This window comes from Bifidobacterium sp. ESL0764, from assembly GCF_029395515.1.
GTDB lineage: Bacteria > Actinomycetota > Actinomycetes > Actinomycetales > Bifidobacteriaceae > Bifidobacterium.
In genome coordinates this window covers 1,153,429-1,384,114 of sequence record NZ_CP113919.1, presented here as the reverse complement: position 1 = coordinate 1,384,114, position 230,686 = coordinate 1,153,429, and the positions used below count along the sequence as shown (strand labels likewise).

187 protein-coding genes, 8 tRNA genes and 5 pseudogenes (2 of these 200 running past the window's edge) are annotated in these 230,686 nt (G+C 57.5%); 135 read left to right on the top strand and 65 right to left on the bottom strand.

The genetic code is table 11. From position 1 onward, the window contains the following. The 3 genes from polA to OZX71_RS05220 form a co-directional block, all read left to right on the top strand. A protein-coding gene (polA, locus tag OZX71_RS05230) for a DNA polymerase I (protein WP_277159592.1) crosses the window boundary here: on the top strand, nt 1-2,973 show its 3' portion. The gene continues 222 nt to the left of window position 1, outside the view; only the last 2,973 of its 3,195 coding nucleotides appear in the window; its start codon lies beyond the left edge, outside the window; the stop codon is at nt 2,971-2,973. A gap of 251 nt (nt 2,974-3,224) precedes the next feature. After that, on the top strand, nt 3,225-4,133 hold the full coding sequence (locus OZX71_RS05225; RefSeq protein ID WP_277159591.1) for a Nif3-like dinuclear metal center hexameric protein: 909 nt from the start codon (nt 3,225-3,227) through the stop codon (nt 4,131-4,133). Continuing rightward, nucleotides 4,130-4,789: an NUDIX hydrolase gene (locus OZX71_RS05220; RefSeq protein WP_277159590.1), complete on the top strand. Its 660-nt coding sequence runs from the start codon at nt 4,130-4,132 to the stop codon at nt 4,787-4,789. The genes OZX71_RS05225 and OZX71_RS05220 overlap by 4 nt, the downstream gene beginning before the upstream one ends. 150 nt (nt 4,790-4,939) lie before the next feature. Here OZX71_RS05220 and OZX71_RS05215 read toward each other — a convergent pair whose 3' ends face one another. Then, nucleotides 4,940-6,145, bottom strand: coding sequence for an ABC transporter permease (locus OZX71_RS05215; RefSeq protein WP_277159589.1), 1,206 nt, complete (start codon nt 6,143-6,145; stop codon nt 4,940-4,942). 285 nt (nt 6,146-6,430) lie between these two features. On the opposite strand from OZX71_RS05215, the gene OZX71_RS05210 reads away from it, so the two are divergent. The 3 genes from OZX71_RS05210 to OZX71_RS05200 all read left to right on the top strand — a co-directional run bounded on the left by OZX71_RS05210 (nt 6,431) and on the right by OZX71_RS05200 (nt 7,860). Beyond that, nucleotides 6,431-6,504, top strand: a tRNA-Pro gene (locus tag OZX71_RS05210). Nucleotides 6,505-6,795: 291 nt separating this feature from the next. After that, nucleotides 6,796-7,281, top strand: coding sequence for a hypothetical protein (locus OZX71_RS05205; protein ID WP_277159588.1), 486 nt, complete (start codon nt 6,796-6,798; stop codon nt 7,279-7,281). Nucleotides 7,282-7,374: 93 nt separating this feature from the next. Beyond that, complete coding sequence (locus OZX71_RS05200) at nt 7,375-7,860, top strand: YbhB/YbcL family Raf kinase inhibitor-like protein (RefSeq protein ID WP_277159587.1); 486 nt, start codon at nt 7,375-7,377, stop codon at nt 7,858-7,860. 40 nt (nt 7,861-7,900) lie between these two features. On the opposite strand, the gene OZX71_RS05195 is transcribed toward OZX71_RS05200, so the two are convergent. Beyond that, complete coding sequence (locus OZX71_RS05195) at nt 7,901-8,341, bottom strand: GNAT family N-acetyltransferase (protein WP_277159586.1); 441 nt, start codon at nt 8,339-8,341, stop codon at nt 7,901-7,903. Nucleotides 8,342-8,646: 305 nt separating this feature from the next. Here OZX71_RS05195 and OZX71_RS05190 point away from each other — a divergent pair, with 305 nt between their 5' ends. From OZX71_RS05190 to OZX71_RS05180, 3 genes are all read left to right on the top strand, one after another. Next, on the top strand, nt 8,647-9,510 hold the full coding sequence (locus tag OZX71_RS05190) for an aldo/keto reductase (RefSeq protein WP_277159585.1): 864 nt from the start codon (nt 8,647-8,649) through the stop codon (nt 9,508-9,510). A 124-nt stretch (nt 9,511-9,634) separates the two neighbouring features. Continuing rightward, the gene (locus OZX71_RS05185) at nt 9,635-10,045 is read left to right on the top strand and encodes a cupin domain-containing protein (protein ID WP_277159584.1); all 411 of its coding nucleotides are present in this window, start codon (nt 9,635-9,637) and stop codon (nt 10,043-10,045) included. A gap of 121 nt (nt 10,046-10,166) precedes the next feature. Next, nucleotides 10,167-11,210, top strand: coding sequence for a zinc-dependent alcohol dehydrogenase family protein (locus OZX71_RS05180; RefSeq protein ID WP_277160662.1), 1,044 nt, complete (start codon nt 10,167-10,169; stop codon nt 11,208-11,210). Between the two features lie 52 nt (nt 11,211-11,262). Here the strand turns inward: OZX71_RS05180 and OZX71_RS05175 are convergent, their stop codons facing one another. Further along, on the bottom strand, nt 11,263-12,249 hold the full coding sequence (locus OZX71_RS05175; protein ID WP_277159583.1) for a methyltransferase domain-containing protein: 987 nt from the start codon (nt 12,247-12,249) through the stop codon (nt 11,263-11,265). A gap of 331 nt (nt 12,250-12,580) precedes the next feature. On the opposite strand from OZX71_RS05175, the gene OZX71_RS05170 reads away from it, so the two are divergent. Next, nucleotides 12,581-13,597, top strand: coding sequence for an MsnO8 family LLM class oxidoreductase (locus OZX71_RS05170; protein ID WP_277159582.1), 1,017 nt, complete (start codon nt 12,581-12,583; stop codon nt 13,595-13,597). Between the two features lie 147 nt (nt 13,598-13,744). On the opposite strand, the gene OZX71_RS05165 is transcribed toward OZX71_RS05170, so the two are convergent. Continuing rightward, nucleotides 13,745-15,202 carry a catalase gene (locus tag OZX71_RS05165; protein ID WP_277159581.1) on the bottom strand — a complete coding sequence of 486 codons (1,458 nt, stop codon included), beginning with the start codon at nt 15,200-15,202 and terminating at the stop codon, nt 13,745-13,747. A gap of 368 nt (nt 15,203-15,570) precedes the next feature. On the opposite strand from OZX71_RS05165, the gene yaaA reads away from it, so the two are divergent. After that, on the top strand, nt 15,571-16,377 hold the full coding sequence (gene yaaA / locus OZX71_RS05160) for a peroxide stress protein YaaA (protein WP_277159580.1): 807 nt from the start codon (nt 15,571-15,573) through the stop codon (nt 16,375-16,377). A gap of 59 nt (nt 16,378-16,436) precedes the next feature. On the opposite strand, the gene OZX71_RS05155 is transcribed toward yaaA, so the two are convergent. Then, a complete protein-coding gene (locus OZX71_RS05155) occupies nt 16,437-17,189 on the bottom strand; it encodes a MerR family transcriptional regulator (RefSeq protein ID WP_277159579.1) in 753 nt (250 codons plus the stop codon). Nucleotides 17,190-17,758: 569 nt separating this feature from the next. Here OZX71_RS05155 and OZX71_RS05150 point away from each other — a divergent pair. Continuing rightward, nucleotides 17,759-19,354, top strand: coding sequence for a hypothetical protein (locus tag OZX71_RS05150; RefSeq protein WP_277159578.1), 1,596 nt, complete (start codon nt 17,759-17,761; stop codon nt 19,352-19,354). A 149-nt stretch (nt 19,355-19,503) separates the two neighbouring features. Beyond that, the gene (locus tag OZX71_RS05145) at nt 19,504-21,087 is read left to right on the top strand and encodes a 3-phosphoshikimate 1-carboxyvinyltransferase (RefSeq protein ID WP_277159577.1); all 1,584 of its coding nucleotides are present in this window, start codon (nt 19,504-19,506) and stop codon (nt 21,085-21,087) included. A gap of 123 nt (nt 21,088-21,210) precedes the next feature. On the opposite strand, the gene OZX71_RS05140 is transcribed toward OZX71_RS05145, so the two are convergent. After that, nucleotides 21,211-22,440, bottom strand: coding sequence for an acetate kinase (locus OZX71_RS05140; protein ID WP_277159576.1), 1,230 nt, complete (start codon nt 22,438-22,440; stop codon nt 21,211-21,213). A 409-nt stretch (nt 22,441-22,849) separates the two neighbouring features. On the opposite strand from OZX71_RS05140, the gene OZX71_RS05135 reads away from it, so the two are divergent. The 5 genes from OZX71_RS05135 (at nt 22,850) to deoC (ending at nt 28,817) form a co-directional block, all read left to right on the top strand. Beyond that, a complete protein-coding gene (locus OZX71_RS05135) occupies nt 22,850-23,845 on the top strand; it encodes a carbohydrate kinase (RefSeq protein ID WP_277159575.1) in 996 nt (331 codons plus the stop codon). Between the two features lies 1 nt (nt 23,846). Continuing rightward, nucleotides 23,847-24,590 carry a hypothetical protein gene (locus OZX71_RS05130; RefSeq protein WP_277159574.1) on the top strand — a complete coding sequence of 248 codons (744 nt, stop codon included), beginning with the start codon at nt 23,847-23,849 and terminating at the stop codon, nt 24,588-24,590. Nucleotides 24,591-24,678: 88 nt separating this feature from the next. Then, nucleotides 24,679-27,093, top strand: a complete 2,415-nt coding sequence (locus tag OZX71_RS05125) for a pyruvate formate lyase family protein (RefSeq protein WP_277159573.1) — start codon at nt 24,679-24,681, stop codon at nt 27,091-27,093. Nucleotides 27,094-27,126: 33 nt separating this feature from the next. Then, nucleotides 27,127-28,089 (top strand): glycyl-radical enzyme activating protein, encoded by a 963-nt coding sequence (locus OZX71_RS05120; RefSeq protein WP_277159572.1) that lies wholly within the window; start codon nt 27,127-27,129, stop codon nt 28,087-28,089. A gap of 2 nt (nt 28,090-28,091) precedes the next feature. Beyond that, complete coding sequence (gene deoC, locus OZX71_RS05115) at nt 28,092-28,817, top strand: deoxyribose-phosphate aldolase (protein WP_277159571.1); 726 nt, start codon at nt 28,092-28,094, stop codon at nt 28,815-28,817. Nucleotides 28,818-29,109: 292 nt separating this feature from the next. On the opposite strand, the gene OZX71_RS05110 is transcribed toward deoC, so the two are convergent. The 3 genes from OZX71_RS05110 to OZX71_RS05100 form a co-directional block, all read right to left on the bottom strand. Continuing rightward, nucleotides 29,110-29,931, bottom strand: a complete 822-nt coding sequence (locus OZX71_RS05110) for a DeoR/GlpR family DNA-binding transcription regulator (RefSeq protein ID WP_277159570.1) — start codon at nt 29,929-29,931, stop codon at nt 29,110-29,112. Nucleotides 29,932-30,140: 209 nt separating this feature from the next. Then, the gene (pta, locus tag OZX71_RS05105) at nt 30,141-31,823 is read right to left on the bottom strand and encodes a phosphate acetyltransferase (RefSeq protein ID WP_277159569.1); all 1,683 of its coding nucleotides are present in this window, start codon (nt 31,821-31,823) and stop codon (nt 30,141-30,143) included. A gap of 202 nt (nt 31,824-32,025) precedes the next feature. Then, on the bottom strand, nt 32,026-34,506 hold the full coding sequence (locus tag OZX71_RS05100) for a phosphoketolase (RefSeq protein ID WP_277159568.1): 2,481 nt from the start codon (nt 34,504-34,506) through the stop codon (nt 32,026-32,028). Nucleotides 34,507-34,947: 441 nt separating this feature from the next. On the opposite strand from OZX71_RS05100, the gene guaA reads away from it, so the two are divergent. From guaA to OZX71_RS05080, 4 genes are all read left to right on the top strand, one after another. Beyond that, entirely contained in the window at nt 34,948-36,510 is a 1,563-nt protein-coding gene (gene guaA / locus OZX71_RS05095) for a glutamine-hydrolyzing GMP synthase (RefSeq protein ID WP_277146612.1), read from the top strand. Between the two features lie 560 nt (nt 36,511-37,070). Next, nucleotides 37,071-37,550: a GNAT family N-acetyltransferase gene (locus OZX71_RS05090; protein WP_277146613.1), complete on the top strand. Its 480-nt coding sequence runs from the start codon at nt 37,071-37,073 to the stop codon at nt 37,548-37,550. Nucleotides 37,551-37,771: 221 nt separating this feature from the next. Beyond that, nucleotides 37,772-38,986, top strand: coding sequence for an MFS transporter (locus tag OZX71_RS05085; RefSeq protein WP_277159567.1), 1,215 nt, complete (start codon nt 37,772-37,774; stop codon nt 38,984-38,986). Between the two features lie 38 nt (nt 38,987-39,024). Continuing rightward, entirely contained in the window at nt 39,025-39,873 is an 849-nt protein-coding gene (locus OZX71_RS05080) for an aldo/keto reductase (protein ID WP_277159566.1), read from the top strand. Between the two features lie 115 nt (nt 39,874-39,988). On the opposite strand, the gene OZX71_RS05075 is transcribed toward OZX71_RS05080, so the two are convergent. After that, entirely contained in the window at nt 39,989-40,333 is a 345-nt protein-coding gene (locus OZX71_RS05075; protein WP_277146616.1) for a hypothetical protein, read from the bottom strand. 256 nt (nt 40,334-40,589) lie between these two features. Here OZX71_RS05075 and OZX71_RS05070 point away from each other — a divergent pair, with 256 nt between their 5' ends. Continuing rightward, entirely contained in the window at nt 40,590-41,762 is a 1,173-nt protein-coding gene (locus OZX71_RS05070; RefSeq protein ID WP_277159565.1) for an ArgE/DapE family deacylase, read from the top strand. 162 nt (nt 41,763-41,924) lie between these two features. On the opposite strand, the gene OZX71_RS05065 is transcribed toward OZX71_RS05070, so the two are convergent. Together OZX71_RS05065 and OZX71_RS05060 are read right to left on the bottom strand one after the other, a co-directional pair. Next, the gene (locus OZX71_RS05065; protein ID WP_277160661.1) at nt 41,925-43,262 is read right to left on the bottom strand and encodes a nucleobase:cation symporter-2 family protein; all 1,338 of its coding nucleotides are present in this window, start codon (nt 43,260-43,262) and stop codon (nt 41,925-41,927) included. A gap of 551 nt (nt 43,263-43,813) precedes the next feature. Continuing rightward, on the bottom strand, nt 43,814-44,392 hold the full coding sequence (locus OZX71_RS05060) for a xanthine phosphoribosyltransferase (RefSeq protein WP_277146618.1): 579 nt from the start codon (nt 44,390-44,392) through the stop codon (nt 43,814-43,816). A 272-nt stretch (nt 44,393-44,664) separates the two neighbouring features. Between OZX71_RS05060 and OZX71_RS05055 the strand changes: the two genes are divergently transcribed. From OZX71_RS05055 to rpsD, 3 genes are all read left to right on the top strand, one after another. Next, nucleotides 44,665-47,415 (top strand): UvrD-helicase domain-containing protein, encoded by a 2,751-nt coding sequence (locus tag OZX71_RS05055; protein ID WP_277159564.1) that lies wholly within the window; start codon nt 44,665-44,667, stop codon nt 47,413-47,415. A 73-nt stretch (nt 47,416-47,488) separates the two neighbouring features. Continuing rightward, a complete protein-coding gene (locus tag OZX71_RS05050) occupies nt 47,489-48,379 on the top strand; it encodes a hypothetical protein (protein ID WP_277159563.1) in 891 nt (296 codons plus the stop codon). Between the two features lie 309 nt (nt 48,380-48,688). Continuing rightward, complete coding sequence (gene rpsD, locus OZX71_RS05045) at nt 48,689-49,315, top strand: 30S ribosomal protein S4 (protein ID WP_277146621.1); 627 nt, start codon at nt 48,689-48,691, stop codon at nt 49,313-49,315. A 110-nt stretch (nt 49,316-49,425) separates the two neighbouring features. Here the strand turns inward: rpsD and OZX71_RS05040 are convergent, their stop codons facing one another. Genes OZX71_RS05040 through trpX form a run of 3 tightly spaced genes read right to left on the bottom strand, consistent with a single transcriptional unit; the run spans nt 49,426 to nt 52,294 of the window. Next, the gene (locus OZX71_RS05040; RefSeq protein ID WP_277159562.1) at nt 49,426-50,280 is read right to left on the bottom strand and encodes an ATP-binding cassette domain-containing protein; all 855 of its coding nucleotides are present in this window, start codon (nt 50,278-50,280) and stop codon (nt 49,426-49,428) included. Then, entirely contained in the window at nt 50,277-51,206 is a 930-nt protein-coding gene (locus OZX71_RS05035; RefSeq protein WP_277159561.1) for an ABC transporter permease, read from the bottom strand. The genes OZX71_RS05040 and OZX71_RS05035 overlap by 4 nt, the downstream gene beginning before the upstream one ends. Further along, the gene (trpX, locus tag OZX71_RS05030) at nt 51,203-52,294 is read right to left on the bottom strand and encodes a tryptophan ABC transporter substrate-binding protein (protein ID WP_277159560.1); all 1,092 of its coding nucleotides are present in this window, start codon (nt 52,292-52,294) and stop codon (nt 51,203-51,205) included. The genes OZX71_RS05035 and trpX overlap by 4 nt, the downstream gene beginning before the upstream one ends. A 384-nt stretch (nt 52,295-52,678) precedes the next feature. On the opposite strand from trpX, the gene OZX71_RS05025 reads away from it, so the two are divergent. The 6 genes from OZX71_RS05025 to mltG all read left to right on the top strand — a co-directional run bounded on the left by OZX71_RS05025 (nt 52,679) and on the right by mltG (nt 58,681). Further along, nucleotides 52,679-53,353: a histidine phosphatase family protein gene (locus OZX71_RS05025; protein ID WP_277159559.1), complete on the top strand. Its 675-nt coding sequence runs from the start codon at nt 52,679-52,681 to the stop codon at nt 53,351-53,353. Nucleotides 53,354-53,443: 90 nt separating this feature from the next. After that, a complete protein-coding gene (locus tag OZX71_RS05020; RefSeq protein ID WP_277159558.1) occupies nt 53,444-53,872 on the top strand; it encodes a DUF948 domain-containing protein in 429 nt (142 codons plus the stop codon). Between the two features lie 2 nt (nt 53,873-53,874). Then, nucleotides 53,875-54,111 (top strand): hypothetical protein, encoded by a 237-nt coding sequence (locus tag OZX71_RS05015; RefSeq protein ID WP_277146627.1) that lies wholly within the window; start codon nt 53,875-53,877, stop codon nt 54,109-54,111. 220 nt (nt 54,112-54,331) lie between these two features. Beyond that, complete coding sequence (gene alaS / locus OZX71_RS05010; RefSeq protein ID WP_277159557.1) at nt 54,332-57,013, top strand: alanine--tRNA ligase; 2,682 nt, start codon at nt 54,332-54,334, stop codon at nt 57,011-57,013. Between the two features lie 5 nt (nt 57,014-57,018). Then, nucleotides 57,019-57,474 carry a Holliday junction resolvase RuvX gene (gene ruvX / locus OZX71_RS05005; protein ID WP_277146629.1) on the top strand — a complete coding sequence of 152 codons (456 nt, stop codon included), beginning with the start codon at nt 57,019-57,021 and terminating at the stop codon, nt 57,472-57,474. A gap of 25 nt (nt 57,475-57,499) precedes the next feature. Then, entirely contained in the window at nt 57,500-58,681 is a 1,182-nt protein-coding gene (gene mltG / locus OZX71_RS05000) for an endolytic transglycosylase MltG (protein WP_277159556.1), read from the top strand. A gap of 416 nt (nt 58,682-59,097) precedes the next feature. Here mltG and OZX71_RS04995 read toward each other — a convergent pair whose 3' ends face one another. Beyond that, nucleotides 59,098-59,583 carry a peptidase A24 gene (locus OZX71_RS04995; RefSeq protein WP_277159555.1) on the bottom strand — a complete coding sequence of 162 codons (486 nt, stop codon included), beginning with the start codon at nt 59,581-59,583 and terminating at the stop codon, nt 59,098-59,100. A 93-nt stretch (nt 59,584-59,676) separates the two neighbouring features. Here OZX71_RS04995 and aroC point away from each other — a divergent pair, with 93 nt between their 5' ends. The 10 genes from aroC to OZX71_RS04945 all read left to right on the top strand — a co-directional run bounded on the left by aroC (nt 59,677) and on the right by OZX71_RS04945 (nt 71,803). Next, on the top strand, nt 59,677-60,864 hold the full coding sequence (aroC, locus tag OZX71_RS04990) for a chorismate synthase (RefSeq protein WP_277146632.1): 1,188 nt from the start codon (nt 59,677-59,679) through the stop codon (nt 60,862-60,864). A 152-nt stretch (nt 60,865-61,016) separates the two neighbouring features. Then, entirely contained in the window at nt 61,017-62,642 is a 1,626-nt protein-coding gene (locus tag OZX71_RS04985) for a bifunctional shikimate kinase/3-dehydroquinate synthase (RefSeq protein WP_277159554.1), read from the top strand. Nucleotides 62,643-62,754: 112 nt separating this feature from the next. After that, nucleotides 62,755-63,210, top strand: coding sequence for a type II 3-dehydroquinate dehydratase (locus OZX71_RS04980; RefSeq protein ID WP_277159553.1), 456 nt, complete (start codon nt 62,755-62,757; stop codon nt 63,208-63,210). A 146-nt stretch (nt 63,211-63,356) separates the two neighbouring features. Beyond that, nucleotides 63,357-65,039, top strand: coding sequence for a CTP synthase (locus tag OZX71_RS04975; RefSeq protein ID WP_277146635.1), 1,683 nt, complete (start codon nt 63,357-63,359; stop codon nt 65,037-65,039). Nucleotides 65,040-65,307: 268 nt separating this feature from the next. Further along, a complete protein-coding gene (sufB, locus tag OZX71_RS04970) occupies nt 65,308-66,762 on the top strand; it encodes a Fe-S cluster assembly protein SufB (RefSeq protein WP_277147350.1) in 1,455 nt (484 codons plus the stop codon). A 3-nt stretch (nt 66,763-66,765) separates the two neighbouring features. Next, nucleotides 66,766-67,989, top strand: a complete 1,224-nt coding sequence (gene sufD, locus OZX71_RS04965; protein ID WP_277159552.1) for a Fe-S cluster assembly protein SufD — start codon at nt 66,766-66,768, stop codon at nt 67,987-67,989. Further along, nucleotides 67,990-68,766: a Fe-S cluster assembly ATPase SufC gene (gene sufC, locus OZX71_RS04960; protein ID WP_277159551.1), complete on the top strand. Its 777-nt coding sequence runs from the start codon at nt 67,990-67,992 to the stop codon at nt 68,764-68,766. Nucleotides 68,767-69,229: 463 nt separating this feature from the next. Further along, a complete protein-coding gene (locus OZX71_RS04955; protein ID WP_277159550.1) occupies nt 69,230-70,501 on the top strand; it encodes a SufS family cysteine desulfurase in 1,272 nt (423 codons plus the stop codon). 3 nt (nt 70,502-70,504) lie between these two features. After that, nucleotides 70,505-71,062, top strand: coding sequence for a Fe-S cluster assembly sulfur transfer protein SufU (sufU, locus tag OZX71_RS04950; RefSeq protein ID WP_277146639.1), 558 nt, complete (start codon nt 70,505-70,507; stop codon nt 71,060-71,062). Between the two features lie 165 nt (nt 71,063-71,227). After that, nucleotides 71,228-71,803 (top strand): metal-sulfur cluster assembly factor, encoded by a 576-nt coding sequence (locus tag OZX71_RS04945; protein WP_277146640.1) that lies wholly within the window; start codon nt 71,228-71,230, stop codon nt 71,801-71,803. A gap of 83 nt (nt 71,804-71,886) precedes the next feature. On the opposite strand, the gene glgC is transcribed toward OZX71_RS04945, so the two are convergent. From glgC to OZX71_RS04930, 4 genes and pseudogenes are all read right to left on the bottom strand, one after another. Continuing rightward, the gene (gene glgC / locus OZX71_RS04940; RefSeq protein WP_277146641.1) at nt 71,887-73,128 is read right to left on the bottom strand and encodes a glucose-1-phosphate adenylyltransferase; all 1,242 of its coding nucleotides are present in this window, start codon (nt 73,126-73,128) and stop codon (nt 71,887-71,889) included. A gap of 183 nt (nt 73,129-73,311) precedes the next feature. Continuing rightward, nucleotides 73,312-73,617, bottom strand: a pseudogene (locus OZX71_RS08705) (TrmH family RNA methyltransferase); the annotation flags it as partial. 174 nt (nt 73,618-73,791) lie between these two features. After that, nucleotides 73,792-74,340: pseudogene (locus tag OZX71_RS08700) on the bottom strand (TrmH family RNA methyltransferase); the annotation flags it as partial. Nucleotides 74,341-74,493: 153 nt separating this feature from the next. Next, nucleotides 74,494-74,582 (bottom strand) — tRNA-Leu (locus OZX71_RS04930). A 237-nt stretch (nt 74,583-74,819) separates the two neighbouring features. Between OZX71_RS04930 and OZX71_RS04925 the strand changes: the two genes are divergently transcribed. The 6 genes from OZX71_RS04925 to OZX71_RS04900 all read left to right on the top strand — a co-directional run bounded on the left by OZX71_RS04925 (nt 74,820) and on the right by OZX71_RS04900 (nt 80,620). Continuing rightward, the gene (locus OZX71_RS04925) at nt 74,820-75,617 is read left to right on the top strand and encodes a 16S rRNA (uracil(1498)-N(3))-methyltransferase (RefSeq protein ID WP_277159548.1); all 798 of its coding nucleotides are present in this window, start codon (nt 74,820-74,822) and stop codon (nt 75,615-75,617) included. A gap of 94 nt (nt 75,618-75,711) precedes the next feature. Further along, the gene (locus OZX71_RS04920) at nt 75,712-76,044 is read left to right on the top strand and encodes a histidine triad nucleotide-binding protein (RefSeq protein WP_277146644.1); all 333 of its coding nucleotides are present in this window, start codon (nt 75,712-75,714) and stop codon (nt 76,042-76,044) included. Between the two features lie 6 nt (nt 76,045-76,050). Further along, nucleotides 76,051-77,196 carry a PhoH family protein gene (locus OZX71_RS04915; protein ID WP_277159546.1) on the top strand — a complete coding sequence of 382 codons (1,146 nt, stop codon included), beginning with the start codon at nt 76,051-76,053 and terminating at the stop codon, nt 77,194-77,196. Further along, nucleotides 77,193-77,738 carry an rRNA maturation RNase YbeY gene (gene ybeY, locus OZX71_RS04910; protein WP_277146646.1) on the top strand — a complete coding sequence of 182 codons (546 nt, stop codon included), beginning with the start codon at nt 77,193-77,195 and terminating at the stop codon, nt 77,736-77,738. The genes OZX71_RS04915 and ybeY overlap by 4 nt, the downstream gene beginning before the upstream one ends. Before the next feature lie 209 nt (nt 77,739-77,947). Beyond that, complete coding sequence (locus tag OZX71_RS04905) at nt 77,948-79,357, top strand: hemolysin family protein (protein ID WP_277159545.1); 1,410 nt, start codon at nt 77,948-77,950, stop codon at nt 79,355-79,357. A gap of 108 nt (nt 79,358-79,465) precedes the next feature. Further along, nucleotides 79,466-80,620: a GTPase Era gene (locus OZX71_RS04900; protein WP_277159544.1), complete on the top strand. Its 1,155-nt coding sequence runs from the start codon at nt 79,466-79,468 to the stop codon at nt 80,618-80,620. A gap of 240 nt (nt 80,621-80,860) precedes the next feature. On the opposite strand, the gene OZX71_RS04895 is transcribed toward OZX71_RS04900, so the two are convergent. From OZX71_RS04895 to OZX71_RS04860, 8 genes are all read right to left on the bottom strand, one after another. Beyond that, the gene (locus OZX71_RS04895) at nt 80,861-81,766 is read right to left on the bottom strand and encodes a cysteine ABC transporter substrate-binding protein (protein ID WP_277159543.1); all 906 of its coding nucleotides are present in this window, start codon (nt 81,764-81,766) and stop codon (nt 80,861-80,863) included. 332 nt (nt 81,767-82,098) lie between these two features. Next, on the bottom strand, nt 82,099-82,965 hold the full coding sequence (locus tag OZX71_RS04890) for an amino acid ABC transporter ATP-binding protein (protein WP_277159542.1): 867 nt from the start codon (nt 82,963-82,965) through the stop codon (nt 82,099-82,101). Next, nucleotides 82,958-83,632 carry an amino acid ABC transporter permease gene (locus OZX71_RS04885; protein WP_277159541.1) on the bottom strand — a complete coding sequence of 225 codons (675 nt, stop codon included), beginning with the start codon at nt 83,630-83,632 and terminating at the stop codon, nt 82,958-82,960. Before OZX71_RS04885 ends, OZX71_RS04890 begins: the two co-directional genes overlap by 8 nt. Beyond that, on the bottom strand, nt 83,619-84,272 hold the full coding sequence (locus tag OZX71_RS04880) for an amino acid ABC transporter permease (protein WP_277146652.1): 654 nt from the start codon (nt 84,270-84,272) through the stop codon (nt 83,619-83,621). The genes OZX71_RS04885 and OZX71_RS04880 overlap by 14 nt, the downstream gene beginning before the upstream one ends. Before the next feature lie 531 nt (nt 84,273-84,803). Next, entirely contained in the window at nt 84,804-86,846 is a 2,043-nt protein-coding gene (locus OZX71_RS04875; protein WP_277159540.1) for an AMP-dependent synthetase/ligase, read from the bottom strand. Between the two features lie 239 nt (nt 86,847-87,085). Beyond that, nucleotides 87,086-88,123 carry an alpha/beta hydrolase gene (locus tag OZX71_RS04870; RefSeq protein WP_277159539.1) on the bottom strand — a complete coding sequence of 346 codons (1,038 nt, stop codon included), beginning with the start codon at nt 88,121-88,123 and terminating at the stop codon, nt 87,086-87,088. A 90-nt stretch (nt 88,124-88,213) separates the two neighbouring features. Further along, the gene (locus OZX71_RS04865; protein ID WP_277159538.1) at nt 88,214-89,146 is read right to left on the bottom strand and encodes a LysR family transcriptional regulator; all 933 of its coding nucleotides are present in this window, start codon (nt 89,144-89,146) and stop codon (nt 88,214-88,216) included. Between the two features lie 205 nt (nt 89,147-89,351). Beyond that, nucleotides 89,352-90,986, bottom strand: a complete 1,635-nt coding sequence (locus OZX71_RS04860; protein ID WP_277159537.1) for an NAD-dependent malic enzyme — start codon at nt 90,984-90,986, stop codon at nt 89,352-89,354. A 264-nt stretch (nt 90,987-91,250) separates the two neighbouring features. On the opposite strand from OZX71_RS04860, the gene OZX71_RS04855 reads away from it, so the two are divergent. From OZX71_RS04855 to OZX71_RS04835, 5 genes are all read left to right on the top strand, one after another. Then, nucleotides 91,251-92,705 carry a DASS family sodium-coupled anion symporter gene (locus OZX71_RS04855; protein ID WP_277159536.1) on the top strand — a complete coding sequence of 485 codons (1,455 nt, stop codon included), beginning with the start codon at nt 91,251-91,253 and terminating at the stop codon, nt 92,703-92,705. A gap of 315 nt (nt 92,706-93,020) precedes the next feature. Beyond that, complete coding sequence (locus OZX71_RS04850) at nt 93,021-93,689, top strand: 50S ribosomal protein L25/general stress protein Ctc (RefSeq protein WP_277146658.1); 669 nt, start codon at nt 93,021-93,023, stop codon at nt 93,687-93,689. 288 nt (nt 93,690-93,977) lie between these two features. Continuing rightward, nucleotides 93,978-95,105: a branched-chain amino acid aminotransferase gene (locus OZX71_RS04845; RefSeq protein ID WP_277159535.1), complete on the top strand. Its 1,128-nt coding sequence runs from the start codon at nt 93,978-93,980 to the stop codon at nt 95,103-95,105. A gap of 247 nt (nt 95,106-95,352) precedes the next feature. Beyond that, on the top strand, nt 95,353-96,066 hold the full coding sequence (locus tag OZX71_RS04840) for a TRIC cation channel family protein (protein WP_277146660.1): 714 nt from the start codon (nt 95,353-95,355) through the stop codon (nt 96,064-96,066). 310 nt (nt 96,067-96,376) lie between these two features. Further along, complete coding sequence (locus OZX71_RS04835; RefSeq protein WP_277146661.1) at nt 96,377-98,116, top strand: ABC transporter ATP-binding protein; 1,740 nt, start codon at nt 96,377-96,379, stop codon at nt 98,114-98,116. A gap of 277 nt (nt 98,117-98,393) precedes the next feature. On the opposite strand, the gene OZX71_RS04830 is transcribed toward OZX71_RS04835, so the two are convergent. Both OZX71_RS04830 and OZX71_RS04825 read right to left on the bottom strand, forming a co-directional pair. Beyond that, nucleotides 98,394-98,582, bottom strand: coding sequence for a helix-turn-helix transcriptional regulator (locus tag OZX71_RS04830; protein ID WP_277147353.1), 189 nt, complete (start codon nt 98,580-98,582; stop codon nt 98,394-98,396). A 290-nt stretch (nt 98,583-98,872) separates the two neighbouring features. Then, nucleotides 98,873-99,472 (bottom strand): hypothetical protein, encoded by a 600-nt coding sequence (locus OZX71_RS04825; protein WP_277159534.1) that lies wholly within the window; start codon nt 99,470-99,472, stop codon nt 98,873-98,875. A 153-nt stretch (nt 99,473-99,625) separates the two neighbouring features. On the opposite strand from OZX71_RS04825, the gene OZX71_RS04820 reads away from it, so the two are divergent. Beyond that, nucleotides 99,626-100,936 carry a type II CAAX endopeptidase family protein gene (locus tag OZX71_RS04820; RefSeq protein ID WP_277159533.1) on the top strand — a complete coding sequence of 437 codons (1,311 nt, stop codon included), beginning with the start codon at nt 99,626-99,628 and terminating at the stop codon, nt 100,934-100,936. Between the two features lie 129 nt (nt 100,937-101,065). On the opposite strand, the gene rpsT is transcribed toward OZX71_RS04820, so the two are convergent. Next, on the bottom strand, nt 101,066-101,326 hold the full coding sequence (rpsT, locus tag OZX71_RS04815; protein ID WP_277159532.1) for a 30S ribosomal protein S20: 261 nt from the start codon (nt 101,324-101,326) through the stop codon (nt 101,066-101,068). Nucleotides 101,327-101,588: 262 nt separating this feature from the next. Between rpsT and lepA the strand changes: the two genes are divergently transcribed. After that, nucleotides 101,589-103,481, top strand: a complete 1,893-nt coding sequence (gene lepA / locus OZX71_RS04810) for a translation elongation factor 4 (RefSeq protein ID WP_277159531.1) — start codon at nt 101,589-101,591, stop codon at nt 103,479-103,481. A 5-nt stretch (nt 103,482-103,486) separates the two neighbouring features. Then, a complete protein-coding gene (locus tag OZX71_RS04805; protein ID WP_277146665.1) occupies nt 103,487-104,170 on the top strand; it encodes a nitroreductase family protein in 684 nt (227 codons plus the stop codon). Between the two features lie 305 nt (nt 104,171-104,475). Here OZX71_RS04805 and OZX71_RS04800 read toward each other — a convergent pair whose 3' ends face one another. Beyond that, a complete protein-coding gene (locus OZX71_RS04800; protein WP_277159530.1) occupies nt 104,476-104,709 on the bottom strand; it encodes a hypothetical protein in 234 nt (77 codons plus the stop codon). Nucleotides 104,710-104,965: 256 nt separating this feature from the next. Between OZX71_RS04800 and OZX71_RS04795 the strand changes: the two genes are divergently transcribed. The 12 genes from OZX71_RS04795 (at nt 104,966) to metF (ending at nt 121,455) form a co-directional block, all read left to right on the top strand. Then, nucleotides 104,966-105,247, top strand: coding sequence for a type II toxin-antitoxin system RelB/DinJ family antitoxin (locus OZX71_RS04795; protein ID WP_277159529.1), 282 nt, complete (start codon nt 104,966-104,968; stop codon nt 105,245-105,247). After that, nucleotides 105,228-105,518: a type II toxin-antitoxin system YafQ family toxin gene (locus OZX71_RS04790; RefSeq protein ID WP_277159528.1), complete on the top strand. Its 291-nt coding sequence runs from the start codon at nt 105,228-105,230 to the stop codon at nt 105,516-105,518. Before OZX71_RS04795 ends, OZX71_RS04790 begins: the two co-directional genes overlap by 20 nt. 70 nt (nt 105,519-105,588) lie before the next feature. Further along, entirely contained in the window at nt 105,589-106,959 is a 1,371-nt protein-coding gene (hemW, locus tag OZX71_RS04785; protein WP_277159527.1) for a radical SAM family heme chaperone HemW, read from the top strand. Between the two features lie 371 nt (nt 106,960-107,330). Further along, nucleotides 107,331-111,959, top strand: coding sequence for a glutamate synthase large subunit (gltB, locus tag OZX71_RS04780; protein WP_277159526.1), 4,629 nt, complete (start codon nt 107,331-107,333; stop codon nt 111,957-111,959). Beyond that, complete coding sequence (locus OZX71_RS04775; protein ID WP_277159525.1) at nt 111,959-113,491, top strand: glutamate synthase subunit beta; 1,533 nt, start codon at nt 111,959-111,961, stop codon at nt 113,489-113,491. Before gltB ends, OZX71_RS04775 begins: the two co-directional genes overlap by 1 nt. Before the next feature lie 106 nt (nt 113,492-113,597). Then, nucleotides 113,598-114,050 (top strand): tripartite tricarboxylate transporter TctB family protein, encoded by a 453-nt coding sequence (locus OZX71_RS04770; protein WP_277159524.1) that lies wholly within the window; start codon nt 113,598-113,600, stop codon nt 114,048-114,050. A 65-nt stretch (nt 114,051-114,115) separates the two neighbouring features. Beyond that, entirely contained in the window at nt 114,116-115,339 is a 1,224-nt protein-coding gene (glgA, locus tag OZX71_RS04765) for a glycogen synthase (protein ID WP_277159523.1), read from the top strand. A gap of 116 nt (nt 115,340-115,455) precedes the next feature. Continuing rightward, complete coding sequence (locus OZX71_RS04760) at nt 115,456-115,629, top strand: hypothetical protein (RefSeq protein ID WP_277159522.1); 174 nt, start codon at nt 115,456-115,458, stop codon at nt 115,627-115,629. Nucleotides 115,630-115,778: 149 nt separating this feature from the next. Next, nucleotides 115,779-116,636, top strand: coding sequence for an ATP-binding cassette domain-containing protein (locus OZX71_RS04755; RefSeq protein WP_277159521.1), 858 nt, complete (start codon nt 115,779-115,781; stop codon nt 116,634-116,636). Between the two features lie 333 nt (nt 116,637-116,969). Then, nucleotides 116,970-118,046, top strand: coding sequence for a tRNA (adenine-N1)-methyltransferase (locus tag OZX71_RS04750; protein ID WP_277159520.1), 1,077 nt, complete (start codon nt 116,970-116,972; stop codon nt 118,044-118,046). A gap of 130 nt (nt 118,047-118,176) precedes the next feature. Beyond that, nucleotides 118,177-120,516 (top strand): 5-methyltetrahydropteroyltriglutamate--homocysteine S-methyltransferase, encoded by a 2,340-nt coding sequence (metE, locus tag OZX71_RS04745; protein WP_277159519.1) that lies wholly within the window; start codon nt 118,177-118,179, stop codon nt 120,514-120,516. An 87-nt stretch (nt 120,517-120,603) separates the two neighbouring features. Then, nucleotides 120,604-121,455 carry a methylenetetrahydrofolate reductase [NAD(P)H] gene (gene metF / locus OZX71_RS04740; protein WP_277159518.1) on the top strand — a complete coding sequence of 284 codons (852 nt, stop codon included), beginning with the start codon at nt 120,604-120,606 and terminating at the stop codon, nt 121,453-121,455. Nucleotides 121,456-121,517: 62 nt separating this feature from the next. On the opposite strand, the gene OZX71_RS04735 is transcribed toward metF, so the two are convergent. The 3 genes from OZX71_RS04735 to OZX71_RS04725 all read right to left on the bottom strand — a co-directional run bounded on the left by OZX71_RS04735 (nt 121,518) and on the right by OZX71_RS04725 (nt 124,129). Continuing rightward, the gene (locus OZX71_RS04735; RefSeq protein WP_277159517.1) at nt 121,518-121,904 is read right to left on the bottom strand and encodes a hypothetical protein; all 387 of its coding nucleotides are present in this window, start codon (nt 121,902-121,904) and stop codon (nt 121,518-121,520) included. A 132-nt stretch (nt 121,905-122,036) separates the two neighbouring features. After that, nucleotides 122,037-122,933: an ATP-binding cassette domain-containing protein gene (locus OZX71_RS04730; protein WP_277159516.1), complete on the bottom strand. Its 897-nt coding sequence runs from the start codon at nt 122,931-122,933 to the stop codon at nt 122,037-122,039. Between the two features lie 38 nt (nt 122,934-122,971). After that, nucleotides 122,972-124,129 carry an ROK family transcriptional regulator gene (locus OZX71_RS04725; protein WP_277146681.1) on the bottom strand — a complete coding sequence of 386 codons (1,158 nt, stop codon included), beginning with the start codon at nt 124,127-124,129 and terminating at the stop codon, nt 122,972-122,974. A gap of 205 nt (nt 124,130-124,334) precedes the next feature. Between OZX71_RS04725 and OZX71_RS04720 the strand changes: the two genes are divergently transcribed. The 13 genes from OZX71_RS04720 (at nt 124,335) to OZX71_RS04660 (ending at nt 141,080) form a co-directional block, all read left to right on the top strand. Then, complete coding sequence (locus OZX71_RS04720; RefSeq protein ID WP_277146682.1) at nt 124,335-125,504, top strand: sugar-binding protein; 1,170 nt, start codon at nt 124,335-124,337, stop codon at nt 125,502-125,504. Between the two features lie 85 nt (nt 125,505-125,589). Continuing rightward, nucleotides 125,590-127,146: a sugar ABC transporter ATP-binding protein gene (locus OZX71_RS04715; protein WP_277146683.1), complete on the top strand. Its 1,557-nt coding sequence runs from the start codon at nt 125,590-125,592 to the stop codon at nt 127,144-127,146. Further along, nucleotides 127,143-128,369 carry a multiple monosaccharide ABC transporter permease gene (gene mmsB, locus OZX71_RS04710; protein WP_277159515.1) on the top strand — a complete coding sequence of 409 codons (1,227 nt, stop codon included), beginning with the start codon at nt 127,143-127,145 and terminating at the stop codon, nt 128,367-128,369. Before OZX71_RS04715 ends, mmsB begins: the two co-directional genes overlap by 4 nt. 143 nt (nt 128,370-128,512) lie before the next feature. Continuing rightward, nucleotides 128,513-128,767, top strand: a complete 255-nt coding sequence (locus OZX71_RS04705; RefSeq protein WP_277159514.1) for a carbon starvation protein — start codon at nt 128,513-128,515, stop codon at nt 128,765-128,767. A gap of 52 nt (nt 128,768-128,819) precedes the next feature. Further along, the gene (locus OZX71_RS04700) at nt 128,820-132,068 is read left to right on the top strand and encodes a bifunctional [glutamine synthetase] adenylyltransferase/[glutamine synthetase]-adenylyl-L-tyrosine phosphorylase (RefSeq protein ID WP_277159512.1); all 3,249 of its coding nucleotides are present in this window, start codon (nt 128,820-128,822) and stop codon (nt 132,066-132,068) included. A 309-nt stretch (nt 132,069-132,377) separates the two neighbouring features. Beyond that, a complete protein-coding gene (gene pyrB / locus OZX71_RS04695) occupies nt 132,378-133,334 on the top strand; it encodes an aspartate carbamoyltransferase (RefSeq protein WP_277160660.1) in 957 nt (318 codons plus the stop codon). Continuing rightward, nucleotides 133,334-133,753 carry an aspartate carbamoyltransferase regulatory subunit gene (locus tag OZX71_RS04690; RefSeq protein ID WP_277159511.1) on the top strand — a complete coding sequence of 140 codons (420 nt, stop codon included), beginning with the start codon at nt 133,334-133,336 and terminating at the stop codon, nt 133,751-133,753. The genes pyrB and OZX71_RS04690 overlap by 1 nt, the downstream gene beginning before the upstream one ends. A 141-nt stretch (nt 133,754-133,894) precedes the next feature. Further along, nucleotides 133,895-135,370, top strand: a complete 1,476-nt coding sequence (locus tag OZX71_RS04685; protein ID WP_277159510.1) for a dihydroorotase — start codon at nt 133,895-133,897, stop codon at nt 135,368-135,370. 127 nt (nt 135,371-135,497) lie between these two features. Next, nucleotides 135,498-136,493: an orotidine-5'-phosphate decarboxylase gene (pyrF, locus tag OZX71_RS04680; RefSeq protein WP_277159509.1), complete on the top strand. Its 996-nt coding sequence runs from the start codon at nt 135,498-135,500 to the stop codon at nt 136,491-136,493. 59 nt (nt 136,494-136,552) lie between these two features. After that, nucleotides 136,553-137,371 carry a dihydroorotate dehydrogenase electron transfer subunit gene (locus OZX71_RS04675; protein WP_277160659.1) on the top strand — a complete coding sequence of 273 codons (819 nt, stop codon included), beginning with the start codon at nt 136,553-136,555 and terminating at the stop codon, nt 137,369-137,371. A gap of 38 nt (nt 137,372-137,409) precedes the next feature. After that, entirely contained in the window at nt 137,410-138,366 is a 957-nt protein-coding gene (locus OZX71_RS04670; protein WP_277159508.1) for a dihydroorotate dehydrogenase, read from the top strand. A gap of 107 nt (nt 138,367-138,473) precedes the next feature. Continuing rightward, nucleotides 138,474-139,166, top strand: coding sequence for an orotate phosphoribosyltransferase (gene pyrE, locus OZX71_RS04665; RefSeq protein WP_277160658.1), 693 nt, complete (start codon nt 138,474-138,476; stop codon nt 139,164-139,166). Nucleotides 139,167-139,265: 99 nt separating this feature from the next. After that, nucleotides 139,266-141,080 (top strand): AMP-dependent synthetase/ligase, encoded by a 1,815-nt coding sequence (locus OZX71_RS04660; RefSeq protein ID WP_277159507.1) that lies wholly within the window; start codon nt 139,266-139,268, stop codon nt 141,078-141,080. Nucleotides 141,081-141,191: 111 nt separating this feature from the next. Here OZX71_RS04660 and OZX71_RS04655 read toward each other — a convergent pair whose 3' ends face one another. Beyond that, on the bottom strand, nt 141,192-141,392 hold the full coding sequence (locus tag OZX71_RS04655) for a helix-turn-helix transcriptional regulator (protein WP_277159506.1): 201 nt from the start codon (nt 141,390-141,392) through the stop codon (nt 141,192-141,194). Next, entirely contained in the window at nt 141,389-141,952 is a 564-nt protein-coding gene (locus OZX71_RS04650) for a hypothetical protein (protein WP_277159505.1), read from the bottom strand. Before OZX71_RS04650 ends, OZX71_RS04655 begins: the two co-directional genes overlap by 4 nt. Before the next feature lie 262 nt (nt 141,953-142,214). On the opposite strand from OZX71_RS04650, the gene OZX71_RS04645 reads away from it, so the two are divergent. Both OZX71_RS04645 and OZX71_RS04640 read left to right on the top strand, forming a co-directional pair. Continuing rightward, complete coding sequence (locus OZX71_RS04645; RefSeq protein WP_277159504.1) at nt 142,215-142,601, top strand: metalloregulator ArsR/SmtB family transcription factor; 387 nt, start codon at nt 142,215-142,217, stop codon at nt 142,599-142,601. Continuing rightward, entirely contained in the window at nt 142,598-143,446 is an 849-nt protein-coding gene (locus tag OZX71_RS04640; protein ID WP_277159503.1) for an SdpI family protein, read from the top strand. Before OZX71_RS04645 ends, OZX71_RS04640 begins: the two co-directional genes overlap by 4 nt. Before the next feature lie 92 nt (nt 143,447-143,538). Here the strand turns inward: OZX71_RS04640 and OZX71_RS04635 are convergent, their stop codons facing one another. The 4 genes from OZX71_RS04635 to OZX71_RS04620 all read right to left on the bottom strand — a co-directional run bounded on the left by OZX71_RS04635 (nt 143,539) and on the right by OZX71_RS04620 (nt 149,084). Continuing rightward, the gene (locus OZX71_RS04635; protein WP_277146699.1) at nt 143,539-144,462 is read right to left on the bottom strand and encodes a LysR family transcriptional regulator; all 924 of its coding nucleotides are present in this window, start codon (nt 144,460-144,462) and stop codon (nt 143,539-143,541) included. A gap of 232 nt (nt 144,463-144,694) precedes the next feature. Next, a complete protein-coding gene (locus tag OZX71_RS04630; RefSeq protein WP_277159502.1) occupies nt 144,695-145,357 on the bottom strand; it encodes an HAD family phosphatase in 663 nt (220 codons plus the stop codon). Between the two features lie 79 nt (nt 145,358-145,436). Beyond that, on the bottom strand, nt 145,437-147,422 hold the full coding sequence (locus tag OZX71_RS04625) for a bifunctional ADP-dependent NAD(P)H-hydrate dehydratase/NAD(P)H-hydrate epimerase (RefSeq protein ID WP_277159501.1): 1,986 nt from the start codon (nt 147,420-147,422) through the stop codon (nt 145,437-145,439). A gap of 60 nt (nt 147,423-147,482) precedes the next feature. After that, nucleotides 147,483-149,084: an ABC-F family ATP-binding cassette domain-containing protein gene (locus OZX71_RS04620; protein ID WP_277146702.1), complete on the bottom strand. Its 1,602-nt coding sequence runs from the start codon at nt 149,082-149,084 to the stop codon at nt 147,483-147,485. A gap of 371 nt (nt 149,085-149,455) precedes the next feature. On the opposite strand from OZX71_RS04620, the gene uvrA reads away from it, so the two are divergent. The 10 genes from uvrA to OZX71_RS04570 all read left to right on the top strand — a co-directional run bounded on the left by uvrA (nt 149,456) and on the right by OZX71_RS04570 (nt 162,894). Beyond that, nucleotides 149,456-152,395: an excinuclease ABC subunit UvrA gene (gene uvrA / locus OZX71_RS04615; RefSeq protein WP_277160657.1), complete on the top strand. Its 2,940-nt coding sequence runs from the start codon at nt 149,456-149,458 to the stop codon at nt 152,393-152,395. Between the two features lie 61 nt (nt 152,396-152,456). Beyond that, a complete protein-coding gene (uvrC, locus tag OZX71_RS04610; RefSeq protein WP_277159500.1) occupies nt 152,457-154,922 on the top strand; it encodes an excinuclease ABC subunit UvrC in 2,466 nt (821 codons plus the stop codon). A gap of 87 nt (nt 154,923-155,009) precedes the next feature. After that, on the top strand, nt 155,010-156,035 hold the full coding sequence (locus tag OZX71_RS04605; protein WP_277159499.1) for a shikimate dehydrogenase: 1,026 nt from the start codon (nt 155,010-155,012) through the stop codon (nt 156,033-156,035). Between the two features lie 65 nt (nt 156,036-156,100). Then, nucleotides 156,101-157,039, top strand: coding sequence for an RNase adapter RapZ (gene rapZ, locus OZX71_RS04600; RefSeq protein WP_348519536.1), 939 nt, complete (start codon nt 156,101-156,103; stop codon nt 157,037-157,039). Nucleotides 157,040-157,242: 203 nt separating this feature from the next. Further along, entirely contained in the window at nt 157,243-158,196 is a 954-nt protein-coding gene (gene whiA, locus OZX71_RS04595; protein WP_277159498.1) for a DNA-binding protein WhiA, read from the top strand. A gap of 270 nt (nt 158,197-158,466) precedes the next feature. Beyond that, complete coding sequence (locus OZX71_RS04590; RefSeq protein ID WP_277159497.1) at nt 158,467-159,672, top strand: phosphoglycerate kinase; 1,206 nt, start codon at nt 158,467-158,469, stop codon at nt 159,670-159,672. Nucleotides 159,673-159,873: 201 nt separating this feature from the next. Then, a complete protein-coding gene (gene tpiA, locus OZX71_RS04585) occupies nt 159,874-160,677 on the top strand; it encodes a triose-phosphate isomerase (protein ID WP_277146708.1) in 804 nt (267 codons plus the stop codon). 98 nt (nt 160,678-160,775) lie between these two features. Further along, nucleotides 160,776-161,027, top strand: coding sequence for a preprotein translocase subunit SecG (gene secG / locus OZX71_RS04580; RefSeq protein WP_277146709.1), 252 nt, complete (start codon nt 160,776-160,778; stop codon nt 161,025-161,027). A gap of 115 nt (nt 161,028-161,142) precedes the next feature. After that, the gene (locus tag OZX71_RS04575; protein WP_277159496.1) at nt 161,143-161,979 is read left to right on the top strand and encodes an HAD hydrolase family protein; all 837 of its coding nucleotides are present in this window, start codon (nt 161,143-161,145) and stop codon (nt 161,977-161,979) included. Between the two features lie 117 nt (nt 161,980-162,096). Continuing rightward, nucleotides 162,097-162,894 carry an alpha/beta hydrolase gene (locus tag OZX71_RS04570; protein ID WP_277159495.1) on the top strand — a complete coding sequence of 266 codons (798 nt, stop codon included), beginning with the start codon at nt 162,097-162,099 and terminating at the stop codon, nt 162,892-162,894. A 160-nt stretch (nt 162,895-163,054) separates the two neighbouring features. On the opposite strand, the gene tal is transcribed toward OZX71_RS04570, so the two are convergent. Both tal and tkt read right to left on the bottom strand, forming a co-directional pair. Continuing rightward, nucleotides 163,055-164,158, bottom strand: a complete 1,104-nt coding sequence (tal, locus tag OZX71_RS04565) for a transaldolase (protein WP_277146712.1) — start codon at nt 164,156-164,158, stop codon at nt 163,055-163,057. A 127-nt stretch (nt 164,159-164,285) separates the two neighbouring features. Further along, a complete protein-coding gene (gene tkt, locus OZX71_RS04560; RefSeq protein ID WP_277159494.1) occupies nt 164,286-166,385 on the bottom strand; it encodes a transketolase in 2,100 nt (699 codons plus the stop codon). Between the two features lie 298 nt (nt 166,386-166,683). Here tkt and hrcA point away from each other — a divergent pair, with 298 nt between their 5' ends. After that, complete coding sequence (gene hrcA / locus OZX71_RS04555; protein ID WP_277159493.1) at nt 166,684-167,772, top strand: heat-inducible transcriptional repressor HrcA; 1,089 nt, start codon at nt 166,684-166,686, stop codon at nt 167,770-167,772. A gap of 82 nt (nt 167,773-167,854) precedes the next feature. Continuing rightward, the gene (gene dnaJ, locus OZX71_RS04550; protein WP_277159492.1) at nt 167,855-169,000 is read left to right on the top strand and encodes a molecular chaperone DnaJ; all 1,146 of its coding nucleotides are present in this window, start codon (nt 167,855-167,857) and stop codon (nt 168,998-169,000) included. 115 nt (nt 169,001-169,115) lie between these two features. Here dnaJ and OZX71_RS04545 read toward each other — a convergent pair whose 3' ends face one another. After that, a complete protein-coding gene (locus OZX71_RS04545; RefSeq protein WP_277159491.1) occupies nt 169,116-169,907 on the bottom strand; it encodes a fructosamine kinase family protein in 792 nt (263 codons plus the stop codon). 276 nt (nt 169,908-170,183) lie between these two features. Between OZX71_RS04545 and uppP the strand changes: the two genes are divergently transcribed. Further along, nucleotides 170,184-171,098, top strand: coding sequence for an undecaprenyl-diphosphatase UppP (gene uppP, locus OZX71_RS04540; protein ID WP_277159490.1), 915 nt, complete (start codon nt 170,184-170,186; stop codon nt 171,096-171,098). Between the two features lie 142 nt (nt 171,099-171,240). On the opposite strand, the gene OZX71_RS04535 is transcribed toward uppP, so the two are convergent. After that, entirely contained in the window at nt 171,241-172,119 is an 879-nt protein-coding gene (locus OZX71_RS04535; RefSeq protein ID WP_277146718.1) for a PAC2 family protein, read from the bottom strand. Nucleotides 172,120-172,347: 228 nt separating this feature from the next. Here OZX71_RS04535 and OZX71_RS04530 point away from each other — a divergent pair. The 20 genes and pseudogenes from OZX71_RS04530 (at nt 172,348) to OZX71_RS04435 (ending at nt 188,477) form a co-directional block, all read left to right on the top strand. After that, nucleotides 172,348-172,420, top strand: a tRNA-Gly gene (locus tag OZX71_RS04530). 29 nt (nt 172,421-172,449) lie between these two features. Beyond that, nucleotides 172,450-172,520 (top strand) — tRNA-Cys (locus tag OZX71_RS04525). Between the two features lie 41 nt (nt 172,521-172,561). Then, nucleotides 172,562-172,634 (top strand) — tRNA-Val (locus OZX71_RS04520). 48 nt (nt 172,635-172,682) lie between these two features. Further along, a tRNA-Val gene (locus tag OZX71_RS04515) sits at nt 172,683-172,755 on the top strand. A 21-nt stretch (nt 172,756-172,776) separates the two neighbouring features. Then, nucleotides 172,777-172,849: transfer RNA gene (locus OZX71_RS04510), tRNA-Gly, on the top strand. A gap of 303 nt (nt 172,850-173,152) precedes the next feature. Further along, nucleotides 173,153-175,186 carry a threonine--tRNA ligase gene (gene thrS / locus OZX71_RS04505; RefSeq protein WP_277146719.1) on the top strand — a complete coding sequence of 678 codons (2,034 nt, stop codon included), beginning with the start codon at nt 173,153-173,155 and terminating at the stop codon, nt 175,184-175,186. 28 nt (nt 175,187-175,214) lie between these two features. Continuing rightward, a complete protein-coding gene (locus OZX71_RS04500) occupies nt 175,215-175,871 on the top strand; it encodes a CDP-alcohol phosphatidyltransferase family protein (protein WP_277159489.1) in 657 nt (218 codons plus the stop codon). A gap of 174 nt (nt 175,872-176,045) precedes the next feature. Continuing rightward, entirely contained in the window at nt 176,046-177,065 is a 1,020-nt protein-coding gene (locus OZX71_RS04495; protein ID WP_277159488.1) for a phosphatidylinositol mannoside acyltransferase, read from the top strand. A 70-nt stretch (nt 177,066-177,135) separates the two neighbouring features. Beyond that, nucleotides 177,136-178,326: a glycosyltransferase family 4 protein gene (locus OZX71_RS04490; protein WP_277159487.1), complete on the top strand. Its 1,191-nt coding sequence runs from the start codon at nt 177,136-177,138 to the stop codon at nt 178,324-178,326. Between the two features lie 53 nt (nt 178,327-178,379). Further along, nucleotides 178,380-179,138, top strand: coding sequence for a YebC/PmpR family DNA-binding transcriptional regulator (locus OZX71_RS04485; protein ID WP_277159486.1), 759 nt, complete (start codon nt 178,380-178,382; stop codon nt 179,136-179,138). A gap of 6 nt (nt 179,139-179,144) precedes the next feature. Beyond that, a complete protein-coding gene (gene ruvC, locus OZX71_RS04480) occupies nt 179,145-179,726 on the top strand; it encodes a crossover junction endodeoxyribonuclease RuvC (RefSeq protein ID WP_277146724.1) in 582 nt (193 codons plus the stop codon). A gap of 140 nt (nt 179,727-179,866) precedes the next feature. Continuing rightward, nucleotides 179,867-180,484 (top strand): Holliday junction branch migration protein RuvA, encoded by a 618-nt coding sequence (gene ruvA / locus OZX71_RS04475; RefSeq protein WP_277146725.1) that lies wholly within the window; start codon nt 179,867-179,869, stop codon nt 180,482-180,484. A 6-nt stretch (nt 180,485-180,490) separates the two neighbouring features. Further along, nucleotides 180,491-181,552, top strand: coding sequence for a Holliday junction branch migration DNA helicase RuvB (gene ruvB, locus OZX71_RS04470; RefSeq protein WP_277146726.1), 1,062 nt, complete (start codon nt 180,491-180,493; stop codon nt 181,550-181,552). Nucleotides 181,553-181,639: 87 nt separating this feature from the next. Next, nucleotides 181,640-181,954, top strand: a pseudogene (gene yajC / locus OZX71_RS04465) (preprotein translocase subunit YajC); the annotation flags it as partial. A 292-nt stretch (nt 181,955-182,246) separates the two neighbouring features. Continuing rightward, nucleotides 182,247-182,828 (top strand): adenine phosphoribosyltransferase, encoded by a 582-nt coding sequence (locus OZX71_RS04460; RefSeq protein ID WP_277159485.1) that lies wholly within the window; start codon nt 182,247-182,249, stop codon nt 182,826-182,828. A 59-nt stretch (nt 182,829-182,887) separates the two neighbouring features. Continuing rightward, nucleotides 182,888-184,087, top strand: a complete 1,200-nt coding sequence (gene sucC / locus OZX71_RS04455) for an ADP-forming succinate--CoA ligase subunit beta (RefSeq protein WP_277146728.1) — start codon at nt 182,888-182,890, stop codon at nt 184,085-184,087. Continuing rightward, a complete protein-coding gene (gene sucD / locus OZX71_RS04450; protein ID WP_277146729.1) occupies nt 184,084-185,019 on the top strand; it encodes a succinate--CoA ligase subunit alpha in 936 nt (311 codons plus the stop codon). The genes sucC and sucD overlap by 4 nt, the downstream gene beginning before the upstream one ends. Further along, nucleotides 185,016-186,389 carry a DUF6350 family protein gene (locus OZX71_RS04445; RefSeq protein ID WP_277159484.1) on the top strand — a complete coding sequence of 458 codons (1,374 nt, stop codon included), beginning with the start codon at nt 185,016-185,018 and terminating at the stop codon, nt 186,387-186,389. Before sucD ends, OZX71_RS04445 begins: the two co-directional genes overlap by 4 nt. A gap of 26 nt (nt 186,390-186,415) precedes the next feature. Continuing rightward, complete coding sequence (gene purH / locus OZX71_RS04440; RefSeq protein ID WP_277159483.1) at nt 186,416-188,083, top strand: bifunctional phosphoribosylaminoimidazolecarboxamide formyltransferase/IMP cyclohydrolase; 1,668 nt, start codon at nt 186,416-186,418, stop codon at nt 188,081-188,083. 106 nt (nt 188,084-188,189) lie between these two features. Further along, a complete protein-coding gene (locus OZX71_RS04435; protein WP_277159482.1) occupies nt 188,190-188,477 on the top strand; it encodes a DUF3017 domain-containing protein in 288 nt (95 codons plus the stop codon). 10 nt (nt 188,478-188,487) lie between these two features. Here the strand turns inward: OZX71_RS04435 and OZX71_RS04430 are convergent, their stop codons facing one another. Beyond that, complete coding sequence (locus OZX71_RS04430; RefSeq protein WP_277159481.1) at nt 188,488-189,522, bottom strand: aquaporin; 1,035 nt, start codon at nt 189,520-189,522, stop codon at nt 188,488-188,490. 188 nt (nt 189,523-189,710) lie between these two features. Between OZX71_RS04430 and OZX71_RS04425 the strand changes: the two genes are divergently transcribed. From OZX71_RS04425 to OZX71_RS04415, 3 genes are all read left to right on the top strand, one after another. Further along, the gene (locus OZX71_RS04425) at nt 189,711-190,487 is read left to right on the top strand and encodes a pseudouridine synthase (protein ID WP_277146734.1); all 777 of its coding nucleotides are present in this window, start codon (nt 189,711-189,713) and stop codon (nt 190,485-190,487) included. Next, complete coding sequence (gene der / locus OZX71_RS04420) at nt 190,484-192,625, top strand: bifunctional cytidylate kinase/GTPase Der (protein ID WP_277159480.1); 2,142 nt, start codon at nt 190,484-190,486, stop codon at nt 192,623-192,625. Before OZX71_RS04425 ends, der begins: the two co-directional genes overlap by 4 nt. Before the next feature lie 313 nt (nt 192,626-192,938). After that, nucleotides 192,939-193,012 (top strand) — tRNA-Pro (locus OZX71_RS04415). Between the two features lie 546 nt (nt 193,013-193,558). On the opposite strand, the gene OZX71_RS04410 is transcribed toward OZX71_RS04415, so the two are convergent. Further along, nucleotides 193,559-194,005, bottom strand: coding sequence for a MerR family transcriptional regulator (locus OZX71_RS04410; RefSeq protein ID WP_277159479.1), 447 nt, complete (start codon nt 194,003-194,005; stop codon nt 193,559-193,561). A gap of 169 nt (nt 194,006-194,174) precedes the next feature. Here OZX71_RS04410 and OZX71_RS04405 point away from each other — a divergent pair. Beyond that, nucleotides 194,175-195,049 (top strand): annotated as a pseudogene (locus OZX71_RS04405) (aldo/keto reductase). A gap of 168 nt (nt 195,050-195,217) precedes the next feature. On the opposite strand, the gene OZX71_RS04400 reads toward OZX71_RS04405, so the two are convergent. Beyond that, the gene (locus tag OZX71_RS04400; protein WP_277159478.1) at nt 195,218-196,453 is read right to left on the bottom strand and encodes a Na+/H+ antiporter NhaA; all 1,236 of its coding nucleotides are present in this window, start codon (nt 196,451-196,453) and stop codon (nt 195,218-195,220) included. A 797-nt stretch (nt 196,454-197,250) separates the two neighbouring features. On the opposite strand from OZX71_RS04400, the pseudogene OZX71_RS04395 reads away from it, so the two are divergent. After that, nucleotides 197,251-197,926: pseudogene (locus tag OZX71_RS04395) on the top strand (DUF3800 domain-containing protein). 154 nt (nt 197,927-198,080) lie between these two features. Here the strand turns inward: OZX71_RS04395 and OZX71_RS04390 are convergent. From OZX71_RS04390 to OZX71_RS04355, 8 genes are all read right to left on the bottom strand, one after another. Next, nucleotides 198,081-198,761, bottom strand: coding sequence for a response regulator transcription factor (locus tag OZX71_RS04390; protein ID WP_277159476.1), 681 nt, complete (start codon nt 198,759-198,761; stop codon nt 198,081-198,083). Further along, nucleotides 198,758-199,621, bottom strand: a complete 864-nt coding sequence (locus OZX71_RS04385; RefSeq protein ID WP_277160655.1) for a histidine kinase — start codon at nt 199,619-199,621, stop codon at nt 198,758-198,760. Before OZX71_RS04385 ends, OZX71_RS04390 begins: the two co-directional genes overlap by 4 nt. A gap of 94 nt (nt 199,622-199,715) precedes the next feature. Further along, nucleotides 199,716-200,252, bottom strand: coding sequence for a hypothetical protein (locus tag OZX71_RS04380; RefSeq protein ID WP_277159475.1), 537 nt, complete (start codon nt 200,250-200,252; stop codon nt 199,716-199,718). Between the two features lie 67 nt (nt 200,253-200,319). Continuing rightward, nucleotides 200,320-201,249, bottom strand: a complete 930-nt coding sequence (locus OZX71_RS04375; protein ID WP_277159474.1) for an ABC transporter permease — start codon at nt 201,247-201,249, stop codon at nt 200,320-200,322. Then, complete coding sequence (locus OZX71_RS04370) at nt 201,246-201,764, bottom strand: hypothetical protein (protein WP_277159473.1); 519 nt, start codon at nt 201,762-201,764, stop codon at nt 201,246-201,248. Before OZX71_RS04370 ends, OZX71_RS04375 begins: the two co-directional genes overlap by 4 nt. Continuing rightward, on the bottom strand, nt 201,765-202,034 hold the full coding sequence (locus tag OZX71_RS04365) for a hypothetical protein (protein ID WP_277159472.1): 270 nt from the start codon (nt 202,032-202,034) through the stop codon (nt 201,765-201,767). A 92-nt stretch (nt 202,035-202,126) separates the two neighbouring features. Next, nucleotides 202,127-203,131, bottom strand: coding sequence for an ABC transporter ATP-binding protein (locus tag OZX71_RS04360; RefSeq protein ID WP_277159471.1), 1,005 nt, complete (start codon nt 203,129-203,131; stop codon nt 202,127-202,129). A 485-nt stretch (nt 203,132-203,616) separates the two neighbouring features. Next, nucleotides 203,617-204,231 carry a TetR/AcrR family transcriptional regulator gene (locus OZX71_RS04355; RefSeq protein ID WP_277159470.1) on the bottom strand — a complete coding sequence of 205 codons (615 nt, stop codon included), beginning with the start codon at nt 204,229-204,231 and terminating at the stop codon, nt 203,617-203,619. A 210-nt stretch (nt 204,232-204,441) separates the two neighbouring features. Here OZX71_RS04355 and OZX71_RS04350 point away from each other — a divergent pair, with 210 nt between their 5' ends. Next, nucleotides 204,442-205,872 (top strand): MFS transporter, encoded by a 1,431-nt coding sequence (locus tag OZX71_RS04350; RefSeq protein WP_277159469.1) that lies wholly within the window; start codon nt 204,442-204,444, stop codon nt 205,870-205,872. Nucleotides 205,873-205,963: 91 nt separating this feature from the next. Here the strand turns inward: OZX71_RS04350 and OZX71_RS04345 are convergent, their stop codons facing one another. Next, on the bottom strand, nt 205,964-206,479 hold the full coding sequence (locus OZX71_RS04345; RefSeq protein ID WP_277159468.1) for an HXXEE domain-containing protein: 516 nt from the start codon (nt 206,477-206,479) through the stop codon (nt 205,964-205,966). Nucleotides 206,480-206,644: 165 nt separating this feature from the next. On the opposite strand from OZX71_RS04345, the gene OZX71_RS04340 reads away from it, so the two are divergent. Next, nucleotides 206,645-207,190 carry a TetR/AcrR family transcriptional regulator gene (locus tag OZX71_RS04340; protein ID WP_277159467.1) on the top strand — a complete coding sequence of 182 codons (546 nt, stop codon included), beginning with the start codon at nt 206,645-206,647 and terminating at the stop codon, nt 207,188-207,190. 153 nt (nt 207,191-207,343) lie between these two features. Here OZX71_RS04340 and OZX71_RS04335 read toward each other — a convergent pair whose 3' ends face one another. After that, nucleotides 207,344-207,868: a TetR-like C-terminal domain-containing protein gene (locus OZX71_RS04335; protein WP_277159466.1), complete on the bottom strand. Its 525-nt coding sequence runs from the start codon at nt 207,866-207,868 to the stop codon at nt 207,344-207,346. 129 nt (nt 207,869-207,997) lie between these two features. Here OZX71_RS04335 and OZX71_RS04330 point away from each other — a divergent pair, with 129 nt between their 5' ends. Then, complete coding sequence (locus OZX71_RS04330; protein WP_277159465.1) at nt 207,998-208,261, top strand: hypothetical protein; 264 nt, start codon at nt 207,998-208,000, stop codon at nt 208,259-208,261. A 123-nt stretch (nt 208,262-208,384) separates the two neighbouring features. Here OZX71_RS04330 and OZX71_RS04325 read toward each other — a convergent pair whose 3' ends face one another. Next, nucleotides 208,385-209,404 (bottom strand): aldo/keto reductase, encoded by a 1,020-nt coding sequence (locus tag OZX71_RS04325; RefSeq protein WP_277159464.1) that lies wholly within the window; start codon nt 209,402-209,404, stop codon nt 208,385-208,387. Between the two features lie 64 nt (nt 209,405-209,468). Then, entirely contained in the window at nt 209,469-209,921 is a 453-nt protein-coding gene (locus OZX71_RS04320) for a MerR family transcriptional regulator (protein ID WP_277159463.1), read from the bottom strand. Nucleotides 209,922-210,014: 93 nt separating this feature from the next. Between OZX71_RS04320 and OZX71_RS04315 the strand changes: the two genes are divergently transcribed. Further along, nucleotides 210,015-210,338 (top strand): carboxymuconolactone decarboxylase family protein, encoded by a 324-nt coding sequence (locus OZX71_RS04315; RefSeq protein WP_277159462.1) that lies wholly within the window; start codon nt 210,015-210,017, stop codon nt 210,336-210,338. Nucleotides 210,339-210,542: 204 nt separating this feature from the next. Here OZX71_RS04315 and OZX71_RS04310 read toward each other — a convergent pair whose 3' ends face one another. Continuing rightward, a complete protein-coding gene (locus tag OZX71_RS04310) occupies nt 210,543-211,781 on the bottom strand; it encodes a macrolide family glycosyltransferase (RefSeq protein ID WP_277159461.1) in 1,239 nt (412 codons plus the stop codon). A gap of 481 nt (nt 211,782-212,262) precedes the next feature. On the opposite strand from OZX71_RS04310, the gene OZX71_RS04305 reads away from it, so the two are divergent. From OZX71_RS04305 to OZX71_RS04260, 10 genes are all read left to right on the top strand, one after another. Further along, on the top strand, nt 212,263-213,297 hold the full coding sequence (locus tag OZX71_RS04305; RefSeq protein WP_277159460.1) for a LacI family DNA-binding transcriptional regulator: 1,035 nt from the start codon (nt 212,263-212,265) through the stop codon (nt 213,295-213,297). A gap of 320 nt (nt 213,298-213,617) precedes the next feature. After that, nucleotides 213,618-214,484 (top strand): sugar ABC transporter permease, encoded by an 867-nt coding sequence (locus tag OZX71_RS04300; protein WP_277159459.1) that lies wholly within the window; start codon nt 213,618-213,620, stop codon nt 214,482-214,484. A gap of 17 nt (nt 214,485-214,501) precedes the next feature. Then, a complete protein-coding gene (locus OZX71_RS04295; protein ID WP_277159458.1) occupies nt 214,502-215,302 on the top strand; it encodes a carbohydrate ABC transporter permease in 801 nt (266 codons plus the stop codon). A gap of 14 nt (nt 215,303-215,316) precedes the next feature. Continuing rightward, a complete protein-coding gene (locus tag OZX71_RS04290; protein ID WP_277159457.1) occupies nt 215,317-217,425 on the top strand; it encodes a glycoside hydrolase family 43 protein in 2,109 nt (702 codons plus the stop codon). Nucleotides 217,426-217,506: 81 nt separating this feature from the next. Beyond that, nucleotides 217,507-218,844 (top strand): extracellular solute-binding protein, encoded by a 1,338-nt coding sequence (locus OZX71_RS04285; RefSeq protein WP_277159456.1) that lies wholly within the window; start codon nt 217,507-217,509, stop codon nt 218,842-218,844. A gap of 216 nt (nt 218,845-219,060) precedes the next feature. Further along, nucleotides 219,061-220,458: a UTP--glucose-1-phosphate uridylyltransferase gene (locus OZX71_RS04280; protein ID WP_277159455.1), complete on the top strand. Its 1,398-nt coding sequence runs from the start codon at nt 219,061-219,063 to the stop codon at nt 220,456-220,458. 279 nt (nt 220,459-220,737) lie between these two features. Continuing rightward, on the top strand, nt 220,738-222,663 hold the full coding sequence (locus tag OZX71_RS04275) for a WYL domain-containing protein (RefSeq protein WP_277146757.1): 1,926 nt from the start codon (nt 220,738-220,740) through the stop codon (nt 222,661-222,663). An 80-nt stretch (nt 222,664-222,743) separates the two neighbouring features. Next, nucleotides 222,744-223,208 carry a hypothetical protein gene (locus OZX71_RS04270; protein ID WP_277159454.1) on the top strand — a complete coding sequence of 155 codons (465 nt, stop codon included), beginning with the start codon at nt 222,744-222,746 and terminating at the stop codon, nt 223,206-223,208. Nucleotides 223,209-223,390: 182 nt separating this feature from the next. Further along, entirely contained in the window at nt 223,391-226,060 is a 2,670-nt protein-coding gene (locus OZX71_RS04265) for a DEAD/DEAH box helicase (protein ID WP_277160654.1), read from the top strand. Between the two features lie 85 nt (nt 226,061-226,145). Next, nucleotides 226,146-226,493 (top strand): RNA polymerase-binding protein RbpA, encoded by a 348-nt coding sequence (locus OZX71_RS04260; RefSeq protein ID WP_277146759.1) that lies wholly within the window; start codon nt 226,146-226,148, stop codon nt 226,491-226,493. Between the two features lie 691 nt (nt 226,494-227,184). Here OZX71_RS04260 and OZX71_RS04255 read toward each other — a convergent pair. The 4 genes from OZX71_RS04255 to OZX71_RS04240 form a co-directional block, all read right to left on the bottom strand. Beyond that, nucleotides 227,185-228,072: a dihydrodipicolinate synthase family protein gene (locus tag OZX71_RS04255; protein ID WP_277159453.1), complete on the bottom strand. Its 888-nt coding sequence runs from the start codon at nt 228,070-228,072 to the stop codon at nt 227,185-227,187. Nucleotides 228,073-228,232: 160 nt separating this feature from the next. Beyond that, on the bottom strand, nt 228,233-229,009 hold the full coding sequence (locus OZX71_RS04250) for an amidohydrolase family protein (RefSeq protein WP_277159452.1): 777 nt from the start codon (nt 229,007-229,009) through the stop codon (nt 228,233-228,235). A gap of 1 nt (nt 229,010) precedes the next feature. Continuing rightward, the gene (locus tag OZX71_RS04245; RefSeq protein ID WP_277146762.1) at nt 229,011-230,288 is read right to left on the bottom strand and encodes an MFS transporter; all 1,278 of its coding nucleotides are present in this window, start codon (nt 230,286-230,288) and stop codon (nt 229,011-229,013) included. Nucleotides 230,289-230,299: 11 nt separating this feature from the next. Then, nucleotides 230,300-230,686, bottom strand: the 3' portion of a protein-coding gene (locus OZX71_RS04240) for an SDR family oxidoreductase (protein ID WP_277146763.1). The gene runs 405 nt beyond the window's last position; 387 of the gene's 792 nt are visible here — the last part of the coding sequence; its start codon lies beyond the right edge, outside the window; it ends in the stop codon at nt 230,300-230,302.

Below are 230,686 nucleotides of genomic sequence, written 5' to 3'. Positions count from 1 at the left end.
GAAAGCTTCACCACTTCCACCGGCCAGCCGACCAACGCCGTCTGGGGCTTCTCGACCATGCTCGCGCAGGTGCTCGATAACGAGAAACCCGATCATCTCGCCGTCGCTTTCGATATGGCCGGCGGCACGTTCCGCAATAAGATGTTGCCGCAATACAAAGGCACGAGAGACGCCGCACCGGAGGAGTTGTTGAGCCAGCTGCCGATCATTCAAGACCTCCTGAAGGCGTTGGGCGTGCGTTATGTGGAAAAGAAGGGCTACGAAGGCGACGACATCATCGGCACTATGGCCTCGATGGGCGAGGACGCCGGATACAAGACCTTGGTGCTCTCCGGCGACCGGGACGCATTCCAGTTGATCGATGACGATATCACCGTGCTTTACCCAGGCCACCATTTCAAAGATCTGAAGCACATGACCCCGCAGGCCATCGTCGACAAGTACAAGGTCACCCCGCAGCAATACCCGGACCTGGCGGCCATGCGCGGCGAGACCGCCGACAACATCCCCGGAGTTCCGGGCGTCGGCGACGGCTACGCGGCCAAATGGATCAACCAGTACGGCGGGCTCGAGGGGATCATCGAGCACGCTGACGAACTGCCAGGCAAGAAAGGGCAGGCGCTGCGCGACAATATCGAACAGGTCAAACTCAACCGTCGTGTCAATGCCGTGCTGCGCGACATGGACCTCGGCGCGTCCATCGACGATTTCACTCTGGGTGGCATGGACATGGACAAGGTCAACGCCATCTTCGCCAAGCTCCAGTTCAGCAACCGTTCCAAGAACCGGCTGGTCAAATCCTTCAACGGCGGTGTCATGCCTGATGTCGCTAACACGACCCAGGATTCGGCGCCGGCTGAGGATGACGAGGTGAACGTCAAGGAGCCGAACATCACCGAGATCGCCGATGCCGGCGAATTGGGCGACTGGATCAACAAGAACATGGGTCCGGAGTTCGTCGCGGATATATCTGGTATTTCGGATCATGTATTGGAAGTTTTCGGAGCAGAGGGCGATGCGGCAACGGCGAAAGCCGGTAAAGCAGCTGGTGCCGATAAGGCTGATAACGCTGGCAATACGGGTAAATCAAGCGAGGCCGATGGTCCGGCAGAAGCCGGCTCTTCCAAGTCTGACAGCGACGAGCGGTCGGATGAACAGGCCATCATCGAAGGTGCCAAAGGGCCTGAGCTGGTCGATCACGACATGAAATGCTCCGAGCAGGTGGGCCATTCGTGGGTGCTCTATGCCGCAGGCCGTTCGAAACCGGGGAATGCCAGGCTTGAAACCGTTGTCATGCTCGTCGGCGATGAGGCGGCTGTGATTGCGGCGTCGGCGATCGATGATGTCATGCGCGACGAGCTGCAGACACTGCTGGGCGCCTATCACCGCTCCATGGTGGTGCATGGCTACAAGGAGCACCTGCATCTGCTGGCGTCCGTCGGTATTGCGCTTGCCCGTCCGCTGTTCGACACCAAACTGGCCGGATATCTGGTCCATCCCGATTTCCACGCCGACACCCTTGCAAAGGCGGCGGAACATTTCCTCAAGCTGGAAATCCCGGAGAGCAAGCCGAAGAAGGCGCAGGGAGAGCTTGATTTCGGTGAGGACGACGACGCTGCTTCGAATGCTGAGGAATCAAAGGAAGCCCAGCAGGAAGCCGTCAAGGACGCCGCCATCGTGCGGGCGCTCGCCGATTTCCTGAAGACCCCGATCGACCAGCGCAAGCAGTTCGGTCTGCTGCGTTCCATCGAATTGCCGGTCTCACAGGTGCTTTACGACATCGAGGACGCCGGCGCGAAGGTGGATCTGGGACGTTTACACGAGCTGCTCGACGGCTTCACGGCCGATGCCGACCAGGCCCAGCAGATCGCCTTTGAGGCCGCCGGCCACGAGCTCAACCTGCAAAGTCCGAAGCAGCTGCAGACGGTGCTGTTCGACGAAATGGGACTCAAGCCTTCAAGAAAAACCAAATCCGGCTCGTACACCACCAACGCAGCCACCTTGCAGAACCTGTATGTCAAATACGCCGAGGACGAGAAGGCCAGCAACTTCCTCGGAGCCCTGCTTCGTCATCGCGAGACCAATAAGTTGAAGCAGATTGCGCAGACGTTGTTGGAAGCCGTCAACGCGCGAGACGGACGTATCCACACGACTTTCGAGCAGACCGTCGCGGCCACCGGGCGCCTGAGCTCGGTCGATCCGAACCTGCAGAACATCCCCAACCGCAACGCCACAGGCCGTGAGATTCGCTCCGCGTTCGTGCCGGGCGAGGGCTTCGAGTCGTTGCTGAGTTGCGATTACTCGCAGGTAGAGCTGCGCATCATGGCCGACCTTTCCGGCGACGAATCGCTGATCGAGGCGTTCAAGTCGGGTGCGGATTTCCACCGGTATGTGGCCAGTCTAGTGTATGACATTCCGATGGATGAAATCAGCTCCGACCAGCGCAGCCACGTCAAGGCGATGAGCTACGGGTTGGCTTATGGGCTCAGCACCTATGGGCTTTCGCAGCAGTTGAAGATCAGCCCCGCCGAAGCCGACGTGCTGAAAAACAAGTATTTTGCCACTTTCGGCAAAGTCCACGACTATCTCGAGTCGCTGGTCGCCACCGCGCGTCAGAAGGGTTACACCGAGACGATGTTCGGGCGCCGCCGTTACTTCCCGGGGCTCAAGTCCTCGCGCAGGCAGGTGCGTGACGCCGCCGAACGTGGTGCGCTCAACGCGCCGATTCAAGGTTCGGCGGCCGACATCATGAAGATTGCGATGATTCGGGCCGACCACGCGTTGCGAGAATCAGGTGTCAAGAGCCGTGTCATCCTGCAGATCCACGACGAACTCGTACTTGAGGTCGCGCCGGGGGAGAGCGAGCAGGTCAGTGAGTTGGTGCGCGACGCCATGGAACACGCCGTCGATCTGGCCGTGCCGCTGGACGTGTCGATCGGCATCGGCTCCGACTGGCAGGCCGCTGCGCACTGATGGCCAGTGGAAATCGCTGATGCTGCTTGTCTCTGTTAGGTGGGCGTACGGATTGGCCGTAATCGGGATTTTCTCCGGGCTGCCTGCCAACTGGGAAGTGTTCGACGATGGCTCTATTGTGGTAAGCAATGGAGCCATCTTTCGTTTATCGGCCGGAAACGCGATAAAGCGCTGCGTAATGATGTCGGTTTCGGTGGTGTTGTCAAGCACCGATATCCATTGGAATGGATGGCGAATAGTTCGGAGGAAATATGTCAGATCAGGAAAAGCCAAGACTTGCCGAAGTCGTCAAGGTATTGGAGACTCTGTATCCGCTCAAGTACGCCGAGGATTGGGACCATCCAGGGCTGATCGTCGGCGATCTGAACGATACCGTCGGCACGATCGTCTTCGCCGCTGACCCGACCATGGCCGTGGTCGACAAGGCGCTCGCGATGGGCGCTGACCTGCTTATCTGCCATCATCCGCTCTTCTTCCGTGCGGTGCACGAGGTCTCCGGGCTTGGCGTCCATGGAGCCATCGCCGGCAAGCTCTACCGGGCGCACTGCGGGTTGTGGGTCGGACACACCAACGCCGACGTCGCCTATCGTGGGGTCGCGCAGGCCGCCGCGGATGCATTCGGTTTGCAAGACCAGGTGCCGCTGGTGCCGGCAGGTGAGGAACACGGCCATGCCGTAGGGCTGGGACGTGTCGGAACGCTTGCGCAACCGATGACGCTGCGGACATTTGCCCAGCGTGTGGCCGATGAGGTGCCGAAGACGAATTACGGCATTCAGGTCGCCGGCGATCTCGATGCCGAAGTCCGAAAAATCGCCGTGCTGCCCGGGTCCGGGGATTCCGATTTCGACGAGGTCCGGGCCAGCGGTGCCGATGTCTACGTGACCAGCGACCTGCGCCACCACCCGGCCACTGACGCGTTGCAGCAGGCGTGGTACGAGGCGAGTCTGCGGCGGCAGGACGGCGAGACGGGTGCGCGCGCAACCATGCGGCCGGCGCTGATCAACACCCCGCATTCGGCCATCGAGTCGATGTGGTTCAGGTATGCGCTTGACGATATCGCCGACGGGGTGGAGCGGGCCACCGGTTTCCGTCCCGAAGCGCAGCGCGTCGGCATCGTCACCGACCCGTGGCAGCTGGTGCTCGGACGGGATGGTGAATGATGGAATCAACGCAGACGGAACGTATCCAGGCAGAGGTCAACAAACGTTTGCAGGCCTCGAGTGACGGTGTCGATATGGAAGCGCCGGTGCGAATGCTTTCAAGCACAACCGTCTATCGCGGGGCTATTTTCCATATTGACGACCGTAAGCTGGCGCTCGCCGGTACCGATGGTGGTCAAGTGCCGGTGCGTCGTCAGATTCTGGTTCATCCGCAGGCTGTGGTGATGCTGGTCCACGACGAGTTGACGGACCGGTATCTGTTGGAACGTGAGTATCGTGTCGGTCCGAACAAGTTCGCTTACGGTTTCCCGGCAGGGCTGATGGAGGAGGGTGAAGAGCCTGAAACCTCGGCCTTACGCGAACTGCAGGAGGAAACCGGGGTCACGCCGAAAGACAGGCAATCGGTGCGTATCGAACACGTCGGCATTTTTTATTCTTCCGGCGGTATGACCAATGAACTCGCGCATATTTTCGTGCTTCATCTCTCGGCGTGGAAGCAGAAGCCGCGTCATTTCGACAAGGACGAGCACGTGCAGTCCGCTTGGGTGACGTGGGAGGAGCTGACCGGGATCGGCATTCAGGCCGCGGATTCCACCATCGCCATCCAGCATGAGGAGATTCGCCGGTTGCGCGAGCAATTGGCGGAGAAAAGGTGACACAATCTTTACGTAACCGTCGGTTTTGTCCCTTATTATTGTGGCTTTGATTCAAGGCAATGGTTGCATTGCGGGAATCGTTTATTGAAGTCAAATGCGTTGAATTAGATGTTGGATAATCGCAAATCCGATATTGATAAGGTTGTATTTTTACTGCGTCGCCGCGATGCGCGAATGCATGCGGTGGTTCTTGTCGACTGAGGATGGGATGGTGGCGGCGATGTTGGCCGCGGCCGTGGCTGTGGTCGAGTCCGCAGCAGCCTCTTCCTGATCGATACGCAGCACTTGTTCGGCGATACGATCGGCTTCGATGGCGGCGATCTGACGTGAGAACATAATGAACCAGCCGAGGAAGACGAGACCGGCCAACGCTTCGACGTTGGTCATCGTGTTGGCGCCGTTCAGCCATTGCACGAGCACGACGCCGCAGACGGCAATGGCGAGGTAGCCGGCCGCGTAGATGGCCACGGAAAGCTGTGGGGCGAGCCAGGGGAGCGCGAGCAGCAGCAGGCCCATCACGCAGACAATGCCGCGGGCGAAGACGTTGTGCAGAATGGGATGCGGCGTATAGCGGAACGTGCCGATGCCGATGAAAGCGAGGCCGGAGAAGGCGAGCATTGCCGAAAGGCAGATCAGACGCGCTTTGTAGTGCTTGATGCGGCTGGAACGCAACGGTCCTTGCTCCTGATGCCATTCGCGGCGCTGGCGGTAGGAGGTCACGAGCTCGGAGATGGCGAAGTAGCTGACGATGATGATGCAGATGCCGGCGAGGATCAGCGTCGAGTTGAACATGCGGGCGGCGAAGGTGGTGCGGTCGCCGAGCTGGGAGAAGTTGTTGGTGTACCAGTTCGGGTCGTCGGTCGTGAGCCCTGCGACGCTGACGCCGGCCACGACGAACAGCGGCAGCAGACCGGCCAGCGTTTTGGCGTCCATCAGTTCGGCCTGCACGAAGGTGACGTAGCCGGCGACGCCCGAAAAACCGGCGCAGATCGCGACGATGTATTCGAGGAACATCGTGCCCATCAGGGTGCCGGCCATGCTTAAGAGGGCGAACGAGGCGAGGAACAGCGTGGAGGCGTAGACCGTCGCCAGTGCCAGGATCTCGACCAGGCGGCGCAGGATTTCTATCAGGCGGTTGTGGGTGTTGAGCGAGCTGGAACGCCGGGCATAGCCGAAGATGAAGGAGATCGTGCCGCACGCGGCGATGATGATGGAGGCGATGACGAACTGACGGCGGCTGATCATCCATGCAGCCGGTAGCAGCGAGACGCACAGTTGCATAAAGCCCGCTCCCGCGATGGCGCAGATGATGAAGGAGACGAGCCCCGAGGTCTCCGTTCGCTGATGCAGTCCCATTGTTGCTTATTGCCCTTCGTGTTTTCCGTCTGACGTTTTTATGCCGTCTCGTTCACATTTTCGCAGTTTGTTCGCTGGCGTTTACGTGTTGCGATTCATTCGCAGACGTTCTTGTTTGAGTTTTGTGTTCGCTTGCCTTTACTTGTAGTTGCACTCGCGAATGGTTGTGTTTTACAGTTCCCATTCGCTTGCTTTCGTGCCTTCTTATGTACCGTTGACTATCTTAGCGAGTCGCATGGCCGGGGTTGCGCTATACTTATTTGTTGTGCTTGTAGTTGTGCACATCGGGCTGTAGCGCAGTTTGGTAGCGCGCCTGCTTTGGGAGCAGGATGTCGCAGGTTCAAATCCTGTCAGCCCGACTGAAATCGTTGAAATTTCAACGTTTCTAAGTATTGTGATTTCAGCTGTTTTTGCTTCCAGACACGATTCAGATACGATGGCTTTCATTTCCATTATTCTGTTACTTATAGAATCGTGAATATTCCTATACGCTTTTCGTGTTAACACACACTTTGTCATGGCCAGTGGGATGATGGCTGCAGGCTCAAGATGTTTATGTAACGGTCTGGACGGAACCGCGTAATCCGTCTGCGGCTGGTTCAGAAACATGGCTCGTACGTACCAACGACGTATCGAAAGGAGATATCCACATGCCCGATATTCTTAGAAAACCAACCCCGATCGCGAAAATATACGAGGCTTTGAGCGCGGTGGCAGATGGTCGTGTGAAATTGTGCCGCCCGGAATCGAAGGCCATCGTGACTTCATCGGCCCGCACGAAACGTTATACGGTGATGATTTCCGATGGGCTGTATAGCTCGAATGACAATGCGACGTACTGGCAGCATTACGCCGGATATCCCATTATCGCGGTGCTTATCGAGCAAGGAAGAATAAGCCTTCCACCGGATTCCCGACCGCTGTTGGAGCATTTCAAAAACATCAATTGGAAGCAACTGAATACCGACAACAAGAACCACTACGATCAAGCCGTTTCCCAGTTTCTATCCACGACCGGCCATGCGGAAGAAATCGAAAAGCTCGTCCAAAATATCTACGAGCAGGCCAACAATCTCCTGTTCGCGGTCAAAGGCAACCGCAAACCAATCATCAAGGTGTCGCAAGAGCAGGAATGAGTCAGGACGTGCAGGTGGAAACCGGGGGCACTGGCAATCGGCCAAACACACATTCTGGCCGGTATAATCTAATGCTTATAAAAGGATGAGGGCTTGGTAGCAAAGGAAGAAGACGCGATGGAGCGGATTGAAGTTGCTTGCGGCGGGATTGATGAGGACGGCCGGTTTAAGACGGAATTTACTGGAAGAGGACGCGACGTTTCGCCTGAATATACGTTTTCGGGCCTTCCTGATGAAGCCAAGTCACTGGCCATTGTGCTTCGCGACATAAGTCATCCTTTATTCGGCGAAATGACACATTGGATTATTTGGGATTTGCCGGTTATGGAGACTTTGTCTGCAGGTATCGCCAGGGGAGCACAGCCCGGAATCAGCGATGCGGTTCAGGGAATGGCGTACGGCTGGCATCGCTACCGCGGGCCGAAGCCGCCGAAAGGAACCAGCCACCGCTACGAGTTCACCGTCTATGCGCTTGATCGCCAACTTGGGCTTGGGCCCATGACCTCTTACCGTAAACTCAAAGCCGAGTTGGATGGCAAAGTGGTCGGTATGGGTAAGGTTGAAGGAACGTTCGAATAACTTTATTGAGTGCCGCCTTCTTTAATCGATGCGCTGCGCACTACCGCAATCGCTTGCCGAATCGCGCCTGCATCTTATCCAGCGTGTAGCCGACGGCCTGATAAAACTTGTGAGCGTCTTTGCGTGCCTCGGCGGAATTGAGCCGCACTTCCTTGGCGTTGATGCTTTGTGCCCAAGTCTCGACGGCTTCCATCAGCTTGCGTCCTGCGCCTTTGCCGCGAGCGGCTTCCGAAACTGCAAGCCCCATGACGTTTACCGCCGGGTCGCCATAGGTCGCCTTGTAGATGTTGGCCTGAACGTAGCCAACGACGTTTCCGTCTTGAACGGCCACGAAAATGCGGCAACCCGGATTAGCCAGCAGTTCCGTGAGCCGCTCGCGCGTGCGATTGAGGGGATAGTCGTATCCTAGGCAAACGTTGTTGAGTTCCTGCAGCGCTGAGGCATCGTTCCTGGCGGCTTGTCGTATGATGATTTCGCTCATATCGGTAATCTTAATATTTTCATGTTGAAACTGCGGAGGCTTGCGGTTTTGGGTGACGTTTCTTCAAATTCGGCATAGCCGATTTGTTCGATGAAACTAATAGGAAAAAGCCTGCGAATATATTCGTGTGAAGGTATCGAAATAAACGATGAGTGTTTTCTTGTCCATATTATTCTTCCAAGGCTGTTTGGTCACGTCCGATCGCGACACCGTACGGGATGCTGTATTGACCTCAAGCACTTGAAGTTTTTATAGTGGCGATAGATACCTCTATAAGACGATAAAACGGTTCGAAAGGAACAACGATGACAATACTTGAAGAAAACTACACTCTGAACAATGGGGTGAAGATTCCCAAGCTGGGATTTGGCACGTGGCTGATTGATGACTACAAAGTCGGATCGGCGGTGCAGATGGCGCTCGCGTGCGGGTATCGCTACGTCGATACGGCTCAGGCTTACGAGAATGAGCGTGGTGTGGGCGAAGGCGTGCGCGCTTCGGGCCTGAAACGCGAGGATGTGTTTGTCAGCACGAAAGTGAGGGCCGAACACAAGGATTACCAGTCCGCCAAGGATTCCATCGAAGCCTCGCTTAAGGCCCTCGATGTCGACTACATCGATCTGCTGCTCATCCACGCGCCCGAACCTTGGGCACATTTCCATCAGGGCGACCATTGCTTCGAAGGCAACCTCGAGGCGTGGCGGGCCATGGAGGAGGCCGTGAAGGCTGGCAACGTGCGTGCCATTGGCGTTTCGAATTTCGAGGATGTTGACCTCGATAACATCCTGCAACACTGCGAAATCAAGCCGGCGGTCAACCAGCTGCTCACGCATGTGGGCAACACGCGTTTCGACTTGCTCGACACCGCCACGAAGAACAATATTCTGGTAGAGGCCTATTCGCCGATCGCCCACGGCGAGATGGTGGGCAACCCGACGTTCGCCAAGATGGCGGAACGTTACGGCGTCTCCGTGCCGCAGTTGATGATTCGTTACTGTCTGGAACTCGGCACGCTGCCGTTGCCAAAGGCTTCTTCCGAGGTGCATATCAAGGCTAACGCCGAGGTCGATTTCAGCATCAGCGCCGAAGATATGCAGACGCTCCGCGATATGCCAAAGGTCACCGATTACGGCGAGGCAAGCGGTTTCCCTGTGTTCAGCGGACGATAATCTCCCCATCGGTTTTATGAATAACCACCGATACATCAATTGATATGCGGCCTGGTTTGTCGGAAACGAATAAGCAGGAAACGTATCGTATTTAATTAATTCCAGCAGAAAAGAGATACAGAAAATGGCAACAACATTCACGAACCCAAGCCCGTTCCCAATGGGCCGTCCCAACGATGCCTACGCCCAGTATTTTGATGGTCAGAGCTACAATGCTCCGCTAGGCGGCACGGACCAGGCCAGGGTCGCCAACGTGACCTTCGAGGCCGGTTGCAGGAATCATTGGCATATCCATCACAAGGCGACGCAGATTCTCATCGCCGTGGGCGGCCGCGGTTACTGCCAGTTCGAAGGCGAGCCAGTGCGCGAGTTGCGCCCTGGCGACGTGGTGGTCGTGCCGCCGGAAACCAAGCACTGGCACGGCGCCAGCCCGAACGAGCCGTTCTCGCACGTAGCCGTGATGGCGTCTGAAGAGGGCGCTTCGAACGAGTGGTTGGAGCCGGTCGACCCGGAAGAATACGCCAAACTAAATTGATCGGTATTGCTGAGAGGTGCTCTGAGTTATCCGAAGTATCCGGATCTGATAAATGATGTAGTTATAGTTCAAAGCCTGACTCACATACGATTAGGGTTTGCCGAACGAAAGGAATGTAATGATGAAAGCTGGAATGTTTGTGGAACCGGGCAAGGTGACCGTCACCGATGCACCTATGCCGGTTATCAAAAAGCCGACCGACGCGGTTATTCGTATTCTGCGGGCGTGCGTCTGCGGGTCGGATCTGTGGTGGTTTCGCGGCATCTCGAAACGCGAGAAGGGTTCGCTGACCGGTCATGAGGCCATCGGTATCGTCGAAGAAGTTGGCAGCGAGGTCACGCATGTGCGCCCTGGCGATTTCGTTATCGTCCCGTTCACGCATGGCTGCGGGAAATGCGCCGCCTGCCGTGCCGGTTTTGACGGGAACTGCATGAATCAGGAGTCGGGTGGCAATGCCGGCTACCAAGGTGAATACCTGCGGTTCACCAATGCCGACTGGGCTTTGATCAAAATCCCTGGCAAGCCCAGTGACTATTGCAACGAGACGCTCAATTCGCTGCTCGCCCTTTCCGACGTTATGGCCACGGGTTACCACGCCGCCGCCAGTGCCGAGGTGAAAGAAGGCGACACCACGGTGGTCATGGGCGACGGGGCGGTAGGGCTTTGCGGAGTGATCTCGGCCAAGTTGCGCGGTGCCGAACGAATAATCGCAATGAGCCGACATGGCGACAGGCAACGTCTCGCGCGTCAGTTTGGTGCGACCGATATCGTGCCCGAGCGTGGTGAGGATGCTGTCAAGCGCGTCATGGATATGACTGACGGTGACGGGGCGGATTCCGTGCTCGAATGTGTGGGCACGCAGGAATCCACCGCGACGGCGCTTCAAATTGTGCGTCCAGGAGCTGTAGTGGGTCGCGTCGGCGTTCCGCATGGCAAAGAGATCGACACTACGAAACTTTTCTGGAACAACATCGGGCTTCGTGGTGGTGCCGCATCCGTAACTACATATGACAAGGATATCCTGCTCAAGGCCGTTCTTGATGGTCGTATCGAGCCCTGTCGCGTGTTCACTCAACGCTTCGACCTCGACCATATCCAGCAGGCCTATGAGGCCATGGATCAGCGCGAAGCCATCAAGTCCCTTATCATCGTGAGCGAAGTGTGAAATTCTCATAGCTTGGTGACGATGCTCGAATTCGCCTCAAAGCAGCCGAAACTCATGCCTTTCGCGCCACAATCGAGAAGGTCAGTGGGATGCGCGGATAGCCTTGCGGCATACGCCACGATTCGTCCTGCTTGTCGTATTCGAGCATCGGCAACGATTGCCAGTCGGAGACGTCGTATTCGCCGATGCGCTCGATGCGCAAGCCTGCGTCGATGAGCACACGCGTCATCTCGTCGAAGTCGTGGGCCCAGTTGTGGTTGTGGATATGGGTGATTTTCGGCTTTTTTGAAGTATCTCTTTCGTCGCCGACACAATTTTCCGAATCTGTGCGATTTGAACTTTCGTTGTCAGGTGTGCCCGAATCCGTGTCATCGGAATTCTCCGTTTGCGGAGCCATCGTATAAGTGCTCTCGGTATCATAGGAATCTTCGGTTCCGGGAAAATAGCTGTTGCCGATGCTCAAGCCGTTATCCGCCAGTGCAAACAGCAACGGATGGTTGTCGCGGATCATGAAGACGCCATTGGGAGCCAGAAGTTCGGCGATGGATTGCGCCCATCCTTCCAACGATGGCAGCCAGGTCACGGTTCCGACGCTGGTGACGATGACGTCGAATTGCTTGCCGGGCAGCGCTTCGGCCGCTTTGCGCGCGTCGGCTTCGACATAGGTGATGTCAACTCCGGCTTGTTGTGCTATCTGACGGGCGTAACGTAGCGAGGCAGGGGAGAAGTCCAATCCGCAGACGTCTTTCGCACCGAGTCGAGCCCAGCAGACGGTGTCGGTGCCGATGTGGCATTGCAGGTGCAGCAGCCGTTGGCCTTCCACTGAGTGATTTGGCAGGTACGGTTTCAGCACTTCGTAATCACGCCTGACAATGGGATTCGCCAGCGGCGAGCCATTGATCAGCGCGTCGATATCCCCATATCCTCCGTTGAAATGTACTTCGGCTCGGTCGTCCCAATTCTCGCGATTTTCTTCGATTTCCTGCGCAGCGCTTTTTATAGGATTCTGTGCTTGTGCAACGTCGGCATTGACGGTCATCGGTTATTGCCTTTCTGTCTCTGTCTTTTCCGATAGGTTTAACAATATCAAATTCTGTATATGTCATTCGTCGGTCGGCTTCTTGGCTGTGGGTGAGTTCTGGATTTGAAAGACTCAAAAAGAAGTACATCGTTCTTTCGTTACCAGCAAGAAAAATCAAAGCGTTTCGGGCCAAAGCGGAAATCGTTGATTTCCTGAACAGCATTGCTGTAGCGTTGACGATACATTCCGCAGCGGTCCGGCCGGTTTGGTTACGGGTTATGCAAGAGGAACGCCGAGAAGCGCGACGAGAAGAAAATATCGGGATGCGGATAAGGATAGGAGAGCAACCATGAAATTAGCCGTTCATGATTTGTTGATGCTCAACACTGGCGAGACGCCGAAAGAGAACGTGCAGAAAACCAAGGGACTGGTGCAATATGCCGAAAGTCTCGGATATAGCCGTTACTGGTTCTCTGAGCATCATGGCTTCCCGGCCAGTGCGAGCATTGCGCCTGAACTGCTGGTGGCCTATTACGCGGCCGCTACGAAGACGATGCGTTTGGGGACAGGCGGTACCATGATCATGCATTATTCCCCGTTGAAGATTGCAGAGACCTTCAAGACGCTCGAGGCGATTGCACCAGGACGAATTGACTTGGGTCTGGGACGCGCTCCGGGCGGCGGCCCTGCGGAAATCATGGCCTTGTCCGAAGGGCGACCGATGCTGGATCGTGATCCGCAGATGTATGGCAAGATTAATGACATTCTTGCGCTGCTTACCGATGGTCAGGCCGCTGATGCCAGCCCGCTCTATCGCAACGTTTTCGCCGCGCCTGATACAGACGAAGACATCCCGCAGCCGTGGATGCTCGGTTCGAGCGGCCAGTCGGCGATGAAGGCCGCCGAGTTGGGCCTGGGCTATAGCTTCGTAAAATGGTTCGGCTACAATCCCGGCATTTCGCCCGCGGTGTTCAGGGCATATCGTGATTCCTTCAAGCCGAGTGTCTTCTTCGACCATCCCATCGTCAGCATGGATTATCGCGTGCTGATCTGCGAAACTGAGGAGGAGCTGCATCGACACGAGAAGTCGTTCGAGCTGTCCTATCTCACCTTGGGCCAACCACAGGCCACATTGGTATCGCCGGACCGTGCGGAATCGTATGTCTACACTGAGGCTGACGAAGCCCGCTTGAAGCACGCCTATGACAACAGGATTTTGATCAAAGGCACCAAGCAGCAGGTCAAGGACATCCTCGACGAGGAGATTGCGGCGTTCCACATCGATGAGCTGATGGTTCATGTCCCGGTCTACAGCCTTGAGGCGCGAAAGAACACCTACAAGTACCTCGCCGACATGTACTTGTGAGCTACTACCTGCCGTATGCGATGGCTGGCCAGCTTCTACCATTGAAGACCAGTTAGAACCGTTGAAAAGCAATGAAGAGGAAATCCCCACACAGGAAGGATTTCCTCTTCATTGTTTCTAGGCGTAAATCACCTTATTAAAAAGAGATTACTTTTTGATCTCGTCCATATCCAAACCGAGCGCTTCGGCCACACGGGTGCCGTAGTCGGGATCGGCCTTGTAGAACTGGCAAGTCTCGAGCACCTGGATCTCATGGGTCTTCTCGCCCTCGACCTGGCTCAGACCGCCAGCGATGGTGGCGACCAGACGCTGCTTCTCGTCCTCGCTAAGCACGCGGTAAAGGTCGCCGGCGGCGGAGAAGTTGTCGGGTTCGTAGGCGGCGTAGTTGCCGGTCTTGCCTTCCAGCTGGTCGCCATGATTGCGGGCGGTGGTGTCCTCGGCCGGGCCGTCGTAGCTGTTCGGCTCATAGTCGACGGCACCGTCCTGTGCGTTGTCGCTCATGAAGCCGTCGCGCTCGTAGTTATGCACCTCGACCACCGGGCGGTTGACCTTGAGCTGCTCGTAGTTGGCGCCGAGGCGGTAGCGGGCGGCGTCCTTGTAGGCGAAGATGCGGCCCTGCAACATCTTGTCGGGAGAGGGCTCGATGCCCGGCACGAAGTTGGCCGGCGCGAACGCGGCCTCCTCGACGTCCTCGAAGTAGTTGTCGGGATTGCGGTTGAGGGTGAACTCGCCGATCTCGATCAACGGGTAGTCCTTGTGGGAGACGACCTTGGTGATGTCGAAGATGTCGTGCTTATAATTCAGTCCCTCTTCGTACGGCAGGATCTGCACGCAGACCTTCCAGGACGGGTAGTTCTTCGACTCGATGGCGTCGAAGAGCTCGTGCAGCAGGTAGTCGGTATCTTCGCTGGAAGCCTTGACGGCGGCTTCCTCGCTCATGTTCTGCACGCCCTGTTCGCTCATGAAGTGGTACTTGATCCAGAAGGCGGTGCCGTCGGCGGCCACCCACTTGAAGGTGTGGCTGCCATAGCCGTTCATGGTGCGGTAGCTGGCCGGGTTGCCGCGGTCGCCCATCAGGTAGGTCACCTGGTGCACGGTCTCGGGGGAGTGCGCCCAGAAGTCCCACTGGCGGGTCGCGTTGCGCAGGTGGGTGCGCGGGTCGCGCTTCTGCGAGTGGATGAAGTCGGGGAACTTCAGCGGGTCCTGGATGAAGAAGGTCGGGGTGTTGTTGCCCACGATGTCGTAGTTGCCCTGCTGGGTGTAGAAGCGCAGCGCGAAGCCCCGTACGTCGCGCAGGGTGTCGGGGTAGCCGAGCTCGCCGGCCACCTGCGAGAAGCGCAGGAAGATCGGAGTCTCCTTGCCCGCGCCGTTGAAGACGTCGGCCTTGGTGTACTCGCTCATGTCGCGGGTGAGCTTGAAGGTGCCGTAGGCGCCGGCGCCCTTGGCGTGCACCACGCGCTCGGGGATGCGCTCGCGGTTGAAGTGCGCGAGCTTCTCGACCAGCTGATAGTCCTGCAGCAATACAGGGCCGCGAACACCGGCGGTCTGCGAATGGTTGTTGTCGGCCCACGGTTGGCCGGAAGCGGTATTGAGAGTGACAGTCATTGAAATCCCTTCTGTCATTTTGATGTATGAAGAAGATAACAATTCCGCCCGGTTTAAACAAGGGTTTCGTGCTCTTTTGTGGTCTTTTCTACATTTGGCTATCTGGCACTTGACAGCTCGGCTACTCGCTGTTTGCAATAGTTCGTGGAGTGATGCTGTGAAAAATGAATATGCATTCAGCGCAAGAGCCAGGAACGGCGTTTCGCTTTGGTTGCTGCAATTACATTGCCTGTGCAGGGCGTTTCAACGCCGTGTGTCATGGATTTTATACCGATTAATATGTACAGCCATGCGGATTCGCCTATGGAGATGTGTCGGATTCATGTTTCTTGACGTTTCGGCCTGCCGACTGGCTAGACTGGTGAATCATGCATCTTCTTTTACCGCCATCCGAAGGTAAGGCCGCACCGGCTGCCGGGCGCGCGTTCGATCTCGACTGCTTGTCCTTTTCCGAACTCAATGACGCCAGAGAAAAGGTTCTGCGCGCGTTGGTCGAGACGTCGAAACGCGAGGATGCCAGCGAAATATTGAAGGTCGGTGCCAAGGGGATGCGAGAGGTCGTTGCCCAGCGTGATATTCTCAATGCCCCGACCGCGGCAGCGCGTGAGGTCTATACCGGCGTGCTGTACGAGGCCGCACAGTTGCATCAAGGTGATGGTGTGCTGATTTTCTCGGGTTTGTTCGGTGTGACAACGGGCGAGGACTTGATACCCTCTTATCGGCTTTCAATGAATGTCTCGCTTCCCGGCATCGGTCCGTTGAAAACGTTCTGGCGCAAGGCGCTCGCGGGGTGGAGTCCGGAGGCCGGTTTTACCAAGGCTCCAAAACCGCAGGCGAAGAACGGCAGGTCGGTGGACGATTCGGCAACGCGAGAATCCTCAATAGGGGGCTGTGACAATACTGCCGACGTTACTGTCGATCTGCGTTCGGAACTCTATCGAGTCACTCAACCAGACGTGTCAAACGCGCGAGCCCATTGGTGGGACGTCCGCATCGCCGACTCGCGCAACAAGACAATCTCTCACATGGCCAAGCACTACCGAGGCTTATTGACGCGAGCCCTGCTCGATTCGCCAGCCCAGCCCGTAGACGAAGTCGCCCGCACGCTTGGCGCCATAACTATCGAAAACGAAGGTAACATCCGCCACCTGACGCTGGTTCCCTTCGGCCTCTAGACAAATCGGTGGTTTCATATTCTGTTGCGATGCGAAACCACCGAATTCGTTGACGAATGTTACTCCCACGCCACGTTGTCGAGGTCGACGCCTTGGGTGGCGGCGTTGGACTCGATGACTTCGCAGAGCCACTGGGCTAGGCCGGGCTCGATGTCGTCGTAGTGCTTTTTGAAGCGCGGGTCGGCGACGTACATACGGCCGAGACAGACCTGCATGGACGGGGTGACCTCATAGTAGTAGAGCGACGCACGATGTTGTTCGGCGAGTTCATTGGCCTCGTCGCTGCCGGGCTTGACGCCGCGGCGCTTGGCGTCGGCCAGTTTCGTCTCGACTTCGCGCATGTGTCGCTCTTGCTCCATCTTCGTTTTCCCGTCCGTGGTGGTCTGGCGTTCGGCGAATTCCATCCATTGTTTGGTATCGCCCCAACGATTTTTGGCCTCGCTCTGCCACGGGTCGGGATTGACGTTTTCTGTATTGGTCATGGTCGTTCCTTTCTCTGCCATGTCGATGAGCCGGTCGGTTTCGTCAAGGATTTTGCGGAGATGGTGCAATCTCTTCTCGAGGTCGTTTCGTCCCGCTTTGAGCTCCTTGACGACTTGCGGCGCAGGGGCATCGAGCAGGCGCCCGATGCGCGTGGCCGGTACGCCCAGCTCCTTGTAGACGAGCAGACGACGGAGTCGATTCAGGTCACCCGGCACGTAAGCCCGATAACCATTGGTGTCGCGCGTTGGCGAGAGCAGACCGAGATTCTCCCAGTGTCGGAGCATGCGCACGCTGACGTGGAACATCTTCGCCACTTCACCGATGGTCAAGCCGATTGCCTCGGTCGATGCCCATGACGTTTTATCAGTATTGGTGTCGATTATTGTGTTCCTCCTTCGTATCTCGTCTGCGGCCGGATTGCGGTCGCAAAAGAAACGCTATGCCCTGACAATATGTCAGGGTCAACAACCTTCGGCGTGTCGTACGGCTGGAGATATTCGGATTTCCGCGGCTTAGGGCCGGACTATGATTTCAGATAAGAGACAACGGAGCGAATGACAGGGTTTGATATCGTATGAAACGCAATGATGATCAGCAACAGCCAATAGAAGAAGGAGCCTCTCAGCTTCCATTTGATAGTAGTGAGGCCGAGCACACCGGCGAAACCGATCGAGCCAAACAGACTTTCGAAGCCAAGCGGACTCTCGAAACCGAACGGGCCGATGAAGCCAATCGCACTAGTCTGACTGTTCAAACCGCAGCAGGCGATTATGAACCAAGCCATAGGAAGCCGAGTGCTGATGGCTCCGGCGCTTTACCCACGTCCGGTTGGGTAATGGAATCCGACAACACGCCAATAGATACGCACTTCAACAAGCCTTCCCCACAAAATAGCGACATGGATAAAAAGATCGACAAGCTTCAGATTCTTGTCGCCGTTGTGGTGATTATCGTGATCGTTCTGGCCTCTGCCATCGGTTTCGGGATGAGGGGAAGGGTCCAGCGTGCCGAGCAGATGATTGCAATGATCAAGAAGGAAATGTCCACTCCCGGCCGGCCGATCGTCGACAAGGTGGGCGATCAAGTCTCCAGACTTCGCGGCGATCGTTCGGCCATCGACAAGCAAGTGCTGGATATGATTCGTAGCAAGAGCGTCGGCAAAGCGGACACGACGAAGCTCAACTCCCTTGTTTCCGATACCGACGCCGACAACGCGACGTTTGCTGGGCTTGACGGCATGGATTCCGTGGAAGTGAAAATGCAGCTCGATCGTTATGCCAAAGCCTATGCCGCTTACAAGGCCCTGCTCGGCGATTACGCCAACCATGCGCCGGCCATTTCGGCGATGTACAAGACCTGTGGCGGCAATTGGGGAAGCATCTCAGAAAGCGACAAGGATAAGGCGAAATACGACAAGATGATGGCCTCGTGCCGAAGCACGGTTGCGCCGCTCTCGGATTCCGGCGATGCCGCGATGAAGTCCTTGGTCGCTGCGGTGAACGACGCCTTGGATTTCAGTGATAAGGCCGCCAAGCAGATAGTCCCGATCGATGAGGATGCAGACGATATCACAGCCCAGGTTGAGCGGATGGATGACCTGGAAGCGGACGCGGATCCGTCGTTCGCTATCAGGGAGCACGTGGAACAATACGGCCGTGACCTGCTCGCCGAGCGTAATGCGTTTCATCTCAAGTGGTGCGTCGACCGCGCCCACAAAACCGAAAGCGCACAGAAGAAGTCCGCAGCAGCTGGCGCAACGGCGCGCAAAGCGTACCTGAAAGGGCCAGGAAAGGCCGATAACGCCAGGAATCCGGAGGCGACGGCGAAGGCTGTGGGCAACGTCGCCCGGCTATGGAATCTGCTGAACTCCACCGTTGAGGCGCTTAACATCGAAGGCATGGGAAGTCTGGAGTCCGTTGACCTCGACGATTTGGGCGCCGTCATCAAAGCCGCGGACACGGCCAACGAGGAACTTGCCAAGCAGATGGACGCCAACGGGGAAAAGGATGATAAAGTATTCAACGATTATCTGTCAAGCTATCGCAAGGACAAGTCGCTGATTACCGCGTACTCAACCACCATACTTGCGGTTTCGAATTCGAAATCGTCTTGCGCGAACCTGCCCGAGCAACCGTCTTTGGATGCCAATTACACCCAGTTTTCCGGTTACGTGGACGCCTGTTCGGCCGCTTTGAAGCCTTTGAAAAAGGCAAAGGACAACAAGACCCATGACCTGTACGCAACAATGTCGGCGAATGCGAACAAAAATGTGAAGATAGTTGCCCGGCTGAAGGCTCTGGGAGCGCCGAGCGATGCCGCCAACGGGCCGCACGGCCATGAGTACCAGCAACTTCGCGCCCAACTCATCAAGAACACGGATTTCAAACACATGGAAACGTTCGACAACTATGCCAATGATTTCAACCATGCGCGCAATGCGGTGGATGTGCTCGACGCGTTGCAACGCCTGTCAGGACAGTCGGTGAATGACTGAATTTTTCACTTGGGTCAAGTTGGTTTGCTTCGCTGTATCGCTTGTCCGTAAAAGTCGGAAGTTGATTGGGTTTTTCACTTGGGTCAGGTTGCTTGCCGCGTTTGGATATTTGGAGGCAACTGTAGGGGAGTTCCACTAAAATCGCGACTATGACAAGCGTTGAAGCCTTTGACAGCAGCCGTGATGATCGCCGCAATGACAGCCCGGCCGGGCCTTCTCATTGTGAGAGCAATAAGCCAAATGAACATGTGGATTCCTCAGTGCCCGCCAAATCCAAATCGTCTGGGCTGCCCGATCCGTGGCCGGCTCCGCTCGCCGAAGGCAGGTTGGACGCGACCGTGGTCATCCCCGGCAGCAAGTCGTTGTCGAACCGGTATCTGATTCTGGCCGCGCTCGGGCACAGACCGGTCACGATCGAGGGCATGCTGCGCTCGCGCGACACGGAACTGATGGCCGGCGCACTGCGGACGCTCGGAGTCGGTGTCGAATTCGATAAGGGCGAGGAAACCCGCGTGACGGTGACGCCGCCCGCCTCCGGCCGATTCAACGGCAATGTCACGGTATTCTGCGGGCTGGCCGGAACGGTGATGCGCTTCGTGCCGGGGCTGGCGCTCTTTGCCGACGGCCCGGTGCGTTTCGACGGTGACAAGCAGGCTTACGCGCGTCCGATGCACCCGTTGCTTGACGGTCTCGAGCAGCTGGGCGCTCGCATCGAATACGAAGGGAAGCCCGGATTCCTGCCGTTCACCATTACTCCGGCTTCAGTAAGCGAATCGGATAATGAAAAGCGGGATAATCCAAGTTCCGGCTCTGAGAATGATCCAGAAGATGCTTCGGTCTGTTGGTCGGCTAAAGTCGCGATTGATTCGTCTTCATCCTCGCAGTTCATTTCCAGCCTGTTGCTGATCGGCTCGCATCTGCCGTCGGGTCTCGATTTGCGTCACACTGGCACCAAGCTTCCCAGCATGCCACATATTCGCATGACCATGATCGATGTCAACGGTGCCGGCGGAAACGCTGAAATGTCTGAAGTCGGTCATTGGCAGGTGGCGCATCGTGCTTTGCAACTGCCTGACGGAGTAGTGGTGGAACCTGATCTGTCGAACGCCGCCCCGTTCCTCGGCGCCGCGATGATCGCCGGTGGCACGGTGAGCGTGCCGAACTGGCCGACCTCCACCACGCAGCCTGGTGGTCTGCTTCCCGATATTCTGCAGAAGATGGGAGCTTCGGTCACGTTGGATGGCCGGCCTTTCGACGAGGTTATGGCGGATGTGCGCAATCCTGAAAAGTCGGTTTCCGTGCCGAGAAACGGGACATTGACGGTTTCGATGAACGGATCGATTCGCGGGCTCGGCAAGGCGTTCGACATGTCTGCGGCAGGAGAGATCGCTCCCAGCATCGCCGCTCTGGCTGCTCTGGCCGATAGCCCCAGCGAGCTGGTCGGCATCGGCCATCTGCGCGGGCACGAGACGAATCGTCTGGCGGCCTTGGTCGCCGAAATCACCCGTATTGGGGCCGGGGCCGAGGAATTGCCCGACGGGTTGTCCATCACGCCGGTGCCGCGTAACCTGCTGCACGGTGAGATCATGGAAACCTACGCCGACCACCGCATGGCGACGTTTGCCGCAATGGTCGGCCTTGCAGTGCCGAATACCCGAATCCGCAACGTCGCCACCACCCGCAAGACCATCCCTGACTTCCCGGGCATGTGGTACAAGATGCTCAAAAGTTAGCTGCGATACTCAACGAGGTACATACAAGAAGGCCGGAACCGAATGTTTCCAAACGGTTCCGGCCTTATTGTCATTTCACAGGATATCAGAATCCAATATCAGAACCCTGCGAAACGAAACGACTCACTTCTTGAAGACGTTGCCGTAGGAATCCTTGCCTGCGGCGGCGATCTTGTCGGCCTTGTGGGCGATCGCCAGCTCCTCGTTGGTGGGGATGACGGCGATGATCACGGAGCTGTCGGGCGTGGAGATGATGCGCGGTTCCTTGGAACGGGTCTCGTTCTTCTCCTTGTCGAGCTTGACGCCGAAGGGCTCGAGCTTCTTGCATACGCGGGCGCGTACAGCGTCATCGTTCTCGCCGACGCCGGCGGTGAAGGTGATCACGTCCACGCCACCCATCTGAGCGGTGTAGTTGCCGATGTAGCCGACGATGCGGTGGATGTAGACGCCCATCGCGGTGATCGCGTCTTCGTTGCCTTCCTTGATGAGGCGATCGACCTCACGCATGTCGCCGTAGCCGGTCATACCCATCATGCCGGACTGCTTGTTGAAGAGGGTGTCGAGCTGGTCGACGTCCATGTGGGCGTTGCGAATCAGGTGGAAGACCACGGCCGGGTCGATGTCGCCGGTGCGGCTGCCCATCATCAGGCCTTCGAGCGGGGTCAGGCCCATGGAGGTGTCGATCGGGCGTCCGGAGATCTGTGCGGAGGCGGAAGCACCGTTGCCGATGTGCAGCACGATCTGCTTCAGGCCTTCGGCGGGCTTGCCGACGATGCCGGGGACGACAGAGCCGATGTATTCGTGGCTGGTGCCGTGGGCGCCGTAGCGACGGATCTTGTACTTCTCGGCGACTTCCTTGTTGAGCGCATAGGTGCTGGCTTCCTTGGGAAGCTGGAAGAAGAAGGAGGAATCAAACACGAAGATCTGCGGTACGTCAGGCAGCAGCTCTTCCATGACCTCGGCTCCGGTGGCCTCAGGGCCGTTGTGCAGCGGGGCGAGCACGGCGAGATCCTTGACCTGCTGGATGGTCTTGGCATTGACCAGCGCAGGCTGCGGGAAGACGGAACCGCCCTGCACCACGCGATGGCCGACGGCGACGATGCCGGATTCCTGAAGATCGGGGCCGTATTCCTTGAAGAAACCGAGGACGCGCTTCAGACCGTCGGCATGGGTCTTGATCGGCTCATCGAGCTCGTGCTTCTCGCCATTGTATTCATGCTTGTAATGGCCATCAATGGGTTCGCCGATCTTCTCAACGAGGCCGCTGGCAAGAGCGTCCCCTGAGCCTAGATCCACCAGCTGGTACTTGATTGAGCTGGAACCGGAATTGATGACAAGGACGGTTTTCGCCATTGTTTGCATCCTCCATATCGATTGATTGACCCGTGGATGTTGCCACGGCTACCAAGTTTCCAGTTTACTCACGAGCTGTTACAAAGCCTCTCTGATTCCCGCCCTGATTCCTCCTCGTTTCAAGACCCTGCCGAGTGTGAGGTGACGTGGTTCATGGCACAGGCAGGGACAGGGAGAATCTTTCGGATTGTTTTTCAGGAGCATGAAAAAATACACACGTTGGATGAAAAAAATCGCTTATGTTTTTCCGTTAATGTCGAGTAAACCCTTAAATAAGGCGATAAGAAGGACAGCTTTCTTGTTGGGAATTTCATTTGCCTGACCTTAAATTGAAACCAAGCTTGATAGCTGGCGGTCCTTTTGGGATCGTCCCATTTGTGGTTATGGAAGTTAGGCAAGGAGGCTGAATATGGAGAGTAATTCAGAAGAACGGAAGGATTTGGTATCGTTCGGAGATATCAATGCCGACTACACCCCGATTTTTCGGCGAGGTTTTTCCAAGCAGCGTTGCTATGAGATGAACCTTGGAGGCACGGCATCGAATGTCGCCGTGGCTGCCGCGCGGCTTGGCGCGAATACGTCGTTCGTCGGCAAGGTCGGTGACGATTTCATGGGAAGGTTCCTGCGTAGGGAGCTGCAGAGCAATGGCGTTGATTGTGCTTCGCTGCTCACCGATCCGGACCTGTTCACTTCACATGTATTCGTCAGCCTGTTCAACGGGGAACGCAGCTTCAGTTTCGCTGTCGACGGCAGCGCCTCGCTCAATGTGAATATGGACGAATTGGATCTTGACAAGATTCTCAATACCCGCATGCTCTATGTGGCAGGCGTCAGCTTCGTCGACGCTCCTTTGGGACGCACGGCGCATATCCTGCTTTCCGAATCCAAGAAACGTGGCATTCCGGTGGCCATCGATATGAACTACCGCGAGACCGTCCACAAGTCCCCGCAGAAGCTGATCGACGCGCTGAACGAGGAAATGGCCAATATCTCGATTCTCAAAGGTTCCGTCGAAGATTTCGACGTCGTGTTCGGCACCCGTGACCTTGAAAAGGTATCGCGCCTGGTCAACCCCAAGGGCGTGCGGCTGCTGATTATGACCGAAGACGCGCGAGGTGCTTCATGGGCGCTGGACGGCGAGGAGCACGGCATCAACGGATTCCGCACCAACCTCATCGACACCACCGGCGCGGGCGACTGCTTCATGGGCGCGTTCCTTTACTCGCTGCTGCACCATTGCGATCTGTGCGACCTGAAGAAGGATGAGCTCAACGAGATGATTCGTTTCGCCAACGCCGCCGCTTCGTTGTGCGTGGAAGGCTACGGGGCCGTCGAGGCGATGCCTTACCCGGCCGAGGTCGAGGAACGCAACGAAAGCCAGACGGTCGACGAGAGGAGCGAGTGAGATGAAGAGTATCAAACAGATGCATTGGTGGACTCTGGTCACCGACCGTGAACAGTGGACGCTGAAACCGTATTCGCTCTTGCGCAGAATACTGATCAACCTTGTCGGCGTCGTCATCGTCTCCATTGGCATCGGCGTGTGCAACGTCGGTTTCGTCGGCGTCGACCCGTATGCCGCGTTCCTGATGGCGCTTTCGCACCTGACGGGTCTCGCCTACACATGGATGGTGCCGTTGGTGAACACAATCCTGTTCATCCTGATCGTCATTCCCTTCGACCGTTCGATCTTCGGCTTCGGCATGATCACCAATATGACGCTCGTCGGGTTCTTCACCGATACGTTCACCTCTATTTACCATCACTTCTACACCCCGACGTTCTCCTGGTGGATTCTCGCGATCCATCTGGTCATCGGCCTGTTCTTCTTCTGCCTCGGCGTCTCCCTGCAGATTCGCCCGAACCTCGGTGCCTGCCCATATGACGGCATCGCCCCGAGCCTGCACCGCCACTTCCCGAAGATCAGCTACCGCGTGTTTCGTACCTGCCAGGACATCATCACGATCATCATCGCCGGCGTCCTGATCAAGTTCAACCTCGGCATCGGCATCCTCGGCATCGGCACGATCATCATGGGCTTCTTCATCGGCACCATCGTGGACTGGTTCAGCAAGCACTGCACCGAAAAGCTCCTCGGGGTTCGTGGCGAAGACAACGAGCCCATCAAGAAGGCCGCCCTCGCAAAGTAGCAATCTCGACTTGCTGTGGCTTTATCGCCCTGAAGGCCGATAAAGCCACAGCGACATTGGTTATATGACGATGGAAAAGGAGGTCATCATGACCGACACAATGATGAAAACAAAGGGCAAGATCGGTTTGCTTGCCCCGCAGCGCACGAAGATTCTCAACGATGAGATACGCTCGGTCAAGCCCAGAATCGACGTTGAACGGGCAGGTATCGTCACCGAAAGCTATGAGAAGACCGTCGGACTGCCACAGGTGCTTCGCCGTGCTTACGCGTTGAAGGACCTGCTGATGAAAAAGACGATTTTCATCGGCGACAACGAGCTGATCGTGGGCAACCACGGCTCGACCCTGCGTTCTGCGCCGATTTATCCGGAATTCGGTAGCCTCTCACGCGAAGAGCTGGAGAAGATGCCGGTCCGTCAGGTCGACACGTTGCAGATCACTCCAGAGCAGATCGACTATCTGGTCGATGACATTTTCCCGAAGTGGGAGGGCCATTCCACCAGTTCGCTGGCGCGTAACCTTCTTCCTTCGCAAATCACCGATATCCTCGACTCTCCATATCGTCCCTTCGACCCGTTGAGCAGGGCTTCGTCCGGTTACGGGCATTACCAGCCCAATATCCGGCGAATCATCAACGAGGGTTTCGAAGGTTCGGAACGTCTTGCGGCCCAGAAACTTAAGGAGCTCGACCCGACCGATCTGGAATATTCCGACAAGCGGTCGTTTTATATGGCCGTCCAGGTTGTCGTGGACGGCGTGCGGGTGTTCCAGCAGCGGTTCTCGGATCTGGCGACCGGAATGGCCAACGAGACCGATGACCCGCAACGTGCCGCGGAGCTGAGGCTCATCGCCAGCAATTGCGCCCAAGTGCCCTATCGTCCCGCACGCAATTTTTTCGAAGCGGCGCAGTCCTATTGGTTTACGCTGCTCATCGACTACTGCGCGCAGAATGGCGGTGCCATCTCCGGCGGACGGTTCGACCAGTATATGTATCCCTTCTATGTCAAGGATCTCAAGGACGGAACCTTCAGCAAGGACGAGATCTCGACCATCATCCAGGCGTTGTGGGTCAAGCACATGGACCTGATCAAGGCCAAGTCCTATTCCTCGGCACGCAACAACGGCGGCTTCGCCACCACCATCGGCATCACCCTCGGCGGTGTCGACAAGGACGGCAACGACGCGGTCAACGACTTGTCGTATTTGTGCCTTGATGCGGAAGAGGCCGTGTTCAATTCCGAGCCGAACGTGGGTATCCGTGTCAGTAAGAAGACTCCGGACGAATTCGTCAACCGAGTCCTCCGGATCCTCGGCCACAAGGAAGGCGGCAAGGACCCGTTCTTCAACGACGAACGGATCATCCCTGCCTTGATGCGCGAGCACGGCATGAGCCTTGAAGAAGCGCGTGACTGGTCGTTGGTGGGCTGCGTGGAGCCGACCGGCCAAGGCAATACCATGGCACGCACCAATAGCTGCTACTTCAACCTCGCCAAGTGCTTGGAGCTGGCGATCAACGACGGCAAATGTCCGATCTCCGGCCAGCAGCTCGGCCCCCACACCGGTCATTTCGCCGATATGAACACCTTTGCCGATGTCAAGAAGGCCTACAGCGAGCAGGTCGATTACTTCGTCTCGCTGATGGTCTGCTCGCTCAACACGATGGCGACGCTCCACAAGCGCCAGACACCGCATATCTATTCCTCGATTCTTATCGACGGATGTCTGGATTCCGGCCATGACTGCACCAATTGCGGCGCCCTCTATGATGCTACGGGTGTCAACGGCGTGGGGCTTTCGGACGTCGCGGACTCGCTGCTGGTCATGAAGCAGCTGGTGTTCGACGAATCCAAGATGAGCAAGGACGAGCTCGCCGAATCACTCGAAAGCGACTTCTCCGACAAGGTGATCCAGCAGCGCTGCCTGAACGTGCCCAAGTATGGCAACGACAACGACGAGGCGGACGAGATGGTCGCGTTCGTGGCCAAGCAGTATTCGGACTCCGTGCGTCGGTTCAAGAGCCCGGGCGGCGGCCACTATATTCCCGGCCTGTTCTGCCTCTCCTCGAACACCCCGCTCGGTCGTCAGGTCGGCGCGCTTCCCAGCGGCCGCAATGCGTTGACGCCGTTGGCTGACGGCGGCATCTCGCCCAAGCAGGGCGAGGACGTCGAAGGACCGACCGCCGAGATGAAATCGGTGGCCAGCTGGGACCAGACGCAGGCGCTGAACGGCGTATGTCTGAACATCAAGTTTGTGCCAGCCTTGATCCGCAACGCCACCGATCGAAAGAAGGTCGTCGACCTGATTCGCGGCTATTTCGATATCGGCGGGGTCCACATCCAGCTCAACGTCCTGTCTTCCGAGACGCTGATCGACGCGCAGAAGCATCCCGAGAACTACCGTGGCCTGGTGGTCCGCGTGGCCGGGTATTCCGCGTTCTTCGTGGAGCTGGACCGTGACATCCAGAACGAGATCATCTCTCGAACCGTCAACGAAAGCGTCTGAGAGGTAACAGCATTGACAACGGAGAATCCGTCCATGGGACGAGTGTTCAATATCCAGCGGTTCTCGATTCATGATGGACCGGGCATACGCACCGTGGTGTTCCTGAAGGGCTGCTCCTACTCGTGCACCTGGTGCGCCAACCCTGAAGGCATCAAGCCATATCGGCAGGTGATGTTCTCATCGAAGAAATGCATCGAGTGCGGCCTGTGTGTCGCAGCCGCGCGTAACGGTGAAGCGCAGATGCAGGACGGGAAACTGGTACTCCACCGTGAACGGATTCGTCCGTCTCAACTCGAATGGGTGAAGGCGTGCCCCACAGGAGCCTTGAAGGTCGTCGGCGATATGCAGAGCCCCGAAGAGGTGACCCAAAAAGTCCTGCGTGACATGCCGTTCTATCGAAGAAGTGGGCAGGGAGGTGTCACCTTCTCTGGTGGCGAACCGTTGGTGCAGGCGAGGTTTGTCGACCAGACGGCGGGACTGTGCAAAGAGCATGGGCTGCATACGGCGGTCGAAACCGCGGCGGGCGTGCCTCTGCATTCGATTGCGGAGGTGAGCGACAACATCGATTTGTTCATCTGCAGCCTGACCTCCACCGACCCGGAAACCTACCGGAAATATATGGGGCGCTCCAACGAGACCTCGCTGGCCAATATTCGCGCTCTGGCGCAATACGACCCGGAACGGCTCTGCGTGAGGTCCCCGCTGATCCCAGGCGTCAATATGGAAAACGGCCAGGTCGAAGACATGATCGAATTCCTTGCCGATGCCGGGGTGAAATACTACGATGTGCTGCCTTTCCATCGTCTGGGCACATCGAAATACACAGGGCTGGGCAGGGCCTACGACTTCGCGTCGCTCGACCCTCCCAGCGATGAATGCATGGAAAACGTTCGTGGCGAGATCCGTCGCCACGGCATGAGCACGGATTTTCCCAAAGGCCTTTGTGACGGGCACAAGGCGAAGATACGTCAAGATTTTCAGTTACAGAAGGAGTAAACATGACTGAAGGAACAACACAACGCAAACCTGCGAAGGAAATGACGAAAGCGGAATTGGCCAAATACATCGACCATACGATTCTGCGTCCCGAAGCCACTGAAGACGAGATCAGGCAGATCACGCGCGACGGTGTCGATTTTGGGGTGGCGTCCGTCTGTGTCAACCCGGCGTCGCTTGATATCGCGGCTCCGATTGTCGAGAACACGAGTACCGGTCTGTCGGTCGTCTGTGATTTCCCGTTCGGTCAGGGGACTGCCGAAGACAAGACGCAACTGGCGAAGGAATACTGCCGTCATGAAGGGTTGACAGATTTGGATCTGGTCATCAACTACGGCATGGTCCGCTCCGGGCATGCGGCGCAGGCCGGCGATCAATTGCGTGGCGCCGTCGACGCGTGCCGACAGGCTGGAGTCGTGTCTAAAGTCATCATCGAGACGGATGCACTTTCCGACGAACAGATTATCGAGGCCACCGAAGCGGTGATCGCCTCTGGCGCCGATTTCGTCAAGACTTCCACCGGTTTCTATACCGGCGGGCCGACGGTGGGCGGTTCGGTCGAAGTAATGAAGAAGGTCATGAAGGCGGCCGGCGGGCGCATCAAGGTCAAGGCTTCAGCGCACATCAGGACCCGTGATCATTTCCTGGCGCTTATCGATCTCGGTGTCGATCGCATTGGCCTCAACTGCACCTCCACGCCGAAAGTGCTGGCGGGCGCTGCAGAGTAAGGAAGTCCGATACGGCAGGTAGCCGCAATGGCGAGTGGCCGGTACGGGTGTTGTGGCAGCGTGAGCCGATACGCACGGGTTGATGAAGCGAAACGTACCGAGAGCCATGAATTGGTATGTATTGCATTCCTGAGCATATACGTACGGTAGCCGTGAGCCCGTAAACAGATGGTGGGAACCTTTTTAGAAAGGTTCCCACCATCTTTGTATTGTGCGTTCATCATCGAATGGAGCGCGGCAAAAGCGGCCGCAGTGTGGGACGTTTCAGCGCAATCGTCGCCGCGAAGCCTAGTCAGCGTGCCTCGACGTTCTCCTCGTCGCCCTCGTTCTCCGCTCCGACCGTAATAAGCCGGGTATGGGCTTGTTCCAGCTGTTCGGGGCTGATGCTCTCTGGCGTTCTGTCGGTGATGATGTAGTCGAAATCTGCCAGGGTTCCCGCGATATACAAGGCTCGCTTGCTGAATTTCGAGTTGTCCGCCAGAAGGACCTTGATTTCCGAAATCGAAAGCATGGCCGATTTCAGTTCGGCGGTCGCGTCGTAGGAATCGGCGGCGCCGCGGCTGGTGACGGAAGTGGTGGATATGAAACAGATATCCGCCTGAAGCGATTGCAGGGCGTGAATGGCCATGTGGCCGTGGAAGGCATTGGCCCAGGGATAGTAAAGCCCGCCCGTCATATAGAGACGTATACCGGAAGCGCTCATCAGCTGTTCGCCGGCGAAGACGGAATTGGTGATGACGGTGAGCGGCGCCTTCTTTTTGATGGAATCCAGCAGCGGCAAGACCGTTGACGAGTCATCGAGGATGATGGTCGAGTCCGGGCGGATGAATTGCGAAGCCCTGGCGCAGATGATCTCCTTGGCGGCGAGGTTGCTTTCGTATCTCGAAGAAGGCGGTATCTCGCTGGTGAACGAGCGCGAAAGTACGACCATGCCGTTGTCGAGCTGGAGAATGCCTTCCTTCTCGAGCTTTTTGATGTCACGGTAGATGGTGACATCAGAGAAATGCAGCTGCTGCGCAATGTCCTTGACCTTGGTCGGGCCGTTTTCCGCAAGCAGATGCTGAATCTGGACATGGCGTGCGCCGATATCCTCTCGTTTGGTTCCCTGCATCATACCTTCTTTTCCGCTTTGACGTTATTGAATCGGCTGGCAGACGCCGCCTCGTGGCTGGTCTCGAAACCGAATCGTGCCTTAGCCGCCGTTTTCAAAGCGTGGACTGATAGCGCAATCGGGACATGCAAGCGCTAATCGCCGGTCCTGCTCCAGACCTGTGTATCGCCTTTGCACATCCCGATTGTTCCATCAACGCTGCGCGCGATGATCTACTGCTGAGCTTCCACGGCGGTCAGGGCGACCGTGTTGATGATGTCTTCGACCAAGGCGCCACGCGAGAGGTCGTTGACGGGCTTGTTGAGGCCTTGCAGCACCGGGCCGATGGCGATGGCGCCGGACGTGCGCTGCACGGCCTTGTAGGCGATGTTGCCTGCGGCCAGAGACGGGAAGACGAAGACGTTGACATGGCCTGCCACGTCGTTGCCCTTGGCCTTGGTGGCGGCTACGGTGGGCGACCAGGCGGCGTCGAACTGGATGGAGCCGACGGCCGGCAGATCCGGCGCCTTCTCGTGTACGAGCTTGGTGGCCTCTTCGACCAGATCGACATCCGGGCCCTTGCCGGACCCGAGGGTGGAGTAGCAGAGCATGCCCACCTTGGGATCGACGCCGAAGGCCTTGGCGGTCTGCGCGGACTGGATGGCGATGTCGGCCAGCTGCTCGGCGTTCGGGTTGAGGTTGATGGCGCAGTCGGCGAAGACGGCCACGTGGTCCTTGAAGCACATCAGGAACGCGCCGGAGACCAGCGAGGCGCCGGGCTTGGTCTTGATGACCTGCAGCGCCGGGCGCACCGTGTTGGCGGTGGAGTTGATCGAGCCCGAGACCAGGCCGTCGGCCTTGCCGAGCACGACGAGCATGGTGCCGAAGTAGCTCGGGTCGGTCAGCTGTTTGCGGGACTGCTCGGGGGTCATGCCCTTCTTGGCGCGCAGCTCGCAAAGCTTGGAGATCATGGGCTTCAGGACTTCCTCGTCGTCCATCGGCTGATAGCTGGCCTTCTCGAGCGAATCGAGGCCGAGTTCCTTGCCGCGTGCGAGAATGGCGTCCTTGTCGCCGACGATGATCAGATTGACGATGTCGCGCTCCAAGAGGTAGTCCGCGGCCTTGATGATGCGGTCCTCGCTACCTTCCGGCAGCACGATGGTCTTCTTGTGGGCCTTGGCGCTGGCCAGCAGGCCGTTCTGGAAGGCGTAGGGGGTGGTCGGGGCGTCGAACGACGTGCGGGCCGCGGCCACGACCTCGGAGGCGGGAGCGTTGTCGGCGAAGGCCTTGGCGGCCTTGTCGGCGGCATCCGGATCGGTGTCGGAGGGGAAATCGACGGCCGGGATGGTCCAGACCGGAACGGGGGAGTTCTTCAGGGCTTCCTTGGCATCTGCGGCCTTTTCTTCGGTGCAGCCGGTGACGAAGACGCCGGCGACCTTGCCGCCGGCCTGTTCGACTTCCGCTGTGCAGGTTTCGACGGTGGCCTTCACCTGTTCGCCGTTGCGCGGAATGGTGCAGATGGCCAGGAACGTCTTGGCTTTGAGGTCGGAGGCGATGTCGGCATTGAGCGTGAACGCTTCCGGGTCAAAGACGGCGGAACCATCGCTGCCGACGATGACCATGGAATCCGGATTCGTCCGCTCGAGCTCGGCGCTGTAGGCGGCGACGATATCACCGCGGGCGCCGCTCTTGTCTTTACGCGCGCACTTGGGGCATACGCCGCGAACTTCGTCAACTGACTGGCCGGCGTTGGCGGCCTTGAGCAGTTCGGCAGTAAACGTTTCCTTCTTGCAGGCCACCGGACGGAACACTGCCGTCTTGCCTTGAGCGGCAAGTGCCTTTACTACGCCGTAGGCCACTACGTTACGGCCGTTCTTGCCTTCTGGGCTTGCGATATAAATGACTTCGTTTGTCACGAGATAACTCCTTTATGCATGTTGCGCACGATCTTTTCGATCAACTACGATATCGATCGTTTCCATTTTAGGCGGAGGTGTGACGTAGCCGACGTTCGGTTTGACAATACTGAAATTGAACAACAGAAAAGGACACCGGGTCGAAACCCGATGCCCTTTTCCGTCAAATGGCTACTTAAAGCGTAGACGAATGAGAATCAGCTCACTCGTTGTCGCTGCCGGTGCTCATGGCTGCCTTGGCGGCCGCTTCCTTGTCCTGGTTCTTGACGTCGGAGTATACGAAGCCGGTGTAATCCGGGTGATCGTAACCCTCGTCGACCGCGAACTGGAAGGCGTCCGTACGGAACTTCTCGAACTTGGCGATATCGTCGGCGTACTTCTTGGCGTCGAGCGTGCGCAGCACCTCGGCGGTCAGCTCGTAACGATCCATGTCGTTGACGCGCACCATATCGTACGGAGTCGTGGTGGAACCCTGCTCCTTGTAACCGTGAACGTTGAAGTTGTCGTGGTTCGGGCGGTCATAGATGATGGCGTGGATGTCGTGCGCATAGGAATGATACGCGAAGAGGACCGGCTTGTCGGCGGTGAAGAGATCGGTGAACTCCTCGTCGCTCAGAGCCTCGTCGTTCTCCTTGGGGCTCTGCAGCTTCAGGGTGTCAACGACGTTGACGACCTTGAACTTGATGCCGAACGCCTTGAGCTTCTCGCTGGCGGCCATGATCTCGAGCGTGGGGACGTCGCCGACGCAGGCGAGCACGATCTGCGCTTCGTCATTGTTCTTGGCGGTGGAGGCCCACTTCCACTCGGCTGCACCCTTCTTGAGCTCTTCGCGAGCCTCGTCGAGGGTCTGCCAGGTGGCCGCAGGCTGCTTGCCCGCGAAGATGGCGTTGATCTTGTTGGTGGACTTGAAGGACTTCTCGGCGACGGCCAGCAGCATGTTGGCATCGGCGGGGAAGTACTCGGCCACAACGTGATCGTTGTTGAACGTCTTGTTGAGCAGCACGGAGCTCACGCCCGGGTCCTGATGGGAGAAGCCGTTGTGATCCTGGCGCCAGACGTGCGAGGAAATCAGCATGTTGATCGAAGCGACGGGCTTGCGCCAATCGATGTGGCGCACGGTGGCCTCGAGCCACTTGGCGTGCTGGTTGAGCATGGAGTCGATGACATGGCCGAAGGACTCATAGGTGCTCCAGATGCCATGGCGACCGGTGAGGACGTAGCCCTCGAGGAAGCCTTCCATCTGGTGCTCGGAGAGCTGCTCGACGACCTGGCCGGTGACGGCCATGTGCTCGTCGGTCTGCTCGGAGAGATAGCCGTTGTCCCACTGCTTGTTGGTGACCTCATAGGCGGCCTGCAGACGGTTGGAAGCGGTCTCGTCGGGTCCGAAGATGCGGAACGAATCCGGGTTCATCTTGATGATGTCGCGGGTGTAGTTGCCCAGCTGACGGGTGGCTTCGAGCTGACCCCAGCCGTGGCCGAACTCCTTGACGCCCTTGACTTCGTAGGCATCGAGATCGGGGAGCTTCAGATCCTCGCGGATACGGCCGCCGTTGGCGTTCGGGTTCTGGCCCAAGCGCAGTTCGCCCTTCGGCATGAACGCGGTGACTTCAGGCTTGATGGCGCCCTTCTCGTCGAAGAGCTCCTCAGGCTTGTAGGATTCCATCCAGCCCTTGAGGACCTGGAAGTGGGCCTCGGTATCGCGGGCGGAAGCCAGCGGGACCTGGTGAGCACGCCAGGAACCTTCGGTCTTCTGGCCGTCGATGTACTTCGGGCAGGTCCAGCCCTTCGGGGTGCGGAAGATGATCATCGGGTAGGTCGGACGATCCATGTCGTCGGTCTGAGCCTTGGCCTTGATGTCGCAGATCTTGTCGAAGACCTCTTCGAGCATATCGGCGAAGCGGCGGTGGATGGACATGTGGTCCTCATCGTCGAATCCGGCGACGAACTCGTAAGGTTCGTAGCCCATGCCCTCGAAGAACTCATGGAGCTCCTCATCGGGGATACGGGAAAGAATGGACGGGTTGGCGATCTTGTAGCCGTTCAAGTGCAGGATCGGCAGCACGATGCCGTCGGTGCGCGGGTTGACAAGCTTGTTGGACTGCCAGCTGGTCGCCAGCGGGCCGGTCTCGGCCTCGCCGTCGCCGACCACAGCCGCGACGAACAGGCTCGGGTTGTTCATGATGGCGCCATAGGCGTGGCTCAGCGCGTAGCCAAGCTCGCCGCCCTCGTGCATCGAACCCGGGGTCTCGGGGGCATAGTGCGAAGGAATGCCACCCGGATAGGAGAACTGGCGGAAGAACTTCTGCAGCCCGGACTCATCCTTGGTGATTTTCGGATAATACTCGGTGTAGGTGCCGTCGAGATAGGACTGTGCGACGCCTGCGGGGCCACCGTGGCCAGGACCCATGATGAACACGGTGTTCTGCTGGTGGTCGGCGATGAGACGGTTGATGTGGCCGAACAGGAAGTTCAGGCCGGGGGTGGTGCCCCAGTGGCCCACAAGACGGTACTTGACGTCCTTGCGGGTGAAGGGCTCCTTCATCAACGGGTTGCTACGCAGATAAATCTGGCCGATGGAAAGATAGTTGGCGGTGCGCCAATACTTGTCGACTCCTTCGAGAGCCTCATCAGAAACCGGCTTGCCGAGCTTCTTCCACGGGGTGCCAATAACAGGACTAGTCATTTATGCTCCTGTACTCCTGTACACATTGTGTGCAATTGATTATTTTCTTCGGGCTCAAACCTTTGTTACTATTGATGTTCAGGGTTTGTGCCCAATCGATGTTCACTTTACGTGTCGACTCAGACTTTTGGACGTTTTTTTGCATCTATGTGCGGTCTTGCGCTGTTTTTGTGGAATAATGTTATATTCTACAAATAATTTGTGAGATTTTCGCACGTAACAAAACAACTTACAAACGTTGAAATTGAGCCATAAACTCCGTAACGCCAACGCTTAGCGATGTTCGATTCACAGAAAATTCACGCGGCGTGTTGTTTTTTGTGATGTTGTTTTTTGTTTGTTCCGATGCCATGTGGAGAACACTTGATTTTGTCGCATTGAACCGCGAGAATGGACACTACTTTATATTTGTTTCATACTATTTATATATAGGGAGAGTCCATGGCAAAAGGTCCAGTGCTTGTCGTTGATTTCGGTGCACAATACGCCCAGCTTATCGCACGGCGCGTGCGCGAGGCGCATGTCTATTCCGAGTTGGTGCCTCATTCCATGCCGGTGGACGAGATGCTGGCCAAGGACCCGAAGGCCATAATCCTCTCTGGTGGCCCCGCGTCGGTCTACGAACCGGGCGCGCCCGATATCGACAAGAAGATCTTCGACGCTGGGGTGCCCGTGCTGGGTATCTGCTACGGCTTCCAGGTCATGGCCAACGAGCTCGGCGGCAAGGTCGACAAGGCGGCGCTCGGCGAATACGGCAAGACCGAAGCGGTGATCGACGATGCCGAAGGCGTGCTGGCCGGTTCCCCTGCCGAGCAGACCACGTGGATGAGCCACGGCGTCGCCGTCGAGCAGGCACCCGCCGGCTTCGAGGTTTTGGCACATACGCAGGGCGCCCCCGTGGCCGCGATGCAGGACGAGTCCCGCAAGCTCTATGGCGTGCAGTGGCATCCCGAGGTCAAGCACACCCCGCTGGGCCAAGATCTCTTCTCAACCTTCCTCCATCGCTGCGCCGGTCTGCCCAGCGATTGGGACGCCGACAACATCATCGACACCCAGGTGAAGAAAATCCGCGAGGAGGTCGGCGACGCCGAGGTCATCTGTGGGCTTTCGGGCGGTGTGGACTCCGCCGTCGCCGCGACCTTGGTGCACAAGGCCATCGGCGACCAGCTCACCTGCGTGTTCGTCGACCACGGCATGTTGCGTAAGGGCGAGGCCGAACAGGTCCGCCACGATTTCGTCAAGGCCACGGGTATTCGCCTCATTGAGGTTGACGCTTCTGAGGAGTTCCTGACGGCTTTGAAGGGTGTCACTGAGCCGGAGCGCAAGCGCAAGATCATCGGCGAGAAGTTCATCCGCACCTTCGAGAAGGCGCAGCGTCAGGTGCTTGAGGAGGCCGGGGCACGCGGCAAGGAAGTCAAGTTCCTCGTGCAGGGCACGCTCTACCCGGACGTCGTCGAATCCGGCGGCGGCGACGGCACGGCCAATATCAAGTCGCACCACAACGTCGGCGGCCTGCCCGACGACGTCAAGTTCAAGCTCATCGAGCCGCTGCGCAGCCTGTTCAAGGACGAGGTGCGCGCCATCGGCACCAAGCTCGGCCTGCCCGACCAGATCGTCTGGCGCCAGCCGTTCCCGGGCCCGGGCCTGGGCATCCGCATTATCGGCGAGATCACGAAGGAAAGGCTCGATTTGCTGCGCGAGGCCGATGCCATCGCCCGCGAGGAGATGACCAAGGCCGGCCTCGACCGCGACATCTGGCAATGCCCGGTGGTGCTGCTGGCCAATGTCCACTCCGTGGGCGTGCAGGGCGACGAGCGCACCTACGGCTCGCCGATCGTGCTGCGGCCGATTTCCTCGGACGACGCGATGACCGCCGACTGGTACCGTCTGCCTTACGACGTGCTGGCCACGATCTCCACGCGCATCACCAACGAGTGCCGCGGCATCAACCGCGTGGTGCTCGACTGCACCTCCAAGCCGCCGGCCACCATCGAGTGGGAGTGAGCGTCAGCGGTCGTCGTTCACCCTGTTCGTATGGTGAACGGCAATCGTACTAGGGCTTAGAACGCTACTAAACCGGCCTCTGCGTTGGGTTTAGTAGCGTTTTTGCTGCCCAATTGGCATGGAACTAAGATTGTTCTCAATTTAGTGACATATAGAGTTGTCTAGTGGGCATAAATGGAGAATAGTCTTGAGCTGATGACGTTTAGCATCGGCTAGTGTCTATAAATTGGGAATATTCTCGAATCAGTGACAGTTATCGTCGCCTTGTGTATATAAATGGCGAATAGTCTCGGATTGACGGGATGGCCGGAGAAGCTTTCTATGGATAGAATCAGCCTCTCATATGCTATATGTTGTGCTGTCTCTGCGATTCTTCCGTTGCTGATATATTGCTGTACAAAACTGATGGTAGCCAGCGATTTTTATTATGAGATGTTGAATCCGCCATTGCGCGTATACAGTGAGGAAATGTCTGTTTCCTGTAGAGTTCTTCGCCCAATCGCCGGCGGCAAGGTGATGACTGGTTTAAACCAACCGCGTTCTTGAAAGGAAGGAATAACATGGACGACGAACTGAAATTCAGATATGCTGGGCGCGAAGACGTCGCGTTGATTCTGAAATTCATCAAGGAACTTGCCGATTACGAGAAAATGCTGGACGAGGTCGTCGCCGATGAGGAAACGCTCGAGGAGTGGATTTTCGACAAGCAGAAGGCGGAGGTCATTTTCGCCTGTCTCGGCGACAAGGAGATCGGATTCGCACTGTTCTTCCATAATTTCTCGACGTTTTTGGGCAGAGCAGGCCTGTATCTGGAGGATTTGTATGTTTCGCCGGAATACAGGGGACACGGCTATGGTAAAGCGATATTGAAAGAGCTGGCCAGAATTGCCGTCGAGCGCAAATGCGGCCGTTTGGAATGGTGGTGCCTGGACTGGAACAAGCCAAGTATCGATTTCTACCTGTCGTTGGGTGCCGAACAGATGTCCGATTGGACGACATACAGGATTGCCGGCGACACGTTGAAAGATCTTGCGCAATAGACATGTGTGAACCCTGTCGGAGCCTGAGAGAAAGTCTGTCGGCAGGTCGGTTACGGTTGAGCATTGAGGATTGTGGTTTTGCGGCCCGAATCGGGTGAGTTGACGCCTGTTCCTAATTGAATAAATGTCAAAGTGGCAACACGATAATGGTTTGTTCGCCTGTTAAGGCGAGAGACGATGCGTGTTGCCGAATATCAACAAGTGGTTTAGGAGGATGAATAGTGAGCAAGAATATGAGCAGAGGCGCATGGCTGGTGGTTTTGGGATTGATACTGGCCGGTGCGAATCTGCGTATGCCGATCACTATGATGCCGCCGCTGCTGACGGACCTTAAAGCTGAAATCGGTCTGCCGACCTCGTTGGCGGGCTTGCTTACCACCATCCCGCTGCTGGGATTCGCACTCGCCTCGCCGCTGATGGGCAAGTTCGGTGCGAAACACGGCAGCGACAAAGTGCTGGTCGTCTCGTTGATCATTCTGAGCGTCGGCAGCTACCTGCGTGTCATTCCTTCGTCATGGGCGCTGATGGTCGGAACCGCCATTCTCGGCATTGGTATCGCTGGCGGCAACGTGCTGCTGCCAGCCGTCATCAAGGATCGTTTCCCAAATAACATCGCGGGCATGACCACCCTTTACACCATGGCGCAGGTCATCGTCGCGTCGCTCGGCACTGCCGCGTCTGGCGTCGTCGCCTCAAAGATTGGTATCCAGTCAAGCATGGCGATGTTTGCGCTGGTGGGCCCCGTCGCGCTGATTGTGTGGATATTCATTGCCGTGCTCAACCAACGTCGTTCCGGCTCATCGCACATTGCCGTTGACACTCCCGTCGACCGACCAATGGTCGACAGGACGCCGTGGCGCTCGCCGCTGGCATGGTTGATTTTGGCCTACTTCGGCTTGCAATCCATGCTGTATTATTCCCTGCTTACCTGGTTGCCTTCGATGTGGCAGGAGGCAGGTTTCAGCTCTGTGGTGGCGGGAAATCTCGCCACGCTCTTCCAGCTGACTGGCATGCCGCTGACACTGACGGTGCCGATGATCGCCGAGCGCAAACATGGGCTGGCCATCATCAACGGCATCGTCGGCGGGGGATTCGCCCTTGGAGTATTGGGCATCCTTGTGCCGGGCGCGAATCTGCCGCTCAATGTGGTGGCCTCCGCCTTGATGGGCATGGCCTCGGCCGCGGCGTTCAGCATCTGTGTGATCTTCTTCCAGAAGCGTACTTCGAACGCGGCCGACACTGCCCGCCTTTCCGGCATGGCCCAGTCCGGCGGCTACCTGCTGGCCGCGGTCGGCCCGGTGGCGCTCGGCGCGCTCAATGGCCTCCTGCATACCTGGACGCCCATCATCGTGCTGGTCCTCGTCGTCATCGCCCTGATGTACCTTTCCGGCATCGTGGTCATCCGTCACCGTGATATCTATGAAGGGCTACACTGAGCAGCAGTGGTTCCACCATTACCTGAAAGGCAGAAACGATGACGATTCTTACTGATACTTATACGCTGAACAACGGGGTGAAGATTCCGAAGATTGGGTTCGGCACCTGGCAGATTCCCGATGGGAAAGTGGCCTATGATTCGGTGCGGATGGCGCTGGACGCCGGGTATCGCCATATCGACACCGCCTACGTCTATGGCAACGAACGCAGCGTCGGACGTGCGATCCGCGAGTCGGGAGTGGCGCGCGACGAGATTTTCGTGACCTCGAAGCTTCCGGCCGAGGTCAAGACGGCGGACGGGGTGCTGCCGCATTTCGAAGAGACGATGGAGAACCTCGGACTTGATACCCTCGATCTCTATCTCATCCACGCGCCCTGGCCGTGGAGCCACGCGGGGCACATGCGCATGGACGCGGAGAATCTGGCGGTCTGGGGCGAGATGGAGAAGATCTATCGTTCCGGCCGTGTGCGTGCCATCGGGGTGTCGAATTTCGATGACCACGATTTGAAGAACATTCTCGACCATGACGAGGTGACGCCCGCGGTCAATCAGATTCAGTATTACGTCGGTGCCACCGAACCGAGAAACAGGACCTTCGCACAATCCCACGGTCTGCTGATCGAAGCCTATTCGCCGCTCGCTACCGGCGGGCTGCTCGGTTCGTCGGAGCTCAAGGCGATGGCCGAAAAGTATAGGGTCTCAACCGCCCAGCTGGCGATTCGCTTCTGCCTGCAGAACGGTGTGCTGCCGCTTCCGAAAGCCACGCATCGTGAACATATCGAAAACAACGCCGATGTCGATTTCACCATCAGCGACGCGGATATGGACACGCTTAACGTCTTTACCGATCCGAATCCGGACAACCACAATCCCAGCCAGCGGTGAGAATCAGCCTCAAGATATTATCCCGCAGAAGTCGCCATTCCGAATGTTGTTGCGGGATGGCGACTTCTGCTTTAGCATCATGATTCCTGAATTTTCTAAAAACCGAACAGGATTTTTACGGTTGTATGGTGCTGAGTAATTCGATGATTTCTTCATGACGCTCTGAAACATTCATCTCGGTGGTTTGAAACAGTTCAAGAATCTGTCGTGCGGTGTCGAGTGTTTCCTTATCTCGTTCGCCGGCATCGGTCAGTGACGAGAGGTTGAGGAAAGACTCGAGTGAGTGAGAATTCTGGTCTTTCAAAGCGCGTTCGATGATGCCACGCAGCATGATCTTGAGATTGCGTGAATTTTTGCGGTCGTTTCGACGGCGTTCCAAATACGGTAGGAACAGCGCCACTAATACCGCTGCGGTCTCTGCTACTGCCGTGGCCCATTCTGCCAATGATCCAATCTCCATATACTCTCCTTGGCGAAGCGTTGAAAGTGCAAAACCATACTGTACACCGTTCTATGCAACGGGTGAATGCCTGCGATAGCGATCTGCGCTGCAGTCGGATTTGTGGATCTTACTACAGAGCAATGGGAGCAATCGTTCATGTCTGTTGGACAAGTTGGTGTCTTGAAATCGAAACGTTTGCCTGTGATAATTGGTGAACGAGTGAAGTGGTTTAATAGAAGAATATGCATATTGTCATCTTTTGAAAGGGAATATCATGAACGAGCAAGAAGCCATGGACCTGCTGCGCAAGTTCGTAGGACTACGTACCGAAAACGGCAACGAAAAGGTCGTAGCGGATGAAATCAAGGCGATTTTCGATAAAGCCGGCGTGCCCTGCAAGGTTCTGCCGCTTGAAGAGGACCCGACACGTGCCAACCTCGTCGCCGAACTCGGGCACGGTGAGCCGATTCTCGGGCTGACCGGGCATATGGACACCGTCTCGGCCCAGCAGGAAGGCTGGAAGACCGATCCGTTCAAGCTCACCGAAGACGGCGATCTGGTCTACGGCCGCGGCGTGACCGATATGAAGGCCGGCCTTGCCGCCATGGTCATCGCCATGCTCAATCTCAAAAAGCATGAGGAGCAGATGCGCGGCACCGTGCGTTTCCTGGTCACGGCCGGTGAAGAGGTCGGCATGCCCGGTGCCGCTGCACTCGAAAAGCAGGGTTATATGAAAGGCGTCGAGGCGTTGCTCGTCGGCGAGCCTTCCGGCTACAACATCGTCTACGCCACCAAGGGCGAGCTGAACCTGAACATCGCGATGAAGGGGAAGGCTGCGCACAGCTCCACTCCGGCCGCGGGCATCAACGCAGTGGAGAATCTGATCGAATTCCTCGATACCATTTCCAAGCGCATCAAGGCCGCATCGGCCGGAAAGAGCAACCCGGACCTCGGCGATACCGTCTTTAATATTGACGTCATCCGTGGCGGCCAGCAGGTCAATGCGATTCCTGAGTCCGCCAGTGCCGAAATCAACATGCGTATCATCCCCGAGTTCAGCAACAAAGAGATTCTCGCTGTTTTGGACGATGAAGTGGCGAAGTTCAACGACAGTCACAAGGCCACCGTCTCCTACGAGGTCGGTATGGATATCGTTCCTGCAATCGGCCCGAAGGACGCCAAGCTTGCCAAGATCGTCAAGTCGGTGGGGGAGCACCATTTGAAGGAGCAGGGCAAGCCCGGCGAGATCCCGATGTTCGGCGTGTCCGGCGGTACCGACGGCAGCGTGCTCCTGCTCGACAGCCCCAAGGACACCGCCTACGTGATGTTCGGGCCAGGCAACGATACGATGCACTGCGTCAACGAAAGCCTTCCCAAGGCGATGTACTTCGATTTCATCGGCATCTATGACGACATCATCAACGAGTACATGGGCATTAGCAAGTAGTCGATTGCGTTTGATGCTGGTAAACGGACTCAGATAAACGGTTGCGGTGCGTTTCCCGGCATCGGAATGTGATAGTGCTGGTAAACGTACTGTAATAAGAGATTAAAGTACGTTTACCAGCACGAAATTGCGATGTTTTGGGCGAAGGAGCCTGTTTTAGCTTCAGTCTTTAGTTTCTGCGGTATTGTTTTCGCCGGAACCGTTATGTGTGTTGACCAGGAAATGCGACTCGTTGGGAAGTACAGCGTTCAAAATGACGGCGACCACGAACGAAACGGCGATGCAGTTGGTGGCGAAGATCGACTGGAAGAGCTGCGGGAACTGGGCGAAGATGCCGCCGACCTGCGTGAAGCCGATGCCGATGGTCAGGGAGAGCGCCGCGATGGTGGTGTTGCGCTGGCTGAAGCCTGCCTCGGCGATCATCTGGAAACCGGAGAGGATGATGTTGCCGAACATCATGATGGTGCATCCGCCGAGCACGGCCTGCGGCATCGAGTTGAACACCTGGGCCACGGCCGGCACGAAGCTGGCCAGGATGAGGATGAAGCCGCCGGAGAGGATGACCTTGCGGTTGACGACCTTAGTGACGGCCACCAGCCCGATGTTCTGGGCGAACGAGGTCAGCGGCAGGCAGCCGAAGAGCCCGGAGACGGTGGAGATCAGGCCGTCGCCGGCGATGGCGCCGCTGGTCTCGCGGTCGGTGGGCAGACGGTTCAGGCCCACCTTGGAAAGCGCCGCGGTGTCGCCGAGCACCTCGACCGAGGAGACCACGTAGAGCAGCGCGAAGGAGATGATGGAACCGGCGTCGAAGGTCGGTTTGAATGGCATGAAGTGCGGCAGGCTCACCACCTGCAGACCGGTGAATCCGGAGAAATCGACCTTGCCCATGAAAATCGCGATCACATAGCCGACCACCAGGCCGAAGAGCACCGAGAGCTGCTTGGCGGTGCCTTTCATCAGCAGTTGGAAGGCGAGGCACGCGACCAGCGAGACCAGGCCCAGCGTGAGGTTCTGCCAACTACCGAAATCCTTGGCTCCCGAGCCGCCGCCGAACGAGGACGCGCCGGTGGAGAGCAGCGAGAAGCCGATGGAGGTCACCACGATGGCCGAGACGATCGGCGGCACATATTTCTTCCAGAAGGTCGCGGTCAGGCCGAGCACCAGCTCGATAAGCCCGCCGACGATGATGGCGCCGACCAGGGCGCCGTAGCCCTGCTTGCCGACGATGGCGGTCGCGGCGGCGACGTAGGTAAACGAGATGCCGGTGACCATCGGCAGGCGGCTGCCGACCCGCCAGATCGGGTAGAGCTGCAGGCAGGTGCCGAGGCCGGCGACCAGCAGACCGTTCTGGATGATCATCGCCGATTGCGCGGGGCTCAGATGCGCGGCGGCGGTCACCAGGAAGATCGGGGCGAGGTTGGCCACGAACATCGCCATGACGTGCTGCAGGCCGAAGGGGACGCCGCGCCAGAAGGAGATCTGCCCGTTGAGGCTGGTCAGGGCTTCTTCGGTGCTGGGTTTAGGCTGCTTCGATCCGTTCGCGGCGGAATCGTCGTCGTTTCGTTTGCGCCACGGCAGGTGGGAGGCAAGTCCTGAGACATTATTATCTGCTGCAGCCTGCTTGGTTGGTGAAGTCACAGTCGATTTGTCGTCAGACTTGTTTTGATTATTGGGGATGATGTTTGCTGGTTCGGCCTCTTCGTGGGTGCCGTGCTGATCAGTGCTCAAAGGGTCTCTTTTCTTGATGAAATTGAGATAGTGCTGATAGCTGAAAGCATACGCTCGTCAGTGGGCAGAACGGGTTCAGGGCGTTTCTTTGAGAACAATGCGGTCTGTTTGGTGCCAAAGATTCATCTTTGATGATATTTTACGGTGCTGTTGACGATGACCATATGATGACCATATTGGATTTTGCAAGGTGCCGGTGATGAACGCTGACCAATAGGCATGCGTCCAACGGACAACACGAAACAGACAACAAAAAGCGGCCGTCGGGAATCATGTCTCCCGTGCAGGCCGCAGTACGTTCAAATAATTGAAGTCAGCAGAAACTATGCGAATTCGATGGTTCCGTTTTCGCCGTCCATCGATTTGACGATGGCCAGCGATGCTACCTCATAACCGGCTTCACGCAGTTCCTTGCCGCCGCGTTGGAAGCCTTTTTCGATGGCGATGCCGATTCCTTCGATCTTGACGCCGGCCTCGTTGCAGATATCGATAAGACCGTGCATGGCCTTGCCGTTGGCGAGGAAATCGTCGATGAGCAAAACGTGCTCGCCGGGGTTCAGGAAGCGTTTCGAGACGATGACCGGGAATTCCTTCTGTTTGGTATAGGAATAGACTTTTGCCGTATATTGGTCGCCGTCCAAGTTGATGGATTGGGTCTTTTTGGCGAACACGACAGGAACGTTGCCGAAATGTTGGGCCGCGATGCAGGCGATGCCGATGCCGCTGGCCTCGATGGTCAGGATCTTGTCGATTTTCTTGCCGGCGAAGATGCGCGCCCATTCGTCCCCCATGTGGTTGAACAGCGTCACGTCGCACTGGTGGTTCAAGAAGGCGTCGACCTTGAGCACTTCGCCCGGTTTCACGGTTCCGTCCCGGCGAATCCTGTCTTCAAGTTCCTTCATGTTTTCCTCTCGTTTCCGTCGGTAGATTTTGGCGATGCCCGACGCCACGCATACATATATGGTCTACGAGCATAATCAGTGGAGGTGACGTTGATAAACGGCATCTAGCATCCGTCATCGATTTGACTTATATGTTGCGTGATATGACCGTTCCGCCTCGTGCCGCGGGCCGATGAGACGATGACAACTGGATGTGATAGAAATGAAGTCCTATGACAGGCGGGCGCGGCTCTTGGCGACGCTCGCGAAACGGCTTGGTGAAGGGAATGGGTGTGGCACAGGATCCGGATTTGATTGCACGAAGCGCAGAGGAACTCGTCGGCGACCTGAACGAGCAGCAGGCCAAGGCGGTGCAGTATCGTGGGCCGGCCTTGCTGATCGGTGCGGGGGCCGGGTCGGGCAAGACCCGTGTGCTGACCCGTCGAGTGGCGTGGATTCTTTCCCAATTCGGTGCGTGGCCCAGCCAGATTCTGGCCATCACCTTCACCAACAAGGCCGCCGCCGAAATGCGCGAGCGTTTGGAGGCCTTGATCGGCCCGGTGGCGGAGCACATGTGGATTTCGACGTTCCACTCCGCCTGTGTGCGCATTTTGCGACGAGACGGGAAAACCATCGGTCTCAATTCCGGTTTCTCTATCTATGACACCGCCGACAGCCAGCGGTTGATCAAGCTCATCGCTACCAGTCTCAACGTCGATCTGAAGCGTTATACGCCTCGTGCCATCCTCGGTCAGATCTCCGATTACAAGAACAAACTGGTCGGATGGAAAGAACTGCTCAATACTTACGCACCCGATTACAAGCCCGGCCAGCAAGGCTATCAGATGGGACGTGCCGACAACGCAGATGCGGTGTATGCCGTAATCTACGCGGAATACCAGCATCGCTTGGCCGCGGCGAATGCCGTGGATTTCGACGATCTGATTGTCCGTACCGTCGAGCTCTTGCATGATCACCCCGAAGTCGCGGATTATTACCATCATAAGTTCCGTTACATTCTGGTCGACGAATATCAGGACACCAACCACGCCCAGTACCAGCTGGTGCGTGAGCTTTCCGGCATCGACAGCGCCGATCGACCGGCGCTGGGCTCGATGGCAGGAAACCAACCAACCGCAGGGCGTGAAGGCCCGGCTTGGGTGACCGTTGTCGGCGATTCCGACCAGTCCATCTATGCCTTCCGCGGCGCCGATATCAGCAATATTCAGGACTTCGAAAAGGACTTCCCGGGTGCCCTGACCATCATGCTGGAGCAGAACTACCGCTCCACGCAGACCATCCTCGACGCGGCCAACGCCGTCATTTCCAAGAATACCGGACGCAAACCCAAGAAACTCTGGACTTCGCTCGGCAAGGGCGACCCGATTATCGGCTACGCGGCCGACAACGCCCAGCAGGAGGGCGGCTGGATCGCCAACGAGATCGCCAATCTCAAAAGCGAGCACGGCTACCGTTACTCCGACATGGCGATCATGTACCGTGCCAACGCGCAGTCCCGCGCGCTGGAGGAGGCGCTGATCAACGCAGGTATTCCCTACCAGCTTGTCGGTGGCACGAAATTCTACGAACGCCGTGAGGTCAAGGACGCCATCGCCTACCTGCAGGCCATCACCAACCCTGCCGACAGCGTCAACATGCGCCGTATCATGAACACGCCCAAGCGCGGTCTCGGCGCGCGGGCTGAATCCATGGTCGCCGGTTACGCCGAGGCACATAACACGCCTTTCTGGAACGCTATTCAGCAGATGGATCAGATTCCCGATCTACCCACCCGTACCCGCACCAAGCTCGGCGAATTCCGGGACCTGATGCGAGGCCTGATGCAGTTTGCCGCCGATCACGATTCCAAGCCTTCCGAGATTGTGGCGGAAGTACTCAACAAGTCCAAGCTGCTCGAAGAGCTGCAGCGTTCCACCGACCCGCAGGACGAGTCGCGTGTCGAGAACCTTTCGCAGCTGCAGTCCGTGGCCGCCGAGTTCGAGCAGAAGACGCCCGACGCCACGCTTTCCGGATTCCTCGAGACCACGGCGTTGGTCGCCGATTCCGACCAGTTGCCGGGCGAGGGGGAGGACAGCGGCAAAGTCACGCTGATGACCCTGCACACCGCCAAGGGCCTCGAATACCCCGTGGTGTTCCTCACTGGCATGGAGCAGGGCACGTTCCCGCATTCCCGCTCGCTGGAGGACGAACAGGAGCTTTCGGAAGAGCGTCGTCTGGCCTACGTCGGCATCACTCGTGCCAAGCAGCGGCTCTACGTCACCCGCGCGGCGGTGCGCTCGCAGTGGGGCCAGGCCAACGACATGATGCCCAGCCAGTTCCTCGACGAGATCCCCGACGAGCTGATCGAATGGAAGCGACGCGAGGCCGGCGTCGAGCGCATGCGCTCCGGGTGGGGCAGTGGCTCCGGCGACAGTGGTTTCGACGACGAGTTCGGTGGCTGGGACGATGACGATGGTTTCTCATCCGGTTCCACGTTCGGCGCTTCCGGGGCATCCTCGTCGTATGGCGGCTCTCGTAGTTCTGGGCGTTCCGGTTATGGCTCGTCGCACGGCTCCCGATCAAGCTACGGTTCAGGCCATTCTGGCTACGGTTCCCGTTCCGGCTCTTCGTCCTACGGCTCGCATTCCCGCTCGCTCTATGGAGCAGGTTCGGATTATCGCAGCTCCTCCTCGCATTCCGGTTACGGTTCCCATTCGTCGGGTGGCTCGTCGTACGGCTCCCGTTCCGGCTACGGTTCGTCCTCATACTCTTCGGGCTCGCACACCCGCGGCGGCAAGGTGACCACGCGCCGGACCGCGCCCAAATCCGCGTCGCGCTCGGTGCCGGCTTCGTCGCTTAAGAAAGACAACAAACTGAGCATCGCCGACTTCTCGGTCGGTGACAAGATCACTCACGACCAGTACGGCCTGGGCACCGTCGTCGACACGCAGGACAAGGGCCGCAACTCGATCATCACGGTCGATTTCGGCTCTGACGGCGTCAAGCGCCTCATGCTGCGCGTCGCTCCGATCGAGAAGCTGTAAGGTGTCGGCTCGCCGCGTGGGCACGGGCATATAATCGTCTAGGTTCAGGCAAAACCGAGGGGTTCAGAGGAAAATGACAGGGATTATTTCACAAATTGTGGCAGCCATCGTCATCGAGGTCGTCGTGTGCTTCCTGCAGTGGAAGGCCGTGCGCAGACCAGCGGTCTATCGCGGCGATCCGACCATGGCGGACGGCCGGTATGATATGTATTACGAAACGGTGGATGGCGGCGTTGAGCCGGGAACCGGACACCAGGCCGACATCAACGACTATCTCGCGCCGGCGGGCAGCGATGTCAGCGGGGCGGTGGTCGCCTATGTGCTGTGCGGCATCATCGGCGGCTTGTTCTTCGTCTATCTGTCGCTGGCTTATTCGGCGGTCTGCACCGTGCTGATGGTCGTCATCCTGCTGCAATACCTGGTGTCGCTGGTGCTGCTCATTCGCAACGGGTCGTTCGAGGCCAACAGGACCGGGTTCCTGTCGAGGTGCTTGGAATTCTTCGTCCTCTTCTGCGTGACGCTCTATACGATTGGCACGGTCAGCGAGTCCCGTACCTCCGGCACCTTCGCCAAGCTGCTGCTGGGCACCGACGGACAGTGGCACCGCAAGTTCATCGACGACTTCGGCGTCATCATCCGCAATCTTCCCTCCTGGCAATTCATCGACTGGCTCGATGCCATCCAGCTGATCGTCGGCTCCATCCTGTGTGTCTGCTTCCTGGTGTCCATGCTGCTGGAGTCGGTTGGTATGTTCGTGATCTGCGGCGGCTATGTCCCGCTGCACAGTAGCGGGTTCGTGGCGGGGAAGACGTGGGTGTTTACCCGCATCACCACGCGCAAGACCGTTTATCGGGTCCTGTGGTTCGTGTTGGCCTTTATCCTGAGCTCCCGTTCGGTGGTCACGATCTGCGTGGGCATCTACCGCTTCATCGCCGATTTCATCAGCAATTCCTACACCCACTGACGTCGGATCTGTGCCTTTGCACCGGCGCGTGGTCCGCATCGCGGACGGATACGTAGAAGTCATGGCCGGAGCGGGGTGGCACCGTCGTTATGTTCGTCCTTACCCTGCGGGTAAAATAAGAGTTTGTGTCTGCCATAAGGCGGACATTATCTGGAGTCTTAGCCCATCAGTGGGTCGGCGATATGCCCGGCAAAACGGGGATGTCGTTGGCGCTTGGCGCCTTGAAGCACTGGAGAGGCCCGGCTCAGCGCGGTTTCTTTTGATTCCGCGTTCCGTTCAGATAACGACAGAATACAAAGGAACAACAGAATGACTAACATTCAGCGTTCTCGCCGTCAGGTGCGCCTTTCGCGTGCCCTCGGCATCGCACTGACCCCCAAGGCTCAGCGCATCTTCGAGAAGCGCCCGTACGCTCCGGGTGAGCACGGCCGCACGCGTCGCCGCACCGAATCCGATTACGCGGTTCGTCTGCGCGAGAAGCAGCGTCTGCGCGCCCAGTACGGTCTCTCCGAGAAGCAGCTTCGTGCAGCTTATGAACAGGGCACCCACACCAAGGGCCAGACCGGTGACGCTATGCTCATCGATCTCGAGACCCGTCTCGACGCTCTGGTGCTTCGCGCAGGCTTCGCCCGCACGACCGCCCAGGCACGTCAGTTCGTCGTGCATCGCCACATCATGGTCGATGGCAACGTGGTGGACCGTCCGTCCTACCGCGTCAAGCCCGGCCAGACCATCCAGGTCAAGCCGAAGAGCCAGACCATGGTTCCCTTCCAGATCGCCGCTGAAGGCGTGCACCGCGATGTGCTGCCCGCAGTCCCCGGATACCTGGACGTCAACCTCGCCTCGCTCAAGGCGACCCTCACCCGCAAGCCGGAGACCAAAGAGATTCCGGTCGAGGTCAACATTCAGTACGTCGTCGAGTTCTACGCTCGCTGATTTCTGAATCCCATTCCTTTAAAGGACATACCGCAAGGGCCCTGTGAGTTTCAAGCTCACAGGGCCCTTGGCGTTGTCGTGAATTGCCGTTCGACGGCAGGCGATTGGATTTAGAACCCGTCCTCGAAGAATTCGAGCAGGTCGGCCATCGTCAGCTTCTTCTTCTCCTCGGCGTTCAGGTCACGGACGATCTGGCCTTTTTGCAGTACGATGAGACGGTTGCCGTATTTCAAGGCGTCATCGAGGCGGTGCGTGATCATCAGACAGGTCAGTTGCTGCTCCGCGATGGTGCTGGCGGTGATGGCCATGAGCTGCTTGGAGGTCTTCGGATCGAGAGCCGCGGTGTGCTCGTCCAAGAGCAGCAGGTCAGGTTTGGTGATGGTCGCCATGATCAGGCTCAGTGCCTGGCGTTGGCCGCCGGAAAGGTTGCCGGCCGGCGTGTTGAGATGTTCCTCGAGTCCGTTGCCGATGCCTCGGCACAGCTGAAAGAAGCGGTCGTGGTTGGGTGCCATCTCACGCATCTTCAAGCGGCGGGGTTGGCCGCGACGGGTGGCGAGCAGCAGGTTTTCGGCGACGGTCATCCGCGGCGCGGTGCCCATCTTCGGGTCCTGGAAGACACGGGCGATGTATTTGGCACGCGTCTCCTGAGAGGTCGAAGTGACGTCTTCGCCATTCAGCAGCACGCGCCCGGTCGTAGGGTGGATGCCGCCGGCGATGATGTTGAACAGCGTCGATTTGCCCGCGCCGTTGCCGCCGAGCACAGTGATGAAATCACCGGGTTTCACGGCGAGGTTGGCGTCGGTCAGGATCTCCTTGGTGTCGTCCATGCCGTTGTTGACCCTCACCGAGCAATGCTCGATGGCGAGACGAATGTCTTTCGGGTCGCGCACGCTTTGTGCCTCGGCAACACTGGCAGTCAGGGCGAGGTCATCGTTGTTCGGCTTTGTCATCGTTTCGTCGTTCATGCGTTCGCCTTTCCCTTGGTTGCCACGACGTCATTCTTCCTGAAGTATTTCTCGAAGCCGGTGGTCAGGTGCAACGCCCGCCTGAACTGCGGGATGAGCATGCACAGCGAGAGCACGACCGCCGAGAAGAACTTCAGATAGGTGGTGTCGAAACCGAGACGGATGACCAGAAGAATCAGCAGCTGGTAGATGATGCTGCCGACCACGGTGGCGAGCATGCGCTGGAAGAAGGAGAGCTCGCCGAAAAGGACCTCGCCGATGATGATGGAGGAGAGGCCAATCACGATGGTGCCCACGCCTTTGCTCACGTCGGCATAGCCGTCATGCTGGCTGATCAGTGCGCCGGACAGGGCGATCAGGCCGTTGGAGACCATCAGCCCCACGTTGGTCATCCGTTCGGTGTGGATGCCGAGCGACTTGGCCATGGATTCGTTGTCGCCGGTGGCGATGTAGGCTTGACCGAATTCGGTGTTGAAAAACAGCGACATCAGGCCGATGACGATGGCCACGGCCAGCAGTCCGATGAAGACGGTGTCGTAGTTCGTCGGCAGATTGAGCGGGATGAAGACATCCTGGATCTTCGGCAGGTTCAGCAGGGAGAGATTCGGGGACTTCATGACGAAGAGCATCACCGAGTTCAACGCACTCATCACCAGTATTCCGGCGAGGACCACGGGGATCTTGCCTTTCGTGTAGAGCAGGCCGGTCACCAGGCCCGCGCACATGCCGGCCAAAACGCCCAGCAAAGTAGCCAGGAACGGATTGACGCCAGCGGTGATGGCCGCGACGCACACCGCGCCGCCCAGCGGGAACGAGCCTTCCGTGGTCATATCGGGGAAGCCCAGGATACGGTAGGTCATGAAGATACCGAGGCCGAGCATGCTCCACAGCATGCCCTGACCGATCGATGAGATGATCATGCTCATTGCTTGCCGACCTCCGTGCTGACGAGCTTGGCGCTCTTGCGCAGATTATCGGGGATGGTGATGCCGAGACGTTGCGCCTGCTCCTTGTTGATGATCGTGTCGCCGGTGGAGAACGTGTAGACCGGCATGGTGGCCGGCTTGCCCTTGCCCTTGAGGATCTGCGCGGCCATCTTGCCGGTCTGGATCCCGAGCTGGTATTGGTTGACGCCGATGGTCGCCAGTCCGCCTTGCTTGACCATCGTATCCACCGAGTTGATGACGGGACGGCCCTTCTTGTTGGCTTCCTCGGTCACCGTGGGCATGGCGTTGGCGATGGTGTTGTCGAGCGGGGTGTAGATGAAGTCGCACTTGTCGCTCATCACCTGCACGGTCTGCGCGATTTCGTTGGTCGACGGCACCGGGAATTTCTCGACATTCATGCCGAGCGCTTCGGCCGCCTTGGTGGCGGTCTTGACCTGCGACTTGGAGTTGACCTCGGTGGAGGCGTAGAGCATGCCGACCGTCTTGGCCTGGGGCATCAGTTGCTTGCCGAGCTTGATTTCGGCGGCGACCGGCGGCTGGTCGGAGACGCCGGTGATGTTCTTGCCCGGTGCCTTCATATCTTTCACTAGCCCTGCCGCAACCGGATCGGTGACCGCGCCGAGCACGATCGGAGTAGTGGTGGTGGCGTTGGCCAGCGCCTGGGCGGCGGGGGTGGCGATGCCGACCAGGACGTCGGACTTCTTGTTGACCAGCTGCTCGCTCATCGTGGCGAGCTTGCTCTGGTCGGCCTGTCCGTTCTGGTCGAAGATCTGGATGTTCTTGCCGTCGACGAATCCTTCCTTCTTCAGTTCGTCGACCACGCCTTTATGAATCTGGTCCAAGGCCGGATGGCTGACGTATTGGAGGATGCCGACACGTTTCATACCGTTTTTCGTACCCGTCGACGACTGCACCGATTGGCTGACGGCCTTGCCGCCGGATGCCTGTGTGATGCCGGCCCGTCTGCCGAGTTCATAGGTGAACCCGCCTACGAGGATAAGGGCGATGACGACGATGGTCGCGGTCAGCGCCTTGCCGTGCGAGGTTTGGTGGTTTTCATAGCTCATAACGTTCCTGTTGCTCTTTCGATTGGTAGGTATTGCCCACACCAAGTGAGATTGTTGCCTGTATCTAAAAATACAAAAAACACCGAATAAACCACAACGGTGATTCAATCTTCCATTACGCTGCCACAATAAAACAACGGCTAGGAATGCTATGGAAACAAATGACGCCAAGGCGCGGGCACGATATTCAATTCTGGGTACTTAACAACTTGTGTTAGCTACGCCAGCCACGCCAGACGAAATGCAACAGGAACCGTGATGTCGAAATCATATCGACAGCTCCTTTCATTGCATCGTGAAACTCCTTTAACCATAGACATACGGGCGGAAAACGACAAAAACGGATTCGCATAATGAGATACGGCGCTGTGAGATAATGGAGCCATGTTGTTGCATCTTCATCTGGTCCGCCATGGGCAGACCTATTTCAATCGCTATAACCGCCTGCAGGGCTGGTCAAATTCCCCGCTTACCGATTCAGGCATCGCCGGCGCCGACAAGGCGGGGGAGAAACTCAAAGGCATTGATTTCGCCGCCGCCTATTGCTCCGACACGACCAGAGCGGAGCAGACCGCCGCTCGTATTCTCGATATTAACGAGCAAAACGGCCACAAACGCCCTGAGCTCGTCGCCGACATGCATTTCCGTGAACAGTTCTATGGGTATTTCGAAGGTCAGGACATGAATATGGCGTGGTGGGCCGCCGGCGCGCCGCACGGTGCCAAGACCTATAACCAGATCGTGGAGCAATACGGGCTTAAAGGAACCAGGGATTTCCTGAAGGAAGCCGACCCGTTCCACGACGCCGAAAGCGACGAGGAATACTGGAAACGCATCGAAGGCGGGTTCGCGCTGATCGCGGCCAACCCCGATCTCAAGGACGGCGATGATGTGTTGCAGATTTCGCACGGCAACACGCTCTTAAGCCTGATGCACCGTTTTGCCGGCCCGGGTTACGATCTTTCCGAGCGGCCTGCGAACGGCAGTGTCACCTCGCTCGATTTCGACACCGACAAGCCGATCGAGTCAGCGGTGACGATCGTCTCCTATAATCAATGATTTCTGTTTTTTTCAGCGTCGTTGGCGTTGGGTAGTCTGGTGTTCTATTATGGCGCAAATGTCGAGGAACCGTATCGGAAAGAGGCTTACATGAGTATTGGAGATATCGCAGGGCTTATCGCCGCCATAGCATTCGCTGTGTTGGCAGGGTTCCTGATCTATCCGCTCATCAGGCTGGGCAAGCTGTTCGACCAGCTCGCGCAGACCGTCAAGGATTCCGGCGATCATGCCATCCCGGCGCTTGACGAAGGCGTGACCACGGTACGTCAGGTCAACAAGTCGCTTGAGGATGTCAACAAGATTTCCTCGGCTGCTTCCACGACTGCTGGCAACATCGGAGCATTGACCGATCTTTATGGTTCGTTCCTGGGCAAGCCGGTCATCAAACTGGCTTCGTCCTTCTATGCCTTGAAATCCACCGCACAAAGCTTCATGCATCAGCGCGGCGCGGCCGCTGCCGGCGGTGCCGCTGCCAAAGCGAAGGTTCCGACGGCCAAGGCAAAAGCCGGCAAGGAGTAACGATGGTCAAACGAATATTCTGGGTGTCGCTTGGCGTTCTCATCGGTGTGGTGGCCGTATCCAAGGCGGAGGCTTATGTGCGTGCCAATACGCCTGATAAGGCGCGTCAATTCGTGCTTGGTCCCGATCAGGACCACGTGATGCAACGCTCCTTGCGTGGTTTGTTCGATGAATTCAACGCCACGCGAATTGCCCGTGAGCAGGAATTGAATTCGCAATACGCCGACAAGCTCGGCTGATTCCTTCTGCTTGGCGTCGTTCGGGGTTTGTCAATAACGGGGCGAATCAAGGCCGCGGCAGATACAGTGCAATAAATAATAAATATAAATAATATTGTGAGAAAAGAACTTTGGGATAACAGAACCGAATGATCGGTTCCGGTAATGAAGTTTCAATTTCCATGTGATTATTAGAATCGCAACAGTTTCGTTGCGAATGAAGCAAGGAGCAGCAGCAAGTATGCGCACCTCTGAAATCGCCAGTCGGTTCCAACACTATTTTGAAGAGCAAGGCCATCTGGTCCTTCCTTCGGCGTCATTGATTTCGCCGAACCCGACGACGTTGTTCACCATCGCCGGCATGGTACCGTTCATTCCCTATCTGCTGGGTGAACAGACACCGCCGTCGAGGCGCGTGACCAGCAACCAGAAGTGCGTGCGCACGCTTGATATCGACGAGGTCGGCAAGACCACCCGCCATGGCACCTTCTTCCAGATGGTCGGCAACTTCTCCTTTGGCGACTACTTCAAGGCCGAGGCGATCCACTATGCGTGGGAGCTGCTGACCACTCCGCAGGATAAGGGCGGCCTCGGCTTCGACCCCGAAACGCTGTGGGTCACCACCTACACCGACGACGACGAGGCGCGCAGCCTCTGGGCCAACGAGGGCATGGACCCCGAGCACATGGAGATCCTCGGCATGGAAGACAACTTCTGGACCACCGGCGGCCCCGGCCCTGGCGGCCCCTGCTCCGAGATCTACGTCGATCGTGGGCCGAAGTACGGCAAGGAAGGCGGCCCGTCGGCCGACGACAACCGTTACATCGAGATCTGGGATCTCGTTTTCGAGAACTACGCCGTCGACAACGTCAAGTCCAAGACCGACCTGCACATCGTCGGCGAGCTCGAGCACAAGAACATCGATACCGGCGCCGGCCTCGAGCGCATGGCCTACCTGTTGCAGGGCAAGGAGAACATCTACGAGACCGACGAGATCTATCCAGTCATCGAGGCCGCCGAGAAGATCTCCGGCCACAAATACGGCACCGATCAGGAATCCGATGTGCGCTTCCGTGTCGTGGCCGACCACGTGCGCAGCGCGTTGATGATCATGAGCGATGGCGTGCGCCCCAGCAATGTCGGCCGTGGCTATGTGCTGCGCCGTCTGCTGCGCCGCACCGTACGTTCCATGAAGATGCTCGGCGTCAACGAACCCGTATTGCCGACCCTCTTGCCGGTTTCCAAGGACGCGATGGTGCCCAGTTATCCGGAATTGAACGACACATTCCACGACGTTTCCGAAGCCGCGTACGGCGAGGAGGACGCCTTCCGCCGCACCCTCGAGAACGGCACCACCATCCTCGACACGGCCGTCAAGAAGGCCAAGAAGTCCGAGGATGCCGAGATTTCGGGGCGTGACGCGTTCACCCTGCACGACACTTACGGTTTCCCCATCGAGCTGACCCGCGAGATGGCCGAGGAACAAGGCGTGAAGGTCGACGAGAAGGGCTTCCGCGAGCTGATGGACGAGCAGAAGGCTCGTGCCCGCGCCGACGCGCTGAAGAAGCGCCACAACGTGGACGTCAGCGTCTACGACGACTTCAAGAAGACCCTTGACAAGCCGATTGAATTCCTGGGCTACAAGGACCACTCCAGCCGTTCGACCATCCTCGGCATCTTCGAGGAGGGCAAGGGCAGCGTGGAAAGCGTCCAAGGCCCGGCCAACGTCGAGATCGTACTCGACCGCACCCCGTTCTATGCGGAGCAGGGCGGCCAGCTGGCCGACGAGGGCGAGATGATCTCCGACGACGGTGCCGTGCTCGAGATCGATGACGTGCAGAAGCCGATCAAGGACCTGATCGTGCACAGCTGCAGGCTTACCGAAGGCAAGCTCAGCGTCGGCGAGAAAGTCAACGCCACCATAGACGAGGAGCGTCGCCGTGGTCTGGCCCGTTCCCATACGGCCACCCACATGCTGCACAAGGCGTTGCGCGAGGTGCTCGGCGAGCAGGCGACCCAGCGCGGTTCGCTGGTGGCTCCCGATTATCTGCATTTTGATTTCCAATGGCCCACCGCCATGACACGCGAGGAGATCGACAAGGTCGAGGCCCGCGTCGTTGAGCGCGCCTGCGACGATCTGCCGGTCACCATGGTGGAAATGGACTACAAGGAAGCCATCAAGCTTGGTTCCATGCATCTCTTCGGCGAGAAGTACGGCGACCGCGTGCGCGTGGTGACCATCGGCGAGGACGCGTGGAGCCGTGAGCTCTGCGGTGGCACCCACCTCGATGCCACCGGTAAAATCGGCGAGTTCGTCATCACTTCTGAGTCCTCCGTCGGCTCCGGTGTCCGTCGTATCGAAGCGTTCATGGGCAAGAAAGCCTACGAATTCAACGATGCGCAGCACAAGACCGTCTCCGGCTTGGCCGACGAACTCAAGGTACGTCCAGAAGAACTACGCGACCGTGTGCTTTCCCTTGAAGCCAAAGTCAAGGAGGCCGATCAGCGTCTCAACTCGCTTTACGAATCCCAGCTTGAGGCTGCGGTGCCGGCGTTGATCGCGCAAGCACAAGCCGATGCTGACGCTCCGGTTGAGCTGGTGGTCTCGAACGTCGGCCACTTCGGTTCGTTCGACGCACTGCGCAAGACCGTGATGGACATCCGCGCCAAGATCGGCGAGGCGAAGGCCGCGGTCATCGCGCTTTCCGGCGTCAACGAGCAGGGCAAGCCGATGGTCGCCGTGGCCACCAACGACGACGCGCGCAAAGCCGGTTTCAAGGCCGGAGACCTTGTGCGTGTGGCCTCCAAGGTGCTCGGCGGCGGTGGCGGCGGCAAGCCGGACTTCGCCCAGGGCGGCGGAGCCGATGCCTCCAAGATCGACGAGGCGTTGAAGGCCCTGCGTCAGGCAGTGCACAAGGACTGACGCAGTTGACTTGGTTGGGTGTCGATTTGGGAGATGCCAGGGTCGGTTTGGCTTTGAGCGACCCTGAGCTCACGTTGGCGCACCCGGAAGGCAATATCCAAGCCTACGGCGATTCCTTCCGTGCTTTGGATGCGGTCGTGGACTTCATCGACGAGCATGCCGATGTCGATAAGGTCGTCGTAGGTTTGCCGCTCCTGCTGAGCGGGGAAGTGGGGAAAAGCGCCAAAAAAGCCAGACGATGGGCTGCGAATCTGACCAAAAGGTTGGACACCGCCGTCCACAGCGAGGAATATAAAATAGACAAGGTTCCTGAAATAGTACTTCAGGACGAGCGTCTCACCACGGTGAGTGCACACCACCAGTTGAGCCAAGCTAGCGTTCAAAGCAGAAAGCATAGGCCGGTGGTCGACCAGCAGTCGGCGGTTGTTATCCTCCAGTCGGCTTTGGACACGCGTAACTGACGATGCGCAAGCAGAGAGGGAATTCATGCCAGAAGACTTCAACGAGCTTTTCGACACGAACGCCGAGTGGGTCGATTCCACCGGTTCCTCTTCGCCTGCCCAGCCGCCAAGGCCCCCTGCTCAGTCGCGACACGAAATGCGTCAGCGCAGGATGCGGCGGCGTCGTCGGCGGATGAGCATCGCGGCAATCATCGTCGTGGCCCTGATTGTCGTGGGTTGTGGCGGCTTCTTCGGTATACGAGCGGTGTCCCACCATCTCGGTGCCGATAAAAAGCAGGAGGTTTCCGTCGATTATCAGGGGCCTGGAACCGGTGAGATCTGGTTCTCCGTTGAGACCGGTGAGGGCGTCGCCTCCATTGCAGCTCATCTGGTCAAAGCCCACGTGGTCAAGAATGCGGATACGTTCGTGAGCACGGTTGCGGCCAACAACAGCACGCTGTACCCGGGCACGTACCAGCTCAAAAAACATATGTCGTCTATGGACGCGGTGAAAATTCTCTCTGACAGGACCAAGGCTACAGGGTTCTTGGAAGTAAAGGCCGGGGAGCGCAGCGCAGACGTCATATCGCAAGCTGCACAGCTTTCCGGCATCGACCGGTCGCAGTTCGACGCGGTGATCAACGGCGGCGGACAAGGGATCCTTCCCGCGGAGGCCGGCGGCAAATTCGAAGGCTGGCTTGAACCCGGCGTCTATGATGTGAAGAAAAAAGGCAGCACTGCTTCTTCGATCCTGAAATCGATCGTCAACAAGCGTGTGGCCAAACTCAACAAACTGAACGTGCCTTCGGGAGCGCAGCGCGAAACCATCTTGAACATGGCTTCCATCGCCGAATCCGAAGTGAACCGTACGGAATACTACGGTAAGGTCGTGCGCGTGATCATCAACCGGATCGACGGCGATATGCCGCTGGGCATGGATTCGACGGTCGCCTATGGAGCCAACGTCAAACCGAGCGATTTGACCGACGCTATGCTGGGCGATGCCTCGGACCCCTACAACACCCGCATCAACAAAGGATTGCCGCCCACCCCGATCAGCTCGCCGGGAGACGAAGCCATCCAGGCCGCCATGAACCCGACGCCGGGTGATTGGCTCTATTTCGTCACCACGAATCTGCAGACCGGCGAGACCAAGTTCGTCGCCACCCAAGACGAATTCAACCAGATCCGCGAAGAATACAAAACCCAAAACCAAGACGCCAACTGATTTTTTATTTTAGTTATTTCTTGGTGCGGTTTCTGATTACATTGCGTTTACTGGTTGGTCGTGGATTGGCGGGATATGTAATGCTTCGGAACCCTCAAGGCCGGTAGGCCAAGCTTTACTCCTCAGCATCACATATCCCGCCAATCCACTCATGTAAGTTGACAATCTTACGAAGTTTAAAAAACGAAGTCTTAGTTTTTTATACCAACATAAGTGGGTTTGCCGGGATATGCGATGTTCGGGCGTAAGACACGGCCGAACAAAATCAAAGATTTTGTCTTCGCATGAGTAGCATGCTCACTTCGCCTAATCAAAGCCCACAGGGCTTTGCTCTTAACGGCTCAGCCAGAAGCGTCCCGAACATTGTATATCCCGCCAATCCACGACCAACCACGAAACTTGACTTAGTGTGCAAACTATATAGCAGCTAAAAGCGCTGCAAGAATTCCTGCGAATACGATGACGGGGACGAAGGGGGCTTTTGGTGAGTTGGTGGGGAATGAGGGCTTGACGATTCTGGGCCAGAGGAGGAGCCAGAGCAATCCTAGGGCGCCCATCGTGAGCCACCAATAGAGGTAGAGCATCAGTCCGAACGAGCCGACGGCAAGGCCGACCAGAAACGAGGCGGTGACGTCTCCGAATCCGAGGGCTCCGGGCTTTAGCCGTGAGAGTAGGAACTGGATAGCAGCCGACAATAGCGCATATCCGAGCGGCATCAGAACTTTGGCGGGATTGCGTTCGACGATGGCGAGGACGAGGAAGACCGCGAATTGGCTCAATACTCCCAATAGCACCCATGTTCTGGGCACGCGAAAACGACGGATGTCTTCGACAACCAGAGCCAGTCCGCAGAGCAGACTCGGCAGTGCAGCAATGTAGGCCATATCGGTAAGATAGTGCATAAACCCGTTATTTGACGAATGGAAAGCGCGAAAAAGCGAAAAAATCAAGGTTTCTTGAGTTTCGGCTCGTCAAGGTTCGACAAGGAGTGAAGCATGTTGCGTTGGCAGACGGCAGGGGAGTCGCACGGCGAAGCGCTGGTCGCGATGATCGAAGGGCTTCCGGCAGGGGTCCAGGTGCGCTCGCAGGATGTTGTGGATGCACTGGCGCGGCGGCGTCTTGGCTACGGCCGCGGGGCGCGCATGAAGTTCGAACAGGACAAGGTGCGTATGTTGACCGGGGTACGCCACGGAAAGACGCTGGGTTCGCCGGTATCCATCGAGATCGCCAACACCGAATGGCCGAAGTGGACCGAAGTGATGAGCGCCGACCCGCTTGACCACGAGCTGCCGCCGACCGGACGCAACGAGCCGTTGACCCGTCCTCGTCCGGGACATGCCGATTTGACCGGCATGCGCAAATACGGTTTCGATGACGCCCGCAACGCGCTCGAGCGTTCCAGCGCCCGCGAAACGGCTTCACGCGTGGCGTTGGGAGAAGTGGCCGCGAAATTCCTGGAACAGTCCGTCGGCATTCGCACGGTGGCCCATGTCGTCGCGCTCGGCGGCGAGAAAATCGGGGCCGACGCTCCTATGCCGACACCTTCCGATGTGGAAGCGCTCGACGCCTCTCCGGTGCGCACGCTCGACAAGGATGCCGAAAAGCGGATGATGGCGAAGATCGATGAGGCCAAGGCCCGGGCGGATACGCTTGGCGGCGTGGTGGAGGTCATCGCCTACGGTGTTCCCGCCGGGTTGGGCACGTATGTCGAAAGCGACCGTCGTCTTGACGGCGCTCTGGCTGGCGCATTGATGGGCATCCAGGCGATCAAAGGCGTCGAGGTCGGCGACGGGTTCCTCGAGGCCGACAGATTCGGTTCCGAGGCCCACGACGAGATGTTCGTGGACGACAAAGGCCATATCCGTCGGTATTCCAACCGTTCCGGCGGCACTGAAGGAGGCATGTCCGACGGTCAGCCGATTCGTGTGCGGGCCGCGATGAAGCCGATTCCTTCCATTCCACGAGCGTTGCGTACCGTCGATGTCGCCAACGGCGAGGAGGCCAAGGCCATCAACCAGCGTTCCGACACCACTGCGGTTCCTGCCGCGGCCGTGGTCGCCGAAGCCATGGTGCGCTTGACGCTGGCCGGGTTCGTCATTGAAAAGTTCGGTGGCGACAGCGTCGAGGAGACGCGTCGTAACGCACGGAATTACCTCGATTCGTGGCCGGAGCATATGCGCTGAGACGCTGAGACGCATCTATGACGATATCTAGCAATAACACGACCAAAGTGCCGGCTGTGCGCGACTATATGCAAGGCCGGCACGATGATACGGCAGTGAACCGGTTCAAAAATGAGAGAAGGAAGAATGCGAATGCAGAGGGGAAGCTCGCTATGAGTGGTCATCGTCCGCTTGCCGTGGTCATCGGCATGCCCGGTGCCGGCAAGACGCGCGTGGGGCGCGAGGCGGCGCAGATGCTCGGTGTCGATTTCGCCGACGCGGATATCGAGATCGAACATGAAACCGGCATGAAGATTCCCCGATATTTCGAAAAATATGGAGAACCTGCGTTTCGTAAGCTTGAGGCCGAAGTCATTGCGGATCTGCTCGAGTCGTTTGACGGCCTATTGGCTTTGGGCGGCGGCGCTCCGATGACACCGTCTACGCAGAAGGCCTTGGCCGACTACATCGCCGATGGCGGCAAACTGGTCTATCTTGAGGCCGACAAGCACGAGGCCATGGAACGCGCCTCGCGCGGCGGCAACCGACCGATGCTCAACGGCGACGCGAACAAGCGTTGGCTGAAGCTCTTCGACGAGCGCGATCCCGTGTTCCGCGAGATCGCCAATCTGCATGTGCACACCCATGGTTCGACGCCGCGCGTGGCGGCAAGGAAGCTGAGCAATATGATTCAGGAACGCATCATCCATGTCACCGGTTCGGGCATCGAACCTTACGACGTCTGTATCGGCGAAGGCACGTTGAACCGTTTGTCGGATGTGCTCGGCACCGAGGTGCTGCGCGTCGCGCTTATTCACACACAGCCCGTGCAGCGTCATTCCGACCAGGCGCGTGCCCTGTTGCGTCAGGCCGGCTACGAAGTCTACGACATGGTCATTCCCGACGCGGAAAAAGGCAAGACCATCGACGTGGCCAAAACCATCTGGAAACGTCTCGGGGAGATAGGTTTCACCCGTTCCGATGCCATCGTCGGCCTTGGCGGGGGAGCGGCCACTGACTTGGCCGGTTTCATCGCCGCTACCTGGATGCGTGGCATTCGCTACGTCAACTGCCCGACCTCGCTGCTTGCAATGGTCGACGCCTCGACCGGTGGCAAGACCGGCATCAACACCGACGAAGGCAAGAACCTGGTCGGCTCGTTCTACACGCCTGCCGCTGTGCTCGCCGACCTGCGCACGTTGAAGACCCTGCCGCGCGACATCTTCACCGAAGGGCTCGGAGAGGTCACCAAGTCCGGATTCATTTGTGACGCCAAGATTCTTGACATCTTGCAAGAGCATGCCGACGAGCTGAAACACTTCGATGGCGACGATTTTCTGGGAACGCCGCTTGAGGATGTGGTCGCCGAGCTCATCGAACGCACGGTGCGCGTCAAGGCCTATCACGTCTCCAACGACTTGAAGGAAGCAGGGCTGCGTGAATTCCTCAATTATGGGCACACGCTGGCCCATGCCATCGAGAAACTCGAGCATTTCCGTTGGCGTCACGGCAACGCCGTCGCCGTCGGCTGCGTCTACGCGGCGGAACTTTCCTGCATCCTCGGCCATATCGACCACGAGACCGTCGATCTGCACCGTTCGATCTTCTCCTCGCTCGGTCTGCCGATTTCGTGGGACGGCGGCAATTGGGACGATGTGCTGGCGCTGATGCACAAGGACAAGAAGGCGCGCGGCAACACCTTGCGTTTCGTCATCCTCGATGGCGTCGGCCATCCGATGCATCTCGAGGACCCGCCCATGGATGCGCTCGTCGAGGCGTTCCACCGTATCCGCAACTAAGCCATGCGCGGGTCGCGGAATAGGTGCTGAGGAATACCGCTATTCGCCATTGCCGAAAACGCATGTGCCGACCTGCGTTTTAATATTTCAACCATACAAAAGGACAATCATCATGACCAAGGTAATCGTTGTCAACGGACCGAATCTCGGACGTCTGGGTGTGCGCGAACCGGATATCTACGGACGTCAGGACCTTCAGACCCTGCGCAAGGACTGCACCGAATGGGGGCATGCGCTCGGCCTCGAGGTCGAAGTCCGCCAGTCCGACGACGAGGCCGAGGTCATCGGCTGGATGCACCGCGCCGTCGACGAGCAGACCCCGGTGGTGATGAACCCGGCGGCATTCACCCATTACAGCTACGGGCTTTCTGATGCGGCCAAGATGGTCACCGACGCCGGCCTGCCGTTGATGGAAGTGCACATCTCCAACCCCTCGGCGCGCGACACGTTCCGCAAGTACAGCGTCATCAGCCCGGTCGCCACCGGCACCATCACCGGCATGGGCTTCTACGGCTACAAGCTCGCCCTCGACGCCATCTCCCATCTGCTGGCCGACAAGGCTGAATAAGTAGCCTTGCTCACAGATTGCTGCCGGGCTCGGCAAACGTCGTCACCCAAGTCGCTGTAATGGCGAATTTCGGTTGTTTTATCGGTTGATGAGGGCCGAGCCTTACGAACACGCCGGGTCAATAGGCGCTGATAGACTGAAGTTCCATGGTCAAAGATACAAATGATAGTTCCCATGGGCATGTCACCAAGCATATTTTCGTCACCGGTGGCGTCGTTTCATCCCTCGGTAAGGGTCTGACAGCATCCTCTCTCGGTCGTCTTCTGCGCAGCCGCGGTCTGCGCGTTCTGCAGCAGAAACTCGATCCCTACATCAACGTGGACCCGGGCACGATGAACCCGTTCCAGCACGGTGAGGTCTACGTCACCGAAGACGGCGCCGAAACCGATCTGGACATCGGTCACTACGAGCGCTTCCTCGACGTCTTCCTCTCCCAGAAGGCCAACGTCACCACCGGCCAGATCTACCAGTCCGTACTCGAGAAGGAGCGCGCCGGCAAGTACCTCGGCCAGTGCGTCCAGGTCATCCCGCACATCACCAACGAGATCAAGAGCCGCATGCGCGCCCAGGCCGCGGACGACGTCGACGTGATCATCACCGAAATCGGCGGCACCGTCGGCGACATCGAGTCGCAGCCCTTCCTCGAGGCCGCACGCGAAGTCAAGCGCGAGCTCGGACCCCACAACTGCATGTTCGTGCACGTCTCCCTGGTCCCGTACCTGCCGGCGGCCCACGAGCTGAAGACCAAGCCGACCCAGCACTCCGTGATGACCCTGCGCCAGCTCGGCATCACCCCGGACGCGCTCGTGCTGCGCAGCGACCGCCCCTTGAACCAGTCCATCAAGGACAAGATCTCCCTGATGTGCGACGTCGACGAGAACGGCGTGGTCAACTGCGTGGATGCCCCGAGCATCTACGACGTGCCGAAGATCCTGCACAACGAGGGCCTCGACGCCTACGTCTGCAAGACCCTCGAGGTCCAGGTCCACGACGTCGACTGGGCCGAGTGGGACGACCTCTTGGAGCGCGTGCATCATCCCAAGCAGGAAGTCAACATCGCCATCGTCGGCAAGTACATCGACCTGCCCGACGCCTACCTCTCCGTCATCGAGGCCGTCAAGGCCGGCGGTTTCGGCAACTACGCGAAGGCGAACGTCAAGCTCGTCGCCGCGGACCTGTGCGAAAGCGAGGCCGGAGCCGACGCCGAGCTGCGCGACATGGACGGCATCATCATCCCCGGTGGCTTCGGCATCCGCGGCATCGAGGGCAAGATCGGCGCACTGCGCTACGCCCGCGAGCACAAGCTGCCCGCACTGGGCCTGTGCCTCGGCCTGCAGTGCATGGTCATCGAGTACGCCCGCGACGTCCTCGAGCTCGAGGACGCGGACTCCTCCGAGTTCGAGCCCGGCTGCAAGAACCCGGTGATCGCCACGATGGAGGAGCAGAAGGACATTCTGGCCAACTCCGACATGGGCCACACCATGCGTCTCGGCTCCTATCCCGCTGTCCTGAAGGATGGCTCGCTGGTCGAGAAGCTCTATGGCACGAAGAACGTCACCGAGCGCCATCGCCATCGTTACGAGGTCAACGTGGCCTACAAGAAGGCGTTGCAGGAGGCCGGCCTCGAGATCTCGGGCCAGAGCCCGGACGGCGAGCTCACCGAGTTCGTCGAGCTGCCCCAGGACGTGCATCCCTTCTACGTCGGTACGCAGGCGCACCCCGAGTTCAAGTCCCGCCCGACCAAGCCGCACCCGCTGTTCAAGGGTCTGGTCGGCGCCGCTCTCCAGCATCAGGAAGCGCGGAAGAACGGCGAGATCTCCAAAGACTGAGCTGCGGTGATCGCCGCCGGTGATGGTGGCGTATTGCGCTGATATGCAAAGGATCCTGTTTGCTCAGGGTCCTTTGTTTGTATGCGTGTTATCTACGGCACTTTTTATAAATTGTGAAGTAAATCACTTTCGCTAACGTCGGTGATTTCAGCTGGACTCTAGTAATCCGGCCACGATTCTGTTACGTTGGTAGGTGAGTGTAGTCAATGATGGGAGGCAGCGTACGGTGGCAGAAAAACCAACACCAAACGCCGCGTCTGATACGGAGATGAGCCAGTATGTGGCTGATCGCGAACGTGTCAACGAGGATAAGATCAAACAGGATGACCAGATCATCCAGGAATTCGGCGAGTACAACTACGGCTGGCACGATTCCGATGCGGCCGGTGAAGCCGCGAAGAAGGGCATCGACGAAAATGTCGTCCGCGCGATTTCCGCCGACAAGGGCGAACCGCAGTGGATGCTCGACATGAGGCTCAAGGGCTATCGTTCCTTCATCGAAAAGCCGATGCCCAAGTGGGGCGTGGACCTTTCCGAATTCCATGCCGAGGATTTCAAGTATTACGTCAAGCCGATCGACAAGCCCGCCAAGAGCTGGGACGACCTGCCCACGGATATTCGCACCACCTACGACAAGCTGGGTATTCCGGACGCGGAAAAGAAGCGTCTGGTCTCCGGCGTGGCAGCGCAGTACGAGTCCGAGGTCATCTACAACTCCATCCAGGACGACCTGAAGAAGGAAGGCGTGATCTTCACCGATACGGACACCGCGTTGCGCGAGTACCCGGATCTGGTTCGTAAATACTTCGCCACCGTCATTCCCTATGACGACAACAAGTTCGCGGCGCTCAACACGGCGGCATGGTCGGGCGGCTCGTTCGTCTACGTCCCCAAGGGCGTTCACGTCGACATCCCGCTGCAGGCCTACTTCCGCATCAACACCCCGAACATGGGGCAGTTTGAGCGCACGCTGATCATCGCCGAGGAAGGCTCCTACGTTCACTACGTCGAGGGCTGCACGGCCCCGATCTACGCGACGGACTCCCTGCACGCGGCCAACGTCGAGATCATCGTCGGCAAGAACGCTCGCGTGCGCTATACCACGGTGCAGAACTGGTCGAACAACGTCTACAACCTCGTCACCCAGCGCGCCTACGTCAAAGAGGGCGGCACCATGGAATGGGTCGACGGCAACATCGGCTCCAAGGCGAGCATGAAATACCCGTCCTGCATCTTGGCCGAGCCCTACGCCAAGGCCTCCACCATGTCGCTGAGCTTTGCCGGTAAGGGCCAGTATCAGGACACGGGCGCCAAGATGATCCATCTGGCACCGCACACCAGCTCCACCATCGTCGCCAAGTCCATCTCGCGCGGTGGCGGACGCTGCGCCTACCGCGGCTTGGTCAAGGTGATCGACGGGGCCAAGGGCTCGAGCTCTTCGGTGGTCTGCGACACGCTGTTGGTCGACGACTATTCGCGTTCCGACACCTATCCGCACGTCGACATCCGCGAGGACGACGTGACGATGGCGCACGAAGCGACCGTCTCCAAGGTCTCCGAGGATCAGCTCTTCTACCTGATGAGCCGAGGGCTTGAAGAGAAGGAAGCCATGGGCATGATCGTGCGCGGTTTCGTCGAGCCGATCAGCCGTGAGCTGCCTATGGAATACGCGTTGGAGCTCAACAGGCTTGTCGAGTTGCAAATGGAAGGATCGGTGGGCTGATCGATGGCCGAACAAGAAGTGAATATCCCAGTAGCGGATCCCAATGATCCGTATGCGGTACCGGCTGCGATGCCGTCCAGCGCCGACAACGAGCCCCGCTCGTTTGAGGTGGACGACTTCAAGATGCCGACACGCAAGCAGGAGGACTGGCGCTATACGCCGCTCGATCGCATCAACGAGTTCTTCGATGTCTTCACGCCCAGTGGCGAAACCAAGGTCGCCGTCAGCAATATCGACGGTAGCCCGATCGACGGCAGCAAGGTGACCACGTCGGTTGTCGAGCGCAAGCAGGCGCCTTCCGGCACTGTCATGAAGCCGAACGACCGCGTTTCGGCCGTCGAATGGAACAGCGGCAGCAAGACCGTCGTCGTCTCCGTCTCCGGCGAGCTGGACCAGCCGGTGCTGGTCGACGTCGAAGGACACGGAACCGATCTCGATGCGCTCCATCTCGTACTTCAGGTAGCCGACCGTACGCACGGCGACATCGTTGTGCGGCACCAGGGTAAGGCCCGTCTGGCCGAAGGTGTCGAAATCATCACCGGGCGTGACTCCCACGTCTCCACGACCTTCGTGCAGGAATGGGACAAGGGCTCCAAGCACGTGGGCAACCAGCGCATCCACGTCGGCGACAACGCCTCGCTGCGTCACGCCGTGGTCACCCTTGGTGGCGACATTGTGCGTCTGCGCATGGATCAGGAGTTCGGCGGGCCGCAAGGTGACCTCAACATGCTCGGCATCTACTTCGCAGAAGCCGGCCAACATCTCGAGCATCGCACGATGGTGGTGCACAATTACCCGGAGTGCAAGTCCCGTGTGGTCTACAAGGGAGCGCTGGACGGCAAGGACGCGCATTCGACATGGGTGGGCAACGCGCTCATCCAGCCGCAGGCGCCGAACACCGACTCCTACGAGCTCAACCGTAACCTCGTGCTGACCCCTGGGCCGATAGCCGATTCCGAGCCGAACCTCGAGATTGAGAACGGCAACATCATCGGTGCCGGCCACGCCAGCTCCGTCGGCCATTTCGACGACGAGGAGCTCTTCTACCTGCAGTCGCGAGGCATCACGGAATCCGAGGCCCGCAAGCTCGTGGTCCGCGGCTTCTTCGCCGACCTGATCGAACAAATCGGCGTGCCCAGCATCGCCGAACACCTTATGAATGTCATAGACCGCAGGCTCGCGCGCGGTGAAAGCGCCGACATGCAAGCGGTATTGGAGGATAAGTAAATGTCTACATTGGAAATCAAGGATCTCTACGCATCGGTGGAGACCAAAGAAGGCCGCAAGCAGATTCTCAAAGGCGCGACCCTGACCGTCAACTCCGGCGAGACGCACGCCATCATGGGCCCCAACGGCTCTGGCAAGTCGACGCTGGCCTACACGCTGGCCGGCCACCCCAAGTACTTCGTCGATTCTGGCGAGGCCCTGCTCGACGGCCAGGACATCCTCAAGATGACCGCCGACGAACGTGCCAAGGCCGGTCTGTTCCTCGCCATGCAGTACCCGGTCGAAGTGCCCGGCGTCTCCATGACCAACTTCCTGCGCACCGCCAAGACCGAGGTCGACGGCAAGGCCCCGGCCATCCGCACCTGGACCAAGGAACTGCAGGCCGCGATGAAGAACCTTCGTATGGACAAGAAGTTCGCTTCCCGCTCCGTCAATGAAGGCTTCTCCGGCGGTGAAAAGAAGCGAGCCGAGGTGCTGCAGCTGGAGCTGCTGAAGCCGAAGTTCGCCATCATGGACGAGACCGATTCCGGCCTCGACGTCGACGCGCTGCGCATCGTCTCCGAAGGCGTCAACCGCGCCAAGGAGAACACTGGGCTGGGCATCATGCTCATCACGCATTACACCCGGATTTTGAAGTATATCAAGCCGGATATCGTGCATGTGTTTGCGGGCGGACGCTTTGTCAAGACTGGGGGACCCGAACTGGCGGATGAACTGGAAGAGACTGGGTATGATCAGTATCTGCCTGAAGGGGCTAGCGAATCGGCTATGGCGTGATTCTTTCCGATTGATCGCTTTAGGTTGTTGCTGAGATTTTGTTTAGCTTGCTTTTAGCGGTTGGTCGCGGATTGGGGAAAATATACAATGCTTCGGAACCCTCCAGGCCGGTAGGCCAAGCTTTACTCCTCAGCATCGCATATTTTCCCCAATCCGCTTATGTAGCATTAGTTCATCAGGTTGATTTTTGAAGGGCTTTGGAAGATTTCGATACATCGAGTATCGAAATCTGCAAGCTGCGCTTGAGCGGTTTCATTTTGGTTCAGTTGTTTTAATCGACGCGAAACGCTCTTTAAGAGTTCTCTCTTTTTGAGTATCGTGGAGTTGGATACGTTAAGAGCGGCGGGGCGGGATATGCGATGTTCGACCGTAAAGACTCGGCCTGAGCGGCCCGGAGCGTGTCGAACATTGTATATCCTGGCCCGCCCGCGGGAGTCGAATGTTTATACAGTTAGAAGGCAGTATGGTCGACTTTTTGAAGATTAGGGAACAGTTTCCTATTTTGGATCAGGAGGTGCATGGGCATCGGCTTGTGTACTTTGATTCGGCGGCGACCGCGCAGAAGCCGCAGTGCGTGATTGATGCGGAGTCGGAGTTCTATAGGACCATCAACGCTGGGGTGCACCGTGGGGCCCATGAACTGGCCTCGCGCAGCACCGTCGCCTTTGAAGAGGCCCGCGCCAAAGTGGCCAAGTTGGTCGGCGCCAACTATGAGGAGGGCGAGGAAGAGGTCGTCGTCACTGCTGGGGCCACCGCGGGGCTCAACCTGCTGGCCACCGCCATCGGCAACGCCTCGCTTGGACGTGGGGGAGCGGCCGCCAAGCGGTTTGCCGTTGGTCCCGGCGACGAGATCGTCGTCTCCAAAGCCGAACATCATTCTGTGCTGCTGCCGTTCCAGGAGCTGGCTTTGCGTACGGGTGCCACGCTCAAGTGGTTCGATTTGACCGATGACGGGCGGATTCGTTCGGATACTGCCGACGAAGTGATTACCGAGCGCACCAAGATCGTGGCGATCACCCATATCAGTAACGTCACCGGAGCCATCACTGATATCGCGCCTATTGTCAAGCGCGCGCATGAGGTCGGTGCCATCGTCATCCTCGACGCCTGCCAGTCCGTGCCCCATCTCAAGATTGACTTCCATAAGATGGACGTCGATTTCGCGGCGTGGAGCGCCCACAAGATGTACGGCCCCACCGGTGCCGGATTCCTATATGGCAAGCGCGAACTGCTGGAAGCCCTGCCGCCGGCCAGCTTCGGCGGGTCGATGGTCGAACTGGCGTGGCTGGACAAGCCGGCGCAGTATATGGCGCCTCCTGAACGTTTCGAGGCCGGCACCCAGCCGGTCGCGCAGGTCGTGGCTGCAGGAGTCGCTGCCGACTGGATGCGCCAGATCGGCATGGAAAACGTCGAAGCCCATGAAAAGGCCATCACCGCAGAACTCTTGAAGTTGAACGATGTCCCCGGTTTCCGCGTGCTCGGTCCGGTGGAGACCAAGGACCGCATCGGCACGATCTCCTTCGATGTCGAAGGCGTGCATCCGCATGACGTCGGCCAGTTCTTCGACGCGCAGGGCATCGCCGTGCGCGTGGGCCACCACTGCGCTCAGCCCGTCCACCGTCATTTCGGCCTGTTCGCCTCGTCGCGCGCCTCGACCGCCGTGTACAATACCGTCGAGGAAGCCAAGCAGGTAGTGGAAACGGCCGGCAAGGTCCGTGCGTTCTTTGAGGTGTGAGCAATGAGTGATTTTGGTATGAGCGGTGACGATCTCGAGCAGATGTATCAGGAGGTCATTCTTGACGCCTCGAAGCATCCGCACGGCAAAGAGCATTTTGCCGAGGACGTCACGAAGGAGCCGAGTAGAGGCAACGATACCGGCGAAACGACGGTGCGAGCCAGCCACGAGTACTGCACGCCGGGGGAATCCCATCAGTTCAACCCGACCTGCGGTGACCAGGTGACCGTCCACGTCGAGGTCTCTCAGGACGAGCCGCACAAGATCGAGCGCCTTGTCTGGGACGGCAGCGGCTGCTCCATCTCCACCGCCAGCCTGTCGATGATGGTCGATCTGGTGGACGGCAAAAGCGTCGAGGAAGCCATGCAGCTTGAGGGCGTGTTCCAGAAGCTCATGAAATCACGCGGCGCCGGGCTTGACAACGATGCCGACGAAGAGGCATTGGGTGATGCCGTGGTGTTCCAGGGCGTTTCGAAATACCCGATGCGTATCAAATGTGCGCTGCTGGGCTGGGCCGGCCTCAAGGATTCACTCGCCAAGGCGCTGGCGGCGGATAAATAAAATCGTCAGGCACGCTAAGCCACCAAGCGTTCGGCGACAAAACGTGGGCCACAGACGTGTATTCACGGTTCGCAATCCGGGAATAATACGATTATGCTATGCGCTTGCGCCGACGCATGGAATAGATGACATAATGATTGGTGATTCATTACAGTAGGAGACAACATGGCCAGTAACGACAACCTCGTTCCGACACCGCAATCCTCGATTCTCGACTCGGCGGTCAAAACGCTTGGCAGCGAGGAGAAGGGTGTGGCGGCCGTCGCCAATCCGCAGGCGGTGGGTTCGCTCGACAAGTTCGACAAACAGAACGAAACGGATTCCGCTAAGGCTGAAACCAAGGATGAATCGGTCGGCAACACTGTCAAGGACACCGAAACCGGTATCCCGCTGACTTCCTTCAACGACATCGGCAAGGCCACGGCCGCCGACGTGCGTGAAGCCCTGCATCAGGTCATCGACCCCGAGCTCGGCATCGACGTCATCGATTTGGGTTTGGTCTATGGCATCGAGATCGACGAAAAAGGGCGCGCCATCATCACGATGACCCTCACGACTCCCGCCTGTCCGTTGACCGACTTGCTCGAGGACGAATGCGCCTCGACGTTGGCCGGCCTGGTGGAGGAGTTCCGCATCGACTGGACGTGGCAGCCGCGCTGGACGCTCGACATGATTCGCCCCGAAGGCCGCGAACAGCTGGAGGCCATCGGCTTCAACTTCGACAACATGCCGAAGTACTGATTCGACATTTCGACATACGAGGGCCGGACCTATTCGACGTAGGTCCGGCCCTCCTGCATTTATTTCAAGGATTGTAATCTATATCAGTCCTTGATAATCGTGCGTTTCGGCACGATGGTGATGCCGTCCTTGACTGTGAACCCACGGGCGAGGTCATGCTCATGGTCGATGCCCACGGTCGCGTTCTCTTCCAAAATAACGCTCTTGTCCAAGATGGCCTTGCAAACGCGCGCACGGCGGCCGACGATGACTCCGTCGAAGAGAATGGAATCGACGACCTGCGACCAGGAATTGACGCGGACGTTAGGTGAAAGCACCGAATGCTGTACGTCGCCGCCCGAAACGATGACGCTGGGGGAGATGATGGACTCGGTGGCCCTGCCGATTCGGTTGGTTTCCGAACGGACGAACTTGGCAGGTGGCAGATTGCCGGAAAGCGTGTAGATCGGCCAATCCTGGTTGTAGAGGTTGAACGGGGGATTGTACTCGATCAGATCCATGTGGGCGTCGTAGAACTGCTTGATGGTGCCCACGTCGCGCCAATAGGCGCGGTCGTAATCGGTGGCTCCGGGAATCTCGTTTTCGCTGAAATCGTAGACCCCCGCCTCGCCTCGCTCGGCGAAGTAAGGCGCGATGTCACCGCCCATGTCGTGTTTCGTGTTCTCGGCTTTTTCGTCGCGTGCCAGGGCATCGAACAGTGCGTCGGTATTGGCGATGTAATTGCCCATTGAGGCAAGAATCTGGTCAGGGTGCCCAGGCATACCTTCAGTGGTTTCGGGCTTTTCCTTGAATCCGCGGATCATGTGAGGATGGTCCGGATCGACGTCGATGACACCGAACTGGTTGGAAGCCTCGATGGGCTGGCGGATGCCGGCAACGGTGAACGCCGCACCGGATTCGATATGCTGTTTCAGCATCTGGCCGAAGTCCATACGATAGACGTGGTCTGCACCGACGATGACCACATAATCGGGCTGCTCGTCCTCGATGATGTTGATGGTCTGATAGACCGCGTCTGCAGACCCCAGATACCAATGTTTGCCGAGCCTCTGTTGCGCCGGGACAGGAGAGACGTACGCGTCTAGCAGGGGAGAAAAACGCCAGACCTTGGAGATGTGACGATCCAGGGAATGGGATTTGTATTGCGTTAAGACGACGATTTGCGAATAACCTGAATTGACCAGATTGCTTAACGGGAAATCGATGAGACGGTAGACTCCGCCGAACGGCACGGCGGGTTTGGCGCGATCGCGTGTCAACGGCATGAGGCGAGTTCCTTCGCCACCCGCCAATACGATAGCCAGTATTTTAGGATTTTTCGCCATTCCTTGCCTCCTGATTATCGCTATCCGCCGGTTATTGCCAATCGCTGACCCGGCGCTGACGCAATGCGAATCGAACTCACGCCACCGGCCGTGTCGCAAGAGGTCCATCTTTGCACACGACGCTTCTACCAATCACTGTATCGGATTGAGCCGACGCGAAACGCCTAGGAGGTCTGCAAACGTCTAATTTTTCTTGGCACGGGTCGCATAGAAGGCGACGGCGCTGGAAGCGGCCACGTTGAGGCTGTCGACGCCGTTGCTCATCGGGATTTTGACGGTGAGATCGGTGTTGGCGATGGTGCGATGCGAAAGCCCGTCGCCTTCCGTGCCGAAAACGAGGGCGAGTTTGTCGATATGGTCGGGTTCCTGAGAATCATTGTCAAGGCGCCTGGTCAGCTCGTCAAGGCTGATGGAATCATCGGTCAATGCCATGGCGACGGTGGTGAAGCCGAGGTCATGGAGTTCCTTCAATCCGCGGACCGGCCAGTATTTCCGATCCTCCTCTTTGGTGTGGCGGTTGACGGGATTGCTATTGCCGGTTTCAGTCGCCTGATGCCCGTCGGTGTCGCCGGCTGTTTCGCCGTTTGCCATGGTCTCCGTCTGGTGGTCGCTTCCGGAACCATTGACGTGCGCGTCGTCGCTATCTTCCAGCGTTTCCGCGTCGATACGGGTCCACGGAACTTGGAATACCGTACCCATCGAGACGCGTGCCGCGCGACGGTACAGAGGGTCGCCACACGAAGGAGTAACCAGCACCGCATCGACGTCGAGCGCCGCGGCCGAACGCATCAGGGCTCCGACGTTGGTGTGATCGACTATATTCTCCATCACCGCGATGCGTCGCGCGTCCTTGCAGAGCTCAGCGACAGTCGGCAGTTTCCAGCGACGCATGGCGGCCAGAGCTCCGCGATGGAGCCGATAGCCGGTAAGTTTCTTCAACTGCTCGGGTGAAGCGACATAGACCGGAACCTCGTCACCCCAGCGCTTGTCGATACGCTCAAACATGTCTGCCATGCCGTCAAGCCAGGGTTCTTCGACCAGAAGCGAAACCGGCTCGCGGTCCGCCGCCAAGGCTCGATCGATGACTTTGGGGGATTCGGCGATGAAGATGCCCTTTTCCGGTTCGAGCCGATTGCGCAGCTGTGCTTCGGTCAAGCTCACATACGCGGCCACCCGTTCGTCGTCGACCGACTCGATGTTGATGATCCGCATGTGATTTTAGTCCTTTGTTAGCGAAACCGTTTGAAAGTTCTGTGCCCTTTTATGCCGTTTTGTGCTCAAATCTGGTTCGTATTCAGCACTGAAAAGCGGTCGAATACACTGAGACCCCTTGATTTCCAAGGGGTCTCGAGTCTTTAGTTTTCGTGCCCAGGACGGGAGTTGAACCCGTACTCCTGTAAAATTATAGGAACTAGCACCTCAAGCTAGCGCGTCTACCATTCCGCCACCTGGGCAGGTGTCGTTTAAGCAACAGATAGTACTATACACCATTCTGCCCCTGTTAGGCAGGTCGGTGTGTCGAACGGCGGAGGACCAAGACCGGGGACTGAAGTCCTCTCCTCGATACTTGATAAATATGATGCCGGTTGCTGAATGCGAGTTTTCGGACTGGCCGTCAACATGTAAAAGTAAAAGAGGCGGTTCGGCTGACCTGCCTGGTCGCTCGTCCGTGGTTCCGGTAGCCTTGAATTATGACAAGTCCACTTTTTGTATTTGATGCCGCGCACGACGATGTGCCGGTCAATCGCGACGAGCTGCGTGCGGGATGGACCATCACCCTGCCGCCTGCGCTCAAACGACACGCGACCGGTGCCATGCGCCTGCAACGTGGCGACGAACTGCAGCTTTCGGATGGCCACGGGCTGCGTATCGACGCGCAAGTGGCCGATACACAGAACGGTTTGGTCAAAGTCTCGGAATTCACCACGGAGGAGCGGCCGGTCACCAGACTCGCGTTGGTGCAGGCACTGGCGAAAACCGGTCACGACGTTGAGGCGATCGACATGGCCACGCAGATCGGCGTCGACGAGGTGGTGCCGTGGCAGGCCAACCGTTCGATATCGAAGTGGAAGGCCGGGCGCACCGACAGAAAATGGGACCAGACGCTCGTCGCCGCCACCGAACAGTCGCGCAGGGCTTGGAAACCGACACTGGATGAGTGTGTGAGCAGCAAAGGCATCGTCGCGATCTGCCGTCGGGCGTGCGTCCACCACGAGCTCGTGATCGTCCTGCACCAGGATGCGACCGCGACGTGGGACGGGATCGAGCGCAAGGTCGCCGCGCTTGAGCAGCGTTGTCTCGACGACGGCAAACCTCGTACGATTTACGTCGTGGTCGGCCCGGAAGGCGGCATCAGCGACGACGAGGTCGGGCAATTCACCGATGCCGGTGCTGAGGTGTGCGTGCTTGGGGCCAACATCATGCGCGCCTCGACCGCCGGTCCAGTGGCTCTCTCGCTGCTGTCACGTTCGTTGGGGCGGTTCGCATAGACTTGCTGTGTCGGCCAGCGTAATTATCCGTGCAAGCTAATAGCATGGGGGAGTAGGGCGCGGACGCGTCCGAAAGCTTGAGCAAGGAGCATATATGGCCGACGATTGCCTGTTCTGCAAGATCATCGCGGGTGAGATCCCGAGCACCAAGGTGTACGAAGACGACACCACCTACGCATTCAACGACCTCAACCCCAAGGCGAAGGTCCATGTGCTGGTCGTGCCGAAGAAGCACTATGCCAACGTCGCCGAACTGGCCAAGGCCGACCCCGCTGAACTCGCGCATATCGTCGAGGTGGCGCAGTCCATCGCGGACAAGGAATTCCACGGCGCGTTTCGTTTGATCTTTAATTCCGGCAAGGATGCCGGCCAGTCGGTCTTCCACGTGCACGCGCATGTGTTGACCGGCGAAACGATGGAGGAGTAGTCGGGGTTGGCCAGCGCAAAACGAGTCATCACCATTCCTGCCGAACTCGATCCGGTTGCCGTGTTGGGGTCGGGCGACAAGGTACTCGCCGAGGTGCAGCACGCCTTCCCGGAGGTCAATGTGTTCGTGCGAGGCAACCGTATCGAGATCGCCGCGTACAACAAGCGCGACGACGTTGAGGCCGACAAGGTCTTCGACGTGCTGAACAACATCATCGACGCGGCCTACAAGGCGCCGGCCGACGCGATGAACGTGCGGCGGATGCTCGAGGCCCGGCAGGTCGGCAAGAAGGCTGGAATGATGGGTGACGGCGGCCGCGGGCGCGGTTATGCGCAGCATTCCTATACGCGGGGGTTCGCTGGCACCGGCATGGGCCAACGGTCGAAATCACGTTTCGGTGTAGATAATGAGGATGACGTTTCGGAGGCCAAACGTTCCTCCGCCAACCGCCATGTCCCAGGTGTCATCGCGTTCGCCAACGGCGAGCCTGTCCGTGCGAAAACCGCCGGTCAGGTCTTCTATGTTCGAGCAATCGATGCCAATACCATCACCTTCGCCATCGGACCGGCAGGAACCGGCAAGACCTATCTCGCCGTCGCCAAGGCGGTGCGTGCTTTCGAAGATGGTCGCGTTAGCCGTATCATCCTCACGCGTCCGGCGGTCGAGGCCGGCGAAAGCCTGGGTTATCTGCCCGGAACGTTGAACGACAAGGTCGACCCGTATCTGCGTCCGCTCTACGACGCGCTTTCCGACATGCTCGGCGCCGGCCAGATGCATCGCTACATGACCGACGGCACCATCGAGGTCGCGCCGCTCGCCTACATGCGTGGCCGCACGCTGAACGATGCGTTCGTCATTCTCGACGAAGCGCAGAACACGACCGAGCAGCAGATGAAGATGTTTCTGACACGTCTTGGCTTCAACACCAAGATGGTCATCACCGGCGACGTCACCCAGATCGATCTGGCCGTACCACATTCCGGGCTTAAGTCCATCGAATCGATTCTGGGCGGTATCGACGGCATCAGTTTCGCACATCTTGGCGCCAAAGACGTGGTACGCCATGAGCTGGTCGGCAAGATCGTGCGGGCCTACGATGAGCATGCCGCCAAAGAGCCCGCACACAAACCGAATGGAAAGGAACGCCGTTGAGCGTCGAAGTCACCAATGAGACGGTCTGGCAGATCGACCCGAAACTCTTCTCCGACCTGGGTTTGTGGGTGATGGAACGCATGCAGGTGAGCACGCAGTCTGACCTGACCATCCTCTTCGTCGACCCCGACCCGATCGCCCAGCTGCACATGCGCTGGATGCAGCTCGAAGGACCGACCGACGTGATGAGCTTCCCCATGGACGAGCTGCGGCCGGGCGAAGACGGCCAGATCATGGAGGGTGTGTTGGGCGATATCGTCATCTGTCCGTGGGTGGCTGCGCAACAGGCCGCAGCGGCCGGCCATTCCACGATGGACGAGATGATGCTGCTGGCCATCCACGGCACCCTTCATTTGCTGGGCTACGATCACATCAACCCCGAGCAGGAACGCCAGATGTTCGGACTGCAACGTCAGCTGCTCTTGACCTTCTTCGCCGTTCGCGACCAGCCGGTGCCGCAGGCCGTCTTACCTGCCGGTTCCACGGACCTGCTGGAGCAATGGGACGCGAACCATACCTCGGGCAACAATAAGGAATCGTGAGTGGATTTCCAGCCTGTGGCGAAATGCGTTTCGATTCCGTTTTCGTCCGATCCGATGATCGGTCTTGCGGCCTTGCTGTGTTTGGCCGTCGACGCAAGACCGCTATCGTGCCTTGCGAATAAGCTCGAAGATACCGATGTGAAGATGGATGAAACGTCTATCGCAACAAATCGCAAAACATATTGGGGAATAGGAAAGTACGTAAGAATATGGATATCCTGACCGTCGTCACCGTTGTTGTGCTCGTCATCGTGGCGGCACTGCTGGTGTGGCTTTCGCTGATGATGGCATCGAGCGAGTCGGCCGTCTCGCGCGTCACCAAGGCCAGTCTCAACAATCGGATCATCGAGATCCAGACCGACGACCAGGACCTCGGCAAGTTTGCGCAGGCCAAGCAGATTCGTAAGGTTCACCAGGTGCAGCGGCTGATCGTCGACCGTTATGCGACTTCCGGCTCCTGCGCGTTCTTCCGTATTTTCTGCAACGTTTTTGACGGCGTTCTGGTGGCGATCATCGTCATGCTCGTTTCGCAGCCGCTGTGGATCGCGTTGGTCACCGGAGTGGTGTTCGCCCTGATCGTGGCCGTGGTCTCGGTGCTGCTTCGTCCGCGTTCCGCCGGTGCTTCGAAGCCGCTCGACGTGATGATGCGTTTTTCCGGCACCATTTCACTGGCAGTTGCGTTGACGCCTTTTGCCAAGGCCGGGGAAGGCAAGGACCAGCGTCGCCGCGACAAGGAAGACGAGCTTTCCGACGACGAGGAGCTCGAGAAGATTCAGCGCGAACAGGGGCGTGCGACCATCGATCGGCTGGTCGAAACCGACGATTTCGACCCCGAAGTCGCCGAGATGTTGCGCAATGTGCTGATGCTTTCCGACACGTTGACCCGCGAGATCATGGTGCCGCGTACCGATATGATCTGCGTCGAATCCGATTCCACGCTCGAGCATTTTCTGCAGCTGTGCTCGCGTTCCGGCTTCTCCCGTATCCCGATCATTGGCGAGGACGTTGACGATTTGGTCGGTATGGCCTATCTGAAGGACGCCGTGCGTGCCACCGCTTTCAATCCTGAGGCCCGCACGCGCGAGGTCAAGTCGATTTGCCGGCAGCCGATGCTGGTGCCGGAATCCAAGCCGGTCGATGATCTCTTCCATGAGATGCAGCGCACCCGGCAGCATGTGGCCGTAGTGGTCGATGAATACGGTGGCATCGCCGGACTGGTGACCATCGAGGATGCCATCGAGCAGATCGTCGGTGAACTCGAGGACGAGCATGACCGCATCCAGCACACCGAGCCCAAGAAGATCGGGGAGCGCAAGTGGCAGATGCCGGCCCGCACACCGATTGCCGACTTGGAAGAGCTTTTCGAGGTTGATATCGATGAGGACGACGTGGATACCGTCTATGGTCTTCTGACCAAACTGCTCGGCCGTGTGCCGATTGTCGGCATGAGCGCGGTGACGCGAGGATTGCGCTTGACCGCCGTAGATTCCGCAGGACGACGCAAGAAGGTCTCGACCATCGTGGTCGAACCAGCGACATTCAAAACCGAAGACGATGACAGCGAAACCGAGCATCATCGTGATTCGCGAGCCGATAAAGGCGACGAGACCGAGGACTGAGCCTCCGCATACCAAAGGTTTTATCTATCGCGGTTAGCAGTGAACGGATTACCCTTAATTTATAATATAATCATTGTTCGATTCGAATGAGGAAGAAACGGAGCGTGAATGAACGATAAGCAAGGTGCCGACGCGCACATGGCAGCCAACGGCAGGTCCAGCGGACGCAAGCAGGCAGGGAAGCCGGTTTCGGCAGCGGTGAAGGTCGATAGCAATACCGAGGCGCAATCCCAGCCGTACCGTTCCGGCTTTGTCGCCGTGGTCGGACGGCCGAACGTCGGCAAATCCACGCTTATCAATTCACTCATCGGCACGCAGGTCGCCATTGCCTCCTCGCGCCCGGAGACCACACGTAAGGCTATTCGTGGGATTCTCACCACCGACAACGCCCAGCTCGTGCTGGTCGACACTCCCGGCATCCACCGTCCTCGCACGCTGCTCGGCCAGAGGCTCAACGATGTGGTGGACGAGTCGCTGAGCGACGTGGACGAGATCGCGTTCCTGCTGCCCGCCGACCAAGAGATCGGGCCGGGGGACAAGCGCATCCTGAGCCGACTGCGCAGCGAGTTTGCCCGCAAGGTCAAGGACGGCAGTGAAATCGGCGGAAAACAGCATGCCGGTGCTGGCAAAGGCGGTAACGGTGCTCAAAGCAGTAAGCACGACGATGATCATGAACACGGCAAGTTCGTTTGGAAGGTGCCGCTGATCGCCATTGTCACCAAGATCGACGAGCTCAACCGTCAGGAGCTGATGGCCAAGCTCATCGAGATCAGCCAGTTCACCGACTTCACCGATGTGGTGCCGGTCAGTGCCTTGGAACGCGACAATGTCGCTGAGGTCAAGCGCGTGCTCATCGACAACATGCCCGAAGGCCCGCAGATGTATCCCGATGACCAGATTACCGAGGAGAAGCCTGAGGATACCATCGCCGAGCTGGTGCGTGGCGCGTTCCTCGAAGAGTTGGACGACGAGCTGCCGCATTCGCTGGCCGTGGTCGTCGACTCCATCGACCGTCCAGGCGAATCCGACAATCCCGAAACGGCCGACGGCAAGGCTCATGTCATGGTCTCCATCTTCGTCGAACGCAACTCGCAGAAGCCCATCATCATCGGCCACCGCGCCGAACACCTAGTGCAGGTCAAGAAGCGCCTGCGCACCGCCGTCAACCGCATCGTCGGCCAAAAGTCCAAACTCGACCTCCACGTCAAGGTCGCCAAAGGCTGGCAATCCGACCCGAAGCAGCTCGAACGTCTGGGCTTCTGAATCGCTGTATAAAAGCGTGGAAGCCGGGCCCTATGAAACTTGAGGGACATCCGGCTTCCACATCCAGACCCTCAGCGAGGGAAAAGACATGAGCTAAGCGTACCTAAATCGTTGGCTTGACAAAATAAAGCATGCTCTGTAAACAGTTGTGCCTGTTCGATCGCAATCTATACGATTGAACAGGCACAACTTATATGTAGCCGATTTATTCCTTGGCTTTATTCACCGAGCAGAGAGCAGTCAGAGCTTGCCGCCCTCAACCACGATGTCGTCGGGGTTGGAGGAGCTGCCGTAGACCGGCTTCAGGGTCTGCTCGTAGTCCTTGTGGAAGAACTGTTCGCGGCCGAGCTTCACGATTTCCTCGTTGATGTGGTTGAGCAGCTCCTTGTTGCCTTTCTGCACGGCGGGGGCGATGGGCTGTTCGTCGCCGAGCTTGGTGATGCCGACGGTGAAGCCCTTGTTGGCCTTGGCCCACGCGAGCACTTCGGTGTTGTCGGTGCTCATCGCGTCGCCGCGGCCGTCGAGCAGGGCGTTGTAGGCGTCCGCGTACTGGTCGTACTTCTGTAGCTTGATGTCGGGGTACTTGGCGAAGTACGGTTCGGCGGTGGTGCCTTTGGCGATGATCAGCGTCTTGCCCTTGAGCTCGTCGACGCTTTTGATCGGCTTGGATTCGGGGGAGACCACGCCCAGCGCGACCTTCATGTACGGCTTGGCGAAGTCGACCTTCTCCTCGCGTTCGGGGGTGACGGTGAAGTTGGCAAGGGTGACATCGACCTTGTTGCTGGCGAGCACGTCGACACGGGCCGCCGGGTCGACGGTGGTGTACTCCGGCTTGACACCGAGGTCCTTGGCCAGACGCTCGGCGAAGACGATGTCGTAGCCCTGGTTCTTGCCGTCCTTGTCGACGTAGCCGAACGGTGCCTTGTCGGAGAAGACCGCGACCTTGAGTTTGCCGGATTTCTTAATTTCCGCAAGCGTGCGCGCGCTTTGCTGCTTGCCCGCTCCGGAGGTGCTGGAACCGGAATTATTGTCGCTGCTTGGGGTGGCACCGGTTGGGCCGCACGCGGCGAATCCCGCCAGCATGGCCACGGCCGCTGCCGCTGAGATTGCTACTTGTGCCGCACGTTTCAATACGTTCGTTGTCATGGTTGTTTCTTTCTTTTCTTTTACTAAGTAATATCGGAAGTGAATATAAAAAGTGATGGTTTTATCTGAAAAGATGGAATATCGAAATTCCAATGTTGCACGGGTTTGTCCATTGCAGATTCAAATCGGTATATCTACGTAATGGATCGGCAAACCCGAGATGTCAGATCTGATGAATGCAGATCAGCGAGACATGGAGGCCATGAGCTGACATCGGTTCGGCTCCGTAGCGTTGCACATTCGTGCCGTCACGCTCATATTCGGTAAGTTCCGGTTCATCATTTCGACCTCCCTTTGTTTGTTGTTCGGTTGGAGCTGATAAAAAATATCAGCTATTGTCTCTCACGAGCATACGTGAACGTGTTCAGGAACTGCTGGGCGCGTTCGGACTGTGGATGGGTGAAGAATTGTTCTGCATCGTCGGATTCCTCGACGATACCGCCGTCCTCAAGCAGGATGATATGGTCGGCCACCGCGCGGGCGAATGCCATTTCGTGGGTGACGATGAGCATGGTTTGGCCGCTGTCCGCCAGTTCCACGATGACGTCGAGCACTTCCCGCACCATTTCGGGGTCGAGTGCTGCGGTCACTTCGTCGAAAAGCATGATTTGAGGGTGCTCGATCAGGGCACGGCAGATGGCGACGCGCTGGCGTTGCCCGCCGGAAAGCTCGTGAGGCCACGCGTCCTGGCGGTCGGCGAGCCCTACGCGTTCCAATAGTTTGATGGCCTCGGCTTTGACTTCATCCTTCTTGCGCTTCTGGACGAGCACCGGCGCGAGCATGATGTTGCCGAGCACGGTCTTGTTGGGGAAGAGATCATAGCTTTGGAAGACCATACCGACCTTTACCGGGTTTGCGTCTCTGTTTTCGGCCTTGGAAGCTGATTCATTGTCCGAGTTGGCTTTGGCGGTATTCTTCTTCTTACCGGAAGTGCGCAGCACCTCGTCGCCGATGGTGATATCGCCGCCCTGAATGGGTTCGAGCCCCGCGATGGTGCGCAGCAGCGTGGACTTGCCCGAGCCGGAAGGCCCGAGAATGACGAACACCTGGCCGGCCGGCACGTCGAAGGAGATGTCGTTCAAAACCGGCTTGTCGGCGTTGTCGTATTGTTTGGTGATATGCCGGATATGCAGGGTTTCGTGCGGGGCGTTCGCGTTCGCTTGTGATGTTGGAATCGTCGTAACCGTCGTATCAGTCATGAGCCCACCTCTTTTCAAGCTTTCTGGCCACAATGGAGAGCGGCCAGCATACAAGGAAATACATGAAGAAGATCACGCCGTAGACCCACAGCGTCGCATCCGGGTATTGGAAGCGGTTCGCGTCGATGATCTGCTGGCCCACCTTGATGACCTCGATCACGCCGAGCAACGCTGCCAAGGACGTGGTCTTGACGATGCGGGTGATGAGATTGACGCTGGCAGGCAGCAGACGGCGCAAAGCCTGGGGAAGGATGACCCTGCTGAAAGTCTGCCAGGAGTTGAGACCGAGCACCTGAGCCGATTCGTACTGCGTGCGAGGAATCGATTCCAGCGCGCCTCGCACCAAGTCGCCGAGCTCGGCCCCGCCCCAAAGCACGAAGACCAGCACGCAGGCACCGGTGGCATCGAGGTTCCAGTTGAAGGCGCGTGCGAAACCGTAGAAGGCGATGAACAGCAATGCCAGCTGGGGCATGATGCGGATGAAATCGAGATAGACGCGCATGATGAACCGCACGATCGGATTGCGCATGGTCATCAGCCAGCCGACGAGCAGGCCGACCGGCAGGGAAAGCAGGACGGAAACCCCGGCAATCCAGATCGTGACCCACAGGCCTTGCAGCAGACGCGGGAAGACGCCCGGCTGCAACAGTATCTCAGCGCCGTGCATAGTCGAACCTCCTCTCCAAAACCGTGCCGATGATGGAGATCGGCAGAAGGATGATCAGGTAGGTGACGATCAGCAAGGTCAGTGATTCGTAGGTGTTGTAGGTCTGGCCCATCAAGTCCTTGGTGACGTACATGACGTCCGCAAGCGCGATGGCCGAGACCACCGACGATTCCTTGACCAGGAAGATGATATTGGCCACCACGCCCGGAATGGCGGTGGAAAGCGCCTGCGGCACGGTGACGTGGAGAAGCATCTGCGAAGGGCTGAAACCGAGCACCTGCGCCGATTCGCGCTGGACCTGTGGCACGGCTTCGAACCCTCCACGCAGCGCTTCGGCCATATACGACCCGCCGAGGAAGGTGAGTCCGACGATTGCGCAGGTTTCCGCCGACCACGAGACGCCGAGTTTCGGCAGTCCGAAATACAGGAAATACAACTGGACCAGCAACGGTGTATTGCGGGAAAGTTCAATATAGATGCGAATGATCTGCTTCAAAACCGGGACATTCGCCACTTCGATTGCCGAGCAAACCATGCCCAAAATGATGCTGAAGACGATACCGAAGAACGAGATGAAGACGGTCATGTAACCGGCGTTGACGAAGTAGTGGGCGTTATGGGCTATAAAGCTCCAGTCCATGGGTGCCCTCCCGCTTCGTGATGAATACTTACTCGCTAGTTGCGCCGCGTCCCATACCTCAACTGAACAATTGAGCGGGACACATTCGCGGCACTTGTTGCCATAGTAGCCGTCAACCGGCCAAAATGCACGCATTGTGCCATATGAAAAACTGATACGGGGCTATCAATGATGACCAACGACGTCTTTTACTGCTGGAAAACGGATTATTGCGGCCGTTAATATCCGGTTTTCCAGCAGCAACGTGAAAAAATTCACGAATGATCGATAGGTACCGGAATTCGACTGTTATACAGATCAGCAGTCCAACTGTCGTGTGAGCATACAGAATACGAGCAACCGCTTATTCGCATACACGTAATACCGGTAAACGGCACTGAACAATTCGTGAAAGTCCGTTTACCAGCACTAAGGTTTGGGAAACCGACAAAAATTTCACCGCATACGATTTGGTGCCGGTAAACCGCATATAAGGATAACAAATATGCCCTTTACCAGCACCAAATGAGGTACGCAACGAAACGGAGACGGCTACTTCTTCTTGGTGTACATCTGCGTGTTGAGCAGATTGGCGTAGCGCTTGATGACCGCGGGGCGCTTGACCTTCATTGAGGCGGTCATCAGGCCGTTCTCCTGTGTGAATTCTTCAGGCAGGAGGATGAACTTACGCACGGATTCGGCGCGAGAGACTCCTTCGTTGGCCTTGTCGATCCACTTCTGCGCCTCCGCTCGCACTACGGCGTTCTTGCAGGCTTCTTCCATGGGCATGTTTTGGTCCAGGCCGGCGGCATCGAGCCAGGAACGCAGCGAGATTTCGTCCAAAGTAACCAGCGCGGAGATGAACGGGCGCTTGTCGCCAAGTACCAGCGCTTGGGAGACGAACGGGCAACGCTGGATGATCTCTTCGATCGGGCCGGGGGCGACGTTCTTGCCGCCGGCGGTGATGATGAGGTCCTTCTTGCGTCCGGTGATATAGAGGAAACCGTCGTCGCTGATACGGCCCAGATCGCCGGTGGCGTACCAGCCGTCGGGGGTGAAAGCCAGTTCGGTGGCCTCGTCGTTCTTGTGATAACGGTGGAAGACGCAGGTGCCCTTGACCTGAATCTCGCCGTCTTCGGCCAAACGAATCGAGAAGCCGGGGTAAGGCACGCCTACGGATCCCTCGTGGAACGGCGTTCCCTTCGGGTTGAACGCGCAAGGTGCGGTGGTTTCGGTCAGGCCATAGCCTTCGTAGGCGGGCACATTGGCCCCGCGGAAGAAGGCGAGCAGCTCCGGGTCGAGGGGAGCGCCGCCGGCGACGAACCATTCGGCCTGCCCGCCAAGGACTTCGCGCAACGATTTGTAGACGATCGGATCGAAGGCGGCGCGGCGTGCGCGTGTGGTGAAGCCGGCCTTGCCGTTTTCGCTCATTTCCTTCTCGTATTCCTGCGCCGCCACAACGGCTGCGGCGAATGCGACGCCCTTTGGCCCGTTTCCGGCTTTCTGGGAGGCGGCGTTGTACACCTTTTCCAATACACGGGGTACGAGGATGGTGACGATGGGCTTGGAGACCTGCAGGTCGCTGATCAGCGTTTTGATGCCGCCGGCGATGTAGATGCGCAGATCGCTGGCGACCACGATGTAATTGACCGCACGGGCGAAGGTATGTGCCTGTGGCAGGAAAAGCAGGACGGATTTGCCCTTTTGATGGAGCAGATCAGGCATGTAATCGCGCAGATTCAGCGCAGTGGTGCAGTAGTGCTCGTGCGTCATCTCGACGCCTTTGGGTGCTGCGGTGGAACCTGAGGTGTAGACAATGGAGCACAGGTCGGTTTTCTTGATGGAATCGATGCGTTGGTCGAGTGTTTCGTCGCTTACCGACTTGCCGTAATCACGCAGCTCTTCAAGTGCGCCCGCCTCAAGCGTGTAGATCTTTTCCAGTGTGGGGCAGTCTTCAACGGCACCGTCCGCCTTTTCGCGCATGTCATTGGTTTCGACGATGAGCAGTCGTGAATCCGAATTGTTGACGATATTACGGATCTGCTCGGCCGAATCGGTGTCATAGATGGTCGCCAGCACGCCGCCCACGGCCATAACCGCCGCGTCGACGACGTCCCATTCATAAGAGGTGTGGGACATGAAGGAGACGCCATCGCCTTTGTCAAGGCCGTAGTGCATCAGGCCCTTGGCCACAGCGCGTACGTCCTCGAGAAACTCGTTGGCCGTTTTGGTGACCCATTGGTTGTCGGCTTTGAAAGTGTAGAGCGGATCGTCGCCCATGCGCTGTGCGCGCTCGACGTAGAGATCGTAGATCGACATGTCGTCGTCTACGGGAGGATTCCCAGCCGTGGTCACGGTCAGCAGGCCGGTCTTTTCGTCCACGAAAAGCCTGGTGGGGTAGCCCGGACCCCATTCGTGGGTGTGGGGCAGGGTTGAGAAATCGACGGGTTTTACGGTTGCGAGATGGCGTTCGTCGTTGAAATCGGGTGTTTCCGGATCCTCGGTGTTGACCGGATGCTCGAAACCGCTTCCCAGATGGAAGGCCTTCTGACTTAACTTCAGCGTTCCCTTTTTCAGTGAATTGATGACTGACACGTGCGCTTTCCTCGACCTTCTGTTATGGCGGTATTTCAAGTAATAAAGCCAATTCTATAGGATTTGTCGTGTTTCGTCACCTTACGGTAGCGTAAGGCGGTTAGACGCGACAGATAAGTCATGCCATGCTTTCGAAGCTGAAACAGTAGGGAAGAAAAAACTGTGCCTGTGCAAACGGATATGTGAAGCCGCAACAATGGATTGCCGCCTGAACGTACGGAAACAAACGGTTTGCGCTATCAGTTAAAAACGATATACCCTCCGACGCCTTTGGGCCGCTCCAGGCGGAACACACGGCCCACGAACGCCGTTACGGTCTTCCAATAGCGTTTGGGATCGGTAGAGGCCGACATCGCATGCGCGGCCCCGGCAATCATGAGTTTTTGCTTGACGGTGCTTGCGCAGGCCCGGAAATTGCGGTCGAGGCTTGCCGGGTCGACGAAGTCGTCTGCCGATCCATGGATGAAAAGCATGGGAATCGAGGTGTGTCCCAAAGCGTTGACGCACGAGGCTTCCTTGAAATCGTAACCGGCGCGCCTGCGTGCGATGGAACTCATGATGCCGATCACCGGGCGGGCCAGGAACGTCGGGGCGTGGTAAAGGTGTCTCGCGCTATATAGGAATTGGTCTTCAAGACTGGTGTAGCCGCAGTCGGCGATGGCGGCCTTGACGTTCTTCGGCAGATGCGGGTCGCCCGCTGTGAGCATCACGGTTGCCGCTCCCATGGAATTGCCGTCCAGCAGGATCTGGGCTTTCGGGTCGGTGGTGACGATGGTTTCGATCCAGAGCAGCAGGTCACGATGTTCCAAGGCGCCCATGCCGATGTATTTCCCGCCGCTCAATTCGTGGCAACGGCTGGCCGGGGTGAGCACGGTGAAACCCATGCCGGCGAAACGATGCGCATATTTCGCCATCTCCTTCGGATCTCCGGAGAATCCGTGGCAGCAGATGGCATAGAAATGGCGCGGAGGGTCGGCGCAGTCGGGGTCGAGCATCCAGCCGTGCAGGCGTGTCCCGTCTCGGGCTGTGATTTTCGCTTCGCGCTTGGCACTGTCGAACCAGCGTACGGCCTCGGCCTCCTCATCGGCGTCGTGGTGTGGCTGACGGGAGGCAAGAGTGGCATCCGGCCGGTTGCTGCTGAACAGGGAATGCCTTGAGCCGGGCTCGAGAACAAAGCGGAAAAGATAGTCGGCGAGTGCATAGAACGTGCCGATAGAGACCGTCAGGCCGGTCAAGAGTCGAATAAGCCGTGTCTTGCTGGTGTATTGCTGACTCATAGGACCTCCCTGGACATGAACGACAAGCCGTTGAGCTGTTTCACTTCCATTGTAAGGTATCGCTATGCGAATCCAGATATGATCGCGATTTCAGCTTTTCCCGTTCTTGTCTCTGTCAAAACGACGGTTGACCAGTGAAGAGAACGCCTCGGCTCCTTGTTCGTGACGGGCCGCATGATTCATGAAAGAATAGATGTCGAAAGAAGGCAGTTGCGCGCCGTCAAGCGGTACGAATCTGAATTCCGGTTCGTCCTCGATTGCTATGGAGGCCATCAGCCCTATGGCTTGGTTCGAAGCGATGATGGATTTCATCATGTTGACATCGGAGACCTCGATGGTCGGCATGGGGATATCCAGCTCGTTCAGTAATTGATCAGAGGCCTGTGCATGCACATATTCATGGTTGAGTGTCACGAAATTGAGATCGTCGTCACCCCTCTGAAGCGTGCCGATGTCCACGCGCGGGGTGATGCCTTTACGGTTGCGCGAGGTCACCAGGCCGAATGATGAACTGGCCACCTTGACCATATCGATGCCGGGGATATCGGGTGCATCCCCGCTGACGGCGATAATTCCGAAATCGACGGTATGCTGCTTGATCTTGTGCAACATGGCTTGCGAGCCCACCGTCGAGATGGCGACGTTGCCGCCCACGGCATCGCCCAAAGTCGCGAATGAATTATTGCCGAACAGATATTTCGAAAGGATGGGAGGCAGGCCGACGCGATAGCGGCTGGGTGAGTTCAGGTGTTTCAAATCATCGTTAAGCCCGTCGATCTGGTCGAAAATAGCTTTGCTGCGCTGTACCAGCACGCGTCCTGCCGCAGTGATGACAAGACCTCCGTCCGCGCCGAAACGGCTGCGGCGAATCAGCGGGGAACCGATCCGCATTTCCATGCGTTTCACTGCCTGCGAAACGGTGGGTTGGGAGACATGGGCCACGGCTGCCGCATCGGTGAAGCTTCCAAGCTCACACACCAGACGGAACAATTCGAGATCACGAATACTTTCTATAGGAGCCATATGACCTGCCCTTCTATCCCCTTTGATACGGTTCAGTTTAAATGATGATTGTCCGGAAATTGGCTGACAGCGAACGGTTCAACCTCATATGCTGCACCTGATGCCGCAAAGTCGAATCGTCCGCTGTCAGCGATGGTTATTGTTGGGTTTCGTCTCTACCGATGAGCAAAACGAGTATTGTCATCAATCGTTTTGCTGCGGAATCCTAGTATCCGGGATGCCAGGTGGCCGCGTCCAGTGCCGCGTTCACGTCGCCGACGGGCTCGCGGTTGAGGCCTTCCTTGATGGCCTCGCTGGCCACCGCGTAGGCCACGCGGCGTGAGATTTCGGTGAGACTGCTGACCGGTGGCAGAACGGCCACGCCCGGCTTGTCGACGTCGATCATATCCGAGATGGCGTATGCCGCGGCCAGAAGCATGCCTTGGCTGATATGGCTGGCCTTGCCCACGATGGCGCCGAAGCAGATGCCAGGGTACATCAGCGCATTGTTGCCTTGGCCGACGTAATGCGTGACCCCGTTGTATTCGACCGGATCGGAAGGTGTGCCGGTGGTGACGAACGCACGGCCGTCGCTCCAGTTGATCACATCGACCGCCTTGGCCTCCATCAGCTCGGTCGGGTTTGAGATCGGGCAGATCAGCGGGCGCTCGCAGTACTTGGACATCGTGCGCACCACGTCCTCGGTGAAGGCACCGGTATTGGTGGAGGTGCCGATAAGCACGGTCGGCTTGAACGCCTCGACAATGGCTGCCAAGTCGGTCGGGTCGCTGAGTCCGGCGAATTCCCCGGGCTTGCGGGCATACTTCTTCTGGCCTTCGGTCAGGTCGTCCTGACCTTCCTCGATCAGGCCGAAGCGGTCGACCAGCGCCACTTGACGCAAGGCGACCTCCGGGTCGATGCCGCCGCGTTCGATGAGATCCTCGACCAGCTGGTCCGCGATGCCCACTCCGGCGGTGCCTGCACCGTAGACCAGGATGCGGGTGTCCTTGAAATCGGTTTTCGCGATGTTGCGGGCGGCGATCAGTGCGGCCAGCATGGTCACACCGGTGCCTTGGATGTCATCGTTCAGGGTCAGTACGTTGTTGCGATAACGTTCGAGGATCGGCGCCGCGGTGGAACGTCCGAAGTCCTCCCAGTGGATGAGGGCGCTGGGGTAGAGATCGAGGCTTGCATGCACGAAGTCGTCGATGAAATCGTCGTAACGCTGCCCTCGCACGCGGTTGAAGCGGTTGCCCATGTAATTCGGGTTGTCGAGCAGCTCCTTGCGGTCGGTGCCGACGTCGATCATCACAGGCAGCACGCGTGAGGGGTCTATGCCGGCTGCGGCCGTGTAGACGGCGAGTTTGCCGGTAAGGATTTCCGCCCCGTTGGAACCCCAGTCGCCGATGCCCAAGATGCCTTCGCCGTCAGTGGCCACGACCAGGTCGATTTCTCGATCGCCGGCATATTGTTTGAGCGCAGCCTTGATGCGGTCGGGGTGGTCGATGGAGATGTAGGCCACATCGCTGCCGGTGTAGAACTCGGTGTAACGCTGGATGGACTGGGCCACGGTCGGCGCGTAGACGATGGGCATGTACTCGGTCAGGTGACGACCCATGCTCACATAGAAGAGGTTACGGTTCCTGCGGCATACGCTCATCAGATAGATTCGCTTTTCCAGATTGGTCGTCTTCGACTGGAAACGTTCATAGACCACGGCCTCCTGGTGATCGAGGTCCTGGACGGCCGCGGGAAGCAGCCCATCGATGCCCAGTTCCTTGCGTTCGTCGTAGGAGTAGGCCAGATCACGGTTGACAAAGGAATCGTGTAACGCGTTCATCGTTGTCATCATCGCTCGCATTCTCTTAAAGGCCTCGGCGTCTTTACCGAAGCGTGTGCTTACGTTTCACGCTATACAAGAGGATGGCGGCCCCGCAAATAAATATTTCCAATATCGTATACACGACGGTTGATCTGTATAAAACGTCGGAATTTCAAGGATTGACGCATATTAGAAAATGTTATTTGTGGACAACATTGTCTATCGGATAGCCTAGAAAGACGATCTGCTGAGTGGCAAAGAAGCCCATTTATCAGGCACCGTTCACTAGTTTAAGGAGAAGCTATGGCAGCAAATTCCCCGGCTCCGTCGTCTGGAGCCATCGCCATTAACAAGACCAAGATCATCAAGGCCGCCATCTGCGTGGTTGTCGGACTTGCGATTTTCGTCATACCGCCTCCCCAAGGGGTGCACCCAGGTGGCATGCATATGCTGGGCGTGTTCGTCGGTACGATTCTCGGCCTGATTCTCCAGCCTTTGCCGACTTCCGCTGTCGCCATCATCGGCCTGACCGTGGCCATGCTCACCGGGGCGATGGATCCTTCGAAAGAGGCGTTCTCGGGCCTTGGCAGTGCTTCGATCTGGCTGATCGTCGCGGCGTTCTTCATTGCCCAGGGCTTCGTCTCGACCGGTCTGGGACGTCGCATCGCGCTGGTCTTCATTTCATGGCTTGGCAAATCCTCTCTCGGCATCTCCTATGGCCTTGCGGCCGCTGATTTGGTGCTGGCGCCTGCCACACCTTCCAATACCGCACGTCTGGGCGGCATTCTGTTCCCGATCATCCAATCGATCAGCGAGGTTCAGGGGTCGACCACCGAATCCGAGGAATCCCGCAAGAAGCTGGGTGGGTTCCTTTCCGCCACGGCCAACAACGTCAACGCCATCACTTCGGCGATGTTCGCCACTTCCATGGCCGCCGGGCCCGTGGTGATTCAGCTTGCCTCGCAGATGCACCATCCGATCGGCTGGGGAACGTGGGCGATCGCCTGCATCGTTCCTGGTCTGCTTTGCCTGATCCTTATTCCGGTCCTGATCTACAAGATATTCCCGCCGACCATCAAGCATGTGCCCACAGCCAGAACAGACGCCAAAGCGGAACTCAAAGCGATGGGTTCGCTGAGCCCCAAGGAATGGGTCATGGCGCTTTCCTTCGTGCTGATGCTCATCCTCTGGGCCACCGGTTCGATGACCGGAATCTCGGCCACCACGGTCGCCTTCCTCGGCGTCACCATCCTACTGTGCACGGGAATCATCACTTGGAAATCCATGGCCAACGACAAGTCCGCCTGGTCCACGCTGATCTTCTTCGGCGTGCTGGTCGGCATGGCCAAGCCGTTGAGCACCCTAGGCGTCACCGATTGGCTCGGCGGCCTGATCGCACACATGGTAGGTGGCATGCCTTGGTACGCTGTCCTCTTCATTCTTGGCATCTGCTACGTGCTGGTCCATTATCTGTTCGCCTCCGAGCTGGCTCAGGTGGTCGCGCTGTACACGCTCTTCGTCACCGTCACCATCGCTGCAGGTGCGCCTGCGCCCGTTGCCGTACTCACCTTTGGCGCTCTTTCCGGTCTGATCGGAGCCATGACGCATTATGCGTCCGGCCCCTCCGCCCTGATCTACGGCGCGGATTATCTCAAGACCTCCGAATTCCTTCGTGTGGGCATCATCTGCGCCATGGTCACCACCGTCATCTTCCTGACCGTCGGCGTCGGCTGGTGGAAGGTCATCGGTCTTTGGTGATGTATTATTCGCCGTATCGGTAGTTTCGTGCCATAAAAATCCCGTTCCGCCAATGAAGGCTGGAGCGGGATTTTGCAATCGGAGACATCGCTTTACGCCATTATCGACAATGTGAGGTGGCATGTCAGGCCGGCTGATATGATATTGAGTGTTGTTTCGGCAGGTCTGAATATCTGCCGCGCTTTGGCGAGGGGAAGCGATTCCCGTTATCGACTGGGCTGAATGTTTTGGGTCTCTTTGAGGCTGTGATTTCGGCGCGTCGGTGCACCGAAACAACGCAGTGTATTAGTAGGTAAATCTCAAGGAGATTAGATTATGGCAAACACCATTACCATCGAAGGCGAAGTCCGCAATGAGTTCGGCAAGGGCGTGGCCCGCCGTATGCGCGTGGCCAAGCAGATTCCGGCCACCATCTACGCCGGCGGCAACGACCCAGTTTTCGTGAAGCTGCCGATGCGTGAGACCACCTTGGCCCTGCGCCGCACGAACGCGCTGTTCACCATCAAGTACGGCAAGGATTCCAAGATGGCCGTCGTCAAGGACGTCCAGCGCAACCCTGTCAAGCGCATTGTCGAGCACATCGACTTCTACGAGGTCAAGGCCGGCGAGAAGATCGAGGTCGAGGTCCCGGTCTTCGCCGTGGGTACCCCGAAGGGCGCGGCAGTCGCGTTCGTCGATATTCAGCAGCTGCGTGTGCGTGCCAGCGTCGACCAGCTGCCCGAGCGTATCGACGTCAATGTCGATGGCCTGCAGGACGGCGAGAAGGTCTTTGCTCATGATCTCGAGCTGCCGAAGGGCGTCGAGCTCGTCAACACCGATCCCGAAGAGTCCGTGGTCACCGTCGAGGTGCCTGAGGACGCCACCGCCACCACCGCGGTCTCCGCTGAGGATGCCGCCGCCGAAAGCACTGAAGGCGCCGCGGCCGAAGGTGACGCCGCTGCTCCTGCTGCTGATGCCGCAGCTGCTGACGCCGACAAGAAGTGATCAGCAGATATCGTTAGCGATATCTGAGATTTTTGGATTCTTTGTTGGTCCGTAAATCTCTTCATATTGGCCCGTGCAGTCCGTTTATATCGGCTGCACGGGTCATTTTGTTCTTTGGTTTTGATAGGTGATTGTTTTCGATTGACTAGGCAGGATTTTCAGAATGTGAACTATTCCACCATACCTGTGCGGTTCTGTGCAAAGGTAGCAGCATAACCAAAGCGCCACAAGCGTACGGCAAACCACCATTCCGGCCGTCACGGCGGCTGAAGCAAAGAAGAAGTGCAAATGACTGAGCAAACCCATCATGATCCGCAAGCGTTGTCGCAATTGACCGAGCCTTTCAAGGTTCTTGACAACCCACATCCCGCAACCGACGCCGAGCGCGCGAAGCTGATTGACAAGCCGGCGTTCGGCCAGCTTTTCAGCGACAACATGGTCCACATGGTATGGCACAAGTCCAGCGGCTGGGGCGATCGCCGGGTCGAGCCGTATGGTCCGCTTGCCATGGATCCTGGCGCCTCCGTTCTGCACTATGCGCAGGAGTGTTTCGAAGGTCTCAAGGCCTATCGCCACGCCGACGGCAGCACCTGGCTGTTCCGTCCGGACGCGAACGCCGAGCGTTTCGCCAATTCCGCCAAGCGCCTTTATCTGCCTGAACTTTCCAAGGACGATTTCCTGGGTTCCGTCGCCGCGCTGGTCAAGCGCGACGTCGAATGGGTGCCGACCCGTCGCGAGTACACGCTCTACATGCGGCCGTATATGTTCGCCTCCGAGGCGTTCCTCGGCGTGCGCGCCCCGCAGACCGTCGACTACTGCGTCATCGCCTCGCCCTCCGGCCCGTACTTCCCGGGCGGCGTCAAGCCGGTGAGCATCTGGGTGGAGGACAAGTGGTTCCGCACCGGCCCCGGTGGCACCGGCTTCGCCAAGTGCGGCGGCAATTATGCGGCCTCCCTGCTGGGCGAGTACCGCGGCGCCGACCACGGCTGCGAGCAGGTCTGCTTCGTCGACGCGGCCACCAAGACCTACCTTGAGGAACTCGGCGGCATGAACATGTTCACCGTGCACAAGGACGGCCATTTGGAGACTCCGTCGCTGACGGGCAACATCCTTCCCGGCGTCACCCGCCGCTCGCTCATCCAGCTGGCGCAGGACCACGGCCGCGATGTCGTCGAGACCATGATCAAGCTCGACGACCTGCTGGAAGACATCAAGTCCGGCGAGGTCACCGAGGTCTTCGCCTGCGGCACCGCCGCCATCATCACCCCGATCGGCCGCTTCAAGTCCGAGACCTTCGACGTCGAGGTCAACGGCAACAAGTCCGGCGACCTCACGCTGCAGCTGCGTGACGAGCTGCTCGGCATCCAGATGGGTGAGATCGACGATCCGCACGACTGGATGTGGAAGGTCTGCTGAACGGCTTCGCCGATTGCCGGCTTTGAGGTTTGTTGAAGCGGCCTGCATTGTTTCCTGGGGTTTGGAGACGATGCAGGCCGTTTTGTATGTGCGGATTCGGTCTGAATCGCTGCGCCGCTTCAACGAGACGCTGCAATAAACCCAAGGATTACAGTATTGCATGCGAACAGAGTGTTGGATAGCCGTGTTTGGCCGTTACCTGGTATATTCTTCAATTATTCAAACGAATATGCAAAGGATGTGCGATATGCAGTTGGCGCTGGAAAGTAACGTGTTTTTCTGGGCCATCGAATACATCGCGACTTTCTGCTGCGGTCTTTTGGGCGGGCTGTGTGCCGTCAAGAAAAAGTATGATTTCATCGCCATCCTCCTGACCGTCTGGCTCACCGGCCTCGGCGGCGGCATCATCCGTGACGTGCTGCTTGGTGCATTGCCACCTGTCGGTGTTTCCGACAGGGGACTGGTCATCACCTCATTGATTACCGGCGTCGCTGTCGCTGTCATCTATCCCGAGGTGGACAGGCTCAAATGGCCGATGGTGGCGCTTGACGCCTTGGCGTTGGGGCTGTATGCGGTCAACGGGACGCAAAAGGCGCTGATCTATCACACCTCCGGCATGACCGCCGTCTTCATGGGGCTGATCACGGCCATCGGGGGAGGCCTCATCCGCGACATGCTCCTGAACGATGTGCCCGCCGTCATCCGCGACAGTCATTGGTACACCGTTCCGGCGTTGATCGGCAGCGTCCTGACGGTGTTCGTCACCCGTGCCTATCAGGGTGGGCATATCCCGTTCACATTCGAAGTCATCGGCGATATTGCCGTTGTGGCTTTCGTTGTCGTCCTGCGTGTATTGTCCGTCCGCTTCGATTGGAAGGTGCCGGGGGCGATCAAACGCCATCATGCGTTGCTGCCGTTGCCGGTCAAGGGCGACGACGAAAAAGCTGACGGTAATCGTTGACAGATGTGACCAATTCTGACTGCGAACGATAATGCCTTTAGAATTGCGACAAGTTCAAATGACACATTGAAGCTATCTTGGCTAGAGCGGGCGAAAAACCGAGAATCGACCAAGATTTTCTGCTGAAGGAACCCTTCCCGGGTTCGAGAGCAGATAAGATCTCTTTTATCCGTTCTCGACAAGAGGATTTGTTTCATATGCACGTCAATGATATATATGGGTCAGGTGGACTATTAGAAAAAGATGGTTATTGGCTGATTCGTAGCATTGGCCATATCGCATCTATGGAATCGACTTGAAGGGGAGCGGCATGGAAGCTGGTGATAGTACGAGGAATGATAAGCCTGCGGCAAAGGGGCGTTCTCGCATCCCGTCTCTGACGACATTGCGAAAGTCATTACGGCTATTGACGGCAGTAGCACCGATATCCGTCATTGTCCTCCTTGTTCTTACTGTGGTGCGGGCCCTGCTGTCGCCCCTACAGATTTTGGCCACAACGCAGATCGTGAATTCCGTGGCTACGGGTGTGCTTGCGAAGGTTGTCGATTCGGCGATATTTTTTGCTCTGGTCTTAGTGTCAATGTTCGTGGCCGAGAACGTCATTAAATATCTCTCCGACTCAATTCGAGAAAAACTATCCTACCACGCTAATTGCAGTATCGTCGATAAGCTCACTACGCTCGAAACGCAGCAGTTCGAGGATGCACAGACCAACGATTGCATACAGCGGGCCGGAGGGGATACCGGCGGACATATCTTCGCTATATTTGATAGCGCACGTGATTTTCTACAGTCGCTGCTCACTATCGTATCCGTATTCTCCTTACTGGTTTCATGGAACAAATGGGTGGCCTTTTTCCTTCTGCTGGCGCCTATTCCAGGTACCATCGGCACATTGATGGCCAGTTCCAAACAGTACAATATCGATTACCAGCGGGCAGGCGAACAACGCTTGTCGGACTATTATCGTTCGATTCTGACATCGGATAATGCAGCCAAGGAAGTCCATCTGTTTGGTCTGGGTGGTTTGTTGTCAGGACGTTACAAGACGCTTATCGCAGGTTTTCTCAAACAGGATCTCGCTATGTCGCGTACCTATCTGTGGATTGCGCTTGGCTTGGGGATTCTTACGACCCTAGCCAATATCGGGGCGGTCTCCGTAGGTGCGATTCAGGCCATGCATACAGGCAACGTCGGGCAGCTGGCCGGTTATATCAGCGCGACAGGTTCATTCGGACAATCGGTACTGCTCATTTTGGTTTCGGTCTCCAGCGTCTATCAGAGTCTGCTGTACGCCGGCAATTGGGTTCATCTCATGGACATTGAGCCGGCTGTGATCCGCTCCGGCGACGAGAAACTCGATGATGGAACGCCCGTGACCGTTTCCTTCCGAAACGTACGATTTGCCTATCCTGGTTCCATCGATGGCAAAGAGATTCTCCATGGTGTCTCCTTTGATCTTCCCGCCGGTCAATGTTCGGCTCTGGTTGGACTCAATGGTGCGGGTAAATCGACGATCGCAAAACTGATTTTACGTGTCTATGAGCCCACTGAAGGGTCGATTTTCATTAACGGCAGAGATATCAGTGAATATTCCCGTACGTCATTGTACGAGCGGTGTTCCGCGATTTTCCAGGATTATATACGATATGAGCGGCCCTTGCGTGAGAATGTGGGATTTGGCGATCCGGATCGCATCGACGATGATGATGCCATTGAACATGCGCTTGATCTGGTAGGGATGAAGAGGCTCGGGCAGTCGCTGCCCGAGGGGCTGGATACTGTATTGGGAAGGCACTTCGAGGGTGGCTACCAACTTTCCATTGGGCAATGGCAGCGAGTCGCCCTGGCCCGCGCTTTGTTCAGGCGGCCGTCATTGCTGATCATGGATGAGCCGACCGCATCCGTGGACGCCCTTTCCGAGAAGCATTTCTTCAACTCACTGGATCGGGCGGATAATACGGAAGAGGGGGGCGCGGCGCACCACCATCCTCATCGCCCATCGTTTCATCACCATCACCCACGCCAGTCATATCGTCGTCCTGCGTGACGGCGATATCGTCGGAGAGGGTGATCACGAGACATTGCTGTCCGATTGCCCGTATTACCGCGGTTTATATGAGGCCCAAGTGGTCAGTCAGCGGCACGAGGATCCCGCATCGATGCTGCGTCCGGAGAATATCGAAGGTACTTCCCGTTGTAATCATTGATTGCCTGCGGATTCTGTCATCGCGTTCGCCTGGAAGTCCAGATATTCGAATTCGAGGCGAACGACGAAAGTCACGAAAACGGACCAGGAACGTGCTTTTCGTCGTTTGGACGGGCGTTTATCGCATCGATTGTTTTGTCTCGTACTTGAGGATGTCGCCGGGCTGGCAGTCCAAAGCTTCACAGATGCCGGCCAGTGTCGTGAAGCGGATGGCTGCCACGCGGTTGTTCTTGATTTTCGAAAGATTGACGTTGGAGATGCCCACCTCGTCCGCCAGCTCCTTGAGCGACATATGCCGGTCGACCATCACCTTGTCGAGTTCCAGCACGATGGTTCCTTTTGGCTGGTGAGGTTCATCGGCTGCTGGAACGGATGGAGTGATGGCGTCGGTCGTGGTGTGCTGTTGTTGGGCAAGGCGGACTTTCTCCTCATACGTCAATGGTAAAGAATCCCGATTTTCTGATAGGGTATCGGCGGTGTCGTTTTGGTCCGCTACATTTGCGGTATTCGCGGATTGGTTCTCATCGTTCGGTGATGACGTGGTATCTCGAGTTGCTGAACGTGCCGAGTGTTGCTTGAAAATCATGATTTACCTCCCTAAATCAACTCGTCATATTCTTGCTGCAGTTTTTCGCCATAGCGCAGAATGCGAGTGATGCAGAGAATGAAGATACCGATGATGAGCCAAGGCAGCCAGGCGTTGGAAATATCCGCACTATCTAAATGTTCAGTGTGTGACAGGAAGTAATCAGAAGCTCCGTCAACGGCTCCCAGTACAAACGAAACGATCATATCCAATACTGCAACAACGATGAAGCATATTCCGGAGACGTGAATGTTTTTCGTGATTGAGCTTTGAAACGGGGTCGGGTTCTGACCATCAACTGGCTGGTGCAAGGTTTTGAAGGCCGCGCTCAGATTGTGGAATGCATACGCCAGAATCAAGAGAATGGCAATGCCTTCCATAGCGTACCAGCCCAAAGCAACCAAATGATGGGATATGACTGAGAATGTCATACCGAAAGTAAAACCGTAAATACTTGGAATGGTGGCCTCTTTGATCCAGCTTGGGCAAGGCTGCCCAACACCGAGATAAATCGTGCCGGCCAGCAGAACCACTGATGCGACGACGTTGAACCATTCGAGGATTTTTGCGGCCCACATGATGAAGGCGTCGACCTTATTGGTTTCATACATGGCGTTGCTCCTTTATCGATTGCAAACTTCTTGATAGCAAAGCATATCACTAATCAACAAGAAATTAATGATAAACATTAAAAAAATTATGAATTTCGATACACTTATGGTATTTTGAATATATTCCAACAAAATCGAGAAGCGGAGGAGAAGATGGTCGAGCCAGGAAAGAAGGCGACAGGTGACATGGGGAGCTTGAACGGGTTGAATGTCACGGACGTTGCGCGAGAGCCGAATAACTCCTACGTTTCGAATGGCATGGATAACGTCGGCAATATGAACCGAAATAATGGCGTAGATGGTTCTGGTTGTCATGGAGGCGGTGAACGTTTAAGCGGCTCTGGTTGTCAAAGAGGCGATGACCGTTTAAGTGATTCTGGCCATATTGATGGCGTTGACGGTGAAAATGGTGAGAACGCCGTTGCTGCAGAAGGAGAAGTTGATGAAAGAGCTGCGACGGCATTGAATGTTCAAGATGGACCTTCCAAGCCGTCTGCGCCATTCCAACAGCCGCAAGTTGAAGCTAAACCGTTGAGCCCAGACGGGCAGCGACGGCACGATGTGGGACACCAGGCCGCAATCATCTGGGGCTTCGTAGTGCTGTGGCTCGTATTGCAGGTGATTGGTGTTGTTTTCGCTATGCTTGGCCATATGCCGGAGAAGAAAACAGACGCCGTGGTCGGCACCGTCAGCGAGCCAATCGCCATCCTCGTCGTACTACTGGCGTGTCGGAAGCTCTATATCGACAAATCGCAAGGCTCAAGGTCAATGCGTTTCACGATACGTCTCTCATCCCGAAAACCGATGAACTGGCGGATGTGGCTCTGCTTGCTTATCGCGATGCTGGCTTTCGCGGCGGTCGGCGACCTGTTCGCCCAAGGTTTCCAAGGCGCGCTGGATCTGTTGGGATGGTCGCAACATAGCAATGGCGACGAGATTGACCAGATGGTGAACAGCTCAATCTTTGGTCTGCTTTCGTTGGGTTTCGTCGGGCCTGTGACCGAGGAACTGCTGATGCGTGGCATCGTGATGCCGAATCTGGAACGCTATGGCAGGATTTTCGCCATCGTAACGTCAGCGTTGCTGTTCGGCTTCATCCATGGCGACATCAGCCAAGGATTCAATGCCGTGCTGCTGGGCTTGGTGCTCGGTTGGATGGCCAGCGAGTATTCTCTCGCTTGGTCGATGAGCATGCACATCTTCTACAATCTCGTGATTTGCGAAGGAGTCGGAAGGCTGTTCGGCATGCTTGCCGAGCCCATGCAGACCGTGGCGCAGTGGACGTTCGATGGTGTCTTCTTCTTCGTCGCCATCGTGTTGGTGGTAGTGAACAAGGACAAGATCATAGCCTGGTACCGCCGCAACCGTAGCCCCAAGCACACCTACCGTGGCTGGCGCTCACCGCTGTTCATCTTCACCTTGGCGGCGTTCCTCTTCTTCGCGCTGACCAGGATTTCGTTCTGAGCCACGGCTCCGACGCGGCGGAGTCGACAGTGCAAATAACAAAACTCCTCCGGTTTCCAAAGAATATTGAAATCCTGGAAACCGAAGGAGTTTTTACTGACCCTAAGGTCGATGCCTAAAGCGAAAAGCTCACATCTTGTTGATGGCGACCGCGAGGTTCGACTTGCGGTTGGCGGCCTGGTTCTTGTGAACCACGCCCGCGCTGGCGGCCTTGTCGAGCTTCTGGCCGGCGATCTTGTAAGCTGCCTCGGCGGCGGCCTTGTCTCCGGACTCGATGGCTTCACGGGTCTTGCGAATCGCAGTCTTCAGACTGGACTTCACGGACACGTTGCGCTTGTGCGCCTTTTCATTGGTCAGCACGCGCTTCTTCTGCGACTTAATGTTTGCCACAATTTCTCCAAACAACGTTTTCTATAAGGACATACAAGACTTTAGAATAACACTGTATGCCGATATTTCGTGCGTATTTGAAGGAAATGACGTTGCGTGTTTCACCATTGCAGGATTTCTTATACTTTTTATATGGTTCCTCGGCAATAATCTCCGGCAATCCTTTGCCCACCTCGGCCGATAGAATAAGGAAAAAGCAAAAGGAAAAGCGGAGTCGGAGAGATTCCGCCAAGAAACGTTTGGGTATGAAGGAGCGACATCAGTGACTGAGGCGAAGAACAAACCGGGATTCACCGACCAATCGCTGATCCGTAATTTCTGCATCATCGCGCATATCGACCACGGCAAGTCCACGGTGGCCGACCGCATCCTCCAGCTTTCCGGTATCGTGCCGCAGCGTGAGATGCACGACCGGTTCCTCGACCGCATGGACATTGAGCAGGAGCGCGGCATCACCATCAAATCACAGGCCGTGCGCGTGCCGTGGACCTTCGACGGACAGGAATACACGCTCGGCATGATCGACACTCCGGGCCACGTCGACTTCACCTACGAGGTCTCGCGCGCGCTGGCCGCATGCGAGGGCGCGGTGCTGCTGGTCGACGCCACTCAGGGCATCGAGGCGCAGACACTCTCCAACCTCTATATGGCCATCGAGGACGACCTGACCATCATTCCGGTTCTGAACAAGATCGACCTGCCCAGCGCCGAGCTGGACAAGCACGCCGAGGAGATCGCGAATCTCTTGGGTTGCAAGCCGAGCGATGTGCTGCGCGTTTCCGGCAAAACCGGTGAGGGCATCAAGGATCTGCTCGATCAGATCGTGCTGGAAATTCCTGCGCCGCACGGCGACCCCAAAGCTCCCGCACGCGCGCTGATATTCGATTCCGTCTACGATACCTACCGTGGCATCGTCACCTACATCCGTATGGTCGACGGCGAGCTCAAAAGCCGCGAAAAGGTGCATATGATGGGCATCGGCATGACGCACGAACCCATTGAAATCGGTGTGATCAGCCCGGATATGACCCCGACCAAGGCGCTCGGCGCCGGCGAGGTCGGCTATATCATCACCGGCGCGAAGGACGTCAGCCAATCCAAGGTCGGCGACACCGTCACCTCGGCCGTTCGTCCGGCAACCGAACAGTTGCCCGGCTACCGAGACCCGCATCCGATGGTCTACGCCGGCATCTTCCCGATCGACAACGCCCAGTTCCCGGAACTGCGCGATGCGCTCGACAAGCTCAAGCTGAACGATGCGGCCTTGACCTATGAACCGGAAACGTCGGTGGCACTGGGATTCGGCTTCCGCTGCGGCTTCCTAGGGTTGTTGCACATGGAAATCGTGGTCGAACGCCTCAGCCGCGAATTCGGGCTCGACCTCATTTCCACTGCTCCGAACGTGACTTACAAGGTCACCGCCGAAGATGGGACGCTACACGAGGTCAAGAACCCGAGCGAATTCCCGGATGGCAAGATCAAGCAGATCGTCGAGCCAATGGTCGCCGCCGACATCATCACGCCAAAGGAGTTCATCGGTTCGGTGATGGACCTGTGCCAGGACCATCGCGGTGAGATGGGCACGATGGAATACCTCAGCCCCGAGCGCGTCGAGATGCACTACCGCATTCCGCTGGCCGAGATCGTCTTCGACTTCTTCGATCAGCTCAAAAGCCGCACCAAAGGCTATGCCTCGCTCGACTATCACGAGGACGGTGAGCAGGCCGCGGACCTCGTCAAGGTCGATATCCTCATCCAAGGGGAGAAGGTCGACGCGTTCAGCGCCATCGTCCACCGCGACAAGTCCTACAGCTACGGCGTGATGATGACCAAGAAGCTGCAGAAGCTCATCCCGCGCCAGCAGTTCGAGATTCCGATTCAGGCCGCCATCGGTTCCCGTGTCATCGCACGCGAGACCATCCGCGCCCTGCGCAAGGACGTGCTCGCCAAGTGCTACGGCGGCGACATCACCCGTAAGCGCAAGCTGCTCGAGAAGCAGAAGGCCGGAAAGAAACGCATGAAGATGCTCGGCCATGTCGAGGTGCCGCAGGAGGCGTTCGTCGCCGCCCTCTCGACCGGTGAGGCCGGAGCCAACAAGTCCATGGACATCGACACCAAGAACAAGATCCGCGCCGCCGAAAAGGCCGTGAAATAAGGTTCATGATGGAACTGAGCGAAGCGATTCGGGTGCGTCATGCCGTTCGGCATTATACCGACAAGCCGATTCCGCAGGATATTGTCGATGAGCTTCAAAGGACCATCGACCAATATAACCGCAAAGGCAACCTGAGCATGCAGTTGAAGCTCAACGATCCTGCCGCATTCGAGGGTTTCCTCACCGACTACGGCATCTACAAAGGCGCCCGCAACCTCGTCGCCATCGTCTCGGATCGTACGTCGGACTGGGAGGAACGTTGCGGCTATTACGGCGCACACGTGCTGTTGCGCGCCACGCAGCTCGGTCTCGATACTGGTTGGGTGCGTCAGTTCGGACGTCACCTTTCCAAGCATGTCGCGCTGGAACGCGGTGAGCGGCCAAGGTTCGCCATCGTCATGGGCTATGGCACCAATCACGGCCAACAGCATCGTTGCAAGCAATACGATCAAGTTGCTCAGGTTCCACAAAACGTGGCGACGCCGCAATGGTTCCGAGCCGGCGTCGAGGCCGCATTGCTTGCCCCCACGTCGTTGAACCAGCAGAAATTCACGTTCACTTTGCAACCCGATGGCCGCACGGTCGAAGCCAAAGCCGGCCTAGGCCTCTGCACCCGCACCGACCTTGGCATCGCAAAATATCATTTCGAAATAGGCGCCGGTCCCGATGCCGATTTTGTGTGGGCCTAAATACGATATCGGTTTTTTTACCCAACTGTTTATGCTCTGAATTATTTATCGAAGTGTATGTTACTACCGAAAAGGCGACGCCAATCATCAACGATTTCGTCAAAGTTTTGTCTGATGGCAATTTCGATCAGCTTGATATGTTTTGACGGAATGTGACCATGGTTATGAGCTAAAACTACTGTGCCGTCACTTTGTAAAACAAAGCGCGCAAGATCTCTTTTCGATCCGCGCGCTACGTGCACATGGATACCATGTTCTTTGTCCAGAGTACTGAAGTAACGCTGTAACCGGCGAGGAAGAATACCTCAGGCATGGGCGTATTCCCGGTCGATGGCGCGGAACTCGTCGATCATCGGCTTGACGCGGGTGAACCAATGATTCAGGAATGGAATGCCTTCTTTGCCGAATGTGGAGGAAAGGATATTGCCGCGGTTGTCCATAAGCGCTGTGCGGTCGAAACCCTGCTCGGAGATGCGCAGTGAGTCGTCGTCCCATTGCGTTTTGATGCCGTCGATGATGAACACGTTCTCGTCGCTCATGATGTCTCCTTCGGCTGTTTCCAGTTGTCGGTTTCTCTTTAGCCTAACGTATAGCAGAGCGGGTTGTCTATTGTGCTGATTCTGCTCTCTGTTGATGAGCGTAACCGGTTTTTCTTCGAAAATTGGATGAATGCAACCGAATTATGTATCTAAATCGGTATGAATACAACTAGATTCTGTATTGGAGCTAAGCTATCTCTCTTTTAAGGTTCAACGTGATACTATTGTACATACAATAGACATGTGAGGAGCAATTATGAGTTTGTCTGCAAGTGCGCCGAAGTCCACCAGAGTCAACTTCAGAACCGATACCGAGACCAAGGAGAAAGCGAGTTCGGTCTTTGCCAAGCTGGGGCTGGACATGTCGACCGCGCTCAATATGTTTCTGCACCAGACGGTGGTCGACCAAGCGTTGCCTTTTCGTCCTGAATTATCGGGTTTTGAGGAAAGGGTGTTCAAAGCTGCCAGCGAGCCGACGCGCTCGTTCGACAGCGTGGACGACCTGATGGAGGAGATTCGTGGCACTTCAACGCATTGAGCGCTCGCCGACATTTCTGCGCCAGGCAAAGTCGCTTGGCAGAAAGCATTATGATCTCGACAAACTCGAGCGGGTGGTGCGTGTGCTGGTCAACGAGGACAAGGAGACCTTGCGTCGTCGATACCATGACCATGCGCTGAAAGGGAATCTGAGCGTTTTCCGCGAGTTGCATATCGAGTCAGACTGGCTGTTGATTTATCGTGTCAAACATGAGACATTGACTCTGCTGCTGGTGGAGACGGGTAGTCACCGCCAGTTGCTTGGGAAGTAATCGTTCTTGACAAGAAACGCAAAGGGCGGCTTATCCGGTCAATATCGTCCTCACGCTAGACTGAAACGTTATGTTCGAAGTGTATATTCATGTGCCGTTTTGCTACCGGCGGTGCGGGTACTGCGATTTCAACACGTATACGGCCGTCGACATGGGCTCTGGCGCGTCGCGTGGCAATTACGCGAACCTCGCCATCGGCGAGATGAAGCTCGTGCGGGCGTGGCAGGAGCGGCACGGCATCGACGAACCGGCCGCGGCGACGGTGTTCTTCGGGGGAGGGACGCCGACACTGCTGCCTGCGGAGGACCTTGGGCGGATGCTAGGCGCGGTCAACGATATCTGGGGTATCGAGGACGGTGCGGAAATCACCACCGAAGCCAACCCCGACACGGTGGACGAACGGTATTTGGAAACGTTGGCAGCCGCAGGATTCACGCGTATCTCATTCGGTATGCAATCGGCGGTGCCGCATGTGCTCAAAACACTTGACCGCACGCATACGCCGGCCAATGCCGTCGCCGGAGTCAAGGCGGCGAACAAGGTCGGGCTGCGTTCCAGCGTCGACCTTATCTATGGGGCGCCCGGCGAGAGCATGGATGATTGGCGTGTGTCCGTCGAAACGGCCATCGAGCTGGGAGTCAACCATATATCGGCGTACGCGCTCACCGTCGAACCCACCACGAAAATGGGCCGGCAGATCAAAGCCGGGCAGATCGCCAAACCCGATGACGACGACGAGGCGGCAAAATACGAGATTGCCGACGACCTGTTCTCGCAGGCAGGCCTCGAATGGTACGAAATTTCCAACTGGGCGCGGCCGGGGTATGAAAGCAGGCACAATCTGGGCTATTGGCGCAACGTCGACTGGGCGGGCATCGGCCCGGGAGCGCATTCGCACTACCGCACGTCGAACGTCGGCGCGTGGCAGGAACATGCGGACGGTGGCGCTCGCGATGTGGATGAAGGCGGATTCAGAAAAACCGTTGTTGTCTCTACCGGCAACGATGGGGTCCATACCAAAATGGATTTCACTGGTTTCTCGCAAGTCGAACAGGGTGATAAAGGCAGCACATCAGAAGTCAGTAATGGCGGGCAATCGGACGACAACCAGTTTGGCATCCGCGCTTGGGATATTGCGCACCCGCGCAAATGGGCCGAGGCGATGCATTCGGGTCTTGTGCCGTGGCAAGGCAGCGAAGCCATCACCCACGAGGAGAACCTGGAGGAGACGGTGATGCTCGGGTTGCGTCTGCATGAGGGACTCGATATTTCGCGCGTCGATCAGGCCTCGGGGCATACGGTCGATAGAAGCCGGCTTGAAGGCATCGAACGTGCCGGACTGATCGAGATCCTTGATGGCAATCGCATCGTCCCTACCCGTAAAGGGCGGTTGCTCAACGACACGGTCATCGCCGAGGTGCTCGACATCTGCGGTTGGTGAAGGTTTGGGTGCAGCGGTGCCGCCGACAGTAGCAGCATGAACGGCCGCATTTATGTGATTGGCGTACATACAACTACCCAATATGCAGAGATAATCACAGAATTTGCCGTGGAAATGTGATTTTCTCTGCAATACTGTTGGAGATACAGAGATAATCACAAAAATTGGCACGGAAACGTGATTATCTTTGTTGATGGGCGTGGCATACAGAGATAATCACTGTAAATGGCACACGTTACTGGAAGAATGTCCATAATATGGAAGAATTCGTCTGAAATTGGACAACGACACATTTCTGACATGACATGCCGCTAGTCTGTGAAAGCACTTGCAACGAAGTTGCGGTTCCACAGAAGTTAGGGGTGATTGTGGTGACTGATAAAACTCCACTTGATTTGACGATTCATCATGCGCAAGGTATGTATGACCCTGCGGCAGAGCATGATGCGTGCGGCGTCGGCATGGTCACCACCCTCAACAGAAAACCGGAGCGCAAGATCGTCGACGACGCCATCGAGGTGCTCGTCAATCTCAACCATCGCGGGGCCGTGGGCGCCGAGGAGAACACCGGTGACGGAGCCGGGATCCTCATGGCCATGCCCGATGAATTCATCCGCTCGGCAGTGGCGGACGCTGAGCTGCCGGAAGCCGGCCATTACGCGGCCGGTATCGCTTTCCTCGACCGTGACCTTGCCAAGGCCAGCGGCCAGAAACGTCAGATTGCAGGCATCGTGGCCGATGAGGGACTGCAGGTTCTCGCTTGGCGCACGGTGCCGACCAATCCGGATGGATTGGGGCTGCAGGCGCTCGCATCCATGCCGTCCTTCGAGATGCTGGTGATGGCCTCGGCTCCGCAGGATGGTCTGGACGGCCGGAATATTCAGAATGACCAAGCAGGACAGGTCGGAAGCCTGGGCGGTATCGACCTCGAACGCAAGGCTTTCCGCGTGCGCAAGCGCGTCGAACACGAGGCCGGTGTCTATTTCGCCTCGCTTTCCGCCCGGACGATCACCTACAAGGGCATGCTCACCACGATGCAGCTGACGAGCTTCTTCCCGGATCTCCTTTCGTCGACGATGAAAACAACTATCGCCATCGTCCACTCGCGCTTCTCCACCAACACTTTCCCGAGCTGGCCGTTGGCACAGCCGTTCCGCATGATCGCTCACAACGGCGAGATCAACACTATCCAAGGCAACCGCAATTGGCTCTCCGCGCGCGAGGGACGGTTCAGCAGCGAGCTGTTGGGCGATTTCAAGCCGTTACTGCCCGTCGCCACGCCGGGCTACTCCGATTCCGGAACCTTCGATGAATGTCTTGAACTGCTGCACCTGGCCGGACGCAGCCTGCCGCACGCCGTGCTGATGCTGTTGCCGCCCGCCTGGGAGAAGGACCAGACGCTCGACCCCGACATCCGGGCGTTCTACGAATACAACAACAGTCTTATCGAGCCGTGGGATGGTCCGGCCGACATCGTTTTCACCGACGGCACGTTGGTGGGCGCACAGCTCGACCGCAACGGGTTCCGCCCGGGGCGTTGGCAGATGACCGATGACGGCTATGTCGTACTGGCCAGCGAAGCCGGGGTGCTTCCCGAAACGCCCTTGGACCATATCGTCGCCAAAGGCCGGCTCGAACCCGGCAAGATGTTCCTGATCGACACGGGCGAAGGGCGCGTTGTTCCCGATACGGAAATCAAACACCAACTCGCGACCCAGCATCCGTATCGCGAATGGATCGAAGGCAATGCCGTGCGCTTGAGCGACCTGCCCGCGCGCGAGCATGTCCGCCATTCCAACGTTTCGGTTGTTCGCCGTCAACGCGCATTCGGCTATACGCAGGAAGACCTGAAGATTCTGCTGGCGCCGATGGCCAACACCGGCAAGGAACCGATCGGCGCGATGGGCAACGACACCCCGCAGCCTGTGCTTTCCAACCATAGCCGCATGCTCTTCGACTATTTCACTCAGAAGTTCGCGCAGGTCACCAACCCGCCGCTGGACTGGGAACGTGAGGAAATCGTCACGTCGCTGGCCTCGGCGATCGGCCCGGAACCCAATTTGCTCGATGATCTGGAGCTTTCCGCGAAGAAGATCGTGATTCCCGATCCGGTCGTCGATTCCGACGAGATGGCGCAGCTCAAGCGTCTCGATCGCGCCAAAGTGCTCGGCGGCTACTACAAGCCGTTCGTCGTTCACGGCCTCTATCAGGTCGCCGGTGGCGGCAAGGCGCTTGAGGCGCGGCTGGGTGAGATCTTCAAGGAGGTCGACCAGGCCATCGCCGAAGGCAAGAACTTCATTGTGCTCTCCGACCGTGATTCCAACCATACGTGGGCTCCGATTCCTTCGCTGCTGCTGACCAGCGCCGTACAGCATCATCTGCTGCGCATGCACACCCGCACCCAGATCTCGATGGCCGTCGAAGCCGGCGACGTACGCGAGATTCACCACGTCGCCCTGCTGATCGCCTACGGCGCCGCCTGCGTCAACCCCTATCTTGCCTTCGAATCCGTCGAGGATCTGGCACGTGGTGGTTTCCTCGATGTCGACGCCAAAACCGGAGTGGAGAACCTGCGCAAGGCGCTATCCACTGGCGTGTTGAAGATCATGAGCAAGATGGGCGTATCCACCATCATGAGCTATCGCGGCGCCCAGCTTTTCGAGGCTGTGGGCCTTAACCAGGACGTCATCGACGAATATTTCACCGGCACCACTTCGCGTGTCGGCGGCATCGGCCTCGACGAGATCGCCGAGGAAGTCGCCACCCGCCACCGCGTCGCGTATCCGAACCAGTGGACGGCGACCCCGCACCGCAGGCTTCGTGTCGGCGGCCAATACAAATGGCGTCGCACCGGTGAGGACCATCTCAACGATCCGGAATCCGTGTTCCTGCTCCAGCAGGCCACCCAGCGTGGCGACTACGACCTGTTCAAGCGCTATTCCAAGCATGTCAACGACACCTCCAACCGGCTGATGACCCTGCGAGGGCTCATGAAATTCGCCGGCGGCCGCAAGTCCATCCCGATCGAGGAGGTCGAGCCGGAAAGCGAGATCGTCAAGCGGTTCTCGACCGGCGCGATGAGCTATGGGTCCATCTCGCAGGAGGCCCACGAGACGCTGGCCATCGCGATGAACTCCATCGGGGCGCGCTCCAACTCCGGCGAGGGCGGCGAGTCCGACGACCGTATCGAGGACCCGATGCGCTCCAGCCGTATCAAGCAGATCGCCTCGGCGCGTTTCGGCGTCACCAGTGACTACCTCGTGCACGCCACCGACCTGCAGATCAAGCTCGCCCAAGGCGCCAAGCCCGGAGAAGGCGGGCACCTGCCCGGCGCGAAGGTGCCGCCGTGGATCGCCAAGGTGCGCCATGCCACGCCCGGCGTCGAGCTCATCTCGCCACCACCTCACCACGATATCTATTCCATCGAAGACCTGAAGCAGCTGATCTACGATGCGAAGATGGCCAACCCCAAGGCCCGCATCCACGTCAAGCTCGTCTCCGAATTCGGGGTGGGCACCGTGGCGGCCGGCGTGGCCAAATGCCATGCCGACGTGGTGCTCATCTCCGGTTCCGACGGCGGCACGGGCGCGGCTCCCTTGAACGCAATCAAGCACGCCGGCACACCTTGGGAGATCGGTCTTTCCGAGACCCAGCAGACGCTGGTCTTGAACGGCCTGCGCTCCCGCATCGTCGTGCAGTGCGACGGCGAGCTCAAAACCGGCCGTGACGTGGTCATCGCCGCGCTGCTGGGCGCCGAGGAGTTCGGTTTCGCCACCACGGCGTTGATGGCCGAAGGCTGCGTCATGATGCGCGCCTGCAACTTGAACACTTGCCCGCAGGGCATCGCCACCCAGGACCCGGAGCTCAGGGCGCGGTTCACCGGCAAACCCGAGTACGTGGTCAACTTCTTCATGTTCATCGCCCGCGAGGTGCGCGAGCTGTTGGCGCAGCTCGGCTTCCGTAGTCTTGAGGAGGCGGTGGGCCACGTCGAATGCCTCGACCAGGACGAGGCGGTGGAACGCTGGAAATCCAACGGTGTCGACCTGTCCAACGTGCTTGCCCAGTCCGGGCCGACGCCCGGCACGATCCTGCACCAGACCATCGCGCAGAACCACGAGCTCGACAAGGCGATGGACAACCAGCTTATCGGCTTGGTCAAACCCGCGCTCGAACATCGCGAGCCGGTGCGCCTCGACCTGCCGATTCGCAACGTCAACCGCACCGTCGGCACAATGGTGGGCTATGAGATCACCAAGCGTTACGGCGCCAAGGGCCTGCCCGACGACACCATCGATATGACCCTGCGCGGTTCCGGTGGCCAGTCCATCGGCGCGTTCATTCCACGCGGCGAGACGCTGCGCATCTACGGCGAGGTCAACGATTACGCGGCCAAAGGCCTTTCCGGCGGACGCATCATCGTCCGCCCGCAAAACGGAACGCTGCACTTCGACCCGCACACCAACGTCATCGCCGGCAACGTCACCGGTTTCGGTGCGACCAGCGGCGAGATGTACGTCGCCGGACGCGCGGGGGAGCGCTTCGCTGTGCGCAACGGCGGCGCCACGTTCGTCGTCGAAGGCGTGGGCGACCACGGCTGTGAATACATGACCGGCGGCACCGTGGTGGTGCTCGGCCCCACCGGACGCAACTTCGGCGCCGGTTTCTCCGGAGGCCACGCCTATGTACTCGATCTGGATATGAACAAGGTCAATCCGGCAGCGGTCAAGTCCGGTTCATTGCTCTTCGAGGCGTTGGACGATGTCGAATCCCAGCAGGTTCGAGCGTTGGTCAAGAAGCATGCGGAGGAAACCGGTTCCGCCTTCGCGAGCGGCCTGCTCGACGATTGGGAAGAGACCCGTTCGCGGTTCACCCACATCGTGCCCAAACAGTTCGTCGCGATGAGCGCGGCTATGGAGGCGGCGCAGGCCGACAATGTCGATTTCAACGCCCCCGGAGCCTGGGATAGTGTCTATGAGCATGTGATGGAGGGAGTGGACTGATGAGCGACCCCAAAGGATTTCTGAAAGTACGTACCCGCCACGAGGCACAGGACCGCCCAGTCGCCGAGCGCATCCATGATTGGAAGGACGTGCACGCCCAGTCCGGCTTCCAGCCGTGGACCAAGGAGCAGGCCTCGCGTTGCATGGACTGCGGCACGCCGTTCTGCATGACAGGTTGCCCGCTGGGCAACATCATCCCCGACTTCAACGATTTGGTGCGGCAAGGTCAGTGGGAAGAGGCCTATCAGCGGCTTTCGGCCACCAACAATTTCCCCGAAGTTACCGGGCTGATCTGCCCGGCGCCGTGCGAACAGGCGTGCGTGCTGGGCATCCACCAGCCGCCGACCATGATCAAGGCCGATGAGCAGACCATCATCGACCAGGCCTGGAAGCTCGGTTACGTCAAGCCGATGCCGCCGCAGCGCCTGACCGACATGACCATCGCCATCGTCGGCTCCGGCCCCGCCGGCCTCGCCTGCGCCCAGCAGCTGACCCGCGCCGGCCATACCGTCGTCGTCTACGAGCGCGACGACGAGATCGGTGGCTTGATGCGTTACGGCATCCCGTCCTTCAAGCTCGATAAGCACCTGATCGACCGTCGTATCGAGCAGATGGAGGCCGAAGGCACCGTCTTCCGCACCAATATGGAGATCGGCAAGGACGTGAGCTGGGACGAGCTGCGGTCGCGCTACGACGCGGTGGTCGTCGCCATCGGTTCGGGTGTCCCGCGTGATGTGAAGGTACCGGGTCGCGATCTCGACGGCATCCATTTCGCGATGGACTTCCTGCCCGATGCCAACAGGCGCGTCGAAGGCAAGGAGCCGGTCAACAACATCGATGCCAACGGCAAGAACGTCGTCATCATCGGCGGCGGAGACACCGGTTCGGACTGCCTGGGCACGGCCATCCGCCAAGGTGCCGCCAGCGTCACCGTCCTGCAGATCAATCCCAAAGAACCCACGGTTCGCCCGGACAACCAGCCATGGCCCACGTACGCGCGTCTCTACCAGCCCACTACTTCGATGCAGGAGGGCGGCACCTATGAATACAGCACCGATACCGTCAGTTTCGCTGGCATCAAGGAAATGGCGCAATCCGAGCGCGTAACGTTCGATAGCACCGGTCTGTCCAGCGGTTTTGTGGCGGACGCTTCCGGTCACGTCACCGGGGTCAAGGTCGTTGACGTCAGACGCGGCGAAGGCGGCAAACGAGAGCACGTCGCAGGAACGGAGCGGATCATCGACGCCGATCTGGTACTGATTTCCACCGGTTTCCAGCATCCGGATACGTCGACGCTTCTGGACCAGTTGCCGGTCGAACTCGACGGTCGTGGAAACGTGTCCCGCAACAAGCAATTCGAGACCAGCCAGGAGGGTGTCTTCGTGTGCGGCGACGCCGGCCGTGGCCAAAGCCTTGTAGTCTGGGCGATTGCGGAGGGTCGAAGTTGTGCTTCGGCGGTTGATCGTTTCCTCAATGGCGCCACCGAACTTCCGGCTCCGATTGTTTCGACTCAGAAGCCGATGACACTGTAGAGGCTTGCATTTTTAGCGTGGCCGAAAAAATGCGAGTCGTCGGTTTGACAGGCCTAGGGCTAAAATCCAGACATAGGACGAAATTCAAAAGCTGAAAGGAACCGAGATGCCGAATCGCGCCGAACGTCGGGCCCAAGCCAAGCAGAGCCGCAGGGGGGTGCCACAGCCCAATCAGCCGCAAAATCGTGGCCGCGGAGGGCTCATTGACGAGTACTCACTGCAAGAGCGCAGCCGTCGCCTCGAGGAAAACGGCGATACCGAGTGGAAACCCAAGGCCGAGACGCTTTCGGCGCCGGCGCAGAATCTCGATCCGAATTACAGCGATCCGAAAGTCATGAAGGCGCCGCATTCGTTGCATCAGTGGTTCAGGATCATCAGCTGGACCCTGATTGTTCTTTCCGGCATCGCCTTCGCGGTTCTGATGTGGGTGCCCAAGCATCCGTTGTGGCTGATCGTCACTGTTTCCGTGATCTTCGTCGTCGGCGTGCTGAGCCTGTTCTTCACCGCCGGCAATTACCGCCACAACCCGAACCTTGACTCCAACGGCACCGCGATTTGACGGGAATCGTTGGGCTTGCAGGCAGTTGTTCAATATTGATGGGCGAATAAGGTTGATTGACTCGTATGAAGATTGATTTGCTGACCCGCGAGTACCCGCCGCATGTGTATGGCGGTGCTGGCGTGCACGTCGAGGAGTTGTCGAAAGTGCTCGCGAAACGCGCCGAAGTCACGGTCCGTGCGTTCGACCGGGCAAGAAAACCCGATGAGGTTCCTCAGGTTTCTGGCGGCAGTCTGCGCGTGGTCGGCTATGATGTGCCTCGCGAATTGTCGCAAGCCAACATGGCCTTGCAGACGTTCGGGGTCGATCTTCAAATGGCGGGTGACGCCGACGGAGATATCGTTCATGCGCATACGTGGTACGCGTGTCTCGCCGGAAGACTGGCGGCTCAGCTGCACGAGATCCCGCTTGTCGTCACCGCGCACAGCCTCGAACCGTTCCGTCCGTGGAAACGTGACCAGCTTGGCGGCGGCTATAACCTCAGCTCGTGGGCCGAACGCGACGCCTTCACCCACGCCGACCGTGTTATCGCGGTATCGCTTGGTATGAAGCAGGATATTCTGACGGCTTATCCCGCCATCGATCCGGCGAAAATCTCCGTGGTCCATAACGGCATCACGATCGCCGACTTCACCACGCCCGAGTCCGATGATCCGGCCTGGAAGGTGTTCGAACGTTACCATATCAATCGAAGCCTGCCCACGCTGCTCTTCGTCGGTCGCGTCACACGGCAGAAGGGCCTGCCTTATCTTCTGCGCGCCCTTCACTTGGTCGACAAGGGCATTCAGGTCGTGCTGTGTGCCGGAGCGCCGGACACTGAGGAACTCGGTGCCGAAGTGCGCGCTTCGTTCGCCAAGCTCAAAGCCGAGCGCGGCAACGTCATTTGGATCGAGGAGATGCTGCCACGCCCCGAACTCAACGCGTTGGAGCACGGATGTGACGCCTTCGTCTGTCCGAGTATCTACGAACCGTTGGGCATCGTCAACCTTGAAGCGATGGCCTGCGGCCTGCCGGTGGTGGCCAGCGCCACGGGTGGGATTCCCGAAGTCGTGGTCGACGGGGTCACCGGCTACCTGGTGCCGATCGAGCAGAAGCATGACGGCAGCGGCACGCCGACGCATCCCGATGATTTCGTACACGATATGGCTGCGGCCATCAACCGTCTCATGGCCGACCCGCAGCGTGCCAGGGAAATGGGTGAGGCCGGTTTCAGGCGTGCCCGCGACGAATTCAGCTGGGAACGCATCGCCGACGAGACCATGGACGTCTATCGTCAGGTTTTGCGGTGACGGCACGATTTTGGTCATTGATTCAAAGAATGTTAGATTTGGATTGCGAAATATGAATGATTCAGAATCATCGCCGTTGCCAATAGTCATGAATCGGTAAGCGGGAAAGGTACGACATGTTCCAGTATGTGCTGTACGCGGTATTAGCCATTGTCGTCGTTCTGGCCACCGCGCTTTGCCTTTCCGCCGCGCTTGGCAAGAAACGGGCGTTGCGTACTCTTAAAATCGTGGTGGGCTGCTGCCTTTATTTCTTTGCCGTCATTATCTTGGTGGCGAGTTTTCTTACTTAAGTGTTTCTTCTAGACGTTTCTCTCTTCAACGGTTTCTGTTTTCGTCACAATATGGAATCAAGACATTTTGGGCGACTTTTCGGGATTAGTCTAATGAGCACGGATGCAATCCGCGCAATCAAAGGCAAATTCACGGTGAAGGGATGACAATGGGCGAGGCTGTTTCGGCGCTGAAACTGAGCAATGTGGAATTTCGTAGGAACCGTCGCGTCATTTTGACCGACGTGAACCTCGACCTCAAACGTGGCGAGAAGTGGGTGCTGTTCGGCCCCAACGGCATCGGCAAATCCAGCCTCGTGGCCATGATGGCGACCCGCGGGTTCCCGTCCGTGGGAACCGTTGACATTCTGGGCAACCGGCTCGGCAAGGTCAACGTCTTCTCGTATCGCAATCGGATCGGGCTGAGCTCCGCAGAACTGTCGCGTTCGTTCCCAAACGGCGAGGATCCGCTTGACGTCATTTTGACGGCGTTGACCGCGACCACCGGCCGTTGGCGCGAACAGTTCACGCAGGCCGATTACGACAAGGCCCGCGGCTTCATGGCCATGTTCGGCATTGAATACCTCGAAGGCAAGCAGATGTTCAAACTTTCGGAAGGCGAGCGCACCCGTGTGCTCATCTGCCGGGCGTTGATGGGCAACCCCGATCTGCTGATTTTGGACGAGCCGACCACCGGGCTCGATCTGGGCGGCCGTGAGCTGGCGTTGCGCGCGTTGAGCGACATCGGCAGGCACGACACCGAGCGTACCGTGCTGCTGGTGACGCACAGGCTCGAGGAGATTCCGCAGGGTTTCGACCATGTCGCCATCATGGGTCGTATGGCCGGCAACGAGACCGACGCGCATGCGGACAACGTCGCCGGGGCCGACCCGCAGCCCGGAACCATTATTTACACCGGTGACCTTGAGCACGGTTTCACCGCCGAACGCCTGAGCCATATCTTCGGCCTGCCGCTCAAGGTGACACACGACGAAGGCCGTTGGTCGGCCTACGCGGTGCAGGAGTGAATAGGCTTGAATTTCGCGACTGACAGGTGGCCGGCAACGTCGTTATTGCGTTTGTGACGCTTGTGTTGTTGTTTGCGTCGTAAATGCAAGGTGAATGCTGTGCAGGATTGCGTTTGTGACGCTTATGGCATGTTATGCGTCACATATGCAACATGAGATTGCAATCGTGACGTTGTTGGCAGCATTAGTGTCACATATGCAATATGCCAGTATATTTGGTTGCATTTGTGACGCCTGCAGTGTGATATCCGTCGCAAACGCAATCTTGCAATCCGCCTAGTGTGAGAACATGTACGGTGATCGAATGTTCAAGTAACGAAGGATGGCGTGGGTATGCCGAGACGTGGGGCGCTGCAGGCGGGGGAGAAGGTTCAGTTCACGGACCGCAAGGGCAAGAAGATCACCGACCAGCTGGTGCCTGGCGGCTCCACCCAGACCGACCACGGCATCATCCTGCACGACGACGTGATCGGCGGCACGGAAGGCACCATCGTCACTACCGTCACTTCGAAGCGTGAGGCGCAGACGACGGGTGGCACGCCCGGGCACAACAAGCCGAAGCCGTGGAAGGCGGCCCGTGCCGTAGGCGGCTGGGACTACGCCGTCATGCGTCCGCGGCTTGCTGATTACGTGCTTTCCATGCCCCGCGGCGCGCAGATCATGTATCCGAAGGATATCGCCCAGGTCATCCAGCTCGGCGACATCCGCACGGGGCTGAGCGTACTGGAATCCGGCGCGGGCAGTGGCGCGATGAGCCTCAACCTGCTTGACGCCGTAGGGGAGTCCGGCCACCTGACCACCATCGAGATGCGTCCCGAATTCGCCAAGGTCGCCGCGGCGAACGCGACGCTCTATTACGGCGAACGTCCGGAATGGTGGGATTTGCTCACCGGCGATTTTGACTCGGTGGCCGCCACGCTACCCGAACATTCCTTCGACCGGATCATGCTCGACATGCTAGACCCGTGGAATCGGCTGGAACAGGCCTATCGGGTCATCGCTCCCGGCGGGGTGCTTGTCGCCTACGTCACCACGACCACGCAGATGTCGCGGTTCTGCGAGGCGTTGCGCGAAGCCGGCTGCTGGACGGAACCGGAAGTCCAGGAGACCTTCGAACGCACATGGAAGGCACAGGGTCTCGCCGTGCGCCCCGACCACCAGATGATCGGCCATACCGGTTTCCTGGTCGTCACCCGCGCCATGGCCGACGGGTTCAAGGCGCTGCGCAAACGCGAGCGCGCCACCAAGGACACGGTCACCGACATCGATTCGCTGACCGAAGAGCAGCAGGCCGAACGTCTCGCCGACCTCGAGCTGCGCGATATCAGCGACCGCAAGCTGCGCAAGGTTCTTCGCGACCTCGGCGACCAGTTGCGTGTAATCGGCGAGGATACTCGATCGGAAGCTTGACAGGATGTTGGCAATGACGGTTGAGCATATATAATCTCAATCTATAACGACACCTTAAGTGGACTGATGAGCTTAGAACGCCGATGTTTGATAAGATTTCGATAGTCATTGGTCGATTTTTGGAGGAAATATGTCTGCTCTCACATCGGTTTCCGGCTTCCCGCGCATCGGGCGCGACCGAGAATTGAAGAAGGTCATCGAAGGCTATTGGAAGGGCAAGTCCAGCCTCGACGACGTGCGTGCGACGGCCAAGCAGCTGCGCGCCGAGCATTGGAAGCTGCAGGCCGACGCCGGTGTCGACTTGATCCCCAGCAACGATTTCAGCTATTACGACCAGATGCTCGACACTGCCATTCTGCTCAATGCGATCCCCGAACGCTATCGTCGCCTTTCCTTCGAAAATCCCGAAGACACCCTCTTCGCGATGGGTCGCGGCTACCAGGGTCCGGAAGGCGATGTCACCGCGCTGCCGATGAAGAAGTGGTTCACCACCAACTACCATTATCTGGTTCCCGAAATCGACGCCGGCACCGAAATCAAGCTCAATTCCACCAAACCGTTCGACGAATTCAACGAAGCCAAAGCGCAAGGCATACTGACCAAGCCGGTGCTGATCGGCCCCTACACCTTCCTCAAGCTGGCTCGTAACCCGCAGGCCGAAGAGCTGGAACTCGACCGCGGCCTGGTCGACGCGGTCTCGGGCGTCTATGCGCAGATTATCCGCAAATTCGCCGAACTCGGTGCACTGTGGGTGCAGCTCGACGAGCCGTATCTCGTGCTCGACAAGGAGGACGGTGACACCGAACTCTTCAAGGCGCTCTATTCCGCCATTCTGCCGGCGCGTTCTGCCGTTGCAGGCAAGAATGTCAAGGTGCTGCTCAACACCTACTTCGGCAATATCGCCGACATCTACGAGACGGTGAATCTCTTCGGCTTCGACGGCGTCGGCCTTGACTTCATCGAAGGCCGCGACGAGAATCTCGCCGCCATCGAGCAATACGGTGTGGCCGAAAACACCACGATTTTCGCCGGCGTCATCAATGGACGCAACATCTGGCGCAACAACTATGCGCAGAGCCTGGGGCTCCTTGACGCATTGAAGACCAAGACCGGTAACGTCGCGGTTTCCACCGCCTCCTCGCTCTTGCACGTCCCGTTCAGCACGCAAGGCGAGACCGGATTGAAGCCGGAGGTCCTGAAGCATTTCGCCTTCGCCGTCGAGAAACTCGGCGAGCTGGTCGACGTGGCCAAGCTGGCCGATGCCGACGATACGTTGCGCAAGGAATCGCAGGTTCTTGCCGACGACCAGGCCCTGTTCGACGGTAGCCGTGTGGCGCCAGATCAGGCTGTGGCCAAGCGTCTTGCAACGCTTACCGACAAGGACTTCGTGCGCCAGCCGGCCCGCGCCGAACGCCGCAAGCTCCAGCATGAGGAGCTCGGCCTGCCGCAACTGCCGACCACCACCATCGGTTCCTTCCCGCAAACCCGTGAGATCCGCTCCATGCGTGCCAAAGCCCGCAAGGGTGAGATCGCGCAGGAGACCTACGATGCGTTCATCGCCAGCCAGATCGACCAGGTCATCGCCCGTCAGGAGCAGATCGGCCTCGACGTCTTGGTGCATGGCGAGTTCGAGCGCAACGATATGGTCGAGTACTTCGGCCAGCACCTGAACGGTTATCTCTTTACCAAGAACGCCTGGGTGCAGTCCTACGGCACCCGCTGCGTCAAGCCTCCGATCGTCTGGGGCGACGTGAGCCGCGCCGAGCCGATCACCGTGCGCTGGAGCAAGTACGCCCAGAGCCGCACCAAGCACGTGGTCAAGGGCATGCTCACCGGCCCTGTCACCATTTTGAACTGGTCGTGGCCGCGCGAGGACATCAGCAACGAGCTGCAGACCCAGCAGCTGGCCCTGGCCATCCGAGACGAGGTGCTCGACCTCGAGGCCGCGGGCATCAAGGTCATCCAGATCGACGAGGCCGCACTGCGCGAGAAGCTGCCGCTGCGCCGCTCCGACTGGCACAAGAAGTACCTTGACTGGGCGATCCCGGCCTTCCGTCTGGTGCATTCCGCTGTTAAGCCGACCACGCAGATTCACACCCACATGTGCTATTCGGAGTTCAACGACATCATCAAGGATATCGACAACATGGATGCCGACGTGATCTCCTTCGAAGCCTCCCGAGGCGATCTGGTCGTCCTCGACGCCATTCATGACGCGCATTTCGAAACCGAGGTTGGCCCCGGTGTCTACGACATCCATTCGCCGCGCATCCCGTCCACGAAGGAACTGGTCGAGCGTATCCACGCGATCTTGAAGAAGGCCGACGCCGGCCGCGTGTGGATCAACCCCGACTGCGGCTTGAAGACCCGCGGCAACGAGGAGACCTGGCCGAGCCTGACACACATGGTCGAGGCCGCCAAGGCCGTTCGCGCCGAACTTGCGAACGACTCGCAGGCCTCGCGTAACTAAGCCGATATTGAAGTAGTTCAACGTGTGGCCGACATCAAGCAGAATCAAAATGATGCCGGCCACACGATTTGTCACAGGAGACAAGACATGCATTCGCCGATTTTTTCGCTGGAAGTATTTCCGCCCAAGCCGCACGCCCCGGTAGGCACCATCTATGATGCGCTCGACGGGTTTCAAGGATTGGACCCTGACTTCATTTCGGTCACTTATCGTCACGGCAGCCATGCCAACCGGCTCAACACCGCCAGAATAGCCCACACCATCAATGCCGACTATCACATTCCGGTCGTGGCCCACTTGACCGCCTTATACAGCGACAAAGCATCGGTTGATGAGGCTTTGGACCTCTTCCGAAAGGCGGGGGTTTTCGGCGTGCTGGCGTTGAGAGGCGATTACGTCGAAGGCAACGAGCCTTGCGGGGATTTCGAACATGCCAGCGACCTGGCCGCCTACATCCGCCGGCACGACCCCGACATGCAGATCATGGGCGCCTGCTACCCGGAATGCCACCTCGAAGCCTCGTGCCTCGAAGTGGACGTCGATAACCTCAAAAAGAAGGTGGACGCCGGGGTGACCCACCTGATCACCCAGCTGTTCTACGACAATGAGGACTTCTACCGCTTCCTCGATCTGGCGCGAGCCAAGGGCATCGACGTGCCGATCGAAGCCGGCATCATGCCGATACGCAGCGTCAGATCGATCAACAACATGACCAAACGCAACGGTTCCAAGATTCCGGAGGGCGTGCAACGCATCGTCGACAAGTGGGGTGAGAATCTGCCCTGCCTGCAGCAGGCCGGCATCGTCTACGCCTCCGAGCAGATTGCGGACCTTGTGGCGCATGGCGTCGACGGCATTCATCTCTACACGATGAACCGCCCCGCACTGGCCCGGCATATCTGGGCCAACGTCGAACCGCTGTTCAAGGTCGTCGAATAACGACTTCTGCGATCCCAATTCAGGATTGCGCAGGATGAATATCGCAATTCGGTGAATGTCGATCAGTGGACGTGACGATGCTTTTTGCGATTGTTCTTCTTTGACTTTGGATGGTTTGCAGGGCTCGCCTGGTTGTTGTTTCGTGCCTTGCGTGGCTTAAAAATCTTGAATTTCGCGAGAAGCCGGCGGTTGATCGCCGGAATTTTGGCGATGGCCATGCCGACGATGGCCGCGAGAATGATCGCCCACGAGGCTGCATCCTGTTTGAAATACATCAGCAGGATAATGACGAGGATAAAGGCGATGGCCAGCCATTGCTGCAAGCGGTTCTGTTTGTCCGTCATTTTGTAGGTGCGCATCGGCATCAAGCCGAAAAAGAAGCCGAGAGCAAGTCCTACGATACCCATGGCTATTGCAATCGCGAGATTGACGGGATTCATGTTGTTCATATTGGATTTCTTTCGGTTGTTCGTTCAACAATGGATTGGTTCGCTGCCTGTCTGATCAATTTGAGGAACCTGGCATACACAGCTGTCTCCTGACTTGAGAACAGACGATGACGGGCTCGCGCCATGGCCGTTTTATGAAGAATGCCGGTCATCGGCCTGTTTGGCGCTGTTCAGGTTGTGTTGTTCGAGATTCTGCATCTCTTTGGTTCTGTCTATGAGCCTGTTGTTTTGGACTACGCTTTTATACTGCTTCAATCCGACGTTGGGTTCATGAGCTCCTATTTTGTCATCGACCCCTGCGATTTCGGCGATGATCTCCTCATAGCTCGTTTCATTGGTCTCATGAATGCCTTTGATGCGTCCGTGTCTTAAAACAATGATTCGGTCGCTGACCGCGAAGACATCGGGAAGATCGTGGCCGACCAGTACCACGGAACGGGTTTGGGAGCGCAATCGTTTGATGTAATTGAGCACTTCGGCGGTCTGTATCATCGAAAGCGATGATGTCGGCTCATCCAGAAGAATCAGTTTTGGGTCGTTGAGCATGGTTCTTGCCAGAGCCACGGTCTGCTGTTGCCCGGCAGAGAGGGAGGAAATCGGTTGCCCTACACGGATCGGTGAGTTGAATTCCTGCAGGATTCTGCGGGCCTCGTTGTTCATGGCGGCATCATCCCTCATGCCCGTCGAATCGCGAAGTTCCCGTCCCAGGAACAGATTTGAGGATACGTCAAGGTTGTCGCAGAACTCCTGGCCTTGGAATACGGAAACAATGCCAAGGCCATTGGCCTCATGAATGTTGTGGATGGTTATGGGGTCGCCCTGAAACTCGATTTCCCCACTGGTCGGTTGCAACAATCCTGCCAGCAATTTGATGATTGTCGATTTGCCTGCCCCGTTGTCGCCCACGATGGCGATGATCTCCTTGGGCCTGATATCGAAATTGACGGACTTGAGTGCCTCTACGAAACCAAAGCGCACTGTGACATTGCGCATGGTGATCAACGGCACCTCGTTGCGAACAGACATCATCGCCTCTTTCGTACAGATACTTTTAATTGTGGTCTATGTTATCGACGTTTTTCAGCATTTTCCAACGCCAGAATGGCCGCCCCCAACGAAGCCGCGTTCACCGGATGCTGCGCAGGTATGACTTCGATCGGTTTCAGGACATAGGGAAACAGCAGTCTTTGCAGGGACTCGGAGAACGGGTCGATGAAATCTGCGCCAGCCAAGGAAAGCCTGCCTCCCAATACGACCACTTCGGGGTCGACGGAAATACAGAGGTCCGCGCAGACGTTGCCGATTCGTACTGCGGCATCCGAAATGACCTTGCGGCACCCCGGGTCTCCTTTGTGCGCCAAAGACACCAGATCCGAAAGGGTCATATTGCCGTGGGTCACGCTCAGCAACGAAATCAGACGGTCTTCGCCGACAACGGTATCAAGGCATCCCCGGTTTCCGCAAGTGCAGATGCTGCCGAGGGGATCGACCTGGATATGTCCGATCTCGCCGGCCAATCCTGTCACGCCGTGCCATAGCTTTCCGTCGATGATGATGCCGGCGCCGGTACCTTCGCCGGCCTGGATAAAGACGTAATCCGGTTTTCCCTGCACGCAGCCGATCGAGCCCTCGCACACCGCCGAGGCGTTGGCATCGTTTTCGATGATCACCGGTACGTGGAAGGTGTTGGACAGGGGAGAGGTGATGTCGACCCCGTCCCATCCCGGGAGGATGCCGGGCAGGGAGATGGTATGCGTCTTGTTATCTACGGGCGCGGAGACCGCCATGCCGATGCCAAGGATTTCGCTGGCCTCGGCACCGATGTTTTCCAAGGTTTCGTTGATCAGCACGATGGCGCGTTCGAGCGTGGTGTCGGTTTTATGGTCCTTTGCCAGAGGAAGATCATGTTCCGCGACGATGTCCTTCGAAGCGTCGATGATCGTCAACAGCAAATCGTGACGGCTGATGTGAAGGCCTATGCCGAGACCGTGTTGTCTCACCAGCGTAACCAGCGTGGCCCGACGTCCGTTTCTCACCGTGTTCTGCGTGGTGAGCTTGTTCTCTTCGACAAGCTGACGTACCAAAGTGGAAATGGTGGCGGTGGAAAGACCGGTTGATTCGGCGAGTTCGATTTGGGTCATGGCTCCCAGATGCTGGATATGCTCAAGTATCGTCTCACGATTCGCTTTGCGAAGGGAAGTCTGAGAACCGAATAATCGTGCCATAGATTCAGCATAGCCGATGTTATGGCCTTTTGATGTCGTTTATCGGGGTAAGTTTGGCGGTTTTTCTATATATTAAATTCGAGAATCGAAAATAAAATTCAGGAAAAGCTATTTTTGAATTTGACAACTTAACATAAAAGGTGCAAAATATTTTTGGGTTTCAGAATGATCTGATTCCGTTCTTTCGAAGTTGAAGGAGAGAGTAATGAAACTACCAAAGAAGATGCTTGCGCTCGCGTTGGGTGCGATTATGTGCGTTGGAGTCGGAGCTTGCGGTTCGTCGCGAAGCGGCGGCGCGGCCAGTGAGGAAGGCAAGATCAAGAAGGGCGACACCATCGGTATCTCCATGCCGACCAAGTCCGAGGAACGCTGGAACAAGGATGGCAACAATCTGAAGAAGAAGCTCGAGGCAGCCGGCTACAAGGTCCTGCTCTCGTTCGCCGACGACAAGCCGCCGCAACAGAACGCGGATATCGAGAACATGGTCAACAACAACGCCAAGATCGTCGTGGTCGCTTCCAAGGATGGCACCGCGGTGGGGCCGGCCGTTGAGAAGGCCAAGGACGCGGGTGCCAAGGTCATCGCCTACGATCGCCTGATCATGAACACGAAGGCCGTCGACTACTACGCCACCTTCCAGCTGGAGCAGACCGGCGTGCTCGAAGCCAACTACCTGATTGACAAGCTCGGCCTGAAGAAGGGCGCCAAGGGCCCGTTCAACATCGAACTGTTCTCCGGCTCTCCTGACGACAACAACGCGAAGTACTTCTTCAAGGGCGCCTGGCAGCTGCTGCAGCCGTACTTCAAGTCCGGCGTGCTCGTCAGCCCTTCGAACCACGGTGGCGGTGTCAAGGCGGACTTCAAGATGTCCGACTGGCAGAAGATCTCCGTGCAGTCCTGGAAGGCCGAGCAGGCGCAGAAGGACATGGAATCCATCATCGACTCCACCTATGCGCACGGCGAGAAGCTTGACGCGGTCCTCAGCCCGTATGACGGCATTTCCCAGGGCGTGATCAACGCCATCCAGGAGAAGCGCCCCGACATGCAGCCCGGCACCGATTCATGGCCGTACATCACCGGTCAGGACGCCATGGAGATCGCCGTGGCCAACATCGCCAAGGGCACTCAGGGCCAGACGGTGTTCAAGAACGTCAACAAGCTGGCCGACGCCGTCTACGATATGATCATCGAGATCGCGGAGAACAAGAAGGTCACCGGCATCAACGGCAAGTTCAACAACAACAACATTGACGTGCCTTCCAAGCTCCTTGATCCTCAGAACATCACGCAAGACAACTTGACCGACCTGGTCAAGGCGAAGTATGTGACGCAGCAGCGTTTCGACGCGCTGACCAAGGGCACCGATGTCAAGTAGTTTGACATCCATCAGGCATGCGGGGCGCGGATTTGCCCAATGGGCGGTCCGCAACCCCGCTTGCAGCGAGAAGGAGGTATGAGTCATGCCAGATGACAACGTCATACTGACCATGAAAAACATCACCAAGAAGTTCGGACCCGTCAAGGCGCTGGACAACGTGAACCTCACGGTCAAGCGAGGAGAAATCCACGCGATCTGCGGAGAAAACGGCGCAGGCAAATCAACGTTGATGAATGTGCTTTCGGGAGTCTACCCGTTCGGCAGCTATAGCGGCACCATCACGTTCGAAGGCAAGGTATGCAAGTACAAGACGATCAATGATTCCGAGGCCGACGGCATCGTCATCATTCATCAGGAGCTTGCACTGAGCCCATATCTGCCCATCGACGAGAACATCTTCATCGGCAATGAACAGCAGAAAAGCGGCATCGTCAACTGGGACGAGACACGCGCGAAGGCCGTCGCGCTGATGAAACGTGTGGGGCTTGAGGAGTCTCCTGACACCAAGATCATGGATCTGGGCGTCGGCAAACAGCAGCTCGTCGAAATCGCCAAGGCGCTTTCGAAGAACGTCAAGCTGCTGATTCTGGACGAGCCCACTGCCGCATTGAACGACGAGGATTCGGCGAATCTGCTCAATCTCGTGCGTGAACTGCGAGACAAGCAGGGCGTGACCAGTATCATCATCAGCCATAAGCTGAACGAAGTGGCCGATATCGCCGACAACGTCACCATCATCCGTGATGGTTCGACGGTGGGCACGATGCATGTCGACGAGGATGAACCACTCGACCAGAACGAGCTGATCCATCTGATGGTCGGCCGTGAGCTGACCAACCTCTATCCGGAACATCCTTCGAACAAGCCGGGGCCGGAGTTCCTGCGCGTCAAGGATTGGACCGTGCACCATCCTCAGGATGTCACCCGCGTCATCGTCGACCACGCGAACTTCAACGTTCACGCCGGTGAGATCGTCGGTTTGGCAGGACTCATGGGCGCCGGTCGTACCGAGATGGCCAGAAGCGTCTTCGGGCATTCCTATGGTTCCCACATTTCGGGAGAAGTGTATGTCAAAGGCAAGCAGGTGAATCTGCCCAATGTGCAGTCCGCCATCGATGCCGGCTTGGCCTACGCCACCGAGGATCGTAAGATGTACGGACTCAACCTGTTGCAGAATATTCGTGAAAACGCTTCGATGGCAAGCCTGAAACGTATGAGCAAGTTCGGTGTCATGGACGACAACATCGAACGCAAGAGGGTCGGGGAATATCGCGAGCGGTTCAACATCAAATGCACCAGCATCGACGAGCCGGTCAGTTCTCTTTCCGGAGGCAACCAGCAGAAAGTCGTTTTGGCGAAGTGGGTGCTTTCGAATCCGGATGTGCTCATTTTGGACGAGCCGACCAGAGGCATCGACGTCGGTGCGAAATACGAAATCTATGAGATCATCGACAGGCTCGCCGATGCGGGCAGAGCGGTCGTCTTCATCTCCTCGGAGCTTCCCGAGCTTATCGGGGTGTGCGACCGCATCTACACGGTCAGCCAAGGCGTGATCACCGATGAAGTGCATAGGGACAAATTCAGTCAGGAATACCTGATGAAGGGTATGACAAAAGAAAAGGAAGTGGCAGCACGATGAGTTCCACAGTCGTATCGCCTACCAAGAAAACAGACAAGGAAAGCAAGGGCACGATTGTGTCCGCCATCGCCAACAACGCGCGTCAGTACGGCATCGTCGCGGCTTTGGTGGTCATCATCGTCGTCTTCGAGATACTCACCAAGGGTGTGTTGCTCAAGCCGAACAGCTTCGTCTCCCTGATCCAGCAGAACGCTTATGTGATCATTCTGGCCATAGGCATGGTGATGGTCATCATCGCCACCCACATCGATCTGTCGGTTGGCTCGTTGGTCGCGTTCATCGGCGGCATCTGTGCGCTGCTGATGGAACGGCAGGGAATGAACTGGATGCTGGCCATCGTCGTCTCGCTGATCGTCGGCCTGATCGTCGGCTGCTGGCAGGGCTTCTGGGTCGCAATCGTCGGCATCCCCGGCTTCATCACCACATTGGCAGGTATGCTGATGTTCCGAGGACTCGCAACGGTGATCGTCGGCGAATCCGTGCCTATCACCTCTGATGCCTTCCGCGGTATCGCCCGTAACTATCTGCCGAATATCCTAGGATTCTGGGGGCCGTTCGACGGACTCAGCATCTTGGTCGGAGTGATTTGCATCGTGGCTTATGTCTACAGCCAGCTGGCGAAGCGCAAGCGCACCGAAAAGGTCGGCCTGGTGCCGGAGCCGATGATCATGACCGTCATCAAGTGCGTACTCATCAGCGCGGTCATCGCTTTCGTCACCTACCTCATCGCCTCTTCCGGCAATGAGAATCAAGGCGGTATCCCCATCATGCTGGTTATCGTCGGCGTGCTGGTGCTGGTATACAACTTCATCCTTACACGCACCGTCTTCGGACGTCACGTCTATGCGGTCGGCGGCAACCGTAAGGCCGCTATCCTCTCCGGCATCAATACCAAGCGTGTTGATTTCATCCTCTTCGTCCATATGGGCTTCCTGTCTGCGGTCGCGGCGATCTGCATGCTCTCGCGTCTGGCTTCTGCAACTGCCCAGACCGGTATGGAGTTCGAGATGGACGCCATCGCGGCCTGCTTCATCGGCGGCACCGCAGTGGCCGGCGGCGTCGGCACCATTCCGGGCGCTGTGGTCGGCGCATTCGTGATGGGCGTCATCAACCAGGGTCTGTCGATCATGGGCGTTGACACCGCAGTCGTCAAGACCATCAAGGGCCTGGTGCTTCTGCTCGCAGTCGCGGTGGACATCATGTCCAAGCGCAAGAAGAGCTGATTGATTGATATAAACGGGAAGTGCATGCAGGATTCGTTTGATACGATCTGCATGCACTTTCTTTATGGTCATTATCAACAATGGTATTTATTTTTCAATATGATGACTATGGTTGGTCATGGGGTATATGAAAGGTCATGGTGATGAAACTTTCCGAACATAGCAGGGCCATCCTGTATTTGTTGATGTCCGTCGCCTGTCTCATCTGGCTTGTGCAGTCCGGCAGTGAGGCGGCCAAAGCCGGCACGTTCTTTACCTGGCCGAACCTCGTTTTTGTTCTTTGCCTTCTCATCGTGACCGGATATGGCATTTTTGCCGGGGTCCAAAGCTGGAGAAACGCTGATGAGGGGAATGGCGATGACGATGAACAATCCAGGCAAGACAGGGATGAACAATAATCCTATGGATTTTCATTCGCCTAAAAGAGTGCCCCGGTTGTAGATTGGAATCATGAAAGCTTCCGACAAATTCGAAATCACCACACACGACCTGATTCATGCGGGAGTGAAGGATCTCGGTGAAGGGCGCAAGCGATTCGCTTGCTTGGAAAACTCGGGGCTCGACAGTCAAAACCTGCAGGTTGTTCTGACATCCTTGCAACGTGCGTGTGATCCTGATATCGCGTTGAAGCATCTTGCGGCAATATTCACGGTTTCGAGAAAATCGACATACGACCTTGTTGCCAATGAAAGCGCTGGCTCCGCCTCGACAGTCCCTGAGGGAGAGGCGGTTGCCATACAGGCTGAAACCGACGAGCGGTCTTGCGCTTCCGACTCGCGTCGAAGTGACGTCGACCAACTTCTTCACGAACCCGAAGCGCTTTCGCGATTGATCTGGGTGTTGGGTGCTTCCGATTCCATGGGCGCCTTGATGCATGCGCACCCGCAGCTCGTGTCCGCTGCGGCCTGTGATCCTTGCGGAAGCCTTGCTTTTACACGAGCCGAACGTATCGTCCATATGCGCGATGCGGTCAAGGCAGTCGCTTCGCAACGTGCGGATGCGCCGACAGCCAATGCTATGTCTGCCACCGTTGAAGCTTTGCGCGAGCATTACTATCTGCAACTTGCCGCCATCATGGCCGAGGACACCGCGGCGGAGGATCCCGTAGCTATCCAGCCGCAGATCAGCGCCCGGCTTTCCGACCTCGCGGACGCCGCCATCACCGCCGCACTTGATATCGCCAGAACGCAGGTCGAAGGCAGCGAACGTTGCGGTTTCACAGTTATCGGCATGGGCAAGCTCGGCGCCCAGGAGCTCAATTACGTCTCCGATTGCGACCTGGTCTATGTGGTGGAACCGCTTGCTGCACAAGGCGAAGAGCCCATCGACGGCGTCGCCCTGACCCGTATCGGCACGAAAATAGCGATGACGCTGCAACGGATCTGCCAATCGGTGATGCCCGGCGTTGATATGCCACCGCTTTGGAAGATCGACACCGCCTTGCGTCCGGAAGGCAAAGATGGCCCGCTGGTGCGCACGGTCGATTCCTACCGTGTCTACTACGAGAAGTGGGCCAGCAACTGGGAGTTTCAGGCGTTGCTCAAGGCGCGGATGGTCGCCGGCGATGAAGAGCTCGGCAAGGTCTATCTCGATCTGACGCGTCCGTTGGTCTGGTCCGCGTCAAAACGCGATAATTTCGTCTATGACTGCCAGAAGATGCGTAAACGCGTCGAAGACAATATTGCTCCCGACCTGCGCGACCGTGAGATCAAACTCGGCAAAGGCGGGCTGCGCGACGTCGAATTCACTGTGCAGATGCTGCAGCTGGTCCACGGAAGGTCCGACGAATCGTTGCATGGCCGTTCCACGCTCGGCGCGTTGCAGGCGCTTGCCGCCGGCGGCTACGTCGCGCGCCCGCAGGCCGCAAGGCTTGACGAGGATTACCGTTTCGAACGGGTGCTTGAGCATCGGGCGCAGATGTGGGAACTGAAACGTACGCATCTGTTCCCGGATCTGGGCAAGGCCAACCAAGGCGGCCTCGATATCGTGCGCAACGCCGATTCCAAGGCAATCGACGGCAACACCGATCTGCGCCGTATGGGCCGGGCCTTCGGTCTGCTGCCCGACCAGCTGGTGGAACGGTACGACAAAGTCCGCCGTGAGGTGCGACGCCTGCACACCGATATCTATTACCGTCCGATGCTGCCGATCGCGGCGCAGCTGGATGACGACCAGGTGACGCTGAGCGACAAGGCGAGCCGCGAACGCTTCGAATCCATCGGTTTCGCTGACCCCGATGCCGCCATGCGCCACGTCCGCGCGCTGACCGAAGGTGTCTCCCGCGCGGCCAAGATCAACCGCATCCTGCTTCCCTCGATTCTGCAATGGCTGGCGCAAGGCCAGAACCCCGATATGGGGCTGCTGCAATGGCGCAAGCTTGAGGAACGCTTCGGCGGCGGTAGCCAGTATCTCGGTTTCCTGCGTGATTCGCCGCAGGCGCTGATCAGGCTCTGCCATATCCTCTCCAACTCGAGGCTGCTGGGCGACGCGCTCAACCAGTCCATCGAATCGGTGACCTGGCTCGGCGACGAAGCGATGCTCGTGCCGCGAACCCGCGAAAGCCTTGACGTGCGGGCACAGGCAGCGGTCTCACGTTATGCCGACAATATGAACGATTTCGCCACTTCCATCCGCGCGATGCGACGCCATGAAATCGAGCGCATCGGACTGGGCTGGACCTCCGGTGTCGTCGACGACGGGCACGGATTGTCGGGTATGACCGACGTCTACGATGCCGCGATCGAAGCGGCCCTGCAATGGTCCATCCACCATCAGTGCGCAGCAATGAAACTGGAATCCGCACCGGTAGCCATCAGCGTCATCGCCATGGGACGTTACGGTGGGCGCGAAGTCAACTTCTGCTCCGACGCCGATATCATCATGATGTATCGGCCGATGTCGGGCGAAGAGCATGAAAACGGCGACGATCCAAGGAAAACCGCTGCCGATTTCGCCCGTAACGTGGTCAACGACCTGCGTAACATCCTGCAAGGGCCGGCCAGTCTGGAACCGAAAATCGACCTCGATTTCGGGCTGCGGCCGGAAGGTAAGAACGGCCCGCTGATCCGTTCCTACGAATCATGCCGTGACTACTATACGAAGTGGTACAGCACGTGGGAACGGCAGGCGTTGCTGCGGGCACGGTACGCCGCCGGCGATGCCCAGCTCGCCAGGGATTTCCTCACCCGGCTCGCCGACCCGCTGCGTTATATGGACCGGCCGTTGACTGACGAGGAGATCGGTGAGATCCGCAAACTCAAGGCGCGGATGGAGGCGGAACGGCTGCCGCACGGTGTGAAACGCAACCAGCACCTGAAGCTCGGTGCGGGCGGGCTCTCTGACGTCGAGTGGACGGTGCAGTTGCTGCAGCTCGAGCATGCAGGCGAGCAGGAAAGCCTGCGGGTCAATTCGACGCTGGCGGCGCTGGATGAGCTCGAGCGTCTGGAATATATCGACGCCGCCGACGCCGAGGCGCTGCGCAAAGCGTGGAAGATGCTCACCGCGGCCCGCAACGGCAACTATCTGTGGGGCGCAAGGCTGCAACAGGCCGACGTGCTGCCCTCCGATTTCTACGGGCTCGGGGGAGTCGCGACCTTCCTTGGCTACGACGCGAACCGCGGCCAATACTTCGGCAACGACCTGCAGGCCGTCATGCGCCGGTGCCGTGAGGTGATGGAACGGCTCTTCTACGGGCTGTGAGGATGGAAATCGGTGGAAAATGTCGCGATCGTCCCAAAACGATGCTGTTCTGCCTCAAAATCACAACCCAATGAACAGCGGTGAAACCGCCCGAAAAGCTGCCGTTCTTGCTGTTCGCTGGTTTCGGGTATGGCTGTCTAACACGCTTGGCACTGTGAGATTGCCGACAGGTGTCGCCGCGTGCGAGTATCTTGTCAATGGTCACATGAAGTGGCCACCTTCTTCCAAGAGAAAGGTGAGCCGTTGTCAGATTCGACGGGCGTGAAAGTCTCCTTGAGGAATTCCGGTGATGGAATTCCCAAACGTTCATTGGTCGGTTCCAGCGTGGTGACGTTGGATGATATACCGATTTCCGAGATTCAGGTATTGCTTGACAAAGCGCAATACATTGATTCCCACAGAAAAGAAGTGGCGAACACCTGCACAGGCCGGGTGTTGGCCACTTTGTTTTATGAGCCGAGTACGCGCACGCGCCTGAGCTTCGAGACCGCGATGCTCCGGCTCGGCGGCAAGGTGATCGGCTTCGCCGGCGCCCAGCTCTCCTCGGCCACCAAAGGCGAGACCATCCACGACACGGTGAAGGTCGTCTCGCAGTACGCCGACCTGATCGCCATGCGCCACCCCAAGGAAGGCGCCGCTCTCGTGGCCGCGCAATCCTCGGACGTGCCGGTCATCAATGCCGGTGACGGCGGACATATGCACCCTACGCAGACCCTGGCCGATCTCTCGACCATCCAGGCGAGGTTCGGGCGGGTCACCGACCTGACCGTGGGGCTGTGCGGCGACCTGACCTTCGGGCGCACCGTGCATTCCCTGATTTCCACGCTTTGCCGTTTCGGCAACATTCGGTTCGTGCTCATCAGCCCCGACGAGCTGAAGACCCCGCAATATGTGCTCGACCGCATCGACCAAAGCCCGACCTGCTCCTACGTCGAGGTCAAGGATCTTTCGGCGGCCATCGGCGACCTTGACGTGCTCTACATGACCCGCGTGCAGCAGGAACGTTTCTTCAACGAGGACGATTACCTGCGTCTGCGCGACACCTACATCCTGGATGGGGCCAAGATGAAGCTCGCCAAGCCGACGATGGCCGTGCTGCACCCGCTGCCGCGCGTCAACGAGATCGCCAAGGAAGTCGACGACGACCCGCGCGCCGCCTACTTCGAGCAGGTGCGCTGCGGCATGCTCATGCGCATGGCGCTGGAAAGCTCGGTTTTGGGCGACAAACTGCCCGGTTACGAGACAAGCAAGGAGGTGTTGGCCTGATGGAAGTCACAAGCATCACCAACGGCATCATCATCGACCATGTGGATGCGGGCACGGCGCTCACCGTTCTGCACTATCTCAAGGTCGACCCGACCACCACTAAGCTCGCGCTCATCATGAACGCCAGCAGCCACGCACTGGGAGCCAAGGACATCATCAAGCTCGAGGACGTCGAAAACCTCAATCTCGACGCGCTCGGCTTCATCGCCCCGCGCGCCACGGTCAACATCGTGCGCGGCGGCGAAATCGTCGACAAGGCGAAGCCGGAACTGCCTGAGCATCTGGTCGGCGTCATCTCCTGTAAGAACCCGCGCTGCGTAACCACCACCGAAACGGGATTGGAACAGCGGTTCCATTTGGCCAACGCCGAACGACGTGAATACCGTTGCGATTACTGCGACGAGGAAGCGGAACGATAACGATGCTGTCTTAAGCCCGGGATTCGTCGGTTTGGTTGGGTTCCGGACACACGACAGACGAAAAGCCCGACTGGTACTTCATAAGACCGATTGGGTCTGAATACCAACGAATAAGCAGAGTACGGATAGAACGGAATGCACATGCTCACCATTCATCACATCGCGGTGTGGGACACCGGCGAACGTATCGATCTTATCGTGCCGGAAACCGACACCAAGCGGTTGCTTGCCGAAGCGGACGCCGTCGTATCCGGAGATATCGACGGTTCGTCGCTGATTGTCGCGCCGGGGCTTGCCGACCCGCATGTGCATTTCCGCGATCCGGGTCAGCGAGCCAAGGAGACGATGGTCTCTGGCTGTGAGGCTGCAGCGGCCGGCGGCTACACGCGCGTGCTGATCATGCCGAACACGTTGCCCGCGGCCGACGGACGTGACATCGAGGTCCAGGACGTTGTTGACGGCGGCGAGGAGCTCAAGGAAGTCGGCGTTGACAATACGCTTGACTACCTGCAACGATACGAGCAATTGCACCATATACAGCTGCCGGTTCGCTACGACCTCTCCGTCTGTGCCTCGCTGGGGCGTGCCGGGAAACGACCGACGAGGCCGGCGGATTATGCCAGGTTCATGGACCACACCGGGCAATCGTCGGTCGATAATCATGCCATAGCTAAGACGGCCGCGAACGTAGCCGGCGCCGTTTCGCAGCATCCGCTGCGTGGAATCACCGACGACGGGTCGGCCATCACCGACACGATCCTCGACGAGGTGCTCGCCGATGCGAAAGCGACCGGGTTGCCGGTGCTGGAACATTGTGAGCATCATGATACGGGTGCCATCAACGACGGTGCGGTCAGCAGAAAACTTGGCATCGCAGGCATTCCTGCCGAAACCGAACTGACGATCGTCAACCGCGATATCGAAGCCGCCCGACGCACGGGTGTCCACATCCATTTCCAGCATGTCTCTACGGCCGGTGCATTCGACGCCGTCCGCCGAGCCAAAGCCGAAGGGCTGCCGATTACCTGCGAGACTGCTCCGCACTATCTGGCGCTTTGTGATGAGGATATCCTCAAGTACGGCGCGATGGCCAAGATGAATCCGCCGTTGAGAAGTGAAGCGGACCGTCGCGCTACGGTTGCCGCGATTGCGGACGGCACCGTCGATATGATAGCCACCGACCACGCCCCGCACACGGCACAGGAAAAGGCTGCCGGGCTGGCCGGTGCCCCGAATGGCATCATCGGTTTGGAATGCGCGTACGGAGTCTGTCGTAAGGTACTGGTCGAAGGCGGTGCCATCAGCGACGAACGACTGATTGAACTGATGGCGCTGGCTCCAGAACGCCTGATGGGCCACACGCCGACGGATGTTGCAATGCTGCTCAATACCTCGTCGAAGTGCGCGACGAAACGTGTACTGGACCTATCACGGGTGGAACATCCCGAAACCGTCGATCTGACTTTGATTGACACCCGTCATCAATGGACGGTCGATTCCTCCCGATTCCATTCCAAGGGACGCAACACCCCGTTCGACGGATGGAAGCTCACCGGCAGGCCCATGGCGACCATCATCGGCTCAAAGCTGGTGTTCAGCAGGCTGGGAGCGCAGTGATATAGGCAAAGTCAAGCGGCAAGCGGGGGACCAAGCACTGATATATAGACGAGCATAACAGTGAAATCAACTGTTATGTCCAATAACATAACATCTGATACAACGCGGAAAGAAAGGAACCAAGGCCATGGACCGACTGATTGAGGCCATCGAGCAGAAAGACAATCCCAGCGTGGTCGGACTCGACCCGACTCCGGCGCTGGTGCCACCGCAGGTCATCCTCGCACAGGACGGATTCGCAGAACCGAAGGAAGAGCAGAACGGCACGCATGGCATGGATTGGTCGGGCGAGACGCCGGCCGCGCAGATCGTCACCGGCTTCTACGGTTTCAACCGCGCGATCATCGACGCGGTGAAAGACCTCGTACCGGCCGTCAAGCCCCAGATTGCGATGTACGAGGCCTACGGCTCGGTGGGCTTCGACGTCTACCGTCTGACCTGCCAGTACGCGCAATCACAAGGCCTGTATGTCCTCGGTGACATCAAGCGCGGCGACATCGGCTCCACGGCCGCCGCCTACGCCAAGCACCTGACAGGCGTCAATTCTCTGGACGGCGACATCAACGGCCATCCTTGGCATGAGGACGCCATCACCGTCAACCCGTACTTCGGCACCGACGGCATGACCCCGTTTCTTGACGCGGCCAAACAGTCGGACGGCGACATCTTCGCGCTGGTGCGCACCTCGAACCCTTCGAGCGCGGAGATTCAGGAGCTCGAACTTGCCGGCGGCGAGCGGGTGTACGAACACGTAGCCGACCTGGTGGAAGGCTGGGGTGCCGATTCCATCGGCAAGTACGGCTACTCGCGGCTCGGCGCGGTGGTCGGTGCCACCCATCCCGAACAGGGACGGGAGCTGCGCGCGCGAATGCCGCATACCTTCTTCCTGGTGCCCGGCTACGGCGCACAGGGTGGCACGGCGGCGGATGTTGCCGGCATGTTTGATTCCAGCGGACGAGGTGCCATCGTCAACTCGTCGCGCGGCATCATCGGCGCATGGAAGAAGTCGGGGGAGTACAGCGAAAGCATGACCTCGCAAGAGGCGCTCGATCTGGTCGCTCGAAGCGCCCGGGCTGCTGCGGTTGCGATGCGCGACGACTTGAGAAAAGCCCTGCAATCTTAATTACCCAATCCGCTTACGAAAAGAATTTCAAAAGGAGAAACATGAGCGCAACTACTTTCATGCCCACGGTCACCACGCAAACCGTCGAGCGGCAGGCGGCCGAAGCCGGAAGAAAGCCCGGCAGACGCACCGACGAGGTGATCGCTGCGTCGATGCTCTCGGAAGGCATCTACGAGCTGGTCATCCGCGACTCCTACGTCGCCGCAACCGTGCAGCCGGCCCAGTTTGTGAACCTGTATCCCGCCGATGCCACGATGGCGTTGCCCCGTCCATTCGGCGTGGCCAAAGTCGAGGGCGACGATGTCACGCTGATCTACCAGATTGTAGGCGCTGGAACGCAAGAGTTTTCAGGGCTTACGGCCGGCGACACCGTCGATGTCCTCGGCCCGCTTGGCAACCCGTTCGATACTGGAAAGACTGCGAACTACGTGCTTGTCGGCGGAGGTCTGGGAGTGCCGCCGTTGCTCTACGCCGCGCAACGGCTCAGCGAACGTGACGACGGCACACAGGTCACCTCGGTTTTCGGCTATCGAGACGCGCGTTTCGCCGACGGCCTGGTCAGGCCGTATGCCGATGCGACGCATAGCATCACCAACGCCGAGGGTAACGTCGTCGATTTACTGAATGATATCGAAGACGAATTGGGCCACGGCAGCCAAAAACCGATCATCCTTTCCTGCGGGCCGACACCCATGATGAAGGCTGTCGCGGCTTGGGCCAGCAAGCGCAGCATTCCCTCACAGTTCAGCCTGGAAGCCCGCATGGGATGCGGTTATGGCGCGTGTGTGGCCTGCGTGGTCGATACACCGCAAGGAAGGCTTAAGGTCTGCAAGGACGGGCCCGTCTTTACTACCAAACAATTGGGCTGGGAGGCGTGAGTGCAATGACGAATACGACGAATGAAGGAAACGCTGCGATGAACGAGCAAACGCAACAGGACAAGGCAATGAACGTTCTCGAACCCCACGAATGGCGGCACAAGACCATCGTCGCTGGAACCGAATGGAAGAACCCGGTCGGCACGGCCTCGGGCACGTTCCAACTCGACGCCTGCGGCGACTACTACGATGTGAGTCAGATGGGCGCCATCTGCACCAAGGGCGTCTCGCCGGTGCCGTGGGAGGGCAATCCCGGACCGCGTACCGCCGAAGGCCCGTCCAGCATGGTCAACTCGGTCGGCCTGCAGAATCCCGGTGTTGACCATTATCTGACCGACGAACTGCCACGGCTCAAGAAACTCGGTGCTATGGTCATCACCAATGTCGCCGGACACAGCGATGAGGACTACGCACAGGTGGTTGCCAAACTCGCCGATTCCCAGGCCGACATGCTCGAAATCAACGTCAGCTGCCCGAACGTGAGCCACGGTGGCATGAGCGTTGGCACTGATCCGGTTGCGCTGAGCCGCCTTATCAAGCATTTGCGGGCGTTGACCAGCAAGCCGATGACCGTCAAGCTTTCCCCGAACGTCACCGACATCGTCGAAGTCGCCCATGCGGCGGTGGATGCTGGGGCGGACGCGCTGAGCCTCATCAACACACTGGTCGGCATGCGTATCGACATCAACACCGGCAAGCCGATTCTTGCCAACCGTACCGGCGGTGTCTCCGGGCCGGCCATCTTCCCGATCGCCCTGAGTTTCGTCTGGCGCGTGCGTCAGGCCATCCCCGGCATCCCGATCATCGGCATCGGCGGCATCGATTCGGGGGAGAAGGCGTTGGAATACCTCTACGCCGGTGCGAACGCCGTCGAGGTCGGAGCCGCTGCGTTGGTCGACCCGACCGCCCCGATGCGCGTGGCTCGTGAGCTCGACGATCTGCTCGACTCCCGTCCGGAACTGGCCGCGAAACTGGCCAAAGGCCAGACTTGGTGATGTCATCCAGACAGTAGATATTTTTAAGATTTTTATTGGTATGAAAGGTTAGGAACATGGCCGACAGCAATAACAAGCAACAAAAACAGAATCCGACAAACCGCGCGATGACTCCGATAGACGAACGTTTCACCGAGTTCCTCTTGCAATCGGGAGCGTTGAAATTCGGCGACTTCACGCTGAAATCTGGCAGACGGTCACCGTACTTCATCAACGCCGGTGCCTTCAACAACGGCCGCAAGATCGCCACGTTGGGTGCGTTCTACGCCGAAAAGATCACCTCGGCCATCGCCGACGGCACCCTGCCGAGCGATATCGCCACGATTTTCGGCCCAGCCTACAAGGGCATCCCGCTGGCGGTCTCCACATCCATCGCTCTCACCAGTATGCATGGCATGGAGGTCGGCTACACCTTCGACCGCAAGGAAAAGAAGGACCACGGCGACGGCGGCATCCTCGTCGGCACGCCGCTTGAAGACAGTATGAAGGTCCTGCTGGTCGACGATGTGATGACCGCCGGCACCGCCGTGCGCGAGGTCGTCCCGAAACTCAAGTCCGCGGCCGATGTTGACATCGTGGGCTTGGTGCTTTCCGTCGACCGCATGGAAAAGACCAAGGACTCCGACATGTCCGCCGTCAAGTCGGTCGAGCAGGAGTTCGGCTTCCCGGTCCTCTCCATCGCCAACGTGCGCGAGATCTTCGCCGCCGCCTCGCGCATGGTCACCACCGACGGCAACCCGCTGCTCGATACCGATATCAAGGAGCGTGCAGATGCATATTTGGCCCAATATGGTGCATGACATCAAACGTTAACTTATTTGGTCAAATGTGCTTCTTGACGCTGATTTCTTGAGCTGGGGGTAAAGTTTTAACTAGTATTACGTCAACAAGGGAGCCGTATGCAGCAGGAATATACACAGCCGTTGGTCCGTCCGATCGAAAGTGACCGGAACATCTTCACGCTGCTTGACGACCGTGCCAAGCGTACGCCGGATGAGTCACTGGTCGAGTACGTAGGCGGTGACGGCAAGTGGAAGTCCTTCACGGCGACGCAATTTCGGGATAAGGTCATCGCGCTTGCCAAAGGCCTGATCGCGCGCGGCGTCAAACCGGGGGATTGTGTGGCCATCATCGCCCACACTTCCTGGCAGTGGACGGCGCTTGACATGGCCATCATGTCCATCGGCGCGCTCACGGTTCCCGTCTACGAGACCAATTCGCCCGCCCAGGTGCAGATGATCTTCAACGATTCCAACGTCAGGATGGCCTTCGCCGAAGACGACGGGCAGCGCGACAAGATCGATGCCGTGCGCGATTCCTGCGCCGACCTCAAAGACGTCTATGTCATCGCCGCCGGTGCCATCGAAACCATCGAAAAGTTCGGTCAGAACGTCACCGACGAAGAGTTCTGGCAACGTGAACAGGCGGTCAAAGGCAGTGATCTGGCCACTATCGTCTATACGTCCGGCTCTACGGGAACACCGAAGGGCATCGAACTGACCCATTCGAATTTCGTGTTCATCACCATCTCCGGCGTTCAATCCATGGGCGACATCCTGGGCAAGCCGGGCCGCAGGCTGCTGCTGTTCCTGCCGCTGGCGCACGTCTTCGCCAGGTTCATGCAGCTGGTCTGCTTTGCGGGAACGGTTACTCTGGGGCTTTCCAGCAATTTCAAGACTATCTTGGCAGATTTCCGCACGTTCAAGCCGACATTTATCCTCGCGGTGCCGCGTATTTTCGAGAAGATCTACAACGCCGCCTCGCAGAAGGCCGGCTCCGGTGCCGCCGGCCGCATCTTCTCCCACGCCACCGAGACGGCCGTCGCCTGGTCGAAGGCCCAGCAGTCCGGACAACCGATTCCACACGCGTTGCGTATGCGTCACGCCATCTACAACAAGCTGGTCTATGCCACCATCATGCAGATTTTCGGCGGCCGTGTCGAATACGCGGTCTCCGGCGGCGCCCCGCTCAACGCGACCATTGCCCACTTCTTCAACGGCGTCGGCCTGCCGCTGCTCGAAGGCTACGGCATGACCGAAACCTGCGCGCCCGCGATGGTCAACCCCACCAAAGGCTACAAGATCGGCACCGTGGGCATCCCGCTGCAGGGTGTGACCGTCGGCGTGAGCGATACGGGGGAGCTGTGCATCAAGAGCCGTGCGGTGTGCGTCGGCTATCACAACCATCCCGAGATCACCGCTGAGCAGATCGTCGACGGATGGCTTCATACCGGCGATCTCGGCTCGCTTGATTCCGATGGATTCGTTACGCTGACCGGCCGCAAGAAGGACATCATCATCACCGCCGGCGGCAAGAACGTCTCGCCCGCCGAGGTGGAGACCGCCGTCATGACCTCGCCGGTGGTCAGCCAGTGTGTCATGGTCGGCGACCGCAAGCCGTTCATCGCCGCGATCATCTCGATAGACCTGCAGGACGCGAACGGCTGGCTCGTCTCCGAAGGCGCCGAACCGGTCAATGATCTGAAGGAAGCCAGCGAGAACCCGATCGTGCGCGCCGAGGTTGAGCGTGCCGTCAACAAGGCCAACGAGCTGGTCTCGCGCGCCGAATCCATCCGCAAGTTCGAGATCGTCCCTGACGAGTTCACTGAGGCCAACGGCATGCTCACCCCGAGCCTCAAGGCCAAGCGCCAGGTCATCACCGAGCGCTACAAGGATCTCATCGACAACGTCATCTACGCGTCGAAGAAAAACTGAGAAGGTCGCTGATAAGTAAAACTGCCTGATGGATAGCGAAGCGGATGTATGTTTCACGCTTGGTTATTCATCAGGCAGATTTGTATTCAAAAGAATAGACAGGTTATTTCGTTATTCTTCTGATTCCGGATCAAAGATGTCCTCGATGGTGCAGCCGAAGATCGAGGCGAGACGGAACGCCAGTGGCAGAGACGGGTCAAAGCGGCCCTTTTCGATGGAGATGATGGTCTGACGGCTTACGCTGGCAAGTTCGGCGAGCGCCGCCTGCGACAGACCTTTTTCGGTTCGCAGTTGTGTAAGACGATTTCTCATCGAGTGCCCTTGATGTAAAGTACCAGATAGCCGATGCCCCAAGAAAGTATTCCGATCAGCACACATCCGCCGAGGCAGTATTGAGCCACCGTGCTGCCGATTGGTTTGTCGCGGAAAGTGAGTACCACGCTCAACACGGCATTGGCGAGTAAGATGCCGTCGAATCCGTAAACTGCAGACCGCTGAATCCAGGAGTTCTCGACGCTTTCTTCCTGGTGCTGGTCGTAGCCTTTCAACGTTCTCTTGTCCACCAGAATAATCCATGTTAGACCAGCGGCTACCAAGAACGAGCAGATTCCTTCAGCGATGGCCAGTTCCGTCCGGTCGTGGACCGAGCCGCTGGCCAATAGCTCGATGGCTGTGGCCACAGCGATGCCGATGACGCATCCCATGCCAATGCTCATACTCCAAAGCGCAACTTTGCCGCCGCCGAAAATGGTTTTCGTGCCGAAGGAGCTCGTCTCGTTATGCGAAGACCGTAGGTTTGTGGTTGGCTTCTCTGGCGCAATCTTCGGCAAATCGCCGAATTCGCCGTTGTCTGTTTGATGCTTGACAGTCATGTGATTTCTCCGTTGCAGATATTGTTTGGTGGATTTGACCACTGCTTTTGCAGTAAAGCAAACTTTACTATGTAAAAGAAACTGTACATCGGTGATTAAGGGTTGTCAATATTGATGGGTCTGAAGTCTGTGGGTTTGTCCCGAAATTTGCAAACATCTATTTCAATATAATTTGAAATAAATCGAGAAGCGCGGTACGATAATCGTATATTTCAAGATTATTTGAAATATAACGATGTTGGATGTGCAAGAAGGAGGCACCATGGGTGTGCAGACCACGTTGTCGGCGCTCGCGGACCCGGCGCGGCGCGAGATTCTGCAGTTGCTGCGGCGCAGAGTGATGAACGCCGGAGAACTCGTGCAGGCCACGGGATTGTCGGCGTCAAGGCTTTCGTACCATCTCAAGAAGCTGCGCGAGGCCGAGCTGGTGACGGACAGCCGCGAGGGCACGACGATCTGGTACGAGCCAAATCTGACCGTGCTCGACGACACCATCGTCTGGTTGAAGGAGTTACAGCGTGACGGGGAAATTTCCTCCGCCTCGCGATATAACGCGAAACAGGCAGATGCGAATACGTCCGTATCCGCAAACCGTCAGACGGTGGCTGGCATAGTGGAAGACGGCAATGGCGAAAAGCAAGAGAAATGATGATGAACGACAATATTGAAGAAGAAAAGAAACCGGCAGCGGAACCAACGAAGGCCGATGATTCCGAAGTCCAAAGACGCGCGAACAGCGGATCCGATGGCAGCGAAGGACGAGACTGGAAAGCCGTGATCGTCGGTGCGAAAAACTGGAACATCGCGATGGTGCTTTTAGGGCTGCTGCCGCTGATTGTCTACCTGCTGGCATTGCCGTATATGCCCGATCGCGTGCCCATGCACTACAATGCGCACGGTGAGCTCGACAGCTGGGGCGGCAAGGGCGACTGGCTCTTCTTCCCGTTGTTCACGTTGCTGGTCTGCTTGGTCTGGCTGGTCTGCGAGATTCCTGTCGAACGTTCCGCTCGCAAGCAGTCGAATGCCGGCATGAGCGCTAAGACGACGGTGCGCGTGTGGATTATCGGAGGATGCTGCATGTTCGTGGTACTCAACGTTCTCAATGTGTGGTTCATCGCCGACGCGTTCGGCAAAGGGCGCGGTGGATCGGTCATACCCCTGGAGGCGATCCTGAACGTCGTCACCGGTCTGGTGTTCATCGTCGTCGGCAACGTCATGCCGAACACCAGGATGAATCGATGGAGTGGTGTCCGTGTGCCGGGAGCCTTCAAAAGCCGTGAATCGTGGCGTCGTTGCCAGCGTTTCGGCGGGTTCATGTTCATCCTCGGCGGCGTGATCTTGGTGGTCTTCGGGCTGGCCCTGCACACCTACGACGTGGTGAACCTCTACGCCATTCTTGCCATCGTGCTGGTCATCCTTGTCGCGGTCTCAATCTACGGCGTTTACGCAGGCAGGAAATACGGAAACGTCGGCGGACCGATCAAAGGCCAGTAAAGACCGACTTCGTGCAGGTCTGAAAGCTGTGGCTCGTATGGAACAATGCCGGCAACCGTATGAAAACGTAACGATTGCCGGCATCGTTCAGGCTATTCGATGAGCGTATAGCCGTGGCTGGCGATGACGGACTTGAGTTTGGCGAGGTAGCTTTCGGCGGCTTTGGAGAGGTTGGCGCGCTCGTTGGTGATCCAGCCGACCAGCATGGTCTCGTCGGTGTCGAGTGGGACGGTGACGATCTTCTCGTTGTTGAGGTCGCCGTTGTCGATGCCGGTGCAGATGGTGTAGCCGTTGAGCCCGATGATGAAGTTGAGGATCGTGGCGCGGTCGGTGACGGTGATGAGTTTGGGGGAGTCCTTGGGCCAGACCGCCTCCTCGGCGAAGTAGAAGCTGCCTTCCTCGCCCTGCTCGTACTGGATGAACGGGTACGGTTTGAGGTCGTCCATCGTCACTTTTTCCTTGGACGCGAGAGGATTGTCGCGTGAGATGAAGACGTGCAGGCCGGCGCGGAAGAGCGGATGGAACTCGAGGTGCTTGCCGCGCAGCAGCTTGCCGATGACGTCCTTGTTGAAGTCGGAGAGGTAGAGGATGCCGATTTCGGAAAGCATGTTGGCGACGGAATCGATGATGTCACGCGTGCGGGTCTCGCGCAGCGTGAACTCGTATTCGTCGGATTCGATCGAATTGATCATCTCTACGAACGCCTCGACGGCGAACATATAATGCTGCGTGGAGACCGAGCAGAGCTGCTTGCGCGGCTTGGCGTGCTTGTAGCGTTCCTCCATCAGCTCGGTCTGGTCGAGCACCTGGCGGGCGTAGGTGAGGAATTCCGCGCCGTCGACCGTCAGCGCGATGCCCTGCGAAGAGCGGGTGAAGATCTCGATGCCCATCTCGTGCTCGAGCTCCTTGACCGACGAGCTCAGCGCGGGCTGGGAGACGTAGAGCTCGTGGGAGGCCTCGTTCATCGAGCCGCATTCCACGATTTTGACGATATATTTCAGCTGCAGCAGTGTCATAGCAGCAGTTTATAACAATGCGTGTATCAGTGGCGCTGGCTTATAACTATCTTCAGTAAAATATTATTGTAAATTGATAACAACTTGATCGTCACATTCGAGCATTTGGAACATTTGTCAGGGCAGCGAAGGTTCCAAGTTTGCTGGATGCGGCTATTGGATTTGCGTCCGTCGGCAGACGATTGGGTTTGGACGACCATGTATCTGCGGTTGGCCAATGCTGCGGCTGTCTTCAGATGTTCACGCCCAAGCCCTGCAGCGCTTTTCGGGCTTGGGTTGCGTCGCTGAAGTGAATTCCCTTGATACCAACGGCTTTCGCACCGTCCACATTGGCTTGCGTATCGTCGAAGAACACGGTCCGTGCGGCGTTGAGGCCGAAACGGGTCAAGGCAAGGTTGAAGATATCGGCGTTCGGCTTGTGCATCTTTTCGACGCCGGAAACCACCGTGCCCTGCAGCAGGTTTTCAAGTTGCGGGAATTTTTCGAAGGCGAAATGGAAGGTCTCGGCCGACCAGTTCGTCAAGCCCCACACGCCATAGCCGGCCTTCCGCAGGTCATTCAGCAGCATTTCCATTCCGTCGATCGTTTTCGGCAGGGCATCGTCGTAATGCTCGATATAGTAGCGGAACATCGTGGCCGCCTTGTCGCCGTATTCCTTTTCGACGTCCTTGATGACCACCGCGAAGTCCTCGCCGGCGTCCATACGCGCCTCGGCGGCGAAGAAACCATAGACGTCCCTGTCCGAGCAAACCTGGTCGATGATGGCTTCAGGGAAATGTCCTTCGAAGCACGGGCGGTAGTTCAGTTCGAGCAGTACTCCGCAGAAATCGAACATGACATCGTGGATTGCGGCGCTGTGATTGTCGGCTTCGTTGTTTTCCGGCTTGGTCATCATTTCTTTTTTCTTTCTTATGCTCTCTCGTTTTGATTATCGCGCTATAAAGGTGAAACCGGCCGCGCGAAGCCGTCGATATCTAGTCCTGCAGCAATTCCTCGAACGCCTGGGGCAGTGCCGCGATGACATCGGTCGCCACGATCGGGTGTCCCGGTTTGCCATCCGGTGTGATGGTGCCGTCCTCGTTGAAGATTTCGGGCGGTTCCCAGCCGTGCTGGTCGGAATCCGAGGCGAGGCTTGCAGCGTAACCGTGGATATAGCTGGCGCTGGCAGCGGTCATGACGTCGAGGCTCGGGTCGTGCTGCAGCTCGCCATCGCCTTGCTGGGCGAGCATTCCCGCCATCACGCCGGTCAGGACGTCACCGGCCCCGGCGGTTGCCAGCCATGCCGGGCCACTGCCGGAGATGAACGTTGTGGTCATCTTGCGCGTGCCATCGGCGTTTTCTGGTCCTGTTTCGGTGTCGGTCGGCAGCCCGGCCACATTGGAATCGCCGACGACGACGGTCACCGCGCCTTTGAGCAGCACGGTCGCGCCGGTCAGTTCGTGGGCCCGTTTCGCCCAGTGCCAGGGTTGCGCGATGATGGATGCGGTGTCCACGTTTTCGCCACGAAGACGCAGCAATGCGGCGAGTTCGGCGGCGTGTGGGGTGATGACGACATGCGGCGGCACGCGCTTCGGCAGCAGGTCGAGTGCGCCGGCGTCGACGCAGATCGGCGGCATGGTCCACGGTTCGCGTTCGACATCGGCATCCGGATTGGCGTTGTCCCGAACGGTTCCGGTCCGTTGTGAAACCTGGGACGTTGCCTCTTTGTCCAGATCGTGGACCGGAATTTCGGTCTCTTCCGCGGTTGCACAAGCGTGTTCATCCGGCAATGCGTAATGCTTGAGCAGCGCGGCGATGGCTTCGCGCTGGCCGTCGGAGGCGGTAATGCCGTGCCTGCCAGAATTGCGGATGGCGGTATTATTCGCGGCTTCGCCTGTCGGGACGCCTGAGCCGACGGCCCAAGCTTCGACGCGACCTTTGCCGATGACGATTTCCGGCGTATTGCGCAGCACCATATCCGACGCGTTGACCGGTCCCAGATAACGTACCATGCCGATATTGGAACGGACGGCCGCGCCGGAGCTCAGAACGGCCGCGCCCGGGTATTTCGCCGAACCGGTGATCAGGCCGACCACGCCGCGCGAATATTTGGAATCGAACGGTTGCGGCAGCCGTATCATCCTGCCGGCTGTGCCGTCGATCGAAGAGACGGCCGGAACGGCGTGTGTGATGTCGAAGCCGAAATCGACCAACATGACGCGTCCGCAGGCGAAACTTGCAGGAGGCAGCATCGCACAGGGTTTCATCGCGCCGAACATCACCGTGACGTCAGCGGGAATATAGCTGCCAGGCAGGGTTCCATCGTCGACGCCGATTCCTGAAGGCGTATCGATGGCGACCACAAGCGGCCTCTGTTCCTGTTCGGTATCAGCGACGAACGGCGGTTTCTCCGGATCTGTACCATCCTCGCGGGCGGGATGAAGCATGCTCGCCATCGTTGCGGCAGGCCCGCGCAGAGCGCCGTGCACGCCGATACCGGTCATGGCGTCAAGCACGACGTCGGCCTGCCGTGCCAGTTCGATTGCCGCTTGCAGCCGTTCTCCGGCCTCGCCTGCGCCAAAACCGGAGGAAACCCCTGGAATATCCGCTTCCGGATTGATGATCAGCAGCCTTCCGCCGCTGCGGGTGAAGGCCAGCAGTCCTTGCAAATGCAGTGATTTACCGACCGCGATTGCGGTGACCTGGGCACCTGAGCGAGCCAGCTGCGCAGCCGCGAACAGGCCGTCACCACCGTTATCTCCGGCACCGGCCAGCAGCACGACTTTCGCTTCGTCAATGTCGATATCATGGTCGTCAAGCAGTTCGGCGGTGACCCTTGCGGCAGCCGAGGCGGCCATACGCATCAGCGGAACGCCTCGATCCAGTAGGGGCTTTTCCATGCCTCGTACCGTTTCGACACTGTAGGCCCGCCGTTGCAGCATCGATTTGCGCATCAGTTCCGTCATCGTTACCTCGTCCATCGCCGACCTCCTGTGTCCGCCCATGTCTGGTTCGATGTTACCCCAGCTTGGCCACGATACCTACTCCTCGGCCACCAGATCCAGATAATCGTCGCTCCACAGGTCCTCGTCGCCGTCGGGCATCAGCAGCACCCGCTCGGGGTTGAGCGCCTTGACCGCACCCTCGTCGTGGGTCACGAGGATGATGGCGCCCTCGTACTTGGCGATGGCCTTGAGGATCTCGTCGCGCGAAACCGGGTCGAGGTTGTTGGTCGGCTCGTCCAAGAGCAGCACATTGGCGCGCGAGGTCACCAACGTGGCCAGGGCAAGTCTGGTCTGTTCGCCGCCGGAAAGCACCCTGGCCGGCTTGAACGCGTCGTCGCCGGAGAAGAGGAAGCTGCCGAGGATGGAACGGGCGTGGGTGTCGTCAAGGTCGGGGGCGACGTGCTGCAGGTTCTCGAGCACGGTCGCGTCCATTTCCAGAGTGTCGTGCTCCTGGGCGAAATAGCCGATCTTGCAGCCGTGGCCGTAGACGACCTCGCCGGTGTCGGGCTTGTCCTCGCCGGCCAGGATACGCAGCGTCGTGGTCTTGCCGGCGCCGTTGTAACCCAGAATGACCACGCGCGAGCCCTTGTCAATGGCCAGGTCGATGCCGGTGAAGACGATGTTGGAGCCGAAGGCCTTGGAGATCTCCTTCGCCATGATCGGCGTCTTGCCGCAAGGGGCAGGTTCGGGGAAGCGGATGTCGGCGACCTTCTCCTGCCGTTCCGCCTCGCTGGTCTCGCTCAAAAGCCGTTCGGCGCGACGCATCATGTTCTGCGCGGCGACGGCCTTGGTGGCCTTGGCGTGCAAACGGATTCCCTGCTTCATCAGGCGTGCGGCCTTTTTCTCGGCCACCTCGCGCTCGCGGCGGCGACGCTCCTCGTCCACCACACGTTGCTTCAAATAGGCCTTCCAACTCAGCGAATACATATCGATCTGTGCGGTCTGCGCGTCCAGATGCCAGACTTTGTTCACCACCTCGTCCAGCAGTTCCGTGGAATGGGAGATGACGAGGAACCCGCCCTCGAAACGCTTGAGATAGCCGCGCAGCCATTCGATGGAATCGGCGTCCAAATGGTTGGTCGGTTCGTCGAGAATCAAGGTGTCGGCGTCAGAGAACAGGATACGGGCCAGCTCGATGCGCCGCTTCTGACCGCCGGAAAGCGTGCCGATCGGCTGTTGCATCGTCTCGTTGGGAAGTCCCAGGCTCGCGGCCATCGAGATCGCCTCGGACTGCGCTGCGTAGCCGCCGGCCTTGTCGAACGCCTGCATGGCCTTGTCGTACTTGTCCATCGCCTTTTGAATGACCTTCGGGTTCTCGTTGGTCATTTCCTTTTCGGCCTTGCGCATACGTTTGATGATGCTGGCGATGTCGCGCGCGCTCATCATCCGGTCGAGCGCGCTCTGCTCGGGGTCGTCGGCGTGGGTGTCCTGCGGCAGGTAGCCGAGCTTGCCGGAAACGCGTACCTTGCCGGCCGTGGGCAGCAGGTCGCCGGTGATGGTGCGCGTGAGGGTGGTCTTGCCGGCGCCGTTACGCCCGACCAAGCCGATCTTGTCGCCTTTGCTCACGTGAAAATCAGTGGGATTGAGCAGCGTCCGTGCCCCGATCTGAATTTCCAGCCCTTGCGCCTCGATTGCCATACCTTATTACCTGTCCTGTTGCTGTTACCGAATTACGGCGAAATATACCAACATGCCATCATAGCGACACGTATGCTTTTCATGAAGAGAAAAGGCGATATGGTGTAATCGAGATAACGGCGTAAACGTGGATTGTCGATAACGAGTCATGAAAATACCGCTTTATTGCACCTTCTGGCATCTGAGGATATATCGGGGATCGAACCGACTTCATAGATAGTCGAACAATTGTTCGAACCGTCCACTATGATGGGTTAATCTAAAGTGGAGCATTCGGCATCAAGCGGAGGTAAGCATTGGCAACAGCATCAACGGCGCATCAATCAGGGGAAACCGACAATTCGTCGGCAAGCGTTGTAGCGCAAAAGCTGATGGACAGCGACTCGTTCCTGTCCCAGGAAATAGCGAAGGCGCCACTCAAGAAGACCGGGAATTCGCTCGTGGCGGATATCTCGCACATTCCCAGCGATCTGAAGATCACGATCCAGGGCGCTCGCGAGCACAACCTGAAGAACGTCGACCTCGCCATCCCGCGCAGCCGTATGGTGGTGTTCACCGGGCTTTCCGGCTCCGGCAAGTCCTCGTTGGCGTTCGATACGTTGTTTGCCGAAGGCCAGCGCCGTTATGTGGAATCGCTCAGCGCCTACGCCCGCCAGTTCCTGGGGCAGATGGACAAGCCGGACGTCGATTTTATCGAGGGCCTGAGCCCGGCCGTTTCCATCGATCAGAAGACCACGAACCGCAACCCGCGTTCCACCGTCGGTACTATCACCGAGATCTACGATTACCTGCGCCTGCTGTTTTCCCGAACCGGCATTCCGCACTGCCCGGTCTGTGGCGAAGTTGTGAGCGCTCAGACTCCGCAGCAGATGGTCGATACGTTGATGAAAAAGCCGGAACGGACGCGTTTCCAGATTCTGGCACCGGTCGTACGCGGCCGCAAGGGCGAATTTGAAGACCTGCTTGAGCTGTTGCGTGGCGACGGTTACTCGCGTGCGTTGATCGATGGCGAGATGCGTCAGCTTTCCGACGACATCAAGCTGACCAAGCAGAAGAAGCACACCATCGAAGTCGTGGTCGACCGTCTGGTCATCAAGGACGGCATCCGCCAGCGTCTCACCGATTCCATAGAAACCGCGCTGAGACTGGCCAAAGGCATCGTGGTCATCGATTACGTCGATCTGGACGAAAAGGATCCGAATCGTCGCGAGCCGTTCAGCGAGAAGCGTTCCTGCCCGAACGGCCATCAGCTTGAGCTTGACGAGATCGAGCCGCGCACCTTCTCCTTCAACGCCCCGTATGGCGCCTGCCCGGAATGCGACGGCATCGGCTACAAATTGGAGATCGATCCTGAACTGGTCATTCCCGATCCGAGCAAATCGCTTAACGAGAACGCCATCGAACCGTGGGGCATGACCAAGGGCACCGGCGAATACTATCGTCACGTCCTCGAAGGTCTTGCCGAGGAGATGGGCTTCAGCCTCGACACCCCTTGGAAAGACCTGCCCAAGAAGATTCAGCATGCCATCATGTACGGCCATGATTTCAAGGTCAAGGTCTCCTACCGCAACCGTTGGGGGCGTCTGCGCGAATACAGCACCGGTTTCGAAGGCGTGGTGCGTACGCTCATGCGTCGCCATGACGAAACGGACTCCGATCAGATGAAGCTGTATTACGAGTCCTATATGCGTGAGGTGCCGTGCCAGACCTGCCAGGGCAAGCGTCTGCGTCCGGAAGTGCTGTCGGTCACCGTCGACGGCAAGTCCATTGCCGACGTCTGCGATATGCCGGTCGAACGCAGCCTCAAATGGGTTCGCTCGCTTCGTCTTGAGGGCTCGGCGGCCGTCATTGCCGGTGAGGTCTTGAAGGAGATTCGTGCGCGTCTCGGGTTCATGAACGATGTCGGGCTCAACTATCTGACCCTTTCGCGTGCCGCCAAAACGCTTTCCGGCGGAGAGGCGCAGCGCATCAGGCTCGCCACGCAGATCGGCAGCGGATTGGTCGGCGTCATGTACGTGCTCGACGAACCCTCCATCGGCCTGCATCAGCGCGACAACGAACGACTGATCAAGACATTGCATCACCTGCGCGACCTCGGCAATACGCTGATTGTCGTAGAGCATGATCAGGAGACCATCGAAAAGGCCGACTGGCTGGTGGACATCGGCCCCGGAGCCGGCGAGAAGGGCGGGGAAGTCGTCTATTCAGGGCCTGCTGCCCATGTCATCGACGCCCCGCGCTCCATCACCGGCGACTATATAGCCGGCAGACGCGAGATCGAGGTGCCGAAGAAACGTCGCAAAACCGATAGGAATCGACAGCTCAAGGTTGTCGGCGCGCGTGAGAACAACCTCAAAAACATCAATGTAGCCATTCCTCTTGGCGTGATGACCTGCATCACCGGAGTCTCCGGTTCCGGCAAGTCGACGTTGATCAATTCGATCCTGTATCCCTCGTTGGCCGACAAGCTCAACGGCGCACGCATCGTGCCGGGCAAGCACACGCGCGTCGAAGGCATCGAGCAGTGCGACAAGGTCATCCACGTCGACCAGAACCCGATCGGCCGCACGCCGCGCAGCAACCCGGCCACCTATACGGGTGTATGGGACAAGATCCGCCAGCTCTTCGCCAAGACCCCAGAGGCGCAGGTCCGCGGTTATGGCCCAGGACGGTTCTCGTTCAATGTCAAAGGCGGTCGCTGTGAGGCGTGCCATGGCGACGGCACCATCAAGATCGAAATGAATTTTCTGCCCGACGTCTACGTGCAATGCGAGGAATGCCACGGCCAACGTTATAACCGCGAAACCCTCGAAGTGAAATACAACGGCAAATCCGTCGCCGACGTGCTCAACATGCCCATCTCAGAGGCGGCCGATTTCTTCAAGGCGTATACCGGCATCTCCCGCTATCTCGACACCTTGGTCGACGTCGGCCTGGGCTATATCCGCCTGGGCCAGCCCGCCACCACGCTTTCCGGCGGTGAATCGCAGCGCGTCAAGCTCGCTACCGAATTGCAGCGCCGTTCCACCGGCCGTACGGTCTATATCCTCGACGAACCGACCACCGGTCTGCATTTCGAGGACGTGCGCAAGCTGCTGCAGGTCCTGCAAGGTCTGGTTGACAAAGGCAACACGGTCATCGTCATCGAGCACAACCTCGACGTGGTCAAATGCGCCGACTGGATCATCGATCTCGGACCCGAAGGCGGCGACGGCGGCGGCACCATCGTCACCCAGGGCACGCCGGAACATGTGGCCAAATGCGAAAAGAGCTGGACCGGCAAGTATCTCGGCCCCATGCTGAGGCACTGACACAGCCTGTCGCCGGATGCGACAGCGGCCAACCATAAGAAAAGGAAGGGGATGAATCCTTATGGAAGAGCGACGCGACGAGGGCGCTTGGCGCAAGACGGCGCAGGCGGATGCCGGCAAACCGAAGCGTCTGCTGGGCGACACCCGCGATCTGTTCCGCCCCGCCACCGGTGACATCCCCACCGATCCGGGCGTCTACAAATGGCGTGACGGTGATGGCAGGGTCATCTACGTCGGCAAGGCCAAGAACCTGCGTAACCGGCTCACCTTCTATTTCCAGCCGCTGAGCGAATTGCACCCGCGCACGCAGAACATGGTGCTCACCGCTCGAAGCCTTGAATGGACGGTGGTCGCCACCGAGCTCGAGGCGCTCACTCTCGAATACACGTGGATCAAGGAATTCGACCCGCGATTTAACGTCGTCTTCCGCGACGACAAGACTTACCCATACCTGGCCGTCTCCCTGGGCGAGGAATATCCGAGGGTGTGGGTGACCCGCAACCGTAAGCGCCGCGACACCCGATATTTCGGCCCATACGTCAAGGCATGGGATTTGCGCCACAGCCTTGACAAGCTGCTCAAGGCGTTTCCGGTACGGACCTGTACGAAAACCGTCTTCAACCGTGCACATCTGACCAACCGGCCCTGTTTGCTGGCATCCATCGGAAAATGCTCGGCGCCGTGCGTCGGCAGGATCAGTGCCAAGGATCATCGTCGCATGTGCGAGCGTCTGGTCGGCGTGCTCACCGGCCGCTACGGCACCTCTTTTATCGCAGGTCTGACCCGTGAAATGAAACAGGCCAGCAACGACATGGAATTCGAGAAAGCCGCGCGTCTGCGCGACCAGATCTCGATGCTCAAAACGATGTCCGAGCAGAATGCGGTCGTCTTCGATTCCGATGTGGATGCCGACGTGTTCGGCATGGAATCCGATGAGCTGGAAGCCTCCATCCATGCGTTCTTCGTGCGCTCCGGCTCCATTAGAGGCGAACGCAATTGGAGCGTCAAACGCGTCGAGGACATCGACGATGCCGACCTTATCGCCGACCTGATCACACAGGTTTATTCCGACATGATGGAGGAAACGGAAAGCCAGGCCAATGTCCCGTTGAATCTTCCCAGCAATGGTGAGGAATTGCTGGAACAGGACGGCGATGTCGCCAAGGATTCAGGCGGTCTGGTCGGGGATGATTCTGCTTCCGCTCTTTCTTCTGCCCCAACCGACAGCGCCATAGACATCGTCGAGCGCCGTGACGCCTTGGGAGCGACCCAAAGCATCACCGCCACCGACAGTCTTTCGCGCGCCCAGGCGACGCGTATTCGTCGGGAACGTCGGATGCAGACAGGCAGGAGTGATTTGCTGGCGCCGATCTCGCCGATTCCCAGAGAGGTATTGGTTCCCATCGAACCTGCTAGGCGAGACGAACTTGAGGAATGGCTGAGCGGCCTGCGAGGCTCGGCGGTCACCATTCGCGTACCTAGCCGCGGCGAAAAGAAGGCACTGATGGACCGTGCCGACGCCAACGCCAAGCAGGCGCTGCAACGCAGCAAGATGAGCCGTATCAGCGACATCGGTGCTCGAACGCAGGCGATGAACGACGTGGCCAAGGCGCTGGGGCTTCCCGATTCGCCGTTGCGTATCGAAGGTTACGATATCTCCAACACCATCGGCGGCATCTATCAGGTCGCCTCCATGGTGGTCTTCGAGGATGCGATAGCCAAGAAGTCCGAATACCGTCGTTTCGCCATTCGCGGCAAGGACGGCAAAGGTGCGCTCGACGATCTGAGTGCCATGTACGAGACCCTCACCCGCAGGTTCCGTCACGGCAATATCGCCGGCGACACCGGAGAGAGCATCGACAACGAAAAGCGCATCGAACAGGTGCAACAGCAGTCAGGGGAATTCCAAGGCCACAACAACAGCAGTGATAAGGATAACAAGAATAATGACGTCGTCAACCACAATGCCGGTTCTGAAAGCTCAGGCCTGACCAGCGCGGATGCCGTCGTCCAGCAAGACACGCATCCACGTCATTTCGCCTACAAGCCTAACCTTATCGTGGTCGACGGCGGAAAGCCCCAGGTCGAGATTGCGGCCAAGGCCTTGGAAGACTGTGGCGTGAACGACGTGGCGGTATGCGGTTTGGCCAAGAGGCTTGAGGAAGTCTGGATACCGGGGGAGGACTATCCGCTCATCCTCAAACGTCAGTCCGAAGGCATGTATCTGCTGCAGCGGGTGCGCGACGAATCCCACCGGTTCGCTATCACCTATCACCGCAAGTCCCGCCGCAAAGGTGCCCTTCGTTCCGCGCTCGACAACATCCCGGGCATCGGCGAAAGCTATCAGAAAAAGCTGTTGCGTGCCTTCGGCTCGGTCAAGGGCATCCGCAAGGCCAGCCTCGAAGACCTTGAGAACGTCAAGGGAATCGGCAAGGCCAAAGCCGAAGCGGTCTATACCGCCCTCCACAACGATTCTGAAGAGACCAAGCCACAGCCGGCGTCTACGACCATATCCCGGACAGATTGAGCATTCTCGGCAGGGAAACACCTTATAACCAAATCAATATGAGCAATTCGCGACGAATAGAGTAATCGACGGAAGGAGCGTCAACCAATGATCAACGGAATCAACCATCGTTGCGCGGTTCTTGGAAAACCAATTTCGCATTCGCTTTCGCCGGTGCTGCACAACGCAGCCTATAAGGCTCTGGGTCTCGGCGATTGGTACTACGACCGTGTTGAGGTCGGTGAAGAAGACCTTGACGGTTTCCTCAAGAGCCTAGATCCTTCATGGGCCGGTTTGAGCCTGACCATGCCGCTGAAACGTACGATTCAGCCTTATGGAACTCCGGCAGATATTTGGTCGCGTAGGCTTCACGTGGCCAATACCGCTGTTTTTTCATGGAACAAGGGTACGGATAAACCGGATATCAGGTTGTACAACACTGATGTCGAAGGCATCATACAAGCGTTTTCGCATTGTTGGCAGCTTTCCGAAAAAAAGAAGTTTGAATCTCAGAATCCTGAATTCGATCATTTCCTGTCTGGGACATCAATGACAGCCGTCAGTCCCGATACGTCCGACAACAATAGTGCCGGAAAGCCTGAGCGTACAGGAGCGAAAGCGGTCATTCTTGGCAATGGCAACACTGCACTTTCGGCTTTGGCGGCATGTACGGAAATCAAGGTTCCCGGCAAAGGCGCAGTCACCGACGTAACGGTTTGCGCCCGGCATCAGCATGACCACGACCCGATGAAACAACTGGCAGAGTCTCGAGACGGCTTCGGCTACCAGCAAGTGCCGCTTGGCGAGGCTCCGCGGTATCTGGCCCAGGCCGATATCGTGATCAACACCATACCCGCCCACGGAGCCGACGAAAGTGCCGGGAAACTGGCCGATTTTTTGGATGATTCCTCTAATACCTTCTCATCTGGCACCCTCCTGGACGTCGTCTATGATCCCCGGCCCACCAACCTCATGCAGGTCTGGCGCAGCCACGGCGGAACGGCCATCGGCGGCGAGGAAATGCTGCTGTATCAGGCCATAGCCCAAGTTCGGTTGATGACGGTAGGGGCGCATATCATAGGAACGGCAGATTTTGAGCAAGCAATGAGAAACGCCTTACAGGAGGCACTGTGATTTCGGAAACGCAAGGACCGGATGGCACCGGAAACAAGGCCGAAAAGACGGCCCTTGCATCAAATGTGAACGACGTGAACGCTACGGGAAAAGCCGTTTCGCCAAAAACGGAAAGCAACGAGCCCAAACCCGCCAGTCAATTCGAAGTCATGCTCATCACCGGCATGAGTGGCGCCGGGCGTTCGCATGCCGCCGACTGCGTGGAAGACATGGGCTGGTACGTGGTCGACAACCTTCCTCCGAAACTGTTGATTCCTCTGGTCGACATGATGACCTCATCCGGTTCCAAAGTCCATAAGCTCGCGGCGGTTATCGATGTACGTTCGCGAAGCTATTTCGACGACCTTTCCGCCGTTTTGAGCCATTTGGATGATCTGGGTGTACGCACGCACATCCTTTTCCTTGACGCCAGCGACAAGGTTCTGGTGCAGCGTTACGAGTCCGTTCGTCGCCCGCATCCGCTTCAGCATGGCAACCGTCTCATCGACGGCATCCGCGAGGAACGCGAGCTGCTTGAAAATCTCAAGGAACGGGCCGATACCGTTATCGATACTTCAGCGCTCAGCATCCACCAGCTTTCGACGAAACTTTATGAAGCTCTGCTTGGCAGCGGCGCAAAAACCGTTTCCGTCCACATCTTCAGTTTCGGTTTCAAATACGGGATTCCGCTCGACGCGGATTTCGTCGCCGACGTCAGGTTCCTGCCTAATCCCTATTGGGTGCCGAGCTTGCGTGAACTCAACGGCAACGATCAGGCCGTCAGCGATTATGTTCTTTGTGACGAGCGAGCCAAGGAATTCATTGACGCCTATGAGAAAGCCATCATGGTGGCCATCAAGGGTTACGCTCAGGAAGATAAGCATTATGTCACAATTGCTGTCGGCTGCACCGGCGGGCAGCATCGTTCCGTTGCGATCAGCAATGAATTGGCGAAACGATTCAGGGCTCACGGGCTGAGTGTCACGGTATCCGCACGGGAGTTGCATCGTCATGAGCGACAATAGCATAGGTGAGATTGTTAATTATTGTTCAATGAACGATTGATCCTGATATCAGGGTACTGACATAAAACGGGCAAAGGGACGTAAAACGATGGATTCTTGTCCAAGTCATTCGCTATCACAGATAGCCGTGGCATTGCGTGAGATGACTCCGTTTAATGCTCCAATTACACTTATATGAAGAACGGGAAGTAGGAGGTTGGGCTTTGGCTCTTCTGAACGAGGTCAAAAGCGAGTTGGCAAGCGTACAAACGGATTTGCCGGCCGCGAAGATGGCGCAAGCCGCGACGATGATGCGGTTCGGGGGAGGTCTGCGTCCCGTCGGCAACAAGGCTGTCATCCGAGCACAGTTCGATTCGCTTGAGGCGACCGAATGGTTGCGACAAACGATCGCACATTATTTTCAGCGTGAAGCCAAAGTCACCAAAATCAGCAGGCAGACTCCGAACGGCATTGTGCAACGTTATGATCTGCTTGTCGAACGCGGGGCTACCGCTCTTGCCTTGCAAACGGGTTTGCTTGACCGTCGTATGCACTTGGTCGAGGGACTTCCGGCCGAGGTCATCAGCGGCAATATCGCGCAGGTCAAAGCGGCCTGGCGTGGTGCCTTCCTTGCACGCGGCATGATTTCAGATCCAGGCAAATCCAGTTATCTCGAAATCATCTGCCCTTCGCATGAGACGGTGACGGCATTGCAGGGGGCGGCCCGCAGGCTTGGCATTTCCGCCCAGGCGCGCAAGGTTCGCAGTTCAGAACGTATCACGCTTCGTGATTCGGATTCCATCGAACGCATGCTGATGCTGATGGGGGCGCCTCGTTCTGCCCGTGAATGGACGGGCAAGCGCACGGATGGTGAAGCTCGCGGCAAGGCCAATCGCCTTGCGAATTTCGATGATGCGAACATGCGACGCAGTGCCAAGGCCGCGGCGGAAGCCACCCAGAAGGTCAAGCAGGCGTTTGCGATTCTCGGCGACGATATTCCCGAAAATCTGAAGGCTGCCGGCGATCTCAGGCTTCAGCATACGGATGCGAGCCTTGAAGAGCTTGGCCGTCTTTCGAACCCTCCGATCACGAAGGATGCCATCGCCGGACGTATCCGTCGCTTGCTGCAACTGGCCAATAAGACGAAAAAGGCACGGGAGCAGCAGCAGGGCGAGTAGGGGAAGCCCGGGTCACTAGTGAACACCTCTTCAGTGTGGTTGTCAGAAGAGGTGTTCTGCGATTTCAAATCGCTCGATTCTGTTGATAAGAGAGCTATGTTAACGCTCACAAATTATGCCGGATTTTGGGATAAATCTCTGCAAAAAACTGCTTTCTTGTTGGGCGAGGATTGTACCATTGCAAGTGACATAGGTCACAACTATATGCTTTTGCCTGGCTGGCGGAAACGAGTTTTCGAGCCGGGAACGATTTTCAAGGAAAGGATACCAATGAGGACACTCAAGGATTTAGGGGACCTGAAAGGCAAGAAGGTTCTTGTTCGTGCTGATTTCAATGTGCCGCTGAAGGGCACCACGATCACCGACGACGGCCGTATTCGCGCCGCGCTGCCGACGATCAAGGAACTGCGTGCCGATGGTGCGAAGGTCATCCTGATGGCCCATCTCGGCCGTCCGAAGGGCAAGGTCGTCCCGGAGCTTTCGCTGGCGCCGGTCGCCAAGCGCCTGGGCGAGCTGCTCGGCGTCGACGTGACGCTGGCCAACGACACCTATGGTGAAGATGCTCAGGCCAAGGTCGCCGCCATGAAGGACGGCGACGTCGTGCTGCTGCAGAACGTGCGTTACAACCCCGAGGAGACCAGCAAGGACGACGCCGAGCGCGCCGCGTATGCCAAGAAGATCGCCGCTTTGGGCGAGGTATTCGTCTCCGACGGCTTCGGCGTCGTGCACCGCGCACAGGGCTCCGACTACGATGTGGCCGCCGACCTGCCGAGTGCAGCCGGCAAGCTCATCGAGAAGGAAGTCAAGGCCCTCTCCCGCGCCACCGAGAATCCGGATCGTCCGTTCACCGTCGTACTCGGCGGCTCGAAGGTTTCCGACAAGCTCGGCGTCATCGAAAACCTGCTGAAGAAGGCCGACCGCCTCCTGATCGGCGGCGGCATGGCCTATACGTTCCTTGCAGCCAAGGGCTACGAAGTCGGCACCTCGCTGCTGGAGAAGGACCAGATCGAGACCGTCAAGGGCTATATGGACGAGGCCAAGAAGAACGGCGTGGAGCTCATTCTCCCCGTCGATGTCGTGGTCAACAAGGGCTTCCCGGATGGCAATACTCCGGTCAACCCGCAGACCGTCGACGCCGACAAGATTCCGTCCGACATGATGGGCCTCGACATCGGCCCGAAGACCCAGAAGCTCTTCCACGACAAGATCGTCGACTCCAAGACGGTCGTGTGGAACGGCCCCGCAGGTGTGTTCGAGGTCGAGCAGTTCCAGGCCGGCACCAAGGCAGTCGCACAGGGCATGGTCGACGCCACGGCCAAGGGTGCCTTCACCATCGTCGGCGGCGGCGACTCCGCCTCCGCGGTGCGCAACCTCGGCTTCCCGGAGGATGGATTCTCGCACATCTCCACCGGCGGCGGCGCCTCCCTCGAGTTCCTCGAAGGCAAGACCCTGCCTGGCCTCAAGGTGCTTGAGTAATCGATTCGAAACCGTCAGCGGTGCGGTGTGTTGAGGCTTGAGTAGCCGAGATGCGCTACACTACTAACAGGAATGTTTGCGGACATGCCATTCGGTATGTCCGCATTTGTTTTGCACTTGCCTGCTGCAACCCTCATACGGGGAGTAGCTGCAGCGGCCTGGAGCAGATAAACCTTGATTCCGTGGTTGGGAAGGAAAGCAATGTCCTCTGCGCGTATTCCATTGGTGGCTGGCAATTGGAAGATGAATTTCGATCATCTCGAAGCCACGTATTTCGTGCAAAAACTCGCATGGCTGCTGCGCGACGCCCATTTCGACTACAAACGTGTCGAAGTCGCGTTGATGCCGACGTTCACCTCGATCCGCAGCGTACAGGTCCTGGTCGAGGCCGACAAGCTCAAGATCAACTATGGCGCGCAGACCGTTTCGGTGACCAACCAAGGGGCGTTCACCGGCGACGTCAACGCCGACATGCTCGCCCAACTCGGCTGCAAATACGTCATCGTCGGTCATTCCGAACGGCGTAAGTACCATCCGGAGGACGATGCCAATATCGTCGACCAGGTACGAGCGGTATTGACTGCCGGCATGCAGCCGATCCTGTGCGTGGGGGAGAGCATGGAGGAGCGCCGCAAGGGCATCGAGCTCGACTTCGCGGTCGGACAGGTCCACGACGTCACCCGCGATCTTTCCGACGAGGAAGCCGCCAAGCTGATTATCGCCTACGAACCCGTCTGGGCCATCGGCACCGGGCTGGTGGCGACTCCGGCCAGCGCCCAGGACGCAGCCAAGGCCATCCGCAGCAACCTTCACGAGACGTTCGGCTCCAAGGTCTCGGACGTTGTGCGTATCCTTTACGGCGGCTCGGTGAATTCGAAGAACGCCGTCGAGCTGATCAGCCAGCCCGATGTCGACGGATTCCTCATAGGAGGCGCTTCGCTCGATGCGGACGAGCTTTCGAAGATCTGCCGCCTCACGTTGAAAACGGTGACGTCTTCCCGTTGAATCAACGAAGCGTCATCGGCGATGAATGGAACGTTTTCCGTACTTTGAGGTATACTTATTAACTAGTGTTTCGAACTGGAGGTTCAACTGTGTCGACAATGGCAATCGTCAAGCTGGTTCTGCAAATCATCCTTGTTGTCTTCAGCGTGCTGCTGACGCTGCTGATTCTCATGCACAAAGGCAAGGGAGGCGGCCTCTCCGATATGTTCGGCGGTGGTCTGACCCAGAACGCAGGTACTTCCGGTGTCGCAGAAAAGAACCTGAACCGTTGGACGATTATCATTGCCCTGCTCTGGGTAGCGATCATCATCGCTTTGGGTCTGATGACCAAGTTCAACCTGATCAAGTGATTATCTAGTTTTTAGGTAAATGCGTTTCATGGAATCACCGTGGAACGCATTTTTGTTTTGGTGATGCTCTGTATCTCAAACTGTTGGACGGAGCTATGAGGAAGCAACGAATACTATGAATATTGACCTTTCGCATGGCGGCAAGCTGCTGGTGGTCGATTTGGACCTGACCGTGCTGTGCGGTGACGACTACGACGGGCGTTGGCTTTCCGAACGCAGCGAGCGGGCGTTCGACGCGGCACGCAAAGCCGGCAACGTGGTGATGGTGGCGACGGCCAGACCGCCGTTGACAGCGTTCGATCTCGTCCATCGGATCGGCGCCTCGGCGTGCGCCTATCACAACGGCGGCGTGGTCGACCTCGATTGCGTGCACTCGAGCGTGCAGGAAGTGGCCGACAACAGCAATGTCGGCAATCCGAACATCCTCCGTTTCGGAGTCTCTGTAGCCCGTTGCGTTGAGATCTGCAAGAGTCTGCTCGAGCAGATGCCCGATTTGCGGATGGGCATTGAATATGATGACACCCGTTATATGAATTTCGATCTGCATGAAGTCTGGCCGAATCAGCAGTATACACGCACTGATTTCAGCGATCTGCGCGAAGGCATGGCCGACAAGATCATGATGTTTCCCACGGATTTGCAGAAAGAGCGGCTGAAGTCCCTGCTACCCAAAGATATGTCGCTGCTTATTTCCGAGGATGTGCTCTGGCTGCTGATGAATCCCAAAGCCACGAAACTCAACGCGATGCGTGAAGCCTGTCGCCATTTTGATATTTCCATGAACGATACTATTGCTTTCGGCGACGACCTGATCGATATCGACATGCTGCAACATGCCGGTTGCGGTGTCGCTGTGGCCAACGCCAAACCCGAGGTCAAGGCTATCGTCAATGAGCTCTGCCCGTCGAACAACGACGACGGTGTGGCCCAATGGGTTGAAGCACATCTATGAGTGCTGCGGTTTGGTCTTTTTTGAATATGGCTTTGTGATTGTGCCTTCGATTTGACCGGTTTGTGAAGGTGTATCGTTGGATCGAAGATTTTAGCAGGTAAAAAGGGGAGTAGTGATATGGCTGTGCAGCCTGAAGCGTATACGGTTGTCAAAGGGGAAGGGCTGCCCATCGTCATCGCCCATGGCATGGGTGTCGACCATCGTTCGCTGATGATGCTCGATGACGCGTTTGCCGAAGGAACGCAACGTATCTATATGGATCTGCCGGGATATGGCCGGACTCCGGCGTTGCCGGGCGTCGGAGGATTACCGGAGCTCGCGGACTGGTTCTTCGATACCGTCAACGAATTGGTCGGTGATAATAAACGTTTTGCTCTTCTTGGTAATTCCATGGGCGGAGCGCTGGTACGTGACACTCTTTCCCGAGAGCCCAAACGTGTCGCCGGTCTGGCTCTAATCGCTCCCGTAGTCGACCCGGTGATGTCGCATCGTCGTTTGGCCAAGCACGTCGTTGCTGACGCGAACCCGCAGCTGACCCAGAGCCTGCCACAAGACAAGGTCATCGATTTCGTCACCATGGGCGTTAACCAGTCTTTCGACGCCTGGCGTCGCTACCAGCGCTATATCCTCCCCGGAACCAAGCTCTGCGACCGCGAAGCCAACGCTAAGCTCGGCCAGCGTTACTGGCTCGACACAGATCCAGAGCAGCGCTTGGGAATCTATTCGGGTCCCACGCTCATAGTGACCGGCCAACAGGACCAGATTGTCGGCAACGAAGACCAAAAGGCCCTGCTCCCGCATTATCCGAACGCCGTCTACAAAATCATCGATCCCGCCGGTCACAACATCCACGTCGACAACCCCGAAGCCGTAAAACCTCTCCTCGCCGAGTGGTCCAAACAGCTATTGAGCTAGTACAATTCTTTTATCCGCTGGCAGAAAGAGTCACCTTTCTCTAGGCATGAGTGAGTCCCTCGGATATGTGTTGTTCAGACGTAAAGCTTGGCCTACCGGCCTGGAGGGTGTCTGAACAACACATATCCGAGGGACTCACGTAACCCCGGATTAAAGGGAATCAGCCGTTGACGCGGTCGATACCGGCCTGGGTGTCGGAAAGCACGGAATCCCAGGAGGCGATGAACTTCGAGACGCCGTCGGCTTCGAGCTGGTCGGTGACGTCCTTGATGTTGATGCCGAGTGCGGCGAGCTTGTCCATGATGGCCTGGCTCTCCTCATAGGTGCCGGCGATGCTGGGCTTGCCATCACCGTGATCGGCGAGGGCGTTCAGCGTCTTTTCAGGCATCGTGTTGACGACGTCAGGAGCGACGAGTTCGTCGACATACTTGCAGTCGGAATAGGCGGCGTTCTTGGTGCCGGTGGAAGCCCACAGCGGACGCTGCTTCTTGGCGCCCTTGGCCTCGAGTGCGGGCCAGCGAGGATCGGAAGCGAACTTCTCCTCATAGAGCTTGTAGGCAAGGCGGGCGTTGGCCACAGCGGCCTTGCCTTCCAGAGCCTTCGCTTCGTCGGAGCCGTTGGCTTCGAGCAGCTTATCCACGGCGGTGTCGACGCGGGAGACGAAGAAGGAGGCGACCGAAGCCATGTGCTTCAGATCGTGGCCGTTCTTCGCGGCCTGCTCGAGACCGGAGATGTAGGCGTCGATGACCTGCTCATAGCGCTCGAGCGAGAAGATGAGCGTCACGTTGACGGAGATGCCCTTGGCGAGCGTGGCGGTGATGGCCGGCAGGCCTTCAAGGGTTGCCGGGATCTTGATCAGAGCGTTCGGACGATCGACCATCTTCCAGAGCAGCTCGGCTTGCTTCTCGGTGTTCTCGGTGTCGTGGGCCAGACGGGGATCGACCTCGATGGACACGCGGCCGTCGACGTAATCGGTCTTCTCGGCGACTTCACGGAAGATATCGGTGGCGTTGCGCACATCGGTGGTGGTCAGTTCGCGAACGGCGTCCTCGACATTGATGCGGCCGAGTTCCTTGAGCTGTTCGTCGTACGGGCCGACCTGGGCCAGAGCCTTCTGGAAGATGGACGGGTTGGTGGTCACGCCAACGACGTTCTTGTCCTTGATGAGCTCCTGCAGGTTGCCGGAGGTGATACGCGTGCGATCAAGGTCATCGAGCCAGATCGAGACACCGGAATCGCTGGTGCGCTGCGTTGCTTCTGTCATATTCTTATCTCCTTATTCCAATATCGGTATTGGAAAGTTTTTGTTTTTCAAAGCGATGCGGCTACTTGCGGCTCTTGCGAAATCCGGCAAACAACCGCATCGCTTATGCATTGTTGAGGTCAGGACCTCAGGCGCGAGCCTCTTCGATGGAGGCTTCGGCGGCTTCGACCACATGCTCGGCGGTGATGCCGAGGTCGATCATGTTCTGCGCACCGTCGCCCTGCAGGCCGAAACGCTCGATGGAAACCGGCTTGCCGCAGCTGCCGAGGTACTTGTACCAAGGCATGGCGATACCGGCCTCGATGGAGACGCGGGCACGAACGGACTTCGGAAGGATGGCTTCCTTGTAGTCCTCGTCCTGTTCCTCGAACCATTCCATGCACGGGAAGGAAACCACGCGGGCCTTCACGCCCTTGGCTGCGAGGGTCTTGGCACCCTCGACGGCCCACTGCACCTCGGAACCGGTGGCCATGATGATGACATCGGGTTCTCCGTCGGTGTCGACGAGGACGTAAGCGCCCTTGCGAACGCCGTCATGCGCCTTTTCGGCGGTTTCGGCAAGTGTCGGTACACCCTGACGGGTCAGGATCATCGCGGTCGGCAGGGTGTTCTTCTTCTCGAAGAAGTAGCGGTAGGCCTCGGCGGTCTCGAACTCGTCGGCAGGGCGGACGACTTCCATGTCAGGCATGGCGCGGAAGGCGGCCAGGTGCTCGATCGGCTGGTGGGTCGGGCCATCTTCGCCGAGAGCCACGGAATCGTGGGTCCAGATGTAGAGGTTCGGCAGCTTCATCAGCGCGGCGAGACGGACCGCCGGACGCTCATAGTCGGAGAACTGGAAGAACGTGCCGCCGTAGGGACGGGTGTCGCTGCCCAACAGGATGCCGTTGGTGATGGCGCCCATGGCGAACTCGCGCACGCCGAAGTGCAGCTGACGGCCGTACTTGTTGGCCTTGGGCCAGGTGCGGGTCTCGTCGGCTTCGGGGCCGAAGGTCTCAGCGCCGTCGATGTCGGTCTTGTTGGAGCCCGCGAGATCGGCGGAGCCGCCCCACAGTTCCGGCATGACCTTGGCGATGGCGTTCAAAACCTGGCCGGAGGACTTGCGGGTCGCGGCCTGATCGCCGGCGGCGAAGCTCTTCTCGAGCTCGTCGATGGCCTCGTCGAAGCCTTCGGGGAGCTTGTGGGCCTTGATGCGGTCATAGAGCTTGGACTGCTCGGGGTTGGCCTTGCGCCAAGCGGCGAGCTTCTCGTCCCATTCCTTGTGAGCCTCGAGGCCGCGGTCGGCGACCTTGCGGGCGTGGGCCAGAGCCTCTTCGTCAACGGGGAAGTCCACTGACGGGTCGAAGCCGAGAACCTTCTTGAGGCCGGCGACGGCTTCGGCGCCGAGCTTGGAGCCGTGCGCAGATTCGTCGTTGGTCTTGCCGGGGGTCGGCCAGGCCATCAGGGTGTCGACCTTGATGAACTTCGGGCGATCGGTGACTTTCTCGGCCTTGTCGAGCGCCGCGGCCAGGGCCTCGGTGTCTTCCTTGTAGGAGCCGTCGGGCTGGACGAAGCTGACTTCGTCGGTGTACCAGCCGTAAGCCTCATAACGCTTGAGGATGTCTTCGGAGAAGGTGAGCTTGGTGTCGCCTTCGATCTGGATGTGGTTGGCATCGAAGATCACGGTGAGGTTGCCGAGACGTTCGTTGCCGGCGAGGGAAGAGGCTTCCGAAGAAACGCCTTCCTCGACGTCGCCTTCGCCGCAGATGACCCAGACCTTGTGGTCGAAGGGCGAGGTGCCGGCGGGGGCGTTCGGATCGAGCAGGCCACGCTCGAAGCGCTGGCCATAGGCGAAGCCGACGGCGGAAGCGAGACCCTGGCCGAGCGGGCCGGTGGTCATTTCAAGGCCGGGGGTCAGGCCGACTTCAGGATGGCCCGGGGTGCGCGTGTCGGCGCCGCCGCGGAAGTACTTGAGGTCGTCAAGCGTCAGACCGTAGCCGGCGAAATAAAGCTGAACATACTGAGTCAGCGAGGCGTGGCCACCGGAGAGAATGAAACGATCGCGGCCGTCCCAGTGGGGGTCGTTGGGATCGTGCTTGATGTAATGCTGATAAAGTGTGTAGGCAATCGGAGCCAGGGAAATGGGAGAGCCTGGGTGGCCGCTGCCAGCCCGCTCAACCGCATCCGCGGAGAGCACCTTCGCCATCTTGACGGCGCGCTCGTCCAAATCCGACCAAGTGAAATCGGTCATAGGTGTATACTTTCCTTCCAATATTCTGGATGCCGCAAACGCGGCTTATTCCGCGCCGCAGAGCACCCTCACATTGCCCTTTCATGCTAACTTTAAGAGCCGACGAAAAGTGAGGTTTTGAACACCTTTGGTATGTTTTGTTATGTTAGCGTTCACGTAAACAAAACCTTGCAATATGGCCGAATATCCTGAGAGTGGAACGATTAGCACTCTCCAACCAAGAGTGCTAATACTTTGGTATACTTATCAATATTTGGATATCGCTTTGAGTGTCGAAACGACCATGGAAGGAGGACCGATGACACAGTCGAGACGCATGCTGGTGCTGAGGGCCGTGGTCGAGGATTATATCCGTTCGCAGGAGCCGGTCGGGTCGACGGCTTTGACGCGGGCGCACAACCTGGGGGTAAGCTCTGCGACCATACGAAACGACATGTCGGCTTTGGAAGAAGAAGGATATCTGATTCAGCCCCATACCTCGGCCGGACGCATCCCCACCGAACGTGGTTACCGTTATTTTGTCGATCGGCTCGCTTCGGTTGTCCCGCTCTCGCAAGCGCAACGACGTGGAATCACCACGTTTCTTTCCGGTTCGGTAAGCCTGTCGGACACGTTGCAGAGAGCTGCACGTCTCCTGGCCAATATCACCGGGCAGGTCGCGGTGGTCTCGTCTCCGGCGCTGTCGAAATCAAAGCTGCGACATATAGAGATCGTCCCGTTGAACGCCGCCACCATGCTTACCGTCATCATCACGGATTCAGGTTCGGTGGCTCAGCATACCTTTACCTTGAGGCAGTTGCCTGATGCCATCGCGTTGAACAGGTTTTCCGGGCTCGTCAATGAGCAATGCATGGATATGCCGCTGGTGCAGGCCGCGCGTCGTATCCGCACTATCATCAAAGCGCCTGAATACGGTTCAGTACGTCCGCTGGGGGAGAGCCTTGCCAAAACCGTCGAATCAATGGCTCACGACGAAGGCACCGGGCAGATGTATATGGCCGGGACTTCGCAGCTCGCCCACAAACAATCGCGCGCCGACCTTGCGCCGTTGTTCGACGCGTTGGAAGAACAGGTCGTCCTCATGCATCTGATGAGTGATCTCAGTGAGGAAAGCGAGGTCGGTGTGGCCATCGGCTCCGAGACCAGGACGCCCGGGCTTATTCACGCCTCTGTGGTTTCTTCCGGCTACGGCCGTAGCGAGACGGACGAGGTGTCGGACGCCGATAACGATTCTGACGGGGAAGAGGTTAGCGGATCGGTTTCTCATCCCGTGGCGTTTGTCGGCTCTATCGGCCCCACGCATATGGATTACGAGACGACGATCACGGCGGTGCGGGCCGTCGCCAGATACCTCACGGATCTGATAGCCAGCGATGAGACGGCTTAGTATTCCAAGGCTTATGAAACAATAACTGGCAGAACGTACCATAAACATTATTCGGTTAGAAGCATACATTCGAGGAATTTCAGTGGCAGAAACAGACTATTACGAAGTGTTGGGCGTAGAGCGCGGCGCAAGCGACGAGGAGATCAAGAAGGCTTACCGCAAGATGAGCCGCAAATACCATCCAGATATCGCGGGTCCTCAGTATGAGGACAAATTCAAGGAAGTCAACAACGCCTACGACGTGCTGAGCGACCCAGACAAACGTCGCATGTACGATTCCGGTATTGATCCTAACGACCCGAATGCGGGTTCAGGCTTCGCGTCCGCAGGTTTCGGCGATATGGGCGACATCTTCGGCCAGTTCTTCGGCAATGCCTTCGGTGGCGGCGGGCAAGGTCCGATTCCGCGTACCCAACCTGGGCGTGACGCGCTTTCCAGCACTTCCATCGATCTCAAGACAGCGGTGTTCGGCGGAACCGCGCATGTGAAGATCAATACGTTCGGCCTGTGCCAGAAATGCGGCGGCAAAGGTACGGCAAACGGTGAAAACCCGGTAACCTGCCCGGATTGTCGCGGTCAGGGCGTGCGCCAGCAAGTCCGGCGGACCATGCTTGGCCAGATGATGACGACGGTGCAATGCGAGCGTTGCGAAGGTCACGGCACCGTCATCGAACATCCCTGCCCGACCTGCCAGGGCCATGGCCGTATCCGTACTACGCGTGAGGTCGGTGTCACCGTTCCGGCCGGGATCGAAGACAATACCCGCCTGCGCCTTGCCAATCAGGGTGAGGTCGGCGAAGGCGGCGGTGCTGCAGGAGACCTCTATATCGATATCCGTATCAAGCCGGACAAGCAGTTCACGCGTGAAGGCGACGATCTGCATTGCTGGATACAGATTCCGATGAGTTGGGCCGTGCTCGGTCACGACCTCGATATCGATACGTTTGACGGCAAGCAGACCATCAGCATTCCGGAGGGCTGCCAGCCAGAGGAAACCGTTTCCATCAGGGGAATCGGCGTGGCGAAGATGCGCAAGCCCGAAGAACGCGGTGACCTGGTAGCTCATGTGAGCGTCCATATTCCCACCAAGCTCAGTGACGGCGAACGCGACCTCATCGAGCAATTCGCGAAAAGCCACGACGCAAACGCCGTCAAGGTGAATCAAAGCTCACGGCCGGCGGCAAACAGAAAGGGCTTCTTCGATAAGCTCAAAGACGCCCTTCACTGAAAAACACGAATCCATCACTTTTCAGAGTATTGTATTGCAACGGTGATAGTGAGAAGCGCTTTCGGATACGGTCTTGGACGAAAGCGCTTCTCGCATAAGGATTTGGGAATGGTCTTCAGGACAGCAGCGAGCGGCACATGGCACGGTATTCGCTGACATAGCCTCCACCGAAGAAGACGCAGTGCCCGGCGATCGGGTAGAGCTGCCAGATGGTGATTCTATCGGGGAACCCTTTTTTGAGGGGATGCGCTGATTCGTAGCCGTCGAGAATTTCGTCCAAATAGGGCATGCCGAAAAGATTGAGCATCGCGAGATCCTCTTCTCGATGACCGCCGTGCGCGGCCGGATCGATCAGAACGGCTTCGCTCTGCCCGGAATCGTCGGTCCACATCACATTGCCGCTCCACAGATCGCCATGCACCCGTGCCGGTTTGTCTTGCGCTGCAAGCCCGAGCAGATCGGGCAGCGCATCGATGACTTCCTGCGTCATTTCCAGATCGTTGTCGTTCAGTTCACCGCGTTTGACCCCGAGTCTGACCATGGGCAGCAGACGTCCCTCACCCAAGTAGTCAACGGGGTTCGTCCATTTGCCGGTATCCATCGGTACCGGATCCTGCAGCGGGCCGAAATAGCATGTTCCGTCATAACCGGCCGGTGCGGAACCGAAATAGTCGGCGCCCGCATCGTGCATATGTGCAAGAGCGACTCCGAAGTCATGGGCCGCCTTGGGAGTGGGAGAGCAGGAGTTCACTCGTTCGATGTCGAGCCATCCGTCTCCCCATCCATAGACGTCGACCACACGCGGTCCGCCCTGTGATTGGGCCTCGCCCAGCCATTTGAGACCTTTGCCTTCGCACTCGAAGAATCCCTTTGGCGCGAACGCCCTGCTTTTACGGTATTTTGCCATGATGCTACCTTTCTTTTGCTTTCAGTAGCCATAAAGGAATCCTACCAGCACTTGCAAAGCGATTTTTCTGGTTCGCGGCTTATCGGGCAATGGACTTCTTTGTGCGGTTCTGTATTCCAATTGCGTATGCGATGTGAGACAATCACAGTCGAGACACACGGAGTTCCGATACATTGGGTAGGCTGAACACGTTAGACACGAACCCCGTAGGCTACCCGCCGTATTGACGAATGCGAGTAAGACTCTTCCTGACGGGGACACGCATAAAGAGGGATTATGAATTTCTTCCAAGCCATCGTTCTGGGACTGGTCCAGGCGCTCACCGAATACCTTCCGGTGTCCTCCAGCGCACATATCCGCATTGTCGGTGAACTGATGCTCAATTCCGACCCGGGCGCGGCGTTCACCGCCATCATCCAACTCGGCACAGAGCTTGCGGTCATCTTGTATTTCAGACGTGATATCGTCAGGATTCTTTCGCACTGGTTCTCGTGCCTGTTCGGCCATCGCGGCACGGATTGGAAATCCCGGCTCGGCAAAGGCGACCGCGACGCGACGTTCGGCTGGTACATCATCATCGGCACCATTCCTATTCTCATCGCAGGCGTCCTCTTTCAGAAAGCCATCGAAACCACGCTTCGCAACCTTTGGATCACGGTGACAGTGCTTCTGCTGTTCGGTATCCTTTTGTGGGTCGTCGACGCAAGATTCCCCGAGCGCAAGACCGTTCGCGAGATGAATTGGAAGGACGCCCTGCTTTTCGGCGTCGGCCAGATGCTGGCGCTGATTCCCGGCGTCTCCCGTTCCGGCGGCACCATTACCTTTGGGCGTGCGATGGGCTATACGCGCGAGGATGTCGTGCGAGTGAGCTTTATCATGGCCATTCCCGCTGTATTCGGTTCCGGCATTCTGGAAGCCGTCAAGGCTGTCGGGGATTACAAGAGCGAGCCGAATTTCCCGGGCTGGGGTGCGACGTTGGCTGCGATGGTGGTCAGCTTTATTGTCGGTTATTTCGTCATCATCGCGTTTCTGAAATTCGTTTCGACCTTCTCGTACAGGGCGTTCGCCATCTACCGCATCATCATCGCCGTCGTGGTCGCGATTCTTTTGATTGCCGGCGTGCTTCAGGCCTCACCCGCGACTGCCGAGGCTGTAACATCAACGATTGCACCGATTGCCGCTCTGATTTGAGTGTGTTCGATGCTGTTTGAATAAGCTGCGTCGAGCAAACAGAAGGTGCCTGCCGAATAGACGATCGGCAGGCACCTTCTGTTGTTTTGATCCCGTGAGTTCTTGTTTTATCAGTGATCGAAGTATCTGTTAGCGCAGACTTTCAGTCTTGTATGTGTGAAAGGAACTCCTCGGCTTCCTGAGCTATCTCGTCACCGCGTGAGACGATGCCGTTGCCCAGCTTGTCGAGTTGCTGGTCGAGGTCGTATTTGGCCTCGAGATGATGGATGTAGAATTTCAGGTCATCGTTGCAATTGGCGAGGACGTCGGCCTGCGCCTTCCAGGTCACGGATTGCTGCGGCAGTGTTCCGGTGTTGAGCTGAACGCCCAATATTTGCGAGAGCCTCTGCAATATCTGCAGTGTGCCTTGCGGGCATTCGTCCCCGGCCAGGTATTGCGGTACGGAGATCCACATCGAATTGGTGCTGAACCCCTCCTGCTCGGCGAACATGTCGAGTACTGTAGGGATGCCGACCGGCCCGTCGTAAGGGTTGCTGCCTTTGCTGTGCCTCTGCGAATCCTTGACCGCGCCCCCCCGGATGCTTGATTCTCCGCGCCGCAACGCCGATTCTTCGATGGGCAGTGGACGGGTGTGCGGGCAGTCGGCGAACATCGATCCCAAGGTCACGATTTCGCTGACATCCAGTTCATCGGCGATACGCAGGGAATGACGGCAATAATCGATCCACCGGTAATTGGGTTCCGGGGCTATCTGGGCGTATATATGGGTTTCCGGGGCAATCGTGATTTCGTAGAAGGTCGTCTGCGGCCAGACGATGCGTGCCTGACCGGTGATATGGCAGATCATCGGACGTGCGGACTGCAGGTCGTAATAGCTGTCGGTGCGAATATGTCTGATCTCACGTGACTCGTAGGTGGCCACGAGATGGCGGATTACATTGGTGGCTGCCTGGCTGGCGTCGTTCCATCCTTCGAAGGCGCAGACCATGATCGGCTTCGCTGTTTTCGCATCTGTTGTCATAAATTCTAATTTAACTGCTAGAAACCTTGAAATTTGAGGGCTTATGCCATCGGTGAATGAGTTTCATCTACGAGAGTAGAAACAAACATTGTGGAACGGGGTAAGGAAGTGACCAATTATTCGGCAGAAATATTGATATTTCGGGGCGACACGCAGCCATTTGTCAAATGGCCGAAGACCATATATAGTTATCTCTCGTGCTTCGGTGAAGGAATTCACTGAGACTTTGCGGACATAGCTTAGTTGGTAAAGCGCGACCTTGCCAAGGTCGAGAGCGCGGGTCCGAGTCCCGTTGTCCGCTCTAGGTCCGAAGAGTTGTAACGACCTTACGGTGGGTTAGCCAATCGGTTAGGCAGCGGCCTGCAAAGCCGTATAGACGAGTTCGACTCTCGTACCCACCTCGGAAGAGGAAAGCGGAAGCTTTTTGATTCCAAGACAACCTGGGCGGTTGGCGCAGAGGCTAGCGCACTTCCCTGACACGGAAGGGGTCACAAGTTCGAATCTTGTATCGCCCACAAGGACCGGAGGAGACTCCGGTTTTTGTTTCATAAATGAATACAATCGGGTGATTAGCGCAGCGGTTAGCGCACTTCCCTCACACGGAAGGGGTCGCTGGTTCGATTCCAGCATCACCCACGATTAGTATCTAATCTTTTTGCGGACATAGCTTAGTTGGTAAAGCGCGACCTTGCCAAGGTCGAGACCGCGGGTCCGAGTCCCGTTGTCCGCTCTTTTATTCGCTTATAATTCTCTAACAGTGTCAAGGGCTATATGTTTTTCTTTCTGGATGCTGAATATTTTTATCATTCTTGATTGGGGTTTGGGGATATGCCTTGTTCGGGCGTAAGACACGGCCGAGCGGCCAAGGAGCGTCCCGAACAAGGCATATCCCCAAACCCCGCACAGTAAGTGGCCTTGTGGATGCATCGCTTTCGCAGCCATGTCGGCCTGCTCTCATATTGTTGGCACTGTTGAATTACCGTCCAGGTCTGCCCCTAGTAACGCGGACCCTGAAAGCAAAGGACACCATACCATGGCTGAACAAACCATCTCCATCACACTCAACGGAAGCGCAAAGGAGGTGGAAGCCACACAGACCGGCACCGATCTCTTTGCCGAAGACAAGAACATCATCGCCGTGCGTCTCAACGGCAAGCCTCGTGACCTTTACACCCCGCTTCATGACGGCGACACCGTCGAACCCATTGCCTTGGACAGCGAGGACGGTTTGGCGATTATGCGCCACTCCGCCACCCATGTGATGGCGCAGGCCGTTCAGGAGATTCGACCGGATGCCAAGCTCGGCATCGGCCCGGCCATCGAAAACGGCTTCTACTATGATTTCGACGTTGACAAGCCCTTCACCCCCGAAGACCTGAAGGAAATCGACAAGCGCATGAAGCGCATCATCAAGTCCTCACAGTCGTTCCGCCGTCGTGTGGTCACCGAGGACGAGGCCAAGGCCGAAGAGGCCGACCAGCCTTACAAGCTTGAGCTCATCGGCAAGAAGAAGGAAGACATCGACGAAACCGTCGGCACCGAGGTGCCGAATCAGGGCGAGATCACGATGTACGACAACCTCGACCGTGACGGCAACATCGTCTGGAAGGACCTCTGCCAAGGGCCACACCTGCCCAATACTCGCTATATCAAGGCTTTCAAGCTGGAACGTACCGCGGCCGCCTACTGGCTCGGTGACGAGCACAACCCGTCGATGCAGCGTATCTATGGCACGGCCTGGGCTTCCAAGGAAGACCTGAAGGCCTATCAGACCCGTATGGAGGAGGCCGCCAAGCGCGACCACCGCAAGCTTGGAGCCGAAATGGACCTCTTCTCCTTCCCGGAGGAGATCGGACCCGGCCTGCCCGTCTTCCACCCGAAGGGCGGTGCGATCATCAACGCCATGGAGGACTACTCCCGTGAGATGCATCGCAAGGCCGGATACAGCTTCGTGCAGACCCCTCACATCACCAAGGGCGGCCTCTACGAGACCAGCGGCCACCTGCAGTGGTACAAGGACGGCATGTTCCCACCGATGCACCTCGACGAGGAGAGCGACGAGAACGGCAACGTCACCAAGCAGGGCTTCGACTACTACCTGAAGCCGATGAACTGCCCGATGCACAACCTCATCTTCAAGTCCCGCCAGCGCTCCTACAAGGAGCTGCCGCTGCGTCTCTTCGAGTTCGGCACCGTCTACCGCTACGAGAAGAGCGGCGAGGTCCACGGTCTGACCCGCGTGCGCGGCTTGACGCAGGATGATTCGCACATCTACTGCACCCGTGAGCAGATGAAGGGCGAGTTGAAGTCCATCCTCAACTTCGTGCTGAAGGTCCTCAAGGACTTCGGCCTGAACGACTTCTACCTTGAGCTCTCCACCAAGGACGAGAAGAAGTTTGTGGGAAGCGACGAGATCTGGACCGAGGCCACCGAGACGCTGCGCGAGGTCGCCGAGGAATCCAAGCTCGAGCTCGTCGCCGATCCGGGCGGGGCCGCCTTCTACGGACCGAAGATCTCCGTGCAGGCCCGTGACGCCATCGGCCGAACCTGGCAGGTCTCGACCATCCAGCTCGATTTCAACCTGCCTGAGCGCTTCAAGCTCGAGTACATCGCGAAGGACGGCACCCACCAGCGTCCGGTGATGATCCACCGTGCCCTGTTCGGTTCCATCGAGCGCTTCTTCGCCATCCTGCTTGAGCACTATGCAGGCGCCTTCCCGGTCTGGCTGGCCCCGGTTCAGGTCACGGGCATCCCTGTGGCCGACGAGTTCGCGCCTCATCTGCGCAAGTTCATCGATTCCCTGACGCAGGAGACCGTGCGCTGCGAGATGGACACCTCCGACGACCGCTTCGGCAAGAAGATCCGCAATGCCTCGAAGTCGAAGGTTCCCTTCACTCTGATCGTCGGCGAGGATGACGTCAACAAGAACGCGGTGAGCTTCCGCTTCCGCGACGGCAGCCAGCTCAACGGCGTGCCGGTCGAGACGGCGAAGGCCGACATCCTGAAGGTCATCAAGTCCCGTGCCCAGGTCAACAACGCCGACGATTTCGCCGAAGCGACGAAGTAAGAAACCTGTCCCAAGGAAAAGCTAAAGCATGCTTGAGAAACTACGACCACCGTTCAAACGCCTCATCGCCCCGATAGCAAAGCTGTTGGTGGCGGTGGGTCTGACGGCAAACGCAGTGACCGTTATCGGGGCAGTCGGTACGATTCTCGTGGCCATTGCCACGGGAATCACCGGCTGGCTCATCCCAGGTTCCATACTGCTGGCCATTCTTGCGGCGTTCGATTCATTGGACGGATCGGTGGCGGCGTTGACCACGGGAGGCACCAAATTCGGAGCTTTCCTGGATTCGACGCTCGACCGCATTGCCGATTGGGCGGTTTTGGTCGCGGTCATCATCTTCTTCTGCCTGCATCGTGACTGGTGGTACAATCCGGCGACAACGAGTGCACCCGATATCGTCAGTTACCTCGGAGTCGGTGCGGCATTGTATGCGATCATGACCTCGTTCGTGACCTCGTATGCCCGTGCTCGCGCCGAGTCGGTCGGTTATGAGGCCAAGAACGGCATTGCCACCAGAAGCGACCGTTTGGTGATCATTCTGATCGGCATGCTGCTGACCGGCATCTTCGGCAGCCCTTTGTGGCTTTTGGCGTTTATCCTCATCCTCGCGGTTCTGGGAACCATCACGGTTTTCCAGCGCATCTTTGAAGTACGCCGGCAGATGAAAGCCGACGGCGCAATCTGAAACCACGTGCAAAGCCTGTCTTGCGATACCTCGTTTGGTTGCCGGACAGGCTTTTGCGTACCGTCTTGACGCGGCGTTACGTTACGAACACAACATGGTAAGTGATTCGTTTGCAGAGACGGCGGCAGGGCAATATGGCCGCATCTCCATCAAGCCTGAAGGACAATAACCGCAATGTTCGATAATTTTCTCGTATTTCTTGCCAAACACCCAAGGATCATCCCCGAGCCACTGCTTCGTGGCCTTTTCCTCTGTGCTGCCGATATCTGCTGGCTGTTGCATATCGGGGGAGTGCAGCAGCTTGAGCGCAACCTGCGTCATGTCCTTGAATCACGTGACGGAAGCGTATCGCAAACAATGCTGCGCAAGACGAGCCACAAGGGCATGCGCTCCTATTTCACGTATTTCGCAGAGGCGATGACGGTGGGCGGGCAGAGCGATGAACGGCTGCTGGCCCGGGCCAGGCCGATCGGACCGGGACTGCCCATCTGCAAAGAACTGGTGCACGACAATCCCGGCAGTGCGCCCATGGCCATCAGCCATCAAGGTAACTGGGATTACGAAGGGTTTCTCGCGGCGGATGTTATCGCGCCGGTAACTGTGACTGCGGAACGGCTCAAAAACCAGAAACTGCTTGACGTCTTCATCGAAATCCGCAAGCGTATGGACATCACGGTACTGCTGACCGGCCAGCCCCACTTGATCGAGAAACTGGAGGGGGCACTGGCCAAGCCTCACGTACTGGTGCCTCTGCTTGCCGACCGTGATTTGAGCCGGTACGGTGAATTTGTGCATGCCTTCGGCTCCACCATCAGGGTGGCGCGGGGGCCGGCGACGCTGGCTCTCGATACCGGCAAGCCGCTGTTCGTGGTCAATATGTTCCGTGAAAGGCTTCATGGCGAGGCACGACGCAAAGCGGGCATCGGCTACGGTTACGTCGTCGATCTCAGCGCTCCGATCGATATCGCTCAGTTCCGCGGTCTGCCGCGTGAAGACGCCATTCACGCCATCAGCCAGGCCTGGGTCGATGTGTGGAGCCGCGATATTTCCGCGCACCCCGAGGACTGGCACATGTTGCAGCCGATTTTCATCGAGGATCTCGATATTTCGCGTCTTAAGGATGTTCCCGATGAGGTGATGGCCGAGCTCAGACAAATCCAGAACAGCGATCACGCAGGTAAAAATGGAATGTGATTATTGTCTCAATGATGATAAGACGAGAATCAAACTCCGAAATACCGAATCTATGGCAGAATAAAGAATCATGTCCTATGTAGAAAACGAAGGCACTGCCGAGCGTCCGGACCCGCTTCATGGCAGAAAACTGAATGTCGGCATCATCTCCCCGTATTCGTTTGAGACGCCTGGCGGCGTTCAGTTCCACATCCGTGATTTCGCGGAGGAACTGATGAAACGCGGGCATACCGTGGAGGTGCTTGCGCCCGGAAGACGCACCAGGGACATGCCGCTTTGGGTGACGACAAACGATTCCTCGTTTTCGATTCCCTACAACGGTTCGGTGGCGCGTCTCAGTTATTTCGGCTTCGTCGGCCCACGCACCCGTCGTTGGGTCAAACAGGGCCATTTCGATATCGTCCATCTGCACGAGCCGGAGACCCCGTCGTTGAGCCACAAGCCGCTGACGATGATCCACCATCCGCCGTTCGTCGGCACCTTCCACGCCGCGTTCGACCCCTATCCGTTGGCATTGCGCGTTTTCCAAGGATATCTAAGGCAATATCTGTCTCCGCTTTCCGCAGGCATCTGCGTCTCGGATGCAGCCAAGGATGTGGTGAAGCATTATGGGCCTCGCAAGATTCGATATGACGTCATTCCCAACGGCATCAATCGTGGGTTTTTCGCCAATGCGAAGCCCAGGCAATCTTGGCAGGGGACAAAGGTTGCACCGACAATCGGTTTTCTGGGACGCATGGGTGAAAGCCGAAAAGGGTTCTCGGTCTTCGCATGTGCCGCGTATGACATCGTAAAGCGTTATCCTTCGGCACGTTTTCTTTGTGCTGGTACCGGCCAGCGCGATGCTTTGAAAATACTGGCCAAGATCGACCCAAGCGGATCGTTGGTCGGTCACTTCGAATTCCTCGGAAGGATCAGCGACCAGGACAAGGCTCGGTTCTACAAATCGCTCGATGTCTACGTGGCTCCGCAGACAGGAGGAGAGAGTTTCGGCATCGTTCTGGTTGAAGCCATGGCCGCATCGTGCGCTGTGGTCTCCAGCGACCTTGAGGCCTTTGCGGCCGTTGCGCAAGACGGCAAGGATGCGGCTTTGTTCGCCAATGGCGACGGGCACGATTGCGCGCGTCAGATAATTTCGCTGCTGGACAATCCGCAACGTCGGCAACATCTGCGCCGAACGGGCTTTGAACACTCGAAACGGTATGACTGGCCGGAAGTGGCCGACCGCGTTTTGGAGGTCTATGCACGTGTATTGTCGTGAAACCGCTTTAAAATTGTTACGTTTAACGTATTCGTATACCTGCTAGGAGCAATATGTCAGGGCATTCCAAGTGGGCGACCACTAAAAACAAGAAGGCCGCCATCGACGCGAAGCGCGGCAAGCTGTTCGCGAAACTGATCAAGAACATCGAGATCGCGGCCCGTCTGGGCGGTGGCGATCCGGACGGCAATCCGACCCTTTACGACGCCATCGTCAAGGCCAAGAAGGCCTCTATGCCGGCGGACAACATCAAGCGTGCCGTCAAGCGTGGTTCCGGTGCCGAGGCCGGTGCCGCCAACTACGAGTCCATCAATTACGAGGGTTATGCGCCAGCCGGCGTCGGCCTGATCATCGAGTGCCTCACCGACAACCGCAACCGCGCGGCCGCCGAAGTGCGCTCCACGCTGACCAAGGGCAACGGTTCTCTGGCCACTTCCGGCTCCGTGAGCTTCAACTTCGAGCGCAAGGGCCAGATCGTGGTGCCTTCCGAAGGGCTCGATTACGACAAGCTTTTCGAAATCGCTGCCGAAGCCGGTGCCGATGACGTCAAGGACGAGGGTGATGTCTACACGGTCATCACCGGTCCGGAAGACATGGTCGCGGTGCGCGAGGCCTTGCAAAAGGCCGACATCGACTATGATTCGGCGGATCTGGTCATGCTTCCCAAGACCGAGGTGGACCTGGGCCTTGAGGATGCTCAGAAGGTCTCCAAGCTTATCGACAACCTCGATGACCTCGACGATGTACAGAACATCTACAGCAATTGGACCGCCTCCGACGAGGTCATGGAACAGCTGGATGCAGAGGAGTAATTCGCTGTGATCATCCTTGGCGTCGACCCCGGGCTCACCCGCTGCGGGGTCGGTGTGATCGAAGCCGACGCATCGCGCCGGCTTTCTTTTGTTCATGTAGACGTCGTACGCAGCGACCCGCATATCTCGCAGGATCTGCGGCTTCTGGCCATATACAACGGTCTTGCCGCCAAGATCGAGCGTTTCTCGCCCGACACCGTGTCCATCGAGCGCGTCTTCGCACAGGAGAACCGTAATACGGTTCTTGGAACAGCCCAAGCTGCGGGACTTGCGATGCTGGCTGCGGCGCAGCGTGGCATCCCCGTGGCCCTGCACACGCCGACCGAAGCCAAGATGGCCGTGACCGGCAACGGGCGTGCCGAAAAGATCCAGGTGGAACGTATGGTCGCGCGTATCCTGAACCTCAACAGGATTCCGGAACCCGCCGATGCCGCCGATGCTTTGGCGCAGGCGATATGCCATGCGCTGCGTCCCTCGGGTGCGCTTCAAGGCGGGGAGCGCGAACAGCATCTCACTCTGGCCCAGCGCCAATGGGCGCAGGCCCAGCAGCATGCCAAGAAACGCCATAGCGTCGATAGGGGCATGTAAGCTATCGAACAGATGTTCGAATAATTGAGATGTCTGGTTATCTGTTGTAATCGGAAACTTTGCCAACCTCGATTTCGCTTCGTCTGCAATTGTAAATTTTGTTTAGTCGGATCAGAACTTCTCGGCAGTGGGAGTGACAGATGATTGGAATGCTCAACGGCAGGGTGGAAAGCGTCGGAGGCGACGCCGCCCTGATCGATGTCAACGGCGTCGGTTTCGAAGTGCGTATGCCTGCCGCAGAGCTTTCGGCCCTGCATTCCGGCCAGGATGCCAAGGTGTTCACCTCGCTCAATGTCTCGCAGGACGCTGTTGCACTCTATGGATTCCTTTCGCAATCCTCGAAACGCATGTTCCTGCAGTTGCAGAAGGTCAGCGGCATCGGGCCGCGTGTGGCTCTTTCACTGCTTTCGACGCTCCCGCCGGAAAAACTTGCCAGAACCGTCATGGATGGGGATGCAGCGGCTCTGGCCAAGGCCCCGGGGCTTGGCAAAAAAGGCGCTCAGAAGATCATTCTCGAGCTGCGCGGATCCATCAATCTCGATGAGATCGAAAGCGGCCGTGCCTCGTCCGAGCCTCAATACGACAGCGGCACCACGGAAGTCATCGAAGGCCTGGTCTCCTTGGGCTGGCGGGAAAACGATGCAGCTCGCGCGGTCACCAAGGTTTGCAAAGACAACGACATCAAGACGCCGCTGGACAATACGGATATTCCCAAAGTCCTGAAACTGGCATTGACATCCTTGGATCGGGGGCGCTAAATCATCATGGAAGAGAACAACGGATCACAATCCAATATAGGGGCTGACGAACAATCGTTGCGCATGATTTCCTCCGAGCCGATCGGCAACGAGCCCGTCAGCGATGAGGAACTTCGCCCAAAGGCGCTTGACGGTTTCATCGGCCAGCCTCTGTTGAAAGCCCAATTGCAGCTCTTTCTCGATGCTGCCAGAAAACGTGACGTACCGCCGGACCACATTCTGCTCGCTGGCCCTCCGGGACTCGGCAAGACTACGCTGGCGATGATTGTCGCCAACGAACTGCAGGTGCCGATTCGAGTGACATCAGGGCCAGCCATTCAGCATGCGGGCGATTTGGCCTCGATTCTGAGCTCACTTGATGAAGGCGAGGTCCTCTTCATCGATGAGATTCACCGTCTGCCTCGGCCTGCGGAAGAGCTGCTCTATATCGCGATGGAGGATTTCCGTGTCGATGTGATGGTCGGCAAAGGGCCTGGAGCTTCCTCCATTCCGCTGACCCTGCCTCGCTTCACCGTTATCGGTGCCACCACGCGTGAAGGCATGCTGCCCTCGCCGCTGCGTGCTCGTTTCGGCTTTACCGCCCATCTGGATTTCTACCCTCATGAGGAGCTGGAGCGGCTTATCGAACGCAGTGCGGGGGTGCTCGGTATCAACCTCGCCGCGGGCAGTGCGCGACAGCTTTCCCTGCGTAGCCGAGGCACGCCTCGTATCGCCAACCGTCTGCTTCGTCGTGTCCGTGACTGGGCGATCGTCCACGATCTCGATGAGATAGGGCCCGATGACGTCCAAGCCGCGCTCAAGCTCTACCAGATCGATTCCGAAGGCCTCGATAGGCTTGACTTGGCCGTGCTCAATGCCATCGTCAAGAATTTCGACGGCGGGCCCGTCGGTCTCAACAATCTTTCGGCGATGGTCGGAGAGGAATCGGAAACGGTGGAAACGGTCTGCGAGCCGTATCTGGTGCGTGAAGGATTCATGGTCCGTACTCCGAAGGGAAGGGTCGCGACCGAAAAAGCCTGGCAACATCTGGGTCTCGTCCCCAAAGATGATGTCAACAAGTTATTCTAAAATCCGGTACGGTAGGTATGTAGATATCAGAGAGTTTGGCATCTTCAGCAAGTCCGTTATTAACGTTTCGTCCGATTGGAGTTACCTGTGACTGGTGGCAATACAATTTTTATTTTCGTCCTTCTCATCGCAATGGTCGCTTTGATGTGGTGGCAATCGCGCAAGTCCAAACAGCAGCAGCAGAAGGTCCAGGATTTCCGCAGCTCGTTGCAGCCCGGCGAATTGGTACAGACCATTGGCGGCATCATCGGCGAGGTCGTTTCCGTCGATACCAAGTATGAAGAAATCGTCATCGATTCCGAAGGTTCGAAACTTCGTTTTACCTTCCGTGCCATCAGCAAGAAGTACGAACGTCCGGCCTTCATTGACGATGATGAAGTGGACGAGGACGGCAACCCGATTGTGTCCGATGATGCGGATTCTGCAAATGATGCAGAGGACGTCGACAACACCGCAAGCGAGTCGACGAAAGTCGATGATCAGGCGCAGGAGCCTTTTGACAGTGACCATAACACCAACGAAGCGGAACAGAATTCGGATGATGAACATGCCGGTGACGCTTCCGAGGATGATGCCACGACACAAGAGGACAGTCCAAAAGACAAGTAATTCCATATTCATAATTGCGGGTTGATGCCTTTAACATCGACTCAACATCCAGTAATCAATGGCCAATAGGCAGTAAGGCTTGCTCATGACACAATCGGATATCACCATCACAGAGCTCGGCAAGGTCGGCACAGAGGATGCGCAATACATGGCCTCGCTCATCCGGACGATTCCAGGTTTTCCGAAAAAGGGTGTGCTGTTCCGTGATTTCATTCCGGTTCTCGCGGATTCCCGTGGATTCTCCATCCTGATGAAGGCACTGGAATTGGCACTGCCGGTTCCCGCCGATTCCTTTGACTATGTCGCCGGTTTGGAGGCCCGTGGTTTTCTGATCGGACCTCCTCTTGCGGCGCTGCTGGGCAAGCGTTTTCTCGCCGTACGCAAGGCCGGCAAACTGCCTCCCGAGACCATCGGAGAAAGCTACTCTTTGGAATACGGCGAGGCCAAGGTCGAAATCGAAAAAGATGCGGTTCAACCTGGCGACAAAGTGCTGATTGTCGACGATTTGATTGCTACAGGTGGTACGGCAAAGGCAGCTGCAGACCTTATTTCCAAGGCCGGTGGTCAAGTTGTCGGTTTCAGCTTCGTCATGGAACTCATCGGTCTTACGGGACGAAGCGATCTGGGCGATGTGCCAATCAGCTCCTTGGTGACCATGCCTGCCTGACAGAGAGCGCCGAACGCGAAGGCACGGGCTGAATCAGCATCAATCGATAAGAGGGTTTTATGGATCTTTATGAATATCAGGCAAGGCAGTTGCTTGCGCAACAGGGCATCGACATACCAAAAGGCGTATTCGCGCAGAATTCCCATGAAGTGGCCGTTGCCGCCGATGAAATCGGTTATCCGTGTGTCGTCAAAGCGCAGGTCCGTGCCGGACATCGTGGACAGGCAGGCGGGGTGAAACTCGCGAAGACGCAGGATGAGGCTATCCTCTCCTCGGAACAGATTCTGCCGATGACCATCAGCGGACACAAGGTGAACGGCGTTTTGGTTGCTGAAGCCAAGAATGTGCTCCATGAATACTATGTCTCCATTTCCCTCGATCGTTCCTCCCGAGATTTCGATGTGTTGGCAACGGCCAATGGCGGCACCGAGGTTGAGGAAATCGCAAGGGAGCACCCGGAATCGGTCAAACGCCTGCACATCAGTGCTCTGGAGGATTTTGACATCGACGCTGCCCGTAAAATGGCGGAATCGATCGGTTTCTATCATGCCGACGTCGATCAGGCCGCTGACGTGTTGCTCAAAATGTGGAAATGCTTCAAGGACAATGACGCGACACTGGTCGAAATCAATCCCTTGGCGAAAATCGGCGATCCTGATGATGAATCCTCCAAGAAGCTCTGTGCCCTTGACGCCAAAATATCGTTGGACGACAATGCCGCCTTCCGTCATGACGGATGGAAGCAATTTGCCGACACCACCCATACCGACATGTTCGAAGAACGTGCGAAAGAGCACGGGTTGCATTATGTCCATCTGAAAGGTGAGGTCGGCGTCATAGGCAATGGTGCAGGGCTTGTGATGAGCTCCTTGGATGCCGTCTCTGGTGCCGGAGAGGAACAAGGAAATGGTGCCAAGCCCGCGAATTTCCTCGATATCGGGGGAGGGGCGTCATCAGAGGTCATGAGCGAGAGCCTTTCCATCGTGCTGTCCGACCCGCAGGTGGAATCGGTGTTCGTCAACGTCTATGGCGGCATCACGGCCTGCGATGAGGTGGCGCATGGAATCCTCGAAGCCCTTACGACACTGAATGTCTCCAAACCGATTGTCGTACGTTTCGACGGCAATGCCGCACAACTTGGTTTGAAGATTCTTGAGAACGCGCACAATCCCAACATCCATGTCAGCAGCACCATGGAAGAGGCTGCGCAAGAGGCCGCAAGGCTGGCAAAGCCCGCTGCCAAGGAGGCCACCAAATGACATTGTTCGTTGAAGATGATGCCCCTGTCATCGTCCAAGGGATGACCGGTCACCAAGGCATGACCCATACCTCGCGTATGCTCAATGCGGGCACGAATATCGTCGGCGGAGTGAACCCTCGAAAAGCCGGCCAGAATGTGGCGTTTCACGTTGAAGCGTCCGATAGCGATATCGCCATCCCTGTCTACGCGACTTGTGGGGAAGCCAAAGAAGCCACCGGTGCCAAGGCAAGCGTGATCTTCGTTCCTCCGCGCTTTGCGAAAAGCGCGATGTTGGAGGCCATCGACGCCGGTATTGGTCTCATCGTCGTCATAACCGAAGGCATCCCTGTGGCCGACACGGCCTATTGCGTCGAGTTGGCGTTGCAGAAGGGCATCAGGATCATAGGGCCCAATTGCCCCGGTCTCTTAAAGCTTCCCAAGGTTGACGATTCTGCCGATCATGGCATCAATCTCGGCATCATTCCTGACGGAATCGTTTCTTCCGGTCCGCTCGGTCTGGTCTCCAAATCGGGAACCCTGACCTACCAGCTGATGGGTGAGCTTTCGGACATCGGTTTCACGGCCTGCATCGGTGTCGGAGGAGACCCGATAGTGGGTACGACGCTGGTCGAGGCGTTGCAGCAATTCGAAGCCGACGAAGCGACCAAAGCCGTTATCATGATCGGCGAAATCGGCGGTAACGCCGAACAGGATGCAGCGGCTTGGGCCAAGCAACATATGAGCAAACCGGTGGTTGCCTACATTGCAGGCTTTACGGCGCCTGAAGGCAAACAGATGGGCCATGCCGGTGCCATCGTCTCCGGAGGCAAAGGTACTGCCCAAGACAAGAAGGAGGCCCTTGAAGCCGCGGGTATTGCGGTAGGCAAGACCCCCGGGCAGGCCGCCCAGCTCGTTCGCCAGCTCATGAACGGCGGTACTTTCAAGGCATGAGCAAATACCAGCGGCCATGGCTTAAAGGGATTCTGACAGCTCTTGGTGCATCTGTGATCTTCACGGTGTGCCTGGGGTTATTCATGGCGCTGACATTACTGATCGTTTCTATGGAAGAAGGCGGGGGAACCCTCTCCAGCGAGTCTGTTGCCCTGACATTGGCGATTGTGCTTTTAAGCCAAGGTGCAGGTTTCCGGGCCGGGGCCATCACATTGAGCATCGTTCCCCTGCTTTTGACGTTTCTGCTTGTCTGGCTGATTGCTTGGCTCACCAAAACGCTTTCCCGAAGTCCCCAAGCCTATGTCACCGGCCTATTGCTGTGGATAGCCATCATGTGGATATTTGAGCAGAACGTCGCGGTCATTCTCCAAGATCCTGTCTGGTTCATAATCCTTAAGACGGCCACTGTATATACGGTCGGTTTCCTTTGTGGCGCCTTGCCGCAGTCGCAACTGATGAAACGGTGCGTTCAATTCGTTCGTGACAACATTTCCGAGCGTCTGGCCGTCAGCGTGAAACTCGGTTTCGTCAATACGGCTGTATTGCTGTTGGGTTATTTCGCCATTGGTCTTATCACCTTGATTGTTTGGATCGTCACCAATCAGAGTGCGATGCTTCGCGTCTTTCACATGGCCAGCATGCAGACCGGCTCACGGATCATGACCACAATCTGTACTCTGGCGTGGTTGCCTAATCTTTGCCTGTGGGCAGTCTCATGGTTGTTCGGATCGGGATTTGCCATAGGAGATCTGGCGTCGTTTACATTATGGAACGATCACGCAGCGGGGCTTCCCGCCGTGCCTGTCTTTGCGATATTCCCGCAGGCCGTTTCCAACGATATGCTTCGTATCTGTTTCATATCGATACCCCTCGTCTGCGGATTGCTGATCGGTATCACCGAATTGTTCCTGCCGCGTTGCTTTGCCATCGGGGCAGGAAAACCGGGCGAGCCGGTGAACGTCGGCAGAATCATCGTTCAGTTCTGGTATCCGATTCTCTCCTTCTTCCTGACCAGCGCCTTGATGGCTTTGCTGATGAACATCCTTTTCGGCCTTTCTTCGGGAGCCTTGGGTCAGCATCGTCTGGCCCATGTCGGTGTCGATTCGGCGGCTTCTTCCAGGGTGGTTTGTTTGCCGAGCGCCCTTGGTTTCTCCTTTGCATGGCTTCTTTCCGTTGTGGTCGTCGCGATGGTTTTTGCGATGCGGCTGTTCTTCGGATATCTGAGATCACGTGGGAAAACGAGTGAAAACGAAACGGGCGCCAGCCACAGTGATGCCGATAACGACACTTCGGTCCCTGATATTTCCAATTCTTCGGTCTCGTCATCAGCAACCGGTCTTACACCGGAAGATGAGACGGAAATCCCATAGTACCGCCACAACAAAGGGAGAGACAGATGACAGCAACCAATCGCATGGTCAAGCGGGCCCTGGTATCGGTTTATGACAAAACCGGCATCGAAGGGCTTGCCGAGGCGTTCGTCAAGGCAGGAACCGAAGTCGTTTCCACCGGATCCACCGCGAAACGACTTCTTGAACTCGGTGTGAACGTGACCGAAGTACAGGAGGTCACCGGTTTCCCCGAAAGCCTTGGAGGACGCGTCAAGACGCTCGACCCCCACATCCATGCGGGTATTTTGGCCGATATGACCAATCCCACGCAGGCTGAAGAACTTGAATCATTGAATATTAAGCCTTTCGACATGGTCATCGTCAATCTCTATCCCTTTGCGGATACTGTGCGGTCCGGAGCTGGTGAATCCGACGTCATCGAGAAAATCGACATCGGCGGGCCTTCCATGATCCGTGGAGCCGCGAAGAACAGTGCCAGCGTTGCCGTAATCACCGATCCTGCCGATTACGCCCTTGCAGCGCAACGTGTGGCTGATGGTACCGGATTCTCGCTTCAAGAACGTCGCTGGCTGGCCGCCAAGGCCTTCGCAACCACAGCTGCTTACGACGCCACCATAGCCGAGTGGACCGGCAGCCATTGGCCCCAACCGACGAGCATTGCCGGTGTCTCTTCGACGGATTCGTCGATTTCAGACGAGATATCGAAAACGCAACAGGCCCCGGAAACCCATCAGACCGAGATGTCCCCCTCCCAGCTGACCTGTACATGGAACTATGCACATGGGCTGCGTTACGGCGAAAACCCGCACCAACAGGCCAGCCTGTACGTCGACGTGCTGGACCAGACCGGCTTCGCCCATGCGCAGCAGCTCGGCGGCAAGCCGATGAGCTACAACAATTATGTGGACGCGGATGCCGCCTGGCGCGCGGTCTGGGATTTCGCGCCGCAGATCGCCGTTGCCGTGTGCAAACACAATAATCCTTGCGGACTTGCGATTGGCAAGAGCGTTGCACAGGCCCATCTCAAGGCCCACGCCTGCGATCCGATGAGCGCGTATGGTGGCGTGATCGCGGCCAATTCAACGGTTACCCTTGAGATGGCGCAGAATGTCCGCCCGATTTTCACCGAGGTCATCGTAGCCCCTGATTATGAGCCTGAGGCTCTTGCATTCCTTAAGGCGCACAAGAAGAACCTGCGCATCCTCAAAGTCGCCCAAAGGCCACACACTGAAATGCAGTTCCGTCAGATTGACGGCGGCATCCTGGTGCAGTCCATCGATAGGATCGATGCATTCGGCGATGACCCTTCAAACTGGAAGCTGGTTTCCGGTCAGGCTGCGGACGCCGATACGCTCAAGGACTTGGAATTTGCGTGGCGTGCGATTCGTTGTGTGAAATCCAATGCCATCCTTCTTGCCCACGATCAGGCGACGATAGGTATCGGTATGGGCCAGGTCAACCGTGTCGACTCCTGTCATTTGGCGGTCGAACGTGCCAACACTTTGGCCGACGGTGCGAACCGCGCGCGAGGCTCTGTGGCCGCTTCCGATGCGTTCTTCCCGTTCGCCGATGGTGCCGAGGCGCTGATCGATGCCGGTGTGAAGGCCATCGTACAGCCAGGTGGCTCCATTCGTGACAAAGAAGTCATCGAGGCGGCTCAAAAGCGTGGCATCACCATGTATCTGACAGGAACGCGCCACTTCTTCCACTGATTTGAATTCGGCTGTATGTCGAACTTCTGATAGCCCGATACACTAAATACCGGTACGCGGCTAATATAGCCGATGTACCGGTTTTTTTATTTCAAAAGGAATGGCCATGTCCCACAAGCACCCGTATGTCTCCGAGAAAAACGAAGGCAAACCACTATTCGAATGGGGAGTGCTTGTCGTCGTTATCATTGCCGCAGTGTTAGCTGGTTTCGGATATACGATGGCCGCCACAGCGGTATTCGCTGCGACGGCCATCATTACCGGATTGATTCGATTAATCTTCAAAGACCGAAGCCCTTGGAAGATACGTTCCGTAGGGTTTGATGCCTTTATCGGCATCGCTTTGGGAATCGGATTACTGGTCGTTTACTTCAGCATTCAGTTGATGATGTAAAGCGATTGTCTCAATCTTTGTCGGTATCCGTTTGGCTTTCCTCGTTTTGGGGGCTTTCGACCGTAGCGTCGTTTTCGGGCTTGGGTTCATCGGTCGTCTCGGATGGAATCTCTGATTCTGTGAGGGAGGGCATCTGAAAATCATCGGACTTCTCGGCGTCAGCAGACTCATCGTCATCGGCGCTCCCGTTTTCGGACTGAGCGTCTTCCTGCTCCCAGTCGGCGGTGACGTCGAGAGCTTCGGCATCCTCCGAATTCTTGCTGGAAATCATCTGAGCAATGATAACGACGATGGCGACGATGGCCGCGGCGAGAATCGGGCAGATCCAGAAGATCCAGAGCTGCTGCAACGGGTGGGTGGCAAGACCGGCGTTGTTGGCGAAAATGGCGATGCCGGTGGCGCGTGCGGGGTTGAGCGACGAGCCGGTGACCGGATAGGTGAAGGTGACGCCGAGCGCATAGGCGACGCCCATGATGGCCGCGGCGTTGGCGGTGGCCTTGCCGTCGTCGTCAATCGCACGCAACGAAGCCGCTACGACAATGATGGTGGCGATGACTTCGACAACAACCGCGAAGAGAATGCCGAAACTTACGCCGGCCTGCTGCAGCTGGGTGGCGGAAATGGATCCCTTATCATAGCCGTTGACCGCATTGGCGAACCACATCCTGGCCGGAGCGGCCTTCGAGGTCGGCAGCACCAGCTTGGCGACGCCACCGGCCGCAATGGCGCCGACGACCTGGGCCACGATATAGCAGATGCCGTTGACGATACCGATCTTGCTGACCAGCATCGCCGCCAGCGTCACAGCCGGGTTGAACTGGCCGCCCGAGAACCTGCCGAAGACAAAGGTCATCGCAGCGTAGGCGAGACCGGTGGCAGCGGCGACCAGGATCGCGCTCGGGCCATACAATGACGGGCTGAGCGCCGATACCAAGTAGATTGCGATAAAAATAAGGAAACTGCCGACAAGTTCGCTGCAGATTCCTGAAATGGAAATGACCGGCGAAGTCTTATTTTCCGTATGTTGTGCTTGTTGTTCCGTCATCACTGTTCCTTTTATTGTCAAAGTGGCGAATCACGCCATACAATCTTTCATAATAGCAAAGGGGCAGTAACTACTGTATAATAAAACAAGTTGTGTTCGGACATTTTTTCAAGGTCGGAACGCTGCGAGTACAGTACGCGACGAAACGCTGGAATCAAGCCGTTTCGCAAGGCCACGTTGGGAGAACGATGCCACACGCATATTCACACGCCGAAAAGGCGCATCACGATAATTACGATGAAGGGATTCGACTTCAAAAGCTGTTGGCACAGGCCGGTTTCGGCTCCAGGCGCAAGTGTGAGGAAATCATCACCGAGGGCAGGGTCGAGGTCGACGGGGAACTGGTGACCGAGCTCGGCACCCGCGTTGACCCGTCCAGCCAGCAGATCCGGGTCGACGGGTCGAGGATCCGGCTCAACAACAAGCACATCACCTTGGCGTTGAACAAGCCCAAGAAGGTGCTTTCGACGATGGATGATCCGAAGGGGCGCTATACGCTCCGCGACATCGTCGGCGACAAATACGAGCGCATTTTCCATATGGGGCGTCTCGATTACGAAACCGAAGGCCTCATCCTGATGACCAATGACGGCGAGCTGAGCCAGCACGTCATGCATCCGCGCTACGAGGTCAAGAAGACCTACGTCGCCACGTTGGACGGACGCATCAGTGGCAACATCTGTCGGCGACTGGTCAGCCAGGGGGTCAACCTGGACGACGGGCTGATTCGGCTCGACCATTGCGCCATCATCGATTCCTCGCGTGATCAGACCATCGTCAAGGTGGTGCTGCATTCGGGCAAGAACCGCATCGTCCGCCGTATCTTCGGCGCCGTCGGCTTCCCGGTGCGCAGGCTCGTGCGTACGCAGATCGGACCGATTAAACTCGGCGATCTCAAGCCCGGCTCCTACCGAGTGCTTTCACAGACCGAGGTTCGCTCGCTTTCCAAGGAGGTAGGCCTGTGATACGCGTAGCCATTGACGGGCCCGCCGGTGTGGGCAAATCCTCGACGTCCAAGGCGCTGGCCAAGTATTTCGGCTACGCCTACCTCGATACCGGGGCCATGTATCGCGCCGCTGCCTGGTGGTGCCTGAAGCAAGGTGCCGACCTGGATGCCGAGACTGTCGACGAACAGACGATCACCGAAATGGTGGGGGAGCTGTTCACCGGAGACCACTTCGATATCGGCGTCGACCCCGACGAGCCGAAGGTCTTGGTCGACGGCGAAGACATCAGCGAGGCGATTCGCGATTCGAGTGTCTCGTCCCACGTCTCGAAAGTCTCGAATATCGTACCGGTGCGGCATCTGCTGATCGCCGCGCAACGGGCGTACATCAACCGGGAAGTCTCCGCGGATTCATTCTCGAAAGGCGCCGGCATCGTCGCCGAAGGTCGTGACATCACCACCGTCGTCGCTCCCAATGCAGAAGTGCGGGTGCTGTTGACCGCGCGACCCGAAGTGCGTCAGGCTCGGAGAACCGGACAGTCTGCGGCTGGGACCGGCGTCGGCGCCGATAACGTTATAGCCCGTGACAAGGCCGATTCCAAGGCCACGAGCTTCTTCGAAGCGGCCGAGGGCGTGACGACCGTCGACAATTCCGACCTCACGTTTGAAGAGACATTGGACAGGCTCGTCGAACTGGTCGACGCCGCCGCTGAGGAACAGTCCTACAAGCAGTATGCCGCCAATCTCGAAGGCTACGACCTTGACGAGGAAGACGAGGCGTTGCTGGCCGGTGAGACCGGGGATTCGTCTTCGGCCGCCAACCAGAAGGCCGTCGGCGTGCTCGCCGTGGTCGGCCGTCCGAACGTCGGCAAGTCGACCTTGGTCAACCGTGTTCTCGGCCGTCGCGCGGCCGTCGTGGAGAACACCCCGGGCGTCACCCGCGACCGTGTGAGCTACGACGCCGAATGGGCCGGCACGGACTTCAAACTCGTCGACACCGGCGGTTGGGAAGCCGATGTCGAGGGCATCGAATCCGCAATCGCCTCGCAGGCCCAGGTGGCCGTGGGGCTTTCCGACGCCGTGGTGCTGGTGGTCGACGGTCAGGTCGGCATTACCTCCACCGATGAACGTATCGTTCATATGCTGCGCGAAAGCGGCAAGCCGGTGGTGTTGGCCGTCAACAAGATCGACGACGGCTCCAACGAATATCTGGCGGCCGACTTCTGGAAGCTCGGGCTGGGAGAACCGTACGGGATTTCAGCGATGCACGGCAGGGGGGTAGGCGACCTGCTCGACGTGGCCGTCGACACCCTGGCCAAGGCCAAGAAGACCTCCGGTTTCCTCACGCCGACCAACCTGCGCCGTGTCGCCCTGATCGGCAGGCCGAACGTGGGCAAGTCCTCGCTCTTGAACGAGCTGGCGCACGAGGAACGCAGCGTGGTCAACGATCTGGCGGGCACCACGCGCGACCCGGTCGATGAGGTCATTCGCATCGGCGACGAGGATTGGCTGTTCATCGACACGGCCGGCATCAAGCGTCGTCTGCACAAGCTTTCCGGAGCCGAATATTATTCGTCGCTGCGTACGCAGGCCGCCATCGAACGTTCCGAGCTGGCGTTGGTGCTTTTCGACGCCTCGCAGCCGATCGCCGACCAGGACCTCAAGGTGATGAGCCAGGCCGTGGACGCCGGGCGTGCCGTCGTGCTGGTGTTCAACAAGTGGGACCTGATGGACGAATTCGACCGGCAGCGCCTCGAGCGCCTATGGCAGACCGAGTTCGATCAGGTCACGTGGGCCCAGCGTGTCAATCTTTCCGCCAAGACCGGATGGCACACCAACCGTCTGCTTGCTGCGATGAACACGGCTTTGGATTCCTGGGACAAGCGCATACCGACCGGCAAGCTCAACTCGTTCCTCGGCCGCATCCAGTCCGCCCATCCGCACCCGTTGCGCGGCGGCAAGCAGCCGCGGATTTTGTTCGCCACGCAGGCGTCGACGCGTCCTCCGCGCTTCGTCATCTTCGCCACAGGCTTCCTTGAGCACGGTTATCGCCGTTACATCGAACGCCAGCTGCGCGAGGAGTTCGGTTTCGAAGGCACCCCGATCCAGATCTCGGTGCACATCCGCGAGCGCAAGTCGAACGGCAAGAAGAAGTAAAGATATCACGAGGGGAATGTGAGTCGTGAGTTTGTTTTTGCTTGCGACTTGCATTCCTGTTTTTAAATCCAAGATATAGGTTCCGCAACGTTCACCTTCAATGATGGACGCACGCACGTTTGGTTTTACCTAGGGTACCCGTGCAGTAAGCTCGCATATTTTAGCGTATTTATTTGTCCGTTTTCAATGGCTCTGATTTGTTATTCCTGTCTTTCGTCTTGATGACCCAAATCTCCTATTCTTCCGCGCCACGCCGATAGTAGTGTTACCGTTGCGTTTGTGCTAAACTTTTCTTTCGGTGCTTTGCACTGTTCGGGTCGTAGCGCAGTTTGGTAGCGCACTTGACTGGGGGTCAAGGGGTCGCGGGTTCAAATCCCGCCGACCCGACGAGAAAAGCCTGAAATTCCAACGTTTTCAAGACATCGGGATTTCAGGCTTTTTCTTTTCTCAGACACGATTAGACACGATGACCGCAGACCTCCGTCGTTTTCGGCACCTGTGACGGTAGCGGAGTATGGGCCACAATGTGTGTCCAAAATCAGCATCGAAGCACTGAGAGAGTATGCAAAGAGCAGGTTTGAATCTCTCGTTGCCAATCTTAAAGAGCTTTTATGCTATATGGCAGAACGATTCGATGCTGATTTTGGACACGCATTCATGATATACTCTCCGCGTATGCCCCGGACAAGCCTCTGGTTTCCGAACCAAGCTCCCGGGGCTTTGTCTTTCTACGATGCGGCAGAAACTTGGGCACAAGCCTCTTGGCTGGCTCTCATATTGTTCCCTTCCATTCGCGGATCTTCCATTACTGGCAATCGTATCAGTCCGATTGATTTAAGACGGAAATCCGCTGGTAATGGCTATTGAGCCTTTCATCATCCGGTTCCGTCAAATTTGAGTATGGCCAGCAGCGTGAGAATGGTGTATTCGGTTTTATTCGTTGTCTGGCTTCTCGAGTTTGTCTGGCAGTAGGTTGCTGTGGTATTCGGCGCGTCCGGCTTGGACGTCGTCGTAGAAACGTTGCTTACGGTCGATGTAGGCGATGGAGTCTCTGATTTCCTTGACCTGGGCTTGCAACTCATGGCGTTTGGCATCGAGCATGCGCTGTCGTTCGGGAATGGAGGACCGGCCTTCCAGACAGAGGTCCCTGTAGCGCTTCATCTCCTTGATGCCCATGCCGCAGCGGCGCAGGCAGCCAAGGCCCTCCAGCCAAGCCACCTGGTGCTCATCGAAGACGCGGTGGTTATGTTCGTTACGTTTGAGTCCTGGCACGAGGCCTTCGTTGCAGTAGAATTTCAGCGCCTCGTAGTTCATGCCGATACGTCCGCACGTCTCTTTCATCGTGTACGGATGACTGCGTTTTTCTGCTGCGTCCGTCATAAGGGTTTCCTGTTCCGTCGAAGTCTCGGGTTGGCTGTCATCATTATCGCACGTCGTGCGCGGTCTCAGCGTCCGGTTGTTGCTACCGGTGTGTCGTGGTTTGACCGGTAGCTGCTACCGGAGGATATCGTCTGGAATCAGCTGGACACAACGGCAATCGAAAGGAACGATGATGAGGAACATTGCTTTGAGCAACGGGGTGGGGATGCCCCAGATCGGTTACGGCGTCTTCCAGATAGGCGGGGACGAGTGTGCGCGTTGCGTGCGTGAGGCGATCGAGACCGGCTACCGTCTCATCGACACCGCCCAGTCGTACTTCAACGAGACCGAGGTGGGCGAGGGCATCCGGCAATCCGGTATCGACAGGAAAGACCTGTTCGTCACGACCAAGGTGTGGATCAGCAACTACGGCTATGAGAACACGCTGAGATCCATTGACGATTCACTGCGAAAGCTGGGGACGGACATCTCGACCTCGTGCTGCTGCACCAGCCGTTCGCAGACTGTTACGGGGCGTGGCATGCGCTCGAGAAGCTTTACAATGATGGCGTGGTTCGCGCGATTGGCGTGAGCAACTTCTATCCGGACCGCCTCGCGGACATGGCCGCGTTCAACGAGATCGCCCCGATGGTCGACCAGGTCGAGACCCACCCGCTCGACCAACAGGCCGGAGCTCACATGAACATGGACCGGCTCGACGTCGCGCACGAGGCTTGGGCCCCGTTCGGCGAGGGCAAGTCAGGCATGTTCGCCAACCCGGTCCTGCGGTCCATCGCCCGACGGAACGGAAAATCGGTCGCGCAAGTCATCCTGCGATGGCTTACCCAGCGCAGAATCGTGGTCTTGCCCAAGACCACACATAAGGCTCGCATGGCCGAGAACCTCGGCATCTTCGATTTCAAACTGAATGGCGACGACATGGCCGCGATTAGGGGACTCGACACGGAGACGAGCCTGTTCTTCGACCACCGCACGCCCGAGGCCGTCGACCGGTTCGTCGGTTACGCAAAAGAACGAGCCGGTCGTGAGACCGACTGCAAGTAACGTTTCACTTCGTCGGCGAGCCCATTCTGGGCAGGATATGGTTTCGGGCGGCCGACGCCGATCTATACCGCTTATTGATGAATTACGCAAGCTTGTCGACAGAGCGGAAATCACCGGAAGCATGTGATGGGTCGGAAGTCACGCCATTGGTTTTGCCGGGAGTTCCCGTTACTCGTTGGAATGTTTGCGATGTCCGGCTATGAGCAGTTCGGACGATCCTATGAGCGCGGCGGTGATGGATCCAGCGAGGACGCCAATTTTGGCGATGCCGGAGTAGACCGGGTCGGCGAAGGCGAGGTCGGCCATGAGGAAGGCGACCGTGAACCCGATGCCGCACAGCTGGGCCATGCCCATCTCCTCAAGAGCGGCGATTCGTGCCGTACCCGTTCCCTTCTTGCTTCGGACCAGCGGCCGGCGCCCCGAGCCCAGTCCGCAGAGATGGCAGGCCTTTCCGGCCAAGGTGACGCCGAGCGGCTTCCCGATGACCAGACCAAAGAACACGCCCAGGAATATGGGACTTGCCAGAGTGAGGATGTTCATGCCATGCAAGGAGACTCCCATGGCGAAGAAAGCGAAGACGGGCAGGACGATCAGCGAGGAGAACGGCCCGATGGCGTTCGACCACCGTTCGGCGCGGACACGGGTCTTCGCGTGCATTGGACGGCCGGGCGCGAGCAGACCGAGGACGACCCCGGCGATGGTGGGATGGATGCCCGAGAGCAATGCCATGTACCATGCGACCAGAGCGACCGGAGCCATGAGCAGACATATGGGCTTTTCCATCCGTGCGAGCAGCCACCACGCCAGCAGACACAACGCCAGAGGTATAAGCGCCCATAGTCGGCCGCCATGCGAATAGACGACGGCGATGAGCAGTATGCCGATCACGTCGTCGGCCACGGCCAGGGTGGTCAGGAAAGGTGCCAGCCGTGACGCCCCCTTCCCGCCGGCCATCGCCAGCACGGCTACCGAGAAGGCGATGTCCGTGGCGGTAGGCACCGTCCATCCGCTTAGCGTAGAGGGAGATCCGGCATTGGCCAGCAGGTAGAGGAGTATCGGTGCCAGCACGCCGCCGACCGCCGCGATCACGGGGACGAGGGCATCGCGCACGCGGGAGAGCGAGCCCGTCGTCAGCTCGCATTTCAGATCGAGGCCGACCACAAGGAAGAAGACGGCCAATAGCCCGTCGCGCGCCCAATCGCCGAGCCCCATCGTCAATTCCGGCAGCGGAACGACGATGCGGAAATCAGCCACGCCACGATATAAGGGTTCCGTGGCCGGCAGATTCGCCAGTAGCAGACCCAGCACGGCCGCCGCCAGCATGAGCGCTCCAGAGCGCCTGCCATCGTGCGCGAAGTCGAGCAGGGCCGACCGTGTCATCGCGAACCTACGTGAAATGCCCATAATCAAAAATTCTAATAGATGGATGCTATTGCCGAGTCCAAGCCACCAGGGCGACACCGTTTCCGCTTTCTCGAAGCATGGTTTGTCGTGTTCTGTGTAAAAGTACGGCATAGGTCGCCGTGATTGAGTAGTTTCGGGGCCTGCCTGCGCATGCATATACGTATGTGTCCGAATTATCGGAGCGCGGAAAGCCCAGACAGAATATTGGTCAAGTAAACAGGGTAGATGTCGCTTTCAGACACGATTCAGACACGATGACCTCCGTTATTTACCGTCACTAGTCGTCCCTACCGTTTTTCGGATCATCCTGATTATCGTTGCGATTCCTACGTTACCGGCATTTTCCGGTACTGTCCGTTACCAGCCGTTTCTACCGTCAATCCAACAAAGGGTCGCGGGTTCAAGTCCCGCCGACCCGACGAGAAAAGCCTGAAATTCCAAAGTTTTCAAGACATCGGAATTTCAGGCTTTTTCTTTTTTCAGACATGATTAGAGGGTTATAGGCCAGAATGTGTGTCCAAAAACAGTCCGGACTATTGAGGGAGTAAGCAAAGAGAAAATTCAAATCCCCGCAGCCGATCTCAAACAGCTTCTAAGCTATATGTCAGAACACTTCGACGCCTATTTTGGACACAAATTCTGGCCGGTGTCTCCTGATGCTTCCGCTGAAACAAACTTGCATATTGAGATGTTCTCTGGCAAAATGAATAGTGCTTTGTCCCGAAAGGGTAAGGCTCCAAGTCGCCGGGGGTATTCCCCCGGCATTACATTATACGCCGTATCGTCAGGGGACTCCGTTGAGCGAGCTGAGTATCTTCGTGGATGAATCCGGTGAGTGGGGCAAATTATCCGAATACTATCTCATCACGCTTGTGCTGCATGTCCAATCTTCACCCATTGCTGAGCCCATCGAGCGATATGAGCGTCGTTTACGGGATTCTGGACTGCCCGATATCCCGTTTCACGCTGGTCCGTTGTTCAATGGTCACGACGATTATGGGAATATGCCTTTGGCGGATCGCAAGCGGTTGTTTTCCGCGTTCTTCACGCTGGCTCGTTATCTCCCGTTCAGGTATGTGACATTCGCTCACCGAAAGAGCATGTTCGGTGATAACAAAACTCGGTTTGAGGCGCAGCTAAAACGTGATTTGGCGAATTTCTTTCTCTCACATCTCGATGAGTTCCAATCGTATGAGACGATCAAGATATATTACGACAATGGCCAGCAAATCGTCACCAATGCTCTTCAATCGTCCATCGACTATGCTCTGTCCAAAGAAGCTGTCATATACCGTGACGCTCAACCGAAGGATTACCGCCTCGAACAGGCAGCGGACTTGATGTGCACCATCGAACTGACAGCGTTAAAATTCGAGAAAAAAAGAAGACACGGCCACTGATCGTAAAATGTTCAGGAACCGTCGTGACTTTAAAAAGAACTATCTGAGAATTCTGAGACGCAAACAATTCTAAAGGTGATTCCTCTAAGCATGTCTCTGTACTTCCAGACACGATAAGACACGATTAGACACGATTGCCGTAGATTTCAGTCTTTTCTGTTTGATAACCCAATATCTGACTTATTGTACAGCCTGTTTTTCTTGATGCAATATCTTGCTGATTCCATTCATCGCGCATCGCTCATGTCGGCTTTGTACCAGAGGGCGGCTATGTTGACGCGCTCTCGGGCGTCGAGCTTGGCGAGGATGCGGCTCACCGTTTTCTTGGCGGAATCGGGCTGGATGCTCAAACGTTCGGCGATTTCGGCGTTTGACAGTCCCTCGCTGACCAGTGAGGCGACCTCAAGCTCACGTCTGCCGAGTGTCGAGAAGCGAGCCCGCAGTTCGGCTTGCTCTGTTTCGGCGTTCGTTTTGGGGATTCCTCGTCTGATCACCTCGGCGGTGATGCGTGGTGTGAGGATTGCGTCGCCAACATATACGGAATGAATCGCTCGGCACAGGTCGGCTGTATGTACGTCTTTGAGCAGGAATCCGGACGCGCCCGCTCCCAGAGCTCCGAACGCGTAATCGTCCTGGTCGTAAGTGGTCAGCATCAGGATTCTGATATTCGGATATCGCTGCTTGACGGCGGCGGTCGCGTCGATGCCGTCCATGACCGGCATCCGTACGTCCATGAGTATGACATCAGGCAATGGTTTATCCGCGGCTTTCAGCGAAGCGAGCGCATCGAGTGCCACTTGCCCGTTTTCTGCCTGTCCCACCACCTGAAGCTCGTGGTCTTTGGCGACCATCAGCGCGAACCCCATTCTGGTGGGACGCTGGTCGTCGACGATCATGACATGAATCATATCTGCACGCCGCCTTGAAATTGCCTATCAACGGGCTCGGTCAGAGACGGGATATATGCCTTCACCGTCCAACCGTCGGCATCCGGCCCAGCGGCAAACGTACCGCGAACCCTTTCAACGCTTGTCTTGAGCCGTGTCAATCCCGTACCGCCGCTGTGTTCGATTGATTCCAGAGAGATGGCATCGGCTTGTTTGAATCCCGATCGATACGCTCCAACATTGTTTCCGGAATCGGCGAGACCTGTCTTGTCCTTTTGACCATTAGAAACAACCAAATTGTTCTCGGCAACGTTGCTTCGCCCAAGTCCATCAGCCGATTTCCCATTGTCCCGCACCGTAATGGCGATGCCGCCTTGCGCGTCATGGTCCCAGGAAACGACGATTCTATTGGCTCCCTGCCCATGCCGGATCGTGTTGGTGATGGATTCGCGGGTGATGGTGAAAACCAAGTCCGCCTGTCGCTGATCCTGCGGTCGACGTCCGGTTTCTGTCAAGGCCGTGGCGATGCCGATTTGTCGGGAATGGCCGAGAATCGGTTCGATATCGTCCCAGTCATGAAGCCCAGCCTGGGCAGTTATGATGGCGTTGCGGTTTGGTATATCTTTTTCGATCTCACCGGCAACGTCGGGTTTGGAAGCATGAGAATTCTTCTGATCGGCATCTCTATCTTCACTCTGATTATCTGGCTGCAACGCCTTCACTGCGGTTCTGGTGTCCGCAAGTCCCTGTCGCGCCAAATCGTTGACCATGGCGATGGCGTCGTTGACCTCAGGGCTGTCGCCGGAACCGTCCAATCCTTCGGCAAGGGCGATGATGGCGGTGAGATCGTGGCCTACGCTGTCATGGAGTTCCGCTGCGATCCGTGACTGCCGTACCGCTTGGTCACGCTGCCACGTAAGTTTCTCGCCCCGTTCTTGTTCATGAAGTAACGCTTGTTCGGATTGCCAACGCTACCTAATATTCTCCGCGAGTATGCCAAATCCGGCGAACATGAGGAAAAGCAAGGTGAAAGGATATAAATATTCTAAAAAAAATACCATCATGATTCAATGACGTTGCCAATGCCAAACTGACCAATCCCAGCAACCCAGCCAACACAACAGCGGTAATTCGCAATGGCCATTTTTCGATTTTTGATGCAGCAAAAAATACCGAAACTGCCCAAATCAACATCAAATAACTGCATGCCGAGCCAAACAGCCCCGCCGTTATTAAAAGCAGAGTGGTTTCCATTATCAGAATCCACAGCGGCCAACGCTCGCAGAACCATATTCCGATAACGGCCGCAACAATGATCAGCACGAAAAGTTGAGTTCCCCATCCCGTGTTTTGCATCAAAGCGAATAGAGTCGGATTAGCTATATTGGGAACCAATAGCAAACGAGTTATCATGACGCTCTCATACAACGCAAGCAGAATCACAAATATATGGGCGCTATTCGCCTTGTTGAGAAACAAACGTTTTTTGTCTACCAGTTTTATCTTGCTCATGTCATTCTCTTTCCTGATAGCCATTTATCTCATTATGGTCTTTCCTTCATATAACATCGGACATTGTTCACACGGCCTTACGGGTGAGCCTGCGGAACAGCAGCCCGCCGACGATAACCCAAAACAGAGCCATCAACGTCGCGACCATGATGGAACCGAAAGACGCGATATTGCCCAGATCACGCGCGGCCGAGGCGCCGGTAACCAACGAGAAGGGATAAATCAGCGTCAGGGGAGGGACGATCAGCGAAAGCGCACATCCAAAAAGCGTGAGCACTAGGACGACACTCATCGTACCGGCGAATGATTCGAATTGCGCCGAGATTGCCTGGGTCAGCGTCATGATCGCCCAGAGCGCCAACGTCATAGGAACGCCTCGAAGCAGGAACGGGCCGACGTCACGCAGACTGAAGCCCAGCACCACCTTGCCGACCACAAGGAATTCGGCCTCGAACACCACCATGGTCAAGAACGAAGCCAACAGTCCGTGCAGCATCTTCCCGATGATGGCCGTGGATGCCGTGCCGCTGGCATTGAGGTGCTGCCAGTTGCGGCCGACGTGCTCGTTGGACTCGATCTGGGCGGCGAAGGCGGCGACGAGAACCGGCATGAACACCATGCTGGGCAGCAGGATGGCCTGACCCCAGACCGCCGCCCACGTCACGCCTTGGGCCTGGAAATCCTTGCGATAGTCGACATACTGGCTCCATCCGTTGAGCATCCCGATGAGATCGAACAGCACTGTCGCGATCCAATACCACAGGTTGCCCGCCTTGCGAATCTCCCAACGAAGTGCCGCAGTCACGGACGGTTTGGATAGATGCCTCGTCACCTCATCATTGCCATTAGTGGATTCCGGAGAGGCCACGTTGGACATATTCTGATTGTTGATCACCGACCCGTTTACCGCCATTTGTCCGTCCACCATCATGTTTCCGCTCATTTTCTTTTGCCATTGCGCCGATGCCAGCCTATTTGCCAAGTCATTCCCGTTCATCGTCTTGATTCCTTCGCTTTGATCATCAGCGCCGAACCGACCGTCCAAATCACACAAGCGGCAAAACTGGTCACTACGCAGATCCAGGGATTACCGACCATCGTCACATTGGCGTATCCGTCTGCCGTGGCAAGGCTCACGAAGGGATCGGCGGCTGAACTGATGCCAGCGGGAAACAGCCAGCCGAACTGCGGCTTGTCCATCGCAATCAGGCCAGAACCGATCAGACCGGCGATGACGCCGACGCCAAGGCCCACGGCCTGTTTGTCGATGACCATGGAAATCAGCAATTGGACGGCCGTGACCGCCAGCGACGAGAACAACGCGATCAGCGACGTCACCGCCAACAGCCTCGCCAAACTTCCGGTAAAGCTGAAGCCTTTTGCTTTCGCCGCCATCGGAATCCACACCAAAGGAATGATGAAGCATATCGCGAGCGCCAACCCCGCCACCGCGAACTTGGCGAGGAACCTCGTCACTTCCGATTGGCCCAACGACAGCCATTTGAGGTTCATTCACCCGCCCGTTTCCATCACCGCCAAACGGCTGGTCAGCAGCGCGGCCAGAATCGGGGCCATCAGGCTGATGAAGCTGTACGGTTCGTTATCGGCGAGCAGAACGGTACGGAGTGCGGGATTGCCGCCGGCCCGCTTTGCGAATGCCGCGCCCGACCATGCGGAGGTCAGCAATGCCATACCTGCGGCCATCCAACAAAACGACGACCCTTTCAATTTGCGCAACTCCATATGGATTGCGGTGACGATACCGCCGCTTTTGATAGTCACGTCGCGGTTTGGGTCCGCAGAAGGTTTTTTAGCCGGCTGGCTGCTATACAAATTGTCATATGGACTGGAAGCAAAGCCCTTTGTAACCGAACTCATCGAGCACCTCCCGTAACCTGCGTCTGGGTACGACCGGAATCGGGGCTTTCCACCAGTTCGAGGAACGCCTCTTCGAGGCTCTTGCGTTCGGAGGCGACGCGATAGACCGCGATATCGCTATTGACCATTTGAGAGACCAGACCGGCAATCCGGCCATCCGGGCATTCCGGAATCCGCAACGTACAGGTCGACGGAACGAACCGATAGACGATGCCGTTTTGGCCGATCATTTCCGCTGCCGCTCTCGGGTCGGAGACGCGGATATCGATATGCCCCTGTTCGCGCAGATCGTCCAAGGAACCCTGATATAGCAAACGGCCGGAGGCGATGATGCCGACCGCCGGTGCCATCTTCTCGATTTCGGAGAGGATATGGCTGCTGATGATGACGGTGACGCCCTCGTGAGCCGCCAGATCCATGATCATCTCACGGACCTCGACCACCGCCTCGGCGTCCAGTCCGTTCGTGGGCTCGTCGAGCAACAGCAGCTCCGGCCTCGAAATCAACGCCATGGCGATGCCCAAGCGCTGCTTCATACCCAGCGAATAGTCCTTCGCCTTCTTGCCTTCATGGTTTTTCAGGCCGACCCGGTCCAGCACCTGCGTCGCCGACGAAGCCGGCAGATCAAGATAATCCGCGACCATCCGGCAGTTGTCCAATCCGGAAAGGCCGGGATAGAAACTTGGTCCCTCGATCATCGAACCGACACGGCCAGGCCGGATGCGGTGACATGCGCCCCGCTTGCCGTCAACCTCGGTTCCAAGCATCCACATCCTGCCGGAAGTCGGCGAGGTGAGCCCCAGCAGCAGCTTCATCGTGGTCGACTTCCCGGCTCCGTTCGGCCCGAGCAGGCCGTAGACGCCGCCCATCGGCACCTGCAAGTTCAGCCCGTCCACCGCCTTGAAATCACCATACGTCTTGACGAGGTTCTCGGTGGCCACAGCCATCCTCGGCCGCGTTCCATGCCGTTCGGCTCCCGCATGATCATTCACATTCATCATTTCGTCTCTTTCCAGGTAAGTGCTTCACGCACCTCCCATACAAGACGAGACAAAACGCTGCCGCAACGCATACCGGGAAAGTGTACCCCTAAGGGGACAAGGAGGAAAGATGCATTAACGGCAGAGGCCTTCAACTGCGATATCACTTACCGCGTATGTAAGTCGCGGAAAGTTGACCGCGAATATCGCTGAAAATTGAATTGAGAAGAAACAACCGTTGAGCCTCCATCTGATTGGATTCAACTGGCGGTCCGCGGCCTGAAAAAGGAGAGCATGTAAAAAACGCCCTGCCGTGTGGTGCCGTCCGCTAAAGCTTTGTTTGCCCGACTTTATGATGCGGAAGGGTGATAGAACCACTTGACATCTTCACGTATAACCCATCCGTGGAGATTCTTTCCTCACGGTACGATGAACTTACCGCCAAGGTCCTTGTGATAGGGGATTGTGGTTGGCTGGAGACGTGACCAAACGCCGGGACAAGATGTCTATTGGTCGATGTTGCGCTCGATGATCAGCGTGAGGGAGTCGATGCCGGACTGCCGGATCCGGTCGCGCTCCTGGCTGGTGTGGTCGGTGTAGAGCAGTTCGTCGACGAGGGCGGTGGTGAAGTCGAAGATGATGGTCGACAGCGTCTTGAGGTTTTTGACGTCACCGCCGTTGGTGTAGTACAGGCAGCATTGGTGGACGAGGTCCTTGATCCTCTCGCTGTGCCGTTCCTGGACCTGCCTGGCGGCGGGCACGGCGCGAGCGAGCATCTCGATCTGGAGATGGAACTGCCGGTCCTCGCTGTTGACGAGCTGGTCGATGAGACGGCCGAGCCATTCTTTCTTGTCGTTGCGGAACAGGTTGAACGATTCCTGGGTGTCGACGTGTGCGAACACGTCGTTGAACGACTCGTCGTATTCCTCGAGGAGCGCGGCCAGGATGGCTTCCTTGTCGGCGAAATACGTGTAGAGCGTGCCGATGGACACCCCGGCCTCGCGGGCTATCTGGTTGGTGGTGACCTCGAAGTAGTTGCCTTCGAGGAACAGCTGCTTGGCAGTGTCGAGGATGCGCCTGACCTTCGCTCTGGCACGCTGCTGCGTCGGTTGCTTCGTCATTGCCGTTCCCTTTCGTTCCCTGCTTGCTGTTCTGAGTATACGCTCAGATTTTTTGGAATTGGAATGATTCTCTTAGAAATCTGGCTGACGCAGAGCCGTCTGCACGTGAAATAAAATGAGTATAAACTCATATTTAGGTTGACGGGTTCTTTTTACGGGTGTATTCTCGCTCAAGTAACTGAGCAAATACTCATCTTTTGGAGGTTGATTGTGGAAAACATCGAAACGCAAGCGGCGCCGTCGCGTGGCAGAAGGGTCGCGCTGACGGTGGCCATGTGTCTGGGCATCGCGCTGGTGATGCTCGACACCACCATCATGAACATCGCCCTGCCGGCCATGCAGCGCGGGCTGGGCGTGGGGCTCGACCGGCTCTCGTGGGCTCTGAACGTCTACACCATCATCGTGGCCACCTGTACCATACCGTTGAGCCGTCTGGCCGACATCTACGGACGCGGGAGGCTCTTCGTCGTCGGTCTGCTCCTGTTCGGCGCGGGAAGCATGGTGGCCGGGCTGGCGCCAGGCTTCGGTGTGCTTATCGCCGGGCGTGTCGTTTCCGGCCTCGGGGCGTCGGTGCTGTTGCCTGTCGCCAACACGCTCGGCATCTCCGCGTGGGACGTCAGGGACCGTGTCAAGGTCGTCGCCGCGCTCGGCCTCACCCAGGGAGGTGCCGCCGCGCTCGGTCCGACCGTGGGTGGAATCGTCACCGACCGGCTCTCGTGGAACTGGATCTTCCTGGTCAACGTCCCGATCGTCGTCATCGCGCTTGTGCTCTCGCTCTGCGCCCTCGACCTGAAGGGCGAGAAGCGAATCCAAGCCCACATCGACTGGCTGGGCAGCGTCGTGTCCATGGCCGGCCTGTTCGCCGTCACCTTCGGTCTCATCGAGTCCAAGGACTGGGGGATGGCCGACCCGCGCGTCTGGTTGTGCCTCGGTTCGGGTGTCGTGGCGGTGGTCCCGTTCGTGCTTGTCGAACGCCATGTGGCCTCACCGATGGTCGACCTGCGGCTGTTCGGGTTCCGCCAGTTCAGCGCCGCCTCGTTGGTCGCCCTCGTCGCCCAGTTCTTCTACATCGGAGTGCTGGTCATCCTGCCGACCTTCTTCACGGCTGTGCAGGGCAAAAGCGAGTTGAACGCGGCGATGATCCTGCTGCCCATGTCCCTGACCGTCTTCGCGTTCGGCGGCCTCGGTGGACTTGCCGTGGGCAAGCTCGGCCCGCGCCTCCTCGTTCTGACCGGACTGTTCGCCGTACTCGCCTCATATGTGCTGCTGACCGTCGTGGATCCCTCAAGCGTGACGGCCATGGCCCTCGCGGCGCTCGTTCTCGGTGTCGGCTTCGGCATCATCGCCGGCCCGATCAACGTGCTCGCCGCCTCGAGCCTGCAGGGCGAGCTGCTGACCGCCTCCCAGAGCGTAATCAGCGTGGTCCGCCAGATCGGCTCCGTGCTGGGCGTCTCCGTCTTCGTCTCTATGACCACGCGCGACATCACGGCTCTGTCGACGCATACCGTGCAGGCCATGACCGGCGCCTACATCGGCGTCTACCGGATATGGATACCAGTGCTCGCGCTCTGCCTGCTCCTCGCGCTCCTGTTCCCTGCGAAACGCGACTACCTGCCGGATCAGGATGCCGGTAACAGGTAAGGTCTGCGTGCTCATGAGAGTATAGGGTTCACTGGTCGCGCGGATTATCTGGTCCGTGCAACCCGTGAATCATTGTCTGGTCACTCCATCTTTAATGTCTTGCGTATATCAACAGCACGGTTTGGATCTTCGGCATGAACGTGTGAATGAGTTTAAGATTCGCGACGAACACCACAAGTGCGGCGGCTTGCCAGAACAGATAGCTCAGCAGGGATGACCGGTCGATGCACCAGTAGGCGATGATGAGCCAGACCATGAACGGCATCTCGAGCAAGGCGGTGACGGAGCCGGGTACATAGCCTCGCGACAACGGGCAGGCGAGGACGTGCACGACGAGATGGAATGTGTAAGCCACGCAGCTCGCCAGATACACCGTGGTGCCACCGGTGATCGAGCAGGCGATGGAGACGATGACGAGCAACACCATTTCCTCGGCGACGCCGGAGCATAGCGCCGGGCCGTCGGTGACCGCGCCGAACGCCCGGCGCTTGATGGGATTCATGCTGCCTGATTCCCGCCGCTTCCACGCGGGTACCATGATCATCTCTTCGAAGTCGTGGAGGATGAAGACGATGGGCAGAATCCAAAAACTCAGGAATATTGACATGTATCGACCTTTCCGTCACACGTGATGGTTCCACGAACTGCGGTTTTCTATCAGGGTGACATTTGTTACCCTATGAAGGTAGGACGTTCTAGGCGTGGAAGTCCACCGGGTGACACAGATTCATGCGAATTGTCACCTTGCGGTGGCGAGGATATCGAGGTTTATATGACTGATAAAGAAAATCAGGTCGAGGATCGGGTCATCGACGCGCTGTTCGCCAAGCTGAAGGCGAATCCCTTTGCGTTCTTGACCGTCTCCGAAATCGCGGCCGCGGCGGGAATCTCGCGCAAGACGTTCTACCGGCACTTTACTGGCAAAACGGATGTGGCGCGTCGCTACCTTGAGGGTCTGATGTCCGGGTTGGTCGACGAGGACGAGCAAATGGGCGACATGTCGTTTGCCGAAGGCATCCGACATTATTTCGTGTATTTTCAGGCCAGCAGGCCCCGTCTGCGGCTCTTGCGGGACAATGGGTTGCTTGATTTGGCGCTGCCGATTCAAAACGAGGTGTTCACCGAGCGTTTCCCGCAGCTGAACCTTCCCTGGCACGGTCCTGAGCTGGGCGATGAGCGGTTGGCTGACCTGTTCGTCGTCGGCGGACTGTGGAATGTGCTCGCCGACAGTCTTGATGCCGATTCTCCGGCCGACCCGAAACGTTTGGCCGTTACACTCATGTCCCAGGTGGCCAAGCGCACGGGCAAGCTCGGCTAATGGTCGGCAGCTCAATAAACATGGTTGGTAGCGTGGTAAACGAAGATTTCGCGAGTGGCGATTCGGTTGCTCCGTGGTAGTTGCCATTGACCCGCCTTGACCAAGACCGGCGCGCCTTGCGTACAAATTTTCTGTGTTGCTATCCGTGTCTCTTCAAGATTTATTGCGGTATTCGTCCTTGAGGATGTCGAAGAGCTGTTCGGGGCTCAGGTCGCAGTCATCGTCGAGCCACTTCTTGATGATCGCGGTGATGCCGGCCCTGAAGAAGGCTCTGTGGTAGTCGATGTCGCCGGAAGGGTAGTATTTCTTGGCGAGATGTGTGTCGTATCGATTAGGCTGGAGTCTTAGGTCGAGTCCCATCTTGAAATAGGCTCGGTAGAAGTCCTGATGGTCCTTGATATGCGCGAAAAGTTTGGAGAAATCGTTCGAGTTGTATCCGCGGGTCTCCTCGTCGGCGTAGATGCTGTGCAAGGCGCCGAGCATCCGTTCCCCGATCGCGTCCATGAGATCCCTGATGTCCATGTAGCTCGCGTAGAAGGTGCTTCTGTTCACGCTGGCCTTCTTGCAGATTTCGGTGACGGAGATTTCATCCGCGGTTTTGTCTCGCAGCAAGGCGATGAAGGCGTTTTCTATTTTTTCCTGCGATTCCTGTTTCCGCTTGTTTCCCTTGGTGTTCAAGCTTTCCTCCCCATTACTCCGACGGTTTTGACGAAACTGTCGGTTGTCGGTCGTGTTCCCGCTCGTTATGCTGGCTCCATATTAACCCAACAGGTGTCGGGTATTGTTTGCTCGGTGGGAAGGATGATCATGGCCAAGTCGAAACTGGTGAAGGCGAACAAGAAGATCGCGGAGGCGGCGCATTCCGGCTTTCGCAAAATGAGCGATACGGTGACCGGGGTTCGCCAGCGCATCGCGGACGGTTTCGTCGACCAATATCTCACCGAGGAAGGGGAGAGCGTCAGCGACGCCCACGCCAGGCTGCAGCGTGAGCGCGAGGAAAGGCGCAAAGAGCATGCCGAGCGGGAGGACGCAAAACGAAAGGAACTCGAGCAGCGGCATCATGATAAGTAGCATTAAGCGCTAAAACGGTCTGGATCTGACATTGGAACGCCATTGTTTCCGTGTCAGAGACGGACCTGATGCTTGGTGGAGATTCTCGGCCGCTCAGGCCGCACAGAATCTCCTTCTTGTTGTCTACTTCGCCAATGGCGGCGTGGTGGTGCCGGCGAGTGGCTTTTCACCGGGGCGGGCGAGCGGGCCGACCAGCTCGTGGGCGTTGTATGGCTCCTCGAGGTAGGCGATGTCGTGCTCGCTCAATTTGACGTCGAGGGCGGCGACGGCCTGGTCGACGCGTTCGGGGGAGTTGCAGCCGACGATTGGTGCCGCCGGGCCGTGAACCCACTGCCAGGCCAGAGCGATCTGGGCCATGCTCACGCCGTGACGGTCCGCGAGCTCGGCGACACGGTCGATGATCGGCTGGTCGGCTGCGCGATCGTGGTCGTATTTGCTGTGTTCGACTCTGTCGGTTCTGCCGCGCAAGGAATCCGAGTCCCAGGTCTTGCGCGCGAGGTGGCCGGAGGCCAGCGGGCTGTAAGCGGTCGGGATGGCTCCGTATTGCCGGGCGACGGGAATGAGCTCGCGCTCGTCTTCGCGGTAGATGAGGTTGTAATGGCATTGCACCGTGGAAAGTTTCGTCCAACCATTGCGCTCGGCCGCGGCTTCAAGGTTGTGGAACTGGTAGCCATACATCTCGCTGGCGCCGAGCGCGCGCACCTTGCCTTCGCGTACGAGGCCGTCGAGCGCCTCCATGGTTTCCTCGATGGGCGTGCCGTAGTCGAAGCGGTGCAGGATGTAGAGATCGAGATAGTCGGTGCCAAGGCGTTTCAGGCTGCCTTCGACCTCGCGTTTGATCGCTGCGGCGGAGGAGTGCCCTTCGTTGAAATACACCTTGCTGGCCAGAACGACTTTCTCGCGAGGCACGTTGAGATTCCGAAGCGCCTGGCCGATATATTCCTCGCTGGTGCCGCGCGCGTAGCAGTTGGCCGTGTCGATGGCGTTGACGCCGAGCTCGAGGGCGCGGGCGATGACCGCCTGCGTTTGCTCTTGGTCGAGCGTCCAGACGTGCTGGGCCGGATCGGGTTCGCCGAAGGACATGCCTCCGATGAACATCGGGGAGATTTTTATTCCTGAAGTTCCTAGATCGATGTATTCCATAACGTTCTTCTTTACTATATTGTTGATATTCAATGTCGCTTTGGTCAAAGTCGTCGAGCTTGGCTTATTTCGCCGATTTCCAGTGGCTGAGCGTCTTGACCTTTTGCTCGGCCACCGCTCCGAGCCTTGAGGCTTCCGCCTCGTCGCCGGCCGCGACGGCCTGCCAGTAGTTGATTTTCAGCGTGACGTATTCCTCGCGGGCCTTCAGGAATCTGCGTTCTTCGGTAAGCCGGCGTTTCTGGTCGCGCAGCAGCTCGATTTCGGTCGACGCACCTTCCTGCCCGCGCTTTCGGTTGGCCATGTACTCCTTCATCTTCGCCAGCGGCATGCCGGTCGCCGACAGGCAGGAGATGATGAGCAGCGCCTGCAGATCGTCGTCGCTGTAGGCGCGGTGGCCGGTGTCGGGGTCGCGCGCAATGCGGCTGATGATGCCGACGTCCTCGTAGTAGCGCAATGTGCTTTCGGGCAGGCCGCAATAGAGCGCCGCCTCGCCGATGGAATGCCAAGTCTCGTTCATGCCTCTCATCGTATTGACTTCGAGCGCTTGAAGTCAATACAGTAAGGATTTGCGTTGTATGCATGACAATAATCAACAGAAGAGGATTTGAAAATGGCAATCAAGCAGACGGCGGGGCACGACCGGTTGGGCGATTTCGCCCCGCAATTCGCGCATTTCAACGATGATGTGCTCTTCGGCGAGGTGTGGGCCGACGAGCAGAGCCTTTCGGCGCACGACCGTTCGATGATCACCATCGCGGCGATCATCGCGATGGGTGCGACCGAGCAGCTCGATGCGCATCTGAACATGGGCAAGGCCAACGGCATCACCGCCGACGAGATCGCCGCCGAAATCACGCATCTCGCCTTCTACGTCGGCTGGCCCAAGGCCTGGTCCGCCTTCAACCGCGCCAAGCAGGTGTGGCGGCAAGGCTGAGCTAAAAATATTGTGGCCTCGGCAGGCACTGTACCGGCAGAATGATGACAGCTTGTGATTTTTAATCCATCAAAACACTCTGTCAAAGGTTCGGCAATGGTGCCTGCCCGCTTTAGCTTATGACAGCTTAGGAATTTCAGATTTTCGGTTTCATATACGATTCAGAAACGATGGACGTCGCCGAATTGTGTGACAGAGCTCAAATTACCGAGCCAGCAGCTGGTCGAGGTCCTTGACGATTCTCGCGTTGCCGCCGGCCTCATGCATGTCGCGGCTCATCACCTTGATGCGAGCGGCGATCGTTTTGTCGGTCATGACCTTCGTCGTGGCCTTAAACAGCGATTGCCCGGAAACTGAACGTTTGTCAAGCCTGACACCTAAGCCCAGCTCCTCGATTCGAGCAGCGACCGTCGGCTGGTCGTCCGCCATCGGCACCGCCACCAGTGGAACGCCGTAATACATCGCCTCGTTGACGCTGTTCATGCCTCCGTGGGTCAGGAACGCCGAGGCGCGACGCAGTATGGAAAGCTGGTCCACCGATTCGTAGATATGAATATTGCCCGGAACGTCACCTAATTTCTCGCGCTCGAAATGATGGCCGACCGAGAGGATGACCGTGACGTCTTTGCCGGCGAAGGCGCCGACCACGGCACGGTAGAACGGCAGGAACGTATTGAAAATGGTGCCGAGCGAGGCATAGATGATCGGCTTGCCGGAATTGTGCGCAAAAACCTCGGCCAAGTCGTCGCTCGGCTTCTGATCTTCTTTGCCGTCCAGCGACGGGCCGATGAACCGGTAGCGTTCCTGCGGGAAGGCATCGCCGTCGATTTGGAACGAACGCGACGTGTAGGTATAGGTGAGCGTCGGCGGGTTATCGACCATCTCGCTGATGAAATCCTCGGTTTCCATCAGCCCCCTGCGACGTGTGCTCGACGACATTAGGCGCAGGAATCTCTTGCTGCGCAGCACCGATGTCAGATGGAATCCTCTGCTGGCGCCGGCCAGCCGGTCGAGGATGTCGCGGTTGTAGCAGAACGTCGAATACAGGCGAATCGAAGGAAGCCCTAACGTATCCGCCAACGCCTTGCCCGAAACCAGCAGTCCCTCATACAGGAACGCGTCGAAACGTGACTCGCGCCCCAGACGCAACACCGTGTTGTCGGCTTTTTCGGGCGCCTGAATCGTACGCTCGAACTTGCCGGGATTGGCGGAATAGCCGTCGTAAGGCACGAACGTCGCCTCGGACTGACAAACCTGCCGCTCCCAGCGCGGGTCGCAGACATAGGTGACGCTCCAGCCGTCGGCGACCAGCGCGCGAACCGTACCCAGCGTCGGGTTGATATGCCCCTGATACGGCATACATGCCATCAGCAGCTTGCCGCAGGCATGCTTTTCAGACTTCGAATTCTCAATATGCAGCCGGGGTTTCTCCAACATGTTCATCGCGAATCTCTTACTCTGATTGGATACATCAATGGTCTGAAATGGCCTTTTCATCTTAGCGTTGTCCGATAAAGGCATCATACCAGCCTTTTTCGGTTGGACTGGTTTCTCGGGGGTTCGTATGTCGGTACATGATTCACGAATTCGGATTGAGCCATTATCTATCAGTATCTATGGTTCTGATTTTTGTTGAACAGTGTAGCCGTTCAACAGTGTTTTCGCCCTTTCCGCTACCAACCTTTGCAATCGTCAATCCAGTAAGAAGTGCAAGCTCAAATTCTGCCGACCCAACAGGAAACCGGGGAATCGTCAAGTGTTATGCCGATAGTGTTTTGTCGATCTGGTTATGAAACGATTCAAGAGATTTGAGCATTGATTTTCCCTGATTTTTCTTCGATTGTTCACTTGTTGTCTTGTTTGGGGACAGTTACGATATAATACGATTATTATATCGTTACAAAAATAGACAAGAGAGCATAAGATGACGGCGGATAGCAGGAAAAAGAAAGTCACTCTACCTGACGTCGCCAGGCTTGCGGGTGTATCAGTCGCTTCGGTGTCCAACTATCTCAATGATTATCCCCATATGAGCGGCAAAATGAAGGATAAGATTCGCAAGGCCATTGATGACCTGGGCTATGTGGTCAACGCTCCGGCAAGAAACCTGCGTTCAGGCAGAACCGGTCTTATCACGTTATCCATTCCTGATCTCAATCAGATATACTTCGCAGAGCTCGCAGAGGAAATCATCAAGGCCGCACGCAAACACGGCTATGGTGTCATTGTTGAGTCGACCGGCAATAACCGTGAACGCGAGATCGCAAGCGTGCATGAAATGGCAAGGCATATGACAGACGGACTCATTCTGAGCCCGGTAAAAATGAGTATTGAAGATGCCGCCGACCTCGAAGGCGATTTTCCCTTGGTGCTGCTGGGGGAACGTCTGTTTCTCAAAACCGTTCCTCATATCATGATTGACAATGAGAATGCAGCGAGAAGTGCGACCAAACATCTTATTGATTCAGGATGCAAGAATATTGCTGTAGTCGGAGGCACCCTTGACCATATGGATCTTTCGTCGCGATCGCTGAGAACACATGGGTACCTCACCATGATGAGGGATTCGGGGGAGGCGTTCGACCCAAGGCTGGTCAGGGCCACTGGGGAATGGACCAGCAGCAATGGAGCTCTTGCTGTCAGGCAGATGTATGACGAGGGAATTCGGCCTGATGGGATATTTGCTTTGAACGATTTGCTTGCTCTCGGTGTGGTCAGCGAGTTGCGTGAGATGAGAATTAATGTTCCGAATGATGTCAGAGTCGTTGGCTTCGATAATATCGACGAGGCCCAATATGCGGTTCCGGCATTGACTACTGTTGATCCCGACAGGTCGAGTATCGCGGAACACGCGGTGAGCATCATTTCTGAGCAGGCGCGTGGCAATGCTCCCAAATCCGAGACGCAGCTTATTGTGCCCTCTCATCTGATATGCAGGGATTCATCACCGGCTGATTAAATTGTTGATACGATTTTCGTAATGGCTACGACACGCCCAAAAAGATTTGCATACTTTTCTGAAACGTTATAAATTATGTAAAGAATTTTCTGAAACGTTCCAGAGATTTGCTTGAGAAGGCCGATCTCAACAAGCACGCAGAAAGAAGCCATGGAATCTTGGCAAACGGATTCAAGTGAGGCATGGCTTTCCAAAGAAGCGTAACGAAGGAGTTCGAATTGGTTCAGATCAGTAAGTCGGATTCTCGTGTCGTGAAGCCGAGGTCTTCGGCAAGCGAACGAACGAACAGAGCTGGTAGAAAGCTGTCACTGAGCTCGGTCATGGCCAAAGCGCGGCCATATTTGTTCATTCTGCCTTTGGTGGTGCTCTCCGGGTTTTTCATTTACTATTGCATTGGCTTCACCGTCGGCACCTCATTCACGGACTGGGACGGGCTGAGCCATGAAATGAACTTCATCGGGTTGAAGAACTATGCCAAGCTCCTTGCGCCAGGCGCAATTTTCTGGACGGCGCTGAAAAACAATCTGATTTTTCTGGTCGTCACCGTACTCGTGCAGGCCGGACTGGGGCTTGTGATAGCGGTCATCCTCAAGGAACGTCTTCCTGGATCCAACTTCTTCAAAGCCGTGTTCTTCATGCCTATCGCCATGGCCCCGGTCATCATCGCGGCGATTTTCCGCATCATCATGGACCCGAATGTCGGCGCAATCAACGAGACCCTGAGATTCCTGCACCTTGATTTCCTTGCCCAGCAATGGCTCGGCAACCCGACCATCGCCTTGTACTCGATTTGTGCCATCAATATCTTCGAATGGATGGGCTTCTCGATGATCATTTACTATGCCGGGCTGATGTCCATTCCCAACGACATCTATGAAGCGGCCAAACTCGACGGATGCGGTTTCTGGAACACACTGTTCCGCGTGACCATTCCTATGCTTTCGGGGACCACCAATACGCTGATCGTGCTCGGTATCATCGGTTCGCTGAAGACCTTCGATATCGTCATCCAGACCACAGGCGGCGGCCCGGGCCGTTCCACGGAATTCCTCAACACGTATCTGTACAAAGTCGGCATCCAGCAGTTCAACGGCGGGCTTTCGGCGGCCATCGGCGTGATGGTGTTGATCATCGCCGTCGTCCTTTCCATTATCCAAATGGCATTTTCGTCTCGCAAAGATCGATAGAGAGATCAGGAGCAATCATGAAATTGAAAAAGAGTACCGCCGCGATTATGTATATCGCGCTGATTTTCTTCCTCCTTATCTGGATCTTCCCGATTTGGACGGCAATATCGAAATCGTTGCAATTCAACGGTTGGAACAGCTACATTTCCGTACTCAATAACAAAGAGGTATCCTACTTCCGAGTGGTCATCAACAGCTTCTTGATCGCGGGCGTGACCACCATCATCGTCGTGCTGATCACTTCGTTGGCGGGCTATGCATTCTCGAAGATGAAATTTGCGGGGTCGAAGCTGATTTATTTCCTACTGCTCGCTTGCATGGCTGTACCTGTCGCGTCGGTTACGATGCCGCTGTTCTTCACCATCAAAAGCCTTCATCTGACCAATACCTATCTTGGTGTCATCATTCCCTTGGTCGCGTTCAACGCATTGCAGATGCTGTTGCTGTGGAGAAACTATTTTGATGGTATTCCAGACGAAATCATCGAGGCTGCACGAGTCGACGGATGCGGTGCGCTGCGCATCTACTGGCGCATTCTCATCCCGTTGAGCACCCCGATGATCGCAACAACCGGTGTGCTGACCTTCGTCTACTCGTGGAACGAATACCTCATTCCGTTGCTGCTGATTCGTGATGAAAGCAAATACACTGTCACTCTTGCCTCGACCTACTTCATGGAGACAAGAAGCCAGACACCCGAAATGGTCGCCCAGGAATATGCGGCACTGATCCTGATGACTATTCCTTCGATCATCGTCTATCTGATTAGTCAGCGCTGGCTCCAGGCGGGTATTACGTCCGGTGCGGTGAAGAACTGAGGGTTTGCAGCAGAATGTGTATTACCGATAAGTCAAAGTGCACCTCGATCTCAGGCAAAAGAACAAACGATACCTATACCAATCCGGTAAGCTATGACAATCAAGAAGTAGGTGGTTCTTTTACCGCCCCCGACCCGTTTGTTCTTGAATTCCGGGGATGCTATTACTGCTATGCGACCGACGAAAGTGGTGTCCAGGTATCCGTTTCCGACGATTTGGCGCAATGGCATCATTGCGGATTCGCGTATCAGGAAAGTGGGAAAAAGAACTACTGGGCTCCATCGGTGATTTATCTCAACGGGCTGTTCTATATGTACGTTTCGAACATGCCTGAGGCGGAAGAAGACACTCACACGGAAATCATGTTCGTGGCGGTAAGTGCAGATCCGCTCGGACCGTTCGAGAAACAAAACGAGCTGTTCGACACGTTCGCCATCGACTCACAGGTCGTGCGTGGTGAAGATGGTGAACTGTATCTTCTGTACGCCGATAATCAGACTATGGGCATGGACGCTGTGCGTCCAGGAACTTCGGTGATGGTAGACCGTATGGAAACGCCATTGAGGCGTGCAGGTCATCCGAAAACACTGATTGCGCCGACATTGGACGAGGAGATTTTCGAGAAGAATCGTTTCGGAGACGGGCGAGATTGGCATACCGTTGAGGGCGCTACCTACTTTTCGTATCGGGACAAAGCATTCATCACCTATTCTGCGAATTCTTATCAGCACGAAAATTATTTCGTAGGTTATAGCGAGGCTTTTCTGCCTGTGGACCACGACGGCAGGAAAGACGGCGCGGGTATCGAAACGCTCGATTGGCACAAACATACCGACAACGGACGTTTTGCGCCCCTGTTGATTCGCACAGACAATCTGGAGGGGACCGGCCACAACAGCATTATCAAAGCGCCGAACAATGTCGATGATTGGCTTGTCTACCACGGCAGGCCGGTCGAGCAGGAACTACTGGTGAATCAGGAACAACGTCTGATGTGCATAGACCAGCTCTACTATGACTCAGACGGATTGGATACCGCTGGTCCTACGCGTCAGCCTCAACCTAAGCCGGAGGTTGCTGACGTTACATGGAATTTCAAAGAGGGATCAGGCGAACGGCCTGTCATCGTCAGGGGCAACCCCGCTATGAAGTCAGACAAGCTGGGAGGCAGACTGATTGTCGCACAAGAGGATTCCATACTCGCTCTGAATAATTCAACGCAGGAATTCGACACCTATATCGCGACGGTCTGGATAAAGGCAAGACGTAATGCCTTCGGCATGGATGCCGGTTTCGTCGCCCGCTATCACGACGAAGCCGATAAGACCTTGATTGCCGTGAGGCCTGACGGAGGATTTGCGGTTGAAGACATTGCCAATAAGATTGTGACGACAACGAACGTCGAGACTGATGAGAAGGCTGACGTCGATTGGTCGCAATGGCACAAGCTTTCTGTCGAACGCGTCTACTCCCATCTGATCGTCAGGATAGACGACTTGAGGCCCGTCGTCGTCCTGATCAATGACAAACCTGGCCGTGTCGGCCTGTTCAGCAATGGTACTGACACGGAGTTCTCAGCATTTCGTGCCACCGATCATGTCAATCTTTGGGGCGAACGCATGCAGGATATTGCATCCGAAATCACTGCGAAGAATACGGTTGCCGTCAACGACGCCTTACGTCCTGCGGGTTCTCAGTATGCCGGATTCTCACTGGCTCGTCCGTTGGAAGGTTATCGTTTGGTTCTTGATTTTGCCTTGGACCGCGAAGGAGGGAAAGTCGAGATTAATCTGGCGAATAATCGTTTCATCGTCGATGGTGAAGACACTCGTTTGGAAGATAACGGAAGTCTGGTATCACCTGATACCTGCAGAGGTTCCATACGTTCTTATAGAACCCGAAAGATAAGGAACCCCGCAGGGCAGGCCTTGGTGACTGTCAGGCTTGAACAAATCGACGGAAAGCTCAAAATTCATACGCGAGGTGCGACTTGGAGTGTTGCATTGCTCGAAGGCTCGTCGCCTTGCGTAGCTTGCAGTCTTGTTCGTTCATCTCTGATTGGTTATGAACGCACTTCCATAGGAAATCAAAACGGAGACGGGGAGGGGGCAAACGGTAATTGAATCGGGCGGCACACTCATGATGCAGCTAGGCCTGAGAGTAATTGACAACGAGAAAAAGCAACGAGTTCAAAGGAGAATCTCATGATTCGCAATGTAAAAAAGTTGGTAGCCGCAGCCGGAGCTATCGCTATGTCTGTCGGCCTGTTCGCAGGTTGTGGAGGTTCTGATAACAGCGGCAAAGACGCGGGTGTCGGAACCAAGGACAATCCGGTAACCTTGACCTTCTGGACATGGCAGCCCACGGATGCGCAGTGGAAGGGTATGTATTCCGCTTTTGAGAAGAAATATCCGAACATCAAGATCAAGTGGTGGCGGACTTCTGAGATGACCGATTATCAGAAGAAGCTGCAGACCTCTATGGCCGGTGACGAAGGCCCGGATGTCTTCGGCATTCAGACAGGATCGATGGTCGACGAGTATTCGCGCTTCGCCGATGACATGGGCAAGCTGGCAGCCAAGGACATGCCCGGCTGGAAAGACAAGGTTTCAAACGCGGCGTCCAAACAGGTCACCGACAAGAACGACAAGCTGGTTGGCATGCCGACCATCACATCGGGTTCGGAATACATCCTTTACAACAAGACCCTGCTGAATGAGAACGGAATCAACGAATTGCCCAAGGACTATAACGAACTGGTCAAGGACACCCAGGAGCTCAAGGCCAAGGGGCTGATTCCCATGGCTCTGGGCGCCAAGGACGGATGGCATCTCGATGATCTGTTCGTGTGGATTTCGAATCAATACGGTGAGGGCGATGTCTACAAGGCTGCCGAAGGCAAGGCAAAGTTCACTGATGAAACCTTCGTCAAGACCATGAAAGCTTGGAAGAAGATGGTGGATGACGGCATCTTCCAGGAAGGCGCTGTCGGTACGAGCACTTATCCGGATGCTCGTGACAATTACTTCTATGCCAGGAAGACCGCTTTCCTGCCGACAGGTTCATGGCACGTCTCCGCAGTGCTGCCCAACGACGAGACCAAAGGCACCAAGGTCGAGAAGGACGATCTTGGCATGATGGAGTTTCCGAAGGTCGGCGATAAGGATTCCGGTCCGACCACGGGCGTTGATTTCGCGCTCTGCGTCAACAAGGAGAGCAAGAAGAAGGAAGCCGCCATGAAATTTGTGCAGTTCATGACTACGGGCGAAGGCCAGCAGCAGTGGGTCAATACGCTTCAGGGCGCTCCTGTCGATAAGGATGTCAAGGTTTCGCTGCCTTCCAACACCTCCGAGACCGCCAAGACGAGCATCGATCTGGTCACCAAGGGTCAGTCTGCATCCAAGCTGGATCGCAAGTTGGGCTATCAGGAGCTCAACGACGAAATCGGCGTGCAGATGCAGAACGTCTACACCGGAAAGACGGATGTAAACGGCGCTCTCAAGGCGATCGAACAGGTCAATTCTGGCCTCGATCGCAAGTAGCTTATCTGCTACGGATTAATTCGGTCACTTAGGGTGGTGTCGATTCATTTCGACACCACCCTATTGCATCTTTCCAGCAAGCTTTCAGAAAAGATAGTAGAGTTAACAATTATGCTTATCGGTTCTGGCCCCGAGCTTTGCCGATGAAGAGAAAAGGAAACTCGACTACGAAAGAGGTGTGGTTTGCAGGACGCTTTCGACGCTTCGGCGCAAAAGATGCGTGAAGCACATATGAGCGATGTGGCCGTTGCACAATTCAAAAGGCTCTACGAGGAATGGCAGCACAATGATGCCAGCAGCTGGATTCGCGAGGACGATGTGGAGCCCTTGCAGGATGTGCCGAGCTTCCATGATGTGTACAAGACCATCGACCACGATCAGGCGGTCCATGCGTTCGCCAAGACCGCGTTCCTTAAGCTCAACGGCGGTCTCGGCACCTCAATGGGGCTCGACAAGGCGAAATCGTTGCTTCCTGTCCGCCGTCACAAGGCTAGGCCGATGCGTTTCATCGACATTATTCTGGGTCAGGTCGTCACGGCTCGCGAGCGCCTCAACGTGCCGCTTCCTTTGACCATGATGAATTCGTTCCGTACCTCCAAGGACACCATCGAGGCACTGACGCAAAGCAAGAACTTCCATCAGGAAGACGTTCCTCTGGAGATCGTGCAGCATCAGGAACCCAAAATCGATCTCGAAACCGGCAAACCCGTCGAATTTCCGGATAATCCGGAATTGGAATGGTGCCCGCCCGGCCACGGCGATCTGTTCTCCACCATCTGGGAATCCGGTCTTCTGGACATCCTGGCCGAAAAAGGCTTTGAATATCTGTTCATATCCAATTCCGATAATCTGGGCGCACGTCCTTCACGTACGCTGGCCCAGTATTTCGAGAACACCGGGGCGCCCTTTATGGTCGAGGTGGCCAACCGCACCTATGCGGATCGCAAGGGCGGACACTTCGTGCGTGACAAGAAGACAGGACGTCTCGTCTTGCGCGAAATGACCCAGGTCAATCCCGACGATAAGGAGGCCGCACAAGACATCGAACGCCACCCTTATTTCAACACGAACAGCATCTGGGTGCGCATCGACGCGCTGAAGGCCATGCTGGAACAATACGACGGGGTATTGCCTCTGCCGATTATCCGCAATTACAAGACCGTGGACCCCACCGATCCGGCTACCGCAAAAGTGGTGCAGCTGGAAACCGCCATGGGTGCGGCCATCGGGCTTTTCGACGGCGCGATTTGCGTGCAGGTCGATCGCATGCGCTTCCTGCCGGTCAAAACCACCGACGATTTGTTCATCATGCGTTCTGACCGGTTCCATCTGACCGATTCCTACGAAATGGAGGATGGCAATTACCTCTTCCCGTCGGTGAAGCTGGACCCGAGATATTACCGCAATATCGAGGACTTCAACGACCGTTTCCCGTACGCGATACCATCGCTGGCGGCCGCCAATTCCGTGACCATCGACGGCGACTGGACCTTTGGCCACGATATCGTCTTTTACGGCGATGCCGTTCTGAAGGATCAGGGTAAACCCAGCTATGTGCCTAACGGGGAATTTGTGGGACCGCAGGGAATCGAACCGGACGAATGGCTTTGGTGATTGGTGGCTTTAATCGAACATCGCAACGTTGGAATTGTGCGTTGCCATTTTCCGGTCATTGATTATCGAAGTTTGATGTAATTAAGTTGAAAATAAAATAAATGGTGTCCATGAACCGGTTGAATGGCCGTGAAATGCGCATAATAAGCGTAAAAACGTGATAAAAAGAATTAAATTTGCGAAATTACGCGATTTACCGGAAAAAGCATCTAATATAGATAAGGGCGTGCGTCACAAGTCGCACACTTGTACTTGAACATTAACGATACGTGAGGACTAATGGCAGAAGGAAGCAACGGAAGGCGACGTTTTTCCGACAAGTGGGGCAAGCACGAACTGGATGTGCTCGCCGTTCTATCATCTGCGTTCCCACAATGGTTGACTTCAAGGCAGATAGCACAACGCGTCAAGGCCTATGCCGATTCGTATGGAGAGCTGGCCGATCAGGCTGCGAAGGCCGCGTTCGCCAAGCAATTCCAGCGCGATCGTGCCAAGTTGGCGGCCATGGGCATCGCCATCGAGTCCCGCCAACCCGAATACTCATCGAAATCCGAAGGGCAGGATTTCGCGTCCTATCGTCTGCAATTGGGGGATGAGCCGAGGGTACGTCTGCGCTTCAAGCAGGAAGACCTACCCGTGCTCGCCGCAGCGAACTATCTGGCACGTTCGATGTCGATTTCTTCGTCGTCGGCGAAACACGAGGAACAACAGCACACTTCACGCACCGCACCGCGTGTGCCGCAGACTCCGACTCCGGGACTCGGGCTTGACTCGATTGCCCCAGGACTTGGCACCCAGCCGATTCCTGACAATCTGATGAAGGTGGTCGATCAACGACGTTTCGCCGCGACCATCGATGTGGACGGCGGGCATATGAACGTCGCCTACACGGATTCCGACGATCTGGCCATGTTCATGCTTGAACACCCGGGCTCTTCGGTCGTCTCTCCTCAGGAAGCGGTGGATGCCTGGAACCGCAGGCTCAATGCCGCGGTCAATTTCACGTTGGCCGACGAAAGCCAGGGCGAGATGGGGGAGACCATCGTCACTCCGTCCATCAGCAAGACCACGGCGAACAGTGATGTCGATCCCGAAAACGGAAAATCGCACTCGAAGCGCAATTCCTCCTTCCAGACCGGCAGCGAGGTGGATCGCCGGCTGCGCCTGATGCTGTTCCTCTCTGCGCATTTGGGTGAGGAATATTCCCTGGAGGAGCTTGCGGCACGTTTCATCGGAGAGCCGAAAACAGAGGACGAGAAGAAAAAGGGCGTTGCCGTCATCCGCAAAGACATCAACACGCTTACCACTGTTTCCGATGACGGCGAGATGGCAGGCAGTCAGTTCTTCGATATCGATTGGTCGCTGCTGGACGCCGACGGCATCGTCTCGGCCACCAATTCGCTCGGCCTTGAGCGTCTGGCCGGTATTTCGCAACAGTATCTGAGCATGCTGACGGCCTCCGTCAGCTACCTCGCGCACTCCTCCTTGCTTCCCACTGCCCAGCGCGAACAGGCGGAATCGTTGTACGTCCGTCTTCGCCAGCATGTCAAGCCGGGGGAGACGCCCTGGCTTTCGCTGACCGGCTATGAAGTCGAGCCTCGCAGTTTCAGCGTGGTCAAGCGTGCGATTTCCACCGATTCGCTGCTGGATATGGAATACACCGACGGTACCGGCCGTACCCGCCGCAAGCTCGTCGCGCCCTCCAAGATCTTCGTGGATGAAGGCGTCTACTATGTCGCCGTTTGGACCGACGTGGCCAAGGCTGCGCCCAAAGACGAGAAGAAGTTTGTCTCCAAAGACACGACCATCAACAAGGCCACCGGCCAGCCACGTATTTGGCAGGTATTGCGCCTTTCTCGCATCGAGAAGGCGGACCTTGTCGAGCCGACAAGCCAACTTGATATTCCCGACGTCCCAGTCGCCGAACTGCGCAAGTGGAGCTTCGACAACGGCACTTCGACCGTGTTCATCACCGATAAACCGGATCTGCCGTTCATCAAAACACTGCCCGGAGCCACTGTCGAACCGTGCGGCGAAGGGGAGAAAGTCCATCTCACAGTTTCCTCGGATTCGTGGTTCGTCGCTTTCGCCATCGCGCACGCCCGCCATATCATCGCCGTCGCGCCGGAGCCGCTGTTGACGATGATCGTCGCCCGGGCCCATCGTGAATTGACTCTTGAAAACAACATCCAGCAGGATAAGTAGGCTTGCGCGACAATCCGGAACCTTGATTTGCTAAGATAGACCTATAAACCGTAACGAGCCGAACCGGAAAGGGGAATCACATGCCTTGGTGGGGTTGGATTATCGTCGCCGTAGTCATGCTTGCGGCCCTTGCCGTCGGTTTGGTCTATGCCGGTATCCACGCTGTTCGTGCGGCCCATAGCGTTGCCGGTACCGGCAAGGAAATTCAGAACTATCTCAATGCGATGCAGCAAACGGACCCGGGAAACGCAGCCAAGGAAAAGCCGTTGTTCACGCAACCTCTTTCCACAGCCGCACACCGCTACAGCCTCGCCCAGACCGAAGTCGAACGCAGGCGGATCACCAGACATAATCGTCATGCCGAGCGTTGGAGCGTGTGGAAGCATAACCGCGTTCCGTTCACCGCTAATCCGACGCCGGTAAGCAATCAGACGATTCCACAGTCGACAGACCGGACTTTCAGCGCAATCGTGGAGAATGCCGGGGCCACAGCGAGCGAGGGGCTTCCGATAGATACCGGTCAAAAAATCTCGAGGTCCAATTAAATGACGCTTTTGCTACCCTTTGTGTGTTCCTCTTCGACAGGCAAAAGCATATCCGTCTTCAATGAATCGACAGTTTCATTCTTATGAGTCATTCACACCATTATCGCCACAAAAAACGCCTCGATCCGGATCACGAGGATTTCACTTCACCGGTTGATACGGCTTCATCCGAGGAAGTGCCGATGTCGCCATCGCAACGTTATGCCGCGTTCAAAAAACACAGTGCTTATGAACGCTCGGAGGCCGCACGATTCGCCAGAAGTCTTCCGTTCGAGCTCGACCCTTTCCAGATCGAAGCCGATGAGGCGCTCGAGGCCGGCAAAAATGTCCTGGTTGCGGCACCGACGGGCGCAGGCAAGACGATTGTCGCGGATTTCGCCATGCACCTGGCACAGCAAAAGAACGTCAAAGCGTTCTATACCACGCCCATCAAGGCACTGAGCAACCAGAAATACCACGACCTGGTGGATGTATATGGTGCCAAGAACGTAGGCCTGCTGACCGGCGATACGTCCATCAATTCTGAAGCCAACATCGTAGTGATGACCACCGAGGTGCTGCGCAACATGCTCTATGAGAATTCGGAGACCCTGCGGGCATTGCGCTATGTCATCCTTGACGAAGTTCATTATCTCGCCGATAAATTCCGCGGACCGGTGTGGGAAGAGGTCATCATCCATCTTCCCGAGTCCGTCAAAATCGTCGGGCTTTCCGCCACCGTCTCCAATGTCGAGGACTTCTGCGCATGGATCGAATCCGTGCGTGGGGCCACGCAGCTTGTGGTCTCCGAGAAACGACCCGTACCGCTTGAACAGCACGTCATGGTGCAGAGCGACGACCAGCACGAACCGGAACTCATCGACCTTTACCGTCATAGCAAAAACGGTGTGCAGACCGACAAGCTGAACGCGAAACTCGTCGACCGCATCGACCAGCTCGACAGAAAAGCCGTCTCGAGGGCTCACGAAGAACGGCGTGGCGGCAGAAACAGACACCGCGGGGGAGCAGAGAAGCGCCGTCGCCCCGGTCAGGTCCGCCGCTATATTCCGCGCCGATGGGCAGTGGTCGATGAACTGAACTTCATGGGTCTCCTACCGGGCATTTACTTCATCTTCTCCCGCAACGGCTGCGACGAAGCCGTCGAGCAATGCCTTCGTGCAGGGCTCGAACTGACCACCAAAGACGAAGTGATGCGTATCCGCGCCATCGTCGACGAGATGGTGGAAGGCGAACTCGACCATTCAGATCTCAAAGCCCTCGGATTCGCCCGTTTCCGCTACGCTCTAGAAGAGGGCTTCGCACCTCACCATGCCGGTATGGTGGCCCTTTTCCGGCAGATCGTCGAACGGCTTTTCGAAGAAGGGCTGGTCAAGATGGTCTTCGCCACCGAAACGCTGGCTCTGGGCATCAACATGCCGGCCCGTTGCGTGGTCATCGAAAAACTCGAGAAATTCAACGGAGTGGACCACGTGACGTTGACGCCGGGCGAATATACCCAGCTTACGGGTCGCGCGGGCAGGCGAGGCATCGACACCATCGGCCACGCGGTCATTGTCGATCATCGGGACTTCGTACCGGCTACCGCCGCCTCGCTTTCCAGCAAACGCGTCTACCCGCTGCATTCGAGCTTCAAACCGACGTTTAACATGGCGGTCAACCTCTTGAATTCCAGCAGTTACGAGACCGCTCGAGATACGCTCGATCACTCGTTCGCGCAATGGGAGGCCAACGAATCCGCCGAAGATCTGGAATCACGTATCCAGACCCTGAGCAAGGCCGTCGAGGGCTATGAGAAGGCATTTACCTGCTCGCACGGCGACTTCAAGGATTTCATGACCATCCGTCAGAAACTTTCCTACCTGCAGAAGGACGAACGCCGGCACCTCAAACGTCGAAGGTTTGCCAGCGACAAGGCCCGCAGTGAGGCGTTCCGTGCCCTCGACAGACGTATCGACGAACTGAAAACCGAGGAAAGCGAACACCCCTGCAAGTCCTGCCCTGACTTCCAGAACCATCTGAAATGGGGGCATCGCTGGCTGCGTGAATCCAAGGAACTGCGGCACGCGCGCGGACGCTACGAATCGCGCACCGGCTCTGTGGCACGTCAGTTCGACCAGATATGCAACGTGCTCTCCTCGCTGGGCTATCTCAAGGAAACCCGCATAAAGCACGGTGTGGCAGGGTTGCAGGAAGATGGTACCCACCAGTCGTTTTCAGAAAACACTGACGGCGTGTCGGATTTGTCGACTTCTAATCGCGACATTGCAGTATTGTCCCAAAATGCCGAATCTCGGCCTCCTCAAATCGTACGCGATTATCAGCTGACCATCCGAGGCCAGTTGCTTCGCCATCTGTACAGCGAATACGATCTGGTGCTTTCCGAAGCCATCAACGACGGTTTCCTCGACGACCTCGAGCCTGAGGAGCTTGCCGCGACCCTGTCTGCGCTGGTCTATCAGGCACGCAGGGGAGGCGACAACGAGCCGCGGCGGTATCCCGGCGGTCCTGGCGGCGCTGTGGCGACCAGCTGCCGACGGTTGAGGGATGTCTTCGCCGATGTCGAGATGATGCGCGAAGACGCCGATCTGGACGAGCTGGAACCGCTTGATTTCGGTCTCGTCGACGTCATGTATGACTGGGCCAGGGGAGAGGACCTCGCTCAGATTCTGCACGGCACCGAACTGACCGGCGGCGATTTCGTGCGCAACGCCAAGCGGCTTTCCGACGTCCTTCAGCAGATTTCGAGCGCGAACGCCTATTACGAGGCGGAAAATCCGCATCTGGAGGAGAATGCGAGAAAGGCCAACAAGCTCGTCAACCGCGGTATCGTCGCGTACTCAGGAGTCGACTGAGCGGTTAACGAAACGGACGAGGGAATAATCGTCTCGTCCGAACTGTTCTGTACTTTAGAAATAGACTAAACACCAAGGAGAATGTATGGCGGAACGCAGCTTGCGCGGTATGAGTATCGGAGCGAAATCACTCGAATCCGATGAAAATGTTGATTTTGCGGCAAGAACTGATGTTGCGTATGTATGTCCGAAAGGTCATCGTACGATTCTGCCGTTCGCTGAAGGAGCCGACGTTCCTGCCGAATGGGAATGCCGTTGCGGCGAAGTCGCCAAACGTGAAGACGCCGATCCGGATGAGGTTGACGAGATCAAGAAGCCGACCAGAACCCACTGGGACATGCTCATGGAACGGCGCACGGAAGACGAATTGAAGGAATTGCTCGATAAGCGGCTCAAGATGCATCGTGAAGGTTGGTTCCCGGATTACGAGTGATCGTTCGTCTGGGATTGAATCACGTACGGAAATAAATATCAACTAAATGGTGGCTGGCTTTACAAGAAAGACGGCCACCATTTAGTTTTAGTTTTATTGCGAATCCTGGATTTGCTTTGAGAAACCTGTTGTTTGTTTCAATCGATCCAGTGGCGAGCTGGTCGATAACGCAGTAACTGGCTATGAGCTGTTTTCTTGTGATGCCTTAGTAACCGGATAAACGGATAAGTCAACTGGGTCTACCTGTTAATGATTATCCGATAATGTACGTTATGTCAGATTTCAAAGAAATCTGACATAACGTCTCGCAGTTATGTTGCAAGCAAGCTTGCTTACATAACTGCTCGCGGTCTCCACGTTATATACCAAGCTTCGCTTGCTTACATAACGTAGCACGTCCTCTACCGCAGTTTGCTGATATCGTTTCAGAAAACCTGACATAACGTCTCGCAGTTATGTTGCAAGCAGAGCTTGCTTACATAACCGCTCGCTGTCACTACGTTATATACCCAAGCTGCGCTTGGCTTACATAACATAGCGCGCCTCTATTCAATCAAGATTTCTCTATATATATATGAAACGCCGTGTGATATGCATACAATAACTTGCATATCACCCGGCGAATGTTTTGTTGCCGGATACGTCTCAATAGTGTTTTGTCATTGAGACGTATCCTATGAAATCCCGTTGTTTATTTCAGCAGCGTTTGGATCGTTTCGTATTGCTGCGCGGTCAGCTGGACGGCAGGCTCGCGGATGCCGGTGCTGATCGGCAGTCCCTTGGCTTTGACGCCGCCCTTGATCGCGGAGACAAACAGATCGGCGACGTCGTAGACCGCCATGAGCTTGTTGATCTTCTTCGCGCAGGCGAGCATGGTGGGATAATCCTCATCGCGATAGGCCTTGTTCATTTTCACGAACAGCTCGGGTTCCACGTTGGTCAGGCCGCAGATGACGCCGTTGCCGCCGGCCACGCGATTCGGCGTGTAATACTCGTCGAATCCTGAGAACACGCTGAATTCCGGGTTCACCTTCCGCACGGCCGCGATCATCTTGCGGGTATGGCTGATGGTGTCGACCGTATCCTTGATACCGACGATATTGGGGTGCTTCGCCGCCAGTTCGGCGACCAGTTCCGGAGAAAGATCGGTGCCGGTCCGCGGCGGGAAGTTGTAAAGGATCACGGGGATGGACGACGATTCGCACACAAGGTCGAAATAGCGCTCGGCCGCGGCATTCGAGGGTCCGAAATAATACGGGGACACAGCGACGACGGCATCGGCGCCGGCCTTCGAGGCATAGGCGCTGAACTCCTTGACTTCATCGGGGTTTGTGCCGCCTACCCCAATCAGCACGTTCGCGCGGCCTGCGACGCGTTTGATGGCGAAGTCGGCTGCCTCTTCCTTGACGCTCAGCGGGAATGCATAGAACTCCCCTATGCTTCCGAAAATCAGGATACCGTCGATGCCCGCTTCGGCCAAGTGGTCGAGGTGTCTCCCCCACATCTCATAGTCGATGCTCCCGTCGTCCTTGGTTATCGTGATTGACGGGCAGTACACGCCGTCGAAAACCTTGCTCATATTTATCTGACTCCTTTTTCTTGATGCCGTACAAACACGCACAAACAGGTGTCTAGCACAAGGATACATACGTCTGCTGCGATGACGCGCAACCGACGCCGCATTCCCATGCAGACACCTGTTCGCCGATCCCATTACTACTCAATGGTGATGTTTTCTTTTATAATTCGATTCCGTAGGCTTTCAGGGCGTTGTTCATGAAGAAGTCCTCGTCCTCGCCGAAGATCTTGAGCATGAGCTCAAAATGCTCGGCGAACGACGAATGCTCGTTGACGACCGGCCAGTTGGAGCTGAACAGCACCTTGCGCGGTCCGAACACGTCACGGACGTACTTCACGATATCCGGGTCGACGGGATTGTCTCCCGAAACCTTGATATAGCTGTGAGGCAGCCGAGCCATGGCCTTGAGCGCCTCACGCGAATCGGAATCGAGGGACGTGACGTTGCCCAGATGATCCATGATCACCGTGACCTCGGGAACCTGGCCGAACGCCTTGGCCATATCCCCCAGCTCTTCACCTCGGCAGCACAGCTCGAACGGCATGCCGTGGGCGGCCAAAGCCTTGAGCCCGCCGATGAAGTCGGGTTCGAGGCAACGGCCACGAGGTTCGCTGTCGATGTGCAACGGCTCACGGATGCCCGTGGCGTTGAGCGGCACACGCATCGTAGGAGAAAGGCTGGCACGCAACATCCTGGCGAGGATGCGCGGGTCGCCGTTGTCGTAGACGAGCCTGTCTTCCTGCTCATGGTCCACGCAATCGACCTCCACATACACGCCGCCCAGGAAGTCGACGCCGACATGTTCATATTCGGCCTTGAGATCCTCGAAGGTGTATTTGCGGTTGATCTTCATGCCATCGAGCCACGGCAGATTCTGCACCGCAGGATCCCACATGTGAAAATGCGAGTCGATGACCTTGAGCTTCGCTTCCGTCATTTCAGGCCTCCTTCTTCAAACCGATCTTGGATCCCCAGATGGCGTACCAAGCCACATAGAGGAAGCCGGGAACCATGACCAGCACCGCAACCTCGATGCTGACAGCGTCCTGGATGGCGCCCAGCAGCAGCGGGATCAAAGCAGCTCCGACAATGCTCATCGTCAGGGCCGAAGAACCGGTCTTGGCGGCATTGCCGTGCATGCCCTTGATGGTCAGCGAGAAGATGGTCGGATAGCCGATCGAGATGAACAGATAGGCCACCATGAAGCAGATCACCGAGAACTTGCCGAGACCGAGGAACGCGACGACCATCAGTACGGCGCTGATCGTCATGTAGATGCCCAAGATCTTGCCTGCGTCGAAACGTGCCATCAGCGGCGTGGTCAGGAAGCGGCCGGCGGTGAAGAACACGGAAAGCAGTGCCAGCATCGAAGCGGCGAGGCCTGCGCTGATACCGGCTCCCCAGTGCTTCAAGGCGTAGGCCGAGAAAATGGCCATGCCTGCTACCTGCAGACCGATGAAGATGAACTCAGCCAGCACGCCGAGCACGAAGTAAGGCCGATGGATCAGCGTGGAGAAGCCGGACGAATTGTCGGCTTCCTCGTCCTCGTCCCCAGGAGGGGTCGGAAGCTTGAAGAACACGAACACCAGCAGAACCAGAATCAGGATGATGCCGATGACGATGTAGATCATACGGGTGTCGGAGAGGAACTTCATCTTGGCGACATCGAATCCGGGCTTGCCGGGATCGACCGTCTTGGAAAGAATCTGGCCGAGGATAAGCGGACCGACCACGTTGCCGACACCGTTGAAGCTCTGGGCCAGGTTGAGTCTGAACGACTCTCCCTTTTCATCGCCCAGCTTGGTGATGTACGGGTTGCAGTTGGTTTCCAGCGACGAAGCGCCCAGAGCGATGACGAACATCGCGAAGAGGAACAGACCGTAGCTGGCCGCGTTGGTCGCGGGGATGACCGTGAAGGCGCCGACCGCGAAAAGCACGAGCCCGGAAATCACGCCGCCCTTGTAACCGAAGCGCTTGGAGATCATACTGGCGGGAATGGCCATGATGAAGTAGGCACCGTAGTAAGCCACCTGCAGCAACGACTGCTTGGTGTGGCTCAGCTGCATGTAATGGCCGAACGGGCTGTCCAAGGCGTTGACCAGATTCATGGTGAGCCCCCAGATGAAGAACAGGGAGGTGACCAGAATGATGGCTATCGTCGCCTTGGAGCCTTTGGTTTGAGGGCTCTTTGTCTGAACTGTATTGTTTTCGGACATGTCGGATCTCCTCAGGCCAAGGCGCGATCGAGATGCACATAGCCGCCGTCGACGAAGCACCACTGGCCGGTGGTGTGCGAGGCGCGGTCGGAAAGCAGGAACGCAGCCGTGTTGCCGATTTCAGCGGGTGTGGTCATGCGGTGCTCGAGCGGGATATGGTCGGTGATGAGCTTCAGGCGGGCATCCTGGTGGGCCTTGTCGCCGAAGGTCTTGATCCAGTCGGCGTACAGCGGGGTCCAGCATTCGGAGACGACGATGGCGTTGACACGCACATCATCACCGACGAGAGCCGCGGCCCACTCACGGGTGAGGCCCAGGATGCCACCCTTGGCGGCGGCGTAGGCGCTGGTCTTGCCCTGGCCGGTGACGGCGGTCTTGGAGGTGATGTTCACCACGGC

Excerpts from the sequence above, each read along its gene's own strand:
- OZX71_RS05225 (WP_277159591.1), top strand. The coding sequence starts at position 3,225 with ATGTCAGATCAGGAAAAGCCAAGACTTGCCGAAGTCGTCAAGGTATTG.
- OZX71_RS05220 (WP_277159590.1), top strand. The coding sequence starts at position 4,130 with ATGATGGAATCAACGCAGACGGAACGTATCCAGGCAGAGGTCAACAAA.
- OZX71_RS05215 (WP_277159589.1), bottom strand. The coding sequence starts at position 6,145 with ATGGGACTGCATCAGCGAACGGAGACCTCGGGGCTCGTCTCCTTCATC.
- OZX71_RS05205 (WP_277159588.1), top strand. The coding sequence starts at position 6,796 with ATGCCCGATATTCTTAGAAAACCAACCCCGATCGCGAAAATATACGAG.
- OZX71_RS05195 (WP_277159586.1), bottom strand. The coding sequence starts at position 8,341 with ATGAGCGAAATCATCATACGACAAGCCGCCAGGAACGATGCCTCAGCG.
- OZX71_RS05190 (WP_277159585.1), top strand. The coding sequence starts at position 8,647 with ATGACAATACTTGAAGAAAACTACACTCTGAACAATGGGGTGAAGATT.
- OZX71_RS05185 (WP_277159584.1), top strand. The coding sequence starts at position 9,635 with ATGGCAACAACATTCACGAACCCAAGCCCGTTCCCAATGGGCCGTCCC.
- OZX71_RS05180 (WP_277160662.1), top strand. The coding sequence starts at position 10,167 with ATGAAAGCTGGAATGTTTGTGGAACCGGGCAAGGTGACCGTCACCGAT.
- OZX71_RS05175 (WP_277159583.1), bottom strand. The coding sequence starts at position 12,249 with ATGACCGTCAATGCCGACGTTGCACAAGCACAGAATCCTATAAAAAGC.
- OZX71_RS05170 (WP_277159582.1), top strand. The coding sequence starts at position 12,581 with ATGAAATTAGCCGTTCATGATTTGTTGATGCTCAACACTGGCGAGACG.
- OZX71_RS05165 (WP_277159581.1), bottom strand. The coding sequence starts at position 15,202 with ATGACTGTCACTCTCAATACCGCTTCCGGCCAACCGTGGGCCGACAAC.
- yaaA (WP_277159580.1), top strand. The coding sequence starts at position 15,571 with ATGCATCTTCTTTTACCGCCATCCGAAGGTAAGGCCGCACCGGCTGCC.
- OZX71_RS05150 (WP_277159578.1), top strand. The coding sequence starts at position 17,759 with ATGGATAAAAAGATCGACAAGCTTCAGATTCTTGTCGCCGTTGTGGTG.
- OZX71_RS05145 (WP_277159577.1), top strand. The coding sequence starts at position 19,504 with ATGACAAGCGTTGAAGCCTTTGACAGCAGCCGTGATGATCGCCGCAAT.
- OZX71_RS05140 (WP_277159576.1), bottom strand. The coding sequence starts at position 22,440 with ATGGCGAAAACCGTCCTTGTCATCAATTCCGGTTCCAGCTCAATCAAG.
- OZX71_RS05135 (WP_277159575.1), top strand. The coding sequence starts at position 22,850 with ATGGAGAGTAATTCAGAAGAACGGAAGGATTTGGTATCGTTCGGAGAT.
- OZX71_RS05130 (WP_277159574.1), top strand. The coding sequence starts at position 23,847 with ATGAAGAGTATCAAACAGATGCATTGGTGGACTCTGGTCACCGACCGT.
- OZX71_RS05125 (WP_277159573.1), top strand. The coding sequence starts at position 24,679 with ATGACCGACACAATGATGAAAACAAAGGGCAAGATCGGTTTGCTTGCC.
- OZX71_RS05120 (WP_277159572.1), top strand. The coding sequence starts at position 27,127 with ATGGGACGAGTGTTCAATATCCAGCGGTTCTCGATTCATGATGGACCG.
- deoC (WP_277159571.1), top strand. The coding sequence starts at position 28,092 with ATGACTGAAGGAACAACACAACGCAAACCTGCGAAGGAAATGACGAAA.
- OZX71_RS05110 (WP_277159570.1), bottom strand. The coding sequence starts at position 29,931 with ATGATGCAGGGAACCAAACGAGAGGATATCGGCGCACGCCATGTCCAG.
- OZX71_RS05100 (WP_277159568.1), bottom strand. The coding sequence starts at position 34,506 with ATGACTAGTCCTGTTATTGGCACCCCGTGGAAGAAGCTCGGCAAGCCG.
- guaA (WP_277146612.1), top strand. The coding sequence starts at position 34,948 with ATGGCAAAAGGTCCAGTGCTTGTCGTTGATTTCGGTGCACAATACGCC.
- OZX71_RS05090 (WP_277146613.1), top strand. The coding sequence starts at position 37,071 with ATGGACGACGAACTGAAATTCAGATATGCTGGGCGCGAAGACGTCGCG.
- OZX71_RS05080 (WP_277159566.1), top strand. The coding sequence starts at position 39,025 with ATGACGATTCTTACTGATACTTATACGCTGAACAACGGGGTGAAGATT.
- OZX71_RS05075 (WP_277146616.1), bottom strand. The coding sequence starts at position 40,333 with ATGGAGATTGGATCATTGGCAGAATGGGCCACGGCAGTAGCAGAGACC.
- OZX71_RS05070 (WP_277159565.1), top strand. The coding sequence starts at position 40,590 with ATGAACGAGCAAGAAGCCATGGACCTGCTGCGCAAGTTCGTAGGACTA.
- OZX71_RS05060 (WP_277146618.1), bottom strand. The coding sequence starts at position 44,392 with ATGAAGGAACTTGAAGACAGGATTCGCCGGGACGGAACCGTGAAACCG.
- OZX71_RS05050 (WP_277159563.1), top strand. The coding sequence starts at position 47,489 with ATGACAGGGATTATTTCACAAATTGTGGCAGCCATCGTCATCGAGGTC.
- rpsD (WP_277146621.1), top strand. The coding sequence starts at position 48,689 with ATGACTAACATTCAGCGTTCTCGCCGTCAGGTGCGCCTTTCGCGTGCC.
- OZX71_RS05040 (WP_277159562.1), bottom strand. The coding sequence starts at position 50,280 with ATGAACGACGAAACGATGACAAAGCCGAACAACGATGACCTCGCCCTG.
- OZX71_RS05035 (WP_277159561.1), bottom strand. The coding sequence starts at position 51,206 with ATGAGCATGATCATCTCATCGATCGGTCAGGGCATGCTGTGGAGCATG.
- trpX (WP_277159560.1), bottom strand. The coding sequence starts at position 52,294 with ATGAGCTATGAAAACCACCAAACCTCGCACGGCAAGGCGCTGACCGCG.
- OZX71_RS05025 (WP_277159559.1), top strand. The coding sequence starts at position 52,679 with ATGTTGTTGCATCTTCATCTGGTCCGCCATGGGCAGACCTATTTCAAT.
- OZX71_RS05020 (WP_277159558.1), top strand. The coding sequence starts at position 53,444 with ATGAGTATTGGAGATATCGCAGGGCTTATCGCCGCCATAGCATTCGCT.
- OZX71_RS05015 (WP_277146627.1), top strand. The coding sequence starts at position 53,875 with ATGGTCAAACGAATATTCTGGGTGTCGCTTGGCGTTCTCATCGGTGTG.
- alaS (WP_277159557.1), top strand. The coding sequence starts at position 54,332 with ATGCGCACCTCTGAAATCGCCAGTCGGTTCCAACACTATTTTGAAGAG.
- mltG (WP_277159556.1), top strand. The coding sequence starts at position 57,500 with ATGCCAGAAGACTTCAACGAGCTTTTCGACACGAACGCCGAGTGGGTC.
- OZX71_RS04995 (WP_277159555.1), bottom strand. The coding sequence starts at position 59,583 with ATGCACTATCTTACCGATATGGCCTACATTGCTGCACTGCCGAGTCTG.
- aroC (WP_277146632.1), top strand. The coding sequence starts at position 59,677 with ATGTTGCGTTGGCAGACGGCAGGGGAGTCGCACGGCGAAGCGCTGGTC.
- OZX71_RS04985 (WP_277159554.1), top strand. The coding sequence starts at position 61,017 with ATGAGTGGTCATCGTCCGCTTGCCGTGGTCATCGGCATGCCCGGTGCC.
- OZX71_RS04980 (WP_277159553.1), top strand. The coding sequence starts at position 62,755 with ATGACCAAGGTAATCGTTGTCAACGGACCGAATCTCGGACGTCTGGGT.
- OZX71_RS04975 (WP_277146635.1), top strand. The coding sequence starts at position 63,357 with ATGGTCAAAGATACAAATGATAGTTCCCATGGGCATGTCACCAAGCAT.
- sufB (WP_277147350.1), top strand. The coding sequence starts at position 65,308 with ATGAGCCAGTATGTGGCTGATCGCGAACGTGTCAACGAGGATAAGATC.
- sufD (WP_277159552.1), top strand. The coding sequence starts at position 66,766 with ATGGCCGAACAAGAAGTGAATATCCCAGTAGCGGATCCCAATGATCCG.
- sufC (WP_277159551.1), top strand. The coding sequence starts at position 67,990 with ATGTCTACATTGGAAATCAAGGATCTCTACGCATCGGTGGAGACCAAA.
- OZX71_RS04955 (WP_277159550.1), top strand. The coding sequence starts at position 69,230 with ATGGTCGACTTTTTGAAGATTAGGGAACAGTTTCCTATTTTGGATCAG.
- sufU (WP_277146639.1), top strand. The coding sequence starts at position 70,505 with ATGAGTGATTTTGGTATGAGCGGTGACGATCTCGAGCAGATGTATCAG.
- OZX71_RS04945 (WP_277146640.1), top strand. The coding sequence starts at position 71,228 with ATGGCCAGTAACGACAACCTCGTTCCGACACCGCAATCCTCGATTCTC.
- glgC (WP_277146641.1), bottom strand. The coding sequence starts at position 73,128 with ATGGCGAAAAATCCTAAAATACTGGCTATCGTATTGGCGGGTGGCGAA.
- OZX71_RS04925 (WP_277159548.1), top strand. The coding sequence starts at position 74,820 with ATGACAAGTCCACTTTTTGTATTTGATGCCGCGCACGACGATGTGCCG.
- OZX71_RS04920 (WP_277146644.1), top strand. The coding sequence starts at position 75,712 with ATGGCCGACGATTGCCTGTTCTGCAAGATCATCGCGGGTGAGATCCCG.
- OZX71_RS04905 (WP_277159545.1), top strand. The coding sequence starts at position 77,948 with ATGGATATCCTGACCGTCGTCACCGTTGTTGTGCTCGTCATCGTGGCG.
- OZX71_RS04900 (WP_277159544.1), top strand. The coding sequence starts at position 79,466 with ATGAACGATAAGCAAGGTGCCGACGCGCACATGGCAGCCAACGGCAGG.
- OZX71_RS04895 (WP_277159543.1), bottom strand. The coding sequence starts at position 81,766 with ATGACAACGAACGTATTGAAACGTGCGGCACAAGTAGCAATCTCAGCG.
- OZX71_RS04890 (WP_277159542.1), bottom strand. The coding sequence starts at position 82,965 with ATGACTGATACGACGGTTACGACGATTCCAACATCACAAGCGAACGCG.
- OZX71_RS04885 (WP_277159541.1), bottom strand. The coding sequence starts at position 83,632 with ATGCACGGCGCTGAGATACTGTTGCAGCCGGGCGTCTTCCCGCGTCTG.
- OZX71_RS04880 (WP_277146652.1), bottom strand. The coding sequence starts at position 84,272 with ATGGACTGGAGCTTTATAGCCCATAACGCCCACTACTTCGTCAACGCC.
- OZX71_RS04870 (WP_277159539.1), bottom strand. The coding sequence starts at position 88,123 with ATGAGTCAGCAATACACCAGCAAGACACGGCTTATTCGACTCTTGACC.
- OZX71_RS04865 (WP_277159538.1), bottom strand. The coding sequence starts at position 89,146 with ATGGCTCCTATAGAAAGTATTCGTGATCTCGAATTGTTCCGTCTGGTG.
- OZX71_RS04860 (WP_277159537.1), bottom strand. The coding sequence starts at position 90,986 with ATGCGAGCGATGATGACAACGATGAACGCGTTACACGATTCCTTTGTC.
- OZX71_RS04855 (WP_277159536.1), top strand. The coding sequence starts at position 91,251 with ATGGCAGCAAATTCCCCGGCTCCGTCGTCTGGAGCCATCGCCATTAAC.
- OZX71_RS04850 (WP_277146658.1), top strand. The coding sequence starts at position 93,021 with ATGGCAAACACCATTACCATCGAAGGCGAAGTCCGCAATGAGTTCGGC.
- OZX71_RS04845 (WP_277159535.1), top strand. The coding sequence starts at position 93,978 with ATGACTGAGCAAACCCATCATGATCCGCAAGCGTTGTCGCAATTGACC.
- OZX71_RS04840 (WP_277146660.1), top strand. The coding sequence starts at position 95,353 with ATGCAGTTGGCGCTGGAAAGTAACGTGTTTTTCTGGGCCATCGAATAC.
- OZX71_RS04835 (WP_277146661.1), top strand. The coding sequence starts at position 96,377 with ATGGAAGCTGGTGATAGTACGAGGAATGATAAGCCTGCGGCAAAGGGG.
- OZX71_RS04830 (WP_277147353.1), bottom strand. The coding sequence starts at position 98,582 with ATGGTCGACCGGCATATGTCGCTCAAGGAGCTGGCGGACGAGGTGGGC.
- OZX71_RS04825 (WP_277159534.1), bottom strand. The coding sequence starts at position 99,472 with ATGTATGAAACCAATAAGGTCGACGCCTTCATCATGTGGGCCGCAAAA.
- OZX71_RS04820 (WP_277159533.1), top strand. The coding sequence starts at position 99,626 with ATGGTCGAGCCAGGAAAGAAGGCGACAGGTGACATGGGGAGCTTGAAC.
- OZX71_RS04805 (WP_277146665.1), top strand. The coding sequence starts at position 103,487 with ATGATGGAACTGAGCGAAGCGATTCGGGTGCGTCATGCCGTTCGGCAT.
- OZX71_RS04800 (WP_277159530.1), bottom strand. The coding sequence starts at position 104,709 with ATGAGCGACGAGAACGTGTTCATCATCGACGGCATCAAAACGCAATGG.
- OZX71_RS04795 (WP_277159529.1), top strand. The coding sequence starts at position 104,966 with ATGAGTTTGTCTGCAAGTGCGCCGAAGTCCACCAGAGTCAACTTCAGA.
- hemW (WP_277159527.1), top strand. The coding sequence starts at position 105,589 with ATGTTCGAAGTGTATATTCATGTGCCGTTTTGCTACCGGCGGTGCGGG.
- OZX71_RS04775 (WP_277159525.1), top strand. The coding sequence starts at position 111,959 with ATGAGCGACCCCAAAGGATTTCTGAAAGTACGTACCCGCCACGAGGCA.
- OZX71_RS04770 (WP_277159524.1), top strand. The coding sequence starts at position 113,598 with ATGCCGAATCGCGCCGAACGTCGGGCCCAAGCCAAGCAGAGCCGCAGG.
- glgA (WP_277159523.1), top strand. The coding sequence starts at position 114,116 with ATGAAGATTGATTTGCTGACCCGCGAGTACCCGCCGCATGTGTATGGC.
- OZX71_RS04760 (WP_277159522.1), top strand. The coding sequence starts at position 115,456 with ATGTTCCAGTATGTGCTGTACGCGGTATTAGCCATTGTCGTCGTTCTG.
- OZX71_RS04755 (WP_277159521.1), top strand. The coding sequence starts at position 115,779 with ATGGGCGAGGCTGTTTCGGCGCTGAAACTGAGCAATGTGGAATTTCGT.
- OZX71_RS04750 (WP_277159520.1), top strand. The coding sequence starts at position 116,970 with ATGCCGAGACGTGGGGCGCTGCAGGCGGGGGAGAAGGTTCAGTTCACG.
- metE (WP_277159519.1), top strand. The coding sequence starts at position 118,177 with ATGTCTGCTCTCACATCGGTTTCCGGCTTCCCGCGCATCGGGCGCGAC.
- metF (WP_277159518.1), top strand. The coding sequence starts at position 120,604 with ATGCATTCGCCGATTTTTTCGCTGGAAGTATTTCCGCCCAAGCCGCAC.
- OZX71_RS04735 (WP_277159517.1), bottom strand. The coding sequence starts at position 121,904 with ATGAACAACATGAATCCCGTCAATCTCGCGATTGCAATAGCCATGGGT.
- OZX71_RS04730 (WP_277159516.1), bottom strand. The coding sequence starts at position 122,933 with ATGATGTCTGTTCGCAACGAGGTGCCGTTGATCACCATGCGCAATGTC.
- OZX71_RS04725 (WP_277146681.1), bottom strand. The coding sequence starts at position 124,129 with ATGGCACGATTATTCGGTTCTCAGACTTCCCTTCGCAAAGCGAATCGT.
- OZX71_RS04720 (WP_277146682.1), top strand. The coding sequence starts at position 124,335 with ATGAAACTACCAAAGAAGATGCTTGCGCTCGCGTTGGGTGCGATTATG.
- OZX71_RS04715 (WP_277146683.1), top strand. The coding sequence starts at position 125,590 with ATGCCAGATGACAACGTCATACTGACCATGAAAAACATCACCAAGAAG.
- mmsB (WP_277159515.1), top strand. The coding sequence starts at position 127,143 with ATGAGTTCCACAGTCGTATCGCCTACCAAGAAAACAGACAAGGAAAGC.
- OZX71_RS04705 (WP_277159514.1), top strand. The coding sequence starts at position 128,513 with ATGAAACTTTCCGAACATAGCAGGGCCATCCTGTATTTGTTGATGTCC.
- OZX71_RS04700 (WP_277159512.1), top strand. The coding sequence starts at position 128,820 with ATGAAAGCTTCCGACAAATTCGAAATCACCACACACGACCTGATTCAT.
- OZX71_RS04690 (WP_277159511.1), top strand. The coding sequence starts at position 133,334 with ATGGAAGTCACAAGCATCACCAACGGCATCATCATCGACCATGTGGAT.
- OZX71_RS04685 (WP_277159510.1), top strand. The coding sequence starts at position 133,895 with ATGCTCACCATTCATCACATCGCGGTGTGGGACACCGGCGAACGTATC.
- pyrF (WP_277159509.1), top strand. The coding sequence starts at position 135,498 with ATGGACCGACTGATTGAGGCCATCGAGCAGAAAGACAATCCCAGCGTG.
- OZX71_RS04675 (WP_277160659.1), top strand. The coding sequence starts at position 136,553 with ATGCCCACGGTCACCACGCAAACCGTCGAGCGGCAGGCGGCCGAAGCC.
- OZX71_RS04670 (WP_277159508.1), top strand. The coding sequence starts at position 137,410 with ATGAACGAGCAAACGCAACAGGACAAGGCAATGAACGTTCTCGAACCC.
- pyrE (WP_277160658.1), top strand. The coding sequence starts at position 138,474 with ATGACTCCGATAGACGAACGTTTCACCGAGTTCCTCTTGCAATCGGGA.
- OZX71_RS04660 (WP_277159507.1), top strand. The coding sequence starts at position 139,266 with ATGCAGCAGGAATATACACAGCCGTTGGTCCGTCCGATCGAAAGTGAC.
- OZX71_RS04655 (WP_277159506.1), bottom strand. The coding sequence starts at position 141,392 with ATGAGAAATCGTCTTACACAACTGCGAACCGAAAAAGGTCTGTCGCAG.
- OZX71_RS04650 (WP_277159505.1), bottom strand. The coding sequence starts at position 141,952 with ATGACTGTCAAGCATCAAACAGACAACGGCGAATTCGGCGATTTGCCG.
- OZX71_RS04645 (WP_277159504.1), top strand. The coding sequence starts at position 142,215 with ATGGGTGTGCAGACCACGTTGTCGGCGCTCGCGGACCCGGCGCGGCGC.
- OZX71_RS04640 (WP_277159503.1), top strand. The coding sequence starts at position 142,598 with ATGATGATGAACGACAATATTGAAGAAGAAAAGAAACCGGCAGCGGAA.
- OZX71_RS04635 (WP_277146699.1), bottom strand. The coding sequence starts at position 144,462 with ATGACACTGCTGCAGCTGAAATATATCGTCAAAATCGTGGAATGCGGC.
- OZX71_RS04630 (WP_277159502.1), bottom strand. The coding sequence starts at position 145,357 with ATGATGACCAAGCCGGAAAACAACGAAGCCGACAATCACAGCGCCGCA.
- OZX71_RS04625 (WP_277159501.1), bottom strand. The coding sequence starts at position 147,422 with ATGGACGAGGTAACGATGACGGAACTGATGCGCAAATCGATGCTGCAA.
- OZX71_RS04620 (WP_277146702.1), bottom strand. The coding sequence starts at position 149,084 with ATGGCAATCGAGGCGCAAGGGCTGGAAATTCAGATCGGGGCACGGACG.
- uvrA (WP_277160657.1), top strand. The coding sequence starts at position 149,456 with ATGGACAGCGACTCGTTCCTGTCCCAGGAAATAGCGAAGGCGCCACTC.
- uvrC (WP_277159500.1), top strand. The coding sequence starts at position 152,457 with ATGGAAGAGCGACGCGACGAGGGCGCTTGGCGCAAGACGGCGCAGGCG.
- OZX71_RS04605 (WP_277159499.1), top strand. The coding sequence starts at position 155,010 with ATGATCAACGGAATCAACCATCGTTGCGCGGTTCTTGGAAAACCAATT.
- OZX71_RS04590 (WP_277159497.1), top strand. The coding sequence starts at position 158,467 with ATGAGGACACTCAAGGATTTAGGGGACCTGAAAGGCAAGAAGGTTCTT.
- tpiA (WP_277146708.1), top strand. The coding sequence starts at position 159,874 with ATGTCCTCTGCGCGTATTCCATTGGTGGCTGGCAATTGGAAGATGAAT.
- secG (WP_277146709.1), top strand. The coding sequence starts at position 160,776 with ATGGCAATCGTCAAGCTGGTTCTGCAAATCATCCTTGTTGTCTTCAGC.
- OZX71_RS04575 (WP_277159496.1), top strand. The coding sequence starts at position 161,143 with ATGAATATTGACCTTTCGCATGGCGGCAAGCTGCTGGTGGTCGATTTG.
- OZX71_RS04570 (WP_277159495.1), top strand. The coding sequence starts at position 162,097 with ATGGCTGTGCAGCCTGAAGCGTATACGGTTGTCAAAGGGGAAGGGCTG.
- tal (WP_277146712.1), bottom strand. The coding sequence starts at position 164,158 with ATGACAGAAGCAACGCAGCGCACCAGCGATTCCGGTGTCTCGATCTGG.
- tkt (WP_277159494.1), bottom strand. The coding sequence starts at position 166,385 with ATGACCGATTTCACTTGGTCGGATTTGGACGAGCGCGCCGTCAAGATG.
- hrcA (WP_277159493.1), top strand. The coding sequence starts at position 166,684 with ATGACACAGTCGAGACGCATGCTGGTGCTGAGGGCCGTGGTCGAGGAT.
- OZX71_RS04545 (WP_277159491.1), bottom strand. The coding sequence starts at position 169,907 with ATGGCAAAATACCGTAAAAGCAGGGCGTTCGCGCCAAAGGGATTCTTC.
- uppP (WP_277159490.1), top strand. The coding sequence starts at position 170,184 with ATGAATTTCTTCCAAGCCATCGTTCTGGGACTGGTCCAGGCGCTCACC.
- OZX71_RS04535 (WP_277146718.1), bottom strand. The coding sequence starts at position 172,119 with ATGACAACAGATGCGAAAACAGCGAAGCCGATCATGGTCTGCGCCTTC.
- thrS (WP_277146719.1), top strand. The coding sequence starts at position 173,153 with ATGGCTGAACAAACCATCTCCATCACACTCAACGGAAGCGCAAAGGAG.
- OZX71_RS04500 (WP_277159489.1), top strand. The coding sequence starts at position 175,215 with ATGCTTGAGAAACTACGACCACCGTTCAAACGCCTCATCGCCCCGATA.
- OZX71_RS04495 (WP_277159488.1), top strand. The coding sequence starts at position 176,046 with ATGTTCGATAATTTTCTCGTATTTCTTGCCAAACACCCAAGGATCATC.
- OZX71_RS04490 (WP_277159487.1), top strand. The coding sequence starts at position 177,136 with ATGTCCTATGTAGAAAACGAAGGCACTGCCGAGCGTCCGGACCCGCTT.
- OZX71_RS04485 (WP_277159486.1), top strand. The coding sequence starts at position 178,380 with ATGTCAGGGCATTCCAAGTGGGCGACCACTAAAAACAAGAAGGCCGCC.
- ruvA (WP_277146725.1), top strand. The coding sequence starts at position 179,867 with ATGATTGGAATGCTCAACGGCAGGGTGGAAAGCGTCGGAGGCGACGCC.
- ruvB (WP_277146726.1), top strand. The coding sequence starts at position 180,491 with ATGGAAGAGAACAACGGATCACAATCCAATATAGGGGCTGACGAACAA.
- OZX71_RS04460 (WP_277159485.1), top strand. The coding sequence starts at position 182,247 with ATGACACAATCGGATATCACCATCACAGAGCTCGGCAAGGTCGGCACA.
- sucC (WP_277146728.1), top strand. The coding sequence starts at position 182,888 with ATGGATCTTTATGAATATCAGGCAAGGCAGTTGCTTGCGCAACAGGGC.
- sucD (WP_277146729.1), top strand. The coding sequence starts at position 184,084 with ATGACATTGTTCGTTGAAGATGATGCCCCTGTCATCGTCCAAGGGATG.
- OZX71_RS04445 (WP_277159484.1), top strand. The coding sequence starts at position 185,016 with ATGAGCAAATACCAGCGGCCATGGCTTAAAGGGATTCTGACAGCTCTT.
- purH (WP_277159483.1), top strand. The coding sequence starts at position 186,416 with ATGACAGCAACCAATCGCATGGTCAAGCGGGCCCTGGTATCGGTTTAT.
- OZX71_RS04435 (WP_277159482.1), top strand. The coding sequence starts at position 188,190 with ATGTCCCACAAGCACCCGTATGTCTCCGAGAAAAACGAAGGCAAACCA.
- OZX71_RS04430 (WP_277159481.1), bottom strand. The coding sequence starts at position 189,522 with ATGACGGAACAACAAGCACAACATACGGAAAATAAGACTTCGCCGGTC.
- OZX71_RS04425 (WP_277146734.1), top strand. The coding sequence starts at position 189,711 with ATGCCACACGCATATTCACACGCCGAAAAGGCGCATCACGATAATTAC.
- OZX71_RS04410 (WP_277159479.1), bottom strand. The coding sequence starts at position 194,005 with ATGACGGACGCAGCAGAAAAACGCAGTCATCCGTACACGATGAAAGAG.
- OZX71_RS04400 (WP_277159478.1), bottom strand. The coding sequence starts at position 196,453 with ATGGGCATTTCACGTAGGTTCGCGATGACACGGTCGGCCCTGCTCGAC.
- OZX71_RS04390 (WP_277159476.1), bottom strand. The coding sequence starts at position 198,761 with ATGATTCATGTCATGATCGTCGACGACCAGCGTCCCACCAGAATGGGG.
- OZX71_RS04380 (WP_277159475.1), bottom strand. The coding sequence starts at position 200,252 with ATGAGCAAGATAAAACTGGTAGACAAAAAACGTTTGTTTCTCAACAAG.
- OZX71_RS04375 (WP_277159474.1), bottom strand. The coding sequence starts at position 201,249 with ATGAACGGGAATGACTTGGCAAATAGGCTGGCATCGGCGCAATGGCAA.
- OZX71_RS04370 (WP_277159473.1), bottom strand. The coding sequence starts at position 201,764 with ATGAACCTCAAATGGCTGTCGTTGGGCCAATCGGAAGTGACGAGGTTC.
- OZX71_RS04360 (WP_277159471.1), bottom strand. The coding sequence starts at position 203,131 with ATGATGAATGTGAATGATCATGCGGGAGCCGAACGGCATGGAACGCGG.
- OZX71_RS04355 (WP_277159470.1), bottom strand. The coding sequence starts at position 204,231 with ATGACGAAGCAACCGACGCAGCAGCGTGCCAGAGCGAAGGTCAGGCGC.
- OZX71_RS04345 (WP_277159468.1), bottom strand. The coding sequence starts at position 206,479 with ATGTCAATATTCCTGAGTTTTTGGATTCTGCCCATCGTCTTCATCCTC.
- OZX71_RS04340 (WP_277159467.1), top strand. The coding sequence starts at position 206,645 with ATGACTGATAAAGAAAATCAGGTCGAGGATCGGGTCATCGACGCGCTG.
- OZX71_RS04330 (WP_277159465.1), top strand. The coding sequence starts at position 207,998 with ATGGCCAAGTCGAAACTGGTGAAGGCGAACAAGAAGATCGCGGAGGCG.
- OZX71_RS04325 (WP_277159464.1), bottom strand. The coding sequence starts at position 209,404 with ATGGAATACATCGATCTAGGAACTTCAGGAATAAAAATCTCCCCGATG.
- OZX71_RS04320 (WP_277159463.1), bottom strand. The coding sequence starts at position 209,921 with ATGAACGAGACTTGGCATTCCATCGGCGAGGCGGCGCTCTATTGCGGC.
- OZX71_RS04315 (WP_277159462.1), top strand. The coding sequence starts at position 210,015 with ATGGCAATCAAGCAGACGGCGGGGCACGACCGGTTGGGCGATTTCGCC.
- OZX71_RS04310 (WP_277159461.1), bottom strand. The coding sequence starts at position 211,781 with ATGAACATGTTGGAGAAACCCCGGCTGCATATTGAGAATTCGAAGTCT.
- OZX71_RS04305 (WP_277159460.1), top strand. The coding sequence starts at position 212,263 with ATGACGGCGGATAGCAGGAAAAAGAAAGTCACTCTACCTGACGTCGCC.
- OZX71_RS04300 (WP_277159459.1), top strand. The coding sequence starts at position 213,618 with ATGGCCAAAGCGCGGCCATATTTGTTCATTCTGCCTTTGGTGGTGCTC.
- OZX71_RS04295 (WP_277159458.1), top strand. The coding sequence starts at position 214,502 with ATGAAATTGAAAAAGAGTACCGCCGCGATTATGTATATCGCGCTGATT.
- OZX71_RS04290 (WP_277159457.1), top strand. The coding sequence starts at position 215,317 with ATGTGTATTACCGATAAGTCAAAGTGCACCTCGATCTCAGGCAAAAGA.
- OZX71_RS04285 (WP_277159456.1), top strand. The coding sequence starts at position 217,507 with ATGATTCGCAATGTAAAAAAGTTGGTAGCCGCAGCCGGAGCTATCGCT.
- OZX71_RS04280 (WP_277159455.1), top strand. The coding sequence starts at position 219,061 with ATGCGTGAAGCACATATGAGCGATGTGGCCGTTGCACAATTCAAAAGG.
- OZX71_RS04275 (WP_277146757.1), top strand. The coding sequence starts at position 220,738 with ATGGCAGAAGGAAGCAACGGAAGGCGACGTTTTTCCGACAAGTGGGGC.
- OZX71_RS04270 (WP_277159454.1), top strand. The coding sequence starts at position 222,744 with ATGCCTTGGTGGGGTTGGATTATCGTCGCCGTAGTCATGCTTGCGGCC.
- OZX71_RS04265 (WP_277160654.1), top strand. The coding sequence starts at position 223,391 with ATGTCGCCATCGCAACGTTATGCCGCGTTCAAAAAACACAGTGCTTAT.
- OZX71_RS04260 (WP_277146759.1), top strand. The coding sequence starts at position 226,146 with ATGGCGGAACGCAGCTTGCGCGGTATGAGTATCGGAGCGAAATCACTC.
- OZX71_RS04255 (WP_277159453.1), bottom strand. The coding sequence starts at position 228,072 with ATGAGCAAGGTTTTCGACGGCGTGTACTGCCCGTCAATCACGATAACC.
- OZX71_RS04250 (WP_277159452.1), bottom strand. The coding sequence starts at position 229,009 with ATGACGGAAGCGAAGCTCAAGGTCATCGACTCGCATTTTCACATGTGG.
- OZX71_RS04245 (WP_277146762.1), bottom strand. The coding sequence starts at position 230,288 with ATGTCCGAAAACAATACAGTTCAGACAAAGAGCCCTCAAACCAAAGGC.